The organism is Halomonas sp. LBP4, assembly GCF_003202205.1.
GTDB classification, from domain to species: domain Bacteria; phylum Pseudomonadota; class Gammaproteobacteria; order Pseudomonadales; family Halomonadaceae; genus Halomonas; species Halomonas flagellata.
Map to the genome: position 1 here is coordinate 435,399 of NZ_PDOG01000004.1, position 184,882 is coordinate 620,280.

Below are 184,882 nucleotides of genomic sequence, written 5' to 3' on the forward strand. Positions count from 1 at the left end.
TCACGCCGGAGATCCGCGAGGCCTGGGCCAGGGTGGCCGGGCGCGCCGCGGCGAGCTTCTGGCGGATCTCGTGGGACAGGCCTTCGACCCGCTCATAGTCGAGGTCGGCGGGCAGCGGCGTGGCCTCGTGGCGCTTGAGCCGGTCGATCTCGTCCTGCTGGCGGTCGATGTAGCCCTGGTACTTGGCCTGGATCTGCACCTGCTCGGCGACCGAGTCCTCCCCCACCGGCTCGCCGGAGAGCCCGGCCACGTCGGCATACTCGAGCTCGGGGCGCTTGAGCAGGTCCATCAGGCTGTACTCGCGGGCGAGCGCCTTGCCGGTCTTGGCTTCGACCGCCTCGGCGGCCGCGCTCCCGGGCTGTACCCAGGTGGCCCGGAGCCGGGCACTCTCGGCCTCGATGGCCTCGCGACGGGCGGTGAAGGCCGCCCAGCGGGCGTCGTCCACCAGCCCCAGCGCACGGCCACGCTCGGTGAGGCGCAGGTCGGCGTTGTCCTCCCGCAGCAGCAGCCGGTACTCGGCCCGCGAGGTGAACATGCGGTAGGGCTCCTTCGTTCCCAGGGTGATCAGGTCGTCCACCAGCACGCCCAGGTAGGCCTCGTCACGGCGCGGCCACCAGGCCTCGACTCCCCTGGCACGGCGGGCGGCATTGAGCCCGGCCAGCAGCCCCTGGGCCCCGGCCTCCTCGTAGCCGGTGGTGCCGTTGATCTGCCCGGCGAAGAACAGGTTGTGGATAAACTTGGTCTCCAGCGAGTGCTTCAGGTCCCGCGGGTCGAAGAAATCGTACTCGATGGCGTAACCGGGCCGGGTGATGTGCGCGTTCTCCAGGCCCTCGATCGAGCGCACCACCTGCAGCTGCACGTCGAAGGGCAGCGAGGTGGAGATGCCGTTGGGGTAGAGCTCGTGGGTATCGAGCCCTTCCGGCTCGATGAACACCTGGTGGCTCGCCTTGTCGGCGAAGCGATGCACCTTGTCCTCGATGGAGGGGCAGTAGCGCGGCCCCACTCCTTCGATCACCCCGGAGTACATCGGCGAGCGATCGAGATTGGCCAGGATGATCTCGTGGGTGCGCTCGTTGGTGTGGGCGATGTGACAGCTCACCTGGCGCGGATGCATGTTGCGCCGACCCATGAACGACATCACCGGCGTCGGCGTGTCGCCGGGCTGTTGCTCCAGCACCGAGAAATCGAGGCTCCTGGCGTCGATGCGCGGCGGGGTGCCGGTCTTGAGGCGGTCGACCCGGAACGGCAATGCCCGCAGCCGCTCGGCCAGGGCATTGGAGGGCGGATCGCCGGCGCGACCGCCACGGCTGGTGTCGAGGCCGATATGGATCACCCCGCCGAGGAAGGTCCCGGTGGCGAGCACCACGCTCTCGGCGAGGAAGCGGATGCCGGTCTCGGTGACCACGCCGCGCACGGTATCGCCCTCGACGATCAGGTCGCCGGCCGCCTGCTGGAAGAGCGTCAGGTTGGCCTGGGTTTCCAGCATGGTGCGAATCGCCGCCTTGTAGCGAACCCGATCGGCCTGGGCCCGGGTGGCACGTACCGCCGGTCCCTTGCGGGCATTGAGCACGCGGAACTGGATGCCGCCCAGGTCGGTGGCCAGGCCCATGGCACCGCCCAGGGCGTCGATCTCCTTGACCAGATGACTCTTGCCGATACCGCCGATGGCGGGATTGCAGGACATCTGGCCCAGGGTCTCGATGTTGTGGGTCAGCAGCAGGGTCTGACAGCCCAGGCGAGCGGAGGCCAGAGCGGCTTCGGTTCCCGCATGGCCACCGCCGATGACGATGACGTCAAAGCGGTCGGGATACTCCAAGTTGCACCTCGTTGGCGCCGCGGCGCCGATGTCGTTGATACCGGTCATCGGAAAGTCGGTCCGAATCAGCCCGGCAGTATAAACCCCCTGTGGGTAATCGTCAGGGTTTTCCACACCCGGATCCGTCGAACACGCCGTGCTTCCCTTCCCGGTTATCAGTTAATACAGAATAAAAGAGAGAAGTTCTGTTGTGGTAGTAACTACTGGTGTGGACAAAATCCGGGGATAAGCCGATTTATCTCTTTACTATCAACAATATATTTTGTTGACCAAAGGCTGGACAAAGGGCTGGGCGGCTGCGGACAGGCGGTCGGGAGCCTGTGGACGGAATGGCGGCTTGTCCACAGCGGCGACGGCGCACCGCTTGTCCACCGTCGGCTACCGGGCTTGTGCCCGCGACTGTGAACAACCCCGCGCGGTAGCAGCGAAGCCGCCGGTGACGGGGGATACAGCGCGTTGGAGAGACCCTGTGCAGGAATTCTGTCCACAGGCAGAAAAAGGGCCCTGTCGATAACGACAGGGCCCTGCTGAACCGCGCAACGTGGCCGAATTCAGTGCTTGAGCACCCGCGACAGGAAGTTCCGGGTGCGGTCGTTCTGCGGGGCGTCGAAGAGCGTCTCGGGAGGGCCCTGCTCGACGATCTCCCCCCGGTCGATGAAGATCACCCGGTCCGCCACCTCGCGGGCGAAGCCCATCTCGTGGGTGACGATCACCATGGTCATGCCCTCCTTCGCCAGTTCGCGCATGGCGTCGAGGACCTCGCCGATCATCTCCGGGTCGAGTGCCGAGGTGGGCTCGTCGAACAGCATCAGCCGTGGTTCCATGGCCAGCGCCCGGGCCAGGGCCACGCGCTGCTGCTGGCCGCCGGAGAGCTGGGCAGGGTGCTTGGCACTCTGGTCGGCGATGCCCACGCGCTCGAGCAGCCGTTCGGCGATCTCGAGGGCATCCGCCCGGCTCCAGCCGCGTACCTTCATCGGCGCCAGGATGACGTTGTCGAGCACGCTGAGATGAGGAAAGAGGTTGAACTGCTGGAACACCATGCCGACTTCGGTGCGGATCTTCTGCAGCGCCCTGGCGCTCTTGCCGTCGGGCAGCAGTTCCTTGTCGTCGACCTCGATATGGCCCTGCTGGAACTCCTCGAGGCCATTGATGCAGCGGATCAGGGTCGACTTCCCGGAGCCGCTGGCACCGATCACCACCACCACCTCGCCGTGCTGGACCTCGAGGTCGATATCCTTGAGCACGTGCAGGCTGCCGAAGTGCTTGTTGACCTTCTCCATGCGCACGATGGGCGTGGAGGTCGTGTCGCCTTGGGTCATGTGCTGGCTCTCCCCTTTCATTGGCCGACCAGGCCGCGGCGTTCAAGCTGGCGCAACGCGATGGAGAGGCTCCAGGTGATGGCCAGATACATCAGGGCCACCATCAGGTAGACCTCGAGGGCGGTGAAGGTGGTGGCGATGTAGATCTGCCCCTGGCGAACCAGCTCGCCGACGCCGATTACCGAGAACAGCGAGGTGTCCTTGATGCTGATGATGGCCTGGTTGCCGAGTGGCGGGATCATGCGCCGGAAGGCCTGGGGCCAGATCACGTAGCGGAAGGCCTGGGTGCGGGACAGGCCCAGCGAGAGCGAGGCCTCTCGCTGGCCGCGCTCGATGGACTGCACGCCGCCGCGCACCACTTCGGAGATGTAGGCGCCGGAGTTGACCGCGATGGCGGCGATGCCGGCGGTGAGGGCGTTGATGGGGCCGCCGAGGAGCTGGGGCAGGCCGTAGAAGATGAACAGCACCTGGACCAGGATGGGGGTACCGCGAAACACCTCGATATAGAGGATCGCGGGGAAGCGTAGCCAGCGCAGCGGGCTGATGCGCAGCAGGCCGAAGAAGATGCCGATGAAAAAGCCGATGGCCAGGCCGCCGAAGGAGATCAGCAGGGTCCAGGGAATGCCCGGCAACAGGTGCGGAATCGAGCGGAAGGCCGCCGCCCAGTCGAATTGAAAGGTCACTTCCACGAGGGGGTCTCCGGAATGTCGGGGGGCCAGAAACGACACGGAGCCGGGAGGTCCTGCCGCCCGGCCCCGCTCATGCCTCGCACGCTGGCGGGGCGATCAGGCCGACTGGTCGATCAGTCGTCGCTCGGCGACTCGCCGAACCACTTCGCGTAGATCTCGTCGTAGGTGCCGTCCTCGCGCATCGCGGCCAGCGCCTCGTTCACCGGCTCGACCCACTCGCTGCCCTTGTGGAAGACGATGCCGTACTGCTGGCCCTCGTAGAGCGGTCCCACCACCTTGGTGCGACCCTCCCCACGGGTCTGGGAGAAGTAGGCGACGTTGGGAGCGTCGTAGAAGGCGGCATCGACATTGCGGCCGAGCAGGGCCATGTACATGTCCGAGGTGCCCGGATAGGGGGTGATGTCGGCATTGTCGCCCAGGGTTTCCTGCAGGTAGTCGTAGCTGGTGGAGCCGATCTTGGTGGCGATGGACATGCCCTCGAGATCCTCGATGGTCTCGACGCTGTCGTTGTCGGCGCGAACGATGATCCGCAGGCCGGAATCGTAGTAGGGATCCGAGTAGTCGACGATCTCGGCACGTTCCTCGGTGATGGTCACCCCGGCGATGGCGATCTCCTGGCTGCCGGTTTGCACGGCCGGGATGATGCCGGCGAACTCCATGGTGGTGAGGTCCACCTCGAAGCCGGCGCGCTCGGCCACTTCGTTGATGATGTCCATGTCGAACCCGATCATCTCGCCGGTGTCCGCATCCATCATCTCGAAGGGCACGAAGCTGGGGTCGGTGACGACCTTGACGGTGGGCGTCTGGGCCATGGCGTGGCCGGCGAGGCCGAGGCCCAGCGACAGGGTGGCGGCCAGTGTGACTTGCTTCACCAGCGGTGAAGCGATGGAGGATCTGTTCATGAGGCTCCCCGTGTATTGGACTTTTCCGGTGGGATTCACCCTTTCAACTTGGCGAGGTTCCCGGAAAGCGTCAAGTCGCGGGGAGCACGAGGGGTCAACGGGGGGTCAGACCATGAAGGAGGCGCCACAGCCGCAGGTGGTGGTGGCGTTGGGGTTCTGGACCAGGAAGCGGGCGCCGGCCAGGCCCTCCTCGAAGTCCACGGTGGAGCCGACCAGGTACTGGTAGGAGAGCGGGTCGACCACCAGGGCGACATCGCCGAAGGGGATCAGGGTGTCGTCCTCGGCGACCTCGTCGGCGAAGTCGAAGCCGTACTGGAAACCCGAACAGCCGCCGCCGGTCACGTAGACCCGCAGTTTCAGTTCGGCATTGCCCTCCTCCTCGATCAATGCCCGCAGACGCGCTTGCGCGCTGTCCGACAGCATCAAGGGGGTGGGGACGAAGGATTCGGCACCGCTCATGGAAGAGCTCCCTGAAGGGAAATGGAGAATTCGACCGACCATTATCCCCAATCCCCAGCAAATTGGTCAACTTTTGTGGGAGGGACCTTCCCTCGGTGCCCTCAATGTCCAGGGGAGTGAGATCAGGGCATCAGCGCGGGGGCCGACAGGCCGGCGCGTTCGTCGAAGCCGAACATCAGGTTGAGGTTCTGGACCGCCTGGCCGGAGGCGCCCTTGACCAGGTTGTCGATCACCGACAGCACCACCACGGTGTCGCCGTCGCCGGGGCGGTGCACGGCGAGTCGGCAGAGGTTGGCGCCCTTGACGCTGCGCGTCTCGGGGTGGCTGCCGGCGGGCATGACGTCGACGAAGGGTTCGTCCGCGAAGCGCCGCTCGAACAACGCCTGCAGGTCCCCTGGCTCGGCGGTGAGCCGACCGTAGAGGGTGGCATGGATGCCGCGGATCATCGGCGTGAGGTGGGGTACGAAGGTCAGGCCCACCGGGCCGCCGGCGGCGTCGCCGAGCCCCTGGCGGATCTCCGGCAGATGGCGGTGGCCGCCGGCGCCGTAGGCCTTCATCGATTCGCTGGCCTCGGCCAGCAGCGAGGGCACCTTGGCGCCGCGGCCGGCGCCGGTGACGCCGGACTTGCAGTCGGCGATCACCCGGTCGGCATCGATCAGGCCGGCCTCGAGCAGCGGCAGCAGGCCGAGCTGCACGGCGGTGGGGTAGCAGCCGGGCACCGCGATCAGGCGGGCCCCGCGGATCGCCTCGCGATGCATCTCGGGCAGGCCGTAGACGGCCTCGCCGAGCAGCTCCGGGGCGCCGTGGGGCTGGCCGTACCAGTGGGCCCACTCCTCGGCGTCGCGCAGGCGGAAGTCCGCCGAGAGATCGATCACCCGGGTGCCCTTGTCGAGCAGCTCGCCGGCCAGGGCATGGGCGACGCCGTGGGGCGTGGCGAAGAAGACCGCATCGCAGGCGCCGAGGCGTTCGGCGTCGGGGGCGCCGAACGCCAGGTCGTCGTAGTGGCCGCGCAGGTTGGGGTACATGTCACCGACGCGCATGCCCGCCTCGGATCGAGACGTGATCGCCTCCACCTCGACCTCGGGGTGCTGGGCCAGCAGCCTGAGCAGTTCGACCCCGGTGTACCCGGTGCCGCCGACGATTCCGACCTTGATCACGATGCCCTCCTTCCTGATGGCCTGACGAGCCTGTTGACCCGGCGTGGACGGTGCGTCGAACGCGTGCAGCAGCCGGGACCTCTGATGACGCTTATGATACACAAGAGAGAGGGGGCCTACCCAGGCCGCTCTTCGGAACCGGATGAACAGGATCGTCGCTGTGTCGCGCTTCTCGCTCCCTGATCTCAGCCTGGAAGGCTTTCGCCGCCAGCTGGCCAATGTCGATGCCCTGCCCCAGCTGTGCGTGCTGGGGGTGCTCTCGGGGCTGATCACCGGGGGGCTGATGGTGGGCTTCCGCCTGCTGCTCGACCTGGGGGCCCTGGCCTTCATGCCGGGGGGCGATTCCGAGGCCTTCGAGGGCCTGCCGCCCCTGCTGCGGTCGGCGATGCCGCTGGTCGCGGTGGCGCTGATCGGTGTGCTGCTGTGGCGCCAGCCGGCGGTGGCGCGCAAGCTGGGTGTCGGTCACGTGATCGAGCGGCTGACCTACCATCAGGGACGCTTCCCGCTGCGCAACTGGCTCAACCAGTGGTGGGTGGGGGTGGTCTCGGTGCTCGGCGGGCTCTCCGCCGGTCGCGAGGGGCCGGCGATCCACCTGGGCGCGGCGGCCTCCAGCGGCCTGGGCCAACGGCTGCGGTTGCCCCACAACAGCCTGCGAGTGCTGGTGGCCTGCGGTACGGCCGCGGGTATCTCCGCCTCCTTCAACACCCCCATCGCCGGGGTCATCTTCGCCATGGAAGTGGTGATGATGGAGTACACCATCGCCGGCTTCATGCCGGTGATCCTCGCCTCGTCCATGGGCGCCGTGGTGGCCCAGCTGGTCTATGGCGCCGAGCCGGCCTTCCAGGTCCCCACGGTGAGCCTGGGGTCGATGTTCAACCTGCCCTGGATCGTGATCACCGCCTTGCTGATCGGGCTGCTGGCCGGCGTCTTCATCCATGTGGCGAAGAGCTCGCGGATCACCGGCCTGCGGGTCTGGCTGCGCCTGTCGCTGGTGGCGGTGGCCACGGCGGGCGTGGCCTGGTGGTACCCGGAGGTACAGGGCATCGGCTATGACAGCCTGGCGGCGTCCCTCTCCGGCGACCTCGCTGTCGATGTGCTGCTGGCGCTGGTGGTGGCGAAACTGCTGCTCACGGCCCTCACCGTGGCCAGTGGCGTGCCCATCGGCATCATCGGCCCGGTGCTGGTGATCGGCGCCGCCGCCGGGGCGCTGATGGGCCTGGCGGGGGACTGGCTGTGGCCGGGCGCCGCCGCCGACCCGGGGCTCTACGCCATGCTCGGCATGGCGGCGATGATGGGCGCGGTGCTGCAGGCGCCGCTGGCGGCGTTGATGGCGCTGCTCGAACTGACCCACAACCCCAACATCATCCTGCCCGGGATGCTGGCGGTGGTGGTGTCCGGCCTGACCACACGACAGCTGTGCCACTGCGATGGCTTCTTCATCAGCATGACCCGCCACGGCCTGCATCCCCTCCAGCAGCCGCTGATGCAGGCGCTCTCCCGGGTTTCGGTGCCGGCGGTGATGGAGCGTAGCCTGGTGCGGACGCCACGGATGGTGACCCGCGACCAGGCCCGGGCCCTGCTCGAGGCCAATCCGGTCTGGGTGTTGATCGAACGCTCCACCGATGACCAGCCGACCCTGGCCCTCAAGGCCGCCGACCTGGCGCGCTGGCTGATGGGGCAGGACGAGACGGGGGGCGAGGCACAGGACGACGGCGAACTGCTCGACCTGCTGGAGATTCCCGGCCTGCGCCTGGAGATGGCACCGATCCACCTGCAGGCGACCCTGTCCGAGGCCTTTGCCCGACTCAACGACCAGGCGGTGGACGCCCTCTACGTGGAGCATGGTCACCGGCCGAAGCAGAAGCGGATTTCCGGTATCATCACCCGCGGCGCCATCGAGCGCTATTACCGTTTCGACCCGTCATCGCCGTCCTGAGGAGCCCGAATGTACCTGTGGATCAAGGCCCTGCACCTGATTGCCATGGTGACCTGGTTCGCCGCGCTGTTCTATCTGCCGCGGCTGTACGTCTATCACGCCATGGCCCGCGACCGCGGCGAGCAGCAGGCCATCGATCACTTCCTGGTCATGGAGCGCAAGCTCTACCGCGGCATCATGACGCCGTCGATGATCGTCGTGCTGCTGTTCGGCGGTGGGATGCTCTTGCTGACGCCCGCCTGGCTCGGCCAGGGCTGGATGCACGTCAAGCTGCTGCTGGTGGCGCTGCTGGTGGCCTACCACCATGTCTGCCTGATCTATCTGAAGCAGTTCGCCCAGGGCCGCTGCACGAAGAGTCACGTCTTCTTCCGCTGGTTCAACGAGCTGCCGGTGATCGCCCTGCTGGTCATCGTCTTCCTCGCAGTGCTCAAGCCCTTCTGATGGTGGCCGCTTCCGATGTCTCACCCCATCTGCCGGTGGTCCTGGTGCTGGCGGGTCACGACCCCACCGGGGGCGCCGGGCTGGTGGCCGACGCCGAGGCGATCGCCGCCTGTGGCGGCTGGGCGCTGACCATCCCCACGGCGCTGACCGTGCAGAACTGCCGGGACGTGGCCGAGGTGCTGCCGGTGGACCCTGGCGCCATGCGGCGCATGATGGCGGCGCTCGACGGGTTCGAGATCGCCGCCATCAAGGTCGGGCTGGTGGCCCACTCGGCGACCCTCGACGCCGTGACCGATATCGTTCGCCGCCTTCCGGGGGTGCCGCTGGTGGTGGACCCGGTGCTGCGTGCGGGTGGCGGCAGTGAGTTGTCCACAGTCGAACTGGTGGATGCCTTCCGCGAGCGCCTGCTGCCCCTTGTGGATATCCTCACCCCCAATCGGCAGGAGCTGGCGCGGTTGACAGCCGGTGTCGACGGAGATGATACCGAACGGGCGGTGGAGTTGATGACGCTGGGCTGCCAGGCGGTCCTGGTGACCGGCACCGATGACCCGAGTGGACGCGTGCCGGCCGGCCGGGTGGAGCACACCCTGCATGCGCCGGATGTCAGCCGCCAGTGGTCCTGGCCGCGGCTCGACGGCGACTTCCACGGTTCCGGCTGCACGCTCGCCGCGGCATTGGCGACGCGCCTGGCGGCCGGCGAGTCGGTGGTGACGGCGTGTGAGCAGGCCCAGGCGTTCACCTGGCAGGCGCTGGCCCATGGCTGGCGACCGGGCCATGACCAGGCGCTGCCACGGCGGCTCTGGCAGCTGCCGGCGCCGATGAGCTTGCCCGGGGACACACCGCGTGGATGAGGGCGGGCTGGCCATCGCCGGCGCGAGCACCGAGAATGGACATAGAGGCCGGCAGCTTGTCCAGTGACTTGTCCACAGCCCGATGCCGCGGGCTGACCCCCTTTCCTTTGCACGAGGTAGACATGACGACATCCGCTCAGCTCTTCGAACAGGCCTGCCATCACATCCCCGGGGGCGTCAATTCGCCGGTGCGTGCCTTCAAGGGGCTGGAGCGCCCGCCGGTGTTCATGGAGCGTGCCCAGGGTGCCTACCTGTTCGATGTGGAGGGCAAGCGCTACGTCGATTACGTGGGCTCCTGGGGGCCGATGATCACCGGCCATGCCGACCCCGATGTCCTTGCCGCGGTGCGCGAGCGGCTCGACAATGGCCTCTCCTTCGGGACGCCCACGGCCATCGAGACCACCATGGCCGATCTGATCTGCGAGATGATCCCCTCCATCGAGATGGTGCGCATGGTCAACTCCGGCACCGAGGCCACCATGTCGGCGATTCGCCTGGCGCGGGGCGTCACCGGACGCGACAAGATCGTCAAGTTCGAGGGCAACTACCACGGCCACTCCGACTCGCTGCTGGTCAAGGCCGGCTCCGGCGCCCTGACCCACGGCGAGCCGAGTTCCCCGGGCGTGCCGGCGTCCCTGGCCGAGCACACCATCACCCTGCCCTACAACGACCTGGATGCCGTCGAGCAGTGCTTCGAGGAGATCGGCGACCAGGTGGCCTGCATCATCGTCGAGCCGGTGGCCGGCAACATGAACTGCATCCCGCCGCAGCCGGGCTTCCTGCAGACCCTGCGTCGGGTCTGCAATGCCCATGACAGCGTGCTGATCTTCGACGAGGTGATGACCGGCTTCCGGGTCGCCCTGGGAGGGGCCCAGGCCCACTATGACGTCAAGCCGGACCTTACCTGCCTGGGCAAGATCGTCGGCGGTGGCATGCCGGTGGGGGCCTTCGGCGGCAGCGAGACGCTCATGTCGAACATCTCGCCGCTGGGCCCGATCTACCAGGCCGGCACCCTGTCGGGCAATCCGCTGGCCATGGCCGCCGGCATCGCCCTGCTCTCCAAGCTGCGGGTTCCGGGCTTCCACGATGCCCTGGCCCAGCGGGTCGCTACCCTCTGTCATGGCCTGCAGGAGCGCGCCGACGCGGCCGGCGTCGACATGATCACCCAACGGGTCGGCGGCATGTTCGGGGTCTTCTTCACCCGCCAGAGCCGGGTCGACAATTTCGCCCAGGCCACGGCCTGCGATGCCGGCGCCTTCCGCCGCTTCTTCTCGGCGATGCTCGACCGGGGAGTCTATCTGGCGCCCTCGGCCTATGAGGCGGGGTTCATGTCCAGTGCCCACACGCCGGAGGACATCCAGGTGACACTGGATGCGGCGGAGCAGGCCCTGGCCGCCATGCAGGAGGCATGAGACGCTGCCCGCCGGCGGCTTCCCGATACCGGATGGAGATGCAATATGAGCCAGACAACGGGGTTCGTCCCATCATCTGGTAGTGAGGCCCTCGAACTGGAGGCGCTGGTCGAGCGGCTGGCGGTCTTTCACCGCGATGCCGCCCTGTCGACGGCCTCCGCCGATGCCGGCCGGCAGGCGGCTGAGGCCATGGCCATGGGCGAAGTGCGGGCTATCCAAAAGCGCCTCGAGGGTGACGAGGATCGGGCCCGCCTGCAGCATCTCGTCGAGTGGCTCGAGCAGGATATCCAGCGTCTCGCACCGGTCTTCGAGGCGCGTCGGGAACGGCTCTGCCGTAGCTGGGCACTCGCTCACCCCGGCAGCCGGCTCTGCTTCCGAGGACGGGTCCTGCTGGCCAATGCCATCGGTCGGGACCTCACGGGGCCCGGCGTCGAGTTGCCGGCCGATCCGGCCAGCGATCTGGCTGCATTGCTGGTGGGGCTGGAGAGTCGCGATGAGCGCGGGTTGGCACATCAGGCCCTGGACCACTACCTGCGGCTTTCCGGCGACTACGAGGCGGCCAGGCTGCTGGCGCTGTGGCAGGCCTGCCATGCCCTCTGTGGGGCGCGCCGGGCGCTGGAGCGGCGTCCCCCGGCCGGTCAGGATCCCGAACATCCGGCGCTGCTCGCCGAGACCATGGCCGAGTGTCGCCACTTCCTCGGCCTGGCCGAGAGCCACGCCGAATTCCGCTTTCCCCCGCTGGTGATCGCCGTCGGGGTGTGCGGCAGTGGCAAGAGTCGTTTCACCAGCGGGCTGGTACAGCGACTGGGGGCCGTACGGCTCTGCTCCGATGTCGAGCGGCGTCGGCTATACGGCATCGATCCACAGCCCTCTACCGCGACACCACCTGTGGATATCTTCTCCGGGGAGGCGACCGAGCGCACCTACCGGCAGCTCGCCGGCCTCGCCGGTATGCTGCTGGATGCGGGCCTTGCTGCCTGTGTCGACGGGACCTGCCTGCGCCGCTGGCAGCGCGACCTGCTGCGCCAGCAGGCCGAGGCCCGGGGGTTGCCGTGCCTGCTCGTCAGCTTCGAGGCCGATGAGGTTACCCTGCGCCGGCGCATCGAGAAGCGGGCCAGACAGCAGGGAGTCGCCGTGGCAGCGAGCCTGTCGGTGCTGACCCGTCAGCAGGCCGATCTCGAGCCTTTCGCCGACGAGGAACGCCTCCATCTGGTCCATCTCGACACCACCGCCGACAACGCCGCCGAGACCCTGGCGGGGCTGATCCAGGAGCATGCCCGGCTGATCTGAAGCGGCCCGGCTCAGTGGCCGTTGGACGCCAAGGGGGGCTCGTTGCGTCGGCGTCGGCCGACCAGCGGCGGGGGGGCGCCCAGGTTCTGGCGCGCCCAGTTCACCGCCTGGATGCGGTTGTGTACCTTGATCTTGCGGAAGATGTTGTAGAGGTGCGACTTGACGGTGTGTTCGCTGACGAACAGCTGATCGGCGATCTCGGTGTTCGAGGCCCCGGTCCCCAGCATGGCGATGATCTCCAGCTCCCGGTGGGTCAGGCCACAGACCGGGCGATAGGAGTTGAGCTGCTGGCGGCGGAAGAACTGGATCATGCGGGTCATCAGCGAGCGCGACATCCAGAGGTAGCCGTCGATCAGGGTATTGAGTCCCTTGCAGATCAGCGGCAGGGGGTCGCTGCGGTAGAAGACCCCTTGCAGGTTCATGGCGGAGAGCACCTCCACCGCGTGATCCTCGTCACGCAGGTTGAAGGCGGCCAGGGTCATGCCGGTCTCTTCGGCGGCCTTGACATGCCACTGCTGCATGGTGGCCTCGTCGATGTGATCCGCATCGAGCAGGACCAGCACGTGAGAGGAGTCCCTGCCCTTCCAGTCGGCCGCCGGCGCCACGACCGATACCGGGCAGTCGAGCTGCTGATGCAGGTAATCGATGAAAAGCTGTGTCTGTGGATTGCTGGTCGTCACCAGCAGTACGATTCCTTTACCCTGATTCATGATGTGACTCCCACGGTAGCACAGGTGGAGTCCCCCATCCCTGACCATCCTTCAGGCTGAGCGGGACTTACTGAAGAGGTCAATTGAGTGTCGGTCAGGGTGTAACAATTTATTACTAACTTTTGGTTATGTTCTTTTGTCTTTTTTAGAAGATATTTCTTGCTCTTGTCAAATTATCAATGATGACAAAGGGTTGCGTGTAACGCGCGAAGCGGGTAGCGGAGGGGGCGTTCGCCGAGACAATGAAATTCATGCCCATTCCGTGCCAGTCTTGTATCTTCTTCTCAGTCTTTAGCATGCTTTTCTTCATGCCGACAGTATGGCGTTCATCACCCTTTCGGGTGCATTCCCCTGGCCAGGCCCGACTCGTAGAATGGGCACCCACGCCCACCCTGGAGAAGCGACCATGACCCCGACCCCTCTGGTGCTGGCCAGCGGCAATGCCGGCAAGCTGCGGGAGTTCCATCAACTGCTCGGCCCCCTGGGCTTCGATGTCCGCCCCCAGGCGGACTTCCGGGTACCCGAGGCCGAGGAGACCGGGTTGACCTTCGTCGAGAATGCCCTGCTCAAGGCCCGCCAGGCGAGCCGCGTCAGCGGGCGGCCCGCCCTGGCCGATGATTCCGGGCTCGAGGTCGACGCCCTGCATGGCCAGCCGGGTATCCATTCGGCGCGCTACGCCGGTGAGCCGAAGAGCGATGCGCGCAACAATGCGAAGCTGCTGGAGGCGCTGTCTTCGGTACCGGAGGGCAGTCGTACCGGGCGCTACTGGTGCGTGCTGGTCTATCTCCGCCATGCCGAGGATCCGGTTCCCCTGATCGTGCAGCGCTGCTGGGAGGGTGAGATCCTGGCGCATCCGCGCGGCGACGGCGGCTTCGGCTATGACCCGCTGTTCTGGTTGCCCGAGCAGGGCATGAGCGTTGCCGAGCTCTCCTCCGAGGTGAAGAACCGCTTCAGCCATCGCGGTCGTGCCCTGCAGGCCCTGGTGGAGGCCCTGCGCGAGGCACCCGCTCGCCGAGGAGCAGCCGAGTGATGGACGCTTCCCCCGCCCTGCCGCCCCTGGCGCTCTATGTCCACGTGCCCTGGTGCGTGCGCAAGTGCCCCTATTGCGATTTCAACTCCCATGGCGTGGGGCGTGGCGCGGCGTTGCCCGAGGACGAGTATCTGGCGGCACTGATCGCCGATCTCGATGGTGACCTGCCGCTCGCCGCCGGGCGCCCGCTTGCCAGCGTCTTCATCGGCGGCGGAACGCCCAGCCTGATGTCGGCGGGGTTCTACGCCGGCCTCCTCGAGGCGTTGGCCGACCGGCTGCCCCTGGCGCGGAACATCGAGATCACCCTCGAGGCCAATCCGGGTACCCTGGAGCGTGGCCGCTTCGCCGGCTACCGGTCCGCGGGGATCAATCGCCTGTCGCTGGGGGTGCAGAGCTTCCACGACGAGCAGCTAGACGCCCTGGGCCGGATCCACTCGGGGGCCGATGCGGTGGCGGCCGTGGACGAGGCCAGGCGGGCCGGCTTCGACAACCTCAACCTCGATCTCATGCATGGCCTGCCGGGGCAGACCCCGGCCCTTGCCCTGGCTGACCTGGAGGCGGCGCTCGCCCTGTCACCGGAGCATCTCTCCTGGTACCAGCTGACCCTGGAGCCCAACACCGAGTTTCATTCCCACCCGCCGCCGCTGCCCGAGGAGGAGGTGCTGTGGGATATCCAGGACCTGGGCCATGAGCGCCTCGAAGCGGCCGGACTGGTGCGCTACGAGATCTCCGCCTATGCCCGTGGCGGCCGGCGCTCGCGTCACAATCTCAATTACTGGCGCTTCGGTGATTACCTGGGCATCGGCGCGGGGGCCCACGGCAAGCTGAGCCGGCGCGGGGCGGACGGCGCCATGGCCATCGAGCGACGCTGGAAGTCACGCCAGCCGGACGCCTACCTGCGCCGGCGCGAGGACCCGCGAGGCTTCGTCGCCGGCCGCAGCCTCATCGACGAGGCGGAGCTGCCGCTGGAGTTCGCCATGAACGCCCTGCGGCTGGTGGACGGCGTCCCGCTGTCGACCTGGTCGCACTGTACCGGGCGCGAGCCATCACGACTGGAGCAGCGGTTGGCGGCGGCGCGCAAAAAAGGACTTCTTGTGGAAGATGCCGGCCGACTGCAGGCATCCCCTCGAGGTCTATTATTCTTGAACGAGCTGCTGGCCCTGATCAGTGTGGATCGGGGCTGTCAGGGATAGAATGGCAGGCCATTTCGATCACCAAGGAGATACGACCCCATGATCAAGCCTCTTCGTCTTTTCGTGCCGGTGGCTGCAGCCGCCCTGCTGATGGGCTGTGCCACGACCGACCCCTACTCCGGCGAGACCCAGCGCAGCAAGACCGGGACCGGCGCTGCCATTGGCGCTGCCGTCGGCGCTGCCGCCGGTGCGCTCAGTGGAGACGGCAGCACCAGCCGCCGTGATCGCGCCCTGATCGGTGCCGCTGCTGGCGCTGCCGCCGGGGCGGGCATCGGTGCCTACATGGACCGCCAGGAGGAGCAGTTGCGCGCCAGCACCCAGGGCACCGGGATCGAGGTCGATCGTCGCGGCGACGACATCGTGCTCAACATGCCGAGCAGCGTGACCTTCGGTTTCGACTCCAGCGAGCTGACCCCGAACGCCCGCAATGCGCTCAACGATGTGTCCCAGGTGCTTCAGCAATACACCGACACTCGCGTCAACATCGCCGGCCATACCGACAGTACCGGCAATGCTGACTACAACCAGAGGCTTTCCGAGCGACGTGCCGAGTCCGTCGGCAATTATCTGGCCCAGTCCGGTGTCTCGCGGAGCCGCCTCCAGATGAGGGGGTATGGTCAGACCCAGCCCATCGCCAGTAACGACAACGAGGCGGGGCGTGCCCAGAACCGCCGCGTCGAGATCACCCTGTCGGCCATCGAGTCCCAGTTCCAGCAATAGAACGTCCTGGCTCGATGCCACCGATACGGGCCCGCCACTGTCACTGTGGCGGGCCCGTTGCTTGCCGAATCACGGATGTCGATCCATGCTTTCCTACCAGCACGCCTACCATGCCGGCAATTTCGCCGACGTTCACAAGCACCTGACGCTCTTTGCGGTCATCGATCATTTATTACGTAAGAATTCAGCCATTACGTATATCGATACCCATGCCGGTCGTGGCGTCTACCCCCTGCTGGCGGAGGAGACGAGGAAGCTGCGGGAGTACCGGCAGGGGGTGGCGCCGCTCTGGCAGGCGCGCCAGGCGCTGGCGGCGGAGCCGCTGCTCAATGGCTGGCTGGCGTCGCTGGCGGAGGTGCAGCAGCACGAGAGAGAGCTGGATCACTATCCTGGCTCTCCCTGGTGGCTGGCGCAGCGGCTGCGCCCGGTGGACCGCCTGATGCTGTTCGAGCTGCACCCGGGAGAGCACGAGCATCTCGCTCGTCAGCGCCTGCCGGACAATGTGCAGCGCATCCATGGCGATGGCCTGCAGGGGCTCCGGCGGCGGTTGCCGGTCTCGACACCGCGGCTCTGCGTACTGGTCGATCCCAGCTACGAGCGCAAGTCGGAATACGCCGAGGTGGCGGAGGCGCTGCTGGAAGCGATGCGCAAGGTGCGCCACGCCGTGATGCTGGTGTGGTACCCGCTGCTGCCGGCCGGGCGTCACCATGAGCTGCTGGCCGGGCTGCGCGACGGTGGGTTGCGCAAGATCTGGCGCAGCGAACTGACCCTGCGCGAACCCGCCACGGACGAGCACGGGATGCACGGGAGCGGGATGCTGGTGGTGAACCCGCCCTGGGGGCTCGACGAACGGCTCGCCGCCGCCATGGCGCCCGTCACGGCGTTGCTGGGCGAGACCGCCAGCCATCGCAGTGACTGGTGGGTGGGGGAGTAGGGGAAGGGGCCGACATCACTTGCCAATGCAGAAGCAGCCGAAGGTATCGCCGAGCAGCCGTTGGGTGGGCCGGCGCTTCGGCGCCGACTGCGGGGGGAGATGAATGCCGCTATTTCCCGATGCAGAAGCTGCCGAAGATCTCGCCGAGCAGGTCGTCGGCACTGAATTCGCCGGTGATCTCGCCCAGCGCCTGCTGGGCCTCGCGCAGGTCCTCGGCGAGCAGCTCACCGGCGCCGTAGCCAGCCAGCTGCGCCTCGCCGTTGGTGAGCGCTCGCTTCGCCCGGTCCAGGGCATCCAGATGGCGCCGTCGCGCCGAGAAGCGGCCCTCGGTGGTGGCCGCATAGCCCATCACCGCCTTGAGGTGCTCCTTGAGGTTATCCACACCCTGTCCGGTCTTCGCCGAGAGCCGAATCACCGGGGGGGCTGTGGACGAGTCGATGCCCGGGGGCTCGTGGCTGGCATCGATCTTGTTGCGCACCAGGGTCAGGCGCGAAGCATCGGCCAGGCGGGCGACGAACTCGGGCCAGATGGCCATGGGATCGGTGACGTCGGTGGTGGCCGCGTCGACCATCAACAGCACACGGTCGGCCTTCTCGATCTCGTCCCAGGCACGGGCCACGCCGATCCTTTCCACCGCATCGGGGGTATCGCGCAGGCCGGCGGTATCGATCACGTGCAGTGGCATGCCATCGATGTGGATATGTTCGCGCAGCACGTCCCGGGTGGTGCCCTCGATTTCGGTGACGATGGCGGTCTCCTGCTGGGTGAGGGCATTGAGCAGGCTCGACTTGCCGGCGTTGGGGCGGCCGGCGATCACCACGCTCATGCCCTCGCGCAGCAGCGCGCCCTGGCCGGCGGCGGCGCGCACCTCGGCCAGTTCGGCGGTCACCCCGGCGAGCATCTCGGCGACCCGGCCGTCGGCGAGGAAGTCGATCTCCTCCTCGGGGAAATCGATGGCCGCCTCCACGTACATGCGCAGCTCGATCAGCCGCTGCACCAGGGCCTCGACCCGGCGCGAGAACTCGCCCTGCAGTGAACGCAGGGCATTCTCGGCGGCGGTGCGCGAGCTGGCATCGATCAGGTCGGCGATGGCCTCGGCCTGGGCCAGGTCGAGCTTGTCGTTGAGGAAGGCACGCTCGGAGAACTCGCCGGGGCGCGCCAGGCGCGCGCCCAGCTGCACGCAGCGCTCGAGCAGCAGGTCCATGATCACCGGCCCGCCATGCCCCTGCAGTTCCAGTACGTCCTCGCCGGTGAAGGAGTGGGGGCCGGCGAAGTAGAGCGCGATGCCCTCGTCGATCACCGCGGTCTGGCCCTGGAAGGGGCCGTAGTGGGCACGGCGCGGGGCAGGGCAGTGCCCGACCACCGTCTCGGCGATTGCCGCACAGGCGGGCCCGGAGACGCGAATGATGCCCACGCCGCCACGCCCCGGCGGGGTGGCGAGTGCCGCAATGGTGTCCTGGACGTAAAGGGGCTCGGGCATCGTCTTCTCCTCGTCGCGTCGTGGGTCATTGTCGGCACCGGGCCCCATGAACGCCAGACCCCCGCCAGGGGCGGGGGTCTGGGGGCTCTGGGCGGGGCCGGGTCACTTGGTCTTCATGCCCTTGCCCACGCTGGGGTCACTCTCGATCTTGCGCGTGATCACGTACTGCTGGGCGATCGAGATGACATTGTTGACCACCCAGTAGATGACCAGGCCGGCCGGGAACCACAGGAAGAAGAAGGTGAAGACGACCGGCAGCATCTTCATGATCTTCGCCTGCATGGGGTCCGGCGGGGTCGGGTTCAGCAACTGCTGCACGAACATCGAGGCGCCCATCAGGATCGGCAGGATGAAGAACGGATCCTTCACCGACAGGTCCTGGATCCAGAACATGAAGGGAGCATGGCGCAGTTCGACGGACTCGAGCAGCATCCAGTAGAGCGCAATGAACACCGGCATCTGCACCAGGATCGGCAGGCAGCCGCCCAGAGGATTGATCTTCTCCTTCTGGTAGAACTTCATCATCTCCTGGGACATCTTCTGGCGATCGTCGCCGTACTGCTCCTTGAGACGCTGCATCTCCGGGCCCAGCTTGCGCATGCGCGCCATGGACTTGTAGGCCTTGGCCGAGAGCGGCCACATGGCCAGCTTGACCAGGACGGTGAGCAGCACGATCGACCAGCCCCAGTTGCCGATCAGGTCGTGAATCTGGTCGAGCAGCCAGAACAGCGGGTTGGCGATGAACCACAGCCAGCCGAAGTCCACGGTCAGGCGCAGGTTGGGGGCCACGGTTTCCATGTAGTCCTGGACCTTGGGTCCCATGTACAAAGTGGCACCCAGCCGCGCCTCGCCATCCGGGGCCACGCTGCTGATCGGGCCGGCGAAGGCCGCCACGTTGCGACTCTGCGAGTCGGTAGCGGCGTAGTAGAGGTTCTGCTGGTTCTGGGGGGGGGCCCAGGCGGAGACGAAGTAGTGCTGGATGATGGCGACCCAGCCGCCCTCGACGTCACGGTTCGGGAACTTGCCGGCCTGGATGTCCTCGAAGTCGACCTTCTGGTAGCGGTCATCCGGCGAGGAGTAGGCGGCGCCCAGGTAGGAGCGCATGCCAAGGGCCGGGCCGCTGGAGGGGTCGGGGCTGTTGTCCCGGGCCAACTGGCCGATGAAGCGGGCGTTGACCGGCTCTTCGCTGCGGTTGGCGAGGTAGTAGTTCACGTCCACGGCATAGCTGCCGCGCTCGAAGGTGAAGCGCTTGATGAGGTCGACGCCGTTGACCTCGGCGGCGAGGTCCACCTCGAGGCGATTGTCGTTCTCGGTCAGGCGGTACTCGGTGCTCTCGGGAGTAAAGGAGATGCGGCCGGCGTGTCCATCGAGCTGCAGTCCGGAACGGGCCACGTAGCTGCGGCTTTCGCTGTCGGAAAGCAGCACGTAGGGGCGGTCGGAGTTCAGCGTGAAGCGATGCTGCGGCAGGGCGGCATAGACGATGTCACCGCCCTGGGGATCGATGCGCACATCCAGCACGTCGGTGATCACGGCCACCAGGTCGCGACTGCGACTGGTCGTGGCCGGCTCGCCGGGCATTTCCTGGCCCATGTCGCCTTCGGCCCGGGGAGTCGTCGGGACCGCGAGGTCGTCGCCACCTTCGGCCGGGGCGGCGGTTTCCTCCCCAGGGGCTCCGGCGGTGATGGAGGGGGCTGCCGGTTCAGGCGCTACCTGACCGTAATCCTGGTTCCACTGCACGACGATCAGGTAGGCGAGCACCGCCAGAGGAATCAGCAAGAGGAGTCGTTTTACGTCCATGAGGGGTCTGCCCGATGGGTGGTGAACTTTCCGATGGCGTCGTGCGGGTCGCACGCCCGATATACACGAAAGCCTGCCGAAGGCAGGCTAGGCTTTGTCCGAAAACTGCCTGCGCTCGCCGACTTTTCGGACAAAGCCTAGGCCCCGCACGCTGACCCTCGGTACTCGGCTCAGCGGTGTCGATGATCGTCCGACGAGAGGCGTTGGCGCTCATGCAGACTCCGTGACTGGCCGATCTACGCCGCGGCCGAGGCTCGGCGGCGCAGGTGGCAGGATACCTTGGGCCCATCAGTCGTCGGTCTTCGACTTCTGCACGTCTCGCGCCAGACGCTTCCACATGCCGTGAAGCTGGCGATGCAGGCTATCGTTGTCGAGCTCGTGAACGCCACGCCTGGCCAGAATCACGATATCCACGGAGGGCAGACGCTGTTGCTGCAGCCGGATCGACTCGCGAGCGAGTCGCTTGAGACGGTTGCGGTCGACGGCTCGCCGGACGTTCTTCTTGCTGAAGACCAGGCCGAGGCGAGGGTGTCCCAGGTCGTTGGGAGTGGCCAGTGCCAGCAACCCCTTGCCATGGACCTTGTACGCAGCCGTATCGAAGACACGCCGATAGTCCCCGGCCGTCAGCAGCCGCAGACGCCGGGGAAAGTCCTGACGGGACACGTGCGGTCCGCGTTCAGGCGCTCAGGCGCTTGCGACCCTTGGCGCGACGACGCGCCAGAACGGCACGACCATTCTTGGTGGCCATGCGGGCACGGAAGCCGTGCACGCGCTTGCGCTTGAGAACGCTGGGTTGAAAGGTGCGTTTCATAACTCGTTATTCCCACGTGGTTTTCAGGAAGAATCGGCAATTTCGAGGCGTCCGGATTCCGCATCGCAATCCGGGGGTATTCGGCTCAAGACCGGAAATTGTAGTGATTTCGGTGCGCCGGTGCAATTTTTCCGTGTCGATGCTCAGGGCTATCGCAGTTGACTGTAGCGAGGGGCGCCGGGGGCAGGCCTGCGGATCACCCCGAGCAATGCTGCTATCTGCGATAGCCCTGTGTTGATGCCGGCCGCATGGTGGCCGGTGGGAGACGGCGACCTCGAACGAACACAGTCAATCATCATCATTGGAGATGTTTAGATGATGTTGTTATCAATACTGGGGACAGTTTCTGTGGATATCCACGTATTACTCAACTGAATCATTAGCTTGTAGTTGTTGAATGACTGTGGGCAAGTCGCGTACGACCTGCGGATGGCTTGTTCATCGTTGGTGCACGATCGAGAACACTCGTCCACAGGATCGAGCTGTCCCAAGCGGATCTTGGAGGTTTCCCCGCTGGCCGGGACGGGTTGTCCACAGCAGCGGATGAAGGGGTGGCTCATGTGGATAACCTTGGCCCTGGGCGATACAATGGCGGTCGTTTTTTCGATGAATGGTGAGGTCGCGTGTCGCTCGCTCTCTGGCAACAGTGTCTGGACTACCTGCAGGACGAACTGAATTCACAGCAGTTCAATACCTGGATTCGCCCGTTGCAGGCGGAGGAGGGGGAGTCCAATGAGCTTTGTCTGCTGGCGCCCAACCGGTTCGTCCGGGACTGGGTCAGCGACAAGTATGCCAAACGCATCAGCGAGCTGATGCGGGAGCTGTCGCCTGCCAAGCCACCCAAGGTGGTGCTGTCGGTGGGCAGTCGCCGCACGACGCCGGCGCCCCAGCCGCGTGAACTCGGCAACCCGGTTTCGGCCAGCCCCCGCCAGCCGGTTGCGCCGGCGGTCCAGGTGCCACCGCGTGGGAGTGTGGGTGACGAGCGCGAGATCGAGGCGCTGCGCGAGGAGGGGATGGCCAGCCGTCGCCCCGGTGAGCGCCAGGTCCAGGTGGAGGGCAGTCTCAAGCACAACAGCGGCCTCAACCCGAACTTCACCTTCGAGACCTTCGTCGAGGGCAAGTCCAACCAGCTGGCGAGGGCGGCCTCGAGGCAGGTTTCCGAGAACCCCGGCGGGGCCTACAACCCGCTGTTCCTCTATGGTGGCGTGGGGCTCGGCAAGACGCACCTGATGCATGCGGTGGGCAACGCCCTGGCCGGGCGTCGCGAAAATGCGCGGGTCGTCTACCTGCATTCCGAGCGCTTCGTGGCCGATATGGTCAAGGCGCTGCAGCTCAATGCCATCAACGACTTCAAGCGCTTCTACCGCAGCGTGGATGCCCTGCTGATCGATGACATCCAGTTCTTTGCCGGCAAGGAGCGTTCCCAGGAGGAGTTCTTCCACACCTTCAATGCGCTGCTCGAGGGCGGCCAGCAAATGATCCTCACCTCCGACCGTTATCCCAAGGAAATCAGTGGGGTAGAGGAGCGCCTGAAGTCTCGCTTCGGCTGGGGGCTAACGGTTGCCATCGAGCCGCCCGAGCTCGAGACCCGGGTGGCGATCCTGATGAAGAAGGCCGACCAGGCCAAGGTCGAGCTGCCGCACGATGCCGCCTTCTTCATTGCCCAGAAGATCCGTTCGAATGTCCGCGAGCTGGAGGGGGCCCTGAAGAAGGTAATCGCCGACTCCCACTTCATGGGCAAGCCGATCACCCAGGACTTCATTCGCGAGTCGCTCAAGGACCTGTTGGCCCTGCAGGACAAGCAGGTAGGTGTCGACAATATCCAGCGCACCGTGGCCGAGTACTACAAGATCAAGCTCTCCGACCTGCTGTCGAAGCGGCGCTCGCGCTCGGTGGCCAGACCCCGTCAGGTGGCCATGGCGCTGGCCAAGGAGTTGACCAATCACAGCCTGCCGGAGATCGGTGATGCCTTCGGCGGGCGCGATCACACCACGGTGTTGCACGCTTGTCGCAAGGTACAGGCCCTGCAGGAGGAGAATGCGGATATCCGCGAGGATTACAAGAACCTGCTGCGTCTGCTGACCAGCTAGGTTTGCTGCCTTTGACCCCTTGAGACTCAACAACAGCGATGCCGATCGACCGGCCACAGCCGCCGCCGGCCGCAACCCTTCAGGACAAGACGTGGAGCCGACATGAAATTTTCCATCTCCCGAGAAGCCCTGCTGCGCCCGCTGACGCTGGTCGCCGGCGTGGTGGAGCGACGCCAGACCCTGCCGGTGCTCTCCAACGTGCTGATCCAGGTCGACCAGGACCAGGTGTCGCTAACCGGTACCGACCTGGAGGTCGAGCTGATCGGGCGTACCGCCGCGAGCCTGGTCGAGGAGCCGGGGGCCGCCACCGTGCCGGCTCGCAAGCTGATGGACATCTGCAAGTCGCTGCCGGACCAGTCCGAGATCCAGCTCGCCCTGGAGGACGGTCGGGCCGTGCTGCGCAGCGGGCGCTCCCGCTTCACCCTCTCGACCCTGCCGGTGGCCGAATTTCCCAACATCGAGGATAGCCAGGGCAGTATCGAGCTCAGCCTGCCGCGGGGTACCCTCAAGCACCTGATCGATGCCACCTCCTTCGCCATGGCGCAGCAGGACGTGCGCTACTACCTCAATGGCATGCTGCTGGAGCTGCGCTCCAACCTCGTCCGTGCCGTGGCCACCGACGGCCACCGCCTGGCGGTCTGTTCGCGGCCCACGGAGGTCCAGGTCGAGCCCGCCCAGAAGCTGATCGTGCCGCGCAAGGGTATTCTCGAGCTGGCACGCCTGCTGGATGACGGCGACGAGCCGGTCAGCTTGACCCTGGGAGCCAGCCACGTACGCGCCCATACCGGCGACTTCACCTTCACCTCGAAGCTGGTGGACGGCAAGTTCCCGGACTACGAGCGGGTCGTGCCTCGTGGTGGCGACAAGGTGTTCATCGCCGATCGGGCCGAGCTGCGCCAGGTGCTGTCGCGCACCGCCATTCTCTCCAACGAGAAGTATCGTGGCGTGCGCCTGCATCTGGAGGAGGGCAACCTGCGCGTGATGGCCAACAACCCCGAACAGGAGGAGGCGGAGGAGAACGTAGGCATCGAGTACAGCGGTGCGGCCATGGAGATTGGCTTCAATGTCGGCTATCTGGTCGATGTGCTGAACGCGCTGGATGAGGACCGGGTGCAGATGACCCTGGCGGACCCCAACAGCAGCGCACTGATGGAAGAACCCGGCGGTGGCGACGCTCTCTACGTCGTCATGCCGATGCGTCTCTGACGAGTCTGGCGCCGCCTCGGCGTCGCCGGCTGACTCACGCTACCCCATGCCACTCGATCGTCTCACCTTCCAGGGCCTGCGCAACCTGCAGGCCCTCGACCTTCGCCCCGGGCCCCGGATCAACCTGCTCACCGGAGCCAATGGCAGCGGCAAGACCAGCCTGCTGGAGGGCATCCATATCCTCGGCATGGGCCGCTCCTTTCGCACACGCCAGCTGCGTCACGTGATGGCCCATGACGCCGAGGCGTTGACCCTGCATGGGCGCCTCGCCGGGGATCCCCCCGTACCCTTCGGGGTGCGCCGCCATCGCGATGTCCCGGAGCTGGAGATGCGCCTCGCCGGCGAGCGAATCGGGCGTATCTCTCGGCTGGTCGAGACCCTGCCGTTGCAGTTGATCAACCCCGACGCCTTCCGCCTGCTCGAGGGGCCGCCGGCCGGTCGGCGCGAGTTTCTCGACTGGGGTGTGTTTCACGTGAAACATGAGTTCCTCGACATCTGGCAGCGAGCGCGGCGGGCGCTGAAACATCGGAATGCGCTGCTCAGGCATGGTAGAATGAACGATGGTTCCCTGCCGGTCTGGGAACAGGAACTGGTGCGCTGGAGCGAGCGCCTCGACGGCTTGCGGGCGGCCTGGATCGAAGCCTTCCTGCCGGTCTTCGAGGAGACCCTGGCAGGCCTGCTGCCGCTCCCGGACCTGCGACTTCGCTACTCGCGTGGCTGGGACCGGCGGCGCGAACTCGCCGATATCCTGCGCCAGGGACGGGAAACCGACCGGCAGATGGGGTTCACCCAACAGGGGCCGCAACGTGCCGACCTCGGCATTCGGCTGGGGCGGCGGCCGGCCGTGGAGGTGCTCTCGCGGGGCCAGCAGAAGCTGGTCGTCAGCGCCCTCAAGCTGGCCCAGGGACGACTGCTCGAGGCGAGCACGGGGCGAACCTGTGTCTACCTGATCGACGACCTCCCGGCCGAGCTGGACAGCGAGCATCGGCGCGTGTTCTGCGACTGGTTGGAGAGAATGCACTGCCAGGTATTCATTACCAGCGTCGATCACGACGCCCTGGTAGATCTGTGGCAACCCGAGACCCCGGTGACGATGTTTCACGTGAAACGTTCGAGTTCGGGCGAAGGGCAGTTGTTGCCACTGGACAGACAGACTTCATGACGGAGTAGTCAATGAGCGAACAGGCTTACGACTCATCGAGCATCAAGGTCCTCAAGGGGCTGGATGCCGTACGCAAGCGTCCCGGGATGTACATCGGCGACACCGATGACGGGACCGGCCTACACCACATGGTGTTCGAGCTGGTGGACAACTCCATCGATGAGGCCCTGGCTGGCTACTGCAGCGAGATCCGTGTGGTCATCCACCCCGACGAGTCGGTCACCGTCAGCGACAATGGCCGCGGCGTTCCCACCGATATGCATGAGGGAGAAGGGGTGTCGGCGGCCGAAGTGATCATGACGGTGCTCCATGCGGGGGGCAAGTTCGACGACAACTCCTACAAGGTATCGGGCGGGCTGCATGGCGTCGGCGTCTCGGTGGTCAACGCTCTGTCCGAGGAACTCAAGCTGACCATTTGGCGTGCCGGCCAGGTTCACGAGCAGATCTATGCCCACGGCGTGCCCCAGGCGCCCCTGGCGGTGGTCGGCAAGACCGAGAAAAGCGGCACCCGGGTGCATTTTCGGCCCTCGCCGAAGACCTTTGCCAATATCGAATTTCATTTTGATATCCTCGCCAAGCGATTGAGAGAGCTCTCTTTTCTCAATTCCGGCGTGGCCATCCGCCTGATGGATGAACGGAGTGGCAAGGAGGAACTCTTCCACTACGAGGGTGGCCTCAAGGCGTTCGTCGACCACCTGAACACCAACAAGACGGTACTCAACCCGGTGTTCCATTTCGAGGCCGAGCGCGAGGACGGCGTGGTCGTCGAGGTGGCGATGCAGTGGAACGACTCCTTCTCGGAGAATATCTTCTGCTACACCAACAACATTCCCCAGCGGGATGGCGGCACCCACCTGGCCGGTTTCCGTGCGGCCCTGACCCGCAGCCTCAATCACTATATCGAGGCAGAAGGGCTGCTCAAGAAGTCCAAGGTCAACACGTCCGGTGACGATGCCCGTGAGGGGCTGACGGCGATCATTTCGGTGAAGGTGCCGGATCCCAAATTCTCCTCCCAGACCAAGGACAAGCTGGTCTCCTCGGAGGTCAAGACCGCGGTGGAGCAGGAGATGGGGCGCCTGTTCTCCGAGTATCTGATCGAGAAGCCCAACGAGGCCAAGGCGATCGTCAACAAGATGCTCGATGCCGCCCGGGCCCGCGAAGCGGCGCGCAAGGCCCGCGACATGACACGGCGCAAGGGCGCGCTGGACATTGCCGGCCTGCCGGGCAAGCTGGCCGATTGCCAGGAGAAGGACCCGAGCCTCTCCGAGCTGTTCCTGGTCGAGGGTGACTCGGCCGGCGGCAGTGCCAAGCAGGGGCGCGATCGCCGCACCCAAGCGATCCTGCCGCTCAAGGGCAAGATCCTCAACGTGGAGAAGGCGCGCTTCGACAAGATGCTCTCATCGGCGGAGGTGGGCACCCTGATCACCGCGCTCGGCTGCGGCATCGGTCGCGAGGAGTTCAATCCCGACAAGCTGCGCTACCACTCGATCATCATCATGACCGATGCCGACGTGGACGGCTCCCATATTCGCACGCTGCTGCTGACCTTCTTCTTCCGCCAGATGTCGCAGCTGATCGAGCGTGGCCATGTCTTCATCGCCCAGCCGCCGCTCTACAAGATCAAGCGCGGCAAGCAGGAGAGCTACCTCAAGGACGAGCAGGCCCTGGTCGACTACCTGACCACCACGGCGCTGGACGGGGGGCGTCTCTACGTCAATCCGGACGCGCCGGGCATCAGCGGTGCGGGCCTCGAGAGTCTGGTCAACCAGTACCGCGACGTGATGAAGCGGATCGATCGCCTCTCCCGGGTCTATCCCAAGGAGGTACTGCGCCGAATCGTCCATGCGGCACACTTGGAAGGCGAAAGGAGCCTCAAGGACCGTGTCACCATGCAGAACTGGATCGAGTATCTGCAGGCGGAAATGGACGCCCTGGTGGCCTACGAGGGTGGCCCGCGCTACACCTTCCGGCTCGAGGAAGACAGCGAGCGTGGGCTCTTCCTGCCCGCCGTCTCCCTGACCGCCCATGGCGTGACCACCGACTATGTGTGGGGCATCGATTTCTTCACCAGCGCCGATTACCGCATCATTGCCAGTCTCGGCGAGACCCTGGATGGCCTGCTGGAGGAGGGAGCCTATGTGGCTCGCGGCGAGCGCCAGAAGCCGGTCTCCACCTTCTATCAGGCGCTGGAATGGCTGATGGGGGAGGCCCAGCGCGGTCTCTCTATCCAGCGCTACAAGGGGCTGGGCGAGATGAACCCCGACCAGCTGTGGGACACCACCATGAATCCGGAGACGCGGCGCATGCTGCGGGTTTCCATCGAGGATGCGGTGGCCGCCGACATGATGTTCAACACCCTCATGGGCGATGAGGTGGAGCCACGCCGTGACTTCATCGAACGCAACGCCCTGGTGGCCAACCTGGACGTCTGAGCCGAGGTGTTTCACGTGAAACACTCCTGAGCGCCGCGCGCCAAGGCCGAACAAAAACCCCGCAGGCTGCTTGCCTGCGGGGTTTTTGTCTGTCAGGAGCACTTACACTGCATTGCTTGCAGCTTGCAGCTTGCAGCTTGCAGCTTGCAGCTTGCAGCTTGCAGCTTGCAGCTTGCAGCTTGCAGCTTGCAGCCTGCAGCCTGCAGCTATCGGGTATCGAGGAGCCAGTCGACGAAGGCCGCCAGGTCGTCGAAGACAAGAACATCGTCCAGGCCCTTGCCATTGGCCAGTGTGCGTTCCCCCTTGCCCGTCCTGACCAGCACCGGGCGGCAACCCAGCGGTTCGCCGGCCTGCAGGTCTCGCAGGCTATCGCCGACCATCCAGCTGCCCGCGAGGCTCTCGAGCTCCAGGGCATCGCGAATCTGCTCGAGGAGCCCGGGCAGCGGCTTGCGACAATCGCAGTCATCCTCGGGGCCATGCGGGCAGTAGGCGATATGGGCGATCTCGCCACCGGCCGCGGCGACTCGCCGCCTGAGCTCCTCGTGCATGGCGGCCAGGGTGGCTTCGTCGTAGAAACCGCGGGCGATACCTGACTGGTTGGTGGCCACCGCGACGGTCCAGCCGGCCCGGGTCAGCCGGGCGATGGCGGCAATGGCGGAGGGGTAGGGGAGCCATTCGTCGAGGGACTTCACGTAAGAGTCGGAATCTCGGTTGATGACGCCGTCACGGTCGAGGATCACGAGCTTGGGTGGGTTGGCCATGGGGAGGTCACGAATCAGTCGCTGGGGGTGCCCAGTGTTTCACGTGGAACATCCGGTTGCCAAGCGACGGAGAGAGATGCAGGGCTATCGCAATTGACTGTCGCGCGGGGCGTTCGGGGGCAGGCCGAAGAGGAGGTCCTACGCCAGGGGGAGGCAGATTCCGCCGAGCGGGTTGGCCATCCATGGCCAAATACCGGCCCTACAAGCGGAGCAGGATGCGAAAGCGCAGCAGGGCGTCGGTAGCAATGGGAGGAGTTAACAGCGCCTCCTCGCAGGCCTGCCGGCGGATCAGCCCCGAGCAATGCTGCTATCTGCGATTGCCCTGGGGAGAGGCCGGAGGATGTTCCACGTGAAACATCCCATGTCGGAGAGGCGCCTGGTGGAGGGGCAGCGGGGGCACATGTGCAACAGGACCAGGGCATGAAAATGGCCGGCGAATCCATCTCGCCGGCCCTGTGCGAGGGGAGTCCGGTTACTGCTGCAGCTGGGCGATATCGGCGACTTCCAGGAACAGCGCCTGCAGGCCCGCGAGCAGTGACAGCCGGTTGCGACGGACCGCCTCGTCCTCGGACATGACCATGACCTGGTCGAAGAAGGTGTCGACCGGTTCGCGCAGGCTCGACAGGGCGTCCAGTGCCTCGCGGTACCGCCCCTCGGCGAACAGCGGCATCACCGTTTCGCGGCGTTCGGCGAGGGCCGCATGGAGGGCCTTCTCGGCGGCTTCCTCGAGCAGTGCGGCATCCACCCGTGTCGAGCCGTCGTGCTCCTGCTTGGCGAGGATATTGGAGACCCGCTTGTTGGCGGCGGCCAGGGCGGCGGCTTCCTCGCGGCTGGCGAAGGCGTGTACCGCCCGCAGGCGACGGGCGAAGTCGAGAGGCCGAGTGACCGGGCGTGCCCGCACGGCGAGATAGATCTCGGCCTCGATGCCCTCGTCCTGGCCCCAGGCGCGGAAGCGGTCGAGCATGTAATCGAGCACCTCATCGACCAGGGACTCGGCATAGGGCAGTTCCTGGTGCTGGGCGGCCGCCAGTTCGAGCAGCTCGCGCAGGTCGAGGGCGAGCTCGCCCTTGATCAGGATGTTGAGCACACCGATGGCGGCACGGCGCAGGGCGAAGGGGTCCTTGGTGCCGGTGGGCCGCTGGCCGATGCCGAAGATGCCGGTCAGGGTGTCGAGGCGGTCGGCCAGCGCCAGGGCCAGGCCGGTACGGGTGCGGGGGATCTCGTCGCCGGCGAAGCGGGGCAGGTACTGCTCTTCCAGGGCCTCGGCCACATCCTCGGGTTCGCCGTCGTGGGTGGCGTAGTAGCGGCCCATGGTGCCCTGCAGCTCGGGGAACTCCAGCACCATCTCGGTGACCAGGTCGCACTTGGCCAGCTCCGCGGCACGCCGGGCATGAGCCACGTCGCCGTCGATGCGGCCGGCGATGAAGGCGGCCACGGCGGCGGTGCGGTGCGCCTTGTCGGCCAGGGTGCCGAGCTGTTTCTGGAACACCACGCCGGAGAGCCCGCCGATGTGGCTGGCCAGTGGCCGCTTGCGGTCGGTGTCGTAGAAGAAGGCGGCGTCGGCCAGGCGCGGGCGGATCACCTTCTCGTTGCCCTCGATCACCTGTTGGGGGTCCTGGCTGTCGATATTGGAGATGGTGATGAACAGCGGCTTCAGGCCACCCTGCTCGTCGAGCAGGTGGAAGTATTTCTGGTTGGTCTTCATCGAGGAGATCAGGCACTCCGCCGGCACCTCGAGGAAGCGCTCGTCGAAGCTGCCGGTCAGGGCCACCGGCCACTCGACCAGGCCGCTGACCTCGGTGAGCAGTTCCTCGTCGATCACCGCCAGGCCATCCTGGACCTCGGCCTCGGCCAGCACCTGCTCGCGGATGCGCTCGCGGCGCTTGTCGCGGTCGGCCAGTACCCAGGCGGTCTCCAGCACGGCGAGGTAGTCGTCGGCATGGGCCAGTTCGATGGCGTCGGGCGCATGGAAGCGATGCCCGCGGGTGGTGCGGCCGGCGCGAAGGCCCAGGGCCTCGGCTTCGACCACCTCACTGCCGTAGAGCATCACCAGCCAGTGGACTGGACGGGAGAACTCGACCCGGGAGGCCCCCCAGCGCATGTTCTTGGGCACCGGCAGGGCGCCGATCGCCTTCTCGACGATGGCGGGCAGCAGGGCGGTGGTGGCCTCGCCCGGCTGTCGCTCGCGGTGGCCGAGCCATGTGCCCTTGTCGGTCTCCAGGTGGATCAAGTCGTCGACGATGACGCCGCAGGAGCGGGCGAAGCCCTCGGCGGCCTTGGTCGGCTGGCCGTCCTTGAAGGCCGCGGCCAGCGCCGGGCCGCGCCGCTCGATCTCCCGGTCGGGCTGCTTGTCGGAGAGTTCACGGATCTGGACCGCCAGGCGTCGCGGGCTGGCATAGGCGAGCACCTCGCCGAAGGTGACCTCGGCCTCGGTCAGGCCGCGGCGGATGCCTTCGGCCAGGGCGTCGGAGAGGGTGTCGATGGCGCTCGGTGGCAGCTCCTCGACGCCCAGTTCAACCAGTAGGGTGTTGGCAGCCATGCTCATGCGTCTCCCTGTTCGGCGTCGGCCAGCAGTTCGTTGCGCAGGGCCTCGGGGGCCAGCGGGAAGCCGGCGGCCTTGCGTGATGCGTAATAGGCGTGGGCCACGTCACGGGCCATGGTGCGAACCCGCAGGATGTAGCGCTGGCGTTCGGTGACCGAGATGGCGTGACGGGCGTCCAGCAGGTTGAAGGTGTGCGAGGCCTTGAGCACCTGCTCGTAGGCGGGCAGTGGCAGGGACGCCTCGAGCAGCTTGGTGCACTCCCGCTCCTGGTGGTCGAAGGCAGCGAACAGCGCCGGCACGTCGGCGTGCTCGAAGTTGTAGGCAGACTGCTCGCGCTCGTTCTGCAGATAGACGTCGCCGTAGCTGACGCGGGTGCCATCCGGTGCCATGGTCCAGACCAGGTCGTAGACGCTGTCGACGTCCTGCAGGTACATGGCGATGCGCTCGAGGCCGTAGGTCAGCTCACCGGTGACCGGGTAGCACTCCAGGCCGCCGGCCTGCTGGAAATAGGTGAACTGGGTCACCTCCATGCCGTTGAGCCAGACTTCCCAGCCCAGCCCCCAGGCACCGAGGGTGGGAGACTCCCAGTTGTCCTCGACGAAGCGGATGTCGTGCACCAGCGGGTCGAGGCCCAGGCGCTTCAGCGAGCCCAGGTAGAGCTCCTGCAACTCGGCGGGGGATGGCTTCATCACCACCTGGAACTGGTAGTAGTGCTGCAGGCGGTTGGGGTTCTCGCCGTAGCGGCCGTCGGTGGGCCGGCGGGAGGGCTGTACGTAGGCGGCATTCCAGGTCTCGGGGCCGATGGAGCGCAGGAAGGTGGCCGGGTGGAAGGTGCCGGCACCGACTTCCATGTCCAGGGGCTGCAGGATCACGCAGCCCTGTTCGGCCCAGTACTGCTGCAGGGCGAGGATCAGGCCCTGGAAGGTTGCCACGTCTGGCGTCGACTGTGTCATTGCGAAAGCACCGTTGGCCATGAATTCACGAGGCGTCAAGTATACAATCACAGGCAGATCGGTTATAGGCGCAGTCCGCTGTGCCCCAACGAGGACATCCCAATGATCGTAGTGACAGGCGGAGCCGGCTTCATCGGCTCGAATCTGGTCAAGGCACTCAACGCCCGCCGCCGCGACGACGTGCTGGTGGTCGACGACCTCTCCGACGGCACCAAGTTCGTCAACCTGGCCGACTGCACCCTCGGCGACTACCTGGACAAGGACGACTTCCGCGCCCGGGTCGAGGCGGTGTTGCGCGGCGAACCCTCCAGGCTGCCGCCGATCGAGGCGATCTTCCACGAGGGGGCCTGCTCCGACACCACCGAGTGGGACGGCCGCTTCATGCTCGACAACAACTTCGAGTACTCGAAGGTGCTGCTGCACTTCTGCCAGCGGCAGGGCATTCCCTTCCTCTACGCCTCCTCGGCGGCCACCTACGGCGGCAGCGAGGTGTTCGTGGAGGCACCGGAGCACGAGAAGCCGCTCAACGTCTACGGCTACTCCAAGCTGCTGTTCGACCAGTACGTGCGGGCGCGCTGGGATGACTTCCAGAGCCAGGTGGTGGGCTTTCGCTACTTCAACGTCTATGGCCCCCGCGAACAGCACAAGGGCAAGATGGCCAGCGTCGCCTACCACCACCACACCCAGGTGAGCGCCGGCGAGAATCTCAAGCTGTTCGGCGCCTGGGACGGCTATGAAGCGGGCATGCAGAGCCGCGACTTCGTCTACGTGGGCGACGTGGTCGACGTCAACCTGTGGTTCCTGGACCACCCGGAGCGGTCCGGCATCTTCAACCTGGGGACCGGCCGCGCCGAGCCGTTCAAGGCGATCGGCGAGGCGGTAATCGGCTTCCACGGCAAGGGCGAGATCGAGTACATCGACTTCCCCGAGGAACTCAAGGGACGCTACCAGAGCTACACCCGGGCCGATATCTCGCGGCTGCGCGAGGCCGGCTATGACCGCGAGTTTCGTACCGTCGCCGAGGGGGTACGCGAGTACCTGGAGTGGCTGCATGGCTGAGGCCGGTACCGCGCCCCCGCCGACGGGCGAGCGGATCCTGGTGGTGGGACCTTCCTGGGTGGGTGACATGGTCATGGCCCAGAGCCTGCTGATGACCCTCAAGGCGCGTCATCCCGGTTGCCGGATCGGCGTGGTGGCCCCGGCCTGGTCGCGGCCGATCCTCGAGCGCATGGCGGAGGTCGACGAGGTGGCGTGTCTCGAGACGGGCCACGGCGAGTTCGGCTGGCGGGCCCGGCGGGCACTGGCCAGGGATCTGCGCGGACGCTTCGATCGAGCCATCGTGCTGCCGCGCTCCTGGAAGTCGGCCCTGGTGCCCTTCCTGGCAGGCATTCCACGGCGTATCGGTTTCACCGGCGAACAGCGCTATGGCCTGCTCAATGACCGCCGCCGGCTCGACAAGACGGTGCTGGACCAGACCGTCAAGCGCTTCGTCGCCCTCGGCCTGCCCGCCGTGCAGGCCGAGCCGGGGACCTTTGCCATTCCCCCTCCGCGGCTCGCCGTCGATGCCGACAACCTCGATGAATTGCGCGCGGCCCTCGGGCTCTCGTCGCGGCCCGCCATCGGCATGATGCCGGGAGCGGAATACGGCCCGGCCAAGCAGTGGCCGCTCGCCTACTTCCGCGAACTGGCCGCACGGCTCGTGACCGAAGGCTTCGAGGTCAGGGTCCTGGGGGGGCCAAAGGACGAGGCCGCCGGCGAGACGATCAGCGCGGGACAGGCCCATGTGCACAACCTGTGCGGACGCACCCGGCTGGCCGATGCGGTGGACCTGCTGGCGGACTGCCGCCAGGTGGTCACCAACGATTCGGGCCTGATGCATGTGGCGGCCGCCGTGGGCACCCGGGTCCAGGCGATCTATGGCTCCTCCTCGCCACGCTACACTCCGCCGCTGACCGACAATGCCGAGATCCATTATCTCGGCCTCTCCTGCTCGCCCTGTTTCGAGCGGACCTGCCCGCTCGGGCATACCCACTGTCTGGTGCAGTTGCCTCCGGAGCGTCTGCTGAAGGCGGTGCTGGCGTCGACCGAGACGGTCATCGCCCGGGGGTAGCTGCGGTTCACTGCACCATGGCGGGCTCCTCGCCGGTGGCATCCTCCGGGTTCTCCACGACCTGCTCCTGCTCCGGCGGCGCTTCCTCGGGCGGCCGCTCGGGTACCAGCCCATCCCACATGTGTTTCTGCAGCGCCGTCTCTTCGCGTAGACGGTCGTTGACGAGCTCCCTGTCGTACAGTTCCAGCAGGGTCGGAGAGGAGGAGAGCAGCGAGGCACCCAGGCCGGCACGGTTATCCTCGATCTCGAACCCCATGGCCTCGAGCACGGTCGGCAGGACGTCGAGCATAGAGGACTCACGCCGCACCCGGCCCAGCGGGACCTCGGGGCCCAGCAGCATGAAGGTGTTGTCTCGTTCGTCGCGGATCAGGTCGTCCCATGCCGAGACGCGCATGGTCAGGTGGTCGCTGGCGATCACCACCAGGGTGTTCTCCAGCAGGCCCTCGGCCTCGAGCCGCTCGACCAGGTTCCGGGCCAGCCAGGCCGAACACTCGACCGAATAGAGGATGTCGGCACCATCGAATTCGCCCTGGCGATCGATGCAGCTCTGCGCCGGATAGCCGTAGGGCGCGTGGCCGGACAGGCTCAGGGTGACGACGCCCCAGGGGTCGCCGGTCTCGTCCAGGCGGCGAATCTCCTCCAGGGTGAAGGCGTAGAGGGAGTCGTCGTATAGCCCCCAGTTGTTGAGATACTCGGGATCCTCGAGCCGCGGGCGCAGCTCCTCACGGCCCAGCACGGTATCGAAGCCGTGGTCCTCGTAGAAGACACCCTTGCCGGCGAAGGCCGTGCTGGCGCCGCCCAGGTAGGCGAGTCGATAGCCCTGGTCGGCGAGCAGGTCGCCGAGGCAGTCGATGCCGGGCACCACCTGGCCCAGGGGCTCGAACTGGCTGTCGTGGAGCAGGCCGGCGGGCATCAGTGGCGTGCCGCACTGGCTGGCGATCATGCCGGCCATGGTCCAGCCGGTGTTGTCGAGCTGGCGCACGGCCTCGAAGACCCGTCCCTGCTCGCCGAGGGCTTCCAGATCGGCATAGGCATCGCCGAAGCGCTCGCGGTCGCCGTAGGTGCGCTCGATGCTCTCCAGGTAGAGCAGCAGCAGGTTGGGCGGGTCCGCGGGGGCCTGCCGGATCACCGGCGCGACATAGCGGCGCTCCAGCCAGGCGCCGTCGTCGGTGACGATGGCGGCCCCGCGCTGGGTGATGCCGAAGAGCAGGGGGTTGCTGGCCAGCAGGCCCAGGGCCAGCAGACGCTCCCAGAGCCGCCAGCGGTGATCCCTCCTGATCAACCAGGTGAAGGAGGCGAGCAGTGCGACCATCGACAGGTTGTAGAGCACCGCGGCCAGCTTGCGGTCGACGCCGCCGTGATCGGTCATGCCCGCCTGCAGGTGGAAGAACACCGCTCCCAGGTCGACGTTGCCGAAGCTGGCGGCCAGGTAGACATAGAGCCCCCAGAGGGCGATGGGCAGCAGCGACCAGGGCCAGACGCGGACCGGCGGACGCGGATGGCGCGGTGCCCCCCAGCGCAGCAACCAGCCCAGCCCGAGCCAGGCGCCGGCGATCGGCACCAGGCCCCAGGGGGGCAGCAGGGTCACGGTCACGGCGGCATGGCCGATCCACAGCCCGATGACGAGCAGGACCCACCAGCGAGGTCGGCGCAGGGGGGCGAGGGTGGCAGGGAGGGGCATGACGATATCCCGGTTGGGTTCGCGGTTAGCTTATCAAGGCGGAGCAGCGGGATGGAGCCCCGGCCGCCTTTGCGGCGCGGCCGGGGCTCCCGTCACTCATCGTCCCGGTGACTGTCGTTCTCGTACAGTTCGTTGAGCTTGGCGTACTTCATGTAGGCATGGAAGGCGGTAGTGATGGCCACGGTCAGGCCATCGGCCCCCTGGAGGATGCCGCCCTTGAGGATCAGCTTGCGCAGGGTCGCGCTCGCGGCATGCAGGGCGGGCCGCCACGCCGAGGGGGTGACCCCTCGCTCCTTCATGGCCCAGGCATCCCGGGTGGACAGCTGATCGATACGCTGTATCCAGTGGGAGAGGCCATCGTAGGTGAAGTGACGGATGTGCGCGCCGGTATCCTGGACCCTGGGTGCGCGCACCGAGGCGTGGCCCTTCTTCGGCAGGTAGCCCGAGGTGGTGCGGTTGTAGAGCCGGACCACCCTGTCCGGGTAGAACCCCGCCGCCCTGATCCAGTGGTTGGCGCAGAAGTTGCGGCGGTTGAAGCGGTAGGCCAGGGCGGGATCATCCAGCGTCAGGGCCTGGATGGCGGCCACCGCATCCTCCTCCAGCCGCTCGTCCGCATCCAGGCTGAGGATCCAGTCGTTGGCGGCATGGGGAACGCCGTGGGCCTTCTGGGGGCCGTCACCGAGGTATTCCTGCAGCAGGACCCGCGCTCCCTTGCCTTCGGCGATGCGGACGGTGTCGTCCTGGCTCAGCGAATCGACGACGATGATCTCGCTGCAGACCCGCTGCAGGGAGTCGATGCAGGCGGCGATCCGCTGCTGCTCGTTGAGCGTGATGACGATGCCGGTGATGGGCTTCATGGCGCGGGCTCGTTGATGGTGAGTGTCTGGATGTGGTGCGCGATTTGCTCTGCCGCCGCCTGCAGGTCGATGCTCGTCATGTCGGTCTCGTCGGCGCCATGCGGTGGGCTGAAGGCCAGGCGATGGGCCCGGGCATTGCAGGTCTGCCAGCGCAGGGGGGTGGCCGAGCGTCGAGCCGGGTAGAAGCCCGCCGTGGGGCGATCCAGGCAGCCGGCGATATGCAGGGGGCCGGTGGAGCCGGCAATGAACAGGTCCGCCGCCGCGAGGCTCAGGGCGAAATCATCGAGCCCCTGGCGGGGCGGTAGCCGAGTGGCGTAGAGTCCCTCGGCGACGAGCCGGTCGCACAATGCATCGGCCGTCGCCTCTTCCCCCGGCCCCGCGGTCAGCAGCCAGGTCGGTCGTGGGGCGGACGCCGTCGCGAGGCGCGATTCGACCTCGCGGATCAGCTCGTCATACTGGTCGAGCGACAGGTTTACCGCCGAACCGCCGCTGCCGGGATGCACGAAGATCCAGGGGCGCCTGGCGTCGAGGCCGAGCTCACCCGCGAGACGGGCGCGCTGGGCGTCGCGGGTGCCGTCGGGCAGCGGCCAGAAGGGGGGGGCCGGGCGTGGTGGCAGGGGGTGGCCGAGCTCGTCGAGCAGGCCTTCGGCCAGCTCCAGGTTGTAGACGTACTCGGGCTTCTCCGAACGCGACCTGCGCTGGGTGATGCGTCGGTTGTAGAATAGCTGGGCCCACTTGGTGGCCGGGGCGAGGCGCAGCGGTATGCCGGCCCGCCAGCCCAGCCAGCCGATACGCGGGGTGGAGAAAAGCGTCAGCAGGGCGTCGAAGCGGCCGTCGCGCAGCCTGGTCAGCAGTTCGCGTCGGCCATCGGCCCCGGCGTCATCGCCCGGGTCGAGCAGCACCTCGTCGATCCAGGGACAGAGCCTGGCGATCGGGGCGGTGTAGGCCGGCACCAGCACGCTCACATGGGCGGCCGGGTCGGCTGCCTTGAGGCAGGCCAGTGCCGGCCAGGCCAGCATGAAGTCACCGAGCTTGTCGTTGCGAACCACCAGCAGGCGGGAGCGGCGTTCGTCCATGGCAGTGGCGGAAATTATCGTCATCCGGGCTCCCGGGCCCCGATACCGGAAAGGAGTCAACCTTGTCCCACAAGGTCATGCATATCTGCCTCTCGCACGGCTGGGGCGGACTGGAAATGTATCCTTCGCGGATTATACCCGAGCTGAAGCGTCAGGGGTGGGAGCCCCATGGCCTGGCCCTGTCCGGCTCGCGTGTCGCCGCGAGCCTGGAGGAGGCCGGCATCACGCCGCTGCAGGTACCGACCCAGGGCCGGGCACTCTTGGCGATGGCACGGATCCTCGCCTACCTGAAGGCCAATGACATTCGCGTGCTGCACTGCCACAAGTCCAGCGACCTGCGCCTGGGCGCGCTGCTGTCGACCCTTCGGCCGGGGCTGAGGCTCTTCTTCACCGACCACATGGGCGTCACGCGGCCGAAGAAGGACCCCTACCACCGTTGGGCCTACGGGCGCGTCACCCGGCTGTTCGCCATCAGCGAGGCGACCCGCCAACGCAACCTGGCCGCCTTTCCGCTGCCGGCCGCGCGGATTCGCCGGCTCTACCTGGGGATCGATCCGGCAGCCTATGCGCCTCGCCTGTCGAGCGAGGCGCGCGAGGCACTGCGGCGCGAGCTGGGCCTTCCCGAGAGGGCCGTGGCGATCGGCCTGCCGGGGCGGCTCACCCCGGGCAAGGGGCAGGCGGCATGGGTCGAGGCCCTGGCGCGACTGGCCGACGGTTGGCCCGATCTGGCCTGGCACGGGGTGCTGATCGGCGGCCTGACGGCCGGTGAGGGCAGCAACGAAGACTACGTGGCGGCGCTCCGGGAGCGTGTCGCCGCGCTGGGCCTCGAGGGACGGGTCACCTTCGCCGGCTTTCGCCGCGACCTGCCAAGGTTGTTCGAGGCCCTCGATATCGTCTGCGTCCCCTCGCGCAACGAGGCCTTCGGGCTGACGGTGATCGAGGCCATGGCCGCCGGCAAGGCGGTCATCGGTGCCGATAGCGGCGCCATACCCGAGCTGATCGATGTCGACAACGGTCGCCTGGCATCGCCGGAAGCGCCCGATGCCTGGGCCGGGGCCATGGCCGAACTGGCCGCCGACGCGGGCCTGCGCCGACGGCTGGGCGAGTCGGCCCGGCGGCGGATACGCAAGGACTTCACCCTCGAGGCCCATGTGACGGCCCTGATCGAGGAGTACGCAGGGAACGAAGGGGAACTCGAGAGATGAAGGCGTGGATCGAGAAGGGCGGCTACCTCAATACGCGAGGACGTCGCTGGCTCTCCCGGCTCCACGTGGAGCAGGTTCGGCGGATCCTGGTGATCCGCCAGTGTGCCTTCGGGGACTACATGGCGGCCCGTCCCTTTCTGGTGGAGCTGCGCCGCTTCTTTCCCGGGGCGCATATCATCCTGAGCACCGTCAGCAAGTACCGGTATGCGGTGCCTGAAGATCTGGTCGACGAGGTCCATGTGCTGGACACCCGCGGTGGACCAGGCGAGCAGTGGCGTTCGCTGAGGGCGGTGGGCGAGGTCGACGTACTCTTCGACCTCGCCGATACCTCTCGCTCGCGTCTGCTGACCCTGATGACGACCGCACAGGTCAAGCTTGGCTTCCCTTATCGTCGGGTTTTCAACCACCTGCTCTTCGATGTGGGCATCCTGCGCTCGGATTTCCATTACGAGGCCGAAGTGCTGCTGGATTTCCTCAAGATCATGGGGCACAAGCCGCGCTATCCCCTGGAGTTCGCCATGCCGCGGCATCGACGCGCCCAGGCCGACCCATGTATCGCCTACTTTCCCTTCGCGTCGAGGGCGGAGAAGTCGCTGTCGCTGAGCACCTGGTGCGAGGTGATCGAGCAGGCGGCCGAGACGTTTCCACACTATCGCCATGTATTGCTGGAGGGGCACAAGGCGAAGGAGTCCGGCGATTTCCTGGCCGAGGTGGCGGCACGGCACGACAACGTCGAGATCCAGCCGCGGATGGGGCTCGATCGACTGGCGCCCTGGATGGCGAAGGCGAGCGTGCTGGTATGCGGTGATACCGGGGTGCGCAACCTGGCCCTGGCGACCCATACGCCGACCCTGGGCATCTTCTTCATGACGGTGCCGTTCCGCTATTGGCCCCGCTACGAGGATTGCCATGAGGCCGTGTTTCATCGGGACGGCCAGGTACCCGGCAGGATGGATATCCTCCAGGGGCTGGAGGAACTGCTGCAGCGTGTCTATCCGGAGCGTGGCGTGCCACGCGAACTCGGCGTCTCGTAGCCCCGCCGAATGGCGGCCATGGCCGCGTCGGCATCGAATTTCGCCAGCGAGCGCTGCAGGCGCTCGAGATTGGCTGCCCGCCAGGGGCCAGGGGCTCGCAGCCGGCAGCGATCGAGGTCGATCAGCCAGACCCGGTCGCGCTCGTCGACGAGCAGGTTGCGGGCGTTGAGGTCCACATGGTCGAGGCCGGCGTCGTGGAAGCGACGGACCGTGGCGCCGACGGTTTCCAGCAGGGGGGTGTGGTACCCTTCCCCGGCCAGGCGTGCGGCCAGGGCGCGGGCCCCGGGAAGACGCTCCGTGATCAGCGCCGCCTCGTAGGTGACGCCATGCCGGGTCACGCCGGCGGCCACCGGGCGCGGGACCGGCAGGCCACGCGAGAAGAGCTCGGCGGTCAGGCGCAGTTCGCGGAAGGCGCGGGTGCGCTCGAGACCGGTCCACAGGTAGCGGGCACTGCTGATCCGGGCGATCAGGCCGCCGCGGCGATAGGGGCGCAGCACCCACTGGCCGCGCCCGGCATCGAGAAACAGGCTGGCGCCGCGGCCGGGTGCCTCGCCGACGACACGACCCTCTCGCCGCCAATGGTCGGGATCGAAGGCCTGCGGGCTAATCGGCGGACCGGTTTGTGGCGCCCGGCAGGCGTCACATAAACTGTCCGCATCATATAGAATGGAAACCTTTCCCGTTCGAAATGTTGCCAAGCGCATGAAGCATCCTCTGCCTGCCCAACCTCGGCACATCGGCGTGCTGCGACTCTCCGCCCTGGGCGATGTCTGCAACCTGGTGCCGACGGTACGCGCCCTGCAGCGCCAGTGGCCCGAGGCGCGTATCACCTGGATCATCGGCAAGGGCGAGCACAGTCTACTGGCCGGCCTCACCGGGGTCGAGTTCGTCGTCTACGACAAGGCCACCGGCGTGGCCGGCATGCGCCGGCTGTGGCGCGAGCTGGCGGACACCCGCTTCGACGTCCTGCTGCACATGCAGCAGGCGCTGCGCGCCAGTGTCCTCTCCCTGGGATTGAAGGCCGGGGTGCGGGTGGGCTACGACAAGGCCCGCGCCAAGGACGCCCAGCACTGGTTCACCCATCGCCGGCTCGCGCCCCACCCCCGGGCCCATGTGCTGGAGTCGTTCCTGGACTTCGCCCGCCTGCTGGGGGTCGAGGACCTCTCACTGGAATGGGACCTGCCGGTGCCCGCGGCCGCCTTCGACGAGGCCCTCGCCCTGACCGGCGATGCCGCCTACCTGCTGATGAGCCCCTGTGCCAATCCCCGGCTGCGCAACTTCCGCAACTGGTCTGCCGAGGGCTATGCGGCCGTGATCGAGCACGCCTGGGTTCAGCACGGGCTGAAGGCGGTGCTCACCGGCGGCGGCAGCACCCAGGAGCGCGAGATGGGCGAGCGCATCCAGGCCCTCAGCCGGCCGGAGGCGGTGATCGATGCCATCGGCGGCACCTCGCTCAAGGGGCTGCTGGCGCTGATCGCCCGGGCCCGGGCCGTCGTCGCGCCCGATTCCGGGCCGGTGCACATGGCCAATGCCCTGGGCGTGCCGGTGGTGGGGCTCTATGCCACCACCAACCCCGATCGCGCCGCTCCCTACCTGTGGCGCGAGTTCGTGGTCGATCGCTATCCGGAGGCGGTACGTGCCTACCTGCACAAGGCGCCGGAGACGCTTCCCTGGGGCCAGCGGGTACGCCACCCCGATGCCATGTCGCTGATCCGCGCCGAGGACGTGATCGAGCGACTCGACACCCTGCTCGCCGACACCACCGCTCACCAGGACACGGAGTCCCCTGCCGATGAAGCTTGATCTGACTGCCATGGAACACTCGCGCCTGCTGGTGGTGGGTGATGTGATGCTCGACCGCTACTGGCACGGGGGCACCTCGCGCATCTCGCCGGAGGCGCCGGTGCCGGTGGTGCGCGTGGAGGAGGCCGAGGACCGGCCCGGCGGCGCCGCCAACGTGGCGCTCAATATCGCCTCCCTGGGGGCCCATGCCGCCCTGGCCGGCATGGTCGGTGACGACGACAACGCCGACCGCCTGGGCAGCCGCCTGGAGAGCTCCGGAGTGAGCACTCACTTCGAACGCAGCCCCGGCATTCCCACCATCACCAAGCTGCGGGTGATGAGTCGCAACCAGCAGCTGATCCGCCTGGACTTCGAGCAGGGCCTCGGCGAGGTGGACACCTCGGGGCTGCTGGCACGGGTCGAGGCGGCCCTGCCCGACTGCGACCTGGTGATCCTCTCCGACTACGGCAAGGGCACCCTCAACCGGGTCGAGGCGCTGATCCGCCTGGTACGCGGCGCCGGCAAGCGGGTACTGGTCGACCCCAAGGGCGGCGACTTCCATCGTTACCGCGGGGCCAGCGTGATCACCCCCAACCTGACCGAATTCGAGGCCGTGGTGGGGCACTGCCGTGACGATGCCGAGCTGGCCGCCAGGGGGGAGGCGCTGCGCACCGAACTCGAGCTCGAGGCACTGCTGATCACCCGCAGCGAGAAGGGCATGACCCTGATCCGCGGCGACCACGAGCCGCTGCACCTGCCGACCCGGGCCCGCGAGGTCTATGACGTCACCGGTGCCGGCGACACCGTGATCGGCGTACTGGGGCTGGCGCTGGCCGCCGGCCACGGCTTCCCCGAGGCGATGACCCTGGCCAACCTGGCCGCCGGTCTGGTTGTCGCCAAGCCGGGCACCGCCACGCTCTCCATTGCCGAGCTCTACACCGCCCTGCACGGCGACAAGCTGGCCGAGTTCGGCGCCATCGAGGAAGGCCCGCTGATCGAGGCGGTGCGTGCCGCCCAGGCCCGCGGCGAGCGGGTGGTGATGACCAACGGCTGCTTCGATATCCTGCACGCCGGCCACGTGGCCTACCTGGAGCAGGCCCACAAGCTAGGCGACCGGTTGATCGTGGCGGTCAACGACGACGCCTCCATCGCCCGGCTCAAGGGCCCCAAGCGGCCCATCAACCCGCTGCCGCGGCGCATGCAGGTGCTGGCCGGCCTGGGGGCCGTGGACTGGGTGGTCGCCTTCGCCGAGGACACCCCGCAGCGGCTGATCGAGGCGGTGTTGCCGGACGTGCTGGTCAAGGGCGGCGACTATCGCCCCGAGCAGATCGCCGGCGGCGCGGCCGTGCGTGAGGCAGGTGGCGAGGTGAAGGTGCTGGGCTTCGAGGACGGCGTCTCCACCACGGCGATGATCTCCACCATCCTCGACCGCGAGACCTGATGGCCGCTCGCCAGCCGGCCCAGCGGGGAGCCCCCTGGGCGCGCCGGCTCTACTCGGCGGTCCTCTACGGGCTCGCGCCGCTGATCTGGTGGCGGGTCTGGCGCGAACGGCTGCCCGGCCGACCCCGGCGGGAACGACTGGGCCAGCTGTCTCCCGTGCCGGCCGGCGAGCGAACGATCTGGCTGCACTGTGCCTCGGTGGGCGAGGTTCAGGCCGCCCGGCCACTGATCGAGGCGCTGCTGGCGCACTACCCGGGGCATCACCTCACCGTCACCACCATGACTGCCACCGGCGCCGAGCGCGTGCAGGCGTTGCGCGAGGCGCTAGCGAAACCCGGCGAAGCGCCACGCCTTCGTCATGCCTTCGTGCCGCTGGACTTCCCCGGCGCGGCGAAACGCTTCGTCGCCCGTCTCCGCCCGGAGCTGGCGCTGTTCTTCGAGACCGAGCTGTGGCCCAACCTGCTGCACGCCTGTCGGCGTCGAGGCGTCCCGGTGGCGGTGGTCAATGGCCGGCTGTCGCCCCGGGCCTTCCGGGGCTATCGCCGCCTGCGTCCGCTGATGCGGGACGCCCTGAGCCGGGTGGACTGGCTGGCCGCCAAGTCCGCCGCCGACGCCGAACGCTTCCGGGCGCTGGGCATGGCGCCGGCGCTTACCCGGGTGGTGGGGTCGCTGAAATTCGACATCTCGCCGGATGGCGGGGCTATCGAGGTGAGTGAGCGCTTGCGCACGCGGCTGGGCGAGCGCCCCGTCTGGGTGGCCGGCTCCACCCACCCCGGCGAGGACGAGCAGCTGCTGGCCGCCCATGCCCGGCTGCGCGAGACGCTGCCGAGCGCCCTGCTGGTCCTGGTGCCCCGCCATCCCCGGCGCTTCGACGCCGTGGCCGCGCTCTGCCGGGAGCAGGGGCTGGCGCTGGCACGACGCTCCCGCGATGAATGGCCGGCCGCCGATACGGCCGTCTACCTGGGCGACACCATGGGCGAGCTGCTCGCCCTCTACGGCGCGGGCGACCTGGCCTTCGTCGGCGGCAGCCTGGCGCCGATCGGCGGCCACAACCTGCTCGAGCCCGCTGCCATGGGCGTGCCGGTCCTCACCGGCCCCGGGCTCGCCAACTTCGAGGACGTGGCCGAGGTGTTGCGCGAGGCCGGGGCCCTGGTGGAAGTGGCCGACGGCGAGGCGCTGGCCGGGACCCTGGTCCGACTGCTCGCCGACCGGAGTGAATGTCGGCGCCTGGCCGACGCCGGGCGCCGGGTGGTGGCGGCCAACCGTGGCGCCCTGGCGACCACCCTGGAGGGCCTGGCGACGCTGCTGCCTGGTGAGTAAGTGCTCACTCGCGAGGGGTGCCGGCCTCAGGCCGGGGTGAGCCGCTCGACGCCGCTCGAGGTGCCCAGCAGCAGCACGTCGGCGCCGCGGGCGGCGAACAGGCCGTTGGTGACCACGCCGACGATGGCGTTGAGACGCGTCTCCATGGCGACCGGGTCGTCGATCATGAACTCGAAACAGTCGATGATCTGGTTGCCGTTGTCGGTGACCACACCCTGGCGGTAGACCGGATCGGCCCCCAGCTTGACCAGTTCCCGGGCCACGTAGGAGCGCGCCATGGGGATCACCTCCACCGGCAGCGGAAACTCACCCAGTCGATCGACCTTCTTGGAGGCATCGGCGATGCAGATGAATGTCTCGGCGCAGGCGGCGACGATCTTCTCGCGGGTCAGGGCCGCCCCGCCGCCCTTGATCATGTGCAAGTGAGCGTTCACTTCGTCGGCGCCGTCGATGTAGAAGGGGATGCTGCCCACGCTGTTGAGTTCGAACACCTCGATGCCGTGGCCGCGCAGGCGCTCGGCGCTGGCCTCGGAGCTGGCCACCGCCCCCTTGAAGTCGTGGCGCAGGGCGGCCAGGCGGTCGATGAAGAGGTTGGCGGTGGAGCCGGTGCCGATGCCGAGCACCGTATCGTTCTCGAGCGAGGGGGCGATCTCGTCGATGGCGGCCGCGGCCACGGCATCCTTCAGTTCGTCCTGGGTCATGCAAACGTTCTCCGGTGGCTGGAAGTGGGCGCCATTATAGGCCAGCGAGCGTCCCCTGCCGATGTCAGGGGGCGGTAACGCTCGAGGCTGATCCGGCGCCTCTCGCCCTCAGCTGCTGCGATGACCCCACGGGGGCCGGCAGCGCCATAGCCCAAGGATGGAAGGGGCTGCGCTGGACGCCATGCCTCCGGGAATGCTACCAATAGGGGTTCTCTGCACTGCAGCACAGCCCTCCGCGCCATTCCTCTGGGACATCAGGATGCTAGAAGCCACCGTCAAGAAGATTCTCCAGGCCCGGGTCTATGAAGCCGCCCGGGAAACGCCGATCTCCCCGGCCCCCTTCCTCTCTCGCCGCTTCAACAACCAGATCCTGATCAAGCGCGAGGACCTGCAGCCGGTCTTCTCCTTCAAGATTCGTGGCGCCTACAACAAGATGGCCCAGCTCAGCGAGGAGCAGAAGGCCAAGGGCGTGATCGCCGCCTCCGCCGGCAATCATGCCCAGGGCCTGGCCATGGCCGCCAAGCTGATGGGCGTCAAGGCGGTGATCGTGATGCCGCGCATCACCCCGGACATCAAGGTCCAGGCGGTGCGCGCCCGCGGGGCCCGGGTGGTGCTCAGGGGCGACGCCTTCGCGGCGGCCGCCGAGCATGCCCAGGAGCTGATCGAGGAGCACGGTTACACCTACATCCCGCCCTTCGACGACATCGACGTGATCGCCGGCCAGGGCACCGTGGCCATGGAGATCCTGCACCAGCATGCCGGCCCGCTGGACGCCATCTTCGTGCCGGTGGGCGGCGGCGGCCTGATCGCCGGCGTGGCGGCCTATATCAAGTACCTGCGGCCCGACATCAAGGTGATCGGCGTCGAGGCCGAGGACAGTGCCTGCCTCAAGGCGGCCCTGACGGCCGGCAAGCGGGTGGTGCTGGAGCAGGTCGGGGTCTTCGCCGAGGGCGTGGCCGTGGCCCAGATCGGCAAGGTGCCCTTCTCCATCATCCGCGACCTGATCGACGACGTCATCACCGTCAATACCGACGAGATGTGCGCGGCGGTGAAGGACATCTTCGAGGACACCCGGGCGGTGTCCGAGACCTCCGGCGCCCTGTCGCTGGCCGGGCTCAAGAAGTACATCCAGCAGACCGGGGCCGAGGGCCAGACGTTGCTGTGCATCAACTCCGGGGCCAATACCAACTTCGACCGGCTGCAGCACATCGCCGAACGCACCGAACTCGGCGAGCAGCGCGAGGCGATCCTGGCGGTGACCATCCCCGAACGGCCCGGCAGCTTCAAGAAGTTCTGCAAGACCATCGGCAAGCGCATGGTCACCGAGTTCAATTACCGCTATGCCGACCCGGAGAACGCCCATATCTTCGTCGGCGTGCAGGTCAAGCCCGGTGGCGAGGACCGCCAGGCGGTAATCGAGAAGTTGTGCGATGCCGGCTACCCGGTGGAGGACCTCACCGACAACGAACTGGCCAAGCTGCATATCCGCCACCTGGGCGGCGGCCGGCCGAAGGAGAGTTTCGACGAGGAGGTCTACCGCTTCGAATTCCCCGAACGCCCGGGAGCGTTGATGAACTTCCTGACCCACCTGCCCCAGGACTGGAACATCTCGCTGTTCCATTACCGTAACCACGGTGCCGCCTACGGTCGGGTACTGGTGGGGATGCAGGTGCCCAATGGCGACCGTTCCCATGTCGAGGAGTACTTCGACGAGATCGGTTATCGCTACTGGAAAGAGTCGGACAATTCCGCCTACCGGTTGTTCATGGCCTGAAGGGGCAGGCCGCCGCTGTGTAAGCACTGACTCACTGCGCAGGCGAGAATTGCCAAGTGTTTAAAAATGTAACCCCTGCGTGATGAAGGTTGTCATCGTGCAGGTGGTAGCCCTATAGTCACAGCGTTGCCGAGGCCTGATTGGCTGCAGGAGGCGACACCTTGACAAGGTCCTTACCACCACTCTTCCGACCCCTTGTGGTCGAGTCTCCAACGGAGTAGGCAATGAAGCGCAAGCCCGATCTGGTCATGGCACTGCTGCTGGTCTTCGGCATCGGCGTCGTGGCAACCGGCTATGCCCAGGCGCTGGTCGGCAGCTAGTACGACGCCGGCTGACAGCGCCATGACCAGAACCGCAAGACGACACGGGCCGATGCAGCGCATCGGCCCGTTCGCGTATCAGGGACGGATGATGCGCGCATCACTGACGATGGCGTCCAGCGGCACATCCCAGGGGGCGACCGGCAATCGCTCGACACGCTGGCAGTCGTGGGCCAGGCCGATCAGCCGCGGGCGTGGCCCCGGGCGACGGGTGAAGGCCAGGGTACGGTCGTAGAAGCCGCCGCCCATGCCCAGGCGCTGGCCGTCGTCATCGAACCCGACCAGTGGCAGCAGGATCAGGTCCAGCGCCCAGGCCGCACGTCGCCGGGCACGATGGGCGCCATGGCGGGTATCGGGCTCGGGAATGCCAAAGCGATTTGCCGTCATCGGGGTGTCGGCATGGTAGTGGACGAACCACAGCGCATTGTGGGAGAGCGGCTTGAGGACCGGCAGGTGCACGCGGGCATTACGCTCCCGGAACCAGGAGATCAGCCCCGTGGGATCGATTTCGCCATCATTGGGCAGGTAGAGGGCCACACGCCGGGCGCGCCGGACCTCGGGGAGTTGCTTGAGCCGCCGACACAGCCGCCGGGAGGCGTCGCGATGCTGGCGCGGTGTCAGGGCACGCCGTCGTCGCCGCAACTCGCGGCGTAGCTCGTGACGGGGGCCGTCGAAGGCAAGAGGTGCGGCAAGATCCTGCATGGTGGTCATGTCGGACGAGGTTCCCCAGAGTGCCGCTGTCGTTCTGGCCCTTGAACCCAGTGGTTCAAGGTGGGTGGCCGCAGCCGAACCGTCAGGCTTTCCGACGCACGGACATGCACACGGGTCCGGCTAGCATATGGCCCCCTGGGTATTGCGCATAGGCTCGAGGGACGATAACGACTGGCAAACACCCCAGGGAACACCTTCATCCTACCAGAGCCACGGACAGGGCCAAAGTGCTGATTGCCTATCGGCGAGGCGTGTCGGCGAGGGCCTGGTCGAGCCGGGCGCTCAGCTGGTTCAGGTTCTGCTCGCCCTCGCGCTGGGCATCGAGCGTCTCGAGCAGCTCGTTGGTGATGTTCAGCGCCGCCATGATGGCGATCTTCTCGGCACCCAGGACCTTGCCACGGGCATGGATGCCATCCATGGCCCGGTCCAGATAGCGGGCGGCGCGCTCGAGCTTGGCCTGCTCGTCTGGTGGGCAGGCGATGACGTAACTACGCCCCAGCAGGGTGATTTCGGTGGTCGGCCGCGAGGCATCGGTCATGACGGGCTCCGGTTCGGTCCAGTCGGGCGGGGGCGATGGCCGCGCCTCCCGGTGGCCCGATGCGTTAACATCCAGGAATGGAATCGATTCGATCCTCACTATAAGAGAGCCGTTCTCGGGCGGTCAACGCGCCCCGGAACATCGTCGCTCTCTGCATGCACGGCCCCATCACGGACTTTTGCTATGTCACTGATCAACGAACGCCAGGACTTCTCCACCATCGCCGACCTCTTCCTGCTGCATGGCAGCATGCAGTCACCGGCCTTTCTCGATGGCAGGCTGAGCGCCGCCCTGGCCCTTCAGGACCTCTCCGCCGAGGCCTGGCTGGAGCAGGTCTGTCTCTCCCTGGGGGTCGAGCAGCCCCGCGACGCGCAAGCCGCCGAGCGTCTCCTGGCCTGGCGGCGCCAGACGCTGGACGCTCTCTCGGCGGCGGAGCTCGGCTTCGAGCCGCTGCTGCCGGACGAGCTGTTCTCGCTGGCCGAGCGTGCCCAGGGCCTCAAGGAGTGGACGCTGGGCTTCCTCGAGGTGGTCCAGGATGCCGGCGAGGCGCCCCGGCAGGGCTGGTCGGCGCCCCTGCGCGAGGCCCTGGAGGATCTCGAGGGCCTGGCGGCCATGGAGACCGATATCGAGGACAGCCCCGAGAACGAGAACGATCTCTTCGCCCTGACCGAGCATGCCCGCATGGCCGCCATGCTGCTCTACACCGAGCAGCACCCGGGCAAACCCCAGGTCGAGCGGGTCGACGACGAGACGCGCCACTGACGCCACTGGACCCCCACACACACACCGAGGAGCCACGATGCTGCCCGAGATCCTGCCCCGCCCTGCCCCCATCGGCAACGACGAATACCGCGCTCGCCGGCAGGCGCTGATGGCGTCGTTGCCGGCCGGCAGCGCCGTGCTGCTGCCCGGCGCTGCCCTGGTCACCCGTTCGCGCGACAGCGAGTTCCCCTTTCGCCAGGACAGTGACTTCCACTACCTGACAGGCTTTCCCGAGCCCGATGCCCTGCTGGTCCTGCTGCCGGGCCGTGCGGAGGGCGAAAGCGTGCTCTTCTGCCAGGACCGCGACCCGGCCCTGGAGGCCTGGACCGGCATCCGCCTCGGCGCCGAGGGGGCCGTCCGCGAGCATGGGGTCGACCAGGCCTTCGGGAATGCCGAGCGCGACGAGCGCCTCGAGGCACTGCTCGATGGCCGTCGTGCCCTCTACCTGCTCCTGGCGAATAACGAGGCCCTGGTCCTGGCCGACGAGCTGCGTGGCCGCCTGGCCGGCCGGGTGCGCCGCGGCGCCCGCCCGCCCGAGGCCTTCGCCGATATCGCCCCGCTGCTCCACGCGCAACGCCAGGTCAAGAGCGAGGCCGAGCTCGCCCTGATGCGCCACGCCGCGGAGGTCTCGGCCCGGGCCCATGTGCGGGCCATGCAGGCGGCCCGGCCGGGGCTCGCCGAGTACCAGCTGCAGGCCGAGCTCGAACACGAGTTCCGCTGGCAGGGCGGTAGCGGCCCGGCCTACGCCAGCATCGTCGGTGGCGGCGCCAATGCGTGTGTGCTGCACTACATCGAGAACGCGGCCAGGCTGCGCGATGGTGACCTGGTGCTGATCGACGCCGGTGGCGAGTTCGACCTCTATGCCGGCGACATCACCCGCACCTTCCCGATCAACGGGCGCTTCGACGGGGCCCAGCGCTCGCTCTACGAGCTGGTGCTCGGGGTGCAGGAGCGGGCGGTGGACGCCGTGCGCCCCGGCGCCACCCTGGCCGAGATCCACGACCTGGTGGTGTACGGCCTCACCGAGGGGCTGATCGGCCTGGGGCTGCTCGAAGGCGAGGTGCAGGCGCGCATCGAAGACGACAGCTATCGTCGCTTCTACCTGCACTCCACCTCCCACTGGCTGGGGCTCGATGTCCACGACGTGGGGACCTACCGCCGCGACGGCGAGCCACTGCCCCTGGAGCCGGGCATGGTGCTGACCATCGAGCCGGGGCTCTATGTTCCCGCCGACGATGACATCCCCGAGGCCTTCCGCGGTATCGGCATCCGCATCGAGGACGACGTGGCGGTCACCGCCACCGGCCACGAGGTGCTCTCCGCCGGGGTGCCCAAGCGGGTGGCCGAGATCGAGGCCCTGATGGCCAGAAAATGACCAGCCGGGACACTCCTCGAAATGCCCTTATGTAAAGTACATTATGAAATGATCGGGAGGCCTCGATGACGGGTGCCGTGGAGCAGCGGGTGGACATCGCCATCGTCGGCGGCGGCCTGGTGGGGGCGAGCCTGGGCTGTGCCCTGGTGCCGCTGATCGAGCGGCTGGGGCTGTCGGTGGCGGTGATCGAGGCCGCTCCGCTGCTCGACCGGGTGGAGGCACCCTGGCAGCCCAGTTTCGATGCTCGGGCCAGCGCCATCGCCCAGGGCTCGGCGACACACTTCGCCGGCATGGGCCTGTGGTCCGCCATGGCCGAACAGGCTGCACCGATCCGCCGGATCCACGTCAGCGAGCAGGGCCGCCTCGGGGCCACCCGGCTGCGCAGCGATGAGCTGGGCGTCGAGGCACTGGGCCACGTGATCCCCAACGCCTGGATGGGGCGGGTGCTCCATCGCCGGCTGGCGCAACTGCCGCTGGCCTGGCACTGTCCCGCCCGGGTCGAGGCGATTCGCCCCGAGGCGGGTGGCTATCGGCTGGGCCTCTCCGACGGCAGCCGGCTCCAGGCCGGGTTGACGGTGCTGGCCGACGGCGGTCGCTCCGGGCTCAAGGAGCGGCTCGGTATCGAGAGTCGCGAGCAGCCCTATGACCAGGTGGCGCTGATCGCCAGCGTGGAGGTGAGCGAGCCCCACGGCGGCATGGCCTGGGAGCGCTTCACCGGCGAGGGGCCCATCGCCCTGTTGCCGCTGCGTGGCCAGGCCATGGAGCTGATCTGGACCCACGGCGCCGGCCGCGAGTCCCGCCGGCTGGCGCTCTCCGATGGCGACTTCCTCGCCGAGCTGCAGCGGGCCTTCGGTGAACGTGCCGGGCGCTTTCGCCGGGTCGGCAGCCGGCACGCCTACCCGCTGTCGCTGATCACCGCTCGGGAGTCGGTGCGCCCCGGGCTCGCCGTGTTGGGCAATGCCGCTCACTCGCTGCACCCGGTGGCCGGTCAGGGGTTCAACCTGGCCCTGCGCGGCGTGATGGACCTGGTCGCCGCCCTGGAGCATGGCCTGGCCCGGGGCGAGTCGGTCGGCAGCATGGCCGTACTGGCCGACTTCGAAGCCCGGCGAGGTGCCGACCGCCACAACGTGATCCGCTTCAGCGATGGCCTGATCCGCCTGTTCGGCATCGACAGCCCGCTGCTCTCCCACGCCCGGGCCGCGGGGCTCGTCGGGTTGAACCTGGTGGGCCCGTTGCGCCGTACCCTGGCCCGGCGCGCCATGGGGCTGGAAAGATAGGAGAACCACATGCAGGAAACGCATCACCAGGGGCCGCCGCCGGAAGGCCGGGAGCGCGGTGAGGAGGGGGAAGCCGCCGAGGTGGTGATCGTCGGCGGCGGCATGGTAGGCGCGACCCTGGCCTGCCTGCTCGGCAATGCCGGGGTGGCGGTGGCCCTGCTCGATGCCCGCGAGGCACCGCTGGACGCCGACCGGGTCGGCCATGGCCGGCCCGGCCGGCGGGTCAGTGCCCTGACGCCGGTCTCGCAGCGGCTGCTCGAGGGGCTCGACGCCTGGGACTGGATACGGGGCCGACGGGCCAGTCCCTACCGCTTCATGCAGGTGTGGGACGCCGAGGGCAGTGGCGAGGTCAACTTCTCCGCCGACCAGGCCGGGGTCCCGGTGCTGGGCCATATCGTCGAGAACGACGTGATCCTGGCCGGCCTGGAGTCACGCCTCGCCGCCTTGCCCGGGGTACAGCGGCACTACGGTGCCCGGGTGGCAGGGCTCGAGGAGCGGGGGGACGATCGCGAGGTGGTGCTGGAGGATGGTCGCCGGCTGGCCGCGCCCCTGGTGGTGGCCGCCGACGGTGCCCGTTCGCCGCTGCGCGAGATGGCGGGCATCGGGGTCAGCGCCCGGGATACCGGCCATGTGGCGGTGGTGACCACGGTCAGGACCACGCGCCCCCATGGCGAGGTGGCCCGCCAGGTGTTCCTGCCCACCGGGCCGCTGGCCTTCCTGCCGCTGGTCGTTGATGGTGATGACCACCACTGCTCCATCGTCTGGTCGACCTCGCCCGGCGAGGCCGAGCGCCTGGTGGCCCTGCCGCCGGAAGCACTGGCCCGCGAGATGGCCGCCGCCGTGGAGTTGCGGCTCGGCGAGGTGACGGTGATCGACCGGGCCCTGGCGGTGCCGCTGACCCAGCGTCATGCCGAGCGCTATGTGCTGCCGGGGCTGGCGCTGGTCGGCGATGCCGCCCACAGCATCCATCCGCTGGCGGGCCAGGGGGTCAACCTGGGGCTGATGGACGCGGCGGTGTTGGCCGAGGAACTGGTAAGGGGGCGTGCCCGTGGGGTGGCGCCGGGAGACGAGCGACTGCTGGCCCGCTATGCCCGGCGCCGGCGCGGGGACAACGCCACGATGCTGGCACTGATGGACGGCTTCCGGCTGCTGTTCGGGTCCCGCCACCCGGCGCTGACCCTGGCGCGCAACCTGGGCATGTCCGGGGTCGACCGCTCGGGGCCGCTCAAGCGCCTGCTGATGCAGCAGGCCACCGGCCACCGGGGCAGGCTGCCGGCCTCCTGCCGGTAACCTGCCCATGGTGTTGCGTTAACGATCGCGCTGGCTCAGCACATTCAACGCCTTGAGCAGGTTGAGTGCCTCGCCGAGCTGGTAGTCCTCGCGCAGGCGCTCGCCCAGCTCGCCGCGGGTGCGCGGTTCGCCGCGGGAGCGCAGGTGACCCTCCAGGTCGGCCTCGCGCACCCGTAGCTCGCTGCCCTCGGCGACTTCCAGCCGGCCGCGCACCACCTGGACGTCGGGCTCGATGCCCTGGGCCTGGATCGAGCGACCGCCCGGCGTGAAGTAGAGGGCGGTGGTCAGCTTGAGCCCCTCGCCGTTGCCCAGCGGCATGATCTGCTGCACCGAGCCCTTGCCGAAGCTCTCGGTACCCATCACCACGCCGCGGCGCTGGTCCTGCAGGGCGCCGGCGACGATCTCCGCCGCCGAGGCGCTGCCGCCGTTGATCAGCACCACCAGGGGCACGTCCGGCGCGGCGGTCTCGGTGCTGGCCGAGAAGCGCATCTCGGTGTCCGGCAGGCGTCCCTCGGTGTAGACGATCAACCCGCTGTCGAGGAAGGCGTCGGCCACCGCCACGGCGGCCTGCAGCACGCCGCCGGGGTTGTTGCGCAGGTCCAGCACCAGGCCGTTGAGGGCGCCCTCGCGCTCCATGCTGGTGAGGGCGCTGCGTACCTGGTCACCGGTGCGGGTCTGGAACTGGCTGACCCGCAGGTAGCCGTAGCCGGGTTCGAGCAGTTCGCTGCGCACGCTCTCGGTGCGGATCACTTCCCGGGTCAGGGTGAAGGTGCGCGGGGCCTCTTCGCCCTGGCGCATGATGGTCAGGCTGATCTCGGTCCCCGGGTCCCCACGCATCAGGTTGACCGCCTCCTGGAGCGAGAGGCGGTCGGTGGGGGTGTCGTCGATGCGCAGGATGACGTCCCGGGACTGCAGCCCGGCGCGGGACGCCGGGGTGTCGTCGATGGGGGTGATCACCGTCAGCTGGCCGTCCTGGGTGCCGACCTCGATGCCTACGCCGCCGAACTCGCCCTCGGTGGACTCGTGCAGGCTCTGGAACTCCTCGCGGTCGAGATAGGCCGAGTGGGGGTCGAGCTCGCTGAGCATGCCGCGCATGGCGTTGCGCAACAGGGTGCTGTCGTCGACCTCCTCGACATAGGCGCGCTTGATGCGCTCGAACACCTCGGCGAAGGTCTGGATGTCCTCCACCGGCAGGTCGTTGGCCGAGGGGGTGGCGGCAGCCGGCAGGGGCAGGGCCAGCAGGGCGACGGGCAGAAGCATCGCCATCAGCCGCCGTGGCGAGGCGGCAGGGCCGGCGAGACGTGGATGCATGCGATCTCCGCTGTTCCATGACGGGCAGCTCAGCATAGCCCGTGGGCGAGGCTGTGGGAAAGGGGCCGGGTTCATCGCGAGGCGATCCAGGACTGCGGGTCGATCGGCTCGCCGCCGCGGCGGACCTCGAAATAGAGGGCCGGGGTGTCGTGGCCGCCGCTCGCGCCTACCGCCCCCAGGGTGTCGCCCCGGGAGACCGCCTGGCCCACCTCGACGCCGAAGTGTTGCAAGTGGGCGTGCAGGGTCATCACCTGGTCACCGTGATCGACGATCAGCAGGTTGCCGAAGCCGCGCATCCAGTCGGCGAACACCACCCGACCGCCGTGGACGGCCCGCACCGGGGTGCCCTCGGCGGCCCGGATCAGCATGCCGTTGCGGTGTACGCCGTCGCCGCGCCGGAAGCGCGAGGCGACCTGCCCCTGTACCGGCCAGGGCAGCTCACCCTGGGTCTGTTCGATGGCGGTGGAGGGCGGCGGCCGCTGCAGCCGGGCGAGCGCCTCCTGCACCTCGCGCAGCACCCGCTCGGCGTGGGCACGATCCTGGTTGAGGTCCTCCAGCCGTGCCTGCTCGGTGGCGTAGCGACTGTCGAGTTCGGCGACCAGCTGGGCACGGCCCTGCATCTGCTCGGCGAGGTCGGCGCTACGGCTCGCCAGTTCCTCGGCCAGGGCGTCGAGGCGCGTGCCGCGGGCCTCGAGCGCCCGGCGGTTGTCGGCCAGCGCGCTGTCGAGCCGGGCGAGTTCGTCGAGGCGTTCGTTGCGGGCCTTCGCCAGGCGGTTGAGGTAGTGCTGCAGGCGGTCGAGCCGGGCCGGGTCGTCCTGGTTGAGCAGCAGCTTGAGCTGGGGGGTGAGGCCGAGACGGTAGAGGGCGTCGAGCTGGGCATTGAGCGCCTCGACCTGGTCGGCGCGTTCGGCCTCGAGGCCATTGCGCCGGGACTCGAGGGCGTCGATCTCGTCGGTGAGCCCGCGGCGCTCGGCCTGCAGGGCGTCGAGGCGGCGGTGGGTCTCGGCCAGCGCCGTCTCCACCTCGCGCAGCTCGCGACCGGCATCGTCACGGGCCTCGCGGGTGGTGGAGAGGCGCCGGGAGAGCCCCTGGATCTCCTCGCCGATGGCATCGAGTTGCTCCCGGGCGGCCCGTTCGCTGGGCTGGGCGGCCAGCGGCGGGACCAGGCAGAGGGCCAGCAGCAGCACGCCGAGTGTCGCGACACCTCTCGCCATCCGCTGGCCTCCCGTCGCGCGGTATCAGCCGAAGTCGATCAGCACCCGGCCGCTCATCTCCTCGGGGATCGCCTGGTCCATCATGGTCAGCAGGGTCGGGGCGATGTCGCACAGGCGGCCGTCGTCGCGGAGCTTCGCCGGGCGGGGGCCGACATAGACCAGCGGCACGTCGAAGGTGGTGTGGGCGGTCTGGGCGACGCCGGTCTCGGGGTTGACCATCTGCTCGGCGTTGCCGTGGTCGGCGGTGACCAGGCAGGCGCCGCCGGCGCGCTGGATCGCCTCCACCACCCGGCCGACGCAGGCGTCCACCGCCTCGATGGCCTTGACGGCGGCGTCGAACTTGCCGGTATGACCGACCATGTCGCCGTTGGCGTAGTTGCAGACGATCAGGTCGTACCGGCCGGAGTCGATCGCCTCCACCAGCCGGTCGGTGACCTCCACGGCGCTCATCTCGGGCTTCTCGTCGTAGGTCTTCACCTCCTGGGGCGAGGGCACCAGCACCCGGGTCTCGCCGTCGTACTCGTCCTCGCGGCCGCCGGAGAAGAAGAAGGTCACATGGGCGTACTTCTCGGTCTCGGCGATGCGCAGCTGGGTCAGGCCACGCTTCTCCATTACCTCGCCCAGGGTGTTGGTCAGCTCCGCCGGCGGGAAGGCGGCGGGGGCGGGGATGTCGGCGGCGTACTGGGTCAGCGTCACCAGGCCGTCGGCGGCGAGGCGCGGGCGGGCGCGGCGCGCGAAGCCGCCGAAGTCGTCCTCGACGAAGGCGCGGGTCAGCTCCCGGGCACGGTCGGCGCGGAAGTTCATGAAGATGGCGGCGTCACCATCCTCCATGGTGACGGGGGTACCGTCCGGGCGGATGCTGGTGGCGCTGACGAACTCGTCGGTCTCGTCGCGCTCGTAGGCGGCGCGCAGGCCCTCCTCGGCGCTTCCCGCGTCGAACTCGCCCTCGCCGAGGGTCAGCAGGTGGTAGGCCTTCTCGACGCGGTCCCAGCGGTTGTCGCGGTCCATGGCGTAGTAGCGGCCGATGAGCGAGGCGACGAAGCCGTTCTCGGCACCGACCAGCTCGGCGAGGCGCGCGTTGACGCGCTCGATGGAGGCCAGGGCGCTCTTGGGCGGCATGTCGCGGCCGTCGAGGAAGCCGTGGACGACGATGCGCCGGGCGCCGCGGCGGGCGGCCAGTTCGGCCATGGCGAGGAAGTGCTCCTCGTGGCTGTGCACGCCCCCCGGCGAGAGCAGGCCCAGCAGGTGAACGGCCTTGCCCGCGGCCACGGCGGCATCGATGGGCGCGGTGAGCTCGGCGATGGCGTCCAGGTCGCCGTCCTCGATCGCCTTGGTGATGCGGGTGAAGTCCTGGTAGACGATGCGTCCGGCGCCCAGGTTCATGTGACCGACTTCCGAGTTGCCCATCTGGCCGTCCGGCAGGCCCACGTAGCGGCCGTCGGTGTGGATCAGGGTGGCGGGGTGCTCCTGCTGCAGGCGGTCCATCACCGGGGTGCGGGCGGCCAGCACGGCGTTGTCCGCGGCGTCGGGGTTGTGGCCGTAGCCGTCGAGAATGATCAGTGCCACCGGGCGGGGGGCGGAGGTCGAAGCGTCGGTCATGGGGGAAGGGCCTCTTGTTGATGGCGACGCCGCGACGAACGCGGGGCGCTCATCGGGGTCGCGACTTGTTGCTGCTTGCGGCATCATATCGCATGGCAGCGCCGGGCGTCATGGTCGCCGTCCGCCGGCCGCGGTTCGCCACGGCTTCGTGTATACTGGGCGCCGCCCGGCGGCGGGCCTGCGAGCCGTGCCGGTTTCACCCCATCATGCACCGAGTAAAGAGTGTTCCGGACCCATGATCGATCAGCTGTTTGAATTCGTGCAGAATCACCCGCTGCTGGTGGGTGCCTTCCTGCTGGTGTTGGCCGCCTGGATCGCCTACGAGGTCCGCAACAGCGCCGCCAGCGGCGTGACCGCCAGCGAGGCCACCCAGCTGATCAACCGCGAGGATGCCGTGGTGCTCGACATCCGGGAAGCGGGCGATTTCAAGGCCGGCCATATCGCTGGCGCGCGCAACATTCCCCAGAGCAAGCTCGAGAATCGCCTGAACGAGCTCGACAAGTTCAAGGACAAGCCGATCATCGTGGCCTGCAAGCATGGCCAGAGTTCCGGCGTCGCCCTGGCCAAGCTGACCAAGGCCGGCTTCGAGCGGGCGGTCAAGCTCAAGGGCGGCATGGCCCAGTGGCAGGCCGATGGTCTCCCCGTGGTCAAGAAGTAACCACGCCAACTTCCTTTTCGTTCACCGTTTCAAAGGACCTTTCCCATGGCGGAAGAGAACAACCAGAACGCCGGCGCGGCCGCCGGCCAGCAGGACAAGCCGCAACTGCAGTTCGCCCTGCAGCGCATCTATGTCAAGGACATCTCCTTCGAGGCCCCCAACTCGCCGACCGTGTTCCAGCAGCCGTTCAAGCCCAAGGTCGGCCTGGACCTGAACACCTCCAGCCAGCAGGTGGGCGACGGCCTCTACGAGGTGGTGGTCAAGGTCACCGCCCAGGTGACCCACAGCGAGGAGGGGACCACCTCCTTCCTGGCCGAGATCGAGCAGGCCGGCCTGTTCCGCATCAGCGGCATCGAGGGGGCGCAACTCGACCACACCCTGGGCGCCTTCTGCCCCAACGTGCTCTTCCCCTATGCCCGCGAGTGCATCGACAACCTGGTCAACCGTGGCGGCTTCCCGCCGCTGATGCTGGCGCCGGTCAACTTCGAGGCGATCTACGCCCAGAAGAAGAAGCGCGAGGCCGAGCAGGCACAGCAGCAGGGCGAGCAGACGACCCAGTAAAGGCAAGGGGCGGCGATCGATGAAGACCGAGGCCAGGTCCCTGGCAAGAGCCCCGCGCATCCACGTCGCCGCCGACTTCACCGTCGGCGGCGATGTCGTTCTGCCCGAAGGCGCCGCGCGCCATGTGGCGCGGGTGCTGCGCCTGGGCGTGGGGGCGTCGCTGGTGCTGTTCGACGGCCGTGGCCAGGAGGCCCGCGCGGTGCTGGTGGAGGCTGGTCGCAAGCGGGTGGTGGCGCGCATCGAGGCCGTCGAGGCCGGCCGCGGCGAGTCGCCGCTGGCGGTGCACCTGGGCCAGGCGATTTCCAAGGGCGACCGCATGGACTACGCCATCCAGAAGGCCGTGGAGCTGGGGGTGGCGGCGATCACCCCGCTCCATACCGAGCACGGCGACGTGCGCCTCAAGGGCGAACGCGAGGCGAAGAAGCTCGCCCACTGGCAGGCGGTGGCCGCCAGCGCCTGCGAGCAGTGCGGTCGCGCCACCCTGCCGCCTATCCATCCCCCCGTTGCCCTGGCCGACTGGCTGGCCGACCGCGGCGAGGCCCTGCGGCTGGTGCTGCATCCCGGCACCCGGGGCGCGCTCGAGCATGAGCCCGCTCCCGCCAGCGCCGCCCTGCTGATCGGCCCGGAAGGCGGCCTGTCCGACGCCGAGGTCGAGGCCGCCCTGGCCGCCGACTTCGCCTCCCTCTCCCTCGGCCCGCGCATCCTGCGCACCGAGACTGCCCCGGTGGTGGCGCTCTCCCTGCTGCAGCATCGCTTCGGGGATCTGTGACAGTCAGAAGGTGATGGACTCAGCGGGCGGCTTTCTGATGCGGTTGCAACTGTCGGAGGAAGTCGAGAGCGGTGGTTCAACTACGGGCTGCCTCCGCCGTGGCCTCGTCGAAGCGGTCGACCCGGCGCAGCGGGGCGAAGGCGCGCATCCACACGCCGACCACCGCCAGGGTGCCGAGCCCGCCGATCACCGCCGCCGGCACCACGCCGACCCAGGCGGCCATGCTGCCGGCGCGGAACTCGCCGAGCTCGTTGGAGGAGCCGATGAACAGCATGTTGACGGCGTTGACCCGGCCGCGCATCTCGTCCGGGGTGGCCAGCTGGATCAGCGTCATGCGCACGTAGACGCTGATCATGTCGGCGGCGCCGGCGACCAGCATGGCGGCCAGCGACAGCCAGAACAGCGTCGAGAAGGCGAACACCAGGTTGGCGACGCCGAACACCGCTACCGCGGCGAACATCACCGTCCCGGCGTGGCGCCGGATGCCGCGCACCCCCAGGTAGAGCCCCATCAGCAGCGCGCCGACGGCGATGGCGCTGCGCAGCGCGCCCAGGCCCTCGGGGCCCACGTGCAGCACCTCCTGGGCATAGATCGGCAGCAGCGCCACCACGCCGCCCAGCAGCACCGCGAACAGGTCCAGGGAGATGGCGCCGAGGATGATCGGCTGGTGGCGGATATAGCCGATGCCCGCGGTGAAGCGTCGCCAGGCGGTGGCCTCCAGGGGCCCGCTCTGCTGGGCATGGCGGAGCGGCACCGGCACCAGCAGCGCCAGGGCCGCCACGAAGCCGCCCAGGCACACCGCATAGGCCAGGCTGCCGCCCACCGCGTAGAGAATGCCCCCGAGCAGAGGGCCGCCGATCACCGCGATCTTCATGATCGAGCTGTTGAGCGCGATGGCCTGGGCGAGCTGGGCGCGGGGCACGATGTTCGGCAGCAGGCTCTGCAGGGTCGGTCCGGTGAAGGCCCGGGCGCAGCCGAACAGCGCCAGCACGGCATAGTAGGGCGTCACGTCGCCGCCGGCGGCGGCGGAGAGCGCCAGCAGCAGGGCGCTGCACAGGGCCTGCACGGCCCAGCTGAGCTGCAGGATGCGCTTGCGCGGGAAGCGATCGACCAGGTCGCCGGCGGGAAGCAACAACAGCACCATGGGCAGGAACTGGGCCAGGCCCACATAGGCCAGCGACATGGGATCGCGGGTGATGGCGTAGACCTGCCAGGCCACCACCACGGCCTGGATCTGCATGGCAAACACCGCCGCCAGCCGCGAGAGGAGGAAGCTCAGGAAGCCGGGCTGGCGGTGGAGGGGCAGAAGGTCGTCGGTGGAGCCGTGGGTGATGACGCCGGGTCGCATGGGCCTGTCGTGTGGATGGAACGAAGCTCGAGTCTAGCCGCTCGGTGGATCACATTCATTCGACGCATGGCACGCACGCAGTACCCTTCGGCGGCCCGGGTGGCCGCCGTTTTTGTCATAATGGCGGCACACTTCCGCTGGAAATCGCGCCATGCCTGACTCCCGAGACCCCCGCCCCGGCCATGCGCCGCGCCCTGCCGCTTCGCCCGGTACACGCTCAGCCCGCCGTTATCGGGCCCCGAAGACGGCGGTCGGCGAGGTCGCCTACCTCGAGGTGGTCACGGTCAACGACACCGGCGCCTTCCTCGACTGGGGCCACCCCCGCGACCTGCTGCTGCCCTATGGCGAGCAGCACTTCCGCCCCTCGGTGGGCAAGCGGGTGCTGGTGATGATCTACGAGGACCAGCAGGGACGGCCGGTGGCCACGCAGAAGCTCGACCGCTTCGTCCAGGACGAAGCGGCGGGGCTGGCGCCGGGCGACGAGGTGACGCTGGTGATCGCCGACCAGACCGACCTCGGCTTCAAGACGGTGGTGAACCACCGCTTCTGGGGGCTGCTCTACCGTGACGACGTGACCCGGCCGCTGCGCCGCGGCCAGCGCGTCACCGGCTTTATCAAGCGGCTGCGCGACGACGGCCGGCTGGATCTCTCGCTGCTGCCCCCGGGCGAGGCGCGCCTCGACGTGGTGGGCGAGCAGGTGCTCCAGGCGCTGCGCACGAGCGGCGGCTTTCTGCCGCTCTCGGACAAGAGCAATGCCGGCGAGATCAAGGCGCGTCTGGGGGTGAGCAAGAACGCCTTCAAGCAGGCGATCGGGCGGCTCTACAAGCGGCGGCTGATCGTCATCGAGGCGGCCGGCATCCGCCTGGCACCGGGTAACGACGGCGACGCGAGCCGCTAGGTCCCGGCCGCTTCCGGGGGCCGCCCCCGGCCTGCGTGCCTTGGTGTTGCCGCGGGCCCTGCGGCATACTGCCGGCATCCCCATTCTTTCCTGTGGACACCCGAACCGATGAGCGAACGCATGCTGAGGGTCGGTGTGGTGATGGATCCCATCGCCGACATCGCCTACAAGAAGGACACCACCATGGCCATGCTGTGGGCCGCCCGGGACCGCGGCTGGTCGCTGCACTACCTGGAGCAGGAGGACCTCTTCCTGCGCGAAGGCCGTGCCTTCGGCCGCCTGCGTGACCTCGCGGTGCACCGCGACCCCACCCACTGGTATGACCTGGGCGAGCCCGAGCCGAGGCCGCTGGCCGAGCTCGACGTGATCCTGATGCGCAAGGATCCGCCGGTGGACGCCCACTTCCTCAACGCCGTGCATCTGCTGGGCTTCGCCGAGCGCGAGGGCGTGCTGGTGGTCAACCCGACCCGGGCGCTGCTCGAGTGCAACGAGAAGCTCTTCGCCCAGCAGTTTCCCCAGTGCTGCACCCCGACCCTGGTCTCCTGCAGCGAACCGGTGCTGCGGGCCTTCCATGCCGAACACCGGGACGTGATCTTCAAGCCGCTGGACGGCATGGGCGGCAGCGGGATCTTCCACGTGCAGCCGGAGGGCCGCAACCTCGGCGCCATCATCGAGACCCTCACCGAGCGCGGCCAGCGCCAGATCATGGCCCAGCGCTATATCCCCGAAATCAGCGATGGCGACACCCGTATCCTGCTGGTGGAGGGGGAGCCGGTGCCCTTCGGCCTCGCCCGGATGCCCATGGCCGGGGAGACGCGGGGCAACCTGGCCGCCGGCGGCACCGGCATCAGCCGCGAGCTCACCGCGCGCGATCACTGGCTGGTCGAACAGGTGCAGCCGACGGTCCGCGAGAAGGGGCTGATGTTCGTCGGCCTCGACGTGATCGGCGACTACATCACCGAGATCAACGTGACGAGCCCCACCTGCGTGCGCGAGATCGACGACCAGCGCGGCACCGACATTGCCGGCCTGCTGATGGACGCCATCGAGCGCCGCCTGGGATAAGCCATGACGATCCATGTCAGCGACCCCATCCAGTACGCCCCGGTCACCCGGCCGCATCGCCGCTGGCTGGCCTGGTCGCTGGCGCTGCTGCTGCACCTGGCGGTGATCGGCATCGTGGCGAGCTGGCAGTTTGCCCCGGCCCCGGCCGAGCGCACCAGCCTCGACGTGGTGCTGGTGACCCGCTCCTCGGACACGCCCGTCGAGGCCGAGGCGATCGCCGAGGCCGATCAGCAGGCTCGCGGCGAGCAACAGGAGGAGGTGCCCGCCGAGTCCCGCGCCGCGCCCATGGACGACCTGCCCGTGCTGCAGGAGACGGACAGCGCGGTGGATCCGGCCACGCCCGCCGAGCCCGAGCAGGCCGCCGAACTGGAGCAAGACGAGCCCGAGGCGCTACCCGACGAGGCCGCGCCGCCGGCGGCCGAGGCGCCGAGCGAGATCGACACTCCCCCCGAGCCCCGGGCCAGCGCCCCCCAGGCGGCGGAGACGCCAGCGGTGCCCTCCGCGGCGGCCCCCTCGGCCTCCGGCCGCGACCTGCTGGCCCAGGCGACCACCAGCATCCGCGAGCAGGGGCTCACGCCGGAGGCGCAAGGGCCCGAGGGCGACGCCAGCCAGCAGGCCGCTCGGCGTGCCGCCGAGGCTCGCTACATCGACGACTGGACCCGCCGCGTCGAGGACTACGGCAACCGGGTGCACCCGGCGCCGCGCCATCTGCACGGCCAACTGCGCATTCGTGTGGTGATCGACCGTGATGGTCAGCTACTTCAGGCAGAGGTGGTACAATCCTCGGGACACGCCGAACTCGACCAGGCGGCACTGGATACCGTGCACGGCGCGGCACCCTACCGGCCCTTCGACCGCGGCATGGGTGAGCTCGACAGCCTGTCCATCACGCGCGTCTGGCGGTTCGGCCAAGGCAATCATTACGGCGTGCGTTAGGACCGCCGGGGAGTCCCATGCAAAGCTTGAAAAACCACTTCCTGATGGCGATGCCGCACCTGGAAGACCCCAACTTCGCTGGCAGCCTCAGTTACCTCTGCGACCATGACGACAACGGCACCATGGGGGTGATCGTCAACCGGCCGCTGGAATTGACCCTCGACGCCCTGTTCGAACAGCTGGAGCTGGGTGGCGAGGCGAGCCCGCATCGCAATGCTCCGGTCTACTATGGTGGGCCGGTGCACAAGGATCGTGGTTTCATCCTGCACCGCGGCACCAGCGACGTCTGGGATTCCAGTATCCAGGTGGCCGAGGGCATCGCCCTGACCACGTCCATGGACATGCTCCAGGCGCTGGCGGCGGGCGAGGGCCCGGAGCAGTTCCTCGTCTGTCTCGGCTGCGCCGGCTGGGAGTCCGGCCAGCTCGAGACGGAGCTGATGGACAACGCCTGGCTCACCGTGGAGGGGCGTGCCGACATCCTCTTCGAGGTGCCCCCGGAGCAGCGTCTCTCCGCCGCCGCCGGCATCCTCGGCATCGACCTCAACCTGATGACCCGCGAGGCGGGGCACTCCTGATGGCCGAGGCCGGCCAGCGCCTGATCCTCGCCTTCGATTTCGGCACCCGGCGCATCGGCGTGGCGGTGGGCAACGAGATGATCCACAGCGCCCGGCCACTCGATCCGCTGCCGGCCCGCGACGGCATTCCCGACTGGGCGGTGGTCGCGCGGCTGGTGGAGGCGTGGCGCCCCGACCTGTTCGTGGTGGGGCTGCCGCTGGAAGTGGACGGCAGCGAAGCGGAGATGTGCGCCCGTGCGCGCAAGTTCGGCAAGCGGCTCTTCGGCCGCTACGGCATCCCCTGCGAGATGGTCGACGAGCGCGGCTCCACCCGCGAGGCCAAGGCCATCGCCCGGGAGGCGGGGCACCGTGGCAACTACCGCGACGAGGGGGTCGATGGCATCAGTGCGGTGCTGATCCTCGAGAGCTGGTTCGCCCGCCGGGAGGGCCTGCCGCCAGGCTGAGGCCGGCGGCGGCCCGGCCGGTCATGCCGGGCTGGTGCCGCCGCCGGTGTACTTGTCGGCGAAGTCGCGCACCGAGATGCAGGTGAACTTCTCGATGAAGAACGCCAGGGTCGCCGGGCAGGTGAAGCGTTCCTCGAACCTCTCCACTTCCGCTTCCCGCTGCCGCACCACGCTGGCGCGGTACTCGTTGCCGGCCTTCTGGACCCTGACGGTCGCCTGACGGTCCTCCGCCTGCTTCTCCACCATCAGCTCGGGCTGCGCTTCCAGCAGCTCGCCCAGCAGCTTGCCGCCCTCGAGTTCCTCCGGTGAGGCCCAGAGCGCCTGGTCGCGATCGCCGTAGCGGTAGAGGAGGATCATCAGCAGCAGCGAGAAGATGGTGCTGGTCAGCATCCAGGTGATCTCGGTGCCCGACGGCGACGCCGCGAAGACCAGGAACAGCTGCACCGCCGCCGCAACGCCCAGCAGGCAGGCGAAGGGGCGCCACATGCGCGGATTCATGAACCCCTTCTTGAGGATATAGCCCCATAGCCCGACCACGCCCAGGGCGCCCACGGCGAGTTGCGGCAGGGCCAGCAGGGTGCCGCCGCCGGCGAGCAGGGCGATCAGTCCGATCAGCAGGAGCAGGCTATAGAAAGCCGCCAGCAGAACATATGCGCGGTGCAGAGTCATGGGCGTAACGCCTCCCTTCGTTATGGGTTGCCGGGGCCGGCAACACGTCTTGTTGTCCGCAGGGTCGGCGGCCCCGTCGCGGGCCGCCGCTTCAGCTTCGCATATTCCCCGGCGCACATCAGCATAGGCGATGGACGGCGACCCGCCGCGTGATCAGAAGGGGGCGTCGTCAACGCCCACACGGCCGGGCACGAACCAGCGCACAGGGCGCAGGTCCTTCTCGATCAGCTCCTCGACCTGCAGCAGGGTGGCGAAGATCGCCATGCGCACCGGGATGCCGTTGTCGGTCTGGCGGAAGATCGCCAGGCGCGGGTCGCCGTTGAGGTCCACGTCAAGGTCGTTGGCATCGGGGCGGCTGTCCCGCGGCAAGGGGTGCATGACGATGGTGGTGTCCGAGCAGCGGGCATCGAGGAAGGCGCGGTCCACGGTGAAGTCCCGCGACAGGCTGAAGCCCTCGCTCATCTCGGCGGTGAAGCGCTCCTTCTGGATGCGCGTGGTGTAGACCACGTCGAGATCGGAGAAGTCGCTGGCCAGGCTGTCGCGTTGCTCCACCCGGTGGCCGCGGGAGGCGACAAGGTCGATCAGGTGGCTCGGCATTTCCAGCCCCGGGGGGGCGACCAGGGTGAGACGCATCGGGGCATAGAGCGAGAGCAGCTTGATCAGCGAGTGGACGGTGCGGCCGTACCGGAGGTCGCCGGTGAGCAACACATGGGCGCCCGCCAGCGACTTGCCGAGGCGAGTGAACTCCTTGTCGATGGTATAGAGGTCGAGCAGCGCCTGGCTGGGGTGCTCGCCGGGGCCGTCGCCGCCGTTGATCACCGGGACATGGGTCGCCGCGGCGAATTCGGCCACCGAGCCCTGCTCCGGGTGGCGCATCACGATGGCATCGCAATAGCCGCTCATCACCCGGCTGGTGTCGTAGAGCGACTCCCCCTTGGCCATGGAGGAGAAGGTGAAGCCGGTAGTGTCGCAGACGCTGCCGCCCAGCCGGCAGAAGGCCGCGTTGAAGCTGACCCGGGTGCGGGTGCTGGCCTCGAAGAAGAGGTTGCCGAGCACCGCGCCCTCCAGCACCCGGGTGACCTGGCGCCGCTGGGCGATGGGCTCCATGCGCGCGGCGACCCGCAGCAGGTGATCGACATGGTCTCTGGACAGGGAATCGACGGAGAGCAGGTGGGAACTCATCGAGGGCCTCGGCTGGCAGCGGGGACATGAACTGGGCGCTAGTGTAACCCCGCGGGGCGTTCGCTTCACGAGCTAGCCGCCGTGCGGGCGATTCCGTTTCAAGTGAAACAAATTTGATGCGGGTCAAGGCACAGCATCGCCGAGCGGACGATACTCATCTCGAACCGCCATCAAGGGAGACCGATCATGGCCCACATCGGCACCACCCCGCGCCGCCCGTCCTGGTGGAAGCGCCTCGGCGAGCACTGCTACCGGGCGTCCACCCCCCAGCTGGTGCGCGATATGCAGCACGCATCCAGCGGGGCCTTCGATGCCCTGGTGAAGGACCTCGAGGCGCCACTCGAGGCCGGCTTCGAGCGTGAAGTGGCCAGGCAGATGAACCAGGGGGCCTACCTGGCCTTCGTGCCGTCCGAGACCCTGATGCCGGTGATGATGCAGCGCTTCGGCCTCGAGGCCTCGCGCATTGCCGAGGACAGCGACCTCCAGGCGATGCGCCGGACCTGCAACGCCTGCCCGGTGGCCGGCCGCTGCTGGCGCGCCATGCGCCGCGATGCCGGCGTCGAGGAGTGTCGTGGCTTCTGCCCCAACGCCGAGGCGTTCGACCGGCGGGCGGCCGTGGCCTGAGCCGGCAGCACGCCATGGCCGAGATCCGTCCGGGGCTCGGGGGCCGCCAGGTCCTCGGGCCCGAACGGGTCCTGACGCAAGTCGAAGCGGTATTGGTGTCTGACCAACGCCGGTCCGATCAGTGGATCACCACCAGCGTGCCGACATCCAACCAGCGCTCCAGCATCTGAATTTCCGTGTTGGTGACGGCAATGCAGCCCTCGGTCCAGTCGCGAAGCTGGTCCTCAACGGGACAGGTAGCCCTCGGCGCGCAGGCCTGCGGTGACCTCGAGGATGCTCTCCTTCAAGGTCTCGGCGACGAAGTCGACATCCTCGCGGGTGAGGATCAGGGGCGGCGAGAGGATGTTCATGTGCGCGAGCGGGCGCACGATCAGGCCGCGCCTCTGGCAGGCGTCGGCGATGCGGTTACCCACCTTGGCCCTGGGATCGATCAGCTCCCTGGTGTGCTTGTCGGCCACGCTCTCCAGGCAGATCATGAACTTGCGCCCCCGCACATCGCCTACCAGGTCGAGCTCGCCGAGTTCGCGGATGCGATTCTCGAAATAGGCGCCGACGTCCTTGACGTGATCGCAGATGCTCTCGCGCTCGAGGATTTCGATGTTCTTCAGCGCCGCGGCACAGCTCACCGGGTGGCCGGAGTAGGTGAAGCCGTGGGTGAAGATGGCACCCTCGGCCTGGGGCTTGCTGATCACCGCATAGATGCGGTCGGAGAAAATAGTGGCTCCCAGCGGCAGGTAGCCGGAGGTGAGCCCCTTGGCGCAGGTGATGATGTCCGGGACGATGCCGAACTCGTCCTCCGAGGCGAACATGTGGCCCAGGCGACCGAAGGCGGTGACCACCTCGTCGGAGACATAAAGCACGTCGTACTTGCGGCACACCTCGAGGGTCGCCTTGTGGTAGCCCTCGGGCGGCACGATCACCCCACCGGCGCCCATGATCGGCTCGGCGAAGAAGGCGGCCACGTTGTCCGGGCCGATCTCTAGTATCTTGTCCTCGAGTTCCTGCACCTTCTCGTCACAGAAGGCTTCCAGGCTCTGGCCTTCCGGACGGCGATAGGGGTTGGGGCAGGAGATGTGATGCACCAGTCTTTCGTCGATATCGAAGCCGATATGGTCGACCTTGACTCCGGTGATCGACATCGCCATGTAGGTGCTGCCGTGGTAGCCGTCGATGCGCGAGATGATCTGCTTCTTGGTAGGCCTGCCCAACTGGTTGAAGTAGAAGTGAATCAGGCGCACCGCGGTGTCGTTGGCCACCGAGCCCCCGCAGCCGTAGAAGACGTGGTTGAGATCGCCCGGGGCCAGCTCGGCCAGCTTGGCGGCGAGCCTGGCCGCCGGCGGCGTGGTGTGGTGGCCGAAGGTGGAGAAGTAGGGAATGGCGCAGATCTGCTCCGCCACCGCCGCGGCGATCTCCTTGCGGCCATAGCCGATATTGACGCACCACAGGCCACCGATGCCGTCCAGGTAGCGCCTGCCGTCGGCGTCCTGGATGGAGACCCCGTCGGCGGCGGTGAAGACCATGGAACCGGTCTCCTTGAAGGTGGAGAAGTCGGTCCAGGGGTGCATGAAGTGATCGCGATCGGCTTCCCAGATGCGCTGCTTCTCGTCGCTGGCGATCGTGGTGACGGTTTGGTTGAGGCTGTTCATGGCGGCGCTCCTGTACGAGTCGGGGCTTGCTGTTGTTCGAGGCATCGGGCCTGTGACCCGATACCGAATTTCGGGATCAGTCGCTGCTCGGTTGGCTTCCGGTGTCGGCCATCAGCTCATCCAGCGGCTCGGGGCGAAACAGCGGCTTCTTCATCACGCCCTTGATCCACACCACGGCCACCAGGCTGACGATGCCCAGCACCACACCGGCGCTGGTGAAGATCCAGGTGGTCAGCTCCGGGGCCGGCGAGGCGTAGACGATGGCGTAGACCATGCCGCCGATGCCGATCAGCTGGGGCAGCGGGTAGAAGGGGGTGCGATAGGGACGCTCGGCGTCGGGATAGCGGCGACGCAGGGCAATCACATTGACGTGGGCGATGATGTAGGCGAGCAACCAGGCAATGGCGGCAGCCACCAGCAGCAGTCCCACGGTGCCCGGCTCATTGCCCCAGATCAGCAGCGGCAGGCCGGTGACGCCGGCAATGAACAGCACCGCCACCCAGGGCACCCGGCTCGTCGGCGTCAGGCGCCCGAGGACCGGGAACACCTGCCCCTGCTCGGCCATGCCCTGAAGCATGCGTGGCACCGAGGCCAGCGAGGTGTTGAGGGTGCTGCAGGTGGCCGTGACCGCCGCCACCGCCAGCAGGAAGGTGCCGGAGCCGCCGAAGGTCGCGGTGGCATATTCCAGGTGCGGCAGCTCGGCGTTCATCAGGGTCTCGCGGGGAATGTAGAAGAGCGCACCCAGGCAATAGAGAAGGAAGACGCCGAAGATCATGGTCAGGCCGACGAACATGGCGCGGGGAATGTTGCGCGCCGGGTTGCGGCACTCCCCCACCAGCGGGCAGACGAACTCCACACCAACATAACCCCAGATGGCCAGGGCGATCAGGGTCAGGGCGCCATCTCCCAGGTTGAACTCGCCGAAGACCTGTCCCGCGGCAATCTCGTGAGGCGCGAAGCCGCCGCTCAGGGCGCTGACGCCGAGCAGGGTCAGGGCCACCACCATCACGAAGGCCAGCAGGTTCTGCAGCTTGGCGAAGACATCGATGCCGAGCAGGTTGAGCGCGGTGAACACGCCGAGGATGCCGAAGGCGATCCAGAGGCTGCCGCCCAGGCCGGGATAGAGCACCCCCAGCAGGTAGTTGACCAGCAAGAGCTCCGCGGAGAGCGCGAACATGGCCACCACCACATAGCCGGAGAAGACCGAAAGGATGGCCGGGAAGTGGCCCAGCGCGACCTCGGTATAGGCACTCAGGCTGCCCGCCCGGGGCACCATCAGCGCCAGTTCCGAGAAGGACGCGGCGTAGCAGAGTGCCAGCACCCAGGCGATGGTCAGGGGCACGATGAAGGCGGCGCCGGCGATACCGACCCCCTGGAGCATGATCACCATCACTCCCTGGGAGACTACCAGGCCGACCGCCACTGCCAGCAGTGATTTGAAGCCCAGGACACCGCGGGGTGGGCCGCTGGTGGTTGCCTCGGCGGGGGCGCCGGCAACCGGGGTCTGTGTCTGTTGCATTGTCGTCACCTTCGTTGTTGTTGTGCTGTCGTCGACACTCGCCGCCGGGGTCGGGCGACGAGCGGGGAACATCGCTCAGAGGCGAATCCAGGTGGTCTTGAGTTGCGTGAACTTGTCCAGGGCGTGAAGCGACAGGTCGCGGCCAAAGCCGGACTGCTTGTAGCCGCCGAAGGGGGTGGTGAAGTCGATGGCATCGACGGTGTTCACCGAGACGGTGCCGGCCTGCAGGCGGCGCGACACCCGGTGCGCCCGGGACAGGTCCCGGGTCCATACCGAGGCGGCCAGGCCGTAGATGGAGTCGTTGGCGATGGTCACCGCCTCGTCCTCGTCGGCGAACTCGATCATCACCGCCACCGGGCCGAAGATCTCTTCCCGGGCGATGGTCATCTGGGGAGTGACGCCCTCGAAGAGGGTCGGAATGACGAAGGCGCCCTCGGCATCCGCCGCTGGGGCCTCGCCCAGGGCCAACCTGGCGCCCTCTTCCACGCCTAGTTGGATAAAGCCGCGCACCCGCTTGGCATGATCGTTGTCGATCAGCGATCCGACCCGGGTCTCGGGATCCAGGGGATCACCCACCTTGAGCTTGGCGGCCTCCTCGACGAAGCGGGCCACGAAGGCCTCCTTGATGTCGCGCTGCACCAGGATCCGCGAGTTGGCGGAGCACACCTCGCCCTGGTTGAAGTAGATGCCCTGCACCGCGGCGGCGGCGGCGGCATCCAGGTCGCAGTCGGCGAAGATCAGGTTGGGGCTCTTGCCGCCACACTCCAGCCATACCTGCTTCATGTTGGAGGCGGCGGCGTACTCCAGGAAGCGCTTGCCGGTCGCGGTGGAACCGGTGAAGGCGAGGCAGTCCACGTCCGGGTGCAGGCCGAGCGCCTGACCGGTGACGTGGCCATGGCCGGGCAGCACATTGAACACGCCGTCGGGCAGGCCCGCCTCCTTGGCCAGCTCGGCCAGGCGCAGGGCGGTGAGCGGCGACTGCTCCGCCGGCTTGAGGATCACGCTATTGCCGGCGGCGAGTGCCGGGGCCAGCTTCCAGGCGGTGATATCGAGGGGGAAGTTCCAGGGGATCACCGCCGCCACCACGCCGACGGGTTCCCGGGTGATGGTGGCCAGGTTGTCGCCATCGGTGGGCGCCACCTCGCCATAGAGCTTGTCGGTGGCCTCGGCGTACCAGGCGAAGCAGCCGGCGGCACCGGGGATATCGATGCCGTGGGCATCGCTGATCGGCTTGCCGGTGTCCAGGGTCTCGAGCAGAGCCAGCTCGTCCCGATGCTCCATCATCAAGACCGCCAGGCGCTGCAGCACCGCCTTGCGATGGGCCGGTGCGGCCCGGGACCAGGTGCCCGCCTCGAAGCTCGCGCGCGCCGCGGCCACGGTCCGGTCCACGTCCGCGGCGGTGCAGGCCGCCACCTCGCCCAGCGCCTCGCCGGTAGCCGGGTTCCAGGTAGTCAGGGTACCGCCATCGGCGCCCTCGACACGCTGCCCATCGATGAAGGCGCCACCGGACAGGCTCAGCCGAGTGCGCAGGTCACGCCAGTAGTAAAGATCGTGTGCCGCCATGGGAAGCACTCCAGTCGTCGGGGGTTGTAGTTATGGGCCTCGAGAGGCATGAATCACGCTTGGTGAGTTCACGATAGTCCTGGGGGTTGATTAGCTAAAATATTATTATGCTAAGCCTTGCCTCAGTTTTTCTTATGCAAAAAGGAACTCAACCCGCCGGCTGCGCCGTTCATTGATAAAGGGGAAATCGTGGGCAGCGACGCCGGGCCTCGTTGGCCCAGCTCGCAGGGGCGGCAAGGCCAACAAGGCGCGCTAGTGGCGTCAATCCGCGTCCTGGAGTCCGATCAACGGCTCGGGTGCCTGGACGAGATAGGGCGCCAGCAGTTCCAGGGTCGGCGTCAGCGTTTCGACGTTGCAGACCAGCCGGTGCATGGCCTCGGCGGCGGGGCTCAGGCGCAGCCCGCGCAGACAGGCGATGCCCATGGAGAGTGGCGGCGCCTCATCGTCGAGGGTCAGCGCCTTGAGCCGCCCGCCATCGAAGGCGTCGAGAGTGGTCAAGGGCGTATTGAACAGCGAGAAGCCGAAGCCGTTGGCCACCAGGCCGCGAATCATGTCCATGGACTTGGCGCGGTGAGCCACGGTGGGCGAGAGGCCCAGGAGGGAGAAGATCGAGAGGAAGTACTCGCGGCTCAGCGGCCAGTCGAGCATCACCATGGGGTACTTCACCAGCTCGGCGAGGCGCACGCTGTCGCGGCTGGCCAGGGGGTGAGCGACGCTGATCACCGCATAGGGGGGAAAGCGGTAGAGGGGCGTGAAGTCGATGCTCTCGGGGACCTGAAGGTCGTAGGTGAAGGCCAGCTCGTAGTCCCCCTTGCCCAGCCCGGCGACGATATCCGCCTGGTTCATCTCGTCGCACTGCAGGCTCACCGCCGGGTAGCGATCGGCATAGCGGCGCAGCAGCTGGGGCAGGAAGACCGGGGCGAAGGTGGGAAAGGTCACCAGGCGCAGCTCGCCGCCGATCTCCTCGCCCAGGGAAACGGCGAAGCGCTCCAGCCCCTCGGCGTCCCGTAGCAACTGCTTGGCGCGCACCAGCAATTGCTTGCCGGCCGGCGTCAGGGAGAGCCCCTGGGCGTGATGGCGCACGAAGAGCTGCAGGCCGGTGGTCTCCTCGATCTGCTGGATGGCCGCCGAGATGGAGGGCTGGGAGACATGCAACTGCCTGGCCGCCTGGGTGACGCTGGAGAGGTCGCCGGCGACGACGAAGTAGCGCAGCTGCTTGAGGGTAAAGTGACGCATCGACGATTATCCAGGCTCGGGGGCTCGAAGCGGCGACGCCGCCCCTGCCGAGCATACCAAGGCTGGCTCGGCGGCGCCCGCCCCACTGGCCCGTCACGGCACTACCCGGCGGGCGCCTGGGCCGCGCAGGCGCGATCCAGGCGCGCCACCGCCTCGGGGTCGCCCAGCGCCTCGGTCAGCCGCGCCAGGAAGGCCTCGCAGCGGCCCAACTGCTCCCGGGTCACGTACTCGTCGGGCTGATGCCCTTGGGCCATGCTGCCGGGGCCGCAGACCAGGGTGGGAATTCCCAGTTCCTGCTGGAAGAGCCCCGCCTCGGTGCCGAAGCCGATGCGCTCACGGCCCGGGTCGGCCAGCAGCGCCAGGATTACCTCCACCAGCTCGCCCTGCTCGGCCATGGCCAGGCCCGGGTAATCGCCGAGCCGGCTCAGGCTGGCCCCGGCCTCGGGATGGCGCGCCCTGAGTTCGGTATCCAGGCGTGCCACCTCGGCCTCGAGCGGCGCCAGCAGGCGATCCGGGTCTTCGTCCGGCACGTTACGCACTTCGAAGTCGAAACGGCACTGGGCCGGCACGATATTCAGCGCCGTGCCCCCCTTGATAGTGCCCAACTGCAGGGTGGTATAGGGGATGGCGAAGCGGGTATCGAAGGGCCCGGTCTCGGCCTTGGCAGCGGCGGTGTCGGCGAACCACTGGATCAGCGGCGCCGCCGCCTGGATGGCATTGATGCCCTCCGGGGCCATGCCGGAGTGGCAAGCCTTGCCCGTCACCTCGATGCGGCCGGCCAGCTTGCCCTTGTGGGCGGTGGCCAGACGCATTGAGGTGGGCTCGCCCACCACACAGGCGGCGGGGCGCACCCAGTAGCGCTGCATAGCCGCCAGCAGGCTGCGCACTCCTACGCAGCCCACTTCCTCGTCGTGGGAAAAAGCCAGATGGATCGGCGCGGTCAGCTCGGCGCGGGCCATGGCCGGTACCGCCGCCAGCACCGCCGCCAGGAAGCCCTTCATGTCCGCGGTGCCGCGACCATGGAGGCGCTGCCCCCTGGCGGTCAGGCAGTAGGGGTCGCTGCTCCAGGCCTGGCCGGTCACCGGCACGGTGTCGGTATGCCCGGACAGCATCACCCCGGGGCGGTCCCGGGGGCCGATGGTGGCGTAGAGATTGGCCTTCTCGCCGCAGGCCGAAGGGATCAGGGTCGCCTCGATGCCCTGCTCGGCGAGAGTGTCCCGCACGAAGTGAATCAGCGGCAGGTTGCTGCGCTCGCTGGTGGTATCGAAGGCGATCAGCCGCTTGAGCAACGCGACACACGCCGCCGAGGCGTCGAAGTCGCTCATCGGTCGTCCCCCGGCACCCCATAGCCCGGTGCCTGGTTGGGATCGATGGCGCGGCAGACATAGGCGTCGCGCTGGGGGCGGTAGGCCTGCCATACCATGCGCAATTCCTGGATGGGTGCGATATGCCAGTCCACCCGCAGGTCCACCACCGGCCAGCTGGCCCGGTCGGTCACCTTGAGCCCCGCCGAATGCACCGGCCCCATCTCGCCACCGTCGGCCTGCGCTGCCTCCAGCGCCGCCAGCAACCGCTCGGCGAGCTCACCCTCGTGGCGCTCGAAGGTCTCCACCAGGGCATCGATCACCGCGGTGTCAGCCAGCATATTTCCACCGGCCGCGCAGTCACGCCCCTGGCGAGTAGCGTGGATTCCCAGGGTCTCTGCACCGCTATGCACGGCGCTGCGCCCCTCGGCATCCAGTACCTGAAGCTGGCGCCATTCGGGGAAACGTTCCTCCTCGACGAGGCGCGCCAGCACCGTGTCGGCGTCCAGGCCCTGGGCCAGCAGCTCGGTGCCGCGCTGGCCCAGCACCGGGTTGGTGACGTTCTGGGTCAAGACCACCCCGCGCCCCGGGGCGATAAAGGGGCAGCGACTGGCCACGCAGATGCTCGATGAACTGATGGCGGTGCCGAACTGGCCGGTCTCGCGGCAGAAGCCGGCGATGGAAAAGGTCATAGGGCGCCCTCCTTGTCTTCCGGGATCACGGCGATCACATCGATCTCCATCAGCCACTCCGGCTGGGCCAGACCCGCCACCACCAGGCCGGTGGAGATGGGATAGACCCCCTTGAGCCACTGCCCCACCTCCCGGTAGACCGGCTCGCGGAAACGCGGGTCGGTGATATAGGTGGTGGTCTTGACGATATGGCTGAGGTCGCTGCCAGCTTCTTCCAACAGCTGCTTGACGTTCTTCATCGCCTGGTTGGCCTGGGCTTCGGGGTCGCCCAGGCCGACCAGGCGCCCCTCGAAGTCGGTACCCACCTGGCCACGCACATAAACAGTGTTGCCTGCCCGCACAGCCTGGCAGAGATCGTTATCCAGGCTCTGGTTGGGATATGTCGCCTTGGTATTGAACATGCGGATTCGGGTATGCGTCGGCATCGACGGCTCCTTGGTCCTGCTGAAGCAATAAAGGAGGGAGGCGGAGCGCCTCCCCACGGGCTTACTCGACGGTCACTGCTCGGCGCGGCGAGGCATCATCCTCGGCCCGGCGCTGGGCCTCGGCGTGGTAGGCCAGGTACTTGCGCTGGGTGGCGATGTGATCGGCGATATGCTTGGCGTCGTGCCACACCCCCCAGATAAAGCTGGAGCCACGCCGGGACAGCCAGGGCAGGCCGACGAAGTAGACGCCGGGCTCGCGGGTAACGCCGCGCTGGTGCCGGGGTTTGCCGTTCTCGTCGAAGGCGTCCACCTTCAACCAGCGGTAGTCCACCGTGAAGCCGGTGGCCCAGACGATGGCGCCGATTCCGGCCTCGGCCAGGGCGAGCTCCAGCACCGGCTCGGTCACGCAGGTCGGGTCGGCGGGGATGCGCCGCGCTTCCGGCTCCTCCGGCAAGTCGAGGCCATTACGGCGGGCATAGTCGTCGGCGGCATCCAGCATCGACAGGTAATTGGCGTCGCCGGCGGCCAGGTTGTCGGCCAGGTCGGATTCGAAGGTCACCTTGCCGTCGGCAAAGGCCCGGGTGCGCCCGACCAGGGTCATGCCCTGGTGGGCCAGCTCGCGGAAGTCGATGGTCTTGCCGCCATCGGCCCCGCTCACCGCGATGGTGACGTGCTCGGTACCGGGCCGCATCATCTCGGCATCCCACTCGCCGAGCACCCCCAGCCACCAGCAGAAATCGCGACCCCGGTAGGCGCGGGGCGGACGATCGTGGGGCCCCACCGAGAGGTAGACCCGCCGGCCCGAGCGCTGCAGCTCCTCGGCGATCTGCACCCCGGAGGAACCGGCGCCCACCACCAACGCCGCCCCTTCCGGCAACTGCTCGGGATTACGATACTCGGCGGAGTGAATCTGCGTGAAGGCCTCGTCGTCGGGTGCGATGGGAGGAATCACCGGCGTCTGGAAGGGACCGGTGGCAGCCACCACCCGATTGGCCTCGATGACCCCATCGGAGGTCTCGACAGTGAAGCCCGGCCGGCCAGTGTTGCGCTCCACCGACCTGACCTCGACCCCAGTGCGGATGGGGGCCTGGATCTTCTCGGCATAGGCCTCGAAATAGGCCGCCACCCGCTCCTTCGAGGCGAAGGCATCCGGGTCCAGGTCGTCGAACTCGAGCCCCGGGAAGCGATCGTGCCAGGCAGGACCATTGGCCACCAGGGAGTCCCAGCGACGGGTGCGCCAGGCCTCGGCGATACGGTTGCGCTCCAGTACCAGGTGGGGCACGCCCTGATTGCTCAAGTGTTCGCTCATGGCCACGCCGGCCTGACCGGCGCCAACCACCAGCGTATCGACGCTTTCGACTGTCATGGGCGGTGTCTCCTTCGGTGATGTTGTTATTCCCACACCTTAGGCGCGCCCCATGATTAGTTAAAATATAGTTATTATTGTCTTTGGATCAGAAAAACAGATTCTCTGCCCGCGGCCGGGCGGGCCACTCGGAACACGATGGCCCGTCACTGCCGCCGACACAGCGCCACCAGCCGCGCCTTGGAGGGCACGCCCAGCTTGGCATAGGCGCGCTTGCGGTAGGTTTCCGCCGTCGACACGGCGATATTGAGCTCGGCGGCGGCGGTCTTGAGAGTGTGGCCGCGCAGCAGGAAGAGGCAGAGCTGGCGCTCGCGTTCGGAGAGCGGGGCGAGCACGGCGGCCTCCTCGGCGCTGGGCTGCTGGGAGACGGGGCGGGCGGTCGCGTAGTGGCGGCGTATCAGGCTGGCGAGCAGCGGTGCCATGGCGTCCAGGCCGGCCAGGTCGGCCGTCGAGAAGGCGCCGGTATCGCTGCCGCGATAGAGATTGAGGGTATAGGCGACCTCGGCCTCGCGGACGGTCAGGGCAACCTTGTCCACCAGGTCGGGGAAGGCGAACAGGTGGCCGCGGTAGGCCGGTGGCATCTCCTCGGCCCGCATCGGGGCGAGCCCCACCCGGGGGGCATCGTCGCTGGCCTGGCGCAGCCCCCGGTAGTTGGGATCCTGGCGGAACAGGCCGTCGGTATAGAGCCGGGCCAGGCGTCCGGCCATGCGCGGCTGGCGCTCGTTGGCGGCCAGCAGGCAGTCGACCCCATCTGCGTCGTCGTAGGCGAAGATCATGCACTGCTCGATGCGCGCCGTGTCACGCAGCAGCGCCAGCAGGTGGGTCTCGAAGGCCGGATCGCCCAGGGCCTCGATGCAGGCGGCCACGGAGGACATCAGCGAGGGCCAGTCGGTCGAGGGGCGAGGGGCGGTCATGCGGTCTCTCCTGGGCAGTGCTGCCCTCTCTTGTCCCGGCTTTTACGGGACAGGCATGGGGCTCTCGGCGGGATATGCTGCGTGATAGCTGATCCGACAACCATAACAGGAGCCCGCCCCATGCGACCCGCCGGACGCGCCGAGACCGACTCGCTCTATTTCGATTATCCCCATTTCCCCTTCGTCCGTCCTCCCGAGCTGGATGGCCGGGCCGTGCGCCACCGCGTGGCCATCGTCGGCGCCGGCCCGGTGGGCGTGACCGCCGCCCTGGAGCTGGCCCGCCACGGCATCGAATCGGTGGTGCTCGACGACAAGGCCACCGTCAACGACGGCTCCCGGGCGATCTGCATTTCCCGCCACAGCCTCGAGATCCTGCAGCAGCTCGGCATCGACGAACGCTTCACCGCCAAGGGGCTGGGCTGGACCCAGGGGCGCACCTACTTCCGCGACCGCGAGATCTACCGCTTCGAGATGCCCCACTCGGATCAGGAGCGCTTCTACCCGATGGTCAACCTGCAGCAGCAGTACATCGAGCAGTTCCTGATCGACAAGGCCGAGGAGAGCGACCTCGTCGAGTTGCGCTGGCAGAGCGCGGTGACCGGTGTCAGCCAGGACGACCGGGGCGTGACCCTGGAGGTGACCACGCCGGAGGGCGACTACCGGCTCGAGGCCGACTACCTGCTGGCCGCCGACGGGGCCCGCAGCGTGGTGCGCAAGGCCTTCGACCTGTCGCTGCACGGCGAGGCCTACGAGGGGCGCTACGTGATCGCCGACGTGCGAATGAAATCGGACTTCCCCACCGAGCGCCGCGCCTTCTTCCACTCCTCGGCGCTGCCCGACTCCACCCTCCTGGTGCACAAGCAACCCGACGATATCTGGCGCATCGACTACCAGCTCGGCCCCGACGAGGATCCCGAGCAGGCGGTGGAGGAGGCCAACATCCGCGAGCGGGTCGCCACCATCATCGCGATGCTCGGCGAAGAGGGCGGCTGGGAGCTGGAGTGGTGGAGCCTCTACAAGGCCCACACCCTGGCGCTCGACGACTATCGCCATGGCCGGGTGCTGTTCATCGGTGACAGCGCCCACCTGGTGCCGATCTTCGGCGTTCGCGGGCTCAACAACGGCCTGGCCGATGCGGTCAACGCCGGCTGGAAGCTGGCCCGGGTGCTCCAGGGGCAGGCCCCGGACCGGCTGCTCGACAGCTACACACCGGAGCGCCGTGGCGCCACCCTGGATGTGTTCGCCAATGCCGGCAGGAGCACCCGCTTCATGACCCCACCGACTCGCGGTTATCGGCTGATGCGCGACGCCGCCTTGGCACTGGCCTTCCACAACGACTACGCCAGCGGTTTTGCCGACCCGCGCCAGGTCACCCCCTACACCTATGCCGAGAGCCCCTTGACCCTGGCCGACCGTGACGCCTTCAGTGCCGGCCCGATCCCGGGGGCGCCGCTGATCAATCGCCGCCTGGGCGAGGACGACTTCCTGCTCGACCACCTGGGCCGGGGCTTCACCCTGTTGCTGTTCAGCGAGGACGGCCGCCTGCCGGACGACCTGGACAAGCGCCTGGTGGACCTGCGGGCCCGCGACCCCGAGTTCACGGTCGTGACCCTCAGCCGCCAGGTGGCTGAGGAGGGCCCGGGCCCCATCCTGCCGGACCCCGACGGCGATCACTTCGCCGCCTATGGGGCCACGAACGGCACGGCCTATCTGGTCCGCCCGGACCGCCATGTGGTGGCGCGCTGGCAGCGCCTTGATCCCGCCGCCCTCGATACCGCTCTGATGACCGCCCTGGGAGGAGAATGATCATGACCACACCGACACTACCCTTCGCCGACCTGGAGCAGGTCTACGAGCAGCTGGCCACCACCCTGGACGGCCTGCCCGAGGAGCAGGAGCGTCTGTTCCTCGCCCAACTGGCGCTGGCCCTGGCGCATCGGGTCTCCGATGTCGACCAGGTGATGGCTGCCATCGAGGAGGCCCGGCGCGGTGTCGAGGACACTGGCTCCCGCTGAGCGGACCGGCCCACCGTGCTGGCCTGAGCCCTCGCCTGAGTGAGGGCTCACTTTGTTCCCGCTACCCTGATCCAGATCAAGGCAAGAGGCGACGGAGGGAGCGACGCTGTGGGTCGGGCGACAGAGGAACACGCAATGAGTTCACCTCGATCCTCCCCCCATCCCACGGCGCCCGCCAGCGAGGCGCGGCTTCGCGACTACCTCGAGGGCGAGCAGGCCCTGCTCGAGCTCAAGTGTTGTGCGCCGAAAAAGCTGAGTGTGCTGATCCATGACCTGTCGCGGCCGATGAGCCGCACTCTGGAGCAGGCACTGGCGCGCAGCCTGGCCGCCGGTGAGATCCCGGGCTTCTGGCCTAGCGATACCCTGATGCCGCCGATGATGCAGCGCTTCGGGCTCACCCCGGCGGTGCTCGCCAAGGACCCGGCCATCCATGCCCTGCGCACCACCTGCAACACCTGCTCGAAGGCGGGGACCTGCTGGCTGGCCCTGAGACACCAGGCGTCGCGGGCGGAGTGCCGCGATTTCTGCCCCAATGCCGAGGCCTTCGAGCGCCGGGCGCCACCGGCTGGGAGCGACGCGTCCGGGCAGGCCCGTGCCCATCAGTGCGGCAATTGTGGTACCCCGTCAGTCCGCTGCACTTGAACGAGCGGAGACAGCAGCTCCCAGCGGAGGGCCTTGGGCACGACCACGCGGGCCATCGAGACACTCCGGCCCGAGGGCTGGGCTCATGCCCGATTTCGAGACTGCTCGGCGGCGGGTACGGCGCAGGGGGCCGACCTCACTAGCCCCAGGTAGGCCACCAGCGCCAGCACGCCGCCGAGGCCGATGGCAATGGCCATGGTGCGCGAGGTGCCGTCGTGGAACTGGCCGACCAGGGCGCCGCCCAGGGCGGCGATGGTCATCTGCAGGAAGCCGAACAGCGAGGAGGCCGAGCCGGCGATGCGGGGGTTGGGGGCGAGCGCCCCGGCCATGCTCTGGGGCATGACGATGCCGAAGCCGATCAAGTAGAGCATGTGGGGCCCGATCACCGCCCAGGGGGTGAAGACCCCGGCCAGCGCCAGGGCCGCCATGCTGCTGCCACCCAGGGCACACAGCAGGGCGCCCATCTGGATCAGGCGGTCATGACCCAGGCGGCGGCTGTAGCGTCCGCTGAGCAGGGTGCCGGTGAAGAAGCCGCCGACGATCAAGGTAAAGAGCACGCCGTAGAGGGTGGGCGCCACCCCCATGAACTCGATCAGCACGAAAGACGAACCGGAGAGGAAGGCGAACATTCCGGCGAAGGCGGCGGCGTTGGTCAGGGTGTAGCCGACGAAGGCGCGCTGGCCGAGCAGCAGGTGGAAGTTGGCGAGAATCGCCCGGGGGCTGGTCGACTGGCGATACTCGGGGGGCAGGGGCTCCGGCAGCAGGAAGACCAGGATCAGCAGCATCACCGCGGCATACAGGGCCAGCAGCACGAACACCGACGCCCAGCCGAAGAGCAGCAGCAGCCCGGCGCCGATGACCGGGGCGAGCGCCGGGGCGAGCGCCATGGTGCTGGCCATGTAGGAGAGCACCCGCCCCGCCTCCAGGGGGCCATGGATGTCGCGCACCGCGGCCCGCCCCAGCACCGGCCCGGCGGAACCGCCGAAGGCCTGCAGGAAGCGTCCCACCAGCAGCCACTCGATGCTCGGCGCGAAGGCGCACAACAGGCTGGCGACGAGGAACAGCGCGAACCCGGCGATCATCACCGGCTTGCGGCCGAAGCGGTCGGCGATGGGGCCGCAGATCAGCTGGGCCAGGGCGAAGCCGGCCATGTAGAGGCTCAGGGTCAGCTGTATCTGGTCGGGACCGGTGTCTAGGGCGGCGGCCATTTCCGGCATGGCCGGCAGGTACATGTCGGTGGCCAGTGGGCCCAGGGCGGTCAGCGCGGCTAGCACCACCACGGTGGCGGGGGAGGTCAGCCTTAGCACCCGGTTCTCCTTGGGCGGCGCCGCGTTGCGCCGTCCCATCTCAAGGCGGTGGAACGAGAAGCGGGCGCGATTCGATGGCAACAGGAATCGCGCCCGCTTTGTTAGCTCGCTTATTGTAACTCAGCTCGCGTCAGGCTGCGCCCCCGGTGCCGCCTGCTGGAAGGCCTCCTGGGCATGGCAGTTGGCGACGATGCGCCGGATCCGCGGGTAGGCCGAGAGGTCGCACTCGAAGCGCTCGGCGTTGTACACCTGCGGCACCAGGCAGATGTCCGCCAGGGTGGGGGCGTCGCCGTGGCAGAAGTCGCCGCTGCCCGCCTCGCGGGAGAGCATCGCCTCCAGGGCGCCGAACCCTTCGGTGATCCAGTGGCGGTACCAGGCCAGCTTGGCGTCGTCGTCCAGCTTCAGTTCATGGACGAGGTACTTGAGCACCCGCAGGTTGTTGAGCGGGTGGATCTCGCAGGCCACCAGCTGGGCCAGGGCGCGGACCCGGGCGCGCTCCGCCGGGTCGATCGGCAGTAGCGGCGGCTCGGGGTAGCGCTCCTCCAGGTACTCGCAGATCGCCAGCGACTGGGTCAGATGGGTGCCGTCGTCGATGGAGAGCAGCGGCACTAGCCCCTGGGGGTTGAGGGCGCGGAAGGCGTCTCCGCTCTGCTCGCCCTTGACCAGGTTGACCAGGGCCTGGTCGTACTCCAGGCCCTTGAGGTTCAGGGCGATGCGCACCCGATAGGCGGCCGACGAGCGGAAATAGCCGTAAAGCGTCGTCATGGCTCGCTCCTTACTTGGGTTGATATTTCACTACCTGCTGGTCGATGGCGCCGAAGATGCTCTTGCCCTCGCGGTCGAACATCTCGATGCGCACCCGGTCGCCGAAGCGCATGAAGGGAGTCTTGCTGTCGCCATGCAGGATCTTCTCCACCATACGGACCTCGGCCAGGCAGCTGTAGCCCACGCCGCCATCCGACACCGGCTTTCCGGGGCCGCCGTCGGGATCCGGGTTGGAGACGGTGCCCGAGCCGACGATGGCACCGGCGCCCAGGTAGCGGGTCCGGCCGGCATGGGCCACCAGTTGCGGGAAGTTGAAGATCATGTCCGGGCCCGCCTCCGGCTCGCCGAACTTTTCGCCGTTGAGGTGCACGGTCAGCGGCAGGTGGACCTTGCCGTCCCGCCAGGCGTCGCCCAGTTCGTCCGGGGTCACGGCGATCGGCGAGAAGCTCGAGGCCGGCTTGGCCTGGAAGAAGCCGAAACCCTTGGCCAGCTCGCCGGGGATCAGGCCGCGCAGGCTGACGTCGTTGACCAGCATCACCAGCTTGATATGGCCGGCGGCCTGCTCGGGTGTCACCGCCATGGGCACGTCGTCGGTGACCACGGCGATCTCGCCCTCGAAGTCGATGCCGTGCTCCTCGCTCACCGCCTCGATGTCCTCGGTGGGGGCGAGAAACTTGTCGCCACCGCCCTGATACATCAGCGGGTCGGTCCAGAAGGTCTCGGGCATCTCGGCGTTACGAGCCCGTCGCACCAGCTGAACATGGTTGAGATAGGCCGAACCGTCGGCCCAGTGGTAGGTCCGCGGCAGCGGCGAATGCAGGGCGGCCTGGTCGAGGTCGAAGGCGCCCTCGGCCTGGCCGTCGTTGAGCTTGGCGTAGAGCGCCTCCAGCTGCGGAGCCAGGGCATCCCAGGCCTCGATGGCCTGCTGCAGGGTGGCGGCGATACCGGTGGCGCGCACCGCGCGGGTCAGGTCGCGTGAGACCACGATCAGTTCGCCGTCGCGGCCGTTCTTGAGGGTGGCGAGTTTCATCGTCTTTCGATCCTTGTCGTCAGGGGCGAGGCCCTTTCTTCGGGGGCCTCGCGAACGTGGGCCGTGTCGCTCAGGGCCCATACCTCAGGGCTTGGTCGGGTCGAAGTGTGAGCGCAGGGTCGACCAGACGTCCACGTAGTCGCGCTGGCGATACTCCGTGGCAAGCGCTGCCTCGGTGGGGTGATAGACGTAGCGGCTCTCGAACATGAAGGCGAGGGTATCACCCAGATACTGCGGCTTCAGCTCGGCATTGGAGGCCTTCTCGAACGTTTCGGCATCAGGGCCGTGGGGCGACATGCAGTTGTGCAGGCTGGCGCCGCCCGGCAGGAAGCCTTCGGCCTTGGCGTCATATTCACCGTGGATCAGGCCCATGAACTCGCTCATCAGGTTGCGGTGGAACCAGGGCGGACGGAAGGTGTTCTCGGCCACCATCCAGCGCGGCGGGAAGATGACGAAGTCCAGGTTGGCCATCCCCGGGGTGTCGGAGGCCGAGGTCAGTACGGTGAAGATCGACGGATCGGGGTGGTCGAAGCTCACCGTGTTGATGGTATTGAAGTTGGCCAGGTCGTACTTGTAGGGCGCGTAGTTGCCGTGCCAGGCGACCACGTCCAGCGGCGAGTGATCCAGCCGGGTCGCCCAGAAGCGGCCGGAGAACTTGGCCACCAGGGAGAAATCGCCTTCGACATCTTCGTAGGCGGCCACGGGGCTCCGGAAGTCACGCGGGTTGGCCAGGCCGTTAGCGCCGATGGGGCCCAGGCCGGGCAGCTCCATCGGGCTGCCGTAGTTCTCGCAGATATAGCCGCGAGCGGCGTCGACGCCGGCCGCCCGGCGGACCTGGAACTTGACGCCGCGGGGGATCACGGCGATGTCGCCGTTGGCGACGTCGAGATCGCCGAATTCGGTACGCAGCCGTAGCGCGCCCAGCTGCGGGACGAAGAGCATCTCGCCATCCGCCGTGTAGAAGAAGCGGTCGGTCATGTCCTGGTTGAAGGCGTAGATATGCACGCCAACACCACACTGGGCGCCGGCATCACCGTTGACGGCGATGGTCAGCAGGCCGTCGATGAAGTCGGTGGGCTCGCCGGGCAGCGGGGCCGGATCCCAGCGCATCTGGTTGGGGTCGGCGGCGGGCTTGTCCAGCGGCGAGGTGTGAACCTGATGGTTCTCCAGCGGCTGATAGGCGCTCTGTACCACGGACGGGCGGATACGATAGAGCCAGCTTCTCAGGTTCTGGTGGCGGGGCGCCGTGAAGGCCGACCCGGTCAGCTGCTCGGCATAGAGGCCGTAGGCGCAGCGCTGGGGCGAGTTCTGGCCCTCGGGCAGGGCACCGGGCAGCGCCTCGGTGGCGAAGTGGTTGCGGAAACCGCTCTGGTACTGAAGCGTCTCGGTGGTCATGGCAGTATCCTCTCTCAGCGCTGTTCTTGTTGGGCCGATGCCGAGTCGGCGGCCTGGCCGGCGATGGCCAGCGCCTCCTCGAGCACCTGCTGGTCGCCGATATGGTTGGCCAGCAGCAGGATCAGCCGGGCGTTGATGCGTTCGCTCTCCTCCTCGCTGCGTTCCCGGTGCGCTTCGGTCAGCGCGGCGTAGAAGGCGTCCGGGTCGGTGAAGTTCGGGTTCAGTTCAAGCCGTGGCATGGCGGTCTCCCTGAATTTGGGAAAGAGGGGCAAGGTGGGTGCCCAGGGCGCGGCCCAGTGCAGCGCCGACCGCCTCGGCCGACACCTCGGTCCAGCGGGCGGTCACATGCTGGTCGGGGCGGAACAGGTAGCTCGCTCCGGGGGCCAGTCCATAGCGCTCGGCCACCAGGCCCTCGGCGTCCTCGATCACCACGCTACGCGGCAGCTGCGTCAGGGCGTGGGGGGTGGGGCCGACGATCACCAGGTCCAGGTCGGCCTGGTGATCCAGCAGCCCCTCGAGGTCGGCGCTCAGCTTCTCGGCCTCGGGGGTATCGACCCGGCCGTCGAGGAGCAATACGAAGCGGTTGCCGATCTGGTTAAGCAGCCAGGCGTCGCTGCCCTCGAGGCGTATCGGGGCGTCCTTGGCCGGGCTGCCAGGGCGCAGATCGAGCGGCATCCCCTCGGCATCGGGGCCATTGAGCGGCGAGTCGTCGTAGCGGCAGGGCATCGACAGCCTGCCGCTGTTGACCAGGCTGCGTGCAAAGGGATACTGCTCCGCCAGCTCCAGGGTGGTGTCGCGGAACAGCCGGCTGACGCGGCTCTTGGGCGTGATGAAATCGGTGGCCCGGGTCGAGTTGAGGATGTTCTCCGCCGCACCGTGCTGGCGTTCGGTGTTGTAGGTCTCAAGCAGCGCCGCGGGAGCCTGGCCCTTGATCACCCTGGCCAGCTTCCAGGCCAGGTTGTCGATGCCTTGGGCGCCACCGTTGGCACCGCGGGCGCCGAAGGGCGAGACCTGATGAGCGGCGTCGCCCATGAAGAACACGCGCTGATGGATGAAGTCATCCATCTTGCGGCAGCGGAAGGTATAGACGCTGGCCCACTCCAGCTCGAACTCCACCTCCTCACCGAGCATCGCCTGCACGCGGGGGCGGATGTTCTCCTCCTTCTTCTCCTCTTCCGGGTCGGCGTCCCAGCCGAGCTGGAAGTCGATGCGCCAGACGTTATCCGGCTGCTTGTGCAGCAGCACCGACTGGCCGGGGTGGAAGGGCGGGTCGAACCAGAACCAGCGTTCGGTGGGGAAGTCGGCCTTCATGATCACGTCGGCGATCAGGAAGCGGTCCTGGAAGATCTGGCCCTTGCACTCCAGGCCCAGCTGGTCACGGATCTTGCTGTTGGCGCCGTCGGCTACCAGCAGGTAGTCGCAGCTGAGCCGGTAGTCACCGTCCTGGGTGGCGATCGTCACCACGCTATGGTCTGGTCGGCTGTCCACTGCGGTGACCCGGTTCAGCCAGCGCAGGTCGATGCGGTCGGCGAGCTCCTGGGCGCGATCGACCAGGTACTCTTCCAGGTAGTACTGCTGCAGGTTGATGAAGGCCGGCACGCGGTGGCCTTCCTCGGGCAGCAGGTTGAAGTCATAGACCTCGCGATCCTGGAAGAAGACGCGGCCATGCTGCCAGGTGACCCCCTTGTCGAGCATTGGCTGGGCGGCCCCCAGGCGGTCCATGATCTCCAGGGTGCGCTTGGCGAAGCAGATCGCCCGCGAGCCCACGCTGACGGTGTTGTTGTCGTCCAGCAAGATGCTGTCGATGCCCTGCTGGGCCAGGTCGATGGCGGCGGTCAGCCCCGAGGGGCCCGCCCCGACGACCACCACCGGGCAGTGGCGTATCTCGCTGAGGTCCAGTTCGGGCGGGCGTCGATAGGGATAGACGGGATTCTTGTAGGTCTTCGGCATGAGTGGCTCCCACGGCATCGCCGGGGCAGGAGCCCCCGGCGAGCTTGTCTCGATCCGGACCGGGTCCGGACAGCGGTTACTGGATCTCGACGACGTCCTGCAGCGAGTGCCACATGTCGGTGTCGCGCTCGGCGGTCCAGATGCGCGGATCCGGGTACTCGCCACCCGCCTCGTCATAGCAGCGGGTGATATCGAAGGGTAGGCAGTGATCGAAGATTACCCAGTGGCCGTACTTGGGCTTGAGCTTGGCGTAGGTCTCGGCGTAGCACTCGGACAGCGACTTGCCGGCGGCCTTGCCGGCCTTGACGCTCTCGTACATGTCGGCGAGGAAGTCGCGAGTGCCCTGGATGGCTTCCTGACACTGCGCGGGGCTCTGCAGGGCGTCGCCGCGGCCCGGCACCAGTTTCTGCGGGGCCATCGCCTGCAGGCGGTCCAGGGTGGCGGGCCAGTCCTCGTGGTAGGCGTCGCCGGTGTAGGGGGTGGCGCCGTATTCGACCAGGTCGCCGGAGTACATAACCTTCTCCTCGGGCAGCCAGACGATGGTGTCGCCCTTGGTGTGGCCGCGGCCCAGGTGGATGATGCGCACCTCGCGCTTGCCCATGAACACGGTCAGTTCCTGCTGGAAGACGATGTTCGGCCAGGTCAGGCCGGGCACGGAGTCGACGCCCTTGAACAATCGCGGGAAGCGGCCGACCTCGGACTCGTAGTCCTGCTGGCCGCGCTCCTTGATCAGGTCATAGGTGTTCTGGCTGGCGTAGATGTTCTCGGCGTCGTAGGCGGAGGCCCCCAGCACGCGCACGGCATGGTAGTGGGTCATCACCACGTGCTTGATCGGCAGGTCGGTGACCTCGCGGATCCGGCGGATGACGTCCTGGGCCATGATCGGGGTGGCCTGAGTGTCGATGACCATCACGCTGTCGTCGCCGATGACGATGCCGGTGTTGGGGTCGCCCTCGGCGGTGTAGGCGTAAAGGCCTTCGGCCAGCTTGTCGAAGCTGATCTGCTTCTCTTCGGTATCGGCGTGCGAGGCGAATTTCTTGCTCATGGTTCCTCCGGTGTCGTCGGGCTGGGCCCGGTCGGCGTTGTCTCTGCCATTGGCTCGGCCAGTGGCAAGATAATAGTTGCTTGTGAAACTGGTTGTCCAGCCGTCCTCGGGACTTTCACGGGTGTTAAGGGCTGTTGTGTGTAGTAACCCGCTGTGGTCGCTGGCTTTCATCTCACCATTAGACTTAAGTTTAAGCCGTATTGGTGCCTTTATGGTTGCACGGGAGACTAATTGGCAGGCAAGGTGTGCGCAACAGACACTGGCTCCGCGGCCCCGGCCAAGCAGGGCCCTCTGGTGGCATTCACCATCACTGCGAGGTCACCACGATCTCACCACCTCACTACAAGAACGGGCGGCACCCTGGCCGCCATCCCGTGACGACGGAGGACACAATGAACAAGACCATCGGACTGATGTTGGGCACCCTGGCCGCGGCGACCCTGAGCTCGCAGGTCCTGGCCCAGACCACCATCAACGTCAGCAGTTGGGGCGGGCCCAACCACGGCATCAATACCATTGTCTGGCCGACCTGGAAGAGCTGGATCGAGGAGGCCACCGAGGGGCGCGTGACGCTCCAGGTCACCGAGGACCTGGGGCCGCCCGCAGCCCAGATGGCACTGGTCGCCGACGGCGTCGCTGATGCCAGCTGGATCTTCCACGGCCACATGGCCGGGCGCTTCGCACTGACGCAGCTGCCGGAGTTTCCCACCTTCGAGGACTTCTCCTCCGAAGCCGCTTCCGCCGCCTACTGGCGCACCCACCAGGAGCACCTGGCCCAGGCCAACGAGCACAGGGGGTTGGAGGTCATGGCCGTGGGCGTGCATGGCCCCGGCCAGATCTTCACCGGTGAGCAGGTCGAGAGCCTCGACGACCTGACCGGCAAGCGCCTGCGCGTGGGTGGTGGAGTGATGACCGAGCTGGCCAACGCCATGCAGGTGACCGGCGTGGCGCTGCCGCCCACCGGTGTCTACGAGGCGGCTTCCCAGGGGGTGATCGACGGCGCCATGCTGACCCTCGAAGGGCTGCGCAGCTTCCGCGTGGCCGAGGTGCTGCCCAATACCCTGCAGGTCGACGGCGGCTTCTACCGCGGCAGTTTCGCCATCATCATGAATCCGATGGTCTGGGACCAGGTCTCCGCCGAGGATCGCGAGGCCATCGAGGCGGTCTCGGGGGAGTCCCTCTCACGGCTGTTCGGCTACATGATGGATGTCTCCGACGAGCGCGGCGTCGCCTTTGCCGAGGAACTAGGCAATACCTTCACCCAGGCCTCCGAGGCGGATATCGCCATGCTCCGGGACGTCAACGACGAGTTGATCGACCAGTGGGCCGACAAGGTCAGCCGTGGCGACCTGGATGCCCGGGAGGCGCTGAGCTTCTTCCGCGAGCAGCTGGCCGTGGCGGCCGAAGGCGACAGCATCGAGTCACGCGTGGCGCAGGAATAACCCCCGTCAGGAGCTGACCATGACTAGCATGTCGACCCCCTGGCCGCGCGTCGGTCGGGCCATGCAGCTGGGGCTGGAAGGGGTGGCGGGCGCCACCCTCTTCGCCATGATGCTGCTGACCACCGCCGACGTGACCGGCCGCTACTTCTTCAATTCACCGATCCTCGGTGCCGTCGAGCTGACCCAGCTGATGCTGGCGGCGGTGATCTTCCTGTCGCTGCCGGTGGTGTGCTGGCGCGAGGAGCATGTCAGCGTCGACCTGCTCGACGCGATCTTTCCGGCGCGCTGGATCTGGCTGCGTCAGGTGATCGTCAACCTGATCGTCACCGCGGCGCTGTGGGTGATGGCCGGGCGCGTCTGGGCGCTGGGCGTGCGGGCCTTCGAGTGGGGCGACGTCACCGAGTTCCTGCGCATCCCGACCGGCTACCTGATCTACCTGATGGCGATCATGCTGGCGGTCTCCGCGCTGCTCACCCTGGGCCGCGCGCTGGGCTATCTGCTCGAGGGCGTGGGCGCGGTCGCACGCGGTGGGCCACTGAGCCCGGGAGGCGATAAATGATCGAGTCACTCTACGGCTTCGCCGCCCTGCTGCTGCTGGCCTTCCTGCGCGTCCCGCTGGCGTTCGCCATGGGCATCGTCGGTTTCGTCGGCTTCTACTACCTGACCGGCAACTGGAGCGCCGCCGAGGCGATGGCCGCGCGGCGGGTGGTGGACACCGGCATGGACTACGGCCTGTCGGTGATCCCGCTGTTCATCCTGATGGGCAACTTCGTCTCCCATGCCGGGCTGTCGGATGCGCTGTTCCGTGCCTCCAACGGCTTTCTCGGTCACCGCAAGGGCGGCCAGGCGATGGCCACCATCGTCGCCTGTGGCGGCTTCAGCGCGATCTGCGGTTCGAGCCTGGCCACGGCGGCGACCATGGGACGGGTGGCGATGCCGCAGATGCGCAAGTACGGCTACAAGGACTCGCTGGCCGCGGCGTCGATCGCCGCCGGCGGCACCCTGGGCATCCTGATCCCGCCCAGCGTGATGCTGGTGATCTACGGCATCCTCACCGAGACCAGCATCCGCGAGCTGTTCGCCGCGGGCTTCATTCCCGGGATGGTCGGCATCCTGTTCTACCTGGTGGCGGTGAAGTGGGTGCTGTGGCGCGACCCGGACGCCGGCCCGGCCGGCGAGACGGTGCCCTGGGCCGAGCGGATCGCCGCGCTCAAGAACGTGGGCAGCACCCTGGCGCTGTTCGTGCTGGTGATCGGCGGCATCTACCTGGGGGTGTTCACGCCCACCGAGGCGGCCGGCATCGGCGCCATGGGGGCCTTCCTGATCGCCCTGGCCAAGCGGGCACTGAGCCCGCGGGTGGTGATGAATGTGCTGATGGACACGGTGCGCACCACCGCGATGCTGTTCGCGGTGGTGCTCACCGCGCTGATCTTCGCCAACTTCATCAACCGCGCCGGGCTGCCCACTGACCTGCTGGCGCTGGTCAACGGGCTCGACGTGGCGCCGTTCGTGGTGATCCTGGTGATCCTGGCGATCTACGTGTTGCTGGGCTGCGTGTTCGAGAGCATGTCGATGCTGCTGCTGACGGTGCCGGTGTTCTTCCCGGTGGTGGCGGGGCTGGGCTACGACCTGGTGTGGTTCGGCATCCTGGTGGTGATCGTGATCGAGATCAGCCTGATCACGCCACCGGTGGGGATGAACGTCTTCGTGCTGCGGGCGGTGCTGCCGGACGTGTCGACGGGGACGATCTTCCGCGGGGTGACGCCGTTCTGGATGGCGGGCACGGCGCGCGCGTTGCTGGTGCTGGTGTTCCCGGGTATCGTGCTGTTCCTGCCGCAACTACTCTACTGACCTCGCCGGGCGACAGGGCCGGCGTATCGTGATCGACAGGGAGATCGCTTGATGGACCGCAAGCAAGTGCCGCTGGCTCCGGAAGACGAGCGGCAGGGCGCCAACCGGGCAGGGCTGCCCACCAAGCCCGAGCTGGACCTCGACCAGTTCCTGCCCTATCGGCTCAACAGCCTGGCCGATCGCATCAGCGACGAACTGGCGAGAATGTACGAGGAGCGCTACGCGCTCAACGTGGCCCAGTGGCGGGTGCTGGCCTGGCTCAGCCACCGCGACCTGCTCAATGCCAAGCAGATCTGCGAGGCGACGCGCATGGACAAGGCGCGGGTCTCGCGGGCGGTACAGGCGCTGGTGGATCGTGGCCTGATCAGCCGCAGCCCCTCGAGCCGGGACCAGCGGCTGCATGACCTGCGCCTCACCGAGGCGGGGCAGGCACTGCTCGCCGAGCTGATTCCCGAGGCCCAGGCTTGGGAGGCCGAGCTGGTGGCGACCCTTACCGCAGGCGAATATCGCGACCTGCTTCACGCCATGCGCAAGCTGGAGCGCCAGCTCGAGCGTATCGGCTAGCGCTGCACCCCGTACCGATTACCTCCTCTCTGCGCCCGGCCCTTCGGCCGGGCGCACTGCGTTTCACGAGGTCGGGTCGGCAAGGCTGCTCAGCCGACCTGTTCAGGCCTCCGGCACCCGGCCGCCCAGGCGTGCGGAGATCTCGGCGGCGGTCTCGCGCACCAGCTCCCCCAGCTCCCCCAGCCGCGTCTCGGGAATGCGTGCCACCGGCCCCGAGACCGAGATGGCCGCCAGCGGAATGCCGTGCTCGTCGTGCAGGCAGGCCGCCACGCAGTGCAGGCCGATGGCATGCTCCTCACGATCGCAGGCATACCCTTCGCGGCGGATCCGGGCGAGTTCCTCGCGCAGCGACTCGGGGGTGTACAGGGTGTTCTCGGTGACCCGGGTCAGGCCGCGTTCGGTGAGGACACGCTCGAACTCGTCGTCGGGCAGCCAGGCCATCAGGGCCTTGCCCACGCCGGAGGCGTGCAGCGGTGCCCGGGAGCCGAGCCGGGTGATCATGCGCATCATCTGCGGCGACTCGCTCTGGGCGAGGAACACCGCGGTGCTCCCGTCGCGGATGCCGAGGTTGGCGGTCTCGCCGGTCTGGACGGTGAGGCGGCGCAGGAAGGGGCGGCTGGCGCCGACGAAGTCGCGGGCCTCGAGGAAGCTGTTGCCGATGCGGAAGGTCTTGACGTCGATCTTCCAGAGCCCGAGCTCGTTGTCCTGGGTCACGAAGCCCTGGCTCTGCAGCGCCTGGAGCAGCCGATGGGTGGTAGAAGGCGCCAGGTCGGCCTGCTCGGCGATCTCCGAGAGGGCCAGGCCGCCGGGGCTGGCCGCCAGGCGCTCGAGCATGTTGAGCCCCCGTACTAGTGACTGGCTGTGACCGCTGGTGCTCTTGCCCGACCCGGCGGGCCGCCCCGCTGTTCTGCGCTTGCCTTCGCTCACCGCAACTTCTCCCGCCTGCCCTTTCGAGAATGCCGCCCGGACCCCATGCCCGGCTATCGTTCATCAGGATACCCTGTCGGTGCCGCGCTGTCTCGTTTGCGGAAAAGGGTTCCATATCGATTGTGGCATTGGCCCTGGCAAGACGGGAGCCTGACATGACGGGGCCCGCTCGATAAGCGGGCCCCGTCATGGCCGAAGGGTGAGGGGTCAGACGTTGGCGCGGAACGCGCGATCCTTCTTGGGCAGTACCAGGTTCAGCACGATGGCGGCGATGGCACCGGGGATCAGGCCGGACTCGATGATCGCCTGGACGTTGGTGCTGAGGTCGGCGTAGAGCCCTTCCTGGGCCGGCAAGCCCACCGCGGCTGACAAGGAGATGCCGATGATCACCATGTTGCGCTTGTTAAAGTCGATATGGGAGAGCATCTTGATGCCAGCGCTGGCGATCATGCCGAACATGATCAGCACGGCGCCGCCGAGCACGGCATTGGGAATGCTGGAGATGATGGCGCCGAGCTTCGGCACCAGGCCGGCCAGCACCAGGAAGCCGCCGCCGATGGCGACCACGAAGCGGCTGACGACCCCGGTCAGGGCGACCATGCCGACATTCTGGCTGAAGCTGATCTGGGGGAAGGCGTTGAAGATGGCGGCGAAGACGCTGGCCAGGCCGTCGGCCATGACGCCACCGGAGAGTTCCTTGGCGGTGGGCTCGCGGTCCAGGCCGCCGGCGGTGGTGCCGACGATGTCGCCGATGGATTCGGCACAGGTGACGATGGCCAGCAACACCACCGGGATGATGGCGGCGAAGTGGAATTCCAGGCCGATGGTCAGCGGTACCGGCAGCGACAGCCAGCCGGCGTTGCCGATGCCGTCGAAGCCGATGTAGCCGAAGGCGGCAGCGACGGCGTAGCCGGCGACCAGGCCGAGCAGCGGTGCGGTCTCGGACCAGATGCCGCGGCCGAACTGGTGCAGGCCGAGGGTGACGACCAGCACCAGGGCGCCGAGCAGCAGGTGATGAGGGGCACCGAAGTCCTCGGCACCGAAGCCCCCGCCCCAATAGGCGAAGCCTACCGGCATCAGCAGGGTGCCGAGCATGACCACGAAGGTGCCGGTGACCACCGGCGGGAACAGGAAGCGGAACACCGGCAGGAACAGGCCCACCAGGGTCATGGCGATCCCGCCGCACAGGGCCGCGCCGAGCGCCGCGGGCAGGCCCATGCCGACGGCGATGGGGATCAGCACCGGGACGAAGCCGAAGCTGGTACCCATGACGATGGGCAGGCGGGCGCCGATGGGGCCGAGGCCCAGGGACTGGACCAGGGTGGCGATCCCGGCGACGAACATGGCGGCCTGGATCATGAAGGCGGTCTGGTCCGGCGGCAGGTCGGCGGCCCCGGCGATGATGATGGGCACCGTGACGTTACCCACGAACATCGCCAGCACGTGCTGCAGCCCCAGGGGCACCGCCCGGCTGAGCGGCGGCATGGCGTTGACGTCACGGGTGCTGCGCACCTGTTCGTCCATCCCTTCGGCGGTCAATTCGCTGGTTGGCATAGGTAGGGTTCTCCTGTTGTCGTTGTTGGGAAGTGCCGTCTAAATGCCTGCGCGGGCGAATCGCTGGGTTGCGCGGTGCTCGAAAGCCTCACCTATACCCCCTAGGCTCCGGTTGACTCGAAACCTGCGGTTTCTCGCCCCTTCGGGGCCATCCTGCGGATGTTTGTCGCTGCGCTCGGCTCTGCGCTCCGTGCGCCTTGCGCTTCATCCCGCTCGGCGATTTCTTCAGCGCTCCATTGCCACCCCGGAAACCGTGCCAGGCACCCGTTGAGGGGCAGGTCACGGTAACCGTATGAAAATCATGCACCGATCGTGCCGACCGCGGTGCTCGCCGCCCCGCCCTAGAGGGCCTGGCGCAGGGCGCGAGCCGCGGCGTCGTGCCGGGCCAGCAGCGCCTCGAGGTCGACGTCCAGCGGCCGGCCCCCGGCGACGCGCCACTGCCCGGCGACCATTACCCGGTCGGCGCGGTGGGCACCGCACAGCAGCAGGGCGGCCAGCGGGTTCTCGGCGCCGGAAAAGCGCGGCTCATCGAGCTTGAACAGGGCCAGGTCGGCCTGCTGTCTCGGCTTGAGGCCACCGATGTCGCGGCGGCCGAGGCAGCCGGCCGAGCCCTCGGTGGCCCAGCGAATCACGTCCTGGTGACGCACCCGGCTCGGCGAGTAGCGCAGGCGGCCGATCAGCAGCGCCTGGCGCATTTCCTCGGCCAGGTTGGAGTGATCGGCGGAGGCCGAGCCGTCCACCGCCAGGCCCACCGGGCAGCCCGCGGCCTCGAGTTCCAGGGTGCGGCACATGCCGGAGCCCAGCACCATGTTGGAGGACGGGCAGTGGGCGATGCCGGTACCGGCCCGGCCCAGGCGCTGGACCTCGTCGTCGTTGAAATGGATGCCGTGGGCCAGCCAGCTTCGGTCGGATAGCCAGCCGGTGGCCTCCAGGTAATCGAGCGGGCGCATGCCAAACAGCGTCTGGCAGTAGTTGGTCTCGTCCTCGGTCTCGGCCAGATGGGTATGCAGGCGCACGTCCTTGGCTTCGGCCAGGCGAGCGCTCTCCTGCATCAGCTCGCGGCTGACCGAGAAGGGCGAGCAGGGTGCCAGCGCCAGGGTCACCATGGCGCCCTCGCCGCGCTCATGGTAGGCGTCGATCAGCCGCACGCTCTCGTCGAGGATGGTGACCTCGTCCTGTACCACCGACTGCGGCGGCAGGCCGCCGGCCTCGCGTCCCACGCTCATCGAGCCGCGGGTCAGGGCCGCGCGGACCTTGAGGCGCCTGGCGGTCTCGACCTGGATGTCGATGGCCTGCTCGAGGGCTCCGGAGAAGACGTAATGGTGGTCGGCCACGGTGGTGCAGCCGCTCATCAGCAGCTCCACCATGGCCAGTTCGCTGGCCAGCGCCAGCTGGTCTTCGGTGAGGTGGGCCCAGACGTCGTAGAGGGTTGTCAGCCAGGGAAACAGCTCCTTGTTGAGCGCCGGCGAGTAGGCCCGGGTCAGGGTCTGGTAGAAGTGGTGATGGGTGTTGACCAGGCCGGGCAGCAGCACATGGGCGGAGGCGTCGAAGGTCTGGTCGATCGGCGTGCTGGGGGTGGCGCCCCGGGCCACGGCCTCGACGATGCGATCGCCCTGGATCACCACGCCACCCGCGGCGGCGGAATCGCTGGCGGCGAGGGGGTGGCGGATCCACAGGGTGTCGTGGCGGTTGTCGGGATGGGTCATGCAGTCCTCCTGGGTGACTTCGCGAAGCGAAGGGTTACCCAAGCATCGTGACCAGCCATGAGGCGGATACCTGGTTCAGGTGCCTTCGATGGAATCGGCCCGACGAGGCGGCACGGGCGCGGGACGCGGCCTCATGGTGCCTGTCTATCGGGCTGTGTACTCTTTTGGTTCTTGGTTGTTCTCATTAATTGTGTACAAAATGAAAGGCCAAGGGAGGAATGTCAAGCACTCCCGCTCACCCCGGCAGGCTTTCTCCCGGGTGTGGTTCGAAGGCCGCTCATGTCGGCCTAGCGGTCCTGGCGATCGGGTGGGTGGGCCGTTGCTGCGTCCTGGACGCCGGAGGGCGTTTCGATGGTATTGGCCTTGAGCCGGGCCAATCGGTCGCCGAACAGGTAGGCCCCGAGGGCCACCAGGATCAGGGCGGCGCCGATGAGCATCGAGGCGGAGGGCTGCTCCCGGTTCAGGGTCATGCCCAGTGTCAGGGCCAGCACCGGGGTGATCAGGGTGACCAGCGCCACGGTGGCGGCGGGCAGCCGCGAGAGGATCAGGAAGTAGCAGAGAAAGCCCAGCAGCGAACCGAACAGCGCCAGGTAGAGCACCGACCAGAGCCCGCGGGGGCTGAGCGGGATGGTCAGCGATTCGCCACTGGTCAGCCACAGGACGAGGAAGCAGGGCAGGCTGAAGGCCAGGGCGCCCAGGGTCTGCTCCAACGGGCCGACGAGGAAGGCGATCAGATAGGCCGGTCCGGTCGGCATGTCGGAAGTCCTGTGGCGAAAAGCCGCCGCGTCGATGCGACGCGGCGGCTTGCTGTCACGGCCCGGGCGAGGGGGTCACTCCTCGTAGTTGGTCTCGGAGTAGAGCACGCGCACCCGCAGGGTGTGCTCGACATGGCGCAGGGCGTCGAGCGCCTGGCGACCGTAGGCCTTGTCCACGTCGATGACCACGTAGCCGACCTTCTCGTTGGTCTGCAGGTACTGGCCGGAGATGTTGATGTCGTTCTCGGAGAGCACCCGGTTGATCTCGGAGAGCACGCCCGGCACGTTGTCGTGGATGTGCAGCAGGCGGTGCTTGTCCGGGTGGGCCGGCAGGGCGACCTCCGGGAAGTTGACCGAGGTGACGGTGGTGCCGTTGTCGGAGTAGGTGATCAGCTTCTCGGAGACCTCGATGCCGATGTTCTCCTGGGCCTCCAGGGTGGAACCGCCGACGTGCGGGGTGAGGATGACGTTGTCCAGGCCGCGCAGCGGGCTGACGAACTCCTCGTTGTTGCCCTTGGGCTCGACCGGGAAGACATCGATGGCGGCGCCATTGAGCTTGCCGGCGGAGAGCGCCTCGGCCAGCGCCTCGATCACCACCACGCTGCCGCGGGAGGCGTTGATCAGGATGCCGCCCTGCTTCATCAGGGCGATCTGCTCCTGGCCGATCATCCACTTGGTGGAGGGCAGCTCGGGCACGTGCAGGCTGACCACGTCGGCGCGGGCCAGCAGTTCCTCGAGGCTGGCCACCTGGCGGGCGTTGCCCATGGCCAGCTTGGCCACCACGTCATAGTAGATGACGTCGAAGCCCAGCGACTCGGCGAGCACCGAGAGCTGCGAGCCGATGCTGCCATAGCCGATGATCCCCAGGGTCTTGCCGCGCGCCTCGTGGGAGTTCCTGGCCGACTTCAGCCAGCCGCCACGATGGGCGTGGGCACTCTTCTCGGGAATGCCGCGCAGCAGCATGATCGCCTCGGCCAGCACCAGCTCGGCCACCGAGCGGGTGTTGGAGTAGGGGGCGTTGAACACCGGGATACCGCGGACGAGCGCGGCGGTCAGGTCGACCTGGTTGGTGCCGATGCAGAAGCAGCCCACGGCGACCAGCTTCTCGGCGGCGGCGAAGACGCGCTCGGTGAGCTGGGTGCGCGAGCGGATGCCGAGGAAGTGAACATCGCGGATCTTCTCGATCAGCGTCTCCTCGTCGAGCGAGGTCGGCAGATGCTCGATGTTGGTGTAACCGGCGTTCAGGAAATTGTCCACCGCGCTCTGGTGGACGCCCTCGAGCAGCAGGATCTTGATCTTGCTCTTGTCCAGGGACGTTTTGGCCATGGTCGAATCAACCCCTTTCTTCGGTGCGAGCCGCATGCTGTGTCGTGACATTGGAGAGCCTGGTGGCCAGCCGATCAGGAACGGCCGCGGGCTAGGGCAGGCTCGAAACAGGGCGCCTATGGTAGCACAGCGGGCATGAGCAAAGATGAAAATGCTACGCTGCCCAGATGAGCGGCCTGCATGTTGGCCGGCCCGCCCCCGGGGCAGACGACCCCCGGGGGAGAGCGTGTATACTGTCGCCTTTACTGGATTCGTGACTGGCAAGGGGTCCCATGGCAGAGCGTGACGAGCGGTCGCCCGACCTGGCGGAAGGCGAGGAGGCCCGGATGGACTTCGCCGCCACCGTCGAGCGGCTCGAGCAGCTGGTGGAACGGCTGGAGTCCGGCGAGCTGTCGCTGGAAGGGTCGCTCGCCGCCTTCGAGCAGGGCGTGCGCCTGACCCGCGATGCCCAGCGCCGCCTGGACGAGGCGGAGCTCAAGGTGCGCACCCTGATCGAGGGGCCCGAGGGGAGCATCGAGCTCGAGCCCTTCGCCGCCCCGCCTGCGGAGGACGACGGTGAACGCTGATACCCTGATGGCCCGCCTGGCCGCCGACCGTGCCCGGGTCGATACGCGCCTCGAGGCGCTCTTTGCGGGACGCTCGGCGCCGGCGCCCCGGCTCGAGGCGGCGATGCGGCACGGCGTGCTGGTGGGCGGCAAGCGCCTGCGGCCGGTGCTGGTCTATTCCGCCGGCCGCGCCCTGGGCGCGGCCGACGACGCCCTCGATGCCCCGGCCATGGCCCTGGAACTGATCCATGCCTACTCGCTGGTCCACGATGACCTGCCGGCCATGGACGACGACGAGCTGCGTCGCGGCCAGCCCACGGTGCACAAGGCCTTCGACGAGGCCACGGCGATACTGGCCGGCGACGCCCTGCAGACCCTGGCGTTCGAGGTGCTGGCCCGGGCCGCTCACCCGCGGTTGTCGACGCTGATGCTGACCCTGGCCGTGGCCGCCGGCCGCGATGGCATGGCCGGCGGCCAGGCGCTGGATCTCGCCGCGGTCGGTGGCTACCCCGACGTCGACGCCCTGGCCACCATGCATGGCCACAAGACCGGCGCGCTGATTCGCGCCGCGGTGCGCCTGGGCGGGCTGGTCGCCGTCGCCGAGGATGACCCGCGCATCGCGGCCCTGGAGGCCTACGCCCGGGCCATCGGCCTGGCCTTCCAGATCCACGACGACGTGCTCGACGTGACCGGCGACACCGCGACCCTGGGCAAGGCGTCCGGTGCCGATGCCGCCCACGACAAGCCGACCTATCCGGCCCTGCTGGGGCTCGAGGGTGCCCGTTCGCGGGCCAGGGAGCTGGTCGAGCAGGCCATCACCGCCCTGGCGCCGCTGGGCAGTGAGGGTGTCCCCCTGGTTGGCCTCGCACGCTACATGATCGAGCGTGACCACTGACGACGACAGATGACCCCATGAAGCTGTTCGATGACATTCCCGTCGAGCGCCCGGCCACGCCGCTGCTCGATACCCTGGAAACGCCGGCCGCCCTGCGCGCCATGTCCATGACACAGCTGCTGCAGGTGGCCGACGAGCTGCGCGCCTACCTGCTCTACAGCGTGGGGGTGAGTGGCGGCCACTTCGGTGCGGGCCTCGGCGTGGTGGAGCTCACCGTGGCGCTGCACCAGGCGCTGGAGACGCCCCATGACCGCCTGGTATGGGACGTGGGTCACCAGGCCTACCCGCACAAGATCCTCACCGGGCGACGGGAGGCCATGCAGCGGATTCGCCAGTACGGCGGCCTGGCGGCCTTCCCGAGGCGGGCCGAGTCCGAGTACGACACCTTCGGCGTGGGGCACTCCAGCACCTCGATCTCGGCGGCGCTGGGCATGGCCCTGGCCGCCCGCACCCGGGGCGAGCAGCGCCGGGTCTGTGCGGTGATCGGCGACGGCGCCCTGACCGCCGGCATGGCCTTCGAGGCCCTGGCCCATGCCGGTCACGTCGATGCCAACCTGCTGGTGGTGCTCAACGACAACGAGATGTCGATCTCCGAGAACGTCGGCGGCATCGCCAGCTACCTGGCGCGGATCCTGGCCAGCAAGCCCTACACCACCATGCGCGAGGGCGGCAAGAAGGTGCTCTCGCACCTGCCCGGGGCGCTCGAGCTGGCGCGGCGCACGGAAGAGCACATGAAGGGCATGGTCAGCCCGGCGACGCTCTTCGAGGAGATGGGCTTCAACTACATCGGCCCCATCGACGGTCACGACCTGCCGTTGCTGGTGCAGACCCTGCGCAACATGCGCGACCTGGAGGGCCCGCAGTTCCTCCATGTGAAGACCCGCAAGGGCAAGGGCTTCCTGCCCGCCGAGGCCGACCCGATCGGCTACCACGCCATCACGAAGTTGGAAAAGAACGACGAGGCGCCGCTGGCCCCTGTGGCCCCGCAGCCCGTCGCCAAGAAGAAAAAGAAGAAGTACTGCAATGTCTTCGGCGACTGGCTGTGCGACATGGCGGCCGCCGACGAGCGGCTGATCGGCATCACCCCGGCGATGCGCGAGGGGTCCGATCTGATCCGCTTCTCCCAGGAGTACCCCGAGCGCTACTTCGACGTGGCGATCGCCGAGCAGCATGCGGTGACTCTGGCCGCCGGCCTGGCCTGCGAGGGCATGAAGCCGGTGGTGGCGATCTACTCCACCTTCCTGCAGCGTGGTTACGACCAGCTGATCCATGACGTGGCGGTACAGGAGCTCGACGTCACCTTCGCCATCGACCGCGCCGGTCTGGTCGGCGAAGACGGCCCTACCCACCACGGCAGCTTCGACCTCGCCTACCTGCGCTGCGTGCCGGGGATGGTGGTGCTGGCCCCGGCCGACGAGGCCGAGTGCCGCGCCATGCTCAGCGCCGCCTACCACCACCCCGGCCCCGCCGCGGTGCGCTACCCCCGGGGCACCGGCCCCGGGGTGGAGATTCCCGGCCACCTGGAGCCCCTGGCGATCGGCAAGGCGGCGCTGCGTCGCCAGGGCAGCAGCCGGGTCGCCCTGCTGGCCTTCGGCAGCCTCAACAGCGCCGCCGCCGAGGTGGCCGAGCGCCTCGATGCGACTCACTTCAATATGCGTTCCATCAAGCCGCTGGACCGCGATGCGGTGCTCGCCGCGGCCGACGACCACGACCTGCTGGTGACCCTGGAGGAGAACGTGACGGCCGGCGGTGCCGGCAGCGCGGTCAACGAGCTGCTGGTCGCCGAGGGCGTGCAGGTGGAAGTGCTCAACCTGGGGCTGCCCGACGCCTTCGTCGAGCACGGCAAGCCCGCCGAGCTGCTCGCCGAGTGCGGGCTGGATGCCGGCGGCATCGAGGCGTCGATTCGCGACCGCCTGCCCCGAGATGACCAGGATGGCCAGGCGGGCGAGGCTCGCCCCGCGTGACCGTCACCCGCCGGGCGTAATCGCCTCGTCGACCCGCACCCGGACATAGGAACCCGGCGCCTCCTCGAGGGGCGGGAAGCGCCCGCCACCGGGTTCGCGGGCGGGCACCTGGCCGCCCGCGTGGCGCTGGAGCCAGTTGCGCCATTCCGGCCACCAGGAGCCCGGGTGGTGGGTGGCCGAGGCCAGCCAGCGCTCGGGGTCGCGGGGCAGGTGGCCATAAGCCCAGTAGCCGTACTTCGGGGAACCGGCCGGGTTGATGACCCCGGCGATATGGCCGGAGCCGCCGAGCAGGAAGCGAGGTCGACTGCCCAGCAGGTGCGCGCCGCGGTAACAGGACTGCCAGGGGGCGATGTGATCCTTCTCGGTCGCCACGAAGAACGCCGGGGTGCGTACCTTGCCCAGATCGATGGCTTCCCCTGCCAGGGAAATGCCCCCGGGTTCGGCGAGGCGATTCTCCAGATACATGTTGCGCAGGTAGAAGCTCTGCATGCGCCGCGGCATGCGCGTGGAGTCGGAATTCCAGTAGAGCAGGTCGAAGGCCTGGGGGGCGCGGCCGAGCAGGTAGTTGTTGATCACGAAGCCCCAGATCAGGTCGGCGGACTGCAGCAGGTTGAAGGCGTTGGCCAGGTGCGTGCCCTCCAGGTAGCCGCGCTGTTCCATGTGCTGCTCCATGTAGCGGACCTGCTCCTCGTCGATGAACACCTCCAGCGGCCCCACCTCGCTGAAGTCGAGCAGGGAGGTGAAGAAGGTGGCACTGCGCACCCGCTCATCGCCCCGGGCGGCCTGATGCGCCAGGGTGCAGGCCAGCAGGGTACCGCCGATGCAGTAGCCGATGGTGTTGAGCGTCTCCTCGCCGGTGACCTCCGCCACCACGTCCATGGCCTTGAGGGTGCCCCGGGTGAGGTAGTCGTCGAAGGCCACCTCGGCATAGCGTTCGTCCGGATTGACCCAGGAGATGACGAAGACCGTCATCCCCTGTTCGACGGCCCAGCGGATGAAGGAGCGCTGCGGGGTCAGGTCGAGGATGTAGAACTTGTTGATCCAGGGCGGGACGATCAGCAGCGGCCGGCGGTCGACCGCCTCGGTGGCCGGCGCGTACTGGATGAGCTGCATCAGCTCGTTCTGGTAGATGACCTTGCCCGGGGTCACCGCGATGTTCTTGCCCAGCTCCAGCCCGGCCGAATCGCTCTGCGTGATGCGCAGCAACCCCTCGCCCCGTGCCAGGTCCTCCATCAGGTTGGCCAGGCCCTGCAGCAGGTTGGCGCCGCCGGTGTGCACCGTGGCCTCGATCACCTCCGGATTGCTGGTGGCGAAGTTGCTGGGGGCGAGGGCGTCCATCAGCTGGCGGGCGTAGAACTCGACCTTCACCCGCTCGTCGTGGTCCAGTTCCTCGGTGACCTCATGCACCCCCTTCAACCACTGCTCGGAGGTCAGCTGGTAGGCCTGGCGCAGCGCATCGAAGAAGAGGTTCTCCTCCCAACCCTTTCCCTTGAAGCGCCGGTCCCGCGGGTCGGGGGCGACGGCCGGTGATGGCGCCTCGCCAGACAGGCGCCGCGCGGTGTTCTGCCAGAGTGTCGTATAGCCCTGCCACAGCTGCTGCTGGACCTCCAGGGCGCGTTGCGGATGGAGCAGGAACTGCTGGCCCAGGCTGGTCAGCGCCTTGGCCGCGACCGCCGGGTCGGGCAGGGTGAAGAAATCCCCGCGCGTCTGACGCTCGAGCCAGCCCTGCCAGGCCCGGGACGACCCGGCCGACAATCGCTCGAGGGCCTCGGCATAGCGCCGTGCCAGCTCGTCGGGTTGATCGCCTGGCTTCGGTGACGACGGTTTCGGGTCATTCATGGCCTTGCCCCCCTTTGTGAGTGCTACGCGATAGCGGCATCGTCCGACCCATGGCCGGCTGGCGAACCAGGGCTGAGGCGCTTGCCCCCATCTGCCGCAACCTACCGTTTCAGTATCGTAGGCACCGGCTGAGACGCAACCGGTCAGGTCCTGACTGGTTATCGCGGCATTCAGGTGCCGCACCACCTGGCGGATCGTCTCCCTGTTCGTCAGGTGTGGGTCGAGCCAGGGCACAAGACTCTCGGGCTTGAGGCATCCGGTCGTGGATCTCCTTGGCCACCCCACGCGCCGGATCGGTCAGGATCGCACAGCCCGGCGTGCCATCCGCCCGCTCGGCCCAGATCCCCGTGAACCACAGCGGCTCGCCATCGGTGCGGGTGATGAAATGTGGCTGCTTGCGGTCATCAACCGCAAACCACTCGTACCAACCATCCGCCGGCACCAGGCATCAATGTCGACATCGGCCCAGATGCCCGCGACCGCCCGGCTCGGGAACGCACCAGCAACCCTTGGCACGTCCTACCTCAACACCGCCCCCTCGCCGACCAGAACCGCGCCCGCAAGCAGATCTACCACGAAACCTTGAGGGTAAGGCAGTGCATCAACCCGTCAACGGTGAGCAGCACTTCCAGCCCTGAGTGGCGGAGCCATCCAAAGGTGCCAGCCCCCTACGACTTTTTTCTCAGGATTTGACTACGCAAGCCTAAGCATCATTTAGTAAGCTGAGTGTAAATCAATGTTTCAAATCGGGTTCTAATGTTATCCCAATGGAGACACGCGGGCGGCCTGCGACCGCCAGGAAGGAGGGCCGGTGATCGGTCACTCTCGGCGGTAGCGTGCCTGATCGAAAATCCCGACCCGCACTTGACAGGGCAACGGTTTTCGTAGGAACGCAGATTATCTGCGCGATTAGAGGGCTGCATGTGACCCATAGCTGCCACTATTGATTGTATCGAGTTGTAGGAAAGAGCTGTATATCGCGACAGGCGGCTTTCGACCCGCAGCAGCTACCGTCGGTGGCATCGAATTGTAGGAGGTCGCTTTAGCGCGCGACTGGCGGAGGCGACCCTCGTGTGATAGAGACAACCATGGTATCGGCGGACGCCGATTTATCAGACGAAGGGCAGCAATCGACCCCAAGCGGACATGGCGGAAAAGGTCGCGTTCACGTTCATCGGGGATATGCTGCGTGCACGGTGATTGGTGTTATGCTGCCGAGCTTTTCTTAAATCATAGAGTTTTCAATGGGTTGTGAGTGTTGTTGCGTGCGGGATAACATTGTTGAACGCGCGTGCTCGTTAAAGTGGAATATCGAGAACGCTATATAATACAACTGTTAAGCAGGAGAGGATTCCATCTGGTGAGTATCAACATATTTATCGATACAAATATTTTCCTGTCTTTTTACCACCTCTCCGATGATGACCTCGAAGAGATTCGAAAGCTGAGTGTGCTTTTGGAAAGAGACGAGGTCAGGCTTTGGTTGCCCCAGCAAGTAAAAGATGAGTTTTTCAGAAACAGAGAAAATAAGGTCCACGATGCGATTAAGCGCCTGAAGGACCAAAATAAAAAAGCATCGTTTCCTGTATTTTGTAAAAGCTACCCTGAATTCGATGAGATTCGTGAGCTTCAAAATAATTTCAACTCGAAAATGAAGGACTTAGTAAGTAGTTTGGAGTCCGACATTAGAGAGCGGAAGCTTGAGGCTGATGAGGTCATTGGCGAGCTCTTCCGGAATTCGAAGGAGCTGCCTATAAGCGACGAAGTCGTTAGCAAGGCAAGGTTCCGTGTTGATGTGGGGAATCCACCGGGGAAAAATGGATCTCTCGGCGATGCAATAAATTGGGAGGTACTTCTTTCTCAGGTGCCTATGGGAGAAGAATTGTATTTAATAGCGGATGATAAGGATTACTACTCTGTATTGGACGAAAACTCTTTGAAAGATTTCTTGATTGATGAGTGGTCCGAGACAAATAAGTCTGACGTTATTTTCTACAGGAGGCTATCTCAGTTCTTTAAGGACCATTATCCAGATATTCGAATGGCTAGTGAGCTCGAGAAAGAACTTGATATCAAGTCACTCCGTGAGAGCTCCAATTTTGCAGCAACGCACTCCACGATTGCGAGACTATCGTCCTACGGCGATTTTTCTTATAGTCAAGTAAACGAGTTATCAAGAATCTTGGTCAACAATGAACAAGTGAGTTGGATTATATGTGATTCTGATGTAAATGGTTTCTACGCCGATTTGGTGAATAAGTACCGTGAGCAAATTGAGACCGAATACCTTCAAGAAGTTGAAGCCCATTTGTGGTCATGTGTCGACGAGTAGCATGCTTAATCACTGTTATGTTTACAAGGTGTAGGGCTATGGAAGATATACGAGGAAATCTCAGGTCATACCCCAAGCAAGAAATAGCTATGGAGTATTTGAATCTAGCTCTACGCGAATATGTAGCCGGTAGAAATTTAATAGCTGTCATCAATCTTTCTGGTGCAGCAGAGGAGATGCTTGGCAAGATTGTATCACTCAAAAAGAATGAGAGCGCTTTTCAGCGAGCTCAAAGGTGGACGCGAAGCTGGTTCAAATTAGTCGGCAAAGAAACGCCGGCGAATAAAGACCTTAACAAGCACCTCCTTAAAGTGAAAAATGGTATCAAACACATCGATGGTAAAGATGACTTGGATATTGAGTTCGATATAGACCGAGAAGCCAAGGAAGCAATCCGGAGAGCAATTGAAAATTTTAACCAAATACCTGGCATTAGCCAATCTGCAGAAATACTTGCATATTATCAACGTGAGAGAACATAACAAGGTGCACCACCAACGGCCACTTCGTGGCCTGGACCTCGCTTCGCGAGGCCGGTGTGCGCGGCGTTATGTGTGTTGCGCATGTACTGCACTAGGGAGGTAGTATGATTTTCGAAAAATCAAAATTTGAACAAGCATGTCGCTCTAATTCAGCAAAATTGGCTGCGTTACCTCAAGACAATGAAAAATGGTGTTTGGCTATGAAAGTCGGATCCGCAACAGCTTATCTTGGGCATTCAAGTGCTGATGTGGCTGTAGAGTTTTCAACTTTAGATGAGTTGATTAGCTACGCCCATCAAAATGAAATTGGTGAGGTTTTGGTTATTACAGGCGCACGGCCTTGGAGTTTCTGATGTGATTTTGTTAACACATAACAAACGCCATCAAAACGTCCCCGTTGGGGTAATCGGGGACGTACCCCTATTTACCATTGCGGTAGCGTGCCCACAGATCGGAAAACCTATATATGAGCAGAGCAGGGAGCTTGCGATTGGCCGATATCGACCCAAAGGCGACATGTCAGCAATGGTCGCCACCATCTCGCCCCGTGTTAGCCGTCACTGATCAGAGGTCTCCGATGGAACCGAAGGACATCGCTTACACCGTAGGCATATTTCTCACCTTCTCGATTGGCGTTTGGAATCTCGTGTTGAACTACTGGCATACGCGCCGAACGAACTTCATCAACACCGTTACCAGTCAACGCGTGAAGTGGATCGAACAGCTCCGTCAGGACATCTCGACGTTTTCTGGCCTTACATACACGTGGTCTGCCTCGAGTATGGAAGGGAAGCCACAAGAATTCGATATGGTTAGGGAGATTGACCGGCTCCGGCACGTTATTCGCCTGCGCCTGAATCCGCGAGGAAAGCACGATAACCGGATCGAAACGTTGCTGGAAGAGATACCGAGGTACACCGACCCAAGTCAGAGCGCGAAGCTCGCGGCAGCATTGAACGACCTTACGACTACAACTCAGCTTCTTCTTAAGGAGGAGTGGGAGAAGGTGAAGAAGGAAGCGGAGTGTGGCAACCTTCAGGGCGGTAACGGCTAACTCAAGCGTTAGCTGCATTACGAGAGAGAAACTATGTCCCGGTTTTGAGTTGCTGCTGCGCTATTGACAGCAAGTCTTACAGCATACTCGCAAGACAGTACGTCCATGCACTGCTCCGTAGCAGGATATTTTGAGGGGCAAGAGGAATTGTTTTATGCAGACTTAGCAAAGGCCGTGATTGCGAGGATGGCCTGGGGGAAACTGCAGCTTGCAAAGAAGACTTTAAGAGGGGGCGCATTGCTGCGCAATTCTATCAAGAGCATCGTGAGCCGAAGAACGAGGAAGATCGTGCGATATTGCAGCAGGCCGCAATCTTTAAAGCGAAAGTCCGTCGTTTCATATTGGGCGGCGCCGGTATTTGAGTAAAGCGTTGCTTGTGCTTACGGTTTTCGCGAGACCTTCTCCGCTAACAAATTGCTCGATGGGACGCTCGCTAGGCTCGCGTCCCTCAGCTTTACGTTAGGAGCCTTACAGCCCGATGAACTACCTAATAACACCACCATCCACACATTATGATGGAGGCATAGGAATTACTGGCTGCAATTTTCGTCATGCTGCCGAGACTCTTAAAGAGCACGGTTCATCGCTAGATGGAGTGCTTCCACTTTGCTATCTTCACCGGCATGCGGTTGAGCTCTTTTTGAAGTCAATAACATTCATACTTCACAAGAAATATGGCATTGAGTTCGGTGGAGATTTTTCCATTGATAAGCCAGGAATAAAAGTCGTAAATAAATGGGTTTCTTTGGAGAATACACACAATCTTTCTGGCTTATATTATTATTTTTGTGAAATATACGAATCTTGCAAAGACCTTTTGCCTTCAACAACCTGTTGGGATATGCCGGGAGATATAAAAGTTAAAATAAACCTCGTAAACGGCACAGATCCAAAAAGTACATTCTTTAGGTATCCCAAGGCTGGCAGTTCACAGCAAGATTACAAAAAGTCAAGAATACAGAAAACCAATATTGATGGTGCGTTTGGCAATTCAGGAAAACCAAGAAAATTGGTCTTGATGCTGGATGCGAATGACAACATAGTTGAAACCTACGATTTAGATGCTGATGCGCTAAGCGAGGTTCAAAAAGCGTTAGATTATTTAAGTGACTTTTTCTATGGGGTTCATGCAGCATTCAGAGCGGAGCTAACGAATGGTTACTAACGAGCGCATGTTGCCGGACTGGTTCTCCGCTACGCTCCAAACCAGCCGCAAATTCGGGCATTATGCTTCCTGTGCGGTAATGGCGGACGTACCCCCATGCCATAATGAGCACCCAGCCCTTGTCGGAGATTTCGTAACGTCCTGCCATACCTAACTTATGCAGCTGCGGCATACACGACATTAGCCAATTAGACTTTTCATGCAAAGCCTAGTCTTCTAGGGTTTCAATGGGTTATAGCTCATCTGCAGGCGCGCTTATTGACTTGGGCGTGCCGGCACGATAACCCGATGATAGAGCGTTCGGTGTGATCACTGTTAGGTTTTTGACAGGACAATTATGGAGTCAACTATGATCGATCAGCTACGTAAGGAGGTGGATCGACTACAAAAGCATCATTACAAAGGGCAACGGCTATGGAGCTTTGCTCACCATTTCAGCACTTTTGGAGCAGCTCTCCTGAGCCTGACCGTTGCCACACTGTCGCAACAGGACGGCTGGGACGCCGCAAGCTTCATAGTTAGCCGTAACACCTTGATAGCGATTCTATCGCTCTCTGCTGCGATTTTGTCGGCGCTTGCGGCACGCGGTGGCTTTGAACGAAAGTGGATTGCCAATCGGCTAACTCGGAGCAAACTTGATAACCTACGCCTTGATATGCTCGAGGATGTGGAGGACCCGACGCCATTAAAAGAAAAACTCAAGCGTATTATCTCAGAGCATGATTCCGCGATTGTGGGATCTAGCAGCCAAAGAGAGGACGATGGAAAAGGTTAACAGTTACATCAGCTTTGACCGATCGTCCGCTTCTGGCCGAAGAGAAAACTTTAGACCTCGCTCATGAATAGGTGGCATCAGCATCCGCTCAAGTAGTCAAGAAAGTGAATGTCATTTATTTCCGTCCATTATTTTCGGTGGGAGGGAGTATGGAGTGGTTGATTGCAATTGTTTTGATGGTTGTAATTGGTTACGTAAGTTGGAAAGCAGGAATGGAGGCAGGGCATGGAGAAGCAATGAACAAGGTTCATGATCATAAAGACAAAAGGTTGATTGAACTTAGAGATGTTTTTGGGATAAGTCGAATGCATGAATGTGGTTCATCAATAGGTGTAAGGTATGCGAACTTCGAATTATATGATGAGGAAATTGGTCCGCTTTTGATAGTCAGTGCGAAAGACATGATAGATTCTGCTGTAGGCAGTCGGATCGACATGATAAACGTAGCGTATGGGAATGATATTGAACAAGAGGGCGATGAGGAAAGTGGCGATGACAAAGTTGATGAGTTTAACATGCTTTGCGAAAATGTGAGGAAAGAGGTAATAGAGGAGTTTGTAAAGGAAAATTTTGCCATGGCTGAGAGTGTCAAGGCGAGACTGATGAATGATATTGGATGAAATTGCTAGATGGGCAGTGCGGTCTCAATGACCAAGTGTTTACAGTGACAGTATTTACCTGACACAGGCCTCTTGACTCACTATGCTGTAGGCTCTATTCGTTTAACGATGGGGTAAGCGAACCATTCTTAATGATGACAATGATCTTCGTAGCAGATTTTCTACGCGGTTGAAGAGCAGTATACGACCCATAGTAGCCACTGTCGGGTGTAGGAAGGAGCTCTAGCTCGAGACTGGCTGGTGTTGGCTAAAGTGGACGTTCTAGAAAAACGGGCGGCGTGAATGAACTCAGAGGCGGCAACTTGCTTGACAACTGCCGAGTTTCAATAGATGCATAGGGGGAAAGTATGGGTATGGGAATGTTTGTTTTTGGAAATCTCTCAGGTGTGCAAATGACGCCTTCTCAGTTCGGTCAAGCAATAATCGAGTGGGCACATCAGAGCTCGAAAAGTACGCTTGCGACGATAGTGGACTCTCCTGACTCATCGTTGCTGATGATGAAAATTCGAGAAGCTCCATTTCAAGTGGAGTTGCAGCTAATTGCGCTTGATGTTGCAACTTATATGACCTACGCTTCTGATGTCTTACGTATACCGAACCAAGCAGCTGTTGAGTTGAAGCACGGTATGGAAGAAGGCCTTCGAAGAATGCGTGACCCTCAAGGAAAACCGTTTGATAGTGCATTGCACGAAATGTTTAGTATTTCTCTAAACGCTTACATGAAGGCTGTGAGAGAAGAGTTTAAAAACTCTTCAACATCTGATCCACTGGTTGTTAATCCGAAGGGAGGCCTTCCCTCTCAGGTGTTTTTTCACATCACCCGTCAAGCATACTTCATGAGAAATGAGTCTATTGATCCAGCAACCCAATTCCTCGTTGGAAACATTATTGATAACTTAGTAACAATAAGCATGAGTTCTCTTAAAGATGATCTGGGTGTTTGCTATAAATGATGATTTTTGCCCAATAAGGCGCTGCTTCCGGACAATTTTTTCGCTGGGCTCAAAATTTTCCGCAGACCGCAGCGTTTCCCAGAGTCAGGTCTATCAAAGAATCGTTGCCGTTCTTATGGACTACCCCTCGAACCTCTCGGCTAGTAAAGCAGCAGAAATTCTTTACGACGCCGTACGGAATGCCGACGGCAAGATCATAGGTGAACTAGATGAAGATGGTCTGATCCCATGATTACCACGATTGCAGCGACGTACAACGACAGGTTCCAGTGGACGGTCCTCGCACTGCGCGCTCGGCTCGCAGATAAACCTTGACGTTAGCCGGACCTTGCCTCCTGATGGCCTCCAAGCAACCTCCATTCTGCAGCCTCGCGGACATCCCGTACCTGGATGCCTCCGCTCTCCATGGGCGCGTCGCCCACCTTATGCCGTTCTGGGACGGCGAAGAGTGGCACCTGTGGGTACCGGAGGGCGATCGTGGCCTCATGCACCTCCGACCGGCTGATGCCGCACACATTGACTACGTGGCGAAGGAGCCCGCATCCCAGTCGGACTTGTTGATTCCGTTCGTTGACTTCATGTGGCAGCACGCTGGTTGGCCCGACGTCTACCCAACAATCTCCGCCATCATCGACGACTTTCACAACCTGGCGACTTCGGTCGCGAAAATCGACCACTTCTTTGAGGTTCGGGAAACCCTGGGGATCGGTGGAACGGCTTTCGTCGCAACTGAACTTGAGTATCTTTTCGTCCTATCCCGCAGCGTCTTCGACCTGCTTCAGTTCGCGATTGCCTCCATCTGGGATAAGCACATCCAGCTTGTCGATGAAGAAGCGAATCGAAGGAAGCGCCGTCCGAAGGAGTCCTTCACGAAAGTGGTTCTAAAGGAACGCAAGCAACCTCGTACGCAAGCGGAGCTCATGGAGGCAAACGGCTTCACGCCGGCGCTAGCTTCCACCTACGAAAAGGTGGCCCCGTTCTTCATTCAGATCCTGAATGCTCGTGATGGCATCATTCACGGGAACAAGAGTGCGGGGTCGCTCACGCCGGTGTACGACACCGAGCGAGGATGGTGCGTGCATAGAAAAGCGAAGGGCATATCCGAATTTAGCGTGTGGACCGACGAGCATCGCTACAACGACAACCTTGTCTCCTTGCGTCCGCTCCTGGCGCACGTTGTGTTCGGCACCATTAGTGCTTGCGGGGAGTTGGTGACCTCCCTCGCGCGCGACATCCAGTTCCCTCCTCCGATCGCTCCTGGGCACCGCATCTTCGTTCGAGGGTTTCACAACGAGGCGATTACCCGACTGTGGGAGGTTCACCAAGGCGGAAGCGCTTGGTGGGCGAGCGAAAAAACGGCAACCGAGCCGGCCGGCTAACATCGCGATGAACCAGACGAACGGCCCAGGTGCCGTCTGCGACATTGGCGGGAGCGGCTGCTGCGCTGCGGTGGTGGTCTACCACCTCCGCTCCGCGGCCTGGTCGTGGTAGCTTCGACGCCAGGGGGCCGCTCGCAGGTTATCGCGGCCTCCGTTATATCAGCTCTCGCTGAAAGACCGCTTATGGCCGAGGCCTGACTTTTATCAATCTCTAATATATTGGTATGAGTGGCGCTATCTGGATGGCAGTTGGCAGAAATTGAACCCTCCTGGAATTGAGAAGAAAAATTCCGATGTTGTAGAATTCGGATGCCCTTAGTCGCGCGCTAAAGCGACCTCCTACAACACCTCACCCAGCACTGTGGCTGCATTTGGCCGAGTGGATAACTTTAGTCAACTCTGATGGAATGGCTGAAGCAGCTGACGATCCAAAGCTGACTTTTGCGAATGTTCAGGGAGTTTCGAGTCTGCCACCGATCTAATCGTCACCCGGGTTTCCCCAAGGTCTCATTATTCTTCTGCCCTCTAATAAGGCTCCAGTCGGAAGGAATGACCCGCCTGCTGCGTGGTTGAGGGCTCCTGTTGGCGCGGGTGGGGACTATGACTCTCGCATCGGCTGCGGATGGGCGCGCAGCAGCCAGGAGGCGGCGGCCACGCCGGCCAGGCCGACGATGGCGCCGGGCAGGGCGCCGAGTGCCAGGCTGACGATGATGCCGCCCAGTAGCGCCGCGCCCCCGGCCAGAATCGCCGGGGTGCCGGTGGCCGAGACCACGTCGCGCTTGCGGCTCATCTCGAAGGTCACCACCGCGACCATCACCGGGGCGACGGCCACGATGCACAGCAGGATCCACCACAGGCGGCCGAGCCAGAAGCCCACTTCCCCGGGTATGCCGGCGTCGATGGGCAGGCCGAGGCGCTCGCCCAGCCAGGCCGCCGGCAGTTCGGCGAGCTTGTGCCAGAGATAGAGCGGCATGCCCAGGGCGCCGAGGATCGTCACCATCCTGTCGACCCGGCGGCGCTCCAGCAGGCGCCGCACCGGGCCTTCGCAGGCGAGCACCGCGCCCACCTGGACCCACATCACGCCCACCAGGGCCAGGGTCGGCGGCAGCAGGTTGCTGGGGGCGCCGAACGCGCCATCGACCATGGCGACGGGGTAGCCGGAGGCCACCGCGGCGGCCAGCCACAGCAGCCCCAGCAGCAACAGGGCGAGGCCGGTGCCCAGGCCGGAGAAGCGGCCGCGCTTCCAGGCGATGCCGAGCTGCTGCGGCAGCAGCCAGACGACGGCGGCGTTGAGCCAGCCGATGCCGCCGCCGTTGCCGGTGACCCGTGTGCCCAGCTCCAGCAGGTCGGCGGGCGTTGCGAGGCCGGCGCGCAGGACGTCGACCGTGGCGGCGATCAGCAGCAGGCCCGCCACGGCCTTGAGCCCCCAGCGGCGATCGGCCCAGACGCTGAGCGGCAGCAGCGCCTGCACCCCCAGCAGCATCATCAGGAACCACAGATGAACGGTCAGCGAGTGGTTGAGGGGGCCGAGCAGCCGGCCCCCGGTATAGGCAGCGAGGATGACGAAGGCCACCAGCACCGCCAGGTAGGTGACGGTGGGGCGAGCGAGCCCCAGCGCCCGGCCCGCCCACCAGTGCAGTTGGCGATGGCCCTGTTCCAGCCGGCGCTGGGCGCCGTCCGCGCTCACCGCGGCCGAGACGAACACGAACAGCGGGACGACCTGCAGCACCCAGGTGAGCACGCCGGCGCCCGTCCACACCAGCAGCAGGTGGTCGGTCGAGGTCATCAGCCCGTTTTCGAGCCGGGGCAGGGTGGCGATCCAGTGGCCGAACACCACCACCAGCAGCGCCCCGGCGCGCAGCGCATCGGGGTAGCGGTCCCTGGCGCTCGTCTCGCTACCGGCCCTGTCCTGGCGTGTCTGGCGGCTGGCGTTCCGGGGTGCACTGTTCATCTTCGATCGGCCCTTGCAAAAGCCCGGTGCTTGGCTAAGATGGTTATCGAACACCGTTTCCCAACATCTTCCATGAAACCCCGGCGCCATGCAAGACCACCCTCCATCGTGCCGAACCCGAGGGACGTCCCATGGATACCCAGGTACTGCTGATCCATGTGCTGTTGTACGTCTTCCTGCCCCTGTGGGGGCTCGCCGGCTTTGCCGACTGGTGCTGTCACCGGGCCACCCGCATCGAGGAGACGTCGGGCCTGAAGGAGTCGCTGATGCATTCGTTGATGGGCCTTCAGGTCGGTATCCCCATCATTGTCTGCCTGCTCTTCCGCATCAATGTCCTGGTCCTGCTGATCTGCCTGCTGGCCTGGGTGCTGCATGAGGCGGTGGCCCACTGGGACGTTCACTATGCGGCGCCGCGCCGGCGTATCAGCATCTGGGAAATGCACGCCCACAGCTACCTGGCCAGCCTGCCGCTCTACATGCTGGCGATGATCATGGTCATCAACTGGCCGGTGGTGGTGGACCTGGTGACCTTCGCCTGGCAGGGCCAGTTGCAGCTGGTGCCCCTGGACGTGCCCCATGGCGGGGAGCGCTACCTGCCCTACTACCTGACGTTCATGGCGCTGCTGTGCGTCTTTCCCTACCTGGAAGAGAACCTGCGCTGTCTGCGCCATGCCCTGAAGCACGGGAGCCAACACTCGTGAGCGTCTATATCACCAGCACCGGGCACTATCTGCCGGGCGACCCCGTGGACAACGAACGGATCGAGGCGGTGCTCGGCCTGGTCAACGGCAAGCCGAGCCGCCTCAAGCGTCGGATCCTGCAGTCCAACGGCATCCGGCAGCGCCACTACGCCATCGATGCCGACCACAACACCACCATCAGCAATAGCGAAATGGCGGCGCGTGCCGGTCAGGCGTGTCTCGACCAGGGTTACCTGGGCAAGTCGCGGCTCGACATGCTGAGCGTGGCCACCAGCCAGGGCGACCTGGTGCTGCCCGGTTTCGGCAGCATGGTGCAGGCGCAGCTGGGCGTGTCCGGCGTGGAGCTGCACAGCAGCCACGGCATCTGCTCGAGCAGCATGATGGCGCTGAAGGCCGCCTACACCGGCCTCAAGGCCGGCGAGCACGCCAACGCCCTGGTGGTCGCCAGCGAGCTGGCGTCGCGCCTGTTCAAGGCCAGCCGCTACGAGGCGGTGGCGGAGGAGGTCGATTTCAATGCCGAGTTCCTGCGCTGGATGCTGTCGGACGGCGCGGGTGCCCTGCTGCTGGAAAACGTCCCGCGCCAGCGCTGCTTTCGCATCGACTGGATTCGCGGGTTCTCCCACGCCGATGCCTATCCGGTGTGCATGAGCGTCGGCCAGGCGGCCGCCGCCGGCGAGGCCAGGAGCTGGCAGGACTTCCCCACCTACGCCGAGGCGGAGGCCGCCGGGGCCCTGCTGATCCGCCAGGATGTCCGCCTGCTCGACAACATCGTCAAGCTCGGCGTCGACGGGCTGCTGCGGCTGATCGACGAGGGGCGGGTCGAGGTGGACAGGGTCGACCATGTGCTCTGCCATTATTCGTCGCACTATTTCCGCGGCAGGATCTTCGACATGTTGACCCAGGCCGGGGCGGCCATTCCCGAAGCGAAGTGGTACACCAACCTCTATACCCGGGGAAATACCGGCTGCGCCTCGCTGTTCATCATGCTCGACGAGTTCCGCCGCACCCGGCCCTACCGGGCCGGGGACACCCTCCTGTGCATGGTGCCGGAGAGCGGCCGGTTCAATAACGTCTACATGCAACTGACGGTCGTGGAGGAGTAGCCATGGAAAGCAAGGTCACCACCCGGGTGGGGCAGGAGTGTCTTCAGGGCCTGATGCGCGTCTGGTTCGATTTCGAGCGCCAGCTGGGCCGGGTGCCGGTGATCCAGCGTCTGGAGCGCGGCAGGTTCACCCGGGCGGACTACCGCACCCTGTTGCTGCATCTGCGCCAGCAGGTGGTCGAAGGGGCACGCTGGATCACCCGCGGGGCCTCGAGTTTCGACCGCGACTTCGCCGATGTGCGCTCGGAGGTGATCGGCCACGCCCGGGAGGAGCACCGCGACTACGAGATGCTGGAAGCCGACTTCGTCGCCGCGGGCGGTGAGCCGGACGAGATCCGGGAAGCGCAGCGCAATGCCGGCAGCGAGGCGCTGCACGCCTTCATGATGTACCGCGCCAGCCAGCCCAACCCCGTCGACCTGATCGGCGCCATGTGGATCATCGAGGGGCTGGGCCAGAAGATGGCCGGTGACTGGGCCCGACGGATCGACGAGGCCACCGACGGCGATGGCCGTTACACCCGCTTCATGCGCTACCACGGCGAGAACGACGACGCCCACCTGGACAAGCTCTACGCATTGATCGACCGGGTGTGCCGCACGCAGCGCGACCTGCGGTCGATCCTGCGCACCGCACGGGTGGTGGCGCGGCTCTATGCCCTGCAGCTGGAGGAGATCGACCATGGATGACACCGGGAACAGGCCCCGCAGCCCCTTCCTGCGGGCCCTGGCAGTCGACGACTCCCTGCCCATCGAACCCGAGGCGGTGCGGCTGTGGCTGAACGATATCGAGACCCCGACGCGCTGGTCGCTGCGCCCGCTGCTGCAGTTCCTGCTGGCGATGCTGCTGCACCTGATCTGGTTCGTGAAGCGCCTGCCGCTGCCCCAGTTCCGCGCCCATGGGCTGCTGCAGCGACTGATCTGCGCCTTCTGCACCCACTTCGTCAGCCCGCACGCCAACCGGCTGATCCTGCGCCACTTCGCCACCGAATCCAATATCCTCAACTTCCTCATCGACAACAGCGAGGAGCTCGAGGTCGAACCCCTGACGCTCTACCCCACCGGTATCGACGACATGCTCGACGCCAGCTTCGTCAAGCACGACCAGGAGCTGTTCCGGGTCATCGAGGAACTGGGCCACTGGCGGCCTCCCGCGGCGCCGCTGTCGCCGCACGCCATCAGCTGGCGGCACTGGCGCCCGCTGGAGGGGGAGGCTGGCGAGACGCCGCGCAAGCGCACCCAGGTGCTGGACTTCGAGAGCGCCCACGCGCTGTTCATGTGCCTGTTCTGCCTGCTGCTGACCCGCGAGGAGTACCGTGATGCCATCAACGGCTTCAATCTCGACCAGTCGATCGCGATCCGCATCGGCCAGTTGATCGGCGACCCGAGCCTGGCCGAGATGGCCTACAACAAGTACCCGCACTACCTGGTCGGCCCCTGGAACCTGAGCCAGCGCTTCCTGATGCACGGCTTCTTCACCGAGTACCTCTACGCGCGGCTGGAGCGGTTGCGGTGTCGAGGGGCGTTGGTCTGATTGTCGCTCTACAGTCTGATAGCGCATGGTTCCCGAGCGTCCGGTACGCTGCTAGCGTAACGACACCGGCTTGTTGCCTCGTTTGTCACGTCGAAGGAGTGACCAAGATGATCACGCTGTACGGCTTTCCCTCGTCCCGTTCGCTGCGGGTGGCCTGGACCCTCGAGGAGCTGGGGCTCGAGTATGACTACCATCATGTCGACATGATGGCCGGCGAGGGGCAGGGCGAGGCGCACCTGGTGCGCCATCCCGACGGCAAGGTGCCGGTGCTTCAGGATGGCGAGCTGACGCTGTTCGAGTCCTCGGCGATCTGTCGCTACCTGGCCGAACGCCATGGCGAGCCGGGCGGCTTGCTGCCGGCCTCGGTCGAGGACCGGGCCCGGGTCGATCAGTGGCTGAGCTTCGTGATCGGCGAGCTCGAACAACCGCTCTGGACCCAGGCCAAGCACACGTTCGCCCTGCCGAGCGAGCAGCGGGTGCCGGCGGTGCTGCCCACCGCGGCCTGGGAGTTCCAGCGGGCCCTGGCGGCGCTGGAGCGGCGCTTCGACGGCGAGGGCTGGCTGGTGGGGGAGCGCTTTACCGTGGCGGACCTGCTGATGGGCCATACCCTGAGCTGGGGCGTGAAGTTCAAGCACCGCCTGCCGGAGTCGCTGGTGGCCTATCGCCAACGCTGCGTGTCGCGGCCTGCGCTGGCCAGGGCCGTCGAGCGTGAGCAGCAGGCGGCCGGGGTGGCGTGAGGCGCCTCAGGCCTCGAAGGGCAGCACGGCGGCGTAGATCGCGAAATAGTGACAGGTGCTGCCACCGAGGACGAACAGGTGCCAGATGGCGTGGTTGAAGGGGATCGCCTGGATCGCATAGAAGACCACGCCGAGGGTATAGGTGATGCCGCCGGCGACCAGCAGGGCGATGCCGGTCGACGAGAGGCTCGCCGCCAGCTCGTCGCCGGCGAAGACGACCAGCCAGCCCATCACCAGATAGATCGTCACGCGCAGCACGGCGAAGCGGTGGGGCCAGAGCAGCTTGCAGGCGATGCCGCCCAGCGCCAGGGACCAGACGATGGCGAACAGGGTCCAGCCGGTGGTGCCGCGCATGTTGACCAGCAGGAAGGGGGTGTAGGTGCCGGCGATCAACAGGTAGATGGCGCAGTGGTCGAGCAGCTGGAACAGGCGCTTCAGCCGCGGGTGGCGGACGCCGTGGTAGAGGGTCGAGGAGGTATAGAGCAGCACCAGGGTGGTGCCATAGAGGCTGATGCCGACGATCTTCCAGGGGTCGATCTGGGCGCCCAGGCTGGCCAGGACGATCAGCACCGTGCCTCCGGCCAGGCTGAGGACGGCGCCGATGCCGTGGCTGATGCTGTGCAGCAACTCCTCGATGACGCCGTAGTGGTGCTCGCCTCGCGACGTTGGGGGAGTCATGGGGGTCTCCTCCATGATCCGGAGTGGCCCCGACACCGGCCATCGGTTCAGGGCTTGCGTTCGATATCCACGTCACTGGCCTGGGTGAAGTCGCCCAACGCCATCATGTGGCCGAGCTTGCCGGCCTTGGTGGACAGATACTGTTCGTTATGAGGGTTGAGACCCGTGGTCAGCGGTACTCGTTCCGCCACGGTGACCCCGGCCTTGGTCAGGGCATCGACCTTGCGCGGGTTGTTGGTCATCAGCCGGAGGCCGCTGACGCCCAGGTGGTCGAGCATCGGGACGCAGAGGTCGTAGCGGCGCAGGTCGGCGCCGAAGCCCAGCTGCTCGTTGGCCTCGACGGTGTCGGCGCCCTGGTCCTGCAGGTGGTAGGCGCGGATCTTGTTGAGCAGGCCGATGCCGCGGCCCTCCTGACGCAGGTAGAGCAGCACGCCGCGCCCTTCGTCGGCGATGCGCTTGAGCGCCTCCTGCAACTGGTAGCCGCAGTCGCAGCGCATCGAGAACAGCGCGTCTCCCGTCAGGCACTCGGAGTGCACCCGTCCCAGAACCGGCTCGCCATCGGCCACATCACCCAGCGTCAGGGCGATATGATCCTTGCCGGTGGCCTCGTCTTCGAAGCCATGCATGGTGAAGGTGGCCCAGGGGGTGGGCAGCCGGGAGGCGGCGATGAATCGGATCGTCACGGGTAACCTCGGTGTCAGACCACGGCAGTGCCGGCAGGTGGAGCGCCATTCTAGCAGGAAGGCGCGACGGGCTCACGGTTGTCGCCCGGGTCGCGATGTCCGGGGGCCGATGTTCGGGTACAATGAGGCCCACATTTTCCGTGGATAACCGCCCGCATGGAACTCAAGAACGATCGCTTTCTGCGCGCCCTGGCGCGTCAGCCGGTGGACCGCACGCCGGTGTGGATGATGCGCCAGGCCGGCCGCTACCTGCCGGAGTACCGCGCCACCCGCGCCGCGGCCGGTGACTTCATGGACCTCTGCCGCAACCACGAGCTCGCCTGCGAGGTCACCCTGCAGCCGCTGGAGCGCTACCCGCTGGATGCGGCCATCCTGTTCTCGGACATCCTGACCATCCCCGATGCCATGGGGCTGGGGCTCTACTTCGAGACCGGCGAGGGCCCGAAATTCCGCAAGCCGGTGCGCACCACCGCGGACGTCGAGGCGCTGGCCGTTCCCGATGCCGAGCGTGACCTGGACTACGTGATGCGGGCGGTTTCCACCATCCGCCGCGAGCTGAACGGCCGCGTGCCGCTGATCGGCTTCTCCGGCAGCCCCTGGACGCTGGCCACCTACATGGTCGAGGGCAGCTCGAGCAAGGACTTCCGCCACGTCAAGGCGATGCTCTACGACACGCCGGACACCATGCACCAGCTGCTCGATACGCTGGCCCATGCGGTCACCGACTACCTGAATGCCCAGATCCGTGCCGGCGCCCAGGCCGTGCAGATCTTCGACACCTGGGGCGGCGTGCTCTCCACGCCGGCCTACCTGGAGTTCTCGCTGCGCTACATGGAGCAGATCGTCGCCGGCCTGATCCGCGATCACGAGGGCAAGCGCGTGCCGGTGATCCTGTTCACCAAGAACGGCGGGCAGTGGCTCGAGGACATGGCCACGGCCGGGGCCGATGCCCTGGGGCTGGACTGGACCACGGAGCTCTCCGAGGCGCGGGCCCGGGTCGGGCACCGCGTCGCCCTGCAGGGCAACCTGGACCCCAACGTGCTGTTCGCCCGCCCCACGGCCATCCGTGCCGAGGTGGCGCGCACCCTCGACAGCTTCGGGGCGGGGCCGGGGCACGTCTTCAACCTGGGCCATGGCATCAGCCAGTTCACCGACCCGGACCGTGTCACGGCCTTCATGGAGGCCCTGCACGAGCTGAGCCCGGCTTACCATCGCCAGATCCAGCATGGCTGAGTGGTGGCGACGGCTGGCCTGGGGTGAGGATAGAAAGTGGCGCCGCCTGTGGGCGGCGCTGGCCGTTCTGGGGGCGATCGCCATCGCGCTGGGCAGCCTGACCCCGGGCAGCGAGATGCCCGACCGCCTGCCCTGGGACAAGGCCAACCACTTCGTCGGCTACGCCGGCCTGGCGGGGCTCATGGGGCTGGCCGGGGTGCGCCTGCCGATCGCCTTCGCTGTCGCCGTGCTCTACGGCATCGCCATCGAGTATGCCCAGATTCCGGTGCCCGGCCGCAGCGGCGGCGACGGGCACGACATCCTCGCCAACGGTCTGGGCGCGGCCTTTGCCGTCTTGGTGCTGCACGCCTTGCGCCGCTTGCGGAATCCCTGACTCCCCGCTGTCATCGTCACCTACGGCTCCACCGCCAAGGTTCCGGCATGGGGCACATCGGCAGGCTGCTAGAGTCGAGGCTCCCTGGACGAGGGGGCTTCGGCGACGCCGCTGGCGGCCAGGTCGAGGGTCGGCTCGTTGCTGGCGCTGCGGGGGCGCAGACGCTCGGCGGGGCGCGTCACCCTGGCGTTGCCGAGGATGCCGTCCCCGGTCTCGAGCGGGCGCGCCTCGCTGGTCCAGGCGGCCTCCTCGGCGTGAACCGCCGGGCGGCGCTCGAAGGAACGGGTGACCACGGCCCCCGGGGCGAAGCCGGGACGCGGGCCGGCCAGGTGGTGGGGCAGCAACCACAGCTCGGCGAGCAGGCGCAGGCCCACGGCGGCCAGCAGCCAGGCGCCGCCACCCAGCGCGAGCGCCGGCCAGGCACTGGCCCAGTCGACCGGGGCGAGCCAGGGGGTACGGGGTGCCAGCCACAGGGCGGCGCCGGCGAGCAGGCCGAGCTGCAGCAGCAGGTGGCAGCTCAGCAGGGTGGCGCGGGCCAGGGGGCGGCGGGGAAACAGCAACTGTCGCATCGGGGGTCCTCCCGGAGGATGCACATCGTCATGATGAGTCGGGTCGGTATCCTTACCGACAAGGCGGAATCCTACCCCAGTTCCGGGCAGGCTGCAGTCACCTCTTGTGACGGCCGCTGCCGGGTTGACCAGCGGGGGTGGGCTTGCCAATGTTGAATGAGAGGCGAAAGCGTGGTGTCCGGGGTTTGGCTTCGCCCATTCAACCAGCATCAAGGAGTTGCTATGACAACCTATATCGTGGTGGCCGATGCAGCGCGGGCGCGGATCTTCACCCGCGATGCGCTCAAGCTGGTAGAGCATGACAGCCTGTTGCATGCCGCAGGGCGGTTGCACGAGGGCGACCTGGTGACCGATAACGGTGCCGATGTCCACGAGTCGATGTCGACGATGTCGCGCTCCTCCGGGGAGGAAAACTCAGCCTCGCAGCATGAAGAGACCATCTTCGCCAAGGAAGTCGCCGATCGCCTCTACCGGGCCCGGGTCGACAATAGCATGAAGAAGTTGATCATGGTGGCCCCGCCGCGTTTCCTGGGGTTGTTGCGTGACAAGCTCGATGGCCCGACCACCAAGCTGGTCATTCACACCCTGTCCAAGGACCTCTCCAAGGCCAGCCTCGGCGATATCCAGGAGGCGGTGAGCGACCTGCGCTGATCGCCCGACGACACCGGGGACGGTAGCCGCGTCCCGGGGGTCAAGTCATCAAGGCATTGTGCCGATAGGGGCATGACGCGGCTTCGCCGCGTCACCAAAACGAGAACTCTGCCCCTATTCGTGAGAGCCTTCCATGACGATCTTTCCCCTGACCCTTGCTGTGGCTTGCCCGCCCCGTCTCGACGTCCTTCTCCTTCCCTGGACGGGCCTTGCCCGAGTCGGCTTCCTCATCCTGAACGAGGAGGCCGGCCATGCGCTTTAAGTCGCTGCGTACCCATGTCGCCCTGCTGGTGGGGCTGTGCATCCTGGCCGTGGTGGCGGTGCTGGTCGGCTATGCCACCCTGGCCGCTTCCCGCTCCCAGGCGCTGGTGGCGGAGCGCACTGGCGAGCTGCTCGAAGCCAACGCCGAGCAGCGGCTCAGGGCCCTGGCCGATGCCCGCACCCAGGAGATCCGTCGCCAGCTCGAGCAGGCGCTGGCGGTGGCCCAGGGCCTGGCCGACACCAACGCCCTGATGGGGAAAAGCGACGACCGGGGCCGCCCCCGGCTGACCCTGGGCCGCCGCGAACTCTCCAGCCTGGTGCGCGACAAGGTGGTCGAGACCCCCGCGCTGCTGGACGCCTTCATCGGCTGGGAGCCCGACGCCTTCGGCCCCGATGCCCTCCATGCCGGCAAGACCGACGGCGGCTACGACGGCAGTGGCCGCTTCATGCCCTGGTGGTACCGCACCGGCGAGGGCGACCTCGAGGTCCTGCCGCTGGGCGACAGCATGGAGAACGAGGCACGAAATGCCCAAGGCATCCGCAAGGGCGAATACTACCTCTGCCCGCGGGAGACCCGCCGCACCTGCATCATCGATCCCCACTACTATGACTACGGCGGCGAGCGGCTGCTGGTCACCTCCTTCAACGTTCCCATCCTGGTCGACGGCGAGTTCCGCGGCATCGCCGGGGTGGACCTGGACGTGGACTTCCTCCAGGGCATGCTCGACGAGGCCAACCAGGGCCTGTACGGCGGCGTCGGCGAGATGGACCTGATCGCCTCGAGGGGCGTGGTGGCGGCATCCACCGCCCGCCAGTCCGCGCTGGGCGAGTTGGCCACCGAGACCCTCGACGAATCGACGCAGGCGCCGCTGGCGGCGGCCCGGGATGGCGAGACGGTGTACCGTTTCAATGAGACGGCCGACCGCTTCGAGCTCTACCGGCCCTTCACCCTGGGCGACACCGACACCTCCTGGGTGCTGAGTGTCCGTCTGCCCGAGGCCGCGGTGCTGGCCGGCCTCCACGACCTCGAGGCCCAGCTCGCCGACCAGCGCCGCGCCGACCTCTGGGGCATGACCCTGGTGGGGCTGCTTGTGGCCGGCCTGGGCCTGCTGGCGAGCTGGCTGGTGGGCGGCAGCATCGCTCGGCCGCTGCGCCGCCTGGCCGAGCGGATGCGCGACATCGCTTCCGGCGACGGTGACCTCACCCGCCGCCTGCCGGTGCGCGGCCGCGACGAGACGGCGCAGCTGGCCACCCAGTTCAACGCCTTCGCCGACAAGGTCAACGGCGTCCTGCTCGACGTCCGCAACAGCAGCGAGTCGGTGCGCGTGGCCGCTACCGAGATCACCCAGGGCGGCCAGGACCTGTCGCGGCGCACCGAGACCGCCGCCTCCAGCCTGCAGCAGACCTCCGCCTCCATGGAGGAGATCACCAGCACCGTGGAGCACACCGCCGAGTCCTCCCGCCAGGCCAACGGCCTGGCCGAGTCCGCCACCCAGGTGGCGCGCCGCGGTGGCGAGGCGGTCGGCCAGGTGGTGGCGACCATGCAGGGCATCACCGACTCCTCCCGACAGATCGGCGAGATCGTCACCGTGATGGACGGCATCGCCTTCCAGACCAACCTGCTGGCGCTCAACGCCTCGGTGGAGGCGGCCCGGGCCGGCGAGCAGGGTCGCGGCTTCGCGGTGGTGGCCGGCGAGGTCCGCCAGCTGGCCAGCCGCTCGGCCGAGGCGGCCAAGCAGATCAAGGGGTTGATCGACACCTCGGTGGAACGCACCGAGGCGGGCGCGGCTCAGGTGAAGGAGGCCGGCCAGACCATGGACGAGATGGTGGAGAGCGTGACCCGGGTGGCCGATGTCCTGGCAGAGATCACTGCCGCCACCGGCGAGCAGAGCGATGGCATCGGCCAGGTCAACGTGGCGGTCTCCGAGCTGGACCGCATGACCCAGCAGAACGCCGCCCTGGTGGAGGAGTCCACCACCGCCGCCGAGCAACTCCAGGACCAGGCCGACCGCCTTGCAGAACTGGTGGGCGGCTTCACCCTGAAGGCTCGCGAGACGTCGGCGCCGGCCCTGCCCTCCGGCCGTCCCCGGGTCGCTGAGCCCGCCTGAGGCGGGGCGTCAGGAGTAGTGAGGCAGGTCGATCTGGTCGCTGCGCCGGATGCCTTCGGTCATCTGCCGGCACAGCCGCAGGAACTCGCGCATGCCGGTGGCCAGGTACTTGTGGCGGTGCCAGATGAAGCTGAACTGACGGCTCAGGTCGAGCTCCGGGGTGGGGATCGCCACCAGGCTGCCACGCCCAAAGGCATCGCGCAGCGCCAGTTTCGACACGCAGCCAATGCCGAGCCCCGACTCCACCGCCCGCTTGATGCCCTCGGTATGTTCCAGTTCGAGCAGGATATTGAAGCGCCCGCGTCGGTGGCGGGCGGCCTGCTCCAGGGTCAGGCGAGTACCGGAACCCTGCTCGCGCATGATCCAGGCCTCGCGCAGCAGCCGGTCCAGCTCCACCCTGCCGGCCCCGGCCAGGGGATGGCGGGGCGAACAGAACACCGCCAGTTCGTCCTCCACCCAGGGCTGGGTGATCACGTCATCGTCCTCGCACTGCCCCTCGATCAGCCCCAGGTCGAGCTCATGGTGGCGCACGCTGTCGATGATGGCGCGGGTGTTGCGTACCGAGAGACGCACCCGGCTCCCCGGGTGACGCTGCATGAAGTCGCTGATCAGCAGGGTCGCCAGGTAGTTGCCGATGGTCAGGGTGGCGCCCACATCCAGCGAGCCCACCCCCTGCTGGCCGCGCAGGAGCTCCTCGACCTCCTCGGCGCGATCGAGCAGGGCCACCGCCTTGGGCAGTAGCTGGAAGCCCAGGGCATTGAGCTTCAGCCGCCTGCCGATGCGATCCAGCAGCTGGCAGTCGAACTGCCGCTCCAGCTCGGCCAGGGCAGTGCTCGCCGCCGACTGGGAGAGGGCCAGGGCACGGGCGGCGTGGGAGACGCTCTCGTGCTGGGCGACGGCGACGAAGACTTCCAGCTGACGCAGGGTGTAGCGCATGGCGGGGCTCCCGGGGCTTTGTATCTGTAGTATAGATATGGGTTATCCACATAATCCATTTAACAGATATCAAGCGACCTCTTAGAATTGCTTACACAGATTACGCGGCGCATTTATTCGCCAATGGAATATCAAAGGAGCCGGCATGAGCAAATTCGCCCTTGAAGAGGTACTCAGTGTTCACCACTGGAACGACACCCTGTTCAGCTTCCGTACCACCCGCGAGCGTAGCCTGCGCTTCAAGAACGGCCAGTTCGTGATGATCGGCCTCGAGGTGGACGGCAAGCCGCTGATGCGCGCCTACTCCATCGCCAGCCCCAACTACGAGGACCATCTGGAGTTCTTCAGCATCAAGGTGCCGGACGGCCCCCTGACCTCGCGGCTCCAGCACCTCAAGGTGGGTGACCATATCATGGTCAGCCGCAAGCCCACCGGCACCCTGGTCACCGATGACCTGCTGCCGGGGCGCAATCTCTACCTGCTCTCTACCGGTACCGGCCTGGCGCCCTTCATGAGCCTGATCCAGGATCCGGAAGCATACGAGCGCTACGAGAAGATCGTGCTGATCCACGGCGTGCGCACCGTCAGCGAGCTCGCCTATGCCGACTTCATTTCCAAGGAGCTGCCGGCACACGAGTACCTGGGCGAGGAGATCGCCGAGAAGCTGGTCTACTACCCGACGGTGACCCGCGAGGAGTTCCATACCATGGGGCGCCTCACCGACCATATCCGCAGCGGCAAGCTCGCCGAGGATACCGGCCTGCCGCCGCTCGATCCCAAGCAGGACCGGGCGATGATCTGCGGCAGCCCGGCGATGCTCGACGAGACCAGCGGCCTGCTCGACGAACTGGGCTTCAACATCTCGCCGCGCATGGGCGAGCCCGGCGACTATGTGATCGAGCGCGCCTTCGTCGAAAAATGATCCCCGGCTTCGCCGGGAGCTGGAAGAGCGCCGCTACGCGGCTGGAAGCTTGAAGCTGTAAGAAAACCGCCTCCGTGGCCTTGCCACGGAGGCGGTTCTATTTAGGCTGCCTTCCAGCTGTCAGACCGCGTCCTTGCCGGTTTCACCGGTACGGATACGGATCACCTGCTCCAGCGGGGTGACGAAGATCTTGCCGTCGCCGATCTTGCCGGTATTGGCCACCTGGGTGATGGCATCGATCACCTTCTCGGCCATCTCCTCGTCCACGGCGACCTCGAGCTTGACCTTGGGCAGGAAGTCGACCACATACTCGGCACCGCGATAGAGCTCGGTGTGCCCCTTCTGGCGACCGAAGCCCTTGACCTCGGTGACGGTGATGCCCTGGACGCCGATCTCGGAAAGGGATTCCCGCACGTCGTCGAGCTTGAAGGGTTTGATGATGGCGGTCACCAGTTTCATGGTTGCTGTCCTCGTCCTGTCCGGGTGTCGATGGCCGGGGCCATCATGCTAGTAGCGCTCATGGTGTCCAAGCATACACCGCGGAGGGGGGGAATAAAAAAGGCCCCCGTAGGGGGCCTTGGCAAGTGCGTGAAGACACGTGAGGTTATTCGGCATGCGGCTGGGGTCTGGGGTGCGCCACATGACCGCTGGCGCCGCGGCCGAACCCCCCGCCGTTGACGTTGGCCACGCGGAACTCGGGGTAGGCTTCCAGGCCGCACTCGGCCAGATCGACCCCTTCGTACTCTTCCTCTTCGCTGACCCGCACGCCCATCACGGCCTTGAGGATCAGCCACACGATCAGGCTGGCCACGAACACCCAGATGAAGATGCCGAGGACACCGATGATCTGGGCGCCGAAGCTCGTGTCTCCGTTGGAGAGCGGCACCGCCAGCACGCCCCAGATGCCCACCACGCCGTGCACCGAGATGGCGCCGACCGGATCGTCGAGCTTAAGCTTGTCGAGGCTGACGATGGAGGCCACCACGAGGGCGCCACCCACGGCACCGATCAGCATGGCGCCGAACGCCGAGGGCGCCAGCGGCTCGGCGGTGATGGCCACCAGGCCGGCCAGGGCGCCGTTCAGGGCCATGGTCAGGTCGGCCTTGCGGAACCACAGCTTGGCCAGTATCAGGGCGGCGATGACGCCACCGGCGGCCGCGGCATTGGTGTTGACGAACACCTGGGCCACGTTGTTGGCGGAGAGGGCGTCGGACATCTTCAACTCGGAGCCGCCATTGAAGCCGAACCAGCCCATCCACAGGATGAAGGTGCCCAGGGTGGCCAGGGGCAGGTTGGCGCCGGGAATGGCGTAGATGGTGCCATCCTTGCCGTACTTGCCCTTGCGCGGGCCGAGGATCAGCACGCCGGCCAGGGCCGCGGCGGCACCCGCCAGGTGCACGATGCCGGAACCGGCATAGTCGGAGTAGCCGACCGCATCGAGCCAACCACCGCCCCAGGTCCAGTAGCCGGAGATCGGGTAGATGACCGCGGTCATCACCACGGCGAAGGCGAGGAAGGCCCACAGCTTCATCCGTTCGGCCACGGCACCGGAGACGATGGACATGGCGGTGGCCACGAACACCACCTGGAAGAAGAAGTCGGAGCGCATGGAGTAGTAGGGGGCATCCGCGTCACCGGAGAGCACTGCATCGACGCTGTTCTCGGCGCCGATCAGGAAGCCCAGGCTCGGCAGGAAGCCGCCCTCGCTGCTGGAGTACATCAGGTAGTAGCCCACCAGCAGGTACATGGTGCAGGCGATGGCGAACAGGGCGATGTTCTTGGTGAGGATCTCGGCGGTGTTCTTGGAACGCACCAGGCCGGCCTCGAGCATCGAGAAGCCCGCGGCCATCCACATCACCAGCACGCCGCAGATCAGGAAGTAGAAGGTATCGACCGCATACATCAGCTCGGTCAGTTCGGTCAGCTCTGTCATGGGATTACTCCGTGCAGGGGATCATGAGCGTCATCAGACGGCGTCGGCACCGCGCTCACCGGTGCGGATGCGGATGACGTCCTCGAGCGGGGTCACGAACACCTTGCCGTCGCCGATCTTGCCGCTGTTGGCGGCATTGCAGATGGCCTCGAGCACTCCTTCGAGGCGTGCGGCGTCGACGGCGACCTCGACCTTGACCTTGGGCAGGAAGTCGACGACGTACTCGGCACCGCGATAGAGCTCGGTGTGGCCCTTCTGCCGGCCGAAGCCCTTGACCTCGGTGACGGTGATGCCCTGGACGCCGTTGTCGGCCAGTGCCTCGCGGACATCGTCGAGTTTGAATGGCTTGATGATGGCGGTGATGAGCTTCATCCCGTGTCTCCACTACTGGGTTGGCAGCGGCTAGTCAGCCGCCGATGCATGACTGCCCTGTCTTTGCGCAAACCGTGCCAGTAACAGGAAATCTTTTTGTTATCAGATTGATGGCTTGAGGATAGGGGGGCGAAAGGAAGCCGTATCGCCTGTCCCGGGGCAGCAAATGCACTGTTGTGGTGCTGAGTGCTGGTGCGCTTGCGCCATAACGGGGCGAGATGGGCGAATGCGCGGGAGGGGCGGCTTGCGTATCCTGTAGGCAGCCACCCCAAGACGCAGGAGAAACTCCATGGTGAGTCATGACCGCATCAGTCGCCTGGCCCAGCAGATCGGCGACCGGTTGCAGGGGGCCTCGCAGGCTCCGGAAGAGGTGCAGAAGGGGATCCAGCAGGTGGTGCGCGGCGCCTTCGACCGCCTCGAGCTGGTGTCACGGGAGGACTTCGACATCCTGATGGATGTGCTGCAGCGCACCCGGGCCCGGGTGGAGGCACTGGAGAAGCAGGTCGCCGCCCTGGAGGAGGCCCTGGAGGCCCGTCAGGCCAACGCGCCTGCCGCTGGGGCCGAACCCGGTGCCGGGGATGAGGCCCTGGCACCCGAGGAGGATGCCGGTGGTGGCGAGACCAACCGCTGAGGTCGCCCGGGCGAGGGGGGGCTGCTAGCCTGAAGTCAGACGACACGCGAGGGACCGCGCATGACGCTGGCGATCATTCACACCCGGGCCGGCCTCGGCCTCGAGGCCCCCGAGGTGCAGGTCGAGGTGCATCTGGCCAATGGACTGCCCGGCATGACCCTGGTGGGACTGCCCGAGGCCGCGGTGAAGGAGAGCCGCGAGCGGGTGCGTAGCGCCCTGGTCAACGCCGGCTTCGACTTCCCCAACACCCGCCGTATCACCCTCAACCTGGCGCCCGCCGACCTGCCCAAGGAGGGCGGGCGCTTCGACCTGCCCATTGCCCTGGGGCTGCTGGTGGCGTCGGAGCAGGTGCCGCCGGAGGCGCTGGCGCATGTCGAGAGTGCCGGTGAGCTGGCCCTCGATGGCCGCTTGCGCCCGGTGACCGGCGTGCTGCCGCTGGCACTGGCCGCCCGTGCCGCCGGCCGGAGGCTGATCGTGCCGCGGGCCAACGCCGACGAGGCGGCCCTGGCCGGTGACCTCGAGGTGTTGCCCGCCGACCACCTGCTCGAGGTAGTGGCCCACCTGCTCGGCCAGGCGCTCATCGCCCCCCACCGTCTCTCGCGGCCGGCCGCTCGCGCGGACCACGGCGCCGACCTGATCGACGTGCGCGGCCAGCATCAGGCGCGCCGTGCCCTGGAGGTGGCCGCGGCCGGCGGCCACAACCTGCTGTTGGCCGGCCCGCCCGGCACCGGCAAGACCATGCTGGCGAGCCGCCTGCCCGGGATCCTGCCGCCGCTCTCCGAGGACGAGGCGCTGGAGGTGGCGGCGATCCGCTCGGTCAGTGGCCTGCCGCTGCGCGAGCAGTGGGGGCAGCGGCCCTTTCGTGCACCGCACCACACGGCCAGTGCCGTGGCGCTGGTCGGGGGCGGCGCGAAGCCGCGTCCCGGGGAGATCTCCCTGGCCCACCACGGCGTACTCTTTCTCGACGAGTTTCCCGAATTTTCACGCCACGTGCTGGAAGTGATGCGCGAGCCCATGGAATCGGGGCAGATCCATATCGCCCGGGCCAGCCATGAGCGCCGCTACCCGGCCCGTTTCCAACTGGTGGCGGCCATGAACCCTTGCCCCTGCGGCCATCTGGGGGACCCGCGCAACCGCTGCCAGTGCACCGCCGCCCAGATCCAGCGCTACCAGGCGCGGCTCTCCGGGCCCTTGCTCGACCGTATCGACCTGCAGGTGGAAGTGCCGGCGCTGCCGCCGGAGCAGCTCACCTCACGGGCGGTGGGGGAGCCGTCGGCCGTGGTGCGCGAGCGGGTGATGGCAGCCCGGCAGCGTCAGTGGGCAAGGGGGGCGCTGAATGCCCATCTGGCCGGGCGCGAGCTGGAGGCGGCCTGTGGTCTCGAGGCCGGTGATCGGGCCTGGCTGGCCGGGGTGCTGGAGCGGCTGCGCCTCTCGGCCCGGGCCTACCATCGGGTACTGCGGGTGGCCCTGACCCTGGCCGACCTGGCCGGTGCGCCGCGCCCGCGGCGAGAGCAGCTGATCGAGGCCATCGGCTATCGCCAACTCGACCGCATGCTGAAGGGGTAGGGGGTCTGCACCGCCAGCGCGCCAGGTGGTAAGGCGACCAGGCTACAGCGCCGTGGCGTCGAAGGCGCCGTGGATCTCCGTTTCCCACAGCGTCTCGTCGCTACCCGGGCGTCGCAGCGACAGGCTCAACCGATAGGGCAGCATTTCCCGGTCGGAGAGCTGCAGCCGCGGGCCGTCGGCCTCCAGTCGGCTGTCCAGCCGCCACTGGTTGTCACCGCCTCCCTCGGCCATGACGTCGTTCCAGTTGAGCACCTGCGGGCCACCGGAGGCACCGAGCAGCGCCCGGGTAAGGCTCTCGAGGAAGCGCTCACGGCCGATGCTGAGGGTGTCATCCACCTCGGGAGGAGCCAGCAGCAGGACCAGGTCGGCCGGCGGACGCGGCAGGGACGGCGCCTCGATGACCCGTTTGGCGGCCCGTTCGCCGAGGCCGAACAGCGCCTGACGCAGGGTCTCGGGGCGGTCGGGCTGTGCGGCGCAACCGGCCAGTAGCAGCAGGAGGGAGAGCAGCAGGGCTGGCAGGCGCGTGTTCATCGCTTCTCGGTCTCTCGCGGGGGGATGGGCTCCAGGGCAGCGACGAAGCGGTCGAGGGCGCCGAACAGCGTCTGTCGGATCGGCTCGGCCTCGTTGACCAGATGGTGGCGTGCCTCCGGGTGGCGATGGATCTCGGCATTGGGAAACTTGCGCTCCAGTACCGCCAGGTTCCACTCCCAGTCCACGGTCAGGTCCTGTTCACCCTGCAGGATCAGGGTCGGTACCGGACTGGGGGGGAGGGCCAGCAAGCGTGGCATCCAGCGGCGCATGGCGCTGACCCACTCCATGGTCAGGCGGTCGGGCTGAAGCGGGTCCTGGTCGCGCAGGAAGGCGGCGAAGTCGGCGTCGGTGGAGTTGGCGCGGAACTTGCGCGGGATCGAGTTCACGAAGGGGCCGACCAGGAGGTGCAGCCAGCTCGACTGGTTCCAGCCCCAGGGGCGCACCAGGGGGGCCAGCAGCGCCAGCCCCGCCCAGTGGCCATCGTCGCCCCGGGCGAGGGCATCGGTGGCCAGTATCGCCGCGCCGGTGCTCTGGCCGACCCCCAGCCAGGGGCGTGGGGCCAGATTCTCCTCCTCGAGGTGCTGCTGCAGGCTCTGCAGGCAGCGGCCATAGTCATCGAAGTCATTGATGGAGGCGCGCGGGCCGCTGGAGAGGCCGTGGCCCGGCAGGTCCCAGAGCACGACCCGCCAGCCGCGATCCAGCAGGCGTTCCAGCAGATGGCGGTAGAGGCCGAGATGATCGAAGTAGCCATGCACCACGAAGGCGGTGCCGATTGGCTCCGCCGGGCTCCAGACCTGGGTCCAGAGGCGGAAGTCACGGGCATCCACGTAGCCCACGTAGAGGCCCACCTGCTCGACGAGCAGCGGTGCCAGGCCATAGTGGCCGAGGTAGCGCTCCAGGTCGTCGCTACCGGGTACCAGGCTGGTCAGGTCGACCAGGCTGACGGGGCCCAGGGCCTGCAGTGGGGTAAAGTCGCTCATCGAATCCTCCGCAACGCCTGGACATGCTAGCGTCAAGGCGGTGAGCGGGCCACTGATTCCACTCGGGCGGGTCGCCCGGCAGCCCATGATGTCTTATCTTTTGGTCTAGCAGCCTGTCGGACTTAACGCTGATCTACTGCGAAACCCGGTCTTTCGGCCAATTTCATTCGATCTGATTCGTTAAATAGCTCGCTATTCGCCTCATCAGATCGATAAACTTGACTCGAAATCCGACTTTCTCGCGACGATCGGTCAAGTTCGACAGGCTGCTAGCTCGGCATGGCTTCCGAGGCTTTAGGGTTTACATATGGAATTATTTTCCACAAAATCCCGCACGCAGTCACCCAACCCGACCCAGGCCGACCGGTGCGACCCAAGACCGGCTGCCAAAGCACGAGGAGATCCACCATGACCGAACGCGTCACTCGCCACCGCCTGCAGGTGGCCACCGAGCTGGACCGTTTCATCAACGAGCAGGCGCTCCCGGGTACCGGCATCGACGCCGAGGCCTTCTGGTCCGGCGTCGACGCGCTATTTCACGATTTGACACCGAAGAACCGTGAACTGCTCGCCGAGCGCGACCGCCTGCAGGAGAAACTGGACGCCTGGCATCGCGAGCACCCCGGCCCGGTGCGCGACCTGGCGGCCTATCGCGCCTTCCTGAAGGAGATCGGCTACCTGGTCGAGGCACCGGCCAAGGTCGGCGTCACCACCACCAACGTCGATCGCGAGATCGCCGTCCAGGCCGGCCCCCAGCTGGTCGTGCCGGTGAGCAATGCCCGCTACGCGCTGAATGCCGCCAATGCCCGCTGGGGCAGCCTGTACGACGCCCTCTATGGCACCGACGCCATCTCCGAGGAGAACGGCGCCGAGAAGGGCGAGAGCTTCAACCCCAAGCGCGGCGAGAAGGTCATCGCCTACGCCCGTGGCGTGCTCGACCGTGCCGCGCCGCTGGCCACCGGCTCCCACCGCGATGCCGTCAAGTATGCCCTGCGTGATGGCCATCTGGTGGTAACCCTCGACGGTGGCCGCGAGACCGGCCTCAAGGATCCGGGCAAGCTGGTCGGCATCAACGGTGATGCGGCCAAGCCCGACGCCATCCTGCTGGTCAACCATGGCCTGCACCTGGAGATCCAGATCGACCCCAGTCACCCGATCGGCAAGACCGACCCGGCTGGCGTCAAGGACGTGGTCGTCGAGGCCGCGCTGACCACCATCATGGACTGCGAGGACTCCGTGGCCGCGGTGGACGCCGAGGACAAGGTCGGCGTCTACGCCAACTGGCTGGGGCTGATGAAGGGCGACCTGGAAGAGCAGGTCGAGAAGGGTGGCAAGACCATCACCCGCCGCCTGCATGGCGACCGTAGCTGGACCAACAGCGATGGCGAGACCGTCACCCTGCCGGGCCGCTCGCTGATGTTCGTGCGCAACGTCGGCCACCTGATGACCACTCCGGCGGTGCTCGACGCCGAGGGCAACGAACTGCCGGAAGGCATCCTCGATGGCGTGGTCACCGGCCTGATCGCCCTGCACGACCTGAAGAAGGGCGAGGGCGAGCCGCGCAACTCGCGCAGTGGCTCCATGTACATCGTCAAGCCGAAGATGCACGGCCCGAAGGAAGTCGCCTTCGCCAACGCGCTGTTCGGTCGCGTCGAGGACATCCTGGGCATGGCCCGCGATACCCTCAAGATGGGCATCATGGACGAGGAGCGGCGTACCACCGTCAACCTCAAGGCCTGTATCGCCGAGGCCGCCTCGCGCGTGGTGTTCATCAACACCGGCTTTCTCGACCGTACCGGCGACGAGATGCACACCGCCATGGAAGCCGGCCCGATGATCCGCAAGGGCGACATGAAGAACGCCGCCTGGATCGGCGCCTACGAGCGCAACAACGTCCAGGTCGGCCTGGCTTGCGGCCTGCGCGGCCGCGCCCAGATCGGCAAGGGCATGTGGGCCATGCCGGACCTGATGGCGGCCATGCTGGAGCAGAAGATCGGCCATCCCAAGGCCGGTGCCAACACCGCCTGGGTGCCGTCGCCCACCGCCGCCACCCTGCACGCCCTGCACTACCACCAGGTGAACGTCACCGCCATCCAGCGCGAGCTCGAGGGCCAGGGGGAACCCGATCTCCTCGATGATCTGCTCAGCGTGCCGGTGGCGGAGGCGCCCGATTGGTCCGACGAGGAGATCCAGCAGGAGCTCGACAACAACTGCCAGGGCATCCTTGGCTACGTGGTGCGCTGGGTCGAGCACGGCGTGGGCTGCTCCAAGGTGCCGGATATCCACAACGTCGGCCTGATGGAGGACCGTGCCACCCTGCGCATCTCCAGCCAGCACATCGCCAACTGGCTGCACCACGGCGTGGTCGACGCCGAGCGCGTCCAGGCGACGCTGGAGCGCATGGCCAAGGTGGTCGACGCGCAGAACGCCGGTGACCCGGCCTACACGCCGATGAGTGCCGACTTCGCTGCCTCCACCGCCTTCCAGGCCGCCAGCGACCTGATCTTCAAGGGGCGTGTGCAGCCCGCCGGCTATACCGAGCCGCTGCTGCACCACTGGCGTGCCGTGCACAAGGCCAGGTAAGCTCCGCTGCGGGCTGCGGCCATGAAAAACGCCCCTGCCGGGAAGTGAACTGCACCCCGAAGGTTGGATTGTGTGTCCAACTTTCGGGGGTCAGTTCAAAGACCGGTGGGGGCGTTCTTGTTGGTGGTGAGGCGGTGTTTCACTGCTCTGGCAAGGCGTCATTCCAGCCACTGAAGTGCTCGGCGTTTTCCCGGGTGACCAGGCGGGTAGGGAGGCGGATCACCTGGTGTTCCTGCCGTCCGGCCTTGGCCAAGCGCTGCAGGCTCTCGCGAATGGCCGTCCGGGCCATGCTGCGAGGGAACTGCGCAGCGGTGGCCGCCAGTAGGGGCGGGGTTTCCTGCAAGGCCGCCACGCCTTCGGGGGAACCGTCGACCGAGACGATGAACAGGTTCGTCCGCCCGGCCAGGTGAGCGGCATTGACCGCGCCCATGGCCGACGGGTCATTGATGGCAAAGACGGCGTCGAGATCCGGATAGGCATTGACGAGATAGGTCATGGCTTCCAATCCACCGCTGTAGGTGCCGCCACCGTTGTAATCGTCGCTGAGTAGCTGGATCCGGTCATGGTTGTCCAGGACCCCACGACAGCCGGCCACCCGGTCGGTCACCGATGACACCGGTGCCCCGTTGATGATCGCCACGCGGCCGGCGTACCCCAGTCGCTCGGCCATGTAGTCACAAGCGATTTCCCCCGCCTGGACGTTATCGGTGGTCACGGTCACATCCGCCCCGCGGGCATTGATATCGACCGCCGCCACGATGATACCGGCCTGCTGGGCACGGCGGACGGCCGGGGCGATGGCCTCGCTATCCGCGGCGGCCAGGATGATGATGTCCGTTCGCGCGTCCACGAAGTCGTCGATCTGGCTCACCTGGCGGTCGAGGTCATAGGCACTGGAGCGTACCAGCAGCGTTACCTCCCCGGGATGGGCCGACCGGGCCGAAGTGCCGACGGCATCCGCCAGGATGGCAAAGAACGGGTTGCCGAGGTCCGCCACGCTGACACCGATTTTCAGCGGCTCGGCGTGGAGCTGGGCGGTGTACACCGACAACAGGACGAGAAGAAGCTTGCGCATGCTGGTTTCCTGATCGGGAAGCCGAGTCACAGCGGTGTTCACTGTAGCGCCAGGCGCTCACGCGACGATAGGATTTGCCTCCATGGCGCCGGTCATGATGGCGACGGCATCGGACATGGTATGCGTGTCCGGCCGGATCACCGCGATGCGACGCCCCAGGCGGTGCACGTGAATGCGGTCGGCGACCTCGAAGACATGCGGCATATTATGGCTGATCAGGACGATAGGCATGCCCTTGTCGCGCAATTGCCGGATCAGGTTCAGCACCCGCCGCGACTCCTTGACGCCCAGTGCCGCCGTTGGCTCGTCCAGAATCACCACCTGGCTGCCGAAGGCCGCCGAACGGGCTACCGACACCCCTTGGCGCTGCCCTCCGGAGAGCGTCTCCACGGCCTGGTTGATGTTCTGAATGGTCAGCAGGCCCAGATCCGACAGCTTCTCCCGTGCCTGGCGCTGCATGGCCGCCTTGTCGAGCATGCGAAAGACGGACCCCAGGATGCCTGGCTTGCGCAGTTCCCGGCCCAGGAAGAGGTTGTCGGCGATGCCCAGCGCCGGCGCCACGGCCAACGTCTGGTAGACCGTCTCGATTCCCGCTGCCCGGGCTTCCATCGGGTTGTGGAACCGCACGGGCTTGCCGTGCATGCGGATCTCCCCGGCATCGGGCACCACCGCACCGGACAGGGCCTTGATCAGCGACGACTTGCCCGCGCCATTGTCGCCGATCACCGCCAGTACCTCGCCGGGATAGAGGTCGAAGTCCGCCCGGTCGAGTGCGGTCACTCGGCCATAACGCTTGACCAGCCCGGTTGCCTGCAGAATAGGGGATGGTGCACTCATGCCGATACCCTCCGAATCCACTGGTCGGTGGTCACTGCCACGATGATGAGCATGCCGACGGTGAACTCCTGCCACAGCACGTCGACCCCGGCCAGTGCCAGCCCGTTGCGGAATACCCCGACGATCAGGGCGCCGATCAGCGTACCGAAGATCGACCCTCGCCCGCCGAACAGGGACGTGCCGCCGATCACCACGGCGGTGATGCTGTCCAGGTTGGCGGTATAGCCTGCCTGTGGACTCACCGATCCGGTGCGCCCGATCAGCAGCCAGGCGCCGATTGCGCAGATGATGCCGGCAACGATGTAGACCGACAGCAAGACCCGGCGCGTGCGGATGCCGGCCAGTTCGGCGGCGTCCTTGTCATCGCCGGTGGCATAGACATGACGGCCCCAGGCGGTCCAGTTCAGCGCATACCAGACGGCGCAGAACAGTACGATCATGAGGATCGAGCCGTAGGTGAAGCGAGCCCCGAACAGCTCGAAGGCGGTGCCTCCCCATTGCAGTAACGGTGCCGTTGCCTCGATGTCCTGGGAGCGAATGGCTTCACTCTTCGAATACCACAGGTTCAACGCAAAGAAGATATTCCAGGTACCCAGGGTGGCGATGAAGGGTGGCAGCTTCAGCCGCGTCACCAAGGTACCGTTGAGCAGCCCACAAACGGCGCCCGTCAGCAGGCCGATGGCCAGTGCCAGAGACGGCGGCAGGCCGAAGTCGATGGCCATGCGCCCCATGACCACCGATGAGAGCACCATGATGGCGCCGACAGAGAGGTCGATGCCCATGGTCAGAATGATCAGCGTCTGCGCGATGCCCAGGGTGCCGATGATGGTGACCTGTTGCAGCACCAGTGAAAGGTTGAACGGAGCCAGGAAGCGTTCGCCCACCAGCAACATGAAGGCCAGCACGGATACGACCAGCACCAGCGCCGGTGCCGCCGTCGGGTTGGCATGGAAGAAGCGATGTATGCGCCGGCCCAGGGAGAGTGTCTCTTCCTCGAACCGGGCCACCTGACCGGCCGAGGTTTCCGCGATCTGTTCATGCGCGTCAGCGGTACGAGGGCCTGATTGCTTGGGGTGTGTCATAACTCACCTGTTTGTGGGTCGGGCGCCCCTGCCCGGGGCGCCGACAGACAGTGGCTGCTTAGCCCCAACACTGTTCCAGGCCTTCGCTGGAGGAGAGCGAGGGTAGCGACTCCACCGGCGCATCGGTGATCAGCTCCACGCCGGTGTCCACGAAATCGAGCCCCTGCGACATGCGTGGCATTTCCCCGCTATTGGCATACTCGACGATCGCCTCGACCCCCATGGATGCCATCCGCAGGGGAAACTGCATGGAGGTGGCGCCGATGACGCCGTCCTCGACGTTGCGCACGCCAGGGCACCCTCCGTCGACCGAGACGATGGTGACCGCGTCTTCGCGGCCCGCCGCTTTGAGGGCCTCGTAGGCACCGGCGGCGGCCGGCTCATTGATGGTGTACACCAGGTTCACGCCGGGATCCTTCTGCAACAGGTTCTCCATGGCCCGCCGGCCGCCTTCCTCGGAGCCCTGGGTCACGTCGTTGCCGACGATACGCGGGTCGTCTTCGTCGCCGATATCGTTGGGATCGCCCAGCTCGATGCCGAAGCCCTGCAGGAAGCCCTGGTTCCGGGCGACGTCGACGGTGATCTCGCTGGCGCTCAGGTCCAGCAGGGCGATCCTGGCGCTGTCGGCGTCCTCGCCCATCCGCGCCCGCGCCCACTGGCCGATCAGTTCGCCGGCCTTGAAGTTGTCGGTGGCCAGGGTGGCATCGGCGGCACTGGCCGGACTCAAGGGGGTATCCAGGGCGATGACCAGGACACCGGCCTCGCGGGCTCGCTCGATGGTGGGAACGATCGCCACCGGATCGTTGGGGGTAATCAGGATGCCCCTGGCCCCGGAGGACACCAGGTTTTCGATGGCCTGCACCTGGGAGTCGTTATCGCCGTCGAAGCGGCCGGCAAAGGTGCGCAGTTCAGCACCCAACTTCTCGGCTTGCACCTGGGCGCCTTCCCGCATTTTCACGAAGAAGGGATTGGTGTTGGTCTTGGTGATGAGACCCACCAACACATCGTCGGCTACCGCCAACGGGGTGATAAGCGTTGCCGTCAAGCCGAGTGCCAGAGCGGAGAGGGATTTCTTCATGGTGTGCTCCTGAATGTTGTTGTTGTACCAGTGACACGAGACACCCTGGCACCGCCGTGCTAATGAACGATTTCATCATCGCGGGTCGGCTTGAAACATTTGTAATATTTGCTGCGGGCGACCTTAGCGGTCGGTGGAAGGGCCGGCAAAGAACGCTTGCCACTGCTCGGGGCGGATCGGCTTCTGCAGGAAGGCGTCCCCCATCGACAGGCCATACTCACGCTCCAGCGCCTCGCGCGGCATGCCCGATGCCAGCACCACCGGGATCGCGGGCCAGCGGTGACGCACCTGCTCGCGCAGGTCGACGCCGCTGAGGGGGCCGTTGAGATTGACATCGGTGATGACCAGGCCGGTTGCCTGGGCGTTGTGCTGCAACCAGTCAAGCGCCTGCTGCGCATGGCGGAAGGCCTCGACGGGCCGCTGGTAGGTGGCGATGAGTTCAACCGTCACCCGCCTGACCTCGGTGTCGTCCTCCACCACCACCACGGTCTTGCCGTTCGGTACCGCCAAGGGCAGGACGGGCGGGGTGGCACGTTCGGGGCGCTCCGTGGCGGTACTGGTCGGCCAGCGCAAGCGTACCGTCGTGCCCTGGCCGGGTTCGGATTCCATGCTGAACTCGCCCCCGCTCTGGGTGACGAAACCGTAGACGGAGCTCAACCCCAGCCCGCTGCCCTGGCCCATGGGCTTGGTGGTGAAGAAGGGTTCCAGGACCCGGGCTTTCAGTTCGGCCGGTATCCCCTGGCCGGTATCGCTTACGGTGATCGTCACTGCGGGTGCCGTCCCCGCGCTTTGGCCGGTGGTGATGGTCAACTGGCCGCCCTCCGGCATGGCCGCGCTGCTGTTCAATGCCAGGTTCAGCACGGCGTTTTCCAGTTGCGACGGGTCGATGTACAGCCTCGCGCCCGGCGCTTGCCGCCGGATCAGCAACCGGGTGTGCGCCGATACGCTGTATTCCAGCAGTTCCTCGAGCCCGCCGATCAGGGCATCGATCTCGACCAATTCCGGCTGCAAGTGCTGCTTGCGGCTGAACGCCAGCAAGCGCTGTACCAGTTGCGTGCCGCGCTCGCTGACATCCCGGGCGCGCTCGGTGTACTTGCGCGCCTTGTCGGACAGGCTCGCCTGCTGTTCGAGCAGTTGTAGGTTGCCGAGAATGGCGGCCAGCAGGTTGTTGAAATCGTGCGCCACACCGCCGGTCAGTTGGCCCAGTACCTCCATCTTCTGGGCCTGTTGCAGTTGCTGCTCGACCGTGCGGCGGTCGGTGAGATCGCTGTAGAGCGTCACGAAACCGCCGCCAGGCATGGGTTGGCTGCGAAACTCGATCACGCGGCCATCGTCGTAATGGCGCTCGAAGCTCTGGTAGACCTGGTGGCGACGCACGTTGATCGCGCTCATGTCGACCGAGTGATTGGCCAGCGTCAGGTTACGGTGAGGATGGCGGGCCATCTGGCGCTGCACCTCGGCCAGGGGCATGCCGGGCTCGATCGTCCCCGGAGCCAGGCCGAACATGTCCAGGTAGCGGCGATTCCAGGCGATCAGCCGATCGTCGGCGGAGAATACGCTGAGACCGTCCTGGATTTCGTTGAAGACCGTTTCCAGCAGGTGTTTCTGAGCTCTCAGGTCATGCCCGGCCTGTTCGATGCGCCCGGCGTGATCGCGGAACACCTCGTAGGCCCTGGCCAGCGTCCCGATCTCATCGTGACGGGTCACGGCGATGTGCTTGGGTGCTTCGCCGCCCTGCGCCAGTTGCATCATGTCCTGGGTGACGATCCCCAGGTCACGTACCGTCTTCAGGTTGCTCATGTAGTGCAGGATCACCCCCACGATCAGCAGGCCGGTCATCAGCATCATGCCGAACAGCACGCGATTCACCTGTGCATGGACGGTCTGCTGCTGGGCCACCACCTGGCGTTGCAAGTCGCCGGCAAAGCCGTTGACCTCCCGGGTCAGGCGCTCGGATTTGGCGCGCAGGCTGGCCAGCAGGAAGGCCTTCTGCTGACCGACTTGCGTCAGTTGGGCAGCGCTGCTCCCTGCCAGTTGTCGTAGCTGCCGGTAGGCCGGCGCGTGCGGCATCGACGGGGGTGGGGGCGCCGTCAGTGTGGTCCATTGCTCGACCCACTGGTCGGGGTCGCTGAGGCCCTGGTATAGCGCCTGCAGTATCTGCCAGTCAGTAACGGTGCGAGCGTCTTCCGTCTCTGCGATCCGACGGACGATCTGGTTGACTTCGAACTGGGCGGTCAGCAGGTCCTCGCGAATGAAGAGCTCGGTTTCCACCAGATCTGTCAGGCGGTCGATGTCGGTTCGCAACGCCTGAAGCAGGGATTGCAGCGTCAAGCGAAAGGGGCGGTCGCGGATGGAGGCGGCCACCACTACCAGCGACTGGAAGCGCTGCGTTAGCCGGTCGCGCTCGGTCTGCAAGAGAAAGGGCTTGGCGGCCGAGGCAACGTAAGGGGCCAGGGCGGCCACTTGCGCCACTTCTTCGGACAGGGTCAGGGCGGTCCGAATCTCCGGCAGCGTGCGCGCCTCGAACTCGCTGACGGCATTGCGGGTCTGGGTCAGGCCAAACCAGGCAACCAGTACCAGGCCGATCGCCAACAGCGTGGCCAGGACCAGCGCCACCAGGGCACGTCGCTGCAGGGTCCAGCGTCTCATCTCATCTCAGCGCTTGCGCACCTGGGCTTGAAACACGTAGCCCAGGCCGCGTTCGGTCAGAATGTAACGGGGGTGCTTGGGGTTGGCTTCGAGCTTGCGGCGCAGCCGCAGGATCAGCACATCGATGCTGCGGTCGAAGGAGTCGCAGTCGGTACCGCGGGTCCGCTCCAGCAGGCTGTCGCGGCTCAGTACCTGGTTGGCCGACGAGACCAGGCTTTCCAACAGGTTGAACTCGCCGAAGGTGAGGTTGACCGGCTGGTTGGCCGGGTTGTAGAGCATGCGCCGGGTCAAATCGAGTCGCCAGTCGTCGAACCAGAGGCAGGCATGGTCCTGATCATCGACGCTCTGCAGGGGCACGCTGAGTTGCTTGGAGCGGCGCAGCAGGGCATGCACCCGCGCCATCAGCTCACGCAGATTGAAAGGTTTCATCAGGAAATCGTCTGCCGCGACCTCCAGGCCCAGGATGCGGTCGGTTTCATCGCCCTTGCCGGTCAGCATCATGATCGGTACCGCGCTGGTGGCCCGTATATCGCGAGCCACCTGCAAGCCATTCTCTCCGGCCAGTTTCAGGTCGAGCACGATCAGGTCCACCGGGTCCCGGGCGATCAGTTCGTGCAGCGCCTGGCCACTTCGCAGGGCACTGACCCGGTAGCCTTCGTCCTGCAGCGCATCCTGCAGGACATCCAGCATGTCGGGTTCATCGTCCACCACGGCAAGGTGGTATCTGGTCTGGTGGGTCACGGGGATTGGATTCGTCATTGTCTCTCCCGCCATGGCAGAGGCGTACCCGCCCCATTTCGAAGAAAGCCCTCGCATCGACATATTAATGTAAAACTTCAATCATTTCGGAGTGCTCGACTATAGAAGGAGCCGAGTGACTGTGTGCACGCCATGCCTTGCGCTATCTTGGGGTGCAGTGTCCATCGTCTCGTGCCGCAGGAGAACCCCATGACCGTGATGACCGCCGCCGCCATCGAGGACTTCCTCGACGAGGTCTTTCCCCAGCGGACGGGGACCATCGAGGGCGTCGATCACATGCGGGCCACCATGAGCCTGGCGATCGAGGACGAGCACCTGCGGCCCGGGGCCAGCGTCTCCGGCCCCACCCTGATGGGGTTGGCCGATGTCTGCCTGTACGTGGCGATACTGGCCCAGGTCGGCCCGGAGCCCATGGCCGTGACCAGCGACCTGCATTGCCGCTTCCTGCGCCGGCCCCGGGGCGATCGCGATGTCATCGCCAATGCCCGTCTCGTCAAGCTGGGGAATCGCCTGGCGGTGGGCGAGGTGCAGCTCTATTCCGCCGGTGACGAGCGGCCGGTGGCCCTGGTCACCGCCACCTATGTGTTGCCCGACCGTGACTAGCTCGCGGCTCTGGCTCGCAGCACGCACCCGGCCAGCGCCAGCCAGCCGGCGAGCATCAGCACGCCGCCGAGCGGCGTGATCATGCCCAGGCCGCGCACGCCGGTCAGGGCCAGGGCATAGAGCGAGCCCGAGAACAGCAGCACCCCCGCCACCCAGAGCCCCAGGACGAGCCGCTGGCCCGCCAGGCGGTGCGAGGCGCGCCAGGCCAGCACGGCGAGCAGCGCCAGGGTATGCCAGGCCTGGTAGCGCACGCCGGTCTCGAAGGCGGCCGCCAGGCGCGGGGCCAGCTGCCCTTCCAGGGCATGGGCGCCGAAGGCGCCGGCCATCACCACCAGGGCGCCCGAGAGCGCGCCTGCGAACCACCACCCCCTGTCCTGCATGGGCCGGCCTCCCTCGTCACTCGAGAATGGTTGCGAATCGAAGCCTACCGTACCCCGGCCGGCTCGACTCCGCTACAATGGTGGCCCCGCGAATCCCCGAGCACGAAGAGAGGACGCCATGCAGATTCAGCTCAATGGCGAAGCGCGCACCCTGACGCCCGACCTCACGGTCGCCGAGCTGGTCGAGTCCCTGGGGCTCGCCGGCCGGCGCATCGCCGTGGAGGTCAACGAGGAGATCGTGCCGAAGAGCGCGCACGGCGAGATCCGACTGGCCGAGGGCGACCGGGTCGAGGTCGTTCACGCCATCGGCGGCGGCTAGTCGCCGGGCCCCCGGCTGTCGGGCATTCCACGGGTATACAGGAGCAGAGCATGAGTGAGTTTTTCCAGGACCAGCCGCTGAACATCGCCGGGCGCGAGTTTGCCTCCCGCCTGCTGGTCGGTACCGGCAAGTACAAGGACTTCGACGAGACGGCCGAGGCGATCGCCGCCAGCGGTGCCGAGGTGGTGACCTTCGCGGTGCGTCGCACCAATCTGGGGCAGGAAGCCGGTGAGCCGAACCTGCTCGACGCCGTTCCTCCGGAGCGTTTCACCCTGCTGCCCAATACCGCCGGCTGCTATACGGCCAAGGACGCGGTGCGCACCTGCAGGCTGGCTCGGGAGCTGCTCGACGGTCATCACCTGGTCAAGCTCGAGGTGCTGGGCGACGACTCGACCCTCTACCCCAATGTGGTCGAGACCCTGTCGGCCGCCGAGACGCTGATCGCCGATGGCTTCGACGTCATGGTCTACACCAGCGACGATCCCATCGTGGCCCGGGAGCTCGAGCGCCTCGGCTGCTGTGCCATCATGCCGCTGGGCTCGCTGATCGGCTCCGGTCACGGCATCCAGAACCCGCACAACATCCGCCTGATCATCGAGCAGGCCGGCGTCCCGGTGCTGGTGGATGCCGGCATCGGCACCGCCTCCGACGCGGCCATGGCCATGGAGCTCGGCTGCGACGGCGTGCTGATGAATTCCGCCATCGCCCACGCCCGCCAGCCGGTGTTGATGGCCAGCGCCATGAGGAAAGCGGTGGAGGCCGGCCGCGAGGCCTTCCTGGCGGGGCGCATGCCGCGCCGTCAGAGCGCCGACCCCTCCTCGCCCTTCGCCGGCCGCATCAACGGCTGAGCCACCCGCAACCCGAGCCCCAGAGAGCCCCTTTCGATTCCATGAACGATCCGCAACACGACGCGCCTGCCTCGACCACCGGCCCGGAAGGGCCCGACGCCCCGCTGCACCGCCGTGGCATCAAGAGCTATGTGCTGCGCGCCGGCCGGATGACCCAGGCCCAGACCCGTGGCCTGGAAGAGGTCTGGCCGCGGCTGGGCCTGACGCTGGCGGACGGCCGGCAGGACCTCGATGCCCTGTTCGGCCGCCGGGCGGCACGGGTGCTGGAGATCGGCTTCGGCATGGGCGCCTCGCTGGTCGAGCAGGCCGAGACCCATCCGGATACCGACTTCATCGGCATCGAGGTGCATGCCCCCGGGGTCGGCAAGCTGCTCGACGAGGCCGACAAGCGCGGCCTGACCAACCTCCGGGTCTACCGCGAGGATGCGTTGGCGGTGCTCGAGCAGTGCCTGCCGGAGGCGAGCCTCGACACCCTGCAGCTGTTCTTCCCCGACCCCTGGCCGAAGAAGAAGCACCACAAGCGACGCATCGTCAAGCCCGCCTTCGTCGAGCTGGTGCGCACCCGGCTCAAGCCCGGCGGCATCTTCCACCTGGCCACCGACTGGGAGGCCTACGCCGAGTGGATGGCCGAGGTCATGGCCGCGGCGCCGGGCTATCGCAATGTGGCGGCTCCGGACACGGCGCCCTATGTGCCGCGACCGGCGTTTCGCCCGCTGACCAAGTTCGAGGCCCGGGGCGAGCGCCTCGGTCATGGCGTCTGGGACCTGATGTATCGACGCTGCGAATAGTCAGGCCGACACCGGCGATGGCAATGCCCATGCCGATGATGCCCTGCCCCCCCGGGCGCTCGCCGAACATGGCCGCCGCCCAGAGCAGGGTCACGGCGGGGGTCAGGTAGACCAGCGTCGAGGTCAGGGTCACCCCGAGCCGGCGCAGGCTCGCGACGAAGAACCCGTACCCTCCCAGGCTCGATAGCACGATCAGCCAGCCGATCGCGGTGACGCTGGGCAGGTCGGCGGCGGGAAACGCGAGGACTCCACCGCCGGCGATCAAGGCGGCCAGCGTGAAGATTGCCGTGGCGGCAAGGAGCTGGAACAGCAAGGTTGCCGATATCGGCATCGCCGTCGTCCAGCGCACGGCCAGCAGGCTACCCAGCGTCACCGCCACCACCGAGCCGAGCGGCAGCAGGTAGGCCCACAGCGGGGCGCCGCTGCCGCGCTCGATATCGTCGGCCACGTACAGCAGCATCCCCAGCGTGGCGATCGCCATGCCCGCCCAGCCCCGGGGGGCCAGGCGCTCGCCGAGCCAGGGGCCGGCCAGCGCCGCCGCCAGCAACGGCTGCAGGGCGGTGATCAGCGCGGTCACCCCGGCGCTGACGCCGAGCTGGATCGCCAGTATCACCCCCAGCAGGTACCCCCCCATGGTCAGGCCGCCGATGGCCATTTCGCGCAGGACATCCCGGCATGCCAGCCGGCCGGGCCGGCGCAGCCGCCAATACAGGCCAACCAGCAGGCCGGCCAGCAGGAAGCGCCAGGCAAACAGCGCCAGCACCGGGGTGTCGGCCTCGATCGCCAGCCGTCCGCCGACGAACCCCGAGCTCCAGCACACCACGAAGCCCATGGCGATCAGCGGCGTCAGCAGGATAGGTGGCATGGCGATCTCTCTCCGTCAGGCGATGTTCGTCCTTGAGCCTGGGGCAGGAATCGATTTCAATAAATCGAAATTATCTGCAAGGAGGGTTCAGCATGTCTGAAGTCATGGCGTCGGCCCTGGATCTCGAGTCGCTGCGCAGCTTCCAGGTGGCGGCGCAACTGGGATCCCTCGGTGCCGCAGCGCAGCAGCGGCATCGCACCACCAGTGCCATCAGCATGCAGATCAAGCGGCTGGAGGAGGTGCTGGGCACGCGGCTGCTGGAGCGCGGCCCGCGCGGGGTGACGCCGACCGCCGCCGGGGAAGCCCTGTTGCAGGAGTCGCGGGAGCTCCTGCGGTTGCACGACGGCATGCTGTCGCGCTTCACCGGTCGCGGGCTGGGCGGCAAGGTGCGCCTCGGTCTCCCGGAAGACTATGCCCGTGAGCTGCTCGTCGACGTGTTGCCGGATTTCATCGCGCGCCACCCCGATGTGTTGCTGGAGGCGGTGACCGCCACCAGTGGCGAGCTGGCGCGCCAGTTGACCCGTTCTCAACTGGCGCTGGCGGTGGTGCTGGATCGCCCGCACCCCCTCCCCGGCGGTGTGTCGCTGTGGCGGACCACGCCGGTATGGGCCGGCCCCCGCGTGGGACGGCTGACCGAACGCGCCAGCATCCCCCTGGCCCTTCACGAGGTCGACTGTCCGTATCGGGAGCTGGCGGTCGAGGCGTTGGAAGCCGCGGGCACGCCCTGGCATGCGGTCTTTACCAGTACCAGCATCCATGCCGTGGAGAAGGCGGTCGAGGCGGGCCTGGCGATCAGCGTGATCGACCGCGAGCGACTGACGTCGGCGATGCGCGAGCTGGGGCGTGACGAGGGCCTGCCGCCGCTGCCCCCCTGTGAGGCACGGCTGCACGTCGGGAAGCGTATCGAGGAGGCGTCACGCCCGGCGGTGGAAGCCCTGGCCGCGTTACTGCGCGAGCGCCTGCATGAACGTGGCCCCTGGCGTGCGGCGCCACGCTCGACCTGATCGAGCAAAAAAAACGCCACCGGGAGGGTGGCGGCAAGACCGTGACTAGCAATGAGAGGGAGAAACCATGGCAGGAGCCTGGCGGCCCTGCCCTGGCCGTGGCGCCTCATCAACGCCACGAATGGAAAGATAATCGTTCTCATTTATCCCGTCAACACAAATGCGAATGTTTTTTTATTGAGGCCTCTCACTGCCCGGCCAGGCGCAGCCACAGGGGCAGGGTCACCATGGCCAGCAGCGTCTGACCGGTGATCAGCGCCGCCATCAGTTCGGCGTCCCCCCCCAGCTGGCGGGCCAGGATATAGGCCGAAGTGGCGGTGGGCAGGGCGGCGAACAGCAGGGCCACGTCGCGGCTCACCGGGTCGAGTCCCAGCATCAGGGCGAGCCCCAGTACCAGGACCGGCATCAGCACCAGCTTGACCAGGTTGGTGGCCCAGACGCCGCGGTCCAGGCGGATCAGCGCGGCGGGGCGCAGTGCCACGCCCACCGCCACCAGGCCCAGCGGCAAGGCGGCTTGCCCCAGCAGCTCCACGGCGGCGCCGCTCCAGCCGGGCAGGCCGATGCCACCGACATTGAGGGCGATGCCGATCAGGCAGCCGAGGATCAGCGGGTTGCGGATCAGGGCCGCCAGGCTCCGGCCCAGGCCGGAAGGGCCCAGGGTGCCGGCGGCGATGAAGCTGGTCACGCAGAACACATTGACCACCGGCACCATCAGCGCCACCGCCACCGCGGCCACGGTGGCACCGGCACCGCCATGAAGCGCGGCGGCGCCGGCCACGCCGACATAGGTGTTGAAGCGCAGGGCCCCCTGGAAGGCCGAGGTGAAGGCGGGGGACGCGAGCCGCAATCGCTCACGCAGGAGCCACATCAGGGCGCCGAGCAGGCCCATGGCCCCGAGCAGGGCCAGGGCCAGCCGGGTGACCGGCACCTGGCTCACGTCGGCGGTGGCCAGGGTCGAGATCAGCATGGCGGGAAACAGCAGGAAGTAGATCAGCCTTTCCATCCGGGGCCAGAAGTCACCCCCGGGCTGGCGGGTCCGGCCCAGCAGGGCCCCCAGCAGGATCAGCAGGAACAGCGGCCCCAGTGCACTTGCCACTCCCTCCATGAATGCCTCCCTTGTCGTGCCGCCCTGCGACATCCTTGCGCAGTCCGCCCAGGAATGCTGGTAAGCTTACCCCCCATCCTGCCCCCCTTGGGAGTGCTTCTTTCGCCGCCATGGCCGACCACCCCCCGATGGACACCGGTATTTCGCGTTCCCCGCTGCTGCGCCTGCTGATGCTGGTGACCCTGGGGGTCGTCGCCGTGGCGCTCTGGTACCTGACCAGCTACAGCCTGCGCGGTGGCGGCGAGGTGCGCTGGCTCGCCCCCGGGGCGCCTTGCGACTTGCATGCCGGCGCCTGCACGGCGACCCTGGAGCAAGGCGCCAGCCTCACCCTCGAGGTCGAAGCCGCGGGGCGGATCCGGGCGCTGGAGGTGCTGCCCCTGGTGGTGACCCTCGAGGGCCTGGAGGCCGAGTCGGTGCGGGTCGAGTTCGTCGGTCGCGGCATGGAGATGGGACTGCATCGCTTCCCGCTCGCGGCGGGTGCCGACGGCGTCTTCCATGGTGACGGGCAGGTGACGATCTGTACCGAGTCGGTCATGCCATGGCGGGCCAGGGTGATAGTGGAGACTTCCCGGGGGAGCCTGGGGAGCTGGTTCGATTTCGATGTGGAGCGAAGCACACCATGAAGCGACTGGGGATCTGGATGGGACTGGGCGTGATCGTGCTGATCATCGCCCTCGGCGGCTATGCCTGGTATCAGCAGCAGGTCGCCAGTGACGCGGGCAGCGGACCGCAGGGCGGCCCGGTGGAACTCCCCTCGACCCATGGCGATTTCTCGCTCTCCCAGCTCGGCGACGATCAGCTGGCGGTGCTCTTCTTCGGTTACACCTCCTGCCCCGACGTCTGCCCCATGAGCATGGCGGTGGTGCGCCAGGCGCTGGCCGAGCTCGACGAGGCGAGCCGCGAACGGGTGGTGCCGGTGATGATCTCGGTGGACCCCGAGCGCGACACCCTGGAGCGGCTGACCGAGTACACCGGCTACTTCGGCGACGCCTTCATCGGTGCCACCGGCAGCCAGGCGCAGCTCGAGGAGGTCGCCGAGCGCTACGGGGTGGTCTGGCGGCGGGTGGAGACGCCGGAATCGGCGATGGAGTACACCATCGATCACAGCTCGTCGCTCTATCTGGTCGATCGGGACGGCAGGATCCGGAAGCGGGTGCTCTATTCGCCCGCGCCCCATGCCCTGCTCTCGGCGTTGCAGAGCGAACTCGATGGCTGACGCTCCCGCTCAATCGTCCGGCGACTCCGCCAGCCGGTCGATCATGCCCATCAGGGCGCCTATCTGGGTCCCCTGCCGGGTATCGTGAAGGGGGTTCAGCTGCCAGGCGCTCTCGGCGAAGCCCCACCAGTCCCAGCAGCCCTGGGGGTTGGCCAGGCTGGTGTCCGCCTGGGGGTAGAGGATCACGCGACGATTGGTGGTCGCCCAGTCGTTCAGTCCGCTGTGGCGCACGAAGGCATCGTCGATCTGTCCGGCGCCCATACCGCAGCCGTGCAGGGCCATGGTCAGCCCGCAGCCGCCGTCCTCGCAGCCTTCCGGCACGAACAGGTAGCCGGCATCGGCGAGCCCCTTGGCGTCGCGCACCTCGGCCTGGTCGAAACGCATCAGGTTGCCGCCGACCGCCGCCTCGGCGGGGGGCGCCAGCTCCCCATGTAGCCAGCCCAGCGCCTCACCGGCGATGTCCAGCCCGCAGGCCAGCAGCTGGGTGCCGCCCCCGTGGCGGCAGTCGGCGAGGATGTCGACGGGGGTTGCCACCCGGGCCATCACCGGCCAGCCGTGGCCGATGTCCTCGCTCTCGAGCTGCAGGAGCTGCTCTTCGGGAGTCGCCAGCCAGCCCTGGAACTGCTCGGCCAGGGCGCGGCCCAGGTCCGGCGACACCGTATCGTCCTCGGTGCCATGCCAGACGAACACCCGTAGCTGCGCCAGTGCCTGGCGATCGCCCACCAGGTCGCGCTCCAGGTAGTCGCGGTGACGGTTGGCCACTTCGTCGAGTTCCGGGGCGCCCAGCCGCGATGTCATGCATTGCCCGAGCGCGAGGCGCAGGGCCCCCCGGGCGCAGGACCAGGGGCCGGCCGCCAGTACGCCCAGCCCGGAGAACCGTTCGGGCCAGGCGACGGCGAGCTGGGTGGCCATGTAGCCGCCGGAGGAGACACCGACGACGCTGACGTCATCGGCGGCGATGCCCAACGGGGGCAGCTCGGGGAGCCGCTCGGCGGCGGCCAGGGGGGCCGCCAGCCCCGTCAGGACGAGGCCGGCGGCAACGGAGGCAAGAAGGGGCATGGTCGGGGGTCAGTCGGCGTCGTCTACGTCGAGCAGCTCGACCTTGAAGATCAGCGTCTCGTGAGGGCCGATGGGGCCCTGGCCCTGGGCGCCGTAGGCGAGCTCGGAGGGAATGACGATCTCCCAGGTGTCACCGACGCTCATCAGCTGCAGCGCCTCCTGCCAGCCCTCGATGACCTGACCGACCCGGAAGTTGACCGGCTCGCCACGCGAGTAGGAGCTGTCGAAGACGGTGCCGTCGATCAGGGTGCCCTCGTAGTGCACCTCGACGTTGGACTCGGGACCCGGCGAGGCGCCATCACCGGCTTCCAGCACCTTGTACTGCAGGCCGGAGTCGGTGACCTCGACGCCGTCCTCCTCGGCGTTGGCGGCCAGGAAGGCCTCGCCGTCGGCGCGGTTGGCCTCGGCCTGCTGCTCGGCCTCGGCCTCGCGGGCGGCCATGGCCTCCTGCTGGAAGCGCATCAGGGCCGCGGCCATCTCCTCGTCGCTCATGGCCAGCTCGCCGCCCTCGAAGACGTCGCGGATGGCCTGGGTGAAGGCGTCGACGTTCAGGTCCTCGACGTCCTGCTGGATGCTCTGGCCCAGGGTCACGCCCAGGCTGTAGCCGAGGCGTTCGTCGTCGGTTTGTGGTGTCGCCAGCGCCAGGGGAGCGGCGCCCAGGAGGGCGGTCAGGGATGCGGTGGTCAGCAGTCTCTTCATGAACGAGCCTTGTGGTCCGGGCGCCGAGGCGCCAGTGCATGGAAACCATGGGACTGTAGCAGGGCCGGGCCGGTTCCGCACCAGCGTCAGGCGCGCGGAGCCGGCGCGGCAGGCGGCGGCGGGCTCAGACGACCAGGGTCGGGCAGTGGGCCGAGCCCGCCACCCGCTGGGCCACGCTGCCCAGCAGCATGCTCTTCTCGCCGTTGGTGCCCTGGGAGCCGATCACGATCAGGTCGCACTCGCGCTTGCGCGCGAAGCGCACGATGGTGCGTGAGGGGCGGCCGCCCTTGACGAAGGCGCGCAGCTTGGTCGACTCGGCCCCCAGCGCCAGCGCTTCGCCCTTGGCATGCACGGCGATCTCGGTGGCGTACTCCTTGAGGGCATCGTCGGGGATGTCCAGCTTGTCGGGCCGGACCATGGAGAGCGAGGCCTCCAGCAGGCTGTGGTGCTTGAACACACACAGGAGGTAGAGCTCGGCGCCGGTCAGCATCTGTAGCCCCACGGCCTTCTCCAGCGCCTTCAGCGCCCCCTTCGAGCCGTCCACCGGTATCAGTATCCGATCGAACATCGTTGCCATCTCCTGGGGTTAGTGGGGCTGGATCAGCGGAAGGCCAGGTCGCGCAGGAACAGCGCGATCTGCGGGAACATGATCAGCAGGGCCGCGGCCAGGATCAGCAGGAAGACGAAGGGGGGCGTGCCGCGGATCACCTCCCAGTAGGGTCGCTTGAAGATGGCGATGGCGGTGAAGATGTCGCAGCCGAAGGGGGGCGTCGCCGAGCCGATGGCCACCTGCAGGGTGATCAGGATGCCCACCAGCACCGGGTCGAGGCCGGTAGCCGCGACGGCCGGGGCGAAGATGGGCGTCAGCACCAGGATCACCACGATGGGGTCGACGAACATGCAGGCCACGAAGAAGGCCACGCAGATCGCGATCAGCACGCCCACGGGGCCGGCCTCGTTGATCCCCACCGCCGCGAGGATCGTCTGGGGGATCTGGGCGAAGGAGATGATCCAGGAGAAGCCGTTGCCCACCGCCACCAGGATGAACACCACCGCGGTGATCAGGCCGGTGGACTTGGCGATGGCGTAAATTTCGGCGACCTTCAGCGAGCGAAAGACCACGAACTCCAGCACGATGGCATACAGCACGCAGGCCGCCGCGGCCTCGGTGGGGCTGAAGATGCCGCCATAGATGCCGCCGACGATGATCACCGGGAAGCCCAGCGGCCAGAGGGCGTCGCGCACCGCCAGGCCCCGGGTTCGCCAGCTCGCCCTGGCCTCGGTGGGCACGTCCTTGACGATGGCGTAGACGACGCAGTAGACGGCGAACATCAGCAGGATCAACAGGCCCGGGCCAATGCCGGCGATGAACAGCTCGCCGATGGAGGTGCCCGAGATGACGCCGTAGATGATCATGCCGATGCTCGGCGGGATCAGGAAGGCGATGTCGCTGGAGTTGATGATCAGCGCCAGGGTGAAGGAGTCCGAATAGCCGGCCTTGAGCATCTTGGGGCGCAGGGGGGAGCCGATGGCCACCACCGTGGCCTGGGTGGAGCCCGAGACGGCCCCGAACAGGGTGCAGGAGGCCGCGGTGCTCACCGCCAGCCCACCCTTCACGTGGCCAATGAAGGCCATCACCATGTTGATCAGCCGCTCGGCCGACTGGCCGCGGGTCATGATATCGGCGGCGAGGATGAACATCGGCACCGCGATCAGCGAGGCAGGCCGGATGCCCGCCATCATCTGCTGGATCAGGGTGTCCATCTGCCCCAGGCCGTTGAACATCATGTAGAAGCCGATCACCGCCGCGGTGATCAGCGGGATCATCATGGGAAAGCCCAGCAGCAGCAGGACTATCATCGTGGTGACCATTATGGTTGTCATGGTGTGCTCTCCTGGGCACCGGGCCCTGCGTCAGACTTCCTTTTCCGTATCCTTGTAGCCGTCGACCACGCTCGTCGACAGATAGACGTCACGCGAGGTCATGTTCTTGATGGCCGTGAGGAAGTACTGGATGCCCGTGATCAGGAAGCCCAGGGGGACCCAGACATAGATGATCCAGATGGGTAGCGCCAGGGCCGGCAGAACGCGTCCCTTGGCGTAGAGACTGGCGATATAGATGATCGAGTAGTAGAGCAGGAAGAACATCACCAGGGAGGTGAATAGCGAGATCAGGATCATCAAGGCACGCCGGCCACCCGTCGGCAGGGCATCATAGATCGCCGACATGCGGATGTGGCGGCCGTGGCGGGCCGCGTAGCCGATACCGGCAAAGGTGATCATGATGATCAGGATGCGGTTGATCTCACCGGAAAAGAAGATGCTGGTGCCGAAGACGAAGCGTCCCACCACATTGGCGACGGTATTGACTGCCATCAGCAGTACGCCGAGCGCCAGGATCACCGCCTCTACCTTGCTGATGAAGGTATCGATCGGTCCCAGGGGACCGGGCAGCGTCGACCGGTAGTGCTTTTCGGATTCTTCTTCAGTCATGTGACCAGACTCCTGAGGGTTGTCCCCGGTTGTCGCCTTGCTCGTTCTCAAGGGTACGCAACGGGTGGCCGGACCCCGTGCCGGCTCTTCAACGCTGATTGGCCGGGCCCAACGCCAAGGGGGCAGCCGGACGGCTGCCCCCTTGGCGTGCTTGCGGCGGAGCGGCCCTGAGGCTTACTCGCCGCTCACGGCTTTCAGGTCGGCCTTGAACTGCTCCAGCAGCTGTGCGCCGGTCTCGTCGGTCATCTCGAGGAAGCGCGCCTCGACCTGGGGCGCCCGCTCGCGGAAGGCCTGGATCTGCTCCTCGGTCAGGCGCGTCACGGTGACCTCGTCGGAGGCCTCCTGGATCTTGGCCAGCGACTCCTCGGCCAGGCCCTGGATGTGCTCGATGGTGTGGTCGTAGGCCGCATCGGCGGCATCGCGGATCAGCTGCTGGTCTTCCTCGGGAAGGCCCTCGTAGAAGTCCTGGTTGGCCATCATGGCGGTGGTGAACCAGCCGTGACTGGTGAAGGTCAGGTGGGGCGAGACCTCATAGAGGCCACCGGATTCGATCCAGAAGATCGGGTTCTCCTGGCCGTCGATGATGCCGGTCTGCAGCCCGCCGTAGACCTCGCCCCAGGGCAGCGGCGTGGCCGTGGCACCGAAGGCGTTGTAGGTCTCCGCCAGCAGCGGGTTGGTCATCACCCGGATCTTCTTGTTGTCGAAATCCGCCGGAGTGGTGATCGGCTCGTCGGCGGTGACCACCATTTCCCCTTCCGGATACATCTTGAGCAGTTCCAGTCCATGCTCGGCATAGATCTTGGGGAACATCTCGTTGATGGCCTTGCTCTCGTCGAAGAACTCGAGCACCGACTCCATGTCGGTAGGCATCAGATAGGGGATGAAAAAGATCTGCGCCGAGGGGATCAGGGCGCCGGTGAAGCCGGGGGACTGGTTGACGAACTGCAGGATACCGTTCTGCGTCTGCTCCATGATGTCGTCGGACTCGCCCAACTCACCGAAGCGATAGACCTGAACGCTATGATCGGAGTTTTCCTCGATGTAGTCCTTGAAGGCGTAGGCGAAGACGTCTTGCACATCGCCCTCGAACTCCTCGTGGGCATAACGCCACTCGGCGGAATGGGCCGCGGCGGACAGGCCGAACAGCAGTGCGCCGACAGTGGCCGTGGTCAACAGCTTGGTTGCCTTCATTCTTGTGTTCCCCTCGCAGGTTGGACTGGTCAAGATCGGATGATATTGCCAGGTAACGAGCAGGTAAAAATCCTGCACGGCTAGTTTCAGGCTAGCGTGGGCCTCGGGAGGGGTCAAGCGAGCCTTCTAGCCTTTGCAGGGCAGAAAGATGCGATTTTTTCTGTAGTTGCAGATAGTCCGCGAGATGTTCTTTCAACCCCGGATCGGCTGACGGAAGTGATATCGGGCGGCAGTCGGCGGTGAGTGCCTCCAGGCGGGTGAGGGTCTCCCGCTCGGCCGCGAGCTCGGCTCGCTGGAGCGTGCGGCGCAGGGCGGCGACAGCGGGGCGAGTCGCCGCCTCGGCCTTCAGGGTGCGGCGCAGCCGGCGCAGCGGCGTAGTGACCTCTTGCTGCCAGCGCCGGATCTCGTCCAGGCCGGCGGGCTCGTCGGCCGGCTGGAGTCCGTGGTGGAACAGCCAGCAGCGCCACAGCAGTTCGCAGACGTCCAGCCCGGCGTCGTCCTGCAGGTGCAGGCAGGCGGCCTCGACGCCTTCCCGGGCGTAGAGCGCCAGGGCGAAGTCCCAGAGTGGCCTGGCGGTGAGTCGGGCCCACAGAGCGGGCGGCAATTCGGTAGAATCGGGAGTCATCATCGGCTGTCGTCGTGTCGCGGCGGCAGTCTCACGCACCGTCGAGTGGAGCCAGCATGATCGCACTGCGCCAAGTTTCCCTGCAACGCGGCACCCAGCGACTGTTCGAGGGGGCCGACCTGACCCTGCATGCGGGGCACAAGGCGGGAATCGTCGGCCCCAATGGCGCCGGCAAATCGAGCCTGTTCGGCCTGCTGCTGGGCCAGCTGGCGCCGGACGCCGGCCAGGTGGAGATGAGCGGCGGTCAGCGCATCGCCCATATGGCCCAGGAGGTGGAGGCGCTGGATCGCCCCATCGTCGACTATGTGCTCGATGGCGATCACGAGCTGCGGCGTGCCGAGGCCGCCCTGGAGGCGGCCCGCGAGCGCGACGACGCGCATCGCGAGGCCGAGCTTCACGGCATCATCGAGGCCCTGGATGGCTACAGCGCTCCGGCCCGGGCGGCCCAGCTGCTGGTGGGGCTGGGCTTCGCCCAGGCCGATCTCGAGCGGCCGCTGGCGGACTTCTCCGGTGGCTGGCGCATGCGCGCCAACCTGGCCCGTACCCTGTTCATGCCCTCCGACCTGCTGCTGCTCGACGAGCCCACCAACCACCTGGACCTCGATGCCCTGCTGTGGCTCGAGCAGTGGCTGGTGCGCTACCCGGGCACCCTGCTGCTGATCTCCCACGACCGCGACTTCCTGGATGCGGTCTGTGACCATATCGTGCACTTCGACCGCCAGCGGCTCGCGCTCTACCGCGGCAACTACACCACCTTCGAGCGCACCCGGGCCGAGAAGCTGGCGCTGCAGCAGGCGGAGGCCGCCAAGCAGCAGGCCCGCAAAGCGGAGATCGAGCAGTTCGTGGCGCGTTTCCGCTACAAGGCGACCAAGGCGCGCCAGGCCCAGAGCCGCCTGAAGATGCTCGAGCGCATGGGCGACATCGCCATGGCCCATGCCGACTCACCCTTCCATTTCACCCTGCCCTCTGCCGACAAGACCTCCCACCCGCTGCTGGTGCTGGACGAGGCGCGGCTCGGCTACCGTGACGAGGCGGGGCACGAGACGGTCCAGCTCGGCGGGGTGAAGCTCACCCTGCTGCCGGGCCAGCGGATCGGCCTGCTGGGCCCCAATGGCGCCGGCAAGTCGACCCTGATCAAGTCGCTCACCGGCGAGCTGCCACTGCTGGCCGGCAAGCGGGTGCCCGGCGAACACCTGGCCATCGGCTATTTCGCCCAGCACCAGCTCGAGGGGCTCGATCTCGATGCCTCGCCCTTCATGCATGTGCAGCGTCTCTCGCCCACCGCCAGCGACCAGGAGATCCGCAACTTCCTCGGTGGCTTCGGCTTCAAGGGCGACGATGCCTTCGCCCAGGTCGGCAGCTTCTCCGGCGGCGAGAAGGCGCGCCTGGCGCTGGCCCTGGTGGCCTGGCACAGGCCCAACCTGCTGCTGCTCGACGAGCCGACCAACCATCTGGACCTGGAGATGCGCGAGGCGCTCACCGAGGCCCTGGCGAGCTTCGAGGGCACGGTGATCCTGGTCTCTCACGACCGTCACCTGCTGCGCGCCACGGTGGATGAGTTCTGGCGGGTGGCCGATCACCGGGTCGAGCCCTTCGATGGCGACCTCGAGGATTACCGCGCCTGGCTCAAGGCCCGCCTCGAGGGCGAGCGGCGCGAGGCCCGGGCCGACAAGGCCGAACGCCAGACCGGGAACACGGCGCCGAAGGAGGATCGCAAGGCGACCCGGCGGGCCGCCGCCGAGCTGCGCGAGCAGCTGCGCCCGCTCAAGCGCGAGCGCGACCGGGCCGAGAAGGCGATGGAGAAGGTCCAGGCCGAGCTTGCCACCGTGGAGGAGGCGCTGGGCGAGGCCGAGCTCTACACCGACGCCTCGCGCAAGGCCGAACTCACCAAGCAGCTGGCGCGCCAGGGGGAGCTCAAGTCGCGCCTCGAGGAGCTCGAGCTGGCGTGGCTCGCCGCCGAGGAGGCGCTGGAGGCCGAGCTCAACGGGACTTGAGGTCGCGTATCCTTTGAGTATCCGGTATGGCTGCCTTCGCCGGGGGAGCGCGAGTCGCGACCCCCGGGATGAAACCCTGGCGCTACGCTCGCGGCTTGTCCGTCGCGTCACAACATAATCCCTCACGAGCGACGCTCGCTCGCCATCCCTGGCGAGCGTCGGACGTCGCTTCGCTTGCGCCAGCATCCCGGGGTATATGTCGCTTTCGCGCTCCCCCGGCTTCACTTTCGCACCTGCGGCGGGCGGCACCCTATCCTGCTTGGCGCTTGGCGCTTGGCGCTTGGCGCTTGGCGCTTTCAGCTTTCCAGCAGGAAGGTCACCGGCCCGTCGTTGACCAGCTCGACCTGCATGTTCGCCGCGAACTCGCCGCTCTCGACCTTCGGCCAGGCCTCGCGGGCACGGTCGAGCAGGTAGTGGAAGAGGCGCTCGCCCTCGGTGGGCGGGGCGGCGCTGGAGAAACCGGGCCTGAGCCCCTTGCGGGTATCGGCGGCCAGGGTGAACTGGGAGACCAGCAGCAGGCCCCCCTCGACCTGCTGGAGATCGAGGTTCATCCTGCCGGCGTCATCGCCGAACACCCGGTAGTGCAGCAGCTTGTACAGCAGCCGGTCGGCGGCGGCCTCGTCGTCTCCCCTCTCGACGCCCACCAGGGCCAGCAGGCCCTGGCCGATGGCGCCGACTTCCCGGCCTTCCACCTCCACGCTGGCGCGCCGTACGCGCTGAATCAGGGCTCGCATGCCGTCTCCCTCGTCGTTCGACCGAAACGCGGCAAAGGGTATCACGGCCCGCGGGCCCGGGCTCACCAGGCGCGGCAGAGCATGATGTCGCAGTGGGGCTCGGCCAGCAGCTGCTCGGTGATCTGGCTCTGGCGGCCCAGCTGCCCGCGGCTGCCCAGCGCCAGCAGGTCCGGCGGCAGGCGGCGCAGGCGGGTCATCAGCACCTCGAGGGGGTCGCCCTGTTCCAGTACCAGCTCCAGCTCCGGGACGTCGTCGAGCTCGCTCATCAACTGCTCGGTCTCGCGCTCGAGCTGGGTGCGCAGCCGCGCCACTTCCCGGTCGCGCCAGCGGGCGTAGTCGCTGTCGGAGCCGAGCTCCCGCTCGCCGGGGATGTCCCAGGCATGCAGCAGGGTGAGGCGGGCGTCGGGGAAGCGCTTCAAGGTCTCGCGCAGGGTGTGGCGCGAGGTCAGCGAGAAGTCCACCGGGACCAGGATATCCTGCCACTCCTGGGTGGCCAGGTGGCTCACCGAGAGCACCGGGCAGGGGGCGCTGCGCAGCACTCGCGCCAGGGTGGTACCGGCGACGAGATCCGGCTGGCCGCGCTTGCGATGGGCACCGAGGATGATCATGTCCACTTCGCGCTCGTGGGCCTCGCGGATGATCTCGGCATAGGCCGACCCGGCCACCGTCTGGATCAGCGTCTTCGGCTCGGGCAGGGCATAGTCCTCGCGGATGTCGGTGAGGATGGCCTTCATGTCGGCGACCACCGCCTCCTCCAGATCGTGCAGCACCCGGTGCGGCAGATAGGGGTCGAGCACATGGATCACGTCGAGGCGCGCACCGTGCTCCACCGCCAGGCGGACGGCGCGGGCATAGGCGGCACGGTTCTCGGCGGAAAGATCGCAGGCGAACAGCAGGGTCTGGGTCATGACGCATCCCTCCGGTGCATGAAGGCGCCGGGCGGCGTTCCCGGCGGGTCGGACCTTCAGGATGGGTGGGGCTCGGCCGGGCTGCAAGCCGAATCGGCGACCGCGTGTTTCACCACCAGGCGTGGAAGTGGTGTACCGGGCCGTGGCCCCGCCCTACCGCGAGGCGGCGGCTCTCGGCCAGCGCGGTGGCGAGCCAGGCCTTGGCGGTGGTGACCGCGCCGGCGAGGTCGTCACCCAGGGCCAGGCGGGTGGTGATCGCCGAGGAGAGGGTGCAGCCGGTGCCGTGGAGGTTGTCGGTGGCGATCCGCGGACCCTCCAGCCAGTGCCGGGACTCGGGCATGATCAGCAGGTCCGGGCAGGCATCGCCGGCCAGGTGGCCACCCTTGAGCAGTACCGCGCCGGCGCCCAGCGCGCGCAGCCCGGGAGTCAGGGCCGCCATGGCCTCACGGTCGCGGGGTTCCGCGCACCCGAGCAGGACGGCGGCCTCCGGCAGGTTGGGCGTGATCAGGTCGGCCAGCGGCACCAGTACCTCGCGCACCGCGCGGATGCCGGCGTCGTCGACCAGGGTATCGCCGCTCTTGGCCACCATCACCGGGTCGATCACGATCCAGCGCGGGCGTCGGCGTTCGAGGAGGGTGCGCAGGGTCTCGGCCACCTCGCGGCTCGCCACCATGCCGATCTTCACGGCAGCGATGTCGATGTCGGCCAGTAGCGTCTCGAGTTGTGCGGCGATAAAGTCCGCCGGCACCGGGTGCACGCCGGTGACGCCGCGGGTGTTCTGGGCGGTGAGGGCGGTGATCACGCTGGTACCATAGGCGCCCAGCGCCGAGAAGGTCTTGAGGTCGGCCTGGATGCCGGCGCCGCCGCTGGGGTCGGAGCCGGCGATGGTCAGCACATTGGGGATGGGTCGAGGGAGCGTCATGGCGTCATCGTATCGCAAGGGAGTGTCGGTTGCTCGGCGGGCGGCATGCTGAGCCTGTTCGTGGTCGCCCTGCTCAGCGCCACCCTGCTGCCCGGTGGCTCCGAGGTGTGGCTGGCCCGGCTCTGGTGCCTGGGCGAGCCGGGGCCGATGCTATGGGCGGTGGCCACCGCCGGCAATACCCTGGGCAGCCTGATCAATGTCTGGCTGGGCCGCTACGCCCGTCGCTTCCAGGATCGCCGCTGGTTCCCCGCCTCGCGGGAGGGGCTGGCCCGGGCCGAGCGCTGGTACTTCCGCTTCGGCGAGTGGAGCCTGCTGGTGTCCTGGGCGCCGGTGGTCGGCGACCCGCTCACCGTGCTGGCCGGCATCTTCCGGCTGCCCTGGTGGCGGGCCATCCTGCTCATCTCCCTGGCCAAGGGGGCCCGCTACGCCCTCGTCCTCTACCTGGCCCAGAGCTGGCTGGCGCCCCTCTGCCAGTAAAGGGCAAGGGCCAGGCCCTCGCCTTCACAGCACCGAAGGCAGCCAGGTAGCGATGCCCGGGAACAGCGCCAGCACCAGCAGCATGGTCAACTGCAGCCCGATGAACGGGATCACCCCGCGGTAGATCGCCGAGGTCGGCACCGACTCCGGCGTCACGCCGCGCAGGTAGAAGAGCGCGAAGCCGAACGGCGGCGTGAGGAAGGAGGTCTGCAGGTTCACCGCGATCATGATGCCCAGCCAGATCGGGTCGAGCCCCATGGTCAGCAGCACCGGGCCGACGATCGGCACCACCACGAAGGTGATCTCGATGAAGTCGAGGATGAAGCCGAGCAGGAAGATCACCAGCATCACCACCAGGGTGGCGCCGACCACGCCGCCGGGCAGCGACTCGAACAGCTCGATGACCAGCTCCTCGCCGCCGAAGGCGCGGAACACCAGCGAGAAGAGGGTGGCGCCGATCAGGATCAGGAACACCATGCTGGTGACCTGGGTGGTGGAGTCCACCACTTCGCGCAGCATCGGCCGGCTCAACCGGCGGTTGGCCAGGGCCAGCAGGAAGGCGCCGGAGGCCCCCACCGCCGAGGCCTCGGTGGGCGTGGCGAAGCCGCCGAGGATCGAGCCCAGCACGGCGACGATCAGCAGCACCGGCGGGATCAGCCCCTTGACCAGCAGCGGCCAGAGGCTGCCGCTGTGCCCCAGCTCCTGCATCAGCGCCTGACGGTCGGCCGGCGGTGCCGTCTCCGGCTTCAGCCAGGCGATGATCATCAGATAGACGATATAGGCCGCCACCAGCAGCAGGCCGGGTACCAGGGCACCGATGAACAGGTCGCCCACCGAGAGGGTCTTGGGGCTCCATACCCCCATGGCCAGCTGGGCCTGCTGGTAGGCGTTGGAGAGCACGTCGCCGAGCAGCACCAGGGCGATGGAGGGCGGGATGATCTGGCCCAGGGTGCCGGTGGCGCAGATGCAGCCGGTGGCGAGCGCCGGCGAGTAGCCGCGCTTGAGCATGGTCGGCAGCGACAGCAGGCCCATGGTCACCACGGTGGCGCCGACGATGCCGGTGGAGGCCGCCAGCAGCATGCCGACCAGCACCACGGCGATGCCGAGCCCGCCGCGCAGGGCACCGAAGGCCAGGGCCATGGCATCGAGCAGGGTTTCGGCGACCCGCGACTTCTCCAGCAGCACGCCCATCAGCACGAACAGTGGCACGGCCAGCAGGGTCTGGTTGGTCATGATGCCGTAGAGCCGGTTGGGCATGGCACTCAGGTAGCGCGTCTCGAAGGGCATCGGCACGCCCATCTGCGTCAGTGCATAACCGAGGCCGGCGAAGATCAGCGCGGTGCCGGCCAGCGACAGGGCCACCGGGTAGCCCAGCATCAGCACGCCGCAGACGGCGGCGAACAGCGCCAGCGGCATGAGTTCGAGGAGGGTCACGAGCACTAGAGGACCTCCTCGTGACCGGGGGCGTGGCCCGGCAGGCGGCCACGCAGGATCAGCACCTGGCGGATCACCTGGGCAATGGCCTGGATCAGCAGCAGCGCCACCATCACCAGGATCAGGCTCTTGAGCAGGAAGACGGCGGGAAGGCCGCCGTCGGGGGAGCGCTCGAGGATCGCCCAACTGCTCTTCACGTAGCCGAGGCTGGCGAGCGCGATGAACACCATCACCGGGATCAGCAGGAAGAGGGTGCCGCCGAGGTCGATCCAGGCGCGGCCGCGGGCGGACAGCTTGCGGTAGAAGATGTCCACGCGCACATGGCCGTCGTGGCGCAGGGTCCAGGCGGCGGCCAGCATGAATACCATGGCATGCATGTACATCACCGACTCCTGCATCACGATGCTGTGGAGGCCGAAGACGTAGCGCATGACCACGATGGCGAACTGCACCACCATCATGACAATGACCAGCCAGGCGATGCCGTGCCCGACCAGGTCGGTGAAGGCGTCGAGCCGCGCGAGCAGGGCCGGTTCGCGTTTCGCGGGATTCATGGGAACTCTCGTGATGAAGGACAACCGGAGGCGCATCATCGCCGATTCGGGGGCGAGCGTCATCCCACCCCTCAGCGCCGGCTCAGCGGGCCCCCCGTGGCGGAGACCCGGTCATGGCCTGGAGGCAGGCCGGCGGCAGGCGCACGTCCACGGCGATGGGCAGGTGGTCGGAGAAGAGGTGGTCGAGCACCCGCACCTCGCCGGCCTCCAGCGAGTCGGAGAGCAGGATGTGATCGAGGGCCCGGCGCGGCTGCCAGGAGGGGTAGCTGAGCAGCGGGCGTACCGGGTGCAGCGGCAGCGAGGCACGGAAGCGGGCGTGGGTGTGCAACTGCTCCGGGGTGCAGTTGAGGTCGCCCATCACCACCACATGGCGCAGCGGCTGGATGATCTCGCTCAGGTAGTCGAGCTGACGGACCCGGCCCCGATGGCTCAGGGCCAGGTGGGCGACGAACAGGTGCAGGGCATCGGGCCCTGCACCGTAGCATGCATGGATGGCGCCGCGGCCGGGCAGGGTACCCGGCAGGCGGTGCTCCTCGATGCGGGTCGGGGTCAGGCGCGACAGCAGCCCGTTGCTGTGCTGGGCGATGCGGCCCAGGTTGCGGTTGAGCTGCTGGAAGTGGTGCGGGAAGCCGGCCCGGGTCGCCAGATACTCCACCTGATTGACGTGGTTCGAGCGGAAGCTGCCGCCGTCGACCTCCTGAAGGCCGACGATGTCGAAGCGACCGATCACCTCGCTCATCATGTCCAGTCGCCGCATGCGCTTGGGGTGGGGCAGCAGGTGCTGCCAGCTGCGGGTCAGGTAGTGATGATAGGCGGAGGTCTGGATGCCCACCTGCAGGTTGAAGGTGAGCAGCTTCAGGTGGCCGCCGTCGAGCAGCGGTATCCGGGCGTCGGCCAGCTGTGGCATGTCAGTCCGCACGCTCCTCGCGTACCTTCTCGACCAGTGCATCGACGATCTGCGGCATGTTGTCGAGGCTGCCGGCGCTGCTGGGAGTCACCAGGTAGCGGCCATCGACGATCAGGGCCGGCACCCCCATCAGGCGCATGGCGCGCATGCGGGCATGGGCCTGGTTGACCTGGCTCTTCACGCCGAAGGAGGTCAGGGCCTCGCGTGCCTCCTCTTCGCTGACCCCGTAGTCAGCGAAGAAGGCGGCGATGTCGTCGAGCTCGGTGAGGCGGCGGCCATTCTCGTGGATGGCGTCGAAGAAGTCTTCGTGTACCGCATCGAGAATGCCCAGCTCCTGGGCAGCATAGAAGGCCATGGCATGCTGGTTCCAGTCGCCTCCCATGGTGGCGGGCAGGCGCTGGAAGACGACGTCCTCGGGCTGCTCGGCGACCCAGGCATTGAGCGGGTCCTCGAGGTTGTAGCAGTGCGGGCAGCCGTACCAGAAGGCCTCGGTGACCTCGATCTGGCCCTCGTCGACGCGGGTCTCGACCGCCTCGGGGAGGACTTCGTAATGCTGGCCTTCCACCAGGGGGGCGGCCGAGGCCAGGGTCGACAGGCCGAGGCCTGCCAGGGCAACCATCAGGGTCTTGAACATCGGTGGGATACCTCTTCCTTGGGTGAACCGGTGCCACGGCCGGGCACGCGTCGCTGCCTTTGAGCCCGTATCGCTGCCGGGGTTCCCGGCGGGCCGGCGGCGGTCGTCGCCGGAGACGGCAAGGGCGGCCGCGGGGCCGCCCTTGCCGAGGTCCTGGCGGGTGACGGCGGCGGTGTCAGTGCAGGCCGAGGATGTAGTTGGCGACGGCTTGCATGTCGGCATCGCTCATCTTGGCGGCGATGTCGCGCATGATGTTGGCGGGATCGTTGGCACGCTCGCCGGTGGCGAAGGCCTGCAGGGTGGCGACGGTGTAGTCGGTGTGCTGGCCGGAGAGTGCCGGGTAGCCGGCACTGCCGATGCCCTCGCCGGTGGGGGTGTGACAGGCGGCACAGGCCGGAATGCCCTTGGACATGTCACCGGAGCGATAGAGTTCGCGACCGCGGGCGATCAGCTCCTCGTCCGGGTCGGCCTGGCCGAGGGCCGGGTCCTGGTCGGCGAAGTAAGCGGCCACGTCCCAGGCATCCTGGTCGGAGAAGTCGTCGACCTGCCCGGCCATCTGGGGGACCTCGCGGTTGCCGTCGCGGATGTCCATGATCTGCTTGGCCAGGTAGGAGGCCTGCTGGCCGGCCAGGTTGGGGAAGCTGCCGGACGGGCTGATGCCCTGCTGGCCGTGACAGGCGGCGCAGGCCTGCGCCTTCTCCTGTCCCGCCGCCGCGTCTGCGTCGGCTTCCAGATCCGCGTGGGCGGCGCTCACGGCGCCCATGGTGATAACCAGGCTTGCCAGTAACTTTCTCATCGCTGTTCCACTATGCCGTTACGTTATTGACCGGTACGTACCCTGGGTGCCGCCCGGATCGCGAAGCCTGCGGGGCCGGACCAGGCTGCGGCTCGGCGGCCTGGCGGTTCGCGGACGTCGAGGGCGCGGTGGTACACTAGCGTGCCCCGGGTCGCAGACAAAAGACACTGTATTATAACGAAACACCCCGGCCGCGGGAATGCAAGCCGCGGCCCTGCCACCCTCGACCATCGTCAGGACCTGCCCGCCATGTCGCGACTCGATCATTCGCTCAACGCTCGTCTCAACTACCAGGCCGCCCGCTTCCTCACCAGCGCCCCGACGCTGGCGACCTGTCCGCCCGACAGCGGCGCCGAGGTGGCCTTCGCCGGGCGCTCCAACGCCGGCAAGTCCAGCGCCATCAATGCCCTGACCCGCCAGAAGGCCCTGGCGCGCACCTCCAAGACCCCGGGGCGTACCCAGCTGATCAACTTCTTCACCCTGGGCGACGACACCGAGCGACGCCTGGTCGACCTGCCCGGCTACGGCTTCGCCAAGGTGCCGGAGTCGGTCAAGCTGGAGTGGCAGCGCCACCTCTCCGACTACCTGCAGCGTCGCGCCTCGCTGCGCGGCCTGGTGCTGGTGATGGACGTGCGCCACCCGCTCTCGGAGTTCGACCAGACCCTGCTCGGCTGGGCCGACGACAAGGCGATGCCGGTGCATATCCTGCTGACCAAGGCCGACAAGCTGAAGTCCGGCGCGGGCAAGAATGCCCTGCAGCAGGTGCGTAGCCGACTGCGCGAGTGGGAGGACCTGGTGAGCATCCAGCTGTTCTCGTCGCTCAAGGGCCAGGGCATCGAGGAGGTGCATCAGCGCCTCGATAGCTGGCTGCTCTATTAGTATCGAAGGTAGTACCGAAGGCCCGTGCTGGCGACATGGCCTCTTTGGGGGCAGATCCTGAGGAACCCCCAGGAGTCTTGCTGAAAAATCAGTATGTTGAGGGTGTTATGGCGGTGGAATGCCAGCGCTGGGAGGCCCTAGGGGGTCAGACCCCGGCGGTGTCGAATCCGCTCGCCACGTGCACGATGACAAGCCTGGCAACTCGGCTGGGGTCTGACCCCCTAGGGGTGGGCCTCGGCGCCTTTGTTCGGCTATTCGGCGCGAATATGCCGCCATCATCGCGAAATTCGCGGGGAGACCCCATAAGGGAACTTCGGCGCTCCTCCCCGCTGTCAGCGCCGCTTCTCCAACCACTCGATCAGCTCCGGCAGTTCCCTGATGTGCGCCAGGCGATGGACGCCCGTCGGCAGGCCGACGTCGGCGCCGGCGATCCAGACCGCCTGCATGCCCAGGCGCCGGGCCGGCAGCACGTCCTCCTTCCACGAATCCCCCACGTGCAGCGCCAGTGCCGGGGCGGTGTCGAGCCGGGCCAGCGCCGCCAGGAAGGGGCGCGCATCGGGCTTGGGGGCGAACATCTCGCCGGCGGCGATGGCCACCGGGAAGTGGCGATGCAGCGCCAGGCGGCGGACGTCGACGTTGCCGTTGGTGATACTGGCCAGCCGATAACGTCTTCCCAGTGCCTCGAGCATCGGCTCCACCTCTGGGTGGGGAGAGACTTCATGCCTTAGCGCCATAAAGCGCTGCATCGCCCGGGCGGCCCACAGGAGGGCGGCGCTGCGTGGCAGGCCGTAGCCCTCCAGAAGCGCCGCCAGGGCGCGTTCGCGCAGCCAGCTGAAGTCGCCTCGCCGCAGCGGGTATCGGCGGGCGAGGTCGAGGCGCCGGGCCTGGTAGGCGGCCAGTGGGAAGCGTTCGGCGAAGCGGGCTGCCGGCGCTTCGCCGCGCTGGCCCAGCCAGTCGGCCAGGGCCGCATCGAGCCAGGCATAGTGCCCCGTCTCGGTGCGCTCCATCACCCCATGGTTGTCCCACAGGGTGTCGTCGAGGTCGAAGGTGATGGCCTGGAGGAAGGCGGTCGTCATCGGTGGTCACCCTGGTCATCGGAACGGCGCCGGGCCCGCGGGTGGGCGGCGTCGTAGCTGGCGGCCAGGTGCTGCCAGTCGAGCCGGGTATAGACCTGGGTCGTGGAGAGGTTGGCGTGGCCGAGCAGCTCCTGCACGGCGCGCAGGTCCTGGCTGGATTCCAGCAGGTGGCTGGCGAAGGAGTGACGCAGCCGGTGCGGATGCAGATGCTCCGCCAGGCCGCGTTCCCTGGCCAACTGGGCCAGGCGTTTCTGGATGGCGCGGTGGCCGAGGCGCGCCCCCCGGGCGCCGACGAAGAGCGCCGGTTCGCCGGCGCCGGTCAGTTGGTCGCGAACCTCGAGCCAGGCGGCCAGGGCCTGGCGGGCGCGGCTGCCCACCGGCACCTGGCGCGGCTTGCGGCCCTTGCCGAGCACCCGCACGCGCTGGGGCTGCAGGTCGCCGAGGTCGAGGGCGGCGAGCTCGGCCAGGCGCAGGCCGCTGGAGTAGAAGAGCTCCAGCATCGCCTGGTCGCGCCGGCCCAGGGGCGAGCCGTCGTGGGGCGTGTCGAGGAAGCGGGCCAGCTGGTCGGCATCCAGGGGCTTCGGCAGGTGCCGGGGCTGGCGCGGGGCGCGGGTCAGGGCTACCGGGTTGTGCGAGAGGATGCCGGCCTGCAGCAGGTGCGCGGCGAACCGCGAGATCGCCGCGCGCCGCCGTGCCAGGCTCCGCGGGGCCTGGCCGCGGCTTCGCTCGCCGCCGAGGAAACGCCGCAGCAGGGTCAGGTCGAACCGGGCCCAGTCGTCGCAGCCTCCCTGCGCGAGAGAGCCGGCCAGGGCCTCCAGGTCGCGACGGTAGGCGCTCACCGTGGCCGGGCTGGCGGTGCGAGCGAGTCCCGCCAGGAAGGCCTCGACCTCCCGCATCAGCGGGTTATCGGCCTCCGGGCGCCTAGCCATGGGGGGCGTGGGCCAGGCGCACCAGCAGGCGGGCGACCACGTCACCGACATACTCGGTGAACAGGGTGTCCATGCTGGCGCGGAAGTGGTCGGGGTCGGGGCTCGCCAGCACCAGGTAGCCCAGCGGCTCGCCCAGGGTCAGGCGGGCGAGGGCGCAGGAGCCCGCCTTGCGCGGTGCCTGGGCATGGGGCAGCAGGCGCTTCCAGTCGGTGGGGGTGAGCCGCGTGCAGCGGCTGGCGCGGCCATCGAGCAGCGCGGCGAGGCGCTGGCCGGCGTGATCGTCGAGCACGTGGCGCGGCGGCTGGGGGGGGCGGGGTTCGGCATCGGTGAGGCTGGCCGGGCACCACAGCGCCACCGCCGAGGTGTGGAAGCGCTCGCTGAGCTGGGTGGCCAGCGCCTGGCCCAGGGCGTCGTTGTTCTCGGCTTCCAGCAGGGCCAGCACCAGCTCCCGGGTGCGACGGTACTGGGCCTCGTTGTGGCGGGCGGATTCCAGCAGCTGCTCGAGGCGCCATTCGGCCTGCTCGGCGCGGGAGCGCAGGTCATGGACCAGGCGCTCGAGCAGCGAGGTGGCGCCGCGGGCCTCCGGATGCGGCACCCGGAGCTGCTGGAGCAGCCCCTCGCGCCCGACGAAGAAGTCCGGATGCGTGGCCAGCCACTGGGCCACCCGGTCGGGGTCGAGGGTCTTGCGCGGTTCGGGGGCGACTCGTGACATGCTGGCTTCTCCTTTGGGGCACTTTTCCAGCTGAAGGCTCTTGTTGGCTGAAGGCTCTTGTTCTGCCGGGGTGCCGGCAGGCGTCAGCTCAGGACGATACGGCCGTCGAAGACGCGCACGGCGGGGCCGGTCATGGTCAGGTGGGCCTCGCCGCCGGCCCACTCGATGCGCAGGTCACCGCCGGGCAGGTGCACGGTGACCGGGCTCTCGAGCAGCCCCTGGCGGATGCCGCAGGCCACCGCGGCGCAGGCGCCGGTGCCGCAGGCGAGCGTCTCGCCGCTGCCCCGCTCATACACCCTGAGCCGGATCTCGTGGGGTGACACGATCTGCATGAAGCCGGCGTTGACCCGCCTGGGGAAGCGCGGGTGGGCCTCGATGGCCGGGCCCAGACGCGCCACCGGGGCCGTGTCGACGTCCTCGACCCGCAGCACGGCATGGGGGTTGCCCAGGGAGACCACGCCGATCTCGAGCCGCTCGCCGGCCACCTCGAGCGCGTGGCGCAGGCGGTCCTCGGCGGCGTCGAAGGGCAGCGCCTCGGGGGCGAAGCGGGGCACGCCCATGTCCACGCGGACCTGGCCGTCGTCCTCCACCCGCAGCGTCAGCGGGCCGCCGGCGGTCTCGACGTGGAGCTCGTGCTTGTGGGTCAGCCGCTGGTCACGCACGAAGCGGGCGAAGCAGCGTGCGCCGTTGCCGCAGTTCTCCACCTCGCTGCCGTCGGCATTGAAGATGCGGTAGCGGAAGTCCATGTCCGGATCGCGGGGCGGCTCGACGATCAGCAACTGATCGAAGCCGATGCCGAAGCGGCGGTCGGCGAGTCGGCGGATCTGCGCCTCCTCCAGCCGGGCGCGCTGGGTGACCAGGTCGACCACCATGAAGTCGTTGCCGAGGCCATGCATCTTGGTGAAGTGCAGCAGCATCAGGGTGCCTCCCCGTCATCGTCGGGCAGCAGCGCCTCGCCGGCCCAGAGGTCCTCGAGGCGCTCGCGGCGGCGTACCAGGTGCGCGACCTCGCCGTCGACCATCACCTCGGCCGGCCGCGCACGGCTGTTGTAGTTCGATGCCATGACGAAGCCGTAGGCCCCGGCGGAGCGCACCGCCAGCAGGTCGCCTTCGGCGATGGCCAGTTCGCGCTCCTTGCCCAGGAAGTCGCCGGTCTCGCACACCGGGCCCACCACGTCGTAGGTGACGGTGTCACGGGCGCGGCGGGTGTCCACCGGCAGGATCGCCTGCCAGGCCTGGTAGAGCGCAGGGCGGATCAGGTCGTTCATGCCGGCGTCGACGATGGCGAAGTTCTTCGTCTCGCCGGGCTTGAGGAACTCGACCCGGGTCAGCAGCACCCCGGCGTTGGCGGCGATGGAGCGACCCGGCTCGAACAGCAGGGTGAGCCGTTCGCTGCCTTCCCAGCGTGCGAGGCGCTCGAGCAGCGCGGTGGCGTAGTCGAAGGGCTGGGGCGGGCGCTCGTGGTGGTAGGGCACGCCGAGGCCGCCGCCCAGGTCGAGGTGCTCGACCTCGATGCCGCGCTCGCGTAGCCGCTCGAGCAGCACCAGCAGGCGGTCGAGGGCGTCGAGGAAGGGCGAGAGCTCGGTGAGCTGGGAGCCGATATGGCAGTCGAGGCCCACCACCTCGAGGTTGGGCAGGCCGGCGGCCAGCTCGTAGGCGGCCAGCGCCTCGTCCACCGCGATGCCGAACTTGTTGTCCTTGAGCCCGGTGGAGATGTAGGGGTGGGTGCCGGCATCCACGTCCGGGTTGACCCGCAGCGACACCGGCGCCACCTTGCCGAGCCGCCCGGCCACGGCATCGAGCCGCTCGAGCTCGGGGCGCGACTCGACGTTGAAGCACTTGATGCCGACCTCCAGTGCCCGGGCCATCTCCGCTTCCTGCTTGGCCACGCCGGAGAAGACCACCCGGGCGGGGTCGCCGCCGGCGACCAGTACCCGCTCCAGCTCGCCAACGGAGACGATGTCGAAGCCGGCGCCCATCCGGGCCAGCAGGCCAAGCACGGCCAGGTTGGAATTGGCCTTCACCGCGTAGCAGATCAGGTGCGGGTGGCTGCCCAGGGCCTCGGTGTAGGCGCGGAAGTGGCGCGCCAGGGTGGCCTTGGAATAGACGTAGCAGGGCGTGCCGATCTCGTCGGCGATGCGGGTCAGGGGCACGTCCTCGCCGTAGAGCACGCCGTCGCGGTATTCGAAATGATCCATGCCTAGCTCTCGTCGTCACTGGCGGTATCGTCGTCCTGCCGGGCCGCGTCGTCGTCCGACGCCTCGTGCTGGCCGGCAGGGTCGTAGCGTTCTGCGGCCTCCTCGTCGCCGGGCAGGTAGAGGGGGCCCTTCTGGCCGCAGCCGGCCAGCGCCACGCCCAGCAGCAGGGCCAGCCACGGGGGAGTGGCGAACCGGGCGAGGCGCCGCATCAGGTGGCACCGCCCAGGGCCGTCAGCGCCTCGCGGGCGCGACTCGCCGCGGCGCGCACCTGGTCCGGGGCGGTGCCGCCGATATGGTTGCGCGCGGCCACCGAGCCCTCCAGGGTCAGCACCTCGAAGACGTCCGCCTCGATGACGTCGGAGAACTGTTGGAGCTCCTCGAGGCTCATCTCGGAGAGGTCCTTCTTCTGGCGCAGGCCGTAGGCCACCGACTGGCCGACGATCTCGTGGGCGTCGCGGAAGGCCACGCCGCGGCGCACCAGGTAGTCGGCGAGGTCGGTGGCGGTCGAGAAGCCGCGCCGCGCCGCCTCATGCATGCTCGCCTTGCGGGCCTCGATGGCCGGCACCATGTCGGCGAAGGCCTTGAGGCAGTCCTTGACCGTGTCCAGGGTGTCGAACAGCGGCTCCTTGTCCTCCTGGTTGTCCTTGTTGTAGGCCAGCGGCTGGGACTTCATCAGGGTCAGCAGGCCCATCAGGTGGCCGTAGACCCGGCCGGTCTTGCCGCGCACCAGCTCGGGCACGTCGGGGTTCTTCTTCTGCGGCATGATCGAGGAGCCGGTGCAGAAGCGGTCGGGCAGGTCGATGAAGTCGAACTGGGCGCTGGTCCACAGCACCAGTTCCTCGCTCATGCGCGACAGGTGCATCAGCAGCAGGCTGGCGAAGGCCGTGAACTCGATGGCGAAGTCGCGATCGCTGACCGCGTCCAGGGAGTTCTCGGCGGGACGCTCGAAACCGAGCAGTTCGGCGGTGACGTGGCGGTCGATCGGGTAGGTGGTGCCGGCCAGCGCCGCGGCCCCGAGCGGCAGCACGTTGACCCGGCCGCGGCAGTCGAGCAGCCGCGCGTGGTCACGGGCCAGCATCTCCTGCCAGGCCAGCAAGTGGTGGCCGAAGGTCACCGGCTGGGCGGTCTGCAGGTGGGTGAAGCCGGGCATGATGGTGTCGGCCTCGCGCTCGGCGAGCGTGATCAGCCCTTCGCGCAGCCGTGTCAGCTCGGCGGCGACCAGGTCGATCTCGTCGCGCAGGAAGAGGCGGATGTCGGTGGCCACCTGGTCGTTGCGCGAACGCCCGGTGTGCAGCTTCTTGCCGGTGATGCCGATCTTCTCGGTGAGCCGCGCCTCGATGTTCATATGCACGTCTTCCAGCTGCACGGACCACTCGAAGGTGCCGGCCTCGATCTCGGCGCGGATCTCGCCGAGCCCGGCGACGATGGCGTCACGCTCCGCGTCGGTGAGCACGCCCACCCGGGCCAGCATGGTGGCATGGGCGACGGAGCCCTGGATGTCGTGGAGGGCGAGGCGCCGGTCGAAGCCGACCGAGGCGGTGAAACGCTCGACGAAGGCATCGGTGGGCTCGTTGAAGCGGCCGCCCCAGGACTGGTTGGTGCTATTGCTCGTCGGACTTGGGCTCATCGGGCTGGGCATCCTGCATGACTGTGCGGTGGGTGAGGTGCCGGTCGCAGCGCCGCCGTGAGCGCACCGCCGGGACATGGCAGAAGTGTACCAGAGTCGAGGGGGCTGGCGAGGGGCGCGCCCCACCAGGGTGTGGCGATCGGTCACGATTTTTCCTGCCCCGCCGGGTGCTTTATGATGAGGGCAGTCCATGTTCATTGCCGCCGGCCGCCAGGGCGGGCCCCCTGCCGAGCAGGGCCACCCGTCAGGACCCGGTACAGGGAGAATTTCGTGCACGCCATCACCACGCTGCGTATCGCCACCCGCAAGAGTCAACTGGCCATGTGGCAGGCCGAACATGTCCGTGACCGCCTGATGGCGGCTCACCCCGGCCTGAAGGTGGAACTGGTGGCCATGGCCACCCGCGGCGACAAGATCCTCGACACCCCCCTGGCCAAGGTTGGCGGCAAGGGGCTGTTCGTGAAGGAGCTCGAGGAGGCCATGCTCGATGGCCGCGCCGACATCGCCGTGCACTCCATGAAGGATGTGCCGATGCACTTTCCCGAGGGGCTCGGCCTGTCGGTGATTCTCGAGGGCGCCGAGCCCACCGACGCCTTCGTCTCCAACCACTATGCCACCCTCGACGAGTTGCCCGAGGGCGCGCGCATCGGCACCTCCAGCCTGCGCCGCGGCCTGCAGATGCGCGAGGCGCGCCCCGACCTCGAGATCCTCAACCTGCGCGGCAACGTCCAGACGCGGCTGGGCAAGCTCGATGCCGGCGAGTTCGACGCCATCCTGCTGGCCACCTCCGGCCTGCGGCGCCTGGGGCTGGGTGACCGCATCGCCATGGAACTGCCGCCGGAGGTCTGCCTGCCGGCCTGCGGCCAGGGCGCGCTGGGCATCGAGTGCCGCATGCACGACGCCGAGCTGATCGCGCTGCTGGCCCCACTGGACGACCCGGCCACCGCGACCCGAGTGCGTGCCGAGCGGGCCATGAACACCCGCCTGGAGGGGGGCTGCCAGGTTCCCATCGCCGGCCATGCCATCTTCGAGGATGACGGCCAGACCCTCTGGCTGCGCGCCCTGGTGGGTACCCCCGACGGCACCCGGGTGCTGCGTGCCGAGGGGCGCGGCTCGCTCCACGAGCCCGAGGCCCTGGGCATCCGGGTCGCCGAGGAACTGCTCGACCAGGGCGCCGGCGAGATTCTCGCCGAGGTCTACGGCGCCGGTTGATGTCGGCCCGGCCGGTTCTGATCAGTCGCCCCGGTGCCCGGGGCGAGGTGCTGGCGGCGGCCGTCGCGGCCGCCGGGTTGCCGGTGGCGCGGCTCGAGGCCATGCGCCTGGAGCCGCTCCCCGAGACCCCGGTGATGCGCACGGCCTGGCTGGACATCGATCATTTCCACAAGGTGGTGGTGGTGAGCCCCTTCGCCGCCGAGTGCCTGGCCGAGGCGCTCGACCGCTACTGGCCGCAGCTGCCGGTGGGCCTGGCCTTCTATGCGGTGGGTGCCGCCACCGCCGCCACCCTTCACCAACGACTCGGCGTGCGGGTCCGCCTGCCACCGCCGGAGGCCGGCGAGGACACCAGCGAGGCGCTGCTGCGCCTGGCCTCGCTGGCGTCGCTCCATGACCAGCGCGTGCTGCTGGTGGCCGGCGAGGGCGGGCGGGCCCTGCTCGCCGATACCCTGGCGTCCCGCGGTGCCCGGGTGACCCGCCTGGCGGTCTACCGCCGCCTGCCGCTCGACCCCTCGCCCGGCATGCGGCAGCGATTGGCCCGGGGCGATTACCGGGCACTGGTGGTCAGTAGCGGAGAAATCCTCGAACATCTGGCAAGATGGTGCGGTGACGCCGCTTTGAACCAACCGCTAATCGTTTCCAGCGCCAGGTTGGCTACACTGGCCGGCACACTGGGGTTTCGTGCCCCCGTCGTGGCGGCCGGTGCCACGCCGGACGCCCTCGCGGCGGCGGTGGCCGACGCCTGCGACCCGGAGGATGCCGATGTCGATCAAGACGATCTCGAAAAGGGCTAGCGACAGATGAGCAAGCAATCAAACGACCAGGACGAACCGCAGAAACCGTCCGGCGCAGCCCAGGGCGGCGCGAAATCGACGACCCCGGGCAACCAGGCCGACACATCGGGGAAGGGGCGCTCGCGCCGCCGTGGCAAGGGCGGGCAGCCGGCGGCCACTGCCGCCGGGGGCTCATCTTCCTCGGCGGCCGCCGACAGCGCCACGCCATCCAGGGCGGAGAGTGCCGCCGGAGGGGCGACGACGTCCGGATCGGCGGCTGCCGCCTCGGGCCCCTCATCCGGCACCGGGGACGCCGGCAAGCGCGAGCCGTCGACGACGGCCGGGCCCGCCGGCAAGGCGGCCGGGGCGGGTACCGGCAAGGAGGCGCCGAAACCCGGCGGCGGGGCGGGTGGCGGTGCCAGGGCCGCCTCGGCCACCGGTGGCTCGGGTAACGGCAAGGGGAGCGGCAAGGCCGGCCTGCTGGCCCTGGTGCTGGTGATCGTGCTGGCGGTTGGCGTGGCGCTGCTCGGCTGGTTGGGCTGGCAGCAGCTCGATGCCCAGCGCCAGCGGCTGGCCGAGCTGGAGTCGCAGTCGGCGAGCCAGACCGCCCTGGCCGAACTGGAGAGCCGTCTCGACGCGGGCGAGAGCGAGCGTGACGCGGCCCTGGAGAGCGCCATCGGTGAGCTGCAGAGCGAGTTCGCCGGCTATCGCAGCGAGGTGGACGATACCCTGGATCGGGTGCTCGCCGAACTCGCCAGCGAGCAGGAGACCGACGAGCGCGACTGGCTGCACGCCGAGGCCGCCTACCTGCTGCGCCTGGCCAACCAGCGCCTGCAGCTGGAGCGCGATGTTCAGGGCGCCGCCGCCCTGCTGCGCACCGCCGACGACCGCCTGCGCGAGGCCGACAACCCGGCCCTGGTGCCGGTGCGCCGCGAGATCGCCGCCGAGCTGGCCGCCCTGGATGCGGTGCCGCGGGTCGATCGCACCGGCCTGTGGCTGGCGCTGAACGCCCAGCAGACGCAGATCGCCCGCCAGCCGCTGGGCCAGGACATCGAGGAACAGGTCGCCGGCTCGAGCCTCGAGCAGGCCCCCAGCGGCGGCTGGCAACAGCAGCTGTCGCGTTTCGGCCAGGAGCTCAAGGACCTGGTCACCGTTCGCCATCACGACGAGGCCCTCGAGGCCCTGATCACCCCGGAGCAGGAGTCCTACCTGCGCCAGAGCGTGCGCCTGGTGCTGGAGCAGGCCCAGCTGGCACTGCTCAAGGAGGAGCAGGCGCTCTATGAGGCCAGCCTCGACAAGGCACTGACGCTGATCAACGGCTACTACGACACCGACGCCAACGGCGTGCGCTCGGTGGTCACGCGCCTCGAGGCGCTCAAGGGTGAGGCGATCCGTCCCGAACTCCCCGACATCAGCGGTTCCCAGCAGGCCCTGGCCGGCTTCATCGAGCGCCGCTTCGAGTCGCGCAGCGCCAGCCAGGGCAACGGTGCCCGGGGAGATGACGCATGAGAAAGCTGATCCTGATCGTCGTCCTGGGCCTGGCGCTCGGTGCGCTGTTCGGCCAGCTGATGATGTCGGTGCCGGGCTACTGGCTGGTGCGGGTGGGTGACACCTCCTTCCAGACCTCCTTCTGGTTCGGCCTGGTCATCCTGCTGGCGGCCTTCGTGGTGCTGCACTTCGGCCTGCGGGTGCTGATGCGCCTGAGCCGGCCGATGAGCCGCTTCAAGGTGTGGAACAGCCGTACCCGCAACCGCAATGCCATGAAGCGTACCGTGCGCGGTCTGGTGGCGCTGGCCGAGGGGCGCTGGAAGCGCGCCGAGAGGTCGCTGGTCAAGGCCGCCGACGACTCCAGCACGCCACTGGTCAACTATCTCTCGGCGGCCCTGGCCGCCCATTACCAGGGGCACTATGACCAGGCCGACACCCTGCTCAAGCGGGCCCACCTGAGCACCGAAGGGGCCGACACGGCGGTGGGCATGATGCAGGCCCAGCTGATGCTCGACCGCCAGCAGTACGAGGAGGCGCTGGCGATCCTCACCCGCCTCGATCGCCAGCTGCCCAACCATCCCCAGGTGCTCAAGCAGCTCAAGCAGGCCTATCTCAGCGTCAGCGACTGGGATGGGCTGCGCCGCCTGATGCCCCGTCTCGGTGCTCAGCACCTGATCTCCCGCGAGGAGCGCGAGGAGCTCGAGCAGCGCGCCTACCGCGAGCTGATCATCCGTGAGGCGCGCGAGGGCGGCGACATCGAGCGGGTGCGCAACCTCTGGGCCGACATGCCCGATCACCTGCGCGGCCACATCGAGCTGATCGTGCTCTACGCCGAGGCGCTGGTGCGCGGCAACCAGGAGCCCATCGCCGAACGGCTGCTGCGTCACTCCCTCAAGGAGCACTGGGACAGCCGCCTGGTGCTGCGCTACGGCCTGCTCAACGTGGATGCGGCACGTCAGCTGGTCTACGCCGAGAAATGGCTTCAGGAGCGGCCCAACGATCCGGACCTGCTGCTCACCCTGGGGCGGCTGTCGCTGCGCAACGCCTACTGGGCCAAGGCCCAGGAGTACTTCGAGGCGAGTCAGCGCCAGCGTCCCAGCGGCGTGGTCTGCGCCGAGCTGGCAAGGCTCTACGCCAACCTCGGCGAGCATAACAAGAGCCAGCTCTACTACCGCCAGAGCGTCGAGTTGCTCGACAAATCGCTGCCCTCGCTGCCCCAGCCCAGCGAAGTGGGCGGGCCGGGCGCGAGCGGCGGCAAGTCTCGGGGCAAGGCGAAGGCGGGCGACGGCAAGGCCTGACCCGGGTGCCCGTCGCGCCCACCTGGCAGTGATCCCTCTTTTCCGGGGCGCCTTATCGGCGCCCTTTTTGCTGTCCGGGTGCCCGGTATCCAGTCATTATATCTTTTTGTATACCAATGTCGTACTCCGGGTGTTGTCCAATTGGTCAGGAATTGCCTACCCTAGGGTCGTGACCCGAAGGGCCATCGCCTGGTGATGCTGCCCTCACGGCTTTCGACAACGCGATTCGACAACAACAATGGGCCCTACCATGGAACAGACTTCAACAGTCCCGTCAGAACGTTACACTGGAGGCGGCGAGGAGCACTGGATCGGACGCTACTTCGGCGTGCGCCGCCGAGGCTCTACCTTGCGTACCGAAGTGCTCGCCGGTGTCGCCACTTTCCTGGCCTCGATGTATATCATCGTGGTCAATCCGGCGATTCTCAGCGACGCCGGCATCCCCTTCTCCGCGGCACTCTCGGCCACCGTGCTGATCAGCTTCATGAGCAGCCTGGCCATGGGGCTCTATGCCCGCAACCCCATCCTGGTGGCGCCGGGCATGGGCATGAATGCCCTGTTCACCTACACCCTGGTGCTGGGGGCCGGCCTGTCCTGGGAGGTGGCGCTGGGCTGCGTGTTCTGGTCGGGTGTGCTGTTCGCCACCCTGGCCATGTTCAACGTGCGCAAGGCGATCATCGAGGCGATCCCGGCCTCGCTGCGCTATGCCATCACCTGCGGCATCGGCCTGTTCATCACCTTCATCGGCTTCAAGAATGCCGGCTTCATCGTCGGCAGTGACGCGACCCTGGTGACCCTGGGCAGCTTCGATGCCAGCCTGCTGGTCTTCTTCGCGGGCCTGATGGCCACGGCGATCATGGTGGTGCTGCGCTTCAACGGCGCGCTGATCCTGGGCATCGCCCTGACCACCCTGCTGGCCGCGCCCATGGGGCGGCTGTGGGGCGAGGAGGAGATGGTGCAGTGGAGCGGCCTGGCCGCCTGGCCCGACTTCAGCGCGGTGATGCAGGTGGACATCTGGGGGGCGCTGAAGGTGGCCTACCTGCCGTTCATCTTCGTGATGCTGTTCACCAACTTCTTCGATGCGCTCTCCTGCTTCATGGCGCTCTCCGAGTCGGCGGACCTCAAGGACGAGGACGGCAACCCGCGCAACCTCAAGCGCTCCATGACCGTGGATGCCTTCGCCTCGATGATCGCCGCGCCGCTCGGCACCAGTGCCGCCCAGACCTTCATCGAGTCCGGTGCCGGCGTCGCCCAGGGCGGGCGCACCGGCCTGGTGGCGGTCACCATCGCGCTGCTCTTCCTGCCCTTCCTGTTCCTCTCGCCGCTGCTGTCGCTGGTGCCGGGCATCGCCACGGCCCCGGCCCTGGTGCTGGTGGGGCTGTTCATGCTGGCCCCGGTGGCGAAGATCGACTGGGCCCGGGCCGACGAGGCCTTCCCCGCCTTCCTGGCGATCATCCTGATGCCGCTGACCTACTCGATCACCCTGGGGATCGCCTTCGGCTTCCTCAGCTTCGTGGTGATCAAGCTCGGTACCGGCCGCTTCCAGGAGATCAGGCCGGCCATGTGGGTCTCGGCGGCGCTCAGCGTGGTGATGCTGGTGACCACGCATTGACGACGCCGGAGCGTCCGGTCCGCAACGACAGCGGGGCTGCCAGACGGCAGCCCCGCTGTCGTTGGTGAGGCTCCTGGCATCAGTCCTCGTCGAAGTCCCCCGTGAACTCGGGGTTGGGCTTGGCGCGCGGGTCGTCCTCCGACTCGCGGCTGCTCTCGCCGGAGCGGGGCTGGCCGCCCGGGCGCCCGTCGATGTCGAAGGGCTGCTGCATGACGCGCAGGTTGGCCGGGGGCGCCTCGGCCTCCTTGCCCACGCCGAAGTAGAGGGTGGTGTGGGGGAAGGGGATCTCGATGCCCTTGGCGTCGAAGTGCAGCTTGACCAGGCGGTTGAAGGCGCGGCCGGTGGCCCACTGGGTGCCCGGCGTGGTCTTGATGCGTACGCGGATGTTCACCGAGCTGTCGGCCAGGGCGACGACACCGGCGACCTCCAGCGGGGCGAGGATGTTCATCTTGTGGTCGTCGTCGGCCACCAGCTCGTCGAAGGCCTCGCGCAGTGCCACGATGGCATCGTCGATGCTCTCGCGGTAGGCGATGCCGTACTCGCCGACGTGGTAGGCGAAGTCGCGCATATAGTTGGAGACCGTGTCGACGCTGGAGAAGGGCACGATGTGGTAGGTGCCGTTGAGGTCGCGGATGCCCACCGAGCGGATGCTGAGGCGCTCGGCGGTGCCGGTGATGCCGCCCACCGTGACCACGTCGCCGGTGTTCATGGCGTTCTCCACCTGGATGAAGATGCCGGTGATGATGTCCTGCACCAGCTTCTGGGCGCCGAAGCCGATGGCCAGGCCGAGCACGCCGGCACCGGCGATCAGCGGCCCGATGTTGATGCCGATCTCGGCCAGCACGATCATCGCCGTCATGGTGATGATGGTGATCGCCAGGGCGTTGCGGAAGAGGGCCAGCAGGGTCTGGGCGCGGGCCGAAGGCACGCCGCCACCGGTCTCGGGGTTGAGCTTGTGCTCGATCAGGCTGGCCAGGCCGAGCCAGGCGGCCACGGCGATTGCCAGGATCACCGCCACGCTGACCAGCTTGCCGACCAGGCCACGACCGGCCTCGGAGGCGTACCAGGCCGCCAGGTCGAAGGCGCCCCAGGCATTGAGTACCAGCATGACCACCACGATCAGGATGATCGTGCGGATCACCCGCAGGGCATTGGGCACGTAGCTGTTGAGGCGAGGCTCGAGCAGCGGCAGCTTGCGGCGCAGGTCCTCGGAGAGGGTGATGCGTCGGCCGATGGTCTGGCTCAGCAGGCTCGAGAGCAGCATGCCGACCACCACCGCGGCCAGGGTCTTGAGGGTGGCGAAGAGCACGAAGGGCAGGGCGTCGGCGGGCCGAGTGAGGGTCAGCACCAGTACCATCAGGAAGTAGGCCAGGGCGAACAGGTGCCAGGTGCGGGCGAACAGCTGCAGCGAGACCCGGCTGGCGGCCAGGGTCGCCTGGTTCGCCTTGACATTGATGGCGTCGCGCAGGCGCCGGCGGTTCTTGAGCACGACCGCCACGGCATAGAGGAAGGCGCCGAACATGATCAGGGTGCCGAGGCCCTGGCCCAGGGCGGGTGCGAGATAGACGTTGACCAGCGGTACCACCACCATCAGGCCGTAGCCGACCAGGCCGATCAGCCGGGCGATCCAGCGGTTCCAGTAGGCGGCCTCGTGGGCGGTGATCGGCAGCAGCCGCAGCCCCTCGTAGCGCGACGAGAAGAGCATGCGCACCGCGGCCTTGAGCAGCTCGATGACCAGGAAGGCGTTGAGGAACAGCGAGGCGCGGGTGGAGAGTTCACCGGTCTCGCCGATGGCGAAGGTGGCGATCAGGTTGCCGCCGACATAGGCCAGCGCCACCACCAGCACGTCCACCAGGGCGGCCAGGGCCACGCTGAGCACCAGGCGCAGCACCGGGGTCAGGCCGGCGCCGTTGAGCGACCACTGGCTGATGCCGGTGAACAGTGGCCTGGCCAGGCGCCGGAAGCCGACGAATAGCGCGAAGGTCGCCAGGATCACCAGGCCCAGGTTGATGGCCGCGCTGGAGAAGGCCGCCGTGTCGAAGGCGCTGCCCTCGCCGCTGAGCCCACCGGTGAAGAGGGCCCCGACCACGCCGATCAGGTTGTCGACCTGGTCGCCGACATCGCTGACGATGCGGCTGGTGGCCTCGGCCAGCTGGCGCGGCAGGGAAGGCTCCGCGTCGGGCGTGGCGGAAGGCGGCGTTGCTGTCTCGGGGCGGGGCGCTGGGCCGTCGTCGGCCAGGTCGCGCAGCCGGTCGATCAGTTGCTGGCGGGACTGCTCGTCCTCGAGCAGCTCGGCCAGGGTGGCGTAGGCGGCCGGGTCGCCGCTGCCCTCGGCCGGCTGGGCCTGGGCGGGGGCGGCGAACGCCACCAGGGCGATCAGTAGCCAGCCGAGGGTCAAGGATAGGGCTCGCATGGGATTCACGCTGTGACCTCCGTTTCTGGGCGTGGTGGCGATGGCGACATCAGGGGGTGGCGGTCCTGGGCGGGTTGCCGGGGAGTGTCGTCGTTGGTTTGTGGTCGCAAACCAGCATGATACGGACTTTGGACGATGATCACGACCGACGGCAAGGGCGACGCCCGACACGGCACAACCATGTACGATATTTGTACACTAACAGAAAGTTGTGCGATTATCGTAGGGTGGTCGTTGATTCGTACGACCCCTGCCAGGTAAGCATGCGATACACTTGGGCCACCCACTGGGGGTGGTCTTTTTTATTGGCGGGTGTCGGGGCAGGGAGGCACGCATGACGATCGGCCTGACGGGCTTGCTGCTGGTGGCGGGTGGCGGCGCCCTGGGCGGCATGGGGCGCCTGGCCCTCTCCAACCTGGTGGCTCGCCGTCTGGGGGCGGCCTTTCCCTGGGGAACCCTGGCGGTCAATCTCAGTGGTGCGCTGCTGATGGGGCTGCTGGCGGGCGTGCTGGGGCCGTCGGCACCCGGCGGCGCCGGGCCGGTGTGGCAGCTGCTGGCGATCGGTCTGCTCGGGGGCTATACCACGGTGTCGTCGCTCAGCCTGCAGACCCTGACGCTGTGGCAGCAGGGGCGTACCCATGCCGCCCTGGCCAATCTGCTGGTGACGCTCGTGGTGGGCCTGTTGGCGCTCGTGCTCGGCTGGTGGCTGGCGGGAGGCCCGGCATGATCGCCTGGCGCGCCTACGCCGCGGTGGGGGTCGGCAGTGCGCTCGGGACCTCGCTGCGCTACCTGGTCTCGCTGGCGATGCCGGGCATCGTCGGCCCCGCCTTTCCCTGGGCGACCCTGGCGGTGAATGCCCTCGGCTCCTGGCTGATCGCCGCCTTCGCCGCCTACGGCGCGCGGCGCACCACCGGGCGGGTGGCGCGCTGGCAACCCTTCCTGGTGGCCGGCTTCTGCGGCGGCTTCACCACCTTCTCGCTGTTCGGGCTCGAGACGCTCCGGCTGCTCGAGCAGGGCAGGGCGAGCCTGGCGCTCGCCTATGTGCTGCTCAGCGTGGTGCTCTGGCTGGCGGGGGCCTGGTCGGGCCACCGTGCCGGTAGGCGGGCCGCGGCGCGGGCCTGACGCCGCGGCCCGCCTACCGGCGACGGCTCAGCCTTTCCGGCCTCGCTTGCCGGCCTTGCCCCCGCTCGCCGTGGCGGTCGCAGCCGGCTCGAGTGCGGCGCCGCCATGCCCGAGCCTCTCTTCCTGGAAATGCCCCCGCACCAGGGCCAGCAGCCCCTGGGTCGAGGCATCGAAGTCCTGGCTGTGCTCGTCGATCCGCTCGCTGATCTCGCCGGCGATGCGCTTGCCGAGCTGCACGCCCCACTGGTCGAAGGAGTTGATGTTCCAGATCACCCCCTGGACGAACACCTTGTGCTCGTAGAGCGCGATCAGGGCGCCGAGGTTCTTCGGTGTCAGCTCGTCGAGCAGCAGCACGCTGGAGGGACGGTTGCCGGGGCAGCTGTAGGGGTCGAGCCGGCTGCCGCTCTGGCTGCCCTCCATGAAGGCGTTGGCCTGGGCGAGCATATTGGTGAGCAGCGCGAAGTGATGGTCTTCCACCCCCGGTTCGGGCTTCAGCGAGGCGATGAAGTCGATGGGCACGTAGCGGGTGCCCTGGTGCAGCAGCTGGAAGAAGGCGTGCTGGCCGTTGGAGCCGGTCTGCCCCCAGACGATGGGGCCGGTCTTGTAGTCCACCGGGTGGCCGAAGATGTCCACCGACTTGCCGTTGGACTCCATGTCGAGCTGCTGGAGGAAGGAGGGCAGCTGATGCAGCGCCTGGTCGTAGGGCACGATGGCCTGGGTCTCGGCGCCGACGAAGTTGATGTACCAGATGCCGATCAGCGCCATCAGCACCGGCATGTTCTCGCGGAAGGGGGCGGAGAGGAAGTGCTGGTCCATCTCGTAGGCGCCCTCGAGCATCTCCATGAAGCCGTCGAAGCCGATGGAGAGCGCGATGGGCAGGCCGATGGAGGACCACATGGAGTAGCGCCCCCCGACCCAGGCCCAGAACTCGAAGACGTTCTCCTCGCGGATGCCGAATTCCATGGCCGCCTGGCGGTTGGTAGAGGCGGCGATGAAGTGGGCGCCGACGTCGGCGTCCTCGCCGGCATTGTCGAGGAACCAGCGGCGTGCGGTCTTGGCGTTGAGCAGCGTCTCCTGGGTGGAGAAGGTCTTGGTGGAGACGATGAACAGGGTCGTGGCCGGGTCGAGGCGCTTGAGCACCTTCTGGATATGGGCGCCGTCGACATTGGAGACGAAGTGGAAGTTGAGCTCCGGGTGGCGGTACTTGAGCAGCGCCCGGCTGGCCATGTTGGGGCCCAGGTCGGAGCCACCGATGCCGATGTTGACCACGTCCTTGATGCGCTCGCCGCTGTAGCCCTTCCACTCGCCGCTGCGCACGGCCTCGGAGAAGGCGCGGATCTGCTCGCGGGTGCGCTGGATCTCCGGCATCACGTCCTGGCCGTCGACCATCAGCGGGCCCTCGCCGATGTTGCGCAGGGCGGTGTGCAGTACCGGGCGATTCTCGGTGACGTTGATGATGTCGCCGGAGAACATCTGGGCGCGGCGCTGCACCAGCGCCGAGTGGTCGGCCAGCTCGAGCAGCTTGTCGAGCACGGCGCCCGAGATGGCGTGCTTGGAATAGTCGAGGAACAGGCCACCGACGCGCAGGCTCATCTTCTCGAAGCGCTGCGGGTCGGCGGTGAAGTAGTCGCGGATACGGTCGTTGGCGGTCTGCTCGTGCAGGTCCTTCAGGGCCTGCCAGGTGACGCTGCGGGTGAGCTGGAACATGGTGGCCTCACATATCGTGGCGTTGATGCGTTGTCGTAATAAGGGTGTCACTCGCCGGCGCGGCTGGCGACCCAGGCCCCGGCATCGGGGATGGCCATCTCGTAGGCCTGGGTGAGCCAGGGCGAGCTGATCAGGAAGTCGGCGCTGGCCGCGTTGCACGCCACCGGGATGTTCCACAGGGCGGCCAGGCGCAGCAGTGCCTTGACGTCGGGGTCATGGGGCTGGGGGGCGAAGGGGTCCCAGAAGAAGATCAGCAGGTCGAGCTGCTGCTCGGTGATCAGGGCGCCGATCTGCTGGTCGCCGCCCAGCGGGCCGCTCATCAGCCCGGTCACCGGTAGCTCCAGGGTGTCCGCGACGCGCCGGGCGGTGGTGCCGGTGCCGATCAGCTCGTGATCGGTCAGGGTCTCGCGCCAGCGGGCGGCCCACTCCAGCAACTCCTCCTTCTTGCCGTCGTGGGCGATCAGCGCGATGCGCTTGCGCTCCGGCAGGGTACGGCGCACGCTGCGCCGTGGGCGTGGCTCAGTCATGGTCTCCTACCTCGAGGATCTTCAGGGTGTTGGTACCGCCATGGGCGTTCATGTGGTCGCCTCGGGTCAGGATGACATGATCGCCGGGTTCGGCAATGCCTTT

The 184,882-nt window shown here is 67.1% G+C and carries 176 protein-coding genes, 1 other RNA gene and 2 pseudogenes (1 of these 179 running past the window's edge); 84 read left to right on the forward strand and 95 right to left on the reverse strand.

All coding sequences use genetic code 11. The features are described from left to right. The 6 genes from mnmG to argC form a co-directional block, all read right to left on the reverse strand. On the reverse strand, nt 1–1,816 hold the 5' portion of the coding sequence (gene mnmG, locus CR157_RS15450; RefSeq protein ID WP_110284408.1) for a tRNA uridine-5-carboxymethylaminomethyl(34) synthesis enzyme MnmG. 80 nt of this gene lie to the left of the window's left edge; the window shows 1,816 of its 1,896 coding nt (coding positions 1–1,816); the start codon lies at nt 1,814–1,816; the stop codon falls past the left edge of the window. 551 nt (nt 1,817–2,367) lie between these two features. Beyond that, on the reverse strand, nt 2,368–3,135 hold the full coding sequence (locus CR157_RS15455; RefSeq protein ID WP_110284409.1) for an amino acid ABC transporter ATP-binding protein: 768 nt from the start codon (nt 3,133–3,135) through the stop codon (nt 2,368–2,370). Between the two features lie 17 nt (nt 3,136–3,152). Continuing rightward, complete coding sequence (locus CR157_RS15460; RefSeq protein ID WP_110284410.1) at nt 3,153–3,824, reverse strand: amino acid ABC transporter permease; 672 nt, start codon at nt 3,822–3,824, stop codon at nt 3,153–3,155. 113 nt (nt 3,825–3,937) lie between these two features. Further along, complete coding sequence (locus tag CR157_RS15465; protein ID WP_110284411.1) at nt 3,938–4,726, reverse strand: transporter substrate-binding domain-containing protein; 789 nt, start codon at nt 4,724–4,726, stop codon at nt 3,938–3,940. Between the two features lie 105 nt (nt 4,727–4,831). After that, nucleotides 4,832–5,185 (reverse strand): iron-sulfur cluster insertion protein ErpA, encoded by a 354-nt coding sequence (erpA, locus tag CR157_RS15470; protein WP_110284412.1) that lies wholly within the window; start codon nt 5,183–5,185, stop codon nt 4,832–4,834. A gap of 122 nt (nt 5,186–5,307) precedes the next feature. Further along, nucleotides 5,308–6,342, reverse strand: coding sequence for an N-acetyl-gamma-glutamyl-phosphate reductase (gene argC, locus CR157_RS15475; RefSeq protein ID WP_110284413.1), 1,035 nt, complete (start codon nt 6,340–6,342; stop codon nt 5,308–5,310). 160 nt (nt 6,343–6,502) lie between these two features. On the opposite strand from argC, the gene CR157_RS15480 reads away from it, so the two are divergent. From CR157_RS15480 to CR157_RS15500, 5 genes are all read left to right on the forward strand, one after another. Then, nucleotides 6,503–8,278, forward strand: coding sequence for a chloride channel protein (locus CR157_RS15480; RefSeq protein WP_110284414.1), 1,776 nt, complete (start codon nt 6,503–6,505; stop codon nt 8,276–8,278). 9 nt (nt 8,279–8,287) lie between these two features. Next, nucleotides 8,288–8,719: a protoporphyrinogen oxidase HemJ gene (gene hemJ, locus CR157_RS15485; RefSeq protein ID WP_110284415.1), complete on the forward strand. Its 432-nt coding sequence runs from the start codon at nt 8,288–8,290 to the stop codon at nt 8,717–8,719. Beyond that, nucleotides 8,719–9,570, forward strand: coding sequence for a bifunctional hydroxymethylpyrimidine kinase/phosphomethylpyrimidine kinase (gene thiD, locus CR157_RS15490; RefSeq protein WP_110284416.1), 852 nt, complete (start codon nt 8,719–8,721; stop codon nt 9,568–9,570). Before hemJ ends, thiD (CR157_RS15490) begins: the two co-directional genes overlap by 1 nt. A gap of 122 nt (nt 9,571–9,692) precedes the next feature. Next, on the forward strand, nt 9,693–10,982 hold the full coding sequence (hemL, locus tag CR157_RS15495; protein WP_110284417.1) for a glutamate-1-semialdehyde 2,1-aminomutase: 1,290 nt from the start codon (nt 9,693–9,695) through the stop codon (nt 10,980–10,982). A 45-nt stretch (nt 10,983–11,027) separates the two neighbouring features. Next, entirely contained in the window at nt 11,028–12,272 is a 1,245-nt protein-coding gene (locus tag CR157_RS15500) for an AAA family ATPase (protein WP_110284418.1), read from the forward strand. An 11-nt stretch (nt 12,273–12,283) separates the two neighbouring features. On the opposite strand, the gene CR157_RS15505 is transcribed toward CR157_RS15500, so the two are convergent. After that, on the reverse strand, nt 12,284–12,982 hold the full coding sequence (locus tag CR157_RS15505) for a response regulator transcription factor (RefSeq protein ID WP_110284419.1): 699 nt from the start codon (nt 12,980–12,982) through the stop codon (nt 12,284–12,286). 406 nt (nt 12,983–13,388) lie between these two features. Here CR157_RS15505 and rdgB point away from each other — a divergent pair, with 406 nt between their 5' ends. From rdgB to CR157_RS15525, 4 genes are all read left to right on the forward strand, one after another. Next, a complete protein-coding gene (rdgB, locus tag CR157_RS15510; RefSeq protein ID WP_110284420.1) occupies nt 13,389–14,012 on the forward strand; it encodes an RdgB/HAM1 family non-canonical purine NTP pyrophosphatase in 624 nt (207 codons plus the stop codon). Next, a complete protein-coding gene (gene hemW / locus CR157_RS15515; protein ID WP_110284421.1) occupies nt 14,012–15,205 on the forward strand; it encodes a radical SAM family heme chaperone HemW in 1,194 nt (397 codons plus the stop codon). Before rdgB ends, hemW begins: the two co-directional genes overlap by 1 nt. A 39-nt stretch (nt 15,206–15,244) precedes the next feature. Continuing rightward, on the forward strand, nt 15,245–15,925 hold the full coding sequence (locus CR157_RS15520; RefSeq protein WP_181422077.1) for an OmpA family protein: 681 nt from the start codon (nt 15,245–15,247) through the stop codon (nt 15,923–15,925). 85 nt (nt 15,926–16,010) lie between these two features. After that, nucleotides 16,011–16,859 carry a 23S rRNA (adenine(2030)-N(6))-methyltransferase RlmJ gene (locus CR157_RS15525; RefSeq protein ID WP_110284422.1) on the forward strand — a complete coding sequence of 283 codons (849 nt, stop codon included), beginning with the start codon at nt 16,011–16,013 and terminating at the stop codon, nt 16,857–16,859. 109 nt (nt 16,860–16,968) lie between these two features. On the opposite strand, the gene mnmE is transcribed toward CR157_RS15525, so the two are convergent. From mnmE to rpmH, 4 genes are all read right to left on the reverse strand, one after another. Beyond that, nucleotides 16,969–18,339, reverse strand: coding sequence for a tRNA uridine-5-carboxymethylaminomethyl(34) synthesis GTPase MnmE (mnmE, locus tag CR157_RS15530; protein WP_110284423.1), 1,371 nt, complete (start codon nt 18,337–18,339; stop codon nt 16,969–16,971). 102 nt (nt 18,340–18,441) lie between these two features. After that, complete coding sequence (gene yidC / locus CR157_RS15535; RefSeq protein ID WP_110284424.1) at nt 18,442–20,136, reverse strand: membrane protein insertase YidC; 1,695 nt, start codon at nt 20,134–20,136, stop codon at nt 18,442–18,444. Between the two features lie 288 nt (nt 20,137–20,424). Next, complete coding sequence (gene rnpA, locus CR157_RS15540; protein WP_110284425.1) at nt 20,425–20,799, reverse strand: ribonuclease P protein component; 375 nt, start codon at nt 20,797–20,799, stop codon at nt 20,425–20,427. Between the two features lie 13 nt (nt 20,800–20,812). After that, entirely contained in the window at nt 20,813–20,947 is a 135-nt protein-coding gene (gene rpmH, locus CR157_RS15545) for a 50S ribosomal protein L34 (RefSeq protein ID WP_010626003.1), read from the reverse strand. Between the two features lie 623 nt (nt 20,948–21,570). On the opposite strand from rpmH, the gene dnaA reads away from it, so the two are divergent. From dnaA to gyrB, 4 genes are all read left to right on the forward strand, one after another. Next, nucleotides 21,571–23,037: a chromosomal replication initiator protein DnaA gene (gene dnaA / locus CR157_RS15550; protein WP_110284426.1), complete on the forward strand. Its 1,467-nt coding sequence runs from the start codon at nt 21,571–21,573 to the stop codon at nt 23,035–23,037. A 102-nt stretch (nt 23,038–23,139) separates the two neighbouring features. Further along, nucleotides 23,140–24,243 (forward strand): DNA polymerase III subunit beta, encoded by a 1,104-nt coding sequence (gene dnaN, locus CR157_RS15555; RefSeq protein WP_110284427.1) that lies wholly within the window; start codon nt 23,140–23,142, stop codon nt 24,241–24,243. Between the two features lie 46 nt (nt 24,244–24,289). Continuing rightward, nucleotides 24,290–25,405 carry a DNA replication/repair protein RecF gene (gene recF, locus CR157_RS15560; protein WP_110284428.1) on the forward strand — a complete coding sequence of 372 codons (1,116 nt, stop codon included), beginning with the start codon at nt 24,290–24,292 and terminating at the stop codon, nt 25,403–25,405. 11 nt (nt 25,406–25,416) lie between these two features. Beyond that, nucleotides 25,417–27,837 (forward strand): DNA topoisomerase (ATP-hydrolyzing) subunit B, encoded by a 2,421-nt coding sequence (gyrB, locus tag CR157_RS15565; protein ID WP_110284429.1) that lies wholly within the window; start codon nt 25,417–25,419, stop codon nt 27,835–27,837. Nucleotides 27,838–28,043: 206 nt separating this feature from the next. On the opposite strand, the gene gmhB is transcribed toward gyrB, so the two are convergent. The 3 genes from gmhB to glyQ all read right to left on the reverse strand — a co-directional run bounded on the left by gmhB (nt 28,044) and on the right by glyQ (nt 32,093). After that, a complete protein-coding gene (gene gmhB / locus CR157_RS15570; RefSeq protein WP_110284430.1) occupies nt 28,044–28,598 on the reverse strand; it encodes a D-glycero-beta-D-manno-heptose 1,7-bisphosphate 7-phosphatase in 555 nt (184 codons plus the stop codon). Nucleotides 28,599–29,070: 472 nt separating this feature from the next. Next, nucleotides 29,071–31,137, reverse strand: coding sequence for a glycine--tRNA ligase subunit beta (gene glyS / locus CR157_RS15575; RefSeq protein WP_110284431.1), 2,067 nt, complete (start codon nt 31,135–31,137; stop codon nt 29,071–29,073). 2 nt (nt 31,138–31,139) lie between these two features. Then, on the reverse strand, nt 31,140–32,093 hold the full coding sequence (glyQ, locus tag CR157_RS15580; RefSeq protein ID WP_110284432.1) for a glycine--tRNA ligase subunit alpha: 954 nt from the start codon (nt 32,091–32,093) through the stop codon (nt 31,140–31,142). Between the two features lie 102 nt (nt 32,094–32,195). On the opposite strand from glyQ, the gene rfaD reads away from it, so the two are divergent. Continuing rightward, nucleotides 32,196–33,152, forward strand: coding sequence for an ADP-glyceromanno-heptose 6-epimerase (gene rfaD / locus CR157_RS15585; protein WP_110284433.1), 957 nt, complete (start codon nt 32,196–32,198; stop codon nt 33,150–33,152). Beyond that, nucleotides 33,145–34,203, forward strand: coding sequence for a lipopolysaccharide heptosyltransferase II (gene waaF / locus CR157_RS15590; protein ID WP_110284434.1), 1,059 nt, complete (start codon nt 33,145–33,147; stop codon nt 34,201–34,203). Before rfaD ends, waaF begins: the two co-directional genes overlap by 8 nt. Before the next feature lie 7 nt (nt 34,204–34,210). On the opposite strand, the gene CR157_RS15595 is transcribed toward waaF, so the two are convergent. From CR157_RS15595 to CR157_RS15605, 3 genes are all read right to left on the reverse strand, one after another. Then, nucleotides 34,211–35,884 carry a sulfatase-like hydrolase/transferase gene (locus CR157_RS15595; RefSeq protein WP_110284435.1) on the reverse strand — a complete coding sequence of 558 codons (1,674 nt, stop codon included), beginning with the start codon at nt 35,882–35,884 and terminating at the stop codon, nt 34,211–34,213. Nucleotides 35,885–35,976: 92 nt separating this feature from the next. Beyond that, complete coding sequence (locus tag CR157_RS15600) at nt 35,977–36,741, reverse strand: glycosyltransferase family 2 protein (protein WP_110284436.1); 765 nt, start codon at nt 36,739–36,741, stop codon at nt 35,977–35,979. Beyond that, complete coding sequence (locus CR157_RS15605) at nt 36,738–37,841, reverse strand: glycosyltransferase family 9 protein (protein WP_258364194.1); 1,104 nt, start codon at nt 37,839–37,841, stop codon at nt 36,738–36,740. Before CR157_RS15605 ends, CR157_RS15600 begins: the two co-directional genes overlap by 4 nt. A gap of 38 nt (nt 37,842–37,879) precedes the next feature. On the opposite strand from CR157_RS15605, the gene CR157_RS15610 reads away from it, so the two are divergent. Continuing rightward, entirely contained in the window at nt 37,880–39,022 is a 1,143-nt protein-coding gene (locus CR157_RS15610) for a glycosyltransferase family 4 protein (protein ID WP_258364195.1), read from the forward strand. Beyond that, nucleotides 39,019–40,056 carry a glycosyltransferase family 9 protein gene (locus tag CR157_RS15615; RefSeq protein ID WP_110284438.1) on the forward strand — a complete coding sequence of 346 codons (1,038 nt, stop codon included), beginning with the start codon at nt 39,019–39,021 and terminating at the stop codon, nt 40,054–40,056. The genes CR157_RS15610 and CR157_RS15615 overlap by 4 nt, the downstream gene beginning before the upstream one ends. Here the strand turns inward: CR157_RS15615 and CR157_RS15620 are convergent. Next, nucleotides 40,014–40,760, reverse strand: coding sequence for a 3-deoxy-D-manno-octulosonic acid kinase (locus CR157_RS15620; RefSeq protein ID WP_110284439.1), 747 nt, complete (start codon nt 40,758–40,760; stop codon nt 40,014–40,016). The genes CR157_RS15615 and CR157_RS15620 overlap by 43 nt on opposite strands. Here CR157_RS15620 and CR157_RS15625 point away from each other — a divergent pair. Genes CR157_RS15625 through waaA form a run of 3 tightly spaced genes read left to right on the forward strand, consistent with a single transcriptional unit; the run spans nt 40,759 to nt 44,598 of the window. Next, nucleotides 40,759–41,859: a glycosyltransferase family 9 protein gene (locus CR157_RS15625; protein WP_110284440.1), complete on the forward strand. Its 1,101-nt coding sequence runs from the start codon at nt 40,759–40,761 to the stop codon at nt 41,857–41,859. The genes CR157_RS15620 and CR157_RS15625 overlap by 2 nt on opposite strands. Next, nucleotides 41,849–43,279, forward strand: coding sequence for a bifunctional D-glycero-beta-D-manno-heptose-7-phosphate kinase/D-glycero-beta-D-manno-heptose 1-phosphate adenylyltransferase HldE (gene hldE / locus CR157_RS15630; protein WP_110284441.1), 1,431 nt, complete (start codon nt 41,849–41,851; stop codon nt 43,277–43,279). Before CR157_RS15625 ends, hldE begins: the two co-directional genes overlap by 11 nt. Further along, the gene (gene waaA, locus CR157_RS15635; protein WP_110284442.1) at nt 43,279–44,598 is read left to right on the forward strand and encodes a lipid IV(A) 3-deoxy-D-manno-octulosonic acid transferase; all 1,320 of its coding nucleotides are present in this window, start codon (nt 43,279–43,281) and stop codon (nt 44,596–44,598) included. Before hldE ends, waaA begins: the two co-directional genes overlap by 1 nt. 26 nt (nt 44,599–44,624) lie before the next feature. On the opposite strand, the gene rpiA is transcribed toward waaA, so the two are convergent. Then, nucleotides 44,625–45,299 carry a ribose-5-phosphate isomerase RpiA gene (gene rpiA / locus CR157_RS15640; RefSeq protein ID WP_110284443.1) on the reverse strand — a complete coding sequence of 225 codons (675 nt, stop codon included), beginning with the start codon at nt 45,297–45,299 and terminating at the stop codon, nt 44,625–44,627. Nucleotides 45,300–45,558: 259 nt separating this feature from the next. Here rpiA and ilvA point away from each other — a divergent pair, with 259 nt between their 5' ends. Then, nucleotides 45,559–47,073: a threonine ammonia-lyase, biosynthetic gene (gene ilvA, locus CR157_RS15645; protein WP_110284444.1), complete on the forward strand. Its 1,515-nt coding sequence runs from the start codon at nt 45,559–45,561 to the stop codon at nt 47,071–47,073. A gap of 398 nt (nt 47,074–47,471) precedes the next feature. On the opposite strand, the gene CR157_RS15650 is transcribed toward ilvA, so the two are convergent. From CR157_RS15650 to CR157_RS15660, 3 genes are all read right to left on the reverse strand, one after another. After that, on the reverse strand, nt 47,472–48,104 hold the full coding sequence (locus CR157_RS15650) for a 5-formyltetrahydrofolate cyclo-ligase (RefSeq protein WP_110284445.1): 633 nt from the start codon (nt 48,102–48,104) through the stop codon (nt 47,472–47,474). 8 nt (nt 48,105–48,112) lie between these two features. Next, nucleotides 48,113–48,297, reverse strand: a non-coding RNA gene (ssrS, locus tag CR157_RS15655) — 6S RNA. A 45-nt stretch (nt 48,298–48,342) separates the two neighbouring features. Beyond that, nucleotides 48,343–48,642, reverse strand: coding sequence for a cell division protein ZapA (locus tag CR157_RS15660; RefSeq protein WP_110284446.1), 300 nt, complete (start codon nt 48,640–48,642; stop codon nt 48,343–48,345). A gap of 183 nt (nt 48,643–48,825) precedes the next feature. Here CR157_RS15660 and CR157_RS15665 point away from each other — a divergent pair, with 183 nt between their 5' ends. The 4 genes from CR157_RS15665 (at nt 48,826) to CR157_RS15680 (ending at nt 53,346) form a co-directional block, all read left to right on the forward strand. Beyond that, nucleotides 48,826–49,404: a UPF0149 family protein gene (locus CR157_RS15665; protein WP_110284447.1), complete on the forward strand. Its 579-nt coding sequence runs from the start codon at nt 48,826–48,828 to the stop codon at nt 49,402–49,404. A gap of 37 nt (nt 49,405–49,441) precedes the next feature. Next, entirely contained in the window at nt 49,442–50,779 is a 1,338-nt protein-coding gene (pepP, locus tag CR157_RS15670) for a Xaa-Pro aminopeptidase (protein ID WP_110284448.1), read from the forward strand. Nucleotides 50,780–50,844: 65 nt separating this feature from the next. Beyond that, nucleotides 50,845–52,056: a 2-octaprenyl-6-methoxyphenyl hydroxylase gene (gene ubiH / locus CR157_RS15675; protein WP_110284449.1), complete on the forward strand. Its 1,212-nt coding sequence runs from the start codon at nt 50,845–50,847 to the stop codon at nt 52,054–52,056. Between the two features lie 9 nt (nt 52,057–52,065). Continuing rightward, nucleotides 52,066–53,346 carry a UbiH/UbiF/VisC/COQ6 family ubiquinone biosynthesis hydroxylase gene (locus CR157_RS15680; protein ID WP_110284450.1) on the forward strand — a complete coding sequence of 427 codons (1,281 nt, stop codon included), beginning with the start codon at nt 52,066–52,068 and terminating at the stop codon, nt 53,344–53,346. Nucleotides 53,347–53,364: 18 nt separating this feature from the next. Here the strand turns inward: CR157_RS15680 and CR157_RS15685 are convergent, their stop codons facing one another. From CR157_RS15685 to gpmI, 3 genes are all read right to left on the reverse strand, one after another. Continuing rightward, on the reverse strand, nt 53,365–54,657 hold the full coding sequence (locus tag CR157_RS15685) for a S41 family peptidase (RefSeq protein WP_110284451.1): 1,293 nt from the start codon (nt 54,655–54,657) through the stop codon (nt 53,365–53,367). A 71-nt stretch (nt 54,658–54,728) separates the two neighbouring features. After that, on the reverse strand, nt 54,729–55,871 hold the full coding sequence (locus tag CR157_RS15690; protein ID WP_110284452.1) for a murein hydrolase activator EnvC family protein: 1,143 nt from the start codon (nt 55,869–55,871) through the stop codon (nt 54,729–54,731). A gap of 24 nt (nt 55,872–55,895) precedes the next feature. After that, complete coding sequence (gpmI, locus tag CR157_RS15695; protein WP_110284453.1) at nt 55,896–57,470, reverse strand: 2,3-bisphosphoglycerate-independent phosphoglycerate mutase; 1,575 nt, start codon at nt 57,468–57,470, stop codon at nt 55,896–55,898. A 235-nt stretch (nt 57,471–57,705) separates the two neighbouring features. Between gpmI and CR157_RS15700 the strand changes: the two genes are divergently transcribed. From CR157_RS15700 to CR157_RS15710, 3 genes are read left to right on the forward strand one after another with little or no spacing between them, the layout of a single operon-like run. Continuing rightward, a complete protein-coding gene (locus CR157_RS15700) occupies nt 57,706–58,128 on the forward strand; it encodes a rhodanese-like domain-containing protein (protein WP_110284454.1) in 423 nt (140 codons plus the stop codon). Nucleotides 58,129–58,173: 45 nt separating this feature from the next. After that, entirely contained in the window at nt 58,174–58,689 is a 516-nt protein-coding gene (gene secB, locus CR157_RS15705) for a protein-export chaperone SecB (RefSeq protein ID WP_110284455.1), read from the forward strand. A gap of 19 nt (nt 58,690–58,708) precedes the next feature. Further along, complete coding sequence (locus CR157_RS15710; protein WP_110284456.1) at nt 58,709–59,458, forward strand: 16S rRNA (uracil(1498)-N(3))-methyltransferase; 750 nt, start codon at nt 58,709–58,711, stop codon at nt 59,456–59,458. 76 nt (nt 59,459–59,534) lie between these two features. On the opposite strand, the gene CR157_RS15715 is transcribed toward CR157_RS15710, so the two are convergent. Beyond that, on the reverse strand, nt 59,535–60,806 hold the full coding sequence (locus tag CR157_RS15715) for an MFS transporter (protein ID WP_110284457.1): 1,272 nt from the start codon (nt 60,804–60,806) through the stop codon (nt 59,535–59,537). Between the two features lie 151 nt (nt 60,807–60,957). Here CR157_RS15715 and CR157_RS15720 point away from each other — a divergent pair, with 151 nt between their 5' ends. The 5 genes from CR157_RS15720 (at nt 60,958) to ruvX (ending at nt 64,723) form a co-directional block, all read left to right on the forward strand. Continuing rightward, nucleotides 60,958–61,704 (forward strand): CvfB family protein, encoded by a 747-nt coding sequence (locus tag CR157_RS15720; protein WP_110284458.1) that lies wholly within the window; start codon nt 60,958–60,960, stop codon nt 61,702–61,704. A 108-nt stretch (nt 61,705–61,812) separates the two neighbouring features. After that, the gene (gene gshB / locus CR157_RS15725) at nt 61,813–62,769 is read left to right on the forward strand and encodes a glutathione synthase (RefSeq protein WP_110284459.1); all 957 of its coding nucleotides are present in this window, start codon (nt 61,813–61,815) and stop codon (nt 62,767–62,769) included. A 3-nt stretch (nt 62,770–62,772) separates the two neighbouring features. Next, nucleotides 62,773–63,705 (forward strand): energy transducer TonB, encoded by a 933-nt coding sequence (locus CR157_RS15730; protein WP_110284460.1) that lies wholly within the window; start codon nt 62,773–62,775, stop codon nt 63,703–63,705. A 17-nt stretch (nt 63,706–63,722) separates the two neighbouring features. After that, nucleotides 63,723–64,280: a YqgE/AlgH family protein gene (locus CR157_RS15735; protein WP_110284461.1), complete on the forward strand. Its 558-nt coding sequence runs from the start codon at nt 63,723–63,725 to the stop codon at nt 64,278–64,280. After that, nucleotides 64,280–64,723: a Holliday junction resolvase RuvX gene (gene ruvX / locus CR157_RS15740; protein ID WP_110284462.1), complete on the forward strand. Its 444-nt coding sequence runs from the start codon at nt 64,280–64,282 to the stop codon at nt 64,721–64,723. The genes CR157_RS15735 and ruvX overlap by 1 nt, the downstream gene beginning before the upstream one ends. Nucleotides 64,724–64,744: 21 nt before the next feature. Here ruvX and CR157_RS15745 read toward each other — a convergent pair whose 3' ends face one another. Then, nucleotides 64,745–65,392 carry a hypothetical protein gene (locus CR157_RS15745; RefSeq protein WP_110284463.1) on the reverse strand — a complete coding sequence of 216 codons (648 nt, stop codon included), beginning with the start codon at nt 65,390–65,392 and terminating at the stop codon, nt 64,745–64,747. A gap of 153 nt (nt 65,393–65,545) precedes the next feature. Next, the gene (gene pyrB, locus CR157_RS15750; RefSeq protein ID WP_110284464.1) at nt 65,546–66,574 is read right to left on the reverse strand and encodes an aspartate carbamoyltransferase; all 1,029 of its coding nucleotides are present in this window, start codon (nt 66,572–66,574) and stop codon (nt 65,546–65,548) included. Nucleotides 66,575–66,760: 186 nt separating this feature from the next. On the opposite strand from pyrB, the gene CR157_RS15755 reads away from it, so the two are divergent. Both CR157_RS15755 and CR157_RS22640 read left to right on the forward strand, forming a co-directional pair. Then, the gene (locus CR157_RS15755; protein WP_110284465.1) at nt 66,761–67,198 is read left to right on the forward strand and encodes a hypothetical protein; all 438 of its coding nucleotides are present in this window, start codon (nt 66,761–66,763) and stop codon (nt 67,196–67,198) included. 14 nt (nt 67,199–67,212) lie between these two features. Beyond that, complete coding sequence (locus CR157_RS22640) at nt 67,213–67,368, forward strand: hypothetical protein (protein ID WP_181422078.1); 156 nt, start codon at nt 67,213–67,215, stop codon at nt 67,366–67,368. A gap of 54 nt (nt 67,369–67,422) precedes the next feature. On the opposite strand, the gene CR157_RS15760 is transcribed toward CR157_RS22640, so the two are convergent. The 9 genes from CR157_RS15760 to CR157_RS15800 form a co-directional block, all read right to left on the reverse strand. After that, nucleotides 67,423–68,844 (reverse strand): aminotransferase, encoded by a 1,422-nt coding sequence (locus tag CR157_RS15760; protein ID WP_110284466.1) that lies wholly within the window; start codon nt 68,842–68,844, stop codon nt 67,423–67,425. Between the two features lie 76 nt (nt 68,845–68,920). Next, nucleotides 68,921–70,363, reverse strand: coding sequence for an APC family permease (locus CR157_RS15765; protein WP_110284467.1), 1,443 nt, complete (start codon nt 70,361–70,363; stop codon nt 68,921–68,923). A gap of 75 nt (nt 70,364–70,438) precedes the next feature. Then, the gene (locus tag CR157_RS15770; protein ID WP_110284468.1) at nt 70,439–71,926 is read right to left on the reverse strand and encodes an aldehyde dehydrogenase; all 1,488 of its coding nucleotides are present in this window, start codon (nt 71,924–71,926) and stop codon (nt 70,439–70,441) included. Between the two features lie 261 nt (nt 71,927–72,187). Continuing rightward, nucleotides 72,188–73,162 carry a LysR family transcriptional regulator gene (locus CR157_RS15775; RefSeq protein ID WP_110284469.1) on the reverse strand — a complete coding sequence of 325 codons (975 nt, stop codon included), beginning with the start codon at nt 73,160–73,162 and terminating at the stop codon, nt 72,188–72,190. Between the two features lie 101 nt (nt 73,163–73,263). Beyond that, nucleotides 73,264–74,487, reverse strand: a complete 1,224-nt coding sequence (argE, locus tag CR157_RS15780; protein WP_110284470.1) for an acetylornithine deacetylase — start codon at nt 74,485–74,487, stop codon at nt 73,264–73,266. After that, nucleotides 74,484–75,158 (reverse strand): DUF1028 domain-containing protein, encoded by a 675-nt coding sequence (locus tag CR157_RS15785; RefSeq protein WP_110284471.1) that lies wholly within the window; start codon nt 75,156–75,158, stop codon nt 74,484–74,486. Before CR157_RS15785 ends, argE begins: the two co-directional genes overlap by 4 nt. Continuing rightward, complete coding sequence (locus CR157_RS15790; protein ID WP_110284472.1) at nt 75,155–75,583, reverse strand: RidA family protein; 429 nt, start codon at nt 75,581–75,583, stop codon at nt 75,155–75,157. The genes CR157_RS15785 and CR157_RS15790 overlap by 4 nt, the downstream gene beginning before the upstream one ends. Nucleotides 75,584–75,644: 61 nt before the next feature. Further along, complete coding sequence (locus CR157_RS15795; protein ID WP_110284473.1) at nt 75,645–76,949, reverse strand: flavin-containing monooxygenase; 1,305 nt, start codon at nt 76,947–76,949, stop codon at nt 75,645–75,647. A gap of 146 nt (nt 76,950–77,095) precedes the next feature. Continuing rightward, nucleotides 77,096–77,863, reverse strand: coding sequence for a helix-turn-helix transcriptional regulator (locus tag CR157_RS15800; protein ID WP_110284474.1), 768 nt, complete (start codon nt 77,861–77,863; stop codon nt 77,096–77,098). 120 nt (nt 77,864–77,983) lie between these two features. Between CR157_RS15800 and CR157_RS15805 the strand changes: the two genes are divergently transcribed. From CR157_RS15805 to CR157_RS15815, 3 genes are all read left to right on the forward strand, one after another. After that, entirely contained in the window at nt 77,984–79,669 is a 1,686-nt protein-coding gene (locus tag CR157_RS15805) for an FAD-dependent monooxygenase (RefSeq protein ID WP_110284475.1), read from the forward strand. Between the two features lie 2 nt (nt 79,670–79,671). Beyond that, nucleotides 79,672–79,878, forward strand: a complete 207-nt coding sequence (locus CR157_RS15810) for a DUF2783 domain-containing protein (protein ID WP_110284476.1) — start codon at nt 79,672–79,674, stop codon at nt 79,876–79,878. Between the two features lie 135 nt (nt 79,879–80,013). Continuing rightward, on the forward strand, nt 80,014–80,520 hold the full coding sequence (locus CR157_RS15815) for a hypothetical protein (RefSeq protein ID WP_110284477.1): 507 nt from the start codon (nt 80,014–80,016) through the stop codon (nt 80,518–80,520). Between the two features lie 83 nt (nt 80,521–80,603). Here the strand turns inward: CR157_RS15815 and CR157_RS15820 are convergent, their stop codons facing one another. From CR157_RS15820 to CR157_RS15850, 7 genes are all read right to left on the reverse strand, one after another. Continuing rightward, on the reverse strand, nt 80,604–81,827 hold the full coding sequence (locus tag CR157_RS15820) for a multidrug effflux MFS transporter (RefSeq protein WP_110284478.1): 1,224 nt from the start codon (nt 81,825–81,827) through the stop codon (nt 80,604–80,606). A gap of 120 nt (nt 81,828–81,947) precedes the next feature. Further along, nucleotides 81,948–82,592, reverse strand: a complete 645-nt coding sequence (maiA, locus tag CR157_RS15825; protein WP_110284479.1) for a maleylacetoacetate isomerase — start codon at nt 82,590–82,592, stop codon at nt 81,948–81,950. A 10-nt stretch (nt 82,593–82,602) separates the two neighbouring features. Beyond that, a complete protein-coding gene (locus tag CR157_RS15830; protein WP_110284480.1) occupies nt 82,603–83,622 on the reverse strand; it encodes a fumarylacetoacetate hydrolase family protein in 1,020 nt (339 codons plus the stop codon). A gap of 84 nt (nt 83,623–83,706) precedes the next feature. Then, nucleotides 83,707–85,017, reverse strand: a complete 1,311-nt coding sequence (hmgA, locus tag CR157_RS15835; RefSeq protein WP_110284481.1) for a homogentisate 1,2-dioxygenase — start codon at nt 85,015–85,017, stop codon at nt 83,707–83,709. 14 nt (nt 85,018–85,031) lie between these two features. Then, entirely contained in the window at nt 85,032–85,256 is a 225-nt protein-coding gene (locus CR157_RS15840) for a DUF2783 domain-containing protein (RefSeq protein ID WP_110284482.1), read from the reverse strand. Then, nucleotides 85,243–86,967 carry an FAD-dependent oxidoreductase gene (locus CR157_RS15845; protein WP_110284483.1) on the reverse strand — a complete coding sequence of 575 codons (1,725 nt, stop codon included), beginning with the start codon at nt 86,965–86,967 and terminating at the stop codon, nt 85,243–85,245. The genes CR157_RS15840 and CR157_RS15845 overlap by 14 nt, the downstream gene beginning before the upstream one ends. Before the next feature lie 76 nt (nt 86,968–87,043). Next, entirely contained in the window at nt 87,044–88,012 is a 969-nt protein-coding gene (locus tag CR157_RS15850; protein WP_110284484.1) for an MBL fold metallo-hydrolase, read from the reverse strand. A gap of 392 nt (nt 88,013–88,404) precedes the next feature. On the opposite strand from CR157_RS15850, the gene CR157_RS15855 reads away from it, so the two are divergent. Genes CR157_RS15855 through CR157_RS15870 form a run of 4 tightly spaced genes read left to right on the forward strand, consistent with a single transcriptional unit; the run spans nt 88,405 to nt 91,869 of the window. After that, the gene (locus CR157_RS15855; RefSeq protein WP_110284485.1) at nt 88,405–89,454 is read left to right on the forward strand and encodes a TRAP transporter substrate-binding protein; all 1,050 of its coding nucleotides are present in this window, start codon (nt 88,405–88,407) and stop codon (nt 89,452–89,454) included. Nucleotides 89,455–89,473: 19 nt separating this feature from the next. Next, nucleotides 89,474–90,013, forward strand: coding sequence for a TRAP transporter small permease (locus CR157_RS15860; RefSeq protein ID WP_110284486.1), 540 nt, complete (start codon nt 89,474–89,476; stop codon nt 90,011–90,013). Then, entirely contained in the window at nt 90,010–91,305 is a 1,296-nt protein-coding gene (locus CR157_RS15865) for a TRAP transporter large permease (protein WP_110284487.1), read from the forward strand. The genes CR157_RS15860 and CR157_RS15865 overlap by 4 nt, the downstream gene beginning before the upstream one ends. A gap of 51 nt (nt 91,306–91,356) precedes the next feature. Further along, nucleotides 91,357–91,869, forward strand: a complete 513-nt coding sequence (locus tag CR157_RS15870) for a MarR family winged helix-turn-helix transcriptional regulator (protein ID WP_110284488.1) — start codon at nt 91,357–91,359, stop codon at nt 91,867–91,869. 102 nt (nt 91,870–91,971) lie between these two features. Here the strand turns inward: CR157_RS15870 and CR157_RS15875 are convergent, their stop codons facing one another. The 5 genes from CR157_RS15875 to serA form a co-directional block, all read right to left on the reverse strand. Continuing rightward, complete coding sequence (locus tag CR157_RS15875) at nt 91,972–92,796, reverse strand: IclR family transcriptional regulator (protein ID WP_110284489.1); 825 nt, start codon at nt 92,794–92,796, stop codon at nt 91,972–91,974. 207 nt (nt 92,797–93,003) lie between these two features. Then, nucleotides 93,004–94,350: a uracil-xanthine permease family protein gene (locus CR157_RS15880; RefSeq protein WP_110284490.1), complete on the reverse strand. Its 1,347-nt coding sequence runs from the start codon at nt 94,348–94,350 to the stop codon at nt 93,004–93,006. 341 nt (nt 94,351–94,691) lie between these two features. After that, a complete protein-coding gene (locus CR157_RS15885) occupies nt 94,692–96,056 on the reverse strand; it encodes an 8-oxoguanine deaminase (RefSeq protein WP_110284491.1) in 1,365 nt (454 codons plus the stop codon). Between the two features lie 287 nt (nt 96,057–96,343). Continuing rightward, nucleotides 96,344–96,811 (reverse strand): DMT family transporter, encoded by a 468-nt coding sequence (locus CR157_RS15890; protein ID WP_258364196.1) that lies wholly within the window; start codon nt 96,809–96,811, stop codon nt 96,344–96,346. Between the two features lie 75 nt (nt 96,812–96,886). Further along, complete coding sequence (gene serA, locus CR157_RS15895) at nt 96,887–98,137, reverse strand: phosphoglycerate dehydrogenase (RefSeq protein ID WP_110284492.1); 1,251 nt, start codon at nt 98,135–98,137, stop codon at nt 96,887–96,889. A 272-nt stretch (nt 98,138–98,409) separates the two neighbouring features. Here serA and CR157_RS15900 point away from each other — a divergent pair, with 272 nt between their 5' ends. The 3 genes from CR157_RS15900 to dxs are packed head-to-tail and all read left to right on the forward strand — an operon-like array spanning nt 98,410 to nt 101,541. Further along, the gene (locus CR157_RS15900; RefSeq protein WP_110284493.1) at nt 98,410–98,703 is read left to right on the forward strand and encodes an exodeoxyribonuclease VII small subunit; all 294 of its coding nucleotides are present in this window, start codon (nt 98,410–98,412) and stop codon (nt 98,701–98,703) included. Between the two features lie 7 nt (nt 98,704–98,710). Then, a complete protein-coding gene (locus tag CR157_RS15905) occupies nt 98,711–99,577 on the forward strand; it encodes a farnesyl diphosphate synthase (RefSeq protein WP_110284603.1) in 867 nt (288 codons plus the stop codon). 17 nt (nt 99,578–99,594) lie between these two features. Then, nucleotides 99,595–101,541 carry a 1-deoxy-D-xylulose-5-phosphate synthase gene (dxs, locus tag CR157_RS15910; RefSeq protein WP_110284494.1) on the forward strand — a complete coding sequence of 649 codons (1,947 nt, stop codon included), beginning with the start codon at nt 99,595–99,597 and terminating at the stop codon, nt 101,539–101,541. A gap of 3 nt (nt 101,542–101,544) precedes the next feature. Here the strand turns inward: dxs and CR157_RS15915 are convergent, their stop codons facing one another. After that, nucleotides 101,545–103,380, reverse strand: a complete 1,836-nt coding sequence (locus CR157_RS15915; RefSeq protein ID WP_110284495.1) for a PHA/PHB synthase family protein — start codon at nt 103,378–103,380, stop codon at nt 101,545–101,547. A 109-nt stretch (nt 103,381–103,489) separates the two neighbouring features. Beyond that, the gene (locus tag CR157_RS15920) at nt 103,490–103,822 is read right to left on the reverse strand and encodes an SOS response-associated peptidase (RefSeq protein ID WP_258364197.1); all 333 of its coding nucleotides are present in this window, start codon (nt 103,820–103,822) and stop codon (nt 103,490–103,492) included. Nucleotides 103,823–104,740: 918 nt separating this feature from the next. Between CR157_RS15920 and CR157_RS15925 the strand changes: the two genes are divergently transcribed. From CR157_RS15925 to CR157_RS15940, 9 genes are all read left to right on the forward strand, one after another. Next, the gene (locus CR157_RS15925) at nt 104,741–105,712 is read left to right on the forward strand and encodes a PIN domain-containing protein (RefSeq protein ID WP_110284497.1); all 972 of its coding nucleotides are present in this window, start codon (nt 104,741–104,743) and stop codon (nt 105,710–105,712) included. Between the two features lie 38 nt (nt 105,713–105,750). Continuing rightward, complete coding sequence (locus CR157_RS22315; RefSeq protein ID WP_146218700.1) at nt 105,751–106,194, forward strand: hypothetical protein; 444 nt, start codon at nt 105,751–105,753, stop codon at nt 106,192–106,194. Nucleotides 106,195–106,298: 104 nt separating this feature from the next. Beyond that, nucleotides 106,299–106,547, forward strand: coding sequence for a hypothetical protein (locus tag CR157_RS22320; RefSeq protein ID WP_146218701.1), 249 nt, complete (start codon nt 106,299–106,301; stop codon nt 106,545–106,547). Nucleotides 106,548–106,771: 224 nt separating this feature from the next. Next, a complete protein-coding gene (locus CR157_RS15930) occupies nt 106,772–107,248 on the forward strand; it encodes a hypothetical protein (RefSeq protein WP_110284498.1) in 477 nt (158 codons plus the stop codon). Nucleotides 107,249–107,726: 478 nt separating this feature from the next. Continuing rightward, nucleotides 107,727–108,413, forward strand: a complete 687-nt coding sequence (locus CR157_RS22325; protein ID WP_146218702.1) for a hypothetical protein — start codon at nt 107,727–107,729, stop codon at nt 108,411–108,413. Nucleotides 108,414–108,762: 349 nt separating this feature from the next. Beyond that, nucleotides 108,763–109,188: a DUF4231 domain-containing protein gene (locus CR157_RS22330; RefSeq protein WP_146218703.1), complete on the forward strand. Its 426-nt coding sequence runs from the start codon at nt 108,763–108,765 to the stop codon at nt 109,186–109,188. A 149-nt stretch (nt 109,189–109,337) separates the two neighbouring features. Further along, entirely contained in the window at nt 109,338–109,808 is a 471-nt protein-coding gene (locus CR157_RS22335; protein ID WP_146218704.1) for a hypothetical protein, read from the forward strand. A gap of 347 nt (nt 109,809–110,155) precedes the next feature. Continuing rightward, on the forward strand, nt 110,156–110,761 hold the full coding sequence (locus CR157_RS22340; protein ID WP_146218705.1) for a hypothetical protein: 606 nt from the start codon (nt 110,156–110,158) through the stop codon (nt 110,759–110,761). Between the two features lie 338 nt (nt 110,762–111,099). Further along, nucleotides 111,100–112,140, forward strand: a complete 1,041-nt coding sequence (locus CR157_RS15940; protein ID WP_110284500.1) for a hypothetical protein — start codon at nt 111,100–111,102, stop codon at nt 112,138–112,140. Between the two features lie 598 nt (nt 112,141–112,738). Here CR157_RS15940 and CR157_RS15945 read toward each other — a convergent pair. Then, entirely contained in the window at nt 112,739–114,091 is a 1,353-nt protein-coding gene (locus CR157_RS15945) for an acyltransferase family protein (protein ID WP_181422079.1), read from the reverse strand. Between the two features lie 131 nt (nt 114,092–114,222). On the opposite strand from CR157_RS15945, the gene CR157_RS15950 reads away from it, so the two are divergent. The 5 genes from CR157_RS15950 to CR157_RS15970 all read left to right on the forward strand — a co-directional run bounded on the left by CR157_RS15950 (nt 114,223) and on the right by CR157_RS15970 (nt 118,162). Next, complete coding sequence (locus CR157_RS15950) at nt 114,223–114,792, forward strand: diguanylate cyclase (RefSeq protein WP_110284502.1); 570 nt, start codon at nt 114,223–114,225, stop codon at nt 114,790–114,792. Next, the gene (locus CR157_RS15955) at nt 114,789–115,895 is read left to right on the forward strand and encodes a beta-ketoacyl-ACP synthase III (protein WP_110284503.1); all 1,107 of its coding nucleotides are present in this window, start codon (nt 114,789–114,791) and stop codon (nt 115,893–115,895) included. Before CR157_RS15950 ends, CR157_RS15955 begins: the two co-directional genes overlap by 4 nt. Before the next feature lie 2 nt (nt 115,896–115,897). Then, on the forward strand, nt 115,898–116,581 hold the full coding sequence (locus CR157_RS15960; protein WP_110284504.1) for an iron-containing redox enzyme family protein: 684 nt from the start codon (nt 115,898–115,900) through the stop codon (nt 116,579–116,581). After that, nucleotides 116,574–117,425 carry a DUF6999 family protein gene (locus CR157_RS15965; RefSeq protein WP_110284505.1) on the forward strand — a complete coding sequence of 284 codons (852 nt, stop codon included), beginning with the start codon at nt 116,574–116,576 and terminating at the stop codon, nt 117,423–117,425. Before CR157_RS15960 ends, CR157_RS15965 begins: the two co-directional genes overlap by 8 nt. Nucleotides 117,426–117,532: 107 nt before the next feature. Further along, nucleotides 117,533–118,162, forward strand: coding sequence for a glutathione S-transferase family protein (locus tag CR157_RS15970; protein ID WP_110284506.1), 630 nt, complete (start codon nt 117,533–117,535; stop codon nt 118,160–118,162). A gap of 6 nt (nt 118,163–118,168) precedes the next feature. On the opposite strand, the gene trhA is transcribed toward CR157_RS15970, so the two are convergent. Next, nucleotides 118,169–118,840 (reverse strand): PAQR family membrane homeostasis protein TrhA, encoded by a 672-nt coding sequence (trhA, locus tag CR157_RS15975; protein WP_258364198.1) that lies wholly within the window; start codon nt 118,838–118,840, stop codon nt 118,169–118,171. Nucleotides 118,841–118,887: 47 nt separating this feature from the next. Then, the gene (ribA, locus tag CR157_RS15980; protein WP_110284508.1) at nt 118,888–119,523 is read right to left on the reverse strand and encodes a GTP cyclohydrolase II; all 636 of its coding nucleotides are present in this window, start codon (nt 119,521–119,523) and stop codon (nt 118,888–118,890) included. Nucleotides 119,524–119,679: 156 nt separating this feature from the next. Here ribA and hemE point away from each other — a divergent pair, with 156 nt between their 5' ends. Together hemE and CR157_RS15990 are read left to right on the forward strand one after the other, a co-directional pair. After that, nucleotides 119,680–120,756, forward strand: a complete 1,077-nt coding sequence (hemE, locus tag CR157_RS15985) for a uroporphyrinogen decarboxylase (protein WP_110284509.1) — start codon at nt 119,680–119,682, stop codon at nt 120,754–120,756. After that, a complete protein-coding gene (locus CR157_RS15990) occupies nt 120,749–121,129 on the forward strand; it encodes a VanZ family protein (RefSeq protein ID WP_110284510.1) in 381 nt (126 codons plus the stop codon). The genes hemE and CR157_RS15990 overlap by 8 nt, the downstream gene beginning before the upstream one ends. A gap of 68 nt (nt 121,130–121,197) precedes the next feature. Here the strand turns inward: CR157_RS15990 and CR157_RS15995 are convergent, their stop codons facing one another. Continuing rightward, entirely contained in the window at nt 121,198–121,698 is a 501-nt protein-coding gene (locus CR157_RS15995) for a hypothetical protein (protein ID WP_110284511.1), read from the reverse strand. A gap of 222 nt (nt 121,699–121,920) precedes the next feature. Between CR157_RS15995 and CR157_RS16000 the strand changes: the two genes are divergently transcribed. Both CR157_RS16000 and CR157_RS16005 read left to right on the forward strand, forming a co-directional pair. Beyond that, the gene (locus tag CR157_RS16000; RefSeq protein WP_110284512.1) at nt 121,921–122,349 is read left to right on the forward strand and encodes a host attachment protein; all 429 of its coding nucleotides are present in this window, start codon (nt 121,921–121,923) and stop codon (nt 122,347–122,349) included. Nucleotides 122,350–122,600: 251 nt separating this feature from the next. Continuing rightward, complete coding sequence (locus tag CR157_RS16005) at nt 122,601–124,718, forward strand: methyl-accepting chemotaxis protein (RefSeq protein ID WP_110284513.1); 2,118 nt, start codon at nt 122,601–122,603, stop codon at nt 124,716–124,718. Between the two features lie 9 nt (nt 124,719–124,727). On the opposite strand, the gene CR157_RS16010 is transcribed toward CR157_RS16005, so the two are convergent. Then, nucleotides 124,728–125,654, reverse strand: a complete 927-nt coding sequence (locus CR157_RS16010) for a LysR family transcriptional regulator (RefSeq protein WP_110284514.1) — start codon at nt 125,652–125,654, stop codon at nt 124,728–124,730. 145 nt (nt 125,655–125,799) lie between these two features. Here CR157_RS16010 and CR157_RS16015 point away from each other — a divergent pair, with 145 nt between their 5' ends. Further along, a complete protein-coding gene (locus tag CR157_RS16015; protein WP_110284515.1) occupies nt 125,800–126,576 on the forward strand; it encodes a ferredoxin--NADP reductase in 777 nt (258 codons plus the stop codon). 120 nt (nt 126,577–126,696) lie between these two features. Here the strand turns inward: CR157_RS16015 and glnK are convergent, their stop codons facing one another. From glnK to CR157_RS16030, 3 genes are all read right to left on the reverse strand, one after another. Continuing rightward, nucleotides 126,697–127,035 (reverse strand): P-II family nitrogen regulator, encoded by a 339-nt coding sequence (gene glnK / locus CR157_RS16020; RefSeq protein WP_102628999.1) that lies wholly within the window; start codon nt 127,033–127,035, stop codon nt 126,697–126,699. 145 nt (nt 127,036–127,180) lie between these two features. Beyond that, nucleotides 127,181–128,500 carry an ammonium transporter gene (locus tag CR157_RS16025; protein WP_110284604.1) on the reverse strand — a complete coding sequence of 440 codons (1,320 nt, stop codon included), beginning with the start codon at nt 128,498–128,500 and terminating at the stop codon, nt 127,181–127,183. Nucleotides 128,501–128,542: 42 nt separating this feature from the next. After that, on the reverse strand, nt 128,543–128,881 hold the full coding sequence (locus CR157_RS16030; RefSeq protein WP_110284516.1) for a P-II family nitrogen regulator: 339 nt from the start codon (nt 128,879–128,881) through the stop codon (nt 128,543–128,545). Nucleotides 128,882–129,170: 289 nt separating this feature from the next. Between CR157_RS16030 and CR157_RS16035 the strand changes: the two genes are divergently transcribed. Both CR157_RS16035 and CR157_RS16040 read left to right on the forward strand, forming a co-directional pair. Next, nucleotides 129,171–129,512, forward strand: a complete 342-nt coding sequence (locus CR157_RS16035; RefSeq protein WP_110284517.1) for an accessory factor UbiK family protein — start codon at nt 129,171–129,173, stop codon at nt 129,510–129,512. 60 nt (nt 129,513–129,572) lie between these two features. Continuing rightward, on the forward strand, nt 129,573–131,078 hold the full coding sequence (locus CR157_RS16040) for a YifB family Mg chelatase-like AAA ATPase (RefSeq protein WP_110284518.1): 1,506 nt from the start codon (nt 129,573–129,575) through the stop codon (nt 131,076–131,078). 42 nt (nt 131,079–131,120) lie between these two features. Here CR157_RS16040 and CR157_RS16045 read toward each other — a convergent pair whose 3' ends face one another. Beyond that, nucleotides 131,121–131,609, reverse strand: coding sequence for a hypothetical protein (locus tag CR157_RS16045; RefSeq protein ID WP_110284519.1), 489 nt, complete (start codon nt 131,607–131,609; stop codon nt 131,121–131,123). Beyond that, entirely contained in the window at nt 131,606–132,589 is a 984-nt protein-coding gene (locus tag CR157_RS16050) for an alpha/beta hydrolase (protein ID WP_110284520.1), read from the reverse strand. The genes CR157_RS16045 and CR157_RS16050 overlap by 4 nt, the downstream gene beginning before the upstream one ends. A 408-nt stretch (nt 132,590–132,997) precedes the next feature. On the opposite strand from CR157_RS16050, the gene CR157_RS16055 reads away from it, so the two are divergent. Continuing rightward, on the forward strand, nt 132,998–135,172 hold the full coding sequence (locus CR157_RS16055; protein WP_110284521.1) for a malate synthase G: 2,175 nt from the start codon (nt 132,998–133,000) through the stop codon (nt 135,170–135,172). 139 nt (nt 135,173–135,311) lie between these two features. Here the strand turns inward: CR157_RS16055 and CR157_RS16060 are convergent, their stop codons facing one another. The 6 genes from CR157_RS16060 to CR157_RS16085 form a co-directional block, all read right to left on the reverse strand. Next, nucleotides 135,312–136,247, reverse strand: coding sequence for a substrate-binding domain-containing protein (locus tag CR157_RS16060; RefSeq protein WP_110284522.1), 936 nt, complete (start codon nt 136,245–136,247; stop codon nt 135,312–135,314). Between the two features lie 57 nt (nt 136,248–136,304). After that, nucleotides 136,305–137,084, reverse strand: a complete 780-nt coding sequence (locus CR157_RS16065) for an ATP-binding cassette domain-containing protein (RefSeq protein ID WP_110284523.1) — start codon at nt 137,082–137,084, stop codon at nt 136,305–136,307. Then, nucleotides 137,081–138,091: an ABC transporter permease gene (locus tag CR157_RS16070; protein ID WP_258364199.1), complete on the reverse strand. Its 1,011-nt coding sequence runs from the start codon at nt 138,089–138,091 to the stop codon at nt 137,081–137,083. Before CR157_RS16070 ends, CR157_RS16065 begins: the two co-directional genes overlap by 4 nt. 133 nt (nt 138,092–138,224) lie before the next feature. Then, nucleotides 138,225–139,244, reverse strand: a complete 1,020-nt coding sequence (locus tag CR157_RS16075) for a sugar ABC transporter substrate-binding protein (protein ID WP_110284525.1) — start codon at nt 139,242–139,244, stop codon at nt 138,225–138,227. A 123-nt stretch (nt 139,245–139,367) separates the two neighbouring features. Then, nucleotides 139,368–141,893 (reverse strand): PAS-domain containing protein, encoded by a 2,526-nt coding sequence (locus tag CR157_RS16080; RefSeq protein WP_110284526.1) that lies wholly within the window; start codon nt 141,891–141,893, stop codon nt 139,368–139,370. A gap of 6 nt (nt 141,894–141,899) precedes the next feature. Further along, complete coding sequence (locus tag CR157_RS16085) at nt 141,900–142,652, reverse strand: response regulator (protein WP_110284527.1); 753 nt, start codon at nt 142,650–142,652, stop codon at nt 141,900–141,902. A gap of 189 nt (nt 142,653–142,841) precedes the next feature. Here CR157_RS16085 and CR157_RS16090 point away from each other — a divergent pair, with 189 nt between their 5' ends. Beyond that, nucleotides 142,842–143,255 (forward strand): PaaI family thioesterase, encoded by a 414-nt coding sequence (locus tag CR157_RS16090; protein WP_110284528.1) that lies wholly within the window; start codon nt 142,842–142,844, stop codon nt 143,253–143,255. On the opposite strand, the gene CR157_RS16095 is transcribed toward CR157_RS16090, so the two are convergent. Then, nucleotides 143,252–143,635, reverse strand: coding sequence for a DUF423 domain-containing protein (locus CR157_RS16095; protein ID WP_110284529.1), 384 nt, complete (start codon nt 143,633–143,635; stop codon nt 143,252–143,254). The two genes, CR157_RS16090 and CR157_RS16095, sit on opposite strands and share 4 nt — an antisense overlap. 118 nt (nt 143,636–143,753) lie before the next feature. Here CR157_RS16095 and thiS point away from each other — a divergent pair, with 118 nt between their 5' ends. Genes thiS through trmB form a run of 3 tightly spaced genes read left to right on the forward strand, consistent with a single transcriptional unit; the run spans nt 143,754 to nt 145,590 of the window. Next, entirely contained in the window at nt 143,754–143,954 is a 201-nt protein-coding gene (thiS, locus tag CR157_RS16100) for a sulfur carrier protein ThiS (protein ID WP_110284530.1), read from the forward strand. Nucleotides 143,955–144,004: 50 nt separating this feature from the next. Beyond that, on the forward strand, nt 144,005–144,802 hold the full coding sequence (locus CR157_RS16105) for a thiazole synthase (RefSeq protein ID WP_110284531.1): 798 nt from the start codon (nt 144,005–144,007) through the stop codon (nt 144,800–144,802). 41 nt (nt 144,803–144,843) lie between these two features. Then, the gene (gene trmB / locus CR157_RS23080) at nt 144,844–145,590 is read left to right on the forward strand and encodes a tRNA (guanosine(46)-N7)-methyltransferase TrmB (protein ID WP_110284532.1); all 747 of its coding nucleotides are present in this window, start codon (nt 144,844–144,846) and stop codon (nt 145,588–145,590) included. A 55-nt stretch (nt 145,591–145,645) separates the two neighbouring features. Here trmB and CR157_RS16115 read toward each other — a convergent pair. Continuing rightward, nucleotides 145,646–146,455: pseudogene (locus tag CR157_RS16115) on the reverse strand (DMT family transporter); the annotation flags it as partial. A 92-nt stretch (nt 146,456–146,547) separates the two neighbouring features. Here CR157_RS16115 and CR157_RS16120 point away from each other — a divergent pair. Continuing rightward, nucleotides 146,548–147,459 carry a LysR family transcriptional regulator gene (locus tag CR157_RS16120; RefSeq protein WP_110284534.1) on the forward strand — a complete coding sequence of 304 codons (912 nt, stop codon included), beginning with the start codon at nt 146,548–146,550 and terminating at the stop codon, nt 147,457–147,459. A gap of 187 nt (nt 147,460–147,646) precedes the next feature. Here CR157_RS16120 and CR157_RS16125 read toward each other — a convergent pair whose 3' ends face one another. Then, a complete protein-coding gene (locus tag CR157_RS16125; protein ID WP_110284535.1) occupies nt 147,647–148,564 on the reverse strand; it encodes an AEC family transporter in 918 nt (305 codons plus the stop codon). Nucleotides 148,565–148,692: 128 nt separating this feature from the next. On the opposite strand from CR157_RS16125, the gene CR157_RS16130 reads away from it, so the two are divergent. Both CR157_RS16130 and CR157_RS16135 read left to right on the forward strand, forming a co-directional pair. Continuing rightward, the gene (locus CR157_RS16130) at nt 148,693–149,187 is read left to right on the forward strand and encodes a hypothetical protein (protein ID WP_258364200.1); all 495 of its coding nucleotides are present in this window, start codon (nt 148,693–148,695) and stop codon (nt 149,185–149,187) included. Then, a complete protein-coding gene (locus CR157_RS16135; protein WP_110284536.1) occupies nt 149,184–149,780 on the forward strand; it encodes an SCO family protein in 597 nt (198 codons plus the stop codon). The genes CR157_RS16130 and CR157_RS16135 overlap by 4 nt, the downstream gene beginning before the upstream one ends. 9 nt (nt 149,781–149,789) lie before the next feature. Here CR157_RS16135 and CR157_RS16140 read toward each other — a convergent pair whose 3' ends face one another. From CR157_RS16140 to CR157_RS16170, 7 genes are all read right to left on the reverse strand, one after another. Then, nucleotides 149,790–150,839: a prolyl oligopeptidase family serine peptidase gene (locus CR157_RS16140; protein ID WP_110284537.1), complete on the reverse strand. Its 1,050-nt coding sequence runs from the start codon at nt 150,837–150,839 to the stop codon at nt 149,790–149,792. A gap of 9 nt (nt 150,840–150,848) precedes the next feature. Continuing rightward, entirely contained in the window at nt 150,849–151,538 is a 690-nt protein-coding gene (locus CR157_RS16145) for an FKBP-type peptidyl-prolyl cis-trans isomerase (protein ID WP_110284538.1), read from the reverse strand. A 124-nt stretch (nt 151,539–151,662) separates the two neighbouring features. Continuing rightward, complete coding sequence (locus CR157_RS16150) at nt 151,663–152,106, reverse strand: universal stress protein (protein ID WP_110284539.1); 444 nt, start codon at nt 152,104–152,106, stop codon at nt 151,663–151,665. A 32-nt stretch (nt 152,107–152,138) separates the two neighbouring features. Further along, on the reverse strand, nt 152,139–153,422 hold the full coding sequence (locus tag CR157_RS16155) for a TRAP transporter large permease (protein ID WP_110284540.1): 1,284 nt from the start codon (nt 153,420–153,422) through the stop codon (nt 152,139–152,141). Between the two features lie 30 nt (nt 153,423–153,452). Further along, on the reverse strand, nt 153,453–154,031 hold the full coding sequence (locus CR157_RS16160) for a TRAP transporter small permease (protein WP_110284541.1): 579 nt from the start codon (nt 154,029–154,031) through the stop codon (nt 153,453–153,455). A gap of 174 nt (nt 154,032–154,205) precedes the next feature. Further along, entirely contained in the window at nt 154,206–155,222 is a 1,017-nt protein-coding gene (locus CR157_RS16165) for a TRAP transporter substrate-binding protein (protein ID WP_110284542.1), read from the reverse strand. A 91-nt stretch (nt 155,223–155,313) separates the two neighbouring features. Beyond that, complete coding sequence (locus CR157_RS16170) at nt 155,314–155,847, reverse strand: TIGR02444 family protein (protein WP_110284606.1); 534 nt, start codon at nt 155,845–155,847, stop codon at nt 155,314–155,316. Nucleotides 155,848–155,903: 56 nt separating this feature from the next. Between CR157_RS16170 and CR157_RS16175 the strand changes: the two genes are divergently transcribed. Continuing rightward, nucleotides 155,904–157,841, forward strand: coding sequence for an ATP-binding cassette domain-containing protein (locus CR157_RS16175; RefSeq protein ID WP_110284543.1), 1,938 nt, complete (start codon nt 155,904–155,906; stop codon nt 157,839–157,841). Between the two features lie 296 nt (nt 157,842–158,137). Here CR157_RS16175 and dtd read toward each other — a convergent pair whose 3' ends face one another. From dtd to thiD (CR157_RS16190), 3 genes are all read right to left on the reverse strand, one after another. Beyond that, complete coding sequence (gene dtd / locus CR157_RS16180) at nt 158,138–158,575, reverse strand: D-aminoacyl-tRNA deacylase (RefSeq protein ID WP_110284544.1); 438 nt, start codon at nt 158,573–158,575, stop codon at nt 158,138–158,140. Between the two features lie 62 nt (nt 158,576–158,637). Next, the gene (locus CR157_RS16185) at nt 158,638–159,483 is read right to left on the reverse strand and encodes a universal stress protein (protein WP_110284545.1); all 846 of its coding nucleotides are present in this window, start codon (nt 159,481–159,483) and stop codon (nt 158,638–158,640) included. 109 nt (nt 159,484–159,592) lie between these two features. Then, nucleotides 159,593–160,405: a bifunctional hydroxymethylpyrimidine kinase/phosphomethylpyrimidine kinase gene (gene thiD / locus CR157_RS16190; protein ID WP_110284546.1), complete on the reverse strand. Its 813-nt coding sequence runs from the start codon at nt 160,403–160,405 to the stop codon at nt 159,593–159,595. Between the two features lie 45 nt (nt 160,406–160,450). Between thiD (CR157_RS16190) and CR157_RS16195 the strand changes: the two genes are divergently transcribed. Next, nucleotides 160,451–160,882, forward strand: a complete 432-nt coding sequence (locus CR157_RS16195) for a YqaA family protein (RefSeq protein ID WP_110284547.1) — start codon at nt 160,451–160,453, stop codon at nt 160,880–160,882. A gap of 24 nt (nt 160,883–160,906) precedes the next feature. On the opposite strand, the gene CR157_RS16200 is transcribed toward CR157_RS16195, so the two are convergent. The 5 genes from CR157_RS16200 to CR157_RS16220 all read right to left on the reverse strand — a co-directional run bounded on the left by CR157_RS16200 (nt 160,907) and on the right by CR157_RS16220 (nt 165,207). Next, nucleotides 160,907–162,322, reverse strand: a complete 1,416-nt coding sequence (locus tag CR157_RS16200) for a TRAP transporter large permease (RefSeq protein ID WP_110284548.1) — start codon at nt 162,320–162,322, stop codon at nt 160,907–160,909. After that, nucleotides 162,322–162,870 carry a TRAP transporter small permease subunit gene (locus CR157_RS16205; RefSeq protein ID WP_110284549.1) on the reverse strand — a complete coding sequence of 183 codons (549 nt, stop codon included), beginning with the start codon at nt 162,868–162,870 and terminating at the stop codon, nt 162,322–162,324. The genes CR157_RS16200 and CR157_RS16205 overlap by 1 nt, the downstream gene beginning before the upstream one ends. Nucleotides 162,871–162,952: 82 nt before the next feature. Further along, complete coding sequence (locus CR157_RS16210; RefSeq protein ID WP_110284550.1) at nt 162,953–163,777, reverse strand: endonuclease/exonuclease/phosphatase family protein; 825 nt, start codon at nt 163,775–163,777, stop codon at nt 162,953–162,955. Nucleotide 163,778: 1 nt separating this feature from the next. Beyond that, nucleotides 163,779–164,411, reverse strand: a complete 633-nt coding sequence (locus tag CR157_RS16215; protein WP_110284551.1) for a thiol:disulfide interchange protein DsbA/DsbL — start codon at nt 164,409–164,411, stop codon at nt 163,779–163,781. A 175-nt stretch (nt 164,412–164,586) separates the two neighbouring features. Next, nucleotides 164,587–165,207: a c-type cytochrome gene (locus tag CR157_RS16220; protein WP_110284552.1), complete on the reverse strand. Its 621-nt coding sequence runs from the start codon at nt 165,205–165,207 to the stop codon at nt 164,587–164,589. Nucleotides 165,208–165,456: 249 nt separating this feature from the next. On the opposite strand from CR157_RS16220, the gene yihA reads away from it, so the two are divergent. After that, nucleotides 165,457–166,086: a ribosome biogenesis GTP-binding protein YihA/YsxC gene (gene yihA / locus CR157_RS16225; RefSeq protein WP_110284553.1), complete on the forward strand. Its 630-nt coding sequence runs from the start codon at nt 165,457–165,459 to the stop codon at nt 166,084–166,086. A gap of 332 nt (nt 166,087–166,418) precedes the next feature. Here the strand turns inward: yihA and CR157_RS16230 are convergent, their stop codons facing one another. From CR157_RS16230 to argH, 7 genes and pseudogenes are all read right to left on the reverse strand, one after another. Continuing rightward, complete coding sequence (locus CR157_RS16230; RefSeq protein ID WP_110284554.1) at nt 166,419–167,162, reverse strand: HAD family hydrolase; 744 nt, start codon at nt 167,160–167,162, stop codon at nt 166,419–166,421. Continuing rightward, nucleotides 167,159–168,091 carry a tyrosine recombinase XerC gene (locus CR157_RS16235; RefSeq protein ID WP_110284555.1) on the reverse strand — a complete coding sequence of 311 codons (933 nt, stop codon included), beginning with the start codon at nt 168,089–168,091 and terminating at the stop codon, nt 167,159–167,161. The genes CR157_RS16230 and CR157_RS16235 overlap by 4 nt, the downstream gene beginning before the upstream one ends. Further along, complete coding sequence (locus CR157_RS16240; RefSeq protein ID WP_110284556.1) at nt 168,084–168,803, reverse strand: DUF484 family protein; 720 nt, start codon at nt 168,801–168,803, stop codon at nt 168,084–168,086. The genes CR157_RS16235 and CR157_RS16240 overlap by 8 nt, the downstream gene beginning before the upstream one ends. Before the next feature lie 83 nt (nt 168,804–168,886). Beyond that, nucleotides 168,887–169,720: a diaminopimelate epimerase gene (gene dapF, locus CR157_RS16245; protein WP_110284557.1), complete on the reverse strand. Its 834-nt coding sequence runs from the start codon at nt 169,718–169,720 to the stop codon at nt 168,887–168,889. Beyond that, nucleotides 169,720–171,000 (reverse strand): diaminopimelate decarboxylase, encoded by a 1,281-nt coding sequence (lysA, locus tag CR157_RS16250; RefSeq protein ID WP_110284558.1) that lies wholly within the window; start codon nt 170,998–171,000, stop codon nt 169,720–169,722. Before lysA ends, dapF begins: the two co-directional genes overlap by 1 nt. Nucleotides 171,001–171,086: 86 nt before the next feature. Next, nucleotides 171,087–171,209 (reverse strand): annotated as a pseudogene (lptM, locus tag CR157_RS23390) (LPS translocon maturation chaperone LptM); the annotation flags it as partial. Further along, complete coding sequence (argH, locus tag CR157_RS16260; protein WP_110284560.1) at nt 171,209–172,627, reverse strand: argininosuccinate lyase; 1,419 nt, start codon at nt 172,625–172,627, stop codon at nt 171,209–171,211. The pseudogene lptM and the gene argH, both read right to left, overlap by 1 nt. A gap of 270 nt (nt 172,628–172,897) precedes the next feature. On the opposite strand from argH, the gene hemC reads away from it, so the two are divergent. From hemC to CR157_RS16285, 5 genes are all read left to right on the forward strand, one after another. Beyond that, on the forward strand, nt 172,898–173,839 hold the full coding sequence (hemC, locus tag CR157_RS16265) for a hydroxymethylbilane synthase (protein ID WP_110284561.1): 942 nt from the start codon (nt 172,898–172,900) through the stop codon (nt 173,837–173,839). After that, complete coding sequence (locus CR157_RS16270) at nt 173,839–174,633, forward strand: uroporphyrinogen-III synthase (protein ID WP_110284562.1); 795 nt, start codon at nt 173,839–173,841, stop codon at nt 174,631–174,633. Before hemC ends, CR157_RS16270 begins: the two co-directional genes overlap by 1 nt. Before the next feature lie 6 nt (nt 174,634–174,639). Then, on the forward strand, nt 174,640–176,121 hold the full coding sequence (locus tag CR157_RS16275) for a uroporphyrinogen-III C-methyltransferase (RefSeq protein ID WP_110284563.1): 1,482 nt from the start codon (nt 174,640–174,642) through the stop codon (nt 176,119–176,121). Next, nucleotides 176,118–177,398: a heme biosynthesis HemY N-terminal domain-containing protein gene (locus tag CR157_RS16280; protein ID WP_110284564.1), complete on the forward strand. Its 1,281-nt coding sequence runs from the start codon at nt 176,118–176,120 to the stop codon at nt 177,396–177,398. Before CR157_RS16275 ends, CR157_RS16280 begins: the two co-directional genes overlap by 4 nt. Nucleotides 177,399–177,648: 250 nt before the next feature. Continuing rightward, nucleotides 177,649–179,010 (forward strand): NCS2 family permease, encoded by a 1,362-nt coding sequence (locus CR157_RS16285; RefSeq protein WP_110284565.1) that lies wholly within the window; start codon nt 177,649–177,651, stop codon nt 179,008–179,010. A gap of 79 nt (nt 179,011–179,089) precedes the next feature. Here the strand turns inward: CR157_RS16285 and ybiO are convergent, their stop codons facing one another. Then, nucleotides 179,090–181,423 (reverse strand): mechanosensitive channel protein, encoded by a 2,334-nt coding sequence (ybiO, locus tag CR157_RS16290; RefSeq protein ID WP_110284566.1) that lies wholly within the window; start codon nt 181,421–181,423, stop codon nt 179,090–179,092. A gap of 334 nt (nt 181,424–181,757) precedes the next feature. Between ybiO and crcB (CR157_RS16295) the strand changes: the two genes are divergently transcribed. Both crcB (CR157_RS16295) and crcB (CR157_RS16300) read left to right on the forward strand, forming a co-directional pair. Further along, nucleotides 181,758–182,150, forward strand: coding sequence for a fluoride efflux transporter CrcB (gene crcB / locus CR157_RS16295; RefSeq protein WP_110284567.1), 393 nt, complete (start codon nt 181,758–181,760; stop codon nt 182,148–182,150). Then, complete coding sequence (crcB, locus tag CR157_RS16300; RefSeq protein ID WP_110284568.1) at nt 182,147–182,545, forward strand: fluoride efflux transporter CrcB; 399 nt, start codon at nt 182,147–182,149, stop codon at nt 182,543–182,545. Before crcB (CR157_RS16295) ends, crcB (CR157_RS16300) begins: the two co-directional genes overlap by 4 nt. A gap of 27 nt (nt 182,546–182,572) precedes the next feature. On the opposite strand, the gene pgi is transcribed toward crcB (CR157_RS16300), so the two are convergent. Beyond that, nucleotides 182,573–184,252, reverse strand: coding sequence for a glucose-6-phosphate isomerase (pgi, locus tag CR157_RS16305; RefSeq protein ID WP_110284569.1), 1,680 nt, complete (start codon nt 184,250–184,252; stop codon nt 182,573–182,575). A gap of 47 nt (nt 184,253–184,299) precedes the next feature. Further along, nucleotides 184,300–184,779 carry a methylglyoxal synthase gene (locus tag CR157_RS16310; RefSeq protein WP_110284570.1) on the reverse strand — a complete coding sequence of 160 codons (480 nt, stop codon included), beginning with the start codon at nt 184,777–184,779 and terminating at the stop codon, nt 184,300–184,302. Nucleotides 184,780–184,882 lie beyond the last annotated feature (103 nt).

Coding starts and splice junctions, on each gene's coding strand:
- CR157_RS15455 (WP_110284409.1), bottom strand. CDS start 3,135: ATGACCCAAGGCGACACGACCTCCACGCCCATCGTGCGCATGGAGAAG.
- CR157_RS15465 (WP_110284411.1), bottom strand. CDS start 4,726: ATGAACAGATCCTCCATCGCTTCACCGCTGGTGAAGCAAGTCACACTG.
- erpA (WP_110284412.1), bottom strand. CDS start 5,185: ATGAGCGGTGCCGAATCCTTCGTCCCCACCCCCTTGATGCTGTCGGAC.
- hemJ (WP_110284415.1), top strand. CDS start 8,288: ATGTACCTGTGGATCAAGGCCCTGCACCTGATTGCCATGGTGACCTGG.
- thiD (WP_110284416.1), top strand. CDS start 8,719: ATGGTGGCCGCTTCCGATGTCTCACCCCATCTGCCGGTGGTCCTGGTG.
- hemL (WP_110284417.1), top strand. CDS start 9,693: ATGACGACATCCGCTCAGCTCTTCGAACAGGCCTGCCATCACATCCCC.
- CR157_RS15500 (WP_110284418.1), top strand. CDS start 11,028: ATGAGCCAGACAACGGGGTTCGTCCCATCATCTGGTAGTGAGGCCCTC.
- CR157_RS15505 (WP_110284419.1), bottom strand. CDS start 12,982: ATGAATCAGGGTAAAGGAATCGTACTGCTGGTGACGACCAGCAATCCA.
- rdgB (WP_110284420.1), top strand. CDS start 13,389: ATGACCCCGACCCCTCTGGTGCTGGCCAGCGGCAATGCCGGCAAGCTG.
- hemW (WP_110284421.1), top strand. CDS start 14,012: ATGGACGCTTCCCCCGCCCTGCCGCCCCTGGCGCTCTATGTCCACGTG.
- CR157_RS15520 (WP_181422077.1), top strand. CDS start 15,245: ATGATCAAGCCTCTTCGTCTTTTCGTGCCGGTGGCTGCAGCCGCCCTG.
- CR157_RS15525 (WP_110284422.1), top strand. CDS start 16,011: ATGCTTTCCTACCAGCACGCCTACCATGCCGGCAATTTCGCCGACGTT.
- mnmE (WP_110284423.1), bottom strand. CDS start 18,339: ATGCCCGAGCCCCTTTACGTCCAGGACACCATTGCGGCACTCGCCACC.
- yidC (WP_110284424.1), bottom strand. CDS start 20,136: ATGGACGTAAAACGACTCCTCTTGCTGATTCCTCTGGCGGTGCTCGCC.
- rpmH (WP_010626003.1), bottom strand. CDS start 20,947: ATGAAACGCACCTTTCAACCCAGCGTTCTCAAGCGCAAGCGCGTGCAC.
- dnaN (WP_110284427.1), top strand. CDS start 23,140: ATGAAATTTTCCATCTCCCGAGAAGCCCTGCTGCGCCCGCTGACGCTG.
- recF (WP_110284428.1), top strand. CDS start 24,290: ATGCCACTCGATCGTCTCACCTTCCAGGGCCTGCGCAACCTGCAGGCC.
- gyrB (WP_110284429.1), top strand. CDS start 25,417: ATGAGCGAACAGGCTTACGACTCATCGAGCATCAAGGTCCTCAAGGGG.
- gmhB (WP_110284430.1), bottom strand. CDS start 28,598: ATGGCCAACCCACCCAAGCTCGTGATCCTCGACCGTGACGGCGTCATC.
- glyS (WP_110284431.1), bottom strand. CDS start 31,137: ATGGCTGCCAACACCCTACTGGTTGAACTGGGCGTCGAGGAGCTGCCA.
- glyQ (WP_110284432.1), bottom strand. CDS start 32,093: ATGACACAGTCGACGCCAGACGTGGCAACCTTCCAGGGCCTGATCCTC.
- rfaD (WP_110284433.1), top strand. CDS start 32,196: ATGATCGTAGTGACAGGCGGAGCCGGCTTCATCGGCTCGAATCTGGTC.
- waaF (WP_110284434.1), top strand. CDS start 33,145: ATGGCTGAGGCCGGTACCGCGCCCCCGCCGACGGGCGAGCGGATCCTG.
- CR157_RS15595 (WP_110284435.1), bottom strand. CDS start 35,884: ATGCCCCTCCCTGCCACCCTCGCCCCCCTGCGCCGACCTCGCTGGTGG.
- CR157_RS15600 (WP_110284436.1), bottom strand. CDS start 36,741: ATGAAGCCCATCACCGGCATCGTCATCACGCTCAACGAGCAGCAGCGG.
- CR157_RS15605 (WP_258364194.1), bottom strand. CDS start 37,841: ATGACGATAATTTCCGCCACTGCCATGGACGAACGCCGCTCCCGCCTG.
- CR157_RS15615 (WP_110284438.1), top strand. CDS start 39,019: ATGAAGGCGTGGATCGAGAAGGGCGGCTACCTCAATACGCGAGGACGT.
- CR157_RS15625 (WP_110284440.1), top strand. CDS start 40,759: ATGAAGCATCCTCTGCCTGCCCAACCTCGGCACATCGGCGTGCTGCGA.
- CR157_RS15620 (WP_110284439.1), bottom strand. CDS start 40,760: ATGCGCTTGGCAACATTTCGAACGGGAAAGGTTTCCATTCTATATGAT.
- hldE (WP_110284441.1), top strand. CDS start 41,849: ATGAAGCTTGATCTGACTGCCATGGAACACTCGCGCCTGCTGGTGGTG.
- waaA (WP_110284442.1), top strand. CDS start 43,279: ATGGCCGCTCGCCAGCCGGCCCAGCGGGGAGCCCCCTGGGCGCGCCGG.
- rpiA (WP_110284443.1), bottom strand. CDS start 45,299: ATGACCCAGGACGAACTGAAGGATGCCGTGGCCGCGGCCGCCATCGAC.
- ilvA (WP_110284444.1), top strand. CDS start 45,559: ATGCTAGAAGCCACCGTCAAGAAGATTCTCCAGGCCCGGGTCTATGAA.
- CR157_RS15650 (WP_110284445.1), bottom strand. CDS start 48,104: ATGACCACCATGCAGGATCTTGCCGCACCTCTTGCCTTCGACGGCCCC.
- CR157_RS15660 (WP_110284446.1), bottom strand. CDS start 48,642: ATGACCGATGCCTCGCGGCCGACCACCGAAATCACCCTGCTGGGGCGT.
- CR157_RS15665 (WP_110284447.1), top strand. CDS start 48,826: ATGTCACTGATCAACGAACGCCAGGACTTCTCCACCATCGCCGACCTC.
- pepP (WP_110284448.1), top strand. CDS start 49,442: ATGCTGCCCGAGATCCTGCCCCGCCCTGCCCCCATCGGCAACGACGAA.
- ubiH (WP_110284449.1), top strand. CDS start 50,845: ATGACGGGTGCCGTGGAGCAGCGGGTGGACATCGCCATCGTCGGCGGC.
- CR157_RS15680 (WP_110284450.1), top strand. CDS start 52,066: ATGCAGGAAACGCATCACCAGGGGCCGCCGCCGGAAGGCCGGGAGCGC.
- CR157_RS15685 (WP_110284451.1), bottom strand. CDS start 54,657: ATGCATCCACGTCTCGCCGGCCCTGCCGCCTCGCCACGGCGGCTGATG.
- CR157_RS15690 (WP_110284452.1), bottom strand. CDS start 55,871: ATGGCGAGAGGTGTCGCGACACTCGGCGTGCTGCTGCTGGCCCTCTGC.
- gpmI (WP_110284453.1), bottom strand. CDS start 57,470: ATGACCGACGCTTCGACCTCCGCCCCCCGCCCGGTGGCACTGATCATT.
- CR157_RS15700 (WP_110284454.1), top strand. CDS start 57,706: ATGATCGATCAGCTGTTTGAATTCGTGCAGAATCACCCGCTGCTGGTG.
- secB (WP_110284455.1), top strand. CDS start 58,174: ATGGCGGAAGAGAACAACCAGAACGCCGGCGCGGCCGCCGGCCAGCAG.
- CR157_RS15710 (WP_110284456.1), top strand. CDS start 58,709: ATGAAGACCGAGGCCAGGTCCCTGGCAAGAGCCCCGCGCATCCACGTC.
- CR157_RS15715 (WP_110284457.1), bottom strand. CDS start 60,806: ATGCGACCCGGCGTCATCACCCACGGCTCCACCGACGACCTTCTGCCC.
- CR157_RS15720 (WP_110284458.1), top strand. CDS start 60,958: ATGCCTGACTCCCGAGACCCCCGCCCCGGCCATGCGCCGCGCCCTGCC.
- gshB (WP_110284459.1), top strand. CDS start 61,813: ATGAGCGAACGCATGCTGAGGGTCGGTGTGGTGATGGATCCCATCGCC.
- CR157_RS15730 (WP_110284460.1), top strand. CDS start 62,773: ATGACGATCCATGTCAGCGACCCCATCCAGTACGCCCCGGTCACCCGG.
- CR157_RS15735 (WP_110284461.1), top strand. CDS start 63,723: ATGCAAAGCTTGAAAAACCACTTCCTGATGGCGATGCCGCACCTGGAA.
- ruvX (WP_110284462.1), top strand. CDS start 64,280: ATGGCCGAGGCCGGCCAGCGCCTGATCCTCGCCTTCGATTTCGGCACC.
- CR157_RS15745 (WP_110284463.1), bottom strand. CDS start 65,392: ATGACTCTGCACCGCGCATATGTTCTGCTGGCGGCTTTCTATAGCCTG.
- pyrB (WP_110284464.1), bottom strand. CDS start 66,574: ATGAGTTCCCACCTGCTCTCCGTCGATTCCCTGTCCAGAGACCATGTC.
- CR157_RS15755 (WP_110284465.1), top strand. CDS start 66,761: ATGGCCCACATCGGCACCACCCCGCGCCGCCCGTCCTGGTGGAAGCGC.
- CR157_RS22640 (WP_181422078.1), top strand. CDS start 67,213: ATGGCCGAGATCCGTCCGGGGCTCGGGGGCCGCCAGGTCCTCGGGCCC.
- CR157_RS15760 (WP_110284466.1), bottom strand. CDS start 68,844: ATGAACAGCCTCAACCAAACCGTCACCACGATCGCCAGCGACGAGAAG.
- CR157_RS15765 (WP_110284467.1), bottom strand. CDS start 70,363: ATGCAACAGACACAGACCCCGGTTGCCGGCGCCCCCGCCGAGGCAACC.
- CR157_RS15770 (WP_110284468.1), bottom strand. CDS start 71,926: ATGGCGGCACACGATCTTTACTACTGGCGTGACCTGCGCACTCGGCTG.
- CR157_RS15775 (WP_110284469.1), bottom strand. CDS start 73,162: ATGCGTCACTTTACCCTCAAGCAGCTGCGCTACTTCGTCGTCGCCGGC.
- argE (WP_110284470.1), bottom strand. CDS start 74,487: ATGAGCGACTTCGACGCCTCGGCGGCGTGTGTCGCGTTGCTCAAGCGG.
- CR157_RS15785 (WP_110284471.1), bottom strand. CDS start 75,158: ATGACCTTTTCCATCGCCGGCTTCTGCCGCGAGACCGGCCAGTTCGGC.
- CR157_RS15790 (WP_110284472.1), bottom strand. CDS start 75,583: ATGCCGACGCATACCCGAATCCGCATGTTCAATACCAAGGCGACATAT.
- CR157_RS15795 (WP_110284473.1), bottom strand. CDS start 76,949: ATGACAGTCGAAAGCGTCGATACGCTGGTGGTTGGCGCCGGTCAGGCC.
- CR157_RS15800 (WP_110284474.1), bottom strand. CDS start 77,863: ATGACCGCCCCTCGCCCCTCGACCGACTGGCCCTCGCTGATGTCCTCC.
- CR157_RS15805 (WP_110284475.1), top strand. CDS start 77,984: ATGCGACCCGCCGGACGCGCCGAGACCGACTCGCTCTATTTCGATTAT.
- CR157_RS15810 (WP_110284476.1), top strand. CDS start 79,672: ATGACCACACCGACACTACCCTTCGCCGACCTGGAGCAGGTCTACGAG.
- CR157_RS15815 (WP_110284477.1), top strand. CDS start 80,014: ATGAGTTCACCTCGATCCTCCCCCCATCCCACGGCGCCCGCCAGCGAG.
- maiA (WP_110284479.1), bottom strand. CDS start 82,592: ATGACGACGCTTTACGGCTATTTCCGCTCGTCGGCCGCCTATCGGGTG.
- CR157_RS15830 (WP_110284480.1), bottom strand. CDS start 83,622: ATGAAACTCGCCACCCTCAAGAACGGCCGCGACGGCGAACTGATCGTG.
- hmgA (WP_110284481.1), bottom strand. CDS start 85,017: ATGACCACCGAGACGCTTCAGTACCAGAGCGGTTTCCGCAACCACTTC.
- CR157_RS15840 (WP_110284482.1), bottom strand. CDS start 85,256: ATGCCACGGCTTGAACTGAACCCGAACTTCACCGACCCGGACGCCTTC.
- CR157_RS15845 (WP_110284483.1), bottom strand. CDS start 86,967: ATGCCGAAGACCTACAAGAATCCCGTCTATCCCTATCGACGCCCGCCC.
- CR157_RS15850 (WP_110284484.1), bottom strand. CDS start 88,012: ATGAGCAAGAAATTCGCCTCGCACGCCGATACCGAAGAGAAGCAGATC.
- CR157_RS15855 (WP_110284485.1), top strand. CDS start 88,405: ATGAACAAGACCATCGGACTGATGTTGGGCACCCTGGCCGCGGCGACC.
- CR157_RS15860 (WP_110284486.1), top strand. CDS start 89,474: ATGACTAGCATGTCGACCCCCTGGCCGCGCGTCGGTCGGGCCATGCAG.
- CR157_RS15865 (WP_110284487.1), top strand. CDS start 90,010: ATGATCGAGTCACTCTACGGCTTCGCCGCCCTGCTGCTGCTGGCCTTC.
- CR157_RS15870 (WP_110284488.1), top strand. CDS start 91,357: ATGGACCGCAAGCAAGTGCCGCTGGCTCCGGAAGACGAGCGGCAGGGC.
- CR157_RS15880 (WP_110284490.1), bottom strand. CDS start 94,350: ATGCCAACCAGCGAATTGACCGCCGAAGGGATGGACGAACAGGTGCGC.
- CR157_RS15885 (WP_110284491.1), bottom strand. CDS start 96,056: ATGACCCATCCCGACAACCGCCACGACACCCTGTGGATCCGCCACCCC.
- CR157_RS15890 (WP_258364196.1), bottom strand. CDS start 96,811: ATGCCGACCGGACCGGCCTATCTGATCGCCTTCCTCGTCGGCCCGTTG.
- serA (WP_110284492.1), bottom strand. CDS start 98,137: ATGGCCAAAACGTCCCTGGACAAGAGCAAGATCAAGATCCTGCTGCTC.
- CR157_RS15900 (WP_110284493.1), top strand. CDS start 98,410: ATGGCAGAGCGTGACGAGCGGTCGCCCGACCTGGCGGAAGGCGAGGAG.
- CR157_RS15905 (WP_110284603.1), top strand. CDS start 98,711: ATGGCCCGCCTGGCCGCCGACCGTGCCCGGGTCGATACGCGCCTCGAG.
- dxs (WP_110284494.1), top strand. CDS start 99,595: ATGAAGCTGTTCGATGACATTCCCGTCGAGCGCCCGGCCACGCCGCTG.
- CR157_RS15915 (WP_110284495.1), bottom strand. CDS start 103,380: ATGAATGACCCGAAACCGTCGTCACCGAAGCCAGGCGATCAACCCGAC.
- CR157_RS22315 (WP_146218700.1), top strand. CDS start 105,751: ATGGAAGATATACGAGGAAATCTCAGGTCATACCCCAAGCAAGAAATA.
- CR157_RS22320 (WP_146218701.1), top strand. CDS start 106,299: ATGATTTTCGAAAAATCAAAATTTGAACAAGCATGTCGCTCTAATTCA.
- CR157_RS15930 (WP_110284498.1), top strand. CDS start 106,772: ATGGAACCGAAGGACATCGCTTACACCGTAGGCATATTTCTCACCTTC.
- CR157_RS22325 (WP_146218702.1), top strand. CDS start 107,727: ATGAACTACCTAATAACACCACCATCCACACATTATGATGGAGGCATA.
- CR157_RS22330 (WP_146218703.1), top strand. CDS start 108,763: ATGATCGATCAGCTACGTAAGGAGGTGGATCGACTACAAAAGCATCAT.
- CR157_RS22335 (WP_146218704.1), top strand. CDS start 109,338: ATGGAGTGGTTGATTGCAATTGTTTTGATGGTTGTAATTGGTTACGTA.
- CR157_RS22340 (WP_146218705.1), top strand. CDS start 110,156: ATGGGTATGGGAATGTTTGTTTTTGGAAATCTCTCAGGTGTGCAAATG.
- CR157_RS15940 (WP_110284500.1), top strand. CDS start 111,100: ATGGCCTCCAAGCAACCTCCATTCTGCAGCCTCGCGGACATCCCGTAC.
- CR157_RS15945 (WP_181422079.1), bottom strand. CDS start 114,091: ATGAACAGTGCACCCCGGAACGCCAGCCGCCAGACACGCCAGGACAGG.
- CR157_RS15950 (WP_110284502.1), top strand. CDS start 114,223: ATGGATACCCAGGTACTGCTGATCCATGTGCTGTTGTACGTCTTCCTG.
- CR157_RS15960 (WP_110284504.1), top strand. CDS start 115,898: ATGGAAAGCAAGGTCACCACCCGGGTGGGGCAGGAGTGTCTTCAGGGC.
- CR157_RS15965 (WP_110284505.1), top strand. CDS start 116,574: ATGGATGACACCGGGAACAGGCCCCGCAGCCCCTTCCTGCGGGCCCTG.
- CR157_RS15970 (WP_110284506.1), top strand. CDS start 117,533: ATGATCACGCTGTACGGCTTTCCCTCGTCCCGTTCGCTGCGGGTGGCC.
- trhA (WP_258364198.1), bottom strand. CDS start 118,840: ATGACTCCCCCAACGTCGCGAGGCGAGCACCACTACGGCGTCATCGAG.
- hemE (WP_110284509.1), top strand. CDS start 119,680: ATGGAACTCAAGAACGATCGCTTTCTGCGCGCCCTGGCGCGTCAGCCG.
- CR157_RS15990 (WP_110284510.1), top strand. CDS start 120,749: ATGGCTGAGTGGTGGCGACGGCTGGCCTGGGGTGAGGATAGAAAGTGG.
- CR157_RS15995 (WP_110284511.1), bottom strand. CDS start 121,698: ATGCGACAGTTGCTGTTTCCCCGCCGCCCCCTGGCCCGCGCCACCCTG.
- CR157_RS16000 (WP_110284512.1), top strand. CDS start 121,921: ATGACAACCTATATCGTGGTGGCCGATGCAGCGCGGGCGCGGATCTTC.
- CR157_RS16005 (WP_110284513.1), top strand. CDS start 122,601: ATGCGCTTTAAGTCGCTGCGTACCCATGTCGCCCTGCTGGTGGGGCTG.
- CR157_RS16010 (WP_110284514.1), bottom strand. CDS start 125,654: ATGCGCTACACCCTGCGTCAGCTGGAAGTCTTCGTCGCCGTCGCCCAG.
- CR157_RS16015 (WP_110284515.1), top strand. CDS start 125,800: ATGAGCAAATTCGCCCTTGAAGAGGTACTCAGTGTTCACCACTGGAAC.
- glnK (WP_102628999.1), bottom strand. CDS start 127,035: ATGAAACTGGTGACCGCCATCATCAAACCCTTCAAGCTCGACGACGTG.
- CR157_RS16030 (WP_110284516.1), bottom strand. CDS start 128,881: ATGAAGCTCATCACCGCCATCATCAAGCCATTCAAACTCGACGATGTC.
- CR157_RS16035 (WP_110284517.1), top strand. CDS start 129,171: ATGGTGAGTCATGACCGCATCAGTCGCCTGGCCCAGCAGATCGGCGAC.
- CR157_RS16040 (WP_110284518.1), top strand. CDS start 129,573: ATGACGCTGGCGATCATTCACACCCGGGCCGGCCTCGGCCTCGAGGCC.
- CR157_RS16045 (WP_110284519.1), bottom strand. CDS start 131,609: ATGAACACGCGCCTGCCAGCCCTGCTGCTCTCCCTCCTGCTGCTACTG.
- CR157_RS16050 (WP_110284520.1), bottom strand. CDS start 132,589: ATGAGCGACTTTACCCCACTGCAGGCCCTGGGCCCCGTCAGCCTGGTC.
- CR157_RS16055 (WP_110284521.1), top strand. CDS start 132,998: ATGACCGAACGCGTCACTCGCCACCGCCTGCAGGTGGCCACCGAGCTG.
- CR157_RS16060 (WP_110284522.1), bottom strand. CDS start 136,247: ATGCGCAAGCTTCTTCTCGTCCTGTTGTCGGTGTACACCGCCCAGCTC.
- CR157_RS16065 (WP_110284523.1), bottom strand. CDS start 137,084: ATGAGTGCACCATCCCCTATTCTGCAGGCAACCGGGCTGGTCAAGCGT.
- CR157_RS16075 (WP_110284525.1), bottom strand. CDS start 139,244: ATGAAGAAATCCCTCTCCGCTCTGGCACTCGGCTTGACGGCAACGCTT.
- CR157_RS16080 (WP_110284526.1), bottom strand. CDS start 141,893: ATGAGACGCTGGACCCTGCAGCGACGTGCCCTGGTGGCGCTGGTCCTG.
- CR157_RS16085 (WP_110284527.1), bottom strand. CDS start 142,652: ATGACGAATCCAATCCCCGTGACCCACCAGACCAGATACCACCTTGCC.
- CR157_RS16090 (WP_110284528.1), top strand. CDS start 142,842: ATGACCGTGATGACCGCCGCCGCCATCGAGGACTTCCTCGACGAGGTC.
- CR157_RS16095 (WP_110284529.1), bottom strand. CDS start 143,635: ATGCAGGACAGGGGGTGGTGGTTCGCAGGCGCGCTCTCGGGCGCCCTG.
- thiS (WP_110284530.1), top strand. CDS start 143,754: ATGCAGATTCAGCTCAATGGCGAAGCGCGCACCCTGACGCCCGACCTC.
- CR157_RS16105 (WP_110284531.1), top strand. CDS start 144,005: ATGAGTGAGTTTTTCCAGGACCAGCCGCTGAACATCGCCGGGCGCGAG.
- trmB (WP_110284532.1), top strand. CDS start 144,844: ATGAACGATCCGCAACACGACGCGCCTGCCTCGACCACCGGCCCGGAA.
- CR157_RS16120 (WP_110284534.1), top strand. CDS start 146,548: ATGTCTGAAGTCATGGCGTCGGCCCTGGATCTCGAGTCGCTGCGCAGC.
- CR157_RS16125 (WP_110284535.1), bottom strand. CDS start 148,564: ATGGAGGGAGTGGCAAGTGCACTGGGGCCGCTGTTCCTGCTGATCCTG.
- CR157_RS16130 (WP_258364200.1), top strand. CDS start 148,693: ATGGACACCGGTATTTCGCGTTCCCCGCTGCTGCGCCTGCTGATGCTG.
- CR157_RS16135 (WP_110284536.1), top strand. CDS start 149,184: ATGAAGCGACTGGGGATCTGGATGGGACTGGGCGTGATCGTGCTGATC.
- CR157_RS16140 (WP_110284537.1), bottom strand. CDS start 150,839: ATGCCCCTTCTTGCCTCCGTTGCCGCCGGCCTCGTCCTGACGGGGCTG.
- CR157_RS16145 (WP_110284538.1), bottom strand. CDS start 151,538: ATGAAGAGACTGCTGACCACCGCATCCCTGACCGCCCTCCTGGGCGCC.
- CR157_RS16150 (WP_110284539.1), bottom strand. CDS start 152,106: ATGTTCGATCGGATACTGATACCGGTGGACGGCTCGAAGGGGGCGCTG.
- CR157_RS16155 (WP_110284540.1), bottom strand. CDS start 153,422: ATGACAACCATAATGGTCACCACGATGATAGTCCTGCTGCTGCTGGGC.
- CR157_RS16160 (WP_110284541.1), bottom strand. CDS start 154,031: ATGACTGAAGAAGAATCCGAAAAGCACTACCGGTCGACGCTGCCCGGT.
- CR157_RS16165 (WP_110284542.1), bottom strand. CDS start 155,222: ATGAAGGCAACCAAGCTGTTGACCACGGCCACTGTCGGCGCACTGCTG.
- CR157_RS16170 (WP_110284606.1), bottom strand. CDS start 155,847: ATGACTCCCGATTCTACCGAATTGCCGCCCGCTCTGTGGGCCCGACTC.
- CR157_RS16175 (WP_110284543.1), top strand. CDS start 155,904: ATGATCGCACTGCGCCAAGTTTCCCTGCAACGCGGCACCCAGCGACTG.
- dtd (WP_110284544.1), bottom strand. CDS start 158,575: ATGCGAGCCCTGATTCAGCGCGTACGGCGCGCCAGCGTGGAGGTGGAA.
- CR157_RS16185 (WP_110284545.1), bottom strand. CDS start 159,483: ATGACCCAGACCCTGCTGTTCGCCTGCGATCTTTCCGCCGAGAACCGT.
- thiD (WP_110284546.1), bottom strand. CDS start 160,405: ATGACGCTCCCTCGACCCATCCCCAATGTGCTGACCATCGCCGGCTCC.
- CR157_RS16195 (WP_110284547.1), top strand. CDS start 160,451: ATGCTGAGCCTGTTCGTGGTCGCCCTGCTCAGCGCCACCCTGCTGCCC.
- CR157_RS16205 (WP_110284549.1), bottom strand. CDS start 162,870: ATGAATCCCGCGAAACGCGAACCGGCCCTGCTCGCGCGGCTCGACGCC.
- CR157_RS16210 (WP_110284550.1), bottom strand. CDS start 163,777: ATGCCACAGCTGGCCGACGCCCGGATACCGCTGCTCGACGGCGGCCAC.
- CR157_RS16215 (WP_110284551.1), bottom strand. CDS start 164,411: ATGTTCAAGACCCTGATGGTTGCCCTGGCAGGCCTCGGCCTGTCGACC.
- CR157_RS16220 (WP_110284552.1), bottom strand. CDS start 165,207: ATGAGAAAGTTACTGGCAAGCCTGGTTATCACCATGGGCGCCGTGAGC.
- yihA (WP_110284553.1), top strand. CDS start 165,457: ATGTCGCGACTCGATCATTCGCTCAACGCTCGTCTCAACTACCAGGCC.
- CR157_RS16230 (WP_110284554.1), bottom strand. CDS start 167,162: ATGACGACCGCCTTCCTCCAGGCCATCACCTTCGACCTCGACGACACC.
- CR157_RS16235 (WP_110284555.1), bottom strand. CDS start 168,091: ATGGCTAGGCGCCCGGAGGCCGATAACCCGCTGATGCGGGAGGTCGAG.
- CR157_RS16240 (WP_110284556.1), bottom strand. CDS start 168,803: ATGTCACGAGTCGCCCCCGAACCGCGCAAGACCCTCGACCCCGACCGG.
- dapF (WP_110284557.1), bottom strand. CDS start 169,720: ATGCTGCTGCACTTCACCAAGATGCATGGCCTCGGCAACGACTTCATG.
- lysA (WP_110284558.1), bottom strand. CDS start 171,000: ATGGATCATTTCGAATACCGCGACGGCGTGCTCTACGGCGAGGACGTG.
- argH (WP_110284560.1), bottom strand. CDS start 172,627: ATGAGCCCAAGTCCGACGAGCAATAGCACCAACCAGTCCTGGGGCGGC.
- CR157_RS16270 (WP_110284562.1), top strand. CDS start 173,839: ATGTCGGCCCGGCCGGTTCTGATCAGTCGCCCCGGTGCCCGGGGCGAG.
- CR157_RS16275 (WP_110284563.1), top strand. CDS start 174,640: ATGAGCAAGCAATCAAACGACCAGGACGAACCGCAGAAACCGTCCGGC.
- CR157_RS16280 (WP_110284564.1), top strand. CDS start 176,118: ATGAGAAAGCTGATCCTGATCGTCGTCCTGGGCCTGGCGCTCGGTGCG.
- CR157_RS16285 (WP_110284565.1), top strand. CDS start 177,649: ATGGAACAGACTTCAACAGTCCCGTCAGAACGTTACACTGGAGGCGGC.
- ybiO (WP_110284566.1), bottom strand. CDS start 181,423: ATGCGAGCCCTATCCTTGACCCTCGGCTGGCTACTGATCGCCCTGGTG.
- crcB (WP_110284567.1), top strand. CDS start 181,758: ATGACGATCGGCCTGACGGGCTTGCTGCTGGTGGCGGGTGGCGGCGCC.
- crcB (WP_110284568.1), top strand. CDS start 182,147: ATGATCGCCTGGCGCGCCTACGCCGCGGTGGGGGTCGGCAGTGCGCTC.
- pgi (WP_110284569.1), bottom strand. CDS start 184,252: ATGTTCCAGCTCACCCGCAGCGTCACCTGGCAGGCCCTGAAGGACCTG.
- CR157_RS16310 (WP_110284570.1), bottom strand. CDS start 184,779: ATGACTGAGCCACGCCCACGGCGCAGCGTGCGCCGTACCCTGCCGGAG.